This window comes from Pseudomonas sp. MWU16-30317, assembly GCF_020515695.1.
Classification (GTDB): domain Bacteria; phylum Pseudomonadota; class Gammaproteobacteria; order Pseudomonadales; family Pseudomonadaceae; genus Aquipseudomonas.
In genome coordinates, this window is sequence record NZ_JAIWJA010000010.1 from 57,001 (window position 1) to 260,848 (window position 203,848).

Annotated in this window: 176 protein-coding genes, 1 tRNA gene and 2 pseudogenes; 69 read left to right on the forward strand and 110 right to left on the reverse strand. The window is 62.3% G+C overall.

The genetic code is table 11. The features are described from left to right. Window positions 1-138 precede the first annotated feature (138 nt). Both LIX93_RS23860 and LIX93_RS23865 read left to right on the forward strand, forming a co-directional pair. Window positions 139-573 (forward strand): histidine kinase, encoded by a 435-nt coding sequence (locus LIX93_RS23860; RefSeq protein ID WP_226506532.1) that lies wholly within the window; start codon window positions 139-141, stop codon window positions 571-573. 155 nt (window positions 574-728) lie between these two features. After that, on the forward strand, window positions 729-1,385 hold the full coding sequence (locus tag LIX93_RS23865; protein ID WP_226506533.1) for a response regulator transcription factor: 657 nt from the start codon (window positions 729-731) through the stop codon (window positions 1,383-1,385). On the opposite strand, the gene yegS is transcribed toward LIX93_RS23865, so the two are convergent. Beyond that, window positions 1,369-2,268 (reverse strand): lipid kinase YegS, encoded by a 900-nt coding sequence (gene yegS / locus LIX93_RS23870; protein WP_226506534.1) that lies wholly within the window; start codon window positions 2,266-2,268, stop codon window positions 1,369-1,371. The genes LIX93_RS23865 and yegS overlap by 17 nt on opposite strands. Before the next feature lie 438 nt (window positions 2,269-2,706). Between yegS and LIX93_RS23875 the strand changes: the two genes are divergently transcribed. Beyond that, window positions 2,707-4,164 carry a mannose-1-phosphate guanylyltransferase/mannose-6-phosphate isomerase gene (locus tag LIX93_RS23875; RefSeq protein WP_226506535.1) on the forward strand — a complete coding sequence of 486 codons (1,458 nt, stop codon included), beginning with the start codon at window positions 2,707-2,709 and terminating at the stop codon, window positions 4,162-4,164. A 6-nt stretch (window positions 4,165-4,170) separates the two neighbouring features. Here the strand turns inward: LIX93_RS23875 and glp are convergent, their stop codons facing one another. Beyond that, complete coding sequence (glp, locus tag LIX93_RS23880; RefSeq protein WP_226506536.1) at window positions 4,171-5,358, reverse strand: gephyrin-like molybdotransferase Glp; 1,188 nt, start codon at window positions 5,356-5,358, stop codon at window positions 4,171-4,173. A 22-nt stretch (window positions 5,359-5,380) separates the two neighbouring features. Beyond that, complete coding sequence (gene moaB / locus LIX93_RS23885) at window positions 5,381-5,920, reverse strand: molybdenum cofactor biosynthesis protein B (RefSeq protein WP_226506537.1); 540 nt, start codon at window positions 5,918-5,920, stop codon at window positions 5,381-5,383. A gap of 77 nt (window positions 5,921-5,997) precedes the next feature. Here moaB and mobA point away from each other — a divergent pair, with 77 nt between their 5' ends. The 3 genes from mobA to LIX93_RS23900 all read left to right on the forward strand — a co-directional run bounded on the left by mobA (window position 5,998) and on the right by LIX93_RS23900 (window position 7,092). Next, window positions 5,998-6,609: a molybdenum cofactor guanylyltransferase MobA gene (gene mobA / locus LIX93_RS23890; RefSeq protein WP_226506538.1), complete on the forward strand. Its 612-nt coding sequence runs from the start codon at window positions 5,998-6,000 to the stop codon at window positions 6,607-6,609. 82 nt (window positions 6,610-6,691) lie between these two features. Beyond that, on the forward strand, window positions 6,692-6,913 hold the full coding sequence (locus LIX93_RS23895; RefSeq protein ID WP_226506539.1) for a YgdI/YgdR family lipoprotein: 222 nt from the start codon (window positions 6,692-6,694) through the stop codon (window positions 6,911-6,913). A 102-nt stretch (window positions 6,914-7,015) separates the two neighbouring features. Beyond that, a tRNA-Pro gene (locus tag LIX93_RS23900) sits at window positions 7,016-7,092 on the forward strand. Window positions 7,093-7,598: 506 nt separating this feature from the next. Here LIX93_RS23900 and LIX93_RS23905 read toward each other — a convergent pair. From LIX93_RS23905 to LIX93_RS23915, 3 genes are all read right to left on the reverse strand, one after another. Then, entirely contained in the window at window positions 7,599-8,519 is a 921-nt protein-coding gene (locus tag LIX93_RS23905) for a pseudouridine synthase (protein WP_226506540.1), read from the reverse strand. Window positions 8,520-8,556: 37 nt separating this feature from the next. After that, entirely contained in the window at window positions 8,557-8,811 is a 255-nt protein-coding gene (locus tag LIX93_RS23910) for a glutaredoxin family protein (protein WP_226506541.1), read from the reverse strand. A 73-nt stretch (window positions 8,812-8,884) separates the two neighbouring features. Continuing rightward, window positions 8,885-10,093: an ammonium transporter gene (locus LIX93_RS23915; protein WP_226506542.1), complete on the reverse strand. Its 1,209-nt coding sequence runs from the start codon at window positions 10,091-10,093 to the stop codon at window positions 8,885-8,887. A gap of 216 nt (window positions 10,094-10,309) precedes the next feature. Here LIX93_RS23915 and LIX93_RS23920 point away from each other — a divergent pair, with 216 nt between their 5' ends. From LIX93_RS23920 to LIX93_RS23950, 7 genes are all read left to right on the forward strand, one after another. Then, a complete protein-coding gene (locus tag LIX93_RS23920; RefSeq protein ID WP_226506543.1) occupies window positions 10,310-10,624 on the forward strand; it encodes a DUF883 family protein in 315 nt (104 codons plus the stop codon). 2 nt (window positions 10,625-10,626) lie between these two features. Further along, window positions 10,627-11,010 (forward strand): phage holin family protein, encoded by a 384-nt coding sequence (locus tag LIX93_RS23925; protein WP_226506544.1) that lies wholly within the window; start codon window positions 10,627-10,629, stop codon window positions 11,008-11,010. Then, window positions 11,007-11,372: a hypothetical protein gene (locus LIX93_RS23930; protein ID WP_226506545.1), complete on the forward strand. Its 366-nt coding sequence runs from the start codon at window positions 11,007-11,009 to the stop codon at window positions 11,370-11,372. Before LIX93_RS23925 ends, LIX93_RS23930 begins: the two co-directional genes overlap by 4 nt. 147 nt (window positions 11,373-11,519) lie before the next feature. Next, window positions 11,520-12,683, forward strand: coding sequence for an EAL domain-containing protein (locus tag LIX93_RS23935; protein WP_226506546.1), 1,164 nt, complete (start codon window positions 11,520-11,522; stop codon window positions 12,681-12,683). A 111-nt stretch (window positions 12,684-12,794) separates the two neighbouring features. Then, on the forward strand, window positions 12,795-14,126 hold the full coding sequence (locus LIX93_RS23940) for a deoxyguanosinetriphosphate triphosphohydrolase (protein WP_226506547.1): 1,332 nt from the start codon (window positions 12,795-12,797) through the stop codon (window positions 14,124-14,126). A gap of 265 nt (window positions 14,127-14,391) precedes the next feature. Continuing rightward, window positions 14,392-15,018, forward strand: a complete 627-nt coding sequence (locus LIX93_RS23945; RefSeq protein WP_226506548.1) for a response regulator transcription factor — start codon at window positions 14,392-14,394, stop codon at window positions 15,016-15,018. Window positions 15,019-15,190: 172 nt separating this feature from the next. Further along, window positions 15,191-16,978 carry a cache domain-containing protein gene (locus tag LIX93_RS23950; protein ID WP_226506549.1) on the forward strand — a complete coding sequence of 596 codons (1,788 nt, stop codon included), beginning with the start codon at window positions 15,191-15,193 and terminating at the stop codon, window positions 16,976-16,978. 136 nt (window positions 16,979-17,114) lie between these two features. On the opposite strand, the gene LIX93_RS23955 is transcribed toward LIX93_RS23950, so the two are convergent. Next, a complete protein-coding gene (locus tag LIX93_RS23955) occupies window positions 17,115-17,459 on the reverse strand; it encodes a YggL family protein (protein ID WP_226506550.1) in 345 nt (114 codons plus the stop codon). A 191-nt stretch (window positions 17,460-17,650) separates the two neighbouring features. Between LIX93_RS23955 and dacB the strand changes: the two genes are divergently transcribed. Beyond that, window positions 17,651-19,114: a D-alanyl-D-alanine carboxypeptidase/D-alanyl-D-alanine-endopeptidase gene (dacB, locus tag LIX93_RS23960; protein WP_226506551.1), complete on the forward strand. Its 1,464-nt coding sequence runs from the start codon at window positions 17,651-17,653 to the stop codon at window positions 19,112-19,114. 6 nt (window positions 19,115-19,120) lie between these two features. Here dacB and LIX93_RS23965 read toward each other — a convergent pair whose 3' ends face one another. Beyond that, window positions 19,121-21,076: a diguanylate cyclase gene (locus LIX93_RS23965; RefSeq protein ID WP_226506552.1), complete on the reverse strand. Its 1,956-nt coding sequence runs from the start codon at window positions 21,074-21,076 to the stop codon at window positions 19,121-19,123. 209 nt (window positions 21,077-21,285) lie between these two features. Continuing rightward, window positions 21,286-23,562: a bifunctional 23S rRNA (guanine(2069)-N(7))-methyltransferase RlmK/23S rRNA (guanine(2445)-N(2))-methyltransferase RlmL gene (gene rlmKL, locus LIX93_RS23970; RefSeq protein WP_226506553.1), complete on the reverse strand. Its 2,277-nt coding sequence runs from the start codon at window positions 23,560-23,562 to the stop codon at window positions 21,286-21,288. Window positions 23,563-24,102: 540 nt separating this feature from the next. On the opposite strand from rlmKL, the gene LIX93_RS23975 reads away from it, so the two are divergent. Continuing rightward, window positions 24,103-24,318, forward strand: a complete 216-nt coding sequence (locus LIX93_RS23975) for a ribosome modulation factor (RefSeq protein ID WP_008368461.1) — start codon at window positions 24,103-24,105, stop codon at window positions 24,316-24,318. Between the two features lie 140 nt (window positions 24,319-24,458). On the opposite strand, the gene LIX93_RS23980 is transcribed toward LIX93_RS23975, so the two are convergent. From LIX93_RS23980 to ppsA, 9 genes are all read right to left on the reverse strand, one after another. Then, a complete protein-coding gene (locus LIX93_RS23980) occupies window positions 24,459-25,481 on the reverse strand; it encodes a quinone-dependent dihydroorotate dehydrogenase (protein ID WP_226506554.1) in 1,023 nt (340 codons plus the stop codon). Window positions 25,482-25,597: 116 nt separating this feature from the next. Beyond that, window positions 25,598-26,653 carry an OmpA family protein gene (locus tag LIX93_RS23985; RefSeq protein WP_226506555.1) on the reverse strand — a complete coding sequence of 352 codons (1,056 nt, stop codon included), beginning with the start codon at window positions 26,651-26,653 and terminating at the stop codon, window positions 25,598-25,600. Window positions 26,654-26,760: 107 nt separating this feature from the next. Continuing rightward, window positions 26,761-27,351 (reverse strand): RNA polymerase sigma factor SigX, encoded by a 591-nt coding sequence (gene sigX, locus LIX93_RS23990; RefSeq protein WP_226506556.1) that lies wholly within the window; start codon window positions 27,349-27,351, stop codon window positions 26,761-26,763. A gap of 87 nt (window positions 27,352-27,438) precedes the next feature. Continuing rightward, a complete protein-coding gene (locus LIX93_RS23995; protein WP_226506557.1) occupies window positions 27,439-28,263 on the reverse strand; it encodes a mechanosensitive ion channel domain-containing protein in 825 nt (274 codons plus the stop codon). A gap of 2 nt (window positions 28,264-28,265) precedes the next feature. Next, on the reverse strand, window positions 28,266-28,511 hold the full coding sequence (locus LIX93_RS24000; RefSeq protein ID WP_226506558.1) for a CrfX protein: 246 nt from the start codon (window positions 28,509-28,511) through the stop codon (window positions 28,266-28,268). 108 nt (window positions 28,512-28,619) lie between these two features. Next, window positions 28,620-29,615, reverse strand: a complete 996-nt coding sequence (locus LIX93_RS24005) for a zinc transporter ZntB (protein ID WP_226506559.1) — start codon at window positions 29,613-29,615, stop codon at window positions 28,620-28,622. Window positions 29,616-29,640: 25 nt separating this feature from the next. Beyond that, the gene (rraA, locus tag LIX93_RS24010) at window positions 29,641-30,129 is read right to left on the reverse strand and encodes a ribonuclease E activity regulator RraA (RefSeq protein WP_226506560.1); all 489 of its coding nucleotides are present in this window, start codon (window positions 30,127-30,129) and stop codon (window positions 29,641-29,643) included. A gap of 100 nt (window positions 30,130-30,229) precedes the next feature. Then, complete coding sequence (locus LIX93_RS24015) at window positions 30,230-31,210, reverse strand: alpha/beta fold hydrolase (RefSeq protein ID WP_226506561.1); 981 nt, start codon at window positions 31,208-31,210, stop codon at window positions 30,230-30,232. A 210-nt stretch (window positions 31,211-31,420) separates the two neighbouring features. Next, entirely contained in the window at window positions 31,421-33,796 is a 2,376-nt protein-coding gene (gene ppsA / locus LIX93_RS24020) for a phosphoenolpyruvate synthase (RefSeq protein WP_226506562.1), read from the reverse strand. Window positions 33,797-33,986: 190 nt separating this feature from the next. On the opposite strand from ppsA, the gene LIX93_RS24025 reads away from it, so the two are divergent. The 3 genes from LIX93_RS24025 (at window position 33,987) to LIX93_RS24035 (ending at window position 37,105) form a co-directional block, all read left to right on the forward strand. Further along, on the forward strand, window positions 33,987-34,805 hold the full coding sequence (locus tag LIX93_RS24025; protein WP_226506563.1) for a pyruvate, water dikinase regulatory protein: 819 nt from the start codon (window positions 33,987-33,989) through the stop codon (window positions 34,803-34,805). A gap of 132 nt (window positions 34,806-34,937) precedes the next feature. Continuing rightward, the gene (pabB, locus tag LIX93_RS24030) at window positions 34,938-36,302 is read left to right on the forward strand and encodes an aminodeoxychorismate synthase component I (protein WP_226506564.1); all 1,365 of its coding nucleotides are present in this window, start codon (window positions 34,938-34,940) and stop codon (window positions 36,300-36,302) included. A gap of 68 nt (window positions 36,303-36,370) precedes the next feature. Next, window positions 36,371-37,105, forward strand: coding sequence for a phosphoadenylyl-sulfate reductase (locus LIX93_RS24035; protein WP_226506565.1), 735 nt, complete (start codon window positions 36,371-36,373; stop codon window positions 37,103-37,105). 49 nt (window positions 37,106-37,154) lie between these two features. On the opposite strand, the gene cysB is transcribed toward LIX93_RS24035, so the two are convergent. Then, window positions 37,155-38,129, reverse strand: coding sequence for an HTH-type transcriptional regulator CysB (gene cysB / locus LIX93_RS24040; protein ID WP_226506566.1), 975 nt, complete (start codon window positions 38,127-38,129; stop codon window positions 37,155-37,157). A gap of 141 nt (window positions 38,130-38,270) precedes the next feature. After that, window positions 38,271-38,780: a universal stress protein gene (locus tag LIX93_RS24045; RefSeq protein ID WP_226506567.1), complete on the reverse strand. Its 510-nt coding sequence runs from the start codon at window positions 38,778-38,780 to the stop codon at window positions 38,271-38,273. Window positions 38,781-39,003: 223 nt separating this feature from the next. On the opposite strand from LIX93_RS24045, the gene LIX93_RS24050 reads away from it, so the two are divergent. Further along, window positions 39,004-40,086 (forward strand): 3-deoxy-7-phosphoheptulonate synthase, encoded by a 1,083-nt coding sequence (locus tag LIX93_RS24050; RefSeq protein WP_226506568.1) that lies wholly within the window; start codon window positions 39,004-39,006, stop codon window positions 40,084-40,086. A 63-nt stretch (window positions 40,087-40,149) separates the two neighbouring features. Here the strand turns inward: LIX93_RS24050 and LIX93_RS24055 are convergent, their stop codons facing one another. After that, window positions 40,150-40,431, reverse strand: coding sequence for a GNAT family N-acetyltransferase (locus LIX93_RS24055; RefSeq protein WP_226506569.1), 282 nt, complete (start codon window positions 40,429-40,431; stop codon window positions 40,150-40,152). A 497-nt stretch (window positions 40,432-40,928) separates the two neighbouring features. Here LIX93_RS24055 and LIX93_RS24060 point away from each other — a divergent pair, with 497 nt between their 5' ends. Beyond that, window positions 40,929-41,180 (forward strand): Lpp/OprI family alanine-zipper lipoprotein, encoded by a 252-nt coding sequence (locus LIX93_RS24060; RefSeq protein ID WP_226506570.1) that lies wholly within the window; start codon window positions 40,929-40,931, stop codon window positions 41,178-41,180. A 136-nt stretch (window positions 41,181-41,316) separates the two neighbouring features. Here LIX93_RS24060 and LIX93_RS24065 read toward each other — a convergent pair whose 3' ends face one another. The 3 genes from LIX93_RS24065 to LIX93_RS24075 form a co-directional block, all read right to left on the reverse strand. After that, window positions 41,317-42,288, reverse strand: a complete 972-nt coding sequence (locus LIX93_RS24065; protein WP_226506571.1) for a L,D-transpeptidase family protein — start codon at window positions 42,286-42,288, stop codon at window positions 41,317-41,319. Between the two features lie 111 nt (window positions 42,289-42,399). Beyond that, on the reverse strand, window positions 42,400-42,693 hold the full coding sequence (locus LIX93_RS24070; RefSeq protein WP_226506572.1) for a hypothetical protein: 294 nt from the start codon (window positions 42,691-42,693) through the stop codon (window positions 42,400-42,402). A gap of 92 nt (window positions 42,694-42,785) precedes the next feature. Continuing rightward, window positions 42,786-43,391 (reverse strand): arylesterase, encoded by a 606-nt coding sequence (locus tag LIX93_RS24075; RefSeq protein ID WP_226506573.1) that lies wholly within the window; start codon window positions 43,389-43,391, stop codon window positions 42,786-42,788. 11 nt (window positions 43,392-43,402) lie between these two features. Between LIX93_RS24075 and LIX93_RS24080 the strand changes: the two genes are divergently transcribed. Genes LIX93_RS24080 through greB form a run of 3 tightly spaced genes read left to right on the forward strand, consistent with a single transcriptional unit; the run spans window position 43,403 to window position 47,100 of the window. Next, window positions 43,403-44,089 carry an ABC transporter ATP-binding protein gene (locus LIX93_RS24080; RefSeq protein ID WP_226506574.1) on the forward strand — a complete coding sequence of 229 codons (687 nt, stop codon included), beginning with the start codon at window positions 43,403-43,405 and terminating at the stop codon, window positions 44,087-44,089. Next, a complete protein-coding gene (locus LIX93_RS24085) occupies window positions 44,089-46,593 on the forward strand; it encodes an ABC transporter permease (RefSeq protein WP_226506575.1) in 2,505 nt (834 codons plus the stop codon). Before LIX93_RS24080 ends, LIX93_RS24085 begins: the two co-directional genes overlap by 1 nt. A 9-nt stretch (window positions 46,594-46,602) precedes the next feature. Then, window positions 46,603-47,100: a transcription elongation factor GreB gene (greB, locus tag LIX93_RS24090; RefSeq protein WP_226506576.1), complete on the forward strand. Its 498-nt coding sequence runs from the start codon at window positions 46,603-46,605 to the stop codon at window positions 47,098-47,100. Here greB and LIX93_RS24095 read toward each other — a convergent pair whose 3' ends face one another. From LIX93_RS24095 to LIX93_RS24105, 3 genes are all read right to left on the reverse strand, one after another. After that, window positions 47,101-47,409 carry a class I SAM-dependent methyltransferase gene (locus tag LIX93_RS24095; protein ID WP_226506577.1) on the reverse strand — a complete coding sequence of 103 codons (309 nt, stop codon included), beginning with the start codon at window positions 47,407-47,409 and terminating at the stop codon, window positions 47,101-47,103. It lies immediately after the preceding gene. A 247-nt stretch (window positions 47,410-47,656) separates the two neighbouring features. Continuing rightward, complete coding sequence (locus LIX93_RS24100; protein WP_226506578.1) at window positions 47,657-48,103, reverse strand: DoxX family protein; 447 nt, start codon at window positions 48,101-48,103, stop codon at window positions 47,657-47,659. Window positions 48,104-48,219: 116 nt separating this feature from the next. After that, entirely contained in the window at window positions 48,220-49,701 is a 1,482-nt protein-coding gene (locus tag LIX93_RS24105; protein ID WP_226506579.1) for a transglycosylase SLT domain-containing protein, read from the reverse strand. Between the two features lie 315 nt (window positions 49,702-50,016). Between LIX93_RS24105 and LIX93_RS24110 the strand changes: the two genes are divergently transcribed. Further along, entirely contained in the window at window positions 50,017-50,838 is an 822-nt protein-coding gene (locus LIX93_RS24110) for a TatD family hydrolase (RefSeq protein WP_226506580.1), read from the forward strand. 93 nt (window positions 50,839-50,931) lie between these two features. Here the strand turns inward: LIX93_RS24110 and LIX93_RS24115 are convergent, their stop codons facing one another. From LIX93_RS24115 to LIX93_RS24130, 4 genes are all read right to left on the reverse strand, one after another. Continuing rightward, the gene (locus tag LIX93_RS24115) at window positions 50,932-52,905 is read right to left on the reverse strand and encodes a DUF3488 and transglutaminase-like domain-containing protein (protein WP_226506581.1); all 1,974 of its coding nucleotides are present in this window, start codon (window positions 52,903-52,905) and stop codon (window positions 50,932-50,934) included. Next, the gene (locus tag LIX93_RS24120) at window positions 52,902-53,858 is read right to left on the reverse strand and encodes a DUF58 domain-containing protein (protein ID WP_226506701.1); all 957 of its coding nucleotides are present in this window, start codon (window positions 53,856-53,858) and stop codon (window positions 52,902-52,904) included. The genes LIX93_RS24115 and LIX93_RS24120 overlap by 4 nt, the downstream gene beginning before the upstream one ends. Further along, window positions 53,855-54,772, reverse strand: coding sequence for an AAA family ATPase (locus tag LIX93_RS24125; RefSeq protein ID WP_226506582.1), 918 nt, complete (start codon window positions 54,770-54,772; stop codon window positions 53,855-53,857). Before LIX93_RS24125 ends, LIX93_RS24120 begins: the two co-directional genes overlap by 4 nt. 73 nt (window positions 54,773-54,845) lie before the next feature. Then, entirely contained in the window at window positions 54,846-55,124 is a 279-nt protein-coding gene (locus LIX93_RS24130) for a hypothetical protein (RefSeq protein WP_226506583.1), read from the reverse strand. A 157-nt stretch (window positions 55,125-55,281) separates the two neighbouring features. On the opposite strand from LIX93_RS24130, the gene LIX93_RS24135 reads away from it, so the two are divergent. After that, on the forward strand, window positions 55,282-56,325 hold the full coding sequence (locus tag LIX93_RS24135) for a patatin-like phospholipase family protein (RefSeq protein WP_226506584.1): 1,044 nt from the start codon (window positions 55,282-55,284) through the stop codon (window positions 56,323-56,325). Window positions 56,326-56,388: 63 nt separating this feature from the next. Here LIX93_RS24135 and LIX93_RS24140 read toward each other — a convergent pair whose 3' ends face one another. After that, window positions 56,389-57,075: a response regulator gene (locus tag LIX93_RS24140; protein ID WP_226506585.1), complete on the reverse strand. Its 687-nt coding sequence runs from the start codon at window positions 57,073-57,075 to the stop codon at window positions 56,389-56,391. Between the two features lie 365 nt (window positions 57,076-57,440). Here LIX93_RS24140 and LIX93_RS24145 point away from each other — a divergent pair, with 365 nt between their 5' ends. The 3 genes from LIX93_RS24145 (at window position 57,441) to LIX93_RS24155 (ending at window position 60,180) form a co-directional block, all read left to right on the forward strand. Further along, window positions 57,441-58,205 (forward strand): response regulator, encoded by a 765-nt coding sequence (locus LIX93_RS24145; RefSeq protein ID WP_226506586.1) that lies wholly within the window; start codon window positions 57,441-57,443, stop codon window positions 58,203-58,205. Then, window positions 58,205-59,305 carry a HAMP domain-containing sensor histidine kinase gene (locus LIX93_RS24150; RefSeq protein WP_226506587.1) on the forward strand — a complete coding sequence of 367 codons (1,101 nt, stop codon included), beginning with the start codon at window positions 58,205-58,207 and terminating at the stop codon, window positions 59,303-59,305. The genes LIX93_RS24145 and LIX93_RS24150 overlap by 1 nt, the downstream gene beginning before the upstream one ends. Before the next feature lie 98 nt (window positions 59,306-59,403). Next, on the forward strand, window positions 59,404-60,180 hold the full coding sequence (locus tag LIX93_RS24155; protein WP_226506588.1) for an EF-hand domain-containing protein: 777 nt from the start codon (window positions 59,404-59,406) through the stop codon (window positions 60,178-60,180). Window positions 60,181-60,303: 123 nt separating this feature from the next. Here LIX93_RS24155 and LIX93_RS24160 read toward each other — a convergent pair whose 3' ends face one another. From LIX93_RS24160 to LIX93_RS24190, 7 genes are all read right to left on the reverse strand, one after another. Then, the gene (locus LIX93_RS24160) at window positions 60,304-61,344 is read right to left on the reverse strand and encodes an AI-2E family transporter (protein WP_226506589.1); all 1,041 of its coding nucleotides are present in this window, start codon (window positions 61,342-61,344) and stop codon (window positions 60,304-60,306) included. Between the two features lie 45 nt (window positions 61,345-61,389). Beyond that, on the reverse strand, window positions 61,390-62,190 hold the full coding sequence (locus tag LIX93_RS24165; RefSeq protein WP_226506702.1) for a DUF4892 domain-containing protein: 801 nt from the start codon (window positions 62,188-62,190) through the stop codon (window positions 61,390-61,392). A gap of 52 nt (window positions 62,191-62,242) precedes the next feature. Beyond that, the gene (locus tag LIX93_RS24170; protein WP_226506590.1) at window positions 62,243-63,094 is read right to left on the reverse strand and encodes an alpha/beta hydrolase; all 852 of its coding nucleotides are present in this window, start codon (window positions 63,092-63,094) and stop codon (window positions 62,243-62,245) included. Continuing rightward, the gene (locus LIX93_RS24175; protein ID WP_226506591.1) at window positions 63,091-63,909 is read right to left on the reverse strand and encodes an alpha/beta hydrolase; all 819 of its coding nucleotides are present in this window, start codon (window positions 63,907-63,909) and stop codon (window positions 63,091-63,093) included. Before LIX93_RS24175 ends, LIX93_RS24170 begins: the two co-directional genes overlap by 4 nt. A 167-nt stretch (window positions 63,910-64,076) precedes the next feature. Continuing rightward, window positions 64,077-64,520, reverse strand: a complete 444-nt coding sequence (gene sixA / locus LIX93_RS24180) for a phosphohistidine phosphatase SixA (protein WP_226506592.1) — start codon at window positions 64,518-64,520, stop codon at window positions 64,077-64,079. Then, window positions 64,517-64,864, reverse strand: coding sequence for a DUF4389 domain-containing protein (locus tag LIX93_RS24185; protein WP_226506593.1), 348 nt, complete (start codon window positions 64,862-64,864; stop codon window positions 64,517-64,519). Before LIX93_RS24185 ends, sixA begins: the two co-directional genes overlap by 4 nt. Before the next feature lie 22 nt (window positions 64,865-64,886). After that, on the reverse strand, window positions 64,887-65,912 hold the full coding sequence (locus LIX93_RS24190; RefSeq protein WP_226506594.1) for an NAD(P)H-dependent glycerol-3-phosphate dehydrogenase: 1,026 nt from the start codon (window positions 65,910-65,912) through the stop codon (window positions 64,887-64,889). A gap of 296 nt (window positions 65,913-66,208) precedes the next feature. Between LIX93_RS24190 and LIX93_RS24195 the strand changes: the two genes are divergently transcribed. From LIX93_RS24195 to fabB, 3 genes are all read left to right on the forward strand, one after another. Then, window positions 66,209-68,134 carry an ATP-binding protein gene (locus tag LIX93_RS24195; protein ID WP_226506595.1) on the forward strand — a complete coding sequence of 642 codons (1,926 nt, stop codon included), beginning with the start codon at window positions 66,209-66,211 and terminating at the stop codon, window positions 68,132-68,134. A gap of 308 nt (window positions 68,135-68,442) precedes the next feature. Further along, on the forward strand, window positions 68,443-68,958 hold the full coding sequence (fabA, locus tag LIX93_RS24200) for a 3-hydroxyacyl-[acyl-carrier-protein] dehydratase FabA (RefSeq protein WP_226506596.1): 516 nt from the start codon (window positions 68,443-68,445) through the stop codon (window positions 68,956-68,958). An 11-nt stretch (window positions 68,959-68,969) separates the two neighbouring features. Further along, a complete protein-coding gene (gene fabB, locus LIX93_RS24205) occupies window positions 68,970-70,190 on the forward strand; it encodes a beta-ketoacyl-ACP synthase I (protein ID WP_226506597.1) in 1,221 nt (406 codons plus the stop codon). An 81-nt stretch (window positions 70,191-70,271) separates the two neighbouring features. On the opposite strand, the gene LIX93_RS24210 is transcribed toward fabB, so the two are convergent. Beyond that, window positions 70,272-71,000: a dienelactone hydrolase family protein gene (locus LIX93_RS24210; RefSeq protein ID WP_226506598.1), complete on the reverse strand. Its 729-nt coding sequence runs from the start codon at window positions 70,998-71,000 to the stop codon at window positions 70,272-70,274. Window positions 71,001-71,074: 74 nt separating this feature from the next. Continuing rightward, entirely contained in the window at window positions 71,075-72,982 is a 1,908-nt protein-coding gene (gene htpG, locus LIX93_RS24215) for a molecular chaperone HtpG (RefSeq protein ID WP_226506599.1), read from the reverse strand. A gap of 331 nt (window positions 72,983-73,313) precedes the next feature. Between htpG and LIX93_RS24220 the strand changes: the two genes are divergently transcribed. Next, window positions 73,314-73,595 (forward strand): hypothetical protein, encoded by a 282-nt coding sequence (locus LIX93_RS24220; protein WP_226506703.1) that lies wholly within the window; start codon window positions 73,314-73,316, stop codon window positions 73,593-73,595. A 72-nt stretch (window positions 73,596-73,667) separates the two neighbouring features. Here the strand turns inward: LIX93_RS24220 and LIX93_RS24225 are convergent, their stop codons facing one another. From LIX93_RS24225 to sdhC, 12 genes are all read right to left on the reverse strand, one after another. Continuing rightward, window positions 73,668-74,075, reverse strand: coding sequence for an MAPEG family protein (locus LIX93_RS24225; RefSeq protein WP_226506600.1), 408 nt, complete (start codon window positions 74,073-74,075; stop codon window positions 73,668-73,670). Window positions 74,076-74,127: 52 nt separating this feature from the next. Further along, complete coding sequence (locus LIX93_RS24230; RefSeq protein ID WP_226506601.1) at window positions 74,128-75,105, reverse strand: hypothetical protein; 978 nt, start codon at window positions 75,103-75,105, stop codon at window positions 74,128-74,130. 139 nt (window positions 75,106-75,244) lie between these two features. After that, window positions 75,245-76,558 carry a branched-chain amino acid transport system II carrier protein gene (brnQ, locus tag LIX93_RS24235; RefSeq protein ID WP_226506602.1) on the reverse strand — a complete coding sequence of 438 codons (1,314 nt, stop codon included), beginning with the start codon at window positions 76,556-76,558 and terminating at the stop codon, window positions 75,245-75,247. Between the two features lie 311 nt (window positions 76,559-76,869). Then, on the reverse strand, window positions 76,870-77,757 hold the full coding sequence (gene sucD / locus LIX93_RS24240) for a succinate--CoA ligase subunit alpha (RefSeq protein ID WP_226506603.1): 888 nt from the start codon (window positions 77,755-77,757) through the stop codon (window positions 76,870-76,872). Further along, window positions 77,757-78,923 carry an ADP-forming succinate--CoA ligase subunit beta gene (gene sucC / locus LIX93_RS24245; protein WP_226506604.1) on the reverse strand — a complete coding sequence of 389 codons (1,167 nt, stop codon included), beginning with the start codon at window positions 78,921-78,923 and terminating at the stop codon, window positions 77,757-77,759. Before sucC ends, sucD begins: the two co-directional genes overlap by 1 nt. A gap of 215 nt (window positions 78,924-79,138) precedes the next feature. Beyond that, window positions 79,139-80,575, reverse strand: coding sequence for a dihydrolipoyl dehydrogenase (gene lpdA / locus LIX93_RS24250; RefSeq protein ID WP_226506605.1), 1,437 nt, complete (start codon window positions 80,573-80,575; stop codon window positions 79,139-79,141). 101 nt (window positions 80,576-80,676) lie between these two features. Next, window positions 80,677-81,900 (reverse strand): 2-oxoglutarate dehydrogenase complex dihydrolipoyllysine-residue succinyltransferase, encoded by a 1,224-nt coding sequence (odhB, locus tag LIX93_RS24255; RefSeq protein WP_226506606.1) that lies wholly within the window; start codon window positions 81,898-81,900, stop codon window positions 80,677-80,679. 42 nt (window positions 81,901-81,942) lie between these two features. Continuing rightward, the gene (locus LIX93_RS24260; RefSeq protein WP_226506607.1) at window positions 81,943-84,774 is read right to left on the reverse strand and encodes a 2-oxoglutarate dehydrogenase E1 component; all 2,832 of its coding nucleotides are present in this window, start codon (window positions 84,772-84,774) and stop codon (window positions 81,943-81,945) included. Window positions 84,775-85,029: 255 nt separating this feature from the next. Next, entirely contained in the window at window positions 85,030-85,734 is a 705-nt protein-coding gene (locus tag LIX93_RS24265) for a succinate dehydrogenase iron-sulfur subunit (protein ID WP_226506608.1), read from the reverse strand. Window positions 85,735-85,745: 11 nt separating this feature from the next. Then, window positions 85,746-87,518, reverse strand: a complete 1,773-nt coding sequence (gene sdhA / locus LIX93_RS24270) for a succinate dehydrogenase flavoprotein subunit (RefSeq protein WP_226506609.1) — start codon at window positions 87,516-87,518, stop codon at window positions 85,746-85,748. 3 nt (window positions 87,519-87,521) lie between these two features. Next, a complete protein-coding gene (gene sdhD, locus LIX93_RS24275; protein ID WP_226506610.1) occupies window positions 87,522-87,890 on the reverse strand; it encodes a succinate dehydrogenase, hydrophobic membrane anchor protein in 369 nt (122 codons plus the stop codon). Then, entirely contained in the window at window positions 87,884-88,258 is a 375-nt protein-coding gene (sdhC, locus tag LIX93_RS24280) for a succinate dehydrogenase, cytochrome b556 subunit (RefSeq protein WP_226506611.1), read from the reverse strand. The genes sdhD and sdhC overlap by 7 nt, the downstream gene beginning before the upstream one ends. A gap of 363 nt (window positions 88,259-88,621) precedes the next feature. On the opposite strand from sdhC, the gene gltA reads away from it, so the two are divergent. Continuing rightward, window positions 88,622-89,911 carry a citrate synthase gene (gltA, locus tag LIX93_RS24285; protein WP_226506612.1) on the forward strand — a complete coding sequence of 430 codons (1,290 nt, stop codon included), beginning with the start codon at window positions 88,622-88,624 and terminating at the stop codon, window positions 89,909-89,911. Window positions 89,912-90,015: 104 nt separating this feature from the next. Here gltA and LIX93_RS24290 read toward each other — a convergent pair whose 3' ends face one another. The 5 genes from LIX93_RS24290 to LIX93_RS24310 all read right to left on the reverse strand — a co-directional run bounded on the left by LIX93_RS24290 (window position 90,016) and on the right by LIX93_RS24310 (window position 93,667). Further along, window positions 90,016-90,624: an START domain-containing protein gene (locus tag LIX93_RS24290; RefSeq protein WP_226506613.1), complete on the reverse strand. Its 609-nt coding sequence runs from the start codon at window positions 90,622-90,624 to the stop codon at window positions 90,016-90,018. Window positions 90,625-90,673: 49 nt separating this feature from the next. Next, entirely contained in the window at window positions 90,674-90,928 is a 255-nt protein-coding gene (locus LIX93_RS24295) for a YkgJ family cysteine cluster protein (protein ID WP_226506614.1), read from the reverse strand. A 108-nt stretch (window positions 90,929-91,036) separates the two neighbouring features. Continuing rightward, window positions 91,037-91,558, reverse strand: a complete 522-nt coding sequence (locus tag LIX93_RS24300) for a translation initiation factor 2 (RefSeq protein WP_226506615.1) — start codon at window positions 91,556-91,558, stop codon at window positions 91,037-91,039. Window positions 91,559-91,637: 79 nt separating this feature from the next. Next, complete coding sequence (locus tag LIX93_RS24305) at window positions 91,638-93,083, reverse strand: PLP-dependent aminotransferase family protein (protein ID WP_226506616.1); 1,446 nt, start codon at window positions 93,081-93,083, stop codon at window positions 91,638-91,640. Window positions 93,084-93,214: 131 nt separating this feature from the next. Then, complete coding sequence (locus tag LIX93_RS24310; RefSeq protein WP_226506617.1) at window positions 93,215-93,667, reverse strand: hypothetical protein; 453 nt, start codon at window positions 93,665-93,667, stop codon at window positions 93,215-93,217. A gap of 514 nt (window positions 93,668-94,181) precedes the next feature. On the opposite strand from LIX93_RS24310, the gene LIX93_RS24315 reads away from it, so the two are divergent. Further along, window positions 94,182-94,982, forward strand: a complete 801-nt coding sequence (locus LIX93_RS24315) for a glycosyltransferase (RefSeq protein ID WP_226506618.1) — start codon at window positions 94,182-94,184, stop codon at window positions 94,980-94,982. Window positions 94,983-95,048: 66 nt separating this feature from the next. Here LIX93_RS24315 and LIX93_RS24320 read toward each other — a convergent pair whose 3' ends face one another. From LIX93_RS24320 to LIX93_RS24335, 4 genes are all read right to left on the reverse strand, one after another. Continuing rightward, entirely contained in the window at window positions 95,049-95,867 is an 819-nt protein-coding gene (locus tag LIX93_RS24320) for an OmpA family protein (RefSeq protein ID WP_226506619.1), read from the reverse strand. Further along, window positions 95,864-96,217, reverse strand: a complete 354-nt coding sequence (locus LIX93_RS24325; RefSeq protein WP_226506620.1) for a DUF4398 domain-containing protein — start codon at window positions 96,215-96,217, stop codon at window positions 95,864-95,866. The genes LIX93_RS24320 and LIX93_RS24325 overlap by 4 nt, the downstream gene beginning before the upstream one ends. A 102-nt stretch (window positions 96,218-96,319) precedes the next feature. Then, window positions 96,320-97,264 (reverse strand): FAD-binding protein, encoded by a 945-nt coding sequence (locus LIX93_RS24330; protein WP_226506621.1) that lies wholly within the window; start codon window positions 97,262-97,264, stop codon window positions 96,320-96,322. A gap of 1 nt (window position 97,265) precedes the next feature. Continuing rightward, entirely contained in the window at window positions 97,266-98,015 is a 750-nt protein-coding gene (locus LIX93_RS24335) for an electron transfer flavoprotein subunit beta/FixA family protein (RefSeq protein ID WP_226506622.1), read from the reverse strand. Between the two features lie 550 nt (window positions 98,016-98,565). On the opposite strand from LIX93_RS24335, the gene LIX93_RS24340 reads away from it, so the two are divergent. Further along, the gene (locus tag LIX93_RS24340; RefSeq protein WP_226506623.1) at window positions 98,566-100,221 is read left to right on the forward strand and encodes an electron transfer flavoprotein-ubiquinone oxidoreductase; all 1,656 of its coding nucleotides are present in this window, start codon (window positions 98,566-98,568) and stop codon (window positions 100,219-100,221) included. 49 nt (window positions 100,222-100,270) lie between these two features. On the opposite strand, the gene LIX93_RS24345 is transcribed toward LIX93_RS24340, so the two are convergent. Beyond that, complete coding sequence (locus LIX93_RS24345) at window positions 100,271-101,164, reverse strand: AraC family transcriptional regulator (RefSeq protein ID WP_226506624.1); 894 nt, start codon at window positions 101,162-101,164, stop codon at window positions 100,271-100,273. Between the two features lie 174 nt (window positions 101,165-101,338). Between LIX93_RS24345 and LIX93_RS24350 the strand changes: the two genes are divergently transcribed. Further along, window positions 101,339-102,391, forward strand: a complete 1,053-nt coding sequence (locus LIX93_RS24350) for an NAD(P)-dependent alcohol dehydrogenase (RefSeq protein WP_226506625.1) — start codon at window positions 101,339-101,341, stop codon at window positions 102,389-102,391. 105 nt (window positions 102,392-102,496) lie between these two features. Here the strand turns inward: LIX93_RS24350 and LIX93_RS24355 are convergent, their stop codons facing one another. The 6 genes from LIX93_RS24355 to LIX93_RS24380 all read right to left on the reverse strand — a co-directional run bounded on the left by LIX93_RS24355 (window position 102,497) and on the right by LIX93_RS24380 (window position 109,144). Further along, window positions 102,497-103,294 carry an IclR family transcriptional regulator gene (locus LIX93_RS24355; RefSeq protein ID WP_226506626.1) on the reverse strand — a complete coding sequence of 266 codons (798 nt, stop codon included), beginning with the start codon at window positions 103,292-103,294 and terminating at the stop codon, window positions 102,497-102,499. Window positions 103,295-103,366: 72 nt separating this feature from the next. After that, window positions 103,367-104,710 carry an MFS transporter gene (locus LIX93_RS24360; protein WP_226506627.1) on the reverse strand — a complete coding sequence of 448 codons (1,344 nt, stop codon included), beginning with the start codon at window positions 104,708-104,710 and terminating at the stop codon, window positions 103,367-103,369. Window positions 104,711-104,825: 115 nt separating this feature from the next. Further along, entirely contained in the window at window positions 104,826-105,974 is a 1,149-nt protein-coding gene (dgoD, locus tag LIX93_RS24365) for a galactonate dehydratase (protein WP_226506628.1), read from the reverse strand. A 38-nt stretch (window positions 105,975-106,012) separates the two neighbouring features. Continuing rightward, complete coding sequence (locus LIX93_RS24370) at window positions 106,013-106,660, reverse strand: 2-dehydro-3-deoxy-6-phosphogalactonate aldolase (RefSeq protein ID WP_226506629.1); 648 nt, start codon at window positions 106,658-106,660, stop codon at window positions 106,013-106,015. After that, window positions 106,653-107,660, reverse strand: a complete 1,008-nt coding sequence (locus tag LIX93_RS24375; protein WP_226506630.1) for a 2-dehydro-3-deoxygalactonokinase — start codon at window positions 107,658-107,660, stop codon at window positions 106,653-106,655. The genes LIX93_RS24370 and LIX93_RS24375 overlap by 8 nt, the downstream gene beginning before the upstream one ends. A 170-nt stretch (window positions 107,661-107,830) precedes the next feature. Beyond that, window positions 107,831-109,144, reverse strand: coding sequence for an MFS transporter (locus LIX93_RS24380; protein WP_226506631.1), 1,314 nt, complete (start codon window positions 109,142-109,144; stop codon window positions 107,831-107,833). A 214-nt stretch (window positions 109,145-109,358) separates the two neighbouring features. Between LIX93_RS24380 and LIX93_RS24385 the strand changes: the two genes are divergently transcribed. After that, on the forward strand, window positions 109,359-109,898 hold the full coding sequence (locus LIX93_RS24385; RefSeq protein WP_226506632.1) for a PaaI family thioesterase: 540 nt from the start codon (window positions 109,359-109,361) through the stop codon (window positions 109,896-109,898). An 8-nt stretch (window positions 109,899-109,906) separates the two neighbouring features. Here the strand turns inward: LIX93_RS24385 and LIX93_RS24390 are convergent, their stop codons facing one another. The 3 genes and pseudogenes from LIX93_RS24390 to LIX93_RS24400 form a co-directional block, all read right to left on the reverse strand. Beyond that, entirely contained in the window at window positions 109,907-110,395 is a 489-nt protein-coding gene (locus LIX93_RS24390; protein WP_226506633.1) for a GNAT family N-acetyltransferase, read from the reverse strand. A 181-nt stretch (window positions 110,396-110,576) separates the two neighbouring features. Next, window positions 110,577-111,893: pseudogene (locus tag LIX93_RS24395) on the reverse strand (ATP-binding protein); the annotation flags it as partial. After that, window positions 111,890-112,573, reverse strand: coding sequence for a response regulator transcription factor (locus tag LIX93_RS24400; RefSeq protein WP_226506635.1), 684 nt, complete (start codon window positions 112,571-112,573; stop codon window positions 111,890-111,892). The gene LIX93_RS24400 and the pseudogene LIX93_RS24395, both read right to left, overlap by 4 nt. A gap of 291 nt (window positions 112,574-112,864) precedes the next feature. Between LIX93_RS24400 and LIX93_RS24405 the strand changes: the two genes are divergently transcribed. After that, complete coding sequence (locus tag LIX93_RS24405; protein WP_226506636.1) at window positions 112,865-113,674, forward strand: TlpA family protein disulfide reductase; 810 nt, start codon at window positions 112,865-112,867, stop codon at window positions 113,672-113,674. A 10-nt stretch (window positions 113,675-113,684) separates the two neighbouring features. On the opposite strand, the gene LIX93_RS24410 is transcribed toward LIX93_RS24405, so the two are convergent. The 6 genes from LIX93_RS24410 to LIX93_RS24435 form a co-directional block, all read right to left on the reverse strand. Beyond that, window positions 113,685-115,214: a DHA2 family efflux MFS transporter permease subunit gene (locus LIX93_RS24410; protein ID WP_226506637.1), complete on the reverse strand. Its 1,530-nt coding sequence runs from the start codon at window positions 115,212-115,214 to the stop codon at window positions 113,685-113,687. A 61-nt stretch (window positions 115,215-115,275) separates the two neighbouring features. After that, a complete protein-coding gene (locus LIX93_RS24415; RefSeq protein ID WP_226506638.1) occupies window positions 115,276-116,499 on the reverse strand; it encodes an efflux RND transporter periplasmic adaptor subunit in 1,224 nt (407 codons plus the stop codon). A 15-nt stretch (window positions 116,500-116,514) separates the two neighbouring features. Beyond that, window positions 116,515-117,984: an efflux transporter outer membrane subunit gene (locus LIX93_RS24420; protein WP_226506639.1), complete on the reverse strand. Its 1,470-nt coding sequence runs from the start codon at window positions 117,982-117,984 to the stop codon at window positions 116,515-116,517. Continuing rightward, window positions 117,981-118,457 carry a MarR family transcriptional regulator gene (locus LIX93_RS24425; RefSeq protein WP_226506640.1) on the reverse strand — a complete coding sequence of 159 codons (477 nt, stop codon included), beginning with the start codon at window positions 118,455-118,457 and terminating at the stop codon, window positions 117,981-117,983. Before LIX93_RS24425 ends, LIX93_RS24420 begins: the two co-directional genes overlap by 4 nt. Window positions 118,458-118,751: 294 nt before the next feature. Then, window positions 118,752-119,351, reverse strand: a complete 600-nt coding sequence (gene miaE / locus LIX93_RS24430) for a tRNA isopentenyl-2-thiomethyl-A-37 hydroxylase MiaE (RefSeq protein WP_226506641.1) — start codon at window positions 119,349-119,351, stop codon at window positions 118,752-118,754. Window positions 119,352-119,499: 148 nt separating this feature from the next. Continuing rightward, window positions 119,500-119,982: a DUF1289 domain-containing protein gene (locus tag LIX93_RS24435; RefSeq protein ID WP_226506642.1), complete on the reverse strand. Its 483-nt coding sequence runs from the start codon at window positions 119,980-119,982 to the stop codon at window positions 119,500-119,502. Between the two features lie 400 nt (window positions 119,983-120,382). On the opposite strand from LIX93_RS24435, the gene acnB reads away from it, so the two are divergent. Next, window positions 120,383-122,992 carry a bifunctional aconitate hydratase 2/2-methylisocitrate dehydratase gene (acnB, locus tag LIX93_RS24440; RefSeq protein WP_226506704.1) on the forward strand — a complete coding sequence of 870 codons (2,610 nt, stop codon included), beginning with the start codon at window positions 120,383-120,385 and terminating at the stop codon, window positions 122,990-122,992. A gap of 435 nt (window positions 122,993-123,427) precedes the next feature. Here the strand turns inward: acnB and LIX93_RS24445 are convergent, their stop codons facing one another. Next, window positions 123,428-123,619, reverse strand: coding sequence for a hypothetical protein (locus LIX93_RS24445; protein WP_226506643.1), 192 nt, complete (start codon window positions 123,617-123,619; stop codon window positions 123,428-123,430). A 289-nt stretch (window positions 123,620-123,908) separates the two neighbouring features. Next, window positions 123,909-128,768 carry an NAD-glutamate dehydrogenase gene (locus LIX93_RS24450; RefSeq protein ID WP_226506644.1) on the reverse strand — a complete coding sequence of 1,620 codons (4,860 nt, stop codon included), beginning with the start codon at window positions 128,766-128,768 and terminating at the stop codon, window positions 123,909-123,911. Window positions 128,769-129,072: 304 nt separating this feature from the next. On the opposite strand from LIX93_RS24450, the gene LIX93_RS24455 reads away from it, so the two are divergent. Next, window positions 129,073-129,429, forward strand: a complete 357-nt coding sequence (locus LIX93_RS24455) for a hypothetical protein (RefSeq protein ID WP_226506645.1) — start codon at window positions 129,073-129,075, stop codon at window positions 129,427-129,429. Here LIX93_RS24455 and LIX93_RS24460 read toward each other — a convergent pair. Both LIX93_RS24460 and LIX93_RS24465 read right to left on the reverse strand, forming a co-directional pair. Next, complete coding sequence (locus LIX93_RS24460; RefSeq protein ID WP_226506646.1) at window positions 129,416-130,654, reverse strand: type II toxin-antitoxin system HipA family toxin; 1,239 nt, start codon at window positions 130,652-130,654, stop codon at window positions 129,416-129,418. The two genes, LIX93_RS24455 and LIX93_RS24460, sit on opposite strands and share 14 nt — an antisense overlap. After that, a complete protein-coding gene (locus tag LIX93_RS24465) occupies window positions 130,651-130,902 on the reverse strand; it encodes a helix-turn-helix transcriptional regulator (RefSeq protein ID WP_226506647.1) in 252 nt (83 codons plus the stop codon). Before LIX93_RS24465 ends, LIX93_RS24460 begins: the two co-directional genes overlap by 4 nt. A gap of 245 nt (window positions 130,903-131,147) precedes the next feature. On the opposite strand from LIX93_RS24465, the gene LIX93_RS24470 reads away from it, so the two are divergent. The 8 genes from LIX93_RS24470 to LIX93_RS24505 all read left to right on the forward strand — a co-directional run bounded on the left by LIX93_RS24470 (window position 131,148) and on the right by LIX93_RS24505 (window position 143,181). Continuing rightward, window positions 131,148-132,107 (forward strand): MoxR family ATPase, encoded by a 960-nt coding sequence (locus LIX93_RS24470; protein ID WP_226506648.1) that lies wholly within the window; start codon window positions 131,148-131,150, stop codon window positions 132,105-132,107. Between the two features lie 9 nt (window positions 132,108-132,116). Continuing rightward, the gene (locus LIX93_RS24475) at window positions 132,117-133,061 is read left to right on the forward strand and encodes a DUF58 domain-containing protein (protein ID WP_226506649.1); all 945 of its coding nucleotides are present in this window, start codon (window positions 132,117-132,119) and stop codon (window positions 133,059-133,061) included. Beyond that, window positions 133,058-133,549 (forward strand): DUF4381 domain-containing protein, encoded by a 492-nt coding sequence (locus LIX93_RS24480; protein ID WP_226506650.1) that lies wholly within the window; start codon window positions 133,058-133,060, stop codon window positions 133,547-133,549. Before LIX93_RS24475 ends, LIX93_RS24480 begins: the two co-directional genes overlap by 4 nt. Then, entirely contained in the window at window positions 133,542-134,621 is a 1,080-nt protein-coding gene (locus LIX93_RS24485) for a VWA domain-containing protein (RefSeq protein ID WP_226506651.1), read from the forward strand. Before LIX93_RS24480 ends, LIX93_RS24485 begins: the two co-directional genes overlap by 8 nt. Then, complete coding sequence (locus tag LIX93_RS24490) at window positions 134,618-136,459, forward strand: VWA domain-containing protein (protein WP_226506652.1); 1,842 nt, start codon at window positions 134,618-134,620, stop codon at window positions 136,457-136,459. The genes LIX93_RS24485 and LIX93_RS24490 overlap by 4 nt, the downstream gene beginning before the upstream one ends. Next, window positions 136,456-138,090, forward strand: a complete 1,635-nt coding sequence (locus LIX93_RS24495; RefSeq protein ID WP_226506653.1) for a BatD family protein — start codon at window positions 136,456-136,458, stop codon at window positions 138,088-138,090. Before LIX93_RS24490 ends, LIX93_RS24495 begins: the two co-directional genes overlap by 4 nt. A 76-nt stretch (window positions 138,091-138,166) precedes the next feature. Further along, window positions 138,167-139,402, forward strand: coding sequence for an exonuclease SbcCD subunit D C-terminal domain-containing protein (locus LIX93_RS24500; protein WP_226506654.1), 1,236 nt, complete (start codon window positions 138,167-138,169; stop codon window positions 139,400-139,402). Further along, window positions 139,399-143,181 carry an AAA family ATPase gene (locus LIX93_RS24505; protein ID WP_226506655.1) on the forward strand — a complete coding sequence of 1,261 codons (3,783 nt, stop codon included), beginning with the start codon at window positions 139,399-139,401 and terminating at the stop codon, window positions 143,179-143,181. The genes LIX93_RS24500 and LIX93_RS24505 overlap by 4 nt, the downstream gene beginning before the upstream one ends. A 117-nt stretch (window positions 143,182-143,298) precedes the next feature. Here the strand turns inward: LIX93_RS24505 and LIX93_RS24510 are convergent, their stop codons facing one another. The 12 genes from LIX93_RS24510 to LIX93_RS24565 form a co-directional block, all read right to left on the reverse strand. Continuing rightward, window positions 143,299-144,471 carry a lactonase family protein gene (locus LIX93_RS24510; RefSeq protein WP_226506656.1) on the reverse strand — a complete coding sequence of 391 codons (1,173 nt, stop codon included), beginning with the start codon at window positions 144,469-144,471 and terminating at the stop codon, window positions 143,299-143,301. A 135-nt stretch (window positions 144,472-144,606) separates the two neighbouring features. Further along, complete coding sequence (locus LIX93_RS24515; RefSeq protein ID WP_226506657.1) at window positions 144,607-144,786, reverse strand: hypothetical protein; 180 nt, start codon at window positions 144,784-144,786, stop codon at window positions 144,607-144,609. Between the two features lie 141 nt (window positions 144,787-144,927). Continuing rightward, on the reverse strand, window positions 144,928-146,049 hold the full coding sequence (locus LIX93_RS24520) for a lactonase family protein (RefSeq protein WP_226506658.1): 1,122 nt from the start codon (window positions 146,047-146,049) through the stop codon (window positions 144,928-144,930). A gap of 103 nt (window positions 146,050-146,152) precedes the next feature. After that, entirely contained in the window at window positions 146,153-146,431 is a 279-nt protein-coding gene (locus LIX93_RS24525; RefSeq protein ID WP_226506659.1) for a DUF5629 family protein, read from the reverse strand. Window positions 146,432-146,484: 53 nt separating this feature from the next. Beyond that, window positions 146,485-148,821: an MMPL family transporter gene (locus tag LIX93_RS24530; protein ID WP_226506660.1), complete on the reverse strand. Its 2,337-nt coding sequence runs from the start codon at window positions 148,819-148,821 to the stop codon at window positions 146,485-146,487. Continuing rightward, entirely contained in the window at window positions 148,818-149,747 is a 930-nt protein-coding gene (locus LIX93_RS24535) for a YCF48-related protein (RefSeq protein WP_226506705.1), read from the reverse strand. The genes LIX93_RS24530 and LIX93_RS24535 overlap by 4 nt, the downstream gene beginning before the upstream one ends. 241 nt (window positions 149,748-149,988) lie before the next feature. Then, window positions 149,989-152,646: an aminopeptidase N gene (gene pepN, locus LIX93_RS24540; protein WP_226506661.1), complete on the reverse strand. Its 2,658-nt coding sequence runs from the start codon at window positions 152,644-152,646 to the stop codon at window positions 149,989-149,991. Window positions 152,647-152,659: 13 nt separating this feature from the next. Beyond that, window positions 152,660-153,490: a DUF2797 domain-containing protein gene (locus LIX93_RS24545; RefSeq protein WP_226506706.1), complete on the reverse strand. Its 831-nt coding sequence runs from the start codon at window positions 153,488-153,490 to the stop codon at window positions 152,660-152,662. Between the two features lie 11 nt (window positions 153,491-153,501). Then, a complete protein-coding gene (locus LIX93_RS24550) occupies window positions 153,502-153,762 on the reverse strand; it encodes a DUF1315 family protein (RefSeq protein WP_226506662.1) in 261 nt (86 codons plus the stop codon). After that, complete coding sequence (locus LIX93_RS24555; protein WP_226506663.1) at window positions 153,759-154,646, reverse strand: rhomboid family intramembrane serine protease; 888 nt, start codon at window positions 154,644-154,646, stop codon at window positions 153,759-153,761. The genes LIX93_RS24550 and LIX93_RS24555 overlap by 4 nt, the downstream gene beginning before the upstream one ends. Further along, window positions 154,643-155,614 (reverse strand): metallophosphoesterase, encoded by a 972-nt coding sequence (locus LIX93_RS24560; RefSeq protein WP_226506664.1) that lies wholly within the window; start codon window positions 155,612-155,614, stop codon window positions 154,643-154,645. The genes LIX93_RS24555 and LIX93_RS24560 overlap by 4 nt, the downstream gene beginning before the upstream one ends. Then, window positions 155,614-156,504, reverse strand: coding sequence for an NAD(+) kinase (locus LIX93_RS24565; RefSeq protein ID WP_226506665.1), 891 nt, complete (start codon window positions 156,502-156,504; stop codon window positions 155,614-155,616). The genes LIX93_RS24560 and LIX93_RS24565 overlap by 1 nt, the downstream gene beginning before the upstream one ends. Window positions 156,505-156,661: 157 nt before the next feature. Here LIX93_RS24565 and LIX93_RS24570 point away from each other — a divergent pair, with 157 nt between their 5' ends. The 3 genes from LIX93_RS24570 to LIX93_RS24580 all read left to right on the forward strand — a co-directional run bounded on the left by LIX93_RS24570 (window position 156,662) and on the right by LIX93_RS24580 (window position 158,168). Next, complete coding sequence (locus LIX93_RS24570) at window positions 156,662-157,594, forward strand: DUF1853 family protein (RefSeq protein ID WP_226506666.1); 933 nt, start codon at window positions 156,662-156,664, stop codon at window positions 157,592-157,594. A 67-nt stretch (window positions 157,595-157,661) separates the two neighbouring features. Further along, window positions 157,662-157,883 (forward strand): BrnT family toxin, encoded by a 222-nt coding sequence (locus LIX93_RS24575; RefSeq protein ID WP_226506667.1) that lies wholly within the window; start codon window positions 157,662-157,664, stop codon window positions 157,881-157,883. A gap of 9 nt (window positions 157,884-157,892) precedes the next feature. Continuing rightward, the gene (locus LIX93_RS24580) at window positions 157,893-158,168 is read left to right on the forward strand and encodes a BrnA antitoxin family protein (RefSeq protein WP_226506668.1); all 276 of its coding nucleotides are present in this window, start codon (window positions 157,893-157,895) and stop codon (window positions 158,166-158,168) included. Between the two features lie 15 nt (window positions 158,169-158,183). On the opposite strand, the gene LIX93_RS24585 is transcribed toward LIX93_RS24580, so the two are convergent. The 12 genes and pseudogenes from LIX93_RS24585 to urtA all read right to left on the reverse strand — a co-directional run bounded on the left by LIX93_RS24585 (window position 158,184) and on the right by urtA (window position 172,095). Further along, a complete protein-coding gene (locus LIX93_RS24585; protein ID WP_226506669.1) occupies window positions 158,184-159,074 on the reverse strand; it encodes a pyridoxal-phosphate dependent enzyme in 891 nt (296 codons plus the stop codon). Window positions 159,075-159,095: 21 nt separating this feature from the next. Continuing rightward, entirely contained in the window at window positions 159,096-161,561 is a 2,466-nt protein-coding gene (locus tag LIX93_RS24590) for a hypothetical protein (RefSeq protein WP_226506670.1), read from the reverse strand. After that, window positions 161,548-162,756, reverse strand: coding sequence for a DUF3142 domain-containing protein (locus LIX93_RS24595; RefSeq protein ID WP_226506671.1), 1,209 nt, complete (start codon window positions 162,754-162,756; stop codon window positions 161,548-161,550). The genes LIX93_RS24590 and LIX93_RS24595 overlap by 14 nt, the downstream gene beginning before the upstream one ends. A 158-nt stretch (window positions 162,757-162,914) precedes the next feature. Next, window positions 162,915-163,019, reverse strand: a pseudogene (locus LIX93_RS24600) (XRE family transcriptional regulator); the annotation flags it as partial. A gap of 39 nt (window positions 163,020-163,058) precedes the next feature. Then, the gene (locus LIX93_RS24605; protein WP_226506672.1) at window positions 163,059-165,098 is read right to left on the reverse strand and encodes an NADPH-dependent 2,4-dienoyl-CoA reductase; all 2,040 of its coding nucleotides are present in this window, start codon (window positions 165,096-165,098) and stop codon (window positions 163,059-163,061) included. Between the two features lie 156 nt (window positions 165,099-165,254). Then, window positions 165,255-165,602: a zinc ribbon domain-containing protein gene (locus LIX93_RS24610; RefSeq protein WP_226506673.1), complete on the reverse strand. Its 348-nt coding sequence runs from the start codon at window positions 165,600-165,602 to the stop codon at window positions 165,255-165,257. Window positions 165,603-165,735: 133 nt separating this feature from the next. Continuing rightward, window positions 165,736-166,965 (reverse strand): formamidase, encoded by a 1,230-nt coding sequence (fmdA, locus tag LIX93_RS24615; RefSeq protein WP_226506674.1) that lies wholly within the window; start codon window positions 166,963-166,965, stop codon window positions 165,736-165,738. A 33-nt stretch (window positions 166,966-166,998) separates the two neighbouring features. Then, window positions 166,999-167,688, reverse strand: a complete 690-nt coding sequence (gene urtE / locus LIX93_RS24620) for an urea ABC transporter ATP-binding subunit UrtE (protein WP_226506675.1) — start codon at window positions 167,686-167,688, stop codon at window positions 166,999-167,001. A gap of 15 nt (window positions 167,689-167,703) precedes the next feature. Further along, entirely contained in the window at window positions 167,704-168,462 is a 759-nt protein-coding gene (urtD, locus tag LIX93_RS24625; protein WP_226506676.1) for an urea ABC transporter ATP-binding protein UrtD, read from the reverse strand. Continuing rightward, window positions 168,459-169,616, reverse strand: a complete 1,158-nt coding sequence (gene urtC, locus LIX93_RS24630) for an urea ABC transporter permease subunit UrtC (RefSeq protein ID WP_226506677.1) — start codon at window positions 169,614-169,616, stop codon at window positions 168,459-168,461. The genes urtD and urtC overlap by 4 nt, the downstream gene beginning before the upstream one ends. Window positions 169,617-169,624: 8 nt before the next feature. After that, on the reverse strand, window positions 169,625-170,542 hold the full coding sequence (gene urtB, locus LIX93_RS24635; protein ID WP_226506678.1) for an urea ABC transporter permease subunit UrtB: 918 nt from the start codon (window positions 170,540-170,542) through the stop codon (window positions 169,625-169,627). 314 nt (window positions 170,543-170,856) lie between these two features. Continuing rightward, the gene (gene urtA, locus LIX93_RS24640) at window positions 170,857-172,095 is read right to left on the reverse strand and encodes an urea ABC transporter substrate-binding protein (RefSeq protein ID WP_226506707.1); all 1,239 of its coding nucleotides are present in this window, start codon (window positions 172,093-172,095) and stop codon (window positions 170,857-170,859) included. Between the two features lie 213 nt (window positions 172,096-172,308). On the opposite strand from urtA, the gene LIX93_RS24645 reads away from it, so the two are divergent. The 10 genes from LIX93_RS24645 (at window position 172,309) to azu (ending at window position 183,986) form a co-directional block, all read left to right on the forward strand. After that, window positions 172,309-175,707: an ATP-binding protein gene (locus LIX93_RS24645; protein ID WP_226506679.1), complete on the forward strand. Its 3,399-nt coding sequence runs from the start codon at window positions 172,309-172,311 to the stop codon at window positions 175,705-175,707. Next, window positions 175,682-176,338 carry a response regulator gene (locus LIX93_RS24650; protein WP_226506680.1) on the forward strand — a complete coding sequence of 219 codons (657 nt, stop codon included), beginning with the start codon at window positions 175,682-175,684 and terminating at the stop codon, window positions 176,336-176,338. The genes LIX93_RS24645 and LIX93_RS24650 overlap by 26 nt, the downstream gene beginning before the upstream one ends. Window positions 176,339-176,589: 251 nt before the next feature. Continuing rightward, entirely contained in the window at window positions 176,590-177,072 is a 483-nt protein-coding gene (locus LIX93_RS24655; protein WP_213880398.1) for an MSMEG_0572/Sll0783 family nitrogen starvation response protein, read from the forward strand. Window positions 177,073-177,450: 378 nt separating this feature from the next. Continuing rightward, the gene (locus tag LIX93_RS24660; protein ID WP_226506681.1) at window positions 177,451-178,404 is read left to right on the forward strand and encodes a Nit6803 family nitrilase; all 954 of its coding nucleotides are present in this window, start codon (window positions 177,451-177,453) and stop codon (window positions 178,402-178,404) included. A 553-nt stretch (window positions 178,405-178,957) separates the two neighbouring features. After that, window positions 178,958-180,067: an MSMEG_0568 family radical SAM protein gene (locus LIX93_RS24665; RefSeq protein ID WP_226506708.1), complete on the forward strand. Its 1,110-nt coding sequence runs from the start codon at window positions 178,958-178,960 to the stop codon at window positions 180,065-180,067. 14 nt (window positions 180,068-180,081) lie between these two features. Beyond that, window positions 180,082-180,642 carry an MSMEG_0567/Sll0786 family nitrogen starvation N-acetyltransferase gene (locus tag LIX93_RS24670; RefSeq protein WP_226506682.1) on the forward strand — a complete coding sequence of 187 codons (561 nt, stop codon included), beginning with the start codon at window positions 180,082-180,084 and terminating at the stop codon, window positions 180,640-180,642. Further along, window positions 180,635-181,666, forward strand: a complete 1,032-nt coding sequence (locus LIX93_RS24675; RefSeq protein ID WP_226506683.1) for a sll0787 family AIR synthase-like protein — start codon at window positions 180,635-180,637, stop codon at window positions 181,664-181,666. The genes LIX93_RS24670 and LIX93_RS24675 overlap by 8 nt, the downstream gene beginning before the upstream one ends. 1 nt (window position 181,667) lies before the next feature. Next, entirely contained in the window at window positions 181,668-181,994 is a 327-nt protein-coding gene (locus LIX93_RS24680) for an MSMEG_0570 family nitrogen starvation response protein (RefSeq protein WP_226506684.1), read from the forward strand. 199 nt (window positions 181,995-182,193) lie between these two features. Further along, window positions 182,194-183,426: an MSMEG_0569 family flavin-dependent oxidoreductase gene (locus tag LIX93_RS24685; RefSeq protein WP_226506685.1), complete on the forward strand. Its 1,233-nt coding sequence runs from the start codon at window positions 182,194-182,196 to the stop codon at window positions 183,424-183,426. Between the two features lie 107 nt (window positions 183,427-183,533). Next, window positions 183,534-183,986, forward strand: a complete 453-nt coding sequence (azu, locus tag LIX93_RS24690) for an azurin (protein ID WP_226506686.1) — start codon at window positions 183,534-183,536, stop codon at window positions 183,984-183,986. 145 nt (window positions 183,987-184,131) lie between these two features. On the opposite strand, the gene LIX93_RS24695 is transcribed toward azu, so the two are convergent. After that, window positions 184,132-186,435 carry an acylase gene (locus LIX93_RS24695; RefSeq protein ID WP_346015240.1) on the reverse strand — a complete coding sequence of 768 codons (2,304 nt, stop codon included), beginning with the start codon at window positions 186,433-186,435 and terminating at the stop codon, window positions 184,132-184,134. A 309-nt stretch (window positions 186,436-186,744) separates the two neighbouring features. Between LIX93_RS24695 and LIX93_RS24700 the strand changes: the two genes are divergently transcribed. Then, on the forward strand, window positions 186,745-187,287 hold the full coding sequence (locus LIX93_RS24700; protein ID WP_226506687.1) for an RNA polymerase factor sigma-70: 543 nt from the start codon (window positions 186,745-186,747) through the stop codon (window positions 187,285-187,287). A 218-nt stretch (window positions 187,288-187,505) separates the two neighbouring features. Then, window positions 187,506-188,486 carry a FecR family protein gene (locus LIX93_RS24705; RefSeq protein ID WP_226506688.1) on the forward strand — a complete coding sequence of 327 codons (981 nt, stop codon included), beginning with the start codon at window positions 187,506-187,508 and terminating at the stop codon, window positions 188,484-188,486. Here LIX93_RS24705 and LIX93_RS24710 read toward each other — a convergent pair. Then, window positions 188,474-188,998, reverse strand: coding sequence for a sigma-70 family RNA polymerase sigma factor (locus LIX93_RS24710; RefSeq protein ID WP_226506689.1), 525 nt, complete (start codon window positions 188,996-188,998; stop codon window positions 188,474-188,476). The two genes, LIX93_RS24705 and LIX93_RS24710, sit on opposite strands and share 13 nt — an antisense overlap. Before the next feature lie 184 nt (window positions 188,999-189,182). Further along, entirely contained in the window at window positions 189,183-190,802 is a 1,620-nt protein-coding gene (locus LIX93_RS24715; protein WP_226506690.1) for a PvdJ/PvdD/PvdP-like protein, read from the reverse strand. A gap of 157 nt (window positions 190,803-190,959) precedes the next feature. Here LIX93_RS24715 and LIX93_RS24720 point away from each other — a divergent pair, with 157 nt between their 5' ends. From LIX93_RS24720 to LIX93_RS24745, 6 genes are read left to right on the forward strand one after another with little or no spacing between them, the layout of a single operon-like run. Continuing rightward, window positions 190,960-192,342 (forward strand): membrane dipeptidase, encoded by a 1,383-nt coding sequence (locus LIX93_RS24720; protein WP_226506691.1) that lies wholly within the window; start codon window positions 190,960-190,962, stop codon window positions 192,340-192,342. Between the two features lie 8 nt (window positions 192,343-192,350). Beyond that, window positions 192,351-193,226, forward strand: a complete 876-nt coding sequence (locus tag LIX93_RS24725; RefSeq protein ID WP_226506692.1) for a formylglycine-generating enzyme family protein — start codon at window positions 192,351-192,353, stop codon at window positions 193,224-193,226. Between the two features lie 21 nt (window positions 193,227-193,247). Then, entirely contained in the window at window positions 193,248-194,414 is a 1,167-nt protein-coding gene (locus tag LIX93_RS24730) for a pyridoxal phosphate-dependent aminotransferase (protein WP_226506693.1), read from the forward strand. A 32-nt stretch (window positions 194,415-194,446) separates the two neighbouring features. Then, window positions 194,447-195,775: a SidA/IucD/PvdA family monooxygenase gene (locus LIX93_RS24735; protein ID WP_226506694.1), complete on the forward strand. Its 1,329-nt coding sequence runs from the start codon at window positions 194,447-194,449 to the stop codon at window positions 195,773-195,775. A gap of 38 nt (window positions 195,776-195,813) precedes the next feature. Then, window positions 195,814-197,478 (forward strand): cyclic peptide export ABC transporter, encoded by a 1,665-nt coding sequence (locus LIX93_RS24740; protein ID WP_226506695.1) that lies wholly within the window; start codon window positions 195,814-195,816, stop codon window positions 197,476-197,478. Window positions 197,479-197,507: 29 nt separating this feature from the next. Then, window positions 197,508-198,356, forward strand: coding sequence for a N(5)-hydroxyornithine transformylase PvdF (locus tag LIX93_RS24745; protein WP_226506696.1), 849 nt, complete (start codon window positions 197,508-197,510; stop codon window positions 198,354-198,356). 116 nt (window positions 198,357-198,472) lie between these two features. On the opposite strand, the gene LIX93_RS24750 is transcribed toward LIX93_RS24745, so the two are convergent. Then, complete coding sequence (locus LIX93_RS24750; RefSeq protein ID WP_346015241.1) at window positions 198,473-203,848, reverse strand: amino acid adenylation domain-containing protein; 5,376 nt, start codon at window positions 203,846-203,848, stop codon at window positions 198,473-198,475.

Below are 203,848 nucleotides of genomic sequence, written 5' to 3' on the forward strand. Positions count from 1 at the left end.
AATGTGACGCCATTCTCATTGTTGAATGGAGCCTCCCCATTGGTCGCTTTCACAATTGGCAGCCCTGGCTTTCCCGTGGGCGGTGTCGTGGAACCGACGCTATGCTTTGGCGACCAGGCCGGATCCGGGAGATCGTGCATGCAAGACAACATTTCAGCGCCCGACGGGCTGGCGGAGTTTTTGCAGGACGCCAACACCCTGCTCAATCGCCTGAACGAGTGCCATAGCCACCTGGAAATGATCGGCAATGATCCTGATGCCGCTCGTGGCCTGTGCAGCGCTCTGCAGACGCTTGCCGCGCGCGCACGTCGCTTGGGTATCGCCGAACTTGCCGATTTCTCTTCGAAAATCCATTGCCTGCTCGACACCGCCCAGGCGCGAAATCGTCTTCACGACACGCCGCTCAAGACGCTGTCTGCCTGTCTGACGCACCTGGCCTGGCAACTTGAGTTGATCGACCCACGCACCGGCCGGCTCGATCTCGACTCTGAAGAGCAGACCGTACTGGTGGAAGCCCTGGCGGGGACGCTCGAAACCGAACTGCCAAGCCCGTCCCTACAGAGCAATAGCTAGTACTGACGCGTACGTACTGGGCAGTCCATTTCAAGAAATTTGAGTTTCAAAGTGTTACGATGCCGACTCAGGCGCCCCCATCCGTTCCATCGCAGGCGCTTATAGCCATCCAACTTCGGCGCATGCTCCGGGCATGCCCCTGACGGATTTTCGGCATGACCTGCAACCTCCTGCTGGTGGAAAATCATTTGTTGATCCGCGCCGGCCTGCGTGCATGGATCGATGAATTCGTCGGCTATACGGTCAGCGGAGAATGCAGCGATTGCGCGCAAATGGTGGACCGCCTGACGCAATGGGCGCCGGATATCATCCTTCTGGACCTCAAATTGGGCTTGAATCTCGGGCTGCAAGGGATCGCGCAGATGTGCGCCGTGTATCCTGCCAGCCGATTCTTGATACTTGCTGACCCCTGCGACCCACAGCTAGTACTGAAGGTCATGCAGGCGGGTGCCCAAGGCTTTCTGCTCAAAAGCGCCAATGACTCGGAGCTGCGTCAGGCACTGGATGCGCTGCGCACCGGCGAGCGCTATCTAAGCCCCAGCATTGCCCACGAGGTGCTCAGCGCGGCGCTGTCGAGCGAACAACCGCGCCAGAGCAATGCGCCCATCAGTCGCCTCACCGCCCGACAGCTGGAAATCCTGCGGTTGATCGCCCGTGGCAAATCGACGCGCGAAATGGCCACGGGCCTTGGCTTGAGCATCAAGACGGTCGAAAGCCATCGCTCGCAGATCATGAAACGCCTACAGATTTTCGACGTTGCCGGACTCGTCCTGCATGCCGTGCGCGAAGGCGTGATCAGCCTCGATGACTGAGCAGCGGTGAATGCGCGGGCAAGTGCACCCGAATCGCGCGCGGCAGCGCCTCGAAACGCAGGCTATCGCCCTGTAACGGTTCGCCATCCAGATTGATGTCCAGCCCCTGCGAGCTCTTGATCTCCACCCATGGCAGCCTTGCGCGCACGAACATTCGATCCAGCCCTAGACCGCCCGCCAGCAAATCTTTCAAGGTGCCCACCAGCTCAGTTGGCGCCGGCAGAATACTGACATCCAGCAGACCGTCGTCGGCCACCGCCTGCGGACACAGCACGTGGCCGCCACCCGCCTGACGGCCATTACCGATGCCTAGCGCGAGCATCTCACCTTGCCACTGGAAGTCCGGCCCGTGAAACTCGCCATAGGCGCTACGCAGCTCGCTGAATCGCGACAGTCCGGTGAACAGGTAGGCAGCGCCGCCCAGCACCTTTTTCAGGTCTTCGGACGTATTGGCGGTCACCTGACTGCCAAAGCCGCCCGTGGCCATATTCAAGAACATCTGCCCGCCGACCCTGCCCAGGTCGATGGCGCTGGCAGGCAGATCCAGCAACGCCAGGGCCGCGCCGGGCTCAAGCGACACCTCGGCAGCACGGGCAAAGTCATTGGCGGTACCTAATGGCAGCAACGCCAGCGTCGCCTCGGTGCCCGCCTCGGCCATGGCCTGGGCGACCTCGCGCAGGGTACCGTCGCCGCCACCTGCTATCAGATGCAGATACCCCGCAGCGAGTGCCTCCGTCACCAGGCGCTGGGCATCGCCGGCTTCCCAGGTGACCCGCACGGCAATGTGCCAGCCCCCCGCTCGCTTGTCTTCGACGGCCGTACGCACATCTTCGTTGAGGGCCTGCTTGCCATGCAGAATCAGTAGCGCCTTGCGCTCAGTCATGCTTCAGTACTCCTTCAGCTGTTCAACAAGATGTGATGTGGACCACGATAAGCAGAAAAAAAGCCATGATGGATTGAAACAATCAGTGCCATCAGGCATGATGGCACGACAAATTAATGACCCTGCCGACCAAAGGCGATTGAACTTGCCATTAATTTGACTATCATGTTGACTATATCTCGAACTGTATCCTCCTCGCCTTGACGACCTCCCAGGTCGCCATGTGGCGGTAGCATCACTGCGACCCATTACAAGTCTATCGACGCAGCCCCCCAACACGCTCCGGGCGGGCGCGCAACGCATCCTGTTTGCCTGATCCCACAGCCAGCCTCGCCTGCACGCCGCCGCGCGCCGTGCCGGTGACCATTACTGCTATCGCTCTGCACTTATCCTGCGCCGCCATGAAGGCTGTGCACTCGACCGATCATGAGGTTTCTTATGGGCACTCTTATTCCTTGCATCATCTCTGGCGGCGCTGGCACACGCTTGTGGCCCGTTTCCCGTGAAGCCATGCCCAAGCCATTCATGCGCTTGCCAGATGGCGAGAGCCTGCTGCAAAAGACGTTCAAGCGCGCCAAGGCCCTGCCTGGCGTCGAGCGCATCGTCACGGTGACCAACCGCGAAGTGTTCTTCCGCACGCTGGACGAACAGCGTGCACTCAACCAGAAGACCCCCGTGGCGCTGGACTTCCTGCTGGAGCCCGCCGGGCGCAACACCGCGCCAGCCATTGCCGTCGCCGCACTGCACATTGCCACGCAATATGGCAGCGATGCACAAATGCTGGTATTGCCAGCCGATCACCTGATCCGCGACCAGGCCGCCTTCGAAGCCGCCGTCAGCACCGCCCAGACGCTCGCCGATCAAGGCCTGCTGGTGACCTTCGGGCTGCTGCCCACTGCACCGGAAACCGGCTTCGGCTACATCGAAAAAGGCGCTGCTATCGGCGAGGATGCTTATCAGGTTGCCTGTTTCAAGGAAAAACCTGACGCTGCTACTGCCCAGACGTACGTCGACGGCGGCCAGCACCTGTGGAACGCCGGCATGTTCTGCATGCGCGCGGGCAACATCATCGAACAGCTGGAAATTCACGCACCGGACGTACTGGAGGCCGCGCGCACTTGCCTGGCGCTCAGTCACAGCAAGGCTGGCGACAGCGAGTTGCAGCTCGAACTCGAAAGCACCACCTTCGCCCTGGCACCGGATATCTCCATCGACTACGCGGTCATGGAGCGTTCCAACCGCGTGGCGGTGATCCCTTGCCAATTGGGCTGGAGCGATATCGGTTCCTGGCAGGCGGTGCGCGAACTGACCCCCGCCGATGTCAACGGCAACCAGTGCAATGGCGAGACCGTGCTGCACGACGTGAGCAACTGCTATATCGACTCGCCTCGTCGGGTGGTAGGCGCCATAGGCCTGGACAACCTGATTATCATCGACACCCCGGACGCGCTGCTGATCGCCGACGCCAGCCGCAGCCAGGACGTCAGGCTGATCGCCCAGGAGCTCAAGCGTCAGGACCACGACGCCTACCGCCTGCACCGCACCGTGACCCGCCCGTGGGGTACCTACACCATCCTCGAGGAAGGCAAGCGCTTCAAGATCAAGCGCATCGTCGTACGTCCAGGTGGCTCGCTGTCGCTGCAGATGCATCACCACCGCAGCGAACACTGGATCGTGGTCTCGGGCATGGCGACGGTCACCAACGATGATCGCGAGTTCATGCTCGATACCAACGAGTCGACCTTCATCAAGCCAGGTCGCGTGCACCGCCTGGTCAACCCTGGGGTGATCGACCTGGTGATGATCGAGGTGCAGAGCGGCGAATACCTCGGCGAAGACGACATCGTGCGCTTCACCGATATCTACGGCCGGGTACCCGAGAAAGCCAAGAGCTGAAAACCCTCAGCCGAGTAGCTCACTCAAGGGAATGAAGACCACCGGCTCGCCGGCCTGCAAGGTCCGCTCTTCGCGCACCTCCACCAGGCCCTGAGCCCAGGCGGCACTGCGCAGCACGCCTGAACTCTGGTTGGGATAGATCACCGCCCGACCATTCTCCAGGCGTGCACGCAGGTATTCCCGACGATTGCCGGCACGCGGCCAATCGAAGCCGGCCGGCACGCTGAACTGCAAGGGTGTGACGTCCTGCACACCCAGGCGGCGCAGCAGATAGGGCCGGGCCAGCAGCGCAAATGTCACCAGCGTCGACGCCGGATTACCCGGCAACCCGATCACCGGCACCCCACGGAACTGGCCACAGGTCAGTGGCTTGCCGGGCTTGATCGCCAACTTCCAGAGCGCTAGCTCCCCCTCCTCCCGCAGCGCGATGCCGAGAAAATCAGCCTCGCCGACCGACACCCCGCCCGTACTCAAGATCAGATCGACCTCTCGCAACTCGCCCAGGCGCGCGCGGGTACGGTCCAGATCATCCGGCAAGATCCCCGCATCCACCACGTCACACCCCAAACGCGTCAGCCAGCTGATCAGCAACTGCCGATTGCTGTTGTAGATCTGCCCCGGCCCTAGCGGCTGCCCTGGCTCGACCAGTTCATCCCCCGTGGACAACACTGCCACCCGGGGCCGACGCGCCACTTGCAACTCGGCACGCCCCAACGACGCCGCCAATCCGAGTTCGATGGCACTGAGCAGGGTGCCTGCTGCTAGCACCAACTCCCCGACCCGCGTTTCCTGCCCTTGCGGTCGAACATTCTGACCGACCGTGATGGGCTCGACGAAGCGCACACGCTCGTCACCCAGGATCTCGGCGTTTTCCTGCATCTCGACACAATCGGCGCCCGCTGGCAACGGCGCCCCCGTGAAAATCCGCGCGCACGTGCCCGGCTGCAGCGGTGCTGGCGCCTGGCCCGCAAAGATACGCTGACTGACCGGCAACGGCGTACCGGTCCAGTCCGCGCATCGAAAGGCATAACCATCCATGGCGCTGTTTGGCCATGGCGGTAGATCGAGGCCGGCGACCAGGTCCTCGGCCAGCACACGACCATGAGCCGCCGCCAGCGCTACTGTCTCACGCTCGCTGATCGGGGTCGCGTCGGCCATTGCCAGCAACTGCGCCAGCGCCCGTTCCAGTGGCATCAGCGGCTTTGCCGCGCCCAACTCAGCCACGGCTGGCGCAGGGTTCGGCCTGCTTCAAGTGCACGACGAAATTGCACGGCCGATGGCGTATATCCAGTTGCTCGGCGAGGATGCCGTCCCAGCCGGTTCGACACGCATTGGTCGAGCCTGGCAAGCACACCACCAGCGTGCCGTTCGCCAGCCCGGCCAGCGCGCGCGACTGCACGGTAGAAGTGCCGATATCGGCCACGGAAATCTGCCGAAACAGCTCACCAAAACCATCCACTTGCTTGTCGAGCAGGCAGCTGACGGCTTCCGGGGTGCTGTCGCGCCCGGTGAAGCCGGTGCCGCCCGTGATCAACACCACTTGCACCACGTCTTCAGCAATCCAGTGCGCGACCTGGGCGCGAATGCGGTACAGATCATCCTTGAGCAACACGCGCTCGGCCAGTGAGTGACCGGCAGCGGTCAATCGATCGACGAACAGCTGACCTGAGGTATCGGTTTCCAGCGTGCGTGTGTCGCTGACAGTGAGTACCGCAATATTGAGCGGCACAAAAGGTACATCGGCCTTGGGCTTCATGGGCTAGGTCCAGTTGTTCAAATAGATGCGCGGTGTTATATCACAGCCTCGCTTCCCTACGCCTGCCGAGACCCGCCATGCCTGCTGATCTGCCTTTGACACCCTGCTCGGTACTGCTGCTGGCCGGCGGCCGGGGCCAGCGCATGGGCGGTCGCGACAAGGGCTTGGTGCACTGGCGCGGCCAGCCGCTGATTGCGCATTTGCAGGCACTGGTGCGATCGCTGGGCGATGACCTGATCATCTCTTGCAACCGTAACCCTGCGCAGTACGCCGCGTATGCGGATCGGCTGGTCAGTGACGACAGCGATGACTTCCCTGGCCCTCTGGCGGGTATCCGCGCGGGCCTGGCCGTGGCTCGCCATACCCATCTGCTGGTATTGCCCTGTGACGTCCCGGGCCTGGACGCCTCGCTGCTGCAAGGCCTGTTGCAGTGCGCGGCTCGGCACCCCCAGCAGCCCGTGATGGTGCGTCATGGTGAACACTGGGAGCCGTTGATTTGCGTCATTCCGGTGATGCACGCGGCGCTGTTCGAAAGCGCCTGGCATGCAGGCGAGCGCAGCCCGCGCAAGATCCTCCTGGCACTGGACGCGCAGCCGCTGCAATGCCTGCCTGACGACCCACGCCTGGCCAATCTCAATACCCCTGAAGCCCTCGCGCAAACGCACGGTGGTGGCAACGCAAGTATTTAAGAGGTCAGTTATCGATGGAACTTACATTCGCAAACGGGCGTCCGAACAGAGGAGAACAAGCATTACTTACCGGAGAACACCCATGAACCACCGTATTCTGCCCGCCGTCCTGCTCGCTTTGGGCCTTGCCACCCTCGCTGGCTGCGCCAACCCTAGCGTTATCACCCTGAACGACGGGCGTGAAATCCAGACCACCGACACGCCGAAGTATGACGATGACACCGGCTTCTACCAGTTCAAGCAACTGGACGGTAAAGAGACCAAGGTCAACAAGGATCAGGTGCGCACCGTCAAGGAGCTGTGATTCATTGGCCGCTGGATGCGTGATCAAAGACACGCATCCGCGCCGGTGCTTCAAGGATGATCTGCCAAGTGACAACATGCGGTTCGAACGCAATGTCGATTTCGGGGTGTAGCGCAGCCAGGTAGCGCGTCTCGTTCGGGACGAGAAGGCCGCAGGTTCGAATCCTGTCTCCCCGACCAGATTCATGACGGTGGCTTGGGCCGCTGTTGACAAGAAGCTCGCACACAGCGGGCTTTTTTGTTGCGCGGTATTTTCGCTGGAGGTGGGGTGTGGTCCTTTGCTGCGGGCCTGTGCGGTTCGCCCTGCCCATTGGCCCTTCGCTTAGGCTCAGGGTTCCCGCGTTCCGGCACCTGAAGAGAGGGCACGGCGCAATAGGCCATCCATGGCCTAACGCGCCTGACCCGGCATCCTGCCGGGATCGCCCTCTCTTCAGGCGCCTCCACGCGGCCTGCTGGAGGGGCGAGCCGCACAGGCCCCCAGCAAAGGACCAGCCGAGATTTGAGCGATTTCATGAAAGAGCAGACACCACCAATGTCACTGTTCTGCTTTCTAGTCGGCCTTGGGTTCGCCGCCCCATCCAGCAGGCCGCGTGCCGGAGCGCAGGCACCCTGAGCCTAGGCGAAGGGCCAATGCTGGGGCGGCGAACCCAAGGCCGGCTCGAAAGCAGAACCACCCAAAATCCCAATCAACCCCGCCCAACAAAACCGTCATCCAACAATTGCAACCGCAACGCGCTCTCGAACTGGCGTGATTCACCGCTCAACGGATCATCGAATCGCAGCCCCCGAGCCAGCAACTGCAGCGGCTTGGCATAATCGTCCTCAGCCCCATTCGGCTGCACATCCGGATAAAACGGGTCATGCCGGATACACGCCCCCAACGACATCATGTGCACGCGCAACTGATGAGTCTTGCCGGTAATGGGAAAAAGATCATAGCGCCAGAAATCACCCATCTTCTCCCCCACCTGCACCAGGGTCTCGCTGTTGTTCGCCCCTGCCACTTCCTGCATGCGAAAAAACGGCTCGCCATGAACCAACCGGCTGCAATGCGTCAGCGGAAAATTCATGTCCGGCAACGCGGCAGCAACCGCCTGATAATGCTTGTGGATGCGCCGCGCGGGAAACAGCGACTGGTAGGCGGAGCGCGTCTCGGGATTGGCCGAGAACAGCACCAGCCCGGCGGTGTGCCGATCGATGCGATGCAGGGGCACCAGATGGGGGTTATCGAGACGCCGAATCAGGCGCCGCAGCAAGGTGTGTTCGACGTATTCACCGGTCGGCGTCACCGGGAGAAAATGCGGCTTGTCGGCCACCACCAGGTGCTCGTCGATGTGCAGAATGCTCTCCTGAGCGGGGATCACTTTCTCGTTGGGCACTTCACGAAAATAGTGAATGCGCAGGCCCTGGCGATAGGCGAGATCAACGCTGATCGGCTGCCCGCTGGCATCCAGCACGCGCCCCCGGGCGATACGGTCCAGCCACTGCTGGCGACTGATTGCCTGAAAATGCGCGCACAGACATTCCAACACCGTTACCCACGGCCCAGCCGGCAAGCTGACCGTACTGGCCTGATGATGGGAAGGATTGAAGGGCGTAGCAGTCATGACGGGCTCGGCGATCAAGGCGGTCAGGCATTATCCTTCACGCACTGCGCGGATCATAGGCCAGAAACCGCGAGATCTGCTCGGGCTCGAACGGCCAATCGAGTTCGGTGCCGGTATCAAGCCGACGCAGCACCGGAATGCGCATTTCATAGGGAGCAAGGTACTGGGGATGGTCGGCGATATCGATCAACTCGACCAACAGACCCAGCTCCACCCAAGGCATCAGTTCTGCCTCCGCCTGCTCGCACAGGTGGCACTGGGCGGTGATGAAAAGCTGGCATTCGGGGTTCATGCTCGACGCGCCCTCAACCGGTCTGAATCCTCAGTCTAGGACTCTCTGCGCACGACGACAACCCAGTGCGTCATCACTCATGCGCATTCGCTCCAATCCGGTGAATCGACAGGTCCGCGCCGTAATACTGCTGCTCCTGGCTCAAGCGGATCCCGGCCACTGCCTTGATCACGCCGTAAACCAAAAAACCTCCAACCACCGCTATCAGCACCCCGAGCGCGCTGCCGAACACTTGACTGATCAGGCTGACACCACCAAGGCCGCCTAGCGCCGTCTGGCCGAAAATGCCGCAGGCAATGCCGCCCCAGACGCCGCAGATGCCATGCAACGGCCAGACCCCGAGCACGTCATCGAATCGGCGCTGGCGCTGGGCAGCGATGAAGCACACCACAAACAGCCCACCCGCAATCGCCCCGGTCACCAGCGCACCCACCGGGTGCATCAGGTCGGAACCGGCGCACACCGCCACCAGACCGGCCAGAGGACCATTGTGCAGGAAGCCCGGATCGTTGCGGCCGACGATCAGCGCCGCCAGAGTGCCGCCGACCATGGCCATCAGCGAATTGATCGCCACCAGCCCGCTGACCGCCTGCAGGGTCTGCGCACTCATGACGTTAAAGCCGAACCAGCCGACAATCAGCACCCACGATCCCAACGCCAGAAACGGAATGTTGGACGGTGCGAAGGCCACCAGCTTGCCATCCCTATAGCGACCATCGCGCGGCCCCAGCAACAGGATCGCCGCCAGCGCCAGCCAGCCGCCCATCGCATGCACCACCACGGACCCGGCAAAATCGTGGAAACCGGCACCGAACTGCGCCTGCAACCAGGCCTGGACACCGAGGTTGCCGTTCCACATCATCCCCTCGAAGAACGGGTAGATGAAGGCTACGATCAACACCGTGGCGAACAGCTGCGGCACGAAACGCGCGCGCTCGGCGATGCCCCCGGAAATGATCGCCGGGATAGCGGCGGCGAAGGTCAATAGAAAGAAGAACTTGACCAGCGCGAAGCCATGGTCGACGTTAATCACTGCGGCAGGCTGCAAAAAGGTCACGCCATAGGCGACCCAGTAGCCGACGAAGAAGTACGCCAGGGTCGACACGGCAAAATCGCTGAGTATCTTGCACAGCGCGTTGACCTGATTCTTGTGGCGCACGGTGCCCACTTCGAGAAAGGCAAAGCCCGCGTGCATGGCCAGTACCATCACGGCACCGGCAAGAATGAACAGGGTATTGGAACCGTGGATCAGCGAATCCACAGCGCTTTGAGAGATTTCCATGAGAACGGCAGGCCTAAGGTAGTTAAAAGCACTGAAACAGGGCAAGCATGATTACTGCGCACCGATATGGTTCTTTACGGCGTGACCGCGAACCTATTTGGGGCATCTTTTCAGTAAGCGCACCAGCAAATAGCAAAAGCCGTACCAGCACTCCGGAATGAACCTTCCCGATACCTGAGTACTCGAACACCCATAACGCAATCAACGGAGAAAGACATGGTCAGCAAGACAGCAAAGACGGCTCAGGCAGTACTCGCGAACGACTTTCAGATCCTCGTCAAGGACGCTGAAAAACTCCTCGAACACACCGCCACGCTGGCAGGCGACCAAGCTGATGAATTGCGCGCCCAGATTCACGAAAGCCTGCTCAAGGCCAAGGAATCCCTCAAGGAAACTCAGGAATCCCTGAGCGAAAAGAGCAAGGAAGTGGTGGTTCAGGCTGAAGACTATGTACAGGCCAACCCATGGCAGTCGATCGGCATTGCCGCCGGTGTCGGCTTCCTCATCGGCCTGCTGGCGTCTCGTCGCTGATCATGGCTCTGGACAGCGATACTTCATCCAGCAGCGGCTCCACCGCACGCCGACTCGGTGCTGCGGTGCTGGGCATGCTGCACAGCCATATCGAACTGTTCGGGATCGAGCTGCAAGAGCAGAAGTCCCGCACGGTCAGCCTGCTGTTGTTCGCCGGGCTGGCCTTGGTCTTCGCCCTGCTGGCGCTGGTGGCGCTGTCTGGTCTGATCCTCATTTTATTGTGGGACAACTACCGTATTCCGGGGATGATCGGCCTGTGCATTTTCTATCTGCTGGCCGGGCTGTTCTGTGCGGTACGCCTCAAAGCGGCGATCTTCGATGAATCCTCGCCGTTCAGCGGCACCCTCGAAGAGCTGGCCAATGACCGGGAGCGCCTGTTGCCATGAGTGCCCATCCGCCGAGCAAGAATTCACGCCGGGACATGCGCAAGGCGCTGATTCGTTTGCGCCTTGAAATGCACCGCCAGGAAATTCGCCAGGAAGCTCGCAGCCTGGTCAACCCCCTCACTCGCCTCAAGGGCGCCAGTCGTTCGGTTCAGGAAGGACTGGGGATCAAGCATGCACCACTCTGGGGCATTGGCGCGGTCATGCTCATGGGCTTTTTTACCGGCAAGGGTGCAGGGTCGAGCAAGCCAGCCGCTCCTGCCGTAGTCCGTACCGAGGGCAGCGTGTCGCGCCTGCTGAAATTGAGCGCGACCTTGATGCCCTTGATCAAGCTGGTAATGAGAGGCGGCGCCGACAAACACTGATCGGCCCGCGCGGCGTGCCACTATTTGGCTACATTCTTGCAGTACATCCCCATTACGGCTGTCGTGCGCCCTGCGCATCGACGGCCGTAATGGCGTCTGACGCCTGCACCATCCGCAGCAAAAACCCACAGTGTTTAAGGAGTCGCCGTGATCGACGGGCAACCGCTCGCATGTTTCCAGCCGTTTATCGACACCGCCACGGGTCGTATCGCTGGAATTGAGGCCTTGGGGCGCTTGCGTCAGGCCGACGGCCAATTGTCCTCGGTCGGCCCTCTCTTCGCCGACCCACGCACACCAGCAGCGACACTGCGCAAGCTCGACCGCATGATCCGCGACAACGCCCTGAGCAGACTCAAGGAAGTCCCCGAGGACTGGTTCCTGAGCCTCAACATGTCGCCGCGCTGGATCAGCCGCCTCAAGCCTGGACAAGCTCTGCCCAGCCTGCGGCAGCTGGAACGACACGGCATCGACCCGCAGCGGATCGTTTTCGAAATCACCGAATTCAATGGCGATACCGAACGCCTGAGCGAAGTGGTACGCCGCTACCGTGAAGTAGGCGCGCGGATTGCCATCGACGACTTCGGCGCCGGCTACTCGCAACTCGACCGCGTGCTGGCGTTGCAACCGGACATTCTCAAGCTTGATATGCGTCTGTTCCAGGCCGCCGCCCGAGGCGGCCCTAGCAGTGAGGTGGTCAAAGCGCTGGCGCTGATGGCGGAAAAGACCGGCTGCTGGATCATCGCCGAAGGCGTCGAGACCGAAGCCGAGCTGGATTTCGCGCTCGAATGCGGTTCCCGCTACGTGCAGGGCTACCTGTTCGCCCGCGCCGAACCGCACTTCTTCGATCCTGACGCCTTCGTCAGCCGCTTCGCCGAATTGCGCGAACACTACGTGGCGCGCAAAGTCGATGAACGCGCCCGGCTGATGACCCTGCGCAAGCAATTGGTCACACTTATGGGCCATCTGCAGACCTGGGCCAGCGCCAATGCACCGATCAGCGAATTGCCGCACTTCGTCGACAGCCCCTGGCTACTGCGTTTCTACCAATGCGATCGGCAAGGCACGCAATTGACCCCCAACCACGAATGGCGTGACAACGCCTGGCAGACCGACGCCAGCTATCTGGGCCACAACTGGTCGTGGCGCCCCTACTTCTACCACCTGCTGGCCGAGGGTTGGGACGAGCGTCGGCTGATCCTCTCCAGCACCTATCGCGACGCCACCAGCAACCAGTATTGCCTGACCGCGGGGCAGTTCTTCGACAACGGTAACCGCTTGCTGCTGATCGACGTGGACGCTGCTGTGCTATAGGTCCGCGCCAGGCCGATGGCCGAGGATACATGCAGATACGCCTGCCACCCTTGCGCGACGACGCGCCAGGCCTGAAGCTAGGTGCTTGTTACCGTATTGGAGTGCCTCGCCTTGGATTGGCCTGAACTGCTTAACCGTGAACGCCTCGGCAAGGTCCTGCACAGCGCCGAGGAGCTGGGCCGCAGCCCTTTTCACAAGGACCACGACCGGATCATCTTCTCCGGTGCCTTCCGCCGCCTCGGGCGCAAGACCCAGGTGCATCCTGTCACCAGCAACGATCATATCCACACGCGTCTGACCCATTCACTGGAGGTCAGCTGCGTCGGCCGCTCGCTGGGCATGCGCGTGGGCGAAACCCTGCGCGACCGCCTGCCCCAGTGGTGCGACCCCAGCGACCTGGGCATGGTCGTGCAATCCGCCTGCCTGGCCCACGACATCGGCAACCCGCCTTTCGGCCACTCCGGCGAAGACGCCATCCGCAGCTGGTTCCATCAGGCGGCAGGCCGTGGCTGGCTCGATGCGATGAGCCTCGCCGAACGTGCGGACTTCCTCAACTTCGAAGGCAACGCCCAAGGCTTTCGCGTGCTCACCCAGCTTGAGTACCACCAGTTCGATGGCGGCACCCGGCTCACCTACGCCACGCTGGGGACCTTTCTCAAGTACCCTTGGACGGCGCGCCATGCCGATTCGCTGGGCTACAAGAAGCACAAGTTCGGCTGTTACCAGAGCGAGCTGCCTTTGCTCGAGCAGATCACCCACAAACTCGGCCTGTCGCAGATCGAAGACCAACGCTGGGCGCGCCATCCGCTGGTGTACCTGATGGAGGCCGCCGACGACATCTGCTACGCACTGATCGACCTTGAAGATGGCCTGGAGATGGATCTGCTCGAATACGCGGAGGTCGAAGCGCTGCTGCTCGGGCTGGTGGGCGATGATCTTCCCGAGACTTACCGCCAACTGGGCCCAGGCGATTCTCGCCGACGCAAGCTGGCAATCTTGCGCGGCAAGGCCATCGAGCACCTGACCAACGCGGCAGCCAGGGCCTTCGTCGAGCAGCAGGAAGCCTTGCTGGCCGGCACCTTGCCGGGTGATCTGGTCGAGCACATGCACGGTCCGGCCAAACGCTGCGTGCTGAGCGCCAAGGACATGGCCCGCAAGAAGATCTTCCAGGACAAGCGCAAGACGCTGCATGAAATAGGCGCCTATACCACCCTGGAAATCCTCCTCAACGCCTTCTGCGGAGCGGCTCTGGAACAACACGACGGCGGTGCACCTTCGTTCAAGAGCCGGCGTATTCTGGACCTGCTGGGCAACAATGCGCCGATTCCGGGAGTGCCATTACACACCTCGTTCATGCGGGTCATCGACTTTATTGCCGGCATGACCGACAGCTATGCCAGCGAGATGGCCCGGGAAATGACCGGCCGCTCGAGCCCCGTATGAGCCCCCCCCTTGCGGCATCGACCGCAAGGGGCGCTGATATCTCCCTGCTTGCACGCCCGCCGCGCCAAATCCGGCTCGGCACATAGACACAATCAGAATCAATCACCCCGATTGACAACACCCAAGATTATTGAATTTATATTTACCGCATACTTTTCCAGTAGGAATTTTCTTATATAAGCACTACAACCACCTATCCATATGTGCCCCTCGCTACAACTGCGCTAATGTGCGAACACCATTCGTGCCCAGCCTGGAGCGCACTATGCATTCGATATTCATCGTTGACGACCATCCAGTCATTCGCTTCGGTATGCGCAAGGTACTGGAAGACGCCGGTTATCAAATAGCCGGCGAAACCGACAATGGTGCCGATGCCATCCAGATGGTGCGCGAAACCAGTCCTGACCTGTTACTCCTCGATATCCAGATGCCGCGTCTCGACGGGCTGGAGCTACTAGCGCGCCTAAGAGCCATGAACCAGCCTGTGCGGACGCTGATATTGACGGTGCAACCGCCAGAGCACTTCACTCGACGTTGTATCGGCCAAGGCGCATCCGGATTTGTCAGCAAAAAGGAAGACCCAACCGAACTGCTGAGCGCAATCAAGGCGATATTGTCCGGCTATAACTACTTCCCCAGGGACGCCATGGCCGCCCCTGCCCGTTGCGCTGAACATTCAAAAGAAATGGGGTTATTCAAACTGGTCAATGATCGAGAGCTGATGGTGCTGCAACTGTACGCCCAAGGCCGTACCAATCACGAGATTGCCGAAAGTATGTTTTTAAGTAACAAAACGGTCAGCACCTATAAAAAACGCCTGATGCTAAAGTTGCAGATCGACTCGGCCATCGACCTTATCGAATTGGCCAAACGTCATGGGCTGGTATGAAGGCATATGACCGCGCGGGGTTATCCAGCAATCGCGGCATTCAGTGCGTCAGGCTTGTCACAGCAGCATCAAATTGACATTATCGCCAACCAGGACTGCCCGCCTGCCTTGCGCCCCCCTGAAAGCGGCACACACTGGCGCCAGCCGACGCATCCCTCAGGAGAGATTCTCGATGCACTGGCCCACGCGACGCCGCTTTCCCTTGCACGTTCACATCAGCGCCATGTTGACCCTGATGCTGCTGTTGATTGGCACCCTGCTGGGCCTCTTCAACTATCGCCAAGCGTCGCAGATCATTCTCGGCAGTAGCCAGCAACTCTTTGCCCGGCTCGATCAGGATGTACGCCTCGACCTGCAAAACACCTATCAACCTATCCGCAACGTGCTCAACCTGTTGGCCTTGGCCGATCCCGGCACCCACGCTCCGCTGGAGCAGCGCCTGAAGCTGCTGGCACCCTTCAACCAGGCGCTGACCGACAATCCGAATCTCACCTCGCTATTCATCGGCGACATCGACGGCAGCTTCTTCATGGTCCGGCCGTTACGCACCGATGCCCTTAAAACGCTGCTCAAGGCGCCGAATGGTGCACAGTTGCAAATCTGGAGCGTCGAGCGTGACGCTCAAGGCATGGCGCATTCGCAGTCGCTGTTCTATGACAATCAGCTACAACTGATAACCCGCCAGCAAAATAGCAACGAACCCTACGATCCGCGCAAACGCCCTTGGTTCATGGATGCCAACAACCATGACGGCGCGATCACAACGGCTCCCTATGTGTTCTACTCCGGCCATCAGGTGGGGACTACCTTGGCCAGGCGCAGCAGCGCCGGTACGGTAATTGCCGCAGACCTGACCCTGGCGCAACTGAGCGCCACGCTGAGCAAGCACAAAATCACCCCGAGCACCCAGGCCGTGCTCTATGACCCACAGGGCAATGCGGTCGCTTATCCCGACAGCAGCCAGCTAGTGGTCGAAGGCGGGACTCCGCATCTGGCCAGGGTCGCCGATCTGTCACCGGTACTGGCCAAACTCCTGGCCCAGGGTGTGCCCGCCGACCAGCGCCTGACGGTCACGGGCCGCACCTGGATTATCGCCCACAGTCTGCAGCCGGAAGGCGGCCCGGGAGGCTTGCAACTGGCGTTATTGATGCCCGAGGACGAACTGCTGGCGGACGCGTATCGGCTGCGGCGCAACGGCGCCCTGTTGACACTGACTGCGTTGCTGCTGTGCTTGCCATTCGGCTGGCTGGCGGCGCGCCTCATGGTACGACCGATGCGGGCGCTGGTGAAAGAGGCCGAAAGCGTAAGGCGCTTTGAATTCGAGCGTTGCCTGAGCCAGCCTTCGGCGGTGCTTGAGGTGGATGAACTGACCACCGCCATGCAGCGCATGAAAGGCACCCTAGGCGAATTCTTCAGCGTTGCCAGTCGCCTGTGCGCCGAACCGCAGTTCGCGCCGCTGTTGCAGCATCTGCTGGAAGAGACCTTGATGGTCAGCCAAGCCCATGGCGGGCTGATTTATCAGATCGATGAGAGCGGCCCGCGACTGTCGGTCAGTGGCGTAATCATCCAGCAGCAGCGCCTGGCGCCATCGACATTGAATCTGCGCTCGCGCCTGGCTACCGACCTCGACGCTCCGGACTGGATGCGCCAGGCCTGCAGTGGCAGCACGGCCTTGGTGACCTCCCTGGGGTTCGAAAACGCCCAAGACCTGCAAGTCCTCATGAGCCGCCTGCAAAGCCCACGCGTACACTTGGTGGCGATCCCGTTGCGCAATCGTGGCCAACAACTGGTGGGCCTGCTGGTGCTGCTGCACCGCGACACCGGCATGCTGACGGAAACGGACACCCTGGGCCCTGATCGCATTGCGTTCATTCGCGCAGTGATCAGCACCGCGGCAGCTGGCATCGTCGGGCATGAACCGCAGCCATTGGCGGCATCCGTGGGGAAACTGGAGGTATGAAACACCCTTGGTGACTCGGGTAAAAGCAGGCGGTGGCGAACGCTGACCGCGCGGGCCTATCTACATCGATATCTGGAACGGCAAAGCGAATGAATGACCGGCGGACCACCCGCAAGGGCGTCCGCCGGCCAGGGCATCAGGCAACCGGATTGATCGGCTTTTCTGGATACCAGACATCCAGCAACGGGCTGACTTCAACGCTGGTCAGTTCGCTACGCGCCTTGAGCCAGGCTTCGACAGTGGCACGTTGCTCTTCGCTGACCGAGCCGCGCTTCTCGAGGCAAACCAGACCGAAGTCATCGCCGCCGACATAGCCAAGGCCATTGGCCTCCATGGCGTCTTTCAGGAACGCTTCGAGGAATGCATCGATTGCCTCTTCAGCCAGCCCTTCCTTGAACTCGAGGTTCAGCTCGAAACCCAGCTCCTGGAATTCATCGACGCAGAGTTTTTTGCGCAGACGTTGGGAACGATTAGTGGCCATGAATACAATCCTCTTGAGTAATAACGCGCGGCACTTTAGCAGTTTATGCCGAAGATTGCCGAACCTTCGTTGCCCTGCCCTCGCTACGGGCGACCACGCAGGGCATAATGCCCCCGCACATTTTTGGAACGAGGGCCTTCATCTTTCTTCGCCCTCGACTTTTCACCTCTTCATGCAGAGTCTTAGTGCAGATGATCAAATCTTTACGTCCATTGTTGCTGGCCGGCTTTCTGCTGCCGCTGACGTTCTCCCTCTCCGCCGCCCCGCTCAACACCACCCTGCCGCCCAAGGTTCAGCAGGCGCTGCGGGCCGCCAAACTGGACGACAATGCCCTGTCGCTGGTCATGGTGCCCTTGAGCGGCCCCGGCACGCCAACGGTGTTCAACGCCGACGTGTCGGTCAATCCGGCGTCGACCATGAAACTGGTGACCACCTATGCAGCGCTGGAACTGCTGGGCCCCAACTACCAGTGGAAAACCGAGTTCTACACCGACGGTAAACTCGACAGCGGCATCCTCAACGGCAATCTTTACCTCAAGGGCGGCGGCGATCCGAAGCTCAACCTGGAAAAACTCTGGCTGCTGATGCGCGATCTGCGCAATAACGGCGTGCGGCAGATCACCGGCGACCTCGTGCTCGATCGCAGCTACTTCATCCAGCCGCAGTTGCCGGACTTCAACGACGATGGCGGCGACGACAACAAGCCGTTCCTGGTCAAGCCCGACGCGCTGATGATCAACCTCAAGGCCATGCGTTTCATCGCCCGCAACGACGCGGGCAAGGTCAGCGTATCGGTTGAGCCACCGATCGCCACCATTCATATCGACAATCAGGTCAAGGCCATCCCGGGCAGCAAATGCGGCGCCGATGTGCGCTACAACCTCGTGCCTCAGGCCGATGGCATATCGGTGGTGGTGAGCGGACAGTTGGCTGAAGGCTGCAGCTCGCAGACTTATCTGTCGCTGCTCGATCATCCTGAATACGCCGCCGGAGCGGTTCGCGCCATCTGGAACGAGCTCGGTGGCAGCATCCAGGGCCACGACCGCCAGGGTGAAGTACCGAAGACCGCCACATTGCTGGCCCGAGCGTTCTCCCCGGATCTGGCGGAGATCATTCGCGACATCAACAAATACAGCAACAACACCATGGCCCAGCAGCTGTTCCTGAGCATTGGCGCGCAGTATCGCAGCGACGCCGACGGCGATGATGCCAAGGCAGCTCAGCGGATGATTCGCCAATGGCTGGCGAAAAAAGGCATCACCGCTTCCCACCTGGTCATGGAAAACGGCTCCGGGCTATCCCGTGACGAACGGGTCAGCGCCCGGGAAATGGCGATGATGCTGCAGTCGGCATGGCAAAGCCCCTACCAGGCCGAGTTCATGAGCTCGATGCCGCTGGTGGGCATGGACGGCACCATGCGCAAGCGCCTCAAGACTACGGCCATGGCCGGCGAAGGCCATATCAAGACGGGCACCTTGAACACCGTTCGCGCGATCTCCGGCTTTAGCCGCGACGATAACGGCACGACGTGGGCGGTCGTGGCCATCCTCAATGACCCCAAGCCGTGGGGCACGTCGTCGGTGCTCGACCAGGTGCTGCTGGACTTGTATCGCCAGCCCGCGAGCAACACATCGTCGATCTCGCTGCAGAACTGATCGCCCTCAGGGCAACTGCGCCTGGACGCGATCGCGTCCAGCCTGCTTGGCCGCATAGACGCCAGAGTCGGCGCGCAGCAGCAAGGTGTCGGCCCCCTCCCCGCGGCGCCAGCTGGCGATACCGAAGCTCGCGGTTACCACGCCGACGCCATCGGTAGGCGCTGCGCGCAATCCTTGCCACAGTTCCAGCGCCAGCGCATAGGCCTGATCGCTGCTGCTGCCCGGGCACAGCACCATGAACTCCTCGCCCCCCAACCGGCAGAACACATCGCCGCGACGCAGGCGCTGGGCGATGCGCTGGCACAGCGACTGCAGCGCCCGATCGCCCTCGGCGTGTCCGTATTGATCGTTGATCAGCTTGAAGTGATCTATGTCCAGCATGATCACCGACAGCTCGGTGCCGTCACGCTCGGCGCGGCTGAGCTCGGATTTGAGCCGTTCCTGGAAATACCGGCGGTTATAGATACCGGTCAGCGCGTCGGTAATCGACAGCGCCTGCAGCTCTTCCTCCACCCGCTTGAGATCGGAAATATCAGTGAAGTAGCCGTGCCAGAGCGTTCCGCCATCGTCCAGTCGCTCAGGTGTCGCCTCGCCACGAACCCAGCGCAGGCCCGCCCGCGGAACGACGACACGAAACTCTTCGCGCCAGCGACTCAGGTGCTCGCGGGACCAGTTGATGGATTTGTTGACCTGATCGAGATCATCCGGGTGCAAGCGCTCCAGCATCCGGCGCGTATCGAGTACCAGGTCTTGAGTGGACAGCTCGAAAATATCCAGCAGCCCCTTGCTGGCGTAGGTGAAGCGCTCGGTGTCATTGGCGGTCTTCAGATACTGATAAATCCCGCCGGGTACTTCGGCGCTGAGTTTTTGCAAGAGCCGATCGCGTTCCTGCAATTGAATCGTGCGCTCGTGCACCAACGCCAGCGCGCGCTGACGCTGACTGATCAAGCTGTACAGCAAGGTGCTGAGCAACACGCTGAGCAAGCTGCCCAGCAGCAGCACGGTCAGCTGTGCGTTGGAGCGGTTGGCGTGAGCGAAGACATTACTGGGCCGCAACATGATTTCGTAGGAGCGATCCCCCAAGGTCATGAAATGGATGGCCGACAGATTCAACTCGGTCGCGGCGACAGGTGATTGAAACAACAGCGCATCGGTCGTCTGCGCGGCCAGATCGCGAATACGGACCTGCAGATTGTCGTCCGCCGGGGTCGGCAGGCCGTCCGTCATCAGCAACGGCACACTGATGATAGCGCTGACAAAACCCGGAACTGGCCGCGCCAGCAATGGATCGCCTCGACTAGGGCCGGTGACCGGCGCAACCATCAACATGCCGTGGCTGTCCTCCTCCCTCAACCCCACCAGCACCACGGGCGGGGACAGGGCAAAACTGCCGATGGCCTGGGCGCGCTCGAAGGTCTGACGCCGCGGTTCGTTGGTGAGCATGTCATAGCCCAGAGGCACATCCGCTTGCACTTTGCTCTGGGTGAAGAACACCGGGAGGTATTCGTCCCGCCGTGCGGCGGGCACCAGCTGCCCGTTGCCTGCCAGATCGCGAATGCTGAAGCTGGCGATACCTTCGGCCCGCGCGTCGCGCTCGAAGGCCTCACGCTCACTGCGGGCAACGCGCGGCGCCCAGCTGTAGGCCAGGGTGCGGCCCAGCAGGGGTTTGACGTAACCGTTGAATTCATCCCGGCTGACCGCCTGGGAATAGACGATAAAGCGGCGCACCCCATCGAGGCGCTGGACCTGATCGGTAAAGCGCTCTTCGATACGCGTGAAGCGCTCGCCCGCGAGCAATTCGAAGCGCTGACGCAGCTGGCGCTGGAAGCTGTCGTAGCTCGACCAGGCGATCAGCCCGGTGCTGACGAGGCCGCCGGTACACACCACTACGGCCACCAGCCACGCAGCCGCATCCACGCTGATAAAGCCGAGAATTCTGGGGCGCGCGCCAGTCTGTGACATAGGCAGGACTCGGTACGCCAGCAAAGCAAAGCGTTCGCATGGCTTGAACCGAGTTATAGCGATATGCCACTACTTTGACTAGTGGCTTATCATCTCATTTCATCTGCGCCCTGGCCGCAGACGGTGGATTTATCCAACTTTGCGACGGACTGCACGCTAACGGGGCGAAGCAGTCCGTGTCGGTGGGGCCGCCACCAGCCGAGCACGCATCACTTGGCCTGAATTTTCCAGGCGCGGTGAATCTTGGTGTTGCGGGCGAAGTCCGGATCCAGGGTCTGGGCGGTGATTTCTTCGACGACGTAGCGCGTAGCCAGGTGCTCGTCGAGCTGGAATTTGCGAAAATTATTGGAGAAGTACAGCACGCCGCCCGGCGCAAGACGCGCGATGGCCAGATCGAGCAATTGCACGTGGTCGCGCTGCACGTCGAACACCCCTTCCATGCGCTTGGAGTTGGAGAAGGTCGGCGGATCGATGAAAATCAGCTCGAACTCGTCCCGGCAGGCTTGCAGCCAGGCCATGACATCGCCCTGCTCGAGACGGTTCTTGTCGGAGAAACCGTTGAGCGACAGGTTGCGGCGCGCCCAGTCCAGATAGGTGCGCGACAGGTCGACGCTGGTGGTGCTGCGGGCGCCGCCCTTGGCAGCATGAACGCTGGCGGTCGCGGTGTAGCAGAACAGGTTGAGGAAGCGCTTGCCGGCCGCCTCCCGCTGAATACGCAGGCGCATCGGCCGATGATCGAGAAACAGCCCGGTGTCCAGGTAATCCGTCAGGTTGACCAGCAGCTTGACGCCGCCCTCGCTGACCTCGGTGAACTGCCCCTGAGCACTTTGGCGCTCGTACTGGCGCGTGCCGCTCTGGCGTTCACGACGCTTGACGATCACGCGACTCTTGTCGATCCCCAGGGCCTGGGGAATAGCCGCCAGGGCGTCGAACAGGCGCGCCTGAGCCTTCTCTGGATCGATTGACTTGGGTGCGGCATATTCCTGCACGTGCACCCAGTCGTGATACAGGTCGATGGCCAGGGAATATTCGGGCATGTCGGCATCGTAGACGCGGTAGCAATCAACGCCTTCGCGCTTGGCCCATTTGCCCAGCGCCTTGAGATTCTTGAGCAGGCGATTGGCGAACATCTGCCCGCCTTCGCTGAGGCGAGGCTGCTCGACCACTGGCGCCGGAACCGGAGTCGGCTTGACCGGGTTGCCGTTCTTGTTGACCCGCGCATAGGGGTCGACTACGGGGGCGGACTGCTCGACCTGTTCGGCCTGTTCGCGCTCCAACTGGCGCTGTTCCGGAGTGCGACGCTCGCCGGTGACGAACTGATCCGGGGTGACCTTGATCAGCAGCAGTTTGCAAGGCAAGGCGCCGTTCCAGAACGCATACTGTTTGTGGCTGCGAATACCCATGCGCTTGCCCAGATCGGGGGCACCGGTAAACACCGCCGCCTCCCAGTTCAGGCACGCCTGGCGCAGGCGTTCGCCGAGATTCTGATAGAGGTACAGCAGGCTCGCTTCATCGCCCAACCGCTCGCCGTAGGGCGGGTTGCAGATGACCAGGCCTTTCTGGTTCTGGTCCGGACGCGGCTCGAAGGTGGCCACTTCGCCTTGGTAGATCTTGATCCAGTCGCTCAGGCCGGCGCGCTCGACGTTGTTGCGCCCCGGCTGAATCAGCCGAGGATCCGCCTCATAGCCGCGGATCCAGCTTGGTGTCTTGGCCAAGCCGGCCGCCGCGCGAGCCAGCGCCTCGTCGTGCAGCTTGCGCCACAGGGCCGGCACGTGGCCGAGCCAGGCGCTGAAGCCCCAGCGCGTGCGCTTGAGGTTGGGGGCCATGTCGGCGGCGATCATGGCAGCCTCGACCAGAAAGGTCCCCACACCGCACATCGGGTCGGCCAGCGCGCCGCCCGCCGCAGCAATGCGTGGCCAGCCGGCACGGATGAGGATCGCCGCCGCGAGATTTTCCTTCAGCGGTGCAGCGCCCTGCTGCAGGCGATAGCCGCGCTGGTGCAGGCTGTGGCCGGACAGGTCGAGGGAAAGGATAGCTTCGCCGCGATCCAGACGCAGGTGCACGCGCAAATCAGGGTTGAGCTTGTCGACACTCGGGCGCTCGCCGCTGGCGGTGCGCAGTTTGTCGACGATGGCGTCCTTGACCTTCAGGGCGCCGAAGTGAGTGTTGTCGATGCCCGAACCGTTACCGCTGAACTCGACCGCCAAGGTGCCATCAGGCAACAGATGGTCCGCCCACTCGACATCGTGCACGCCGTGATAGAGGTCTTCAGCGTCCTTCATCGGGAAGCGCTTGAGTACCAGCAATACGCGGTTACCCAGTCGCGACCACAGGCACAGCCGGTAGGCGGTTTCCATGTCGGCCATGCCGCGCACCGCCGAGGTGTGCTCGCGGGCCTCTTCCAGGCCCAGGCCGGTAGCTTCCTCGATGAGCAGGCCTTCAAGGCCTTTGGGGCAGGTGAGAAAGAGTTCAAAACGATCCGACATGTGTCAATCCAAGCCTTGGCAGTCATTGAGGCGGCAAGCGCATTGCCGTCTCCAGGTTGAGTAAGCGCCCTTCCAGCAAGGCGCCCGCGTGACACCTTCAAGGTGCCGCACCACCCACAAGTTCGCCAGTACCGTCGGACGACGGCCAGCCTGGATTTGTGAGCAGAGTATTCGATTCAGCAACGACGAACGGTTGCAACATGACCCTTCGTCGCCAAACATTACAGTGCAAATAGCCATCATTCGCAATGGCACGATGACCCTACAGCAATGCAAGGGCCTGATCATACGGGGTTTGAACGCTGCGAGCGATGACGCAAATTTTTACTTATGGTCAGGACTACAAAATCATTACCGCCTTATGACAAAAAGATCGTTCCCAGCGCCTGCTCATTTCTTTACAACTCATCAAGTCGCCACCGCAACGGGACGACATCCAGGCTCGCGACGCCGGCAGCGAGCGCAGCACCGGCAGAAAGATTCTGCCCGACCTATTGAGGTCGACGGGACATAACAGTCAACAAGTGAGGGCTACACCCTATGAGAAGACTCAAGCGTGATCCGTTGGAAAGAGCATTTTTACGCGGCTACCAGTACGGTATCCATGGCAAATCCCGCGAGCTTTGCCCTTTTACTCTACCGTCGGTTCGTCAAGCCTGGATCAATGGCTGGCGCGAAGGACGCGGCGACAACTGGGACGGTATGACCGGCACTGCGGGGATACACAGGCTCAACGAACTTCACGCTGTCGGCTGAGCAAGACTGCGAACCGACTTTATTCGTTTAACCATGCACGCCCGACCCGGGCGGCGGGCTAGCGCCCAAAGGGCCCCTTGATGGGGCCCTCTTTTTTGCGCCATCCCCCATGATTTCGAGATATGGCGCTGGCCTCGAAATTACAACGTACGCGCCGCAATGGCGTCCACGCATTCGCGGATCAACGCCGGCCCCTTGTAGATGAAACCCGAGTAAATCTGCACCAGACTCGCCCCGGCGGCGATCTTTTCGGCCGCGTGACGCCCTTCGGTGATACCACCCGCAGCAATGATCGGCAACCTGCCGCCCAGCTCCTGAGCCAGCACCTTGACGATGTGGGTGCTCTGTTGCAGCACCGGCGCACCGGACAAGCCGCCCGCCTCATCGCCATGGGGCAAGCCTTCGACACCCACACGGCTGAGCGTGGTGTTGGTGGCGATCACCGCATCCATTCCCGACTCGAGCAGGGCGCTGGCCACCAATGCGGTTTCTTCATCGCTCATGTCCGGGGCGATCTTGATCGCCAGCGGTACGTGACGGCCATACTCAAGAGCGAGCTGCTGGCGACGCACCGCCAGCGCATCGAGCAACTGCTTGAGCGACTCGCCGAACTGCAGGCTTCGCAGCCCCGGCGTATTGGGCGAGCTGACGTTGACGGTCACATAGCTGGCGTGAGCGTAAACCTTGTTCAGGCAGATCAGGTAATCGTCGACTGCGCGCTCTACCGGGGTATCGAAGTTCTTGCCGATATTGATCCCCAACGTGCCACGGTATTTGCTGGCCTGTACCCGAGCGACCAGATTGTCGACGCCCAGGTTGTTGAAGCCCATGCGATTGATGATCGCGGTCGCGTCCGGCAGACGAAAGATACGCGGCTTGGGATTGCCCGGCTGAGGCCGCGGCGTCACGGTACCGATCTCGACGAACCCGAAGCCCAACTGGGCGAAGCCGTCGATGGCTGCACCGTTCTTGTCCAGCCCCGCTGCAAGGCCTACCGGGTTGGCGAACTGCAGGCCCATCACCGTGACTGGCAATGCCGCTGGCGCCTTGGTCAGCAGGCCGTTGAGACCGAGACGGCCACCGGCGCCGATCAGGTCCAGGGACAGGTCGTGGGAGGTTTCCGGGGACAGTTTGAACAGCAGCTGGCGGGCCAGGTTGTACATGGGCGCAATGGACTCGGCAAGACGAAATGAGGAAAGGGATTGTAGCAGCCGGCGCACTAAATCGCAGGCAAAGAAAAGCCCGGCCTGAGCCGGGCTTTTCTGGAGCTGTGGGCTAATTACTTAGCTTGAGCTTCTACTTTAGCTTCTACGCGACGGTTAACGGCGCGGCCAGCTTCAGTGGCGTTGTCAGCGACTGGACGGGTTTCACCGTAACCGATCGAGTTGACGCGGCTCGACTCAACACCATACTGGTTGGTCAGAACTTGCTTAACGGCGTTTGCACGGCGCTCGGACAGCTTCTGGTTGTAAGCGTCAGGACCGACGGAGTCAGTGTGACCTTCAACAGTAGTGGTGGTTTGTGGGTACTGCTTCATGAAGTCAGCCAGGTTTTTGATATCACCGTAGCTGTTAGGCTTGACCACAGCCTTGTTGAAGTCGAACTTGACGTCCAGCTCAACGCGAACGACTTCAGCCACTGCCGGGCAACCGGTAGCGTCAACGGTGACGTTGGCTGGAGTGTTAGGGCACTTGTCGACGTTGTCGCAAACACCATCGTTGTCGCTGTCGGTGCAGACATCAGCAACTGGAGCAGGAGCAGGAGCTGCTTCGTGCTTGCCGCCGCTGCCGCCGAAGTTCACACCCAGGCCAACGGTAGGAGCGTAGTCCCACTTGCCGTTGTCCAGTTTGTACGAAGCATCAACACCGGCACGAGCGTACAGGTTGTTGGTGAAGTACCACTTGGCGCCAGCGCCGATGGTAGCGAAAGTCGACTGATCGCGACCGCTGTGGCCGTCAGCTTCGACGTTGCTCAGGCTCTGGTGAGCGAAGCCACCGGAAACGTATGGACGGATCGAGTCGCCAACAGCACCGAAGTGGTACAGAGCAGACAGGGAACCGGTGTCACCGTGGATCTTCTGCGAACCGGTACCGTCGTTCGAACGGGTGTAGTTGGTTTTGCCGTAGCCCAGAACCAGTTCTACGTCGTCGGTCAGGAAGTAACCGATCGAACCGCCGGCGGTGCGGCCGTCTTCAACGTGCTTGACGCTGTCGTTGTAGTTCTTCGAGTAGAAAGCTTCGCCTTCTACTGCGCCTTGGCCTTGAGCCAGAACGCCGAAAGAGGTCGCAGCTACCAGCGAACCGATAGCCAGGCCCAAAGTGTTTTTCAGTTTCATCCGTTAAATCCCCATCTGGTGATTGTTAGCAGCCTCAAAAAATTCAGAGGCAACTGGTCGGCAAGTCTAGCAGAACTCGCCGAATGGTTAGAGATATTTGCTATGAACTAAGTTTCAGTCATTCCCGCAAATTTCTCTCGTAGCTTGTCCAACGCGCGCTTGTAACGCATTTTGGTGGCGCTCAGACCCATGTGCATGATGTCGGCTATCTCCTGAAATTCAAGCTCCGCAACGAATCGCAGCACCAGAATTTCCCGATCTATCGGATTCACATGCACAAGCCAACGGTCAAGACCGCCTCTTTCTTCTGGCTTGGGCGTCGTCTCCTCGGATGCTTCCTCGACCGGGTCGAGACTCAGGGCATCCAACAAGCGGCGCTTGCGCCTCTCCTTTCTGTACTGCGTGATGCACTCGTTGTAGGTGATGCTGTAGAGCCAGGTCTTGAACTTCGACTTACCCTCGAAATTCTTCAAACCGTAAAGCACCTTCAGCATCACCTCCTGACAGACATCGTCGGCGTCACGATCGTTCCCTAAATAGCGTGCACAAACGTTGAAGAGGGTGCGCTGATAGCGCCGCATCAGCTCTTCATACGCCCGCGTCACATGAAACAGTTCGACGTGCGAACGCTCCACCAGCTCCTCATCGGTCAGCTCGCGGGGATCGTAGCGCAAAGGCAGCGAATGTACGTTATTCAAAACAAGTCGGGCCGGCAGTGTTCAATGTCCGCCACAACCCGGAGATCGGGCCATTTTGCGGCGGCATACATTAGCAGGAATGCCGGGTTAGCGGCTACTCACACGCTGCTCCAGCAAAATCCTGTTCGACAACGACACCAACTCGCCTTCGTCGGTCAGCAAGGTGGTCTTCACCGTGCCGATCTCCTCAATCTGTCCTTCGACCTCTCCAACCCGTACATGCTGACCGACCTGGTACAGCTCGCGCACATAAATGCCGGCAAGAATCTGACTGGCGATATCACGACTGCCCAGCCCCATGGCCAGCGCCACAGCCAGACCAACGGTAATCAGCCCGATCACGATCACATGATTGAGCAGGTCGGTCTTGATCTCCAGTTGGCTGATGGCCACCGAGATGCTGATGATGATCACCAGCCACTGCGCGACACGCCCCAGACCTGCTGAATAGTCGAGCCCGACGCCCTCGGCCGCGCCCCGCACCAGGCCGTTGGCCAGTTGTGCCAACAGCACACCGACCAGCAGCACCAGCGCACCGGCGAACACCTTGGGCAGATACAGCGCCAGCAGGTCGAGGGTCGCCGACACTCGTTGCAGACCCAGGGACTCGGCGGCTGAAACAAGGAAAATCAACAGCACGAACCAATAGACGATCTTGCCCACCAGCGTCGAGATCGGCACCTTGATACCGGCGCGGCTCATCAACTTGGTCAGGCCGGTGCCGCCCATGATGCGGTCCAGGCCGAGTTTGGCCAGCAGCTTGGACAGCAAGGTGTCGAGCAGCTTGGCCACCACGAACCCGAGCAGCACCACCACCAGCGCCCCGAACAGGTTGGGGATGAAGTTGGCGATTTTGGTCCACAACGCCGTCATGGCGGTGACCAGGCTCTGCGTCCAGAGATCGAGTTGCATATTCAGTCAGCCTTATCTGCGGGTTGCGCAGAGATAGTACGCCGCGATACCGGCGCAACATGCCCGGAACCGTTATTGACCGCAATCATGCAGGCCTGCAACCAACGCCCCATCAGGCTGAACAGGTCCTGCGCACCCACCTGACGGTTGGCAGTCTTCAACACCCGGCCCAAAGAGGCATCGTGGTCGCGAGTGGACGAGGATGCATTGAGCATGTCGCGCAGGGACTCTTCAAACGGATCGACCATGGGCACCTCGCGAATTTCATTCAAAGACGAGCCACGGCCGCCATGGGTCACATCGACACGGAACGCGCGTCCAATATTTTTGTAACCGCCTGGTTACCTACCGCATGCTCACACCCAACGCAAACGCCGAAACAGCCACCACTGCCCTACCGCGACCAGCATCATCAATGAACAGGCAATCTCGAAACCATGGGGGCTTTGCGCCAAAGGAATCGCGCCGACGTTCATGCCCAGCAAGCCGGTAATAAAGGTCATGGGCAAAAACACCCCGGTCACCACGCCGAAACGGTACATGGTGCGGTTCATGCGCTCGCTGAGGCGTCGATCTTCGGCCTCCAGCAGCAACCCGACACGCTCACGAGTCAACTCCAGCTCCTCGAGGTAACGAATCAGGCTGTTGTTCAGCTCGTTCCAATAGTCACCGTCGTCATCTTCGAACCACGGCAGTTTGTGGCGCGCCAATTGCGCGTAGATATCGCGTTGCGGGGCCAGAAAGCGCCGCAGCCCAGCAGCCCGTCGGCGGAAGTGCAACAGACTGCCGTGCTCGGGGGCGTAGCGCTCATCGGCATCGACCTTGTCTTCTTCGTTATCCACGGCCTCGGACAGATCGCCCACCAGCGCCTGGACCTTCTCGGTCAGGTATTGCGCCAGATACAGGATGACCTCAGAGGCCGTCTTCGGCCCGACACCGGCCTGCAACTGGGTCAGCAGCTCGTCGGTGGCCCGCAGGGGTCGCAAGCGCAGCGACACCACCCGCTGCGCCTCGGCAAAAATGCGCACCGAGACCATATCCTCGGGCTCGGCTCCGGGATTGAGGTTGACCCCGCGCAAAAACAGCAGCAACTGGCAGTCCGGCAACGGCAGCAGGCGGGGGCGGGTGTTCTCCTCGAGCAGCAGGTCACAGGTGAACGCATTGAGCCCGCTGCTGGTGCGCAGCCAGCTCTGGGTCTGTGGATGGCCACGATCCCAGTGCAGCCAAAGGCTCTCGGCCGGCTGCAACACAAGGTCATCGATCTCGGCTCTAGCTATTGCACGCGCACCACCCTTGCCGTCCAGCACCAGGGCATGCACCAGCCCCCACTGCGCGTTTTCTTCCTCGAACATCCTCACTCCACAGCAGTACTACGGGTTATTCCGGCATTTTCAGCGGTTCGGGCGATACGATAACGCCGTTATTATCGGCGTAGATGAATTCTCCGGGGCGAAACGTGACACCGGCGAAATGCACGACGACATTGAGGTCGCCGATGCCGCGCTTGTCGGTCTTGCGCGGATGAGTGGCCAGCGCCTGCACCCCGACGTCGAGTTGCGCGATCATGTCGACATCGCGGATGCAGCCGTAGATCACCAGCCCTTCCCAGTGGTTATGCGCGGCCTTCTCGGCCAGCATGTCGCCGAGCAGTGCACAGCGCAACGAGCCGCCACCGTCGACTACCAGCACCTTGCCTTTGCCATCGAGCTCAACCTGGGACTTGACCAGGGAGTTGTCCTCGAAGCACTTGACCGTGACGATCTCACCGCCAAAGGAGTCGCGACCACCGAAATTGCTGAACATCGGCTCCAGCACGGTGACCAGATCGGGATACGCATCGCACAGATCGGGTGTGAGGTAATGCATGGGGTAACTCCTGTCACGCAAGGATGGGAGACGCGTTTGCAGTCTAGACCTAGTTCGGGCAAATGGTTTTGCGGCGAAGAGGCCGCAACGGCCGATCAATTCATACAGCTTGTTGCAACGTATTCGTTTCCAACTGCTCGTTATCCCGAAGCCACTGGACAACCAGCGGCCAGACCTCAGCCTGAGCCGGTTTGCTGACCAGCATCTCGACATGGCCGAAGTCTTCGCTGTACCCGCCCTCGCGCCCCAACTCGACAAAGCGCTTGCTGTCGCCACCGAACTGATCAAAAAGCCGGCGACACTCCTCGACCGGATCCTGCCGATCCCCCGCCGCCGCAACCGCCATGACTGCGATGCTGTTGTCCGCCAGCCCCGCCCACCAGTCGCTATGCCGATCGCCAAATTTGCCGAACAGGCCGTACCAGCGCATGACTTCCAGCACCAGACCGATGGGCTCGTCCTCCGGCCCGCGCTTGAAACGCGCGCCCGACAGATGAGGGAACCGCTTGAGCAACAAACGCCCCGCCCACGCCACCGGCGGAACTTTCAAAGGCCAGTAATTGCGCGTGATCTGGCTGCCGAACAGGGCCACCGAAGCCACCTGTTCGTCAGTGAGGTAACGCCCTCCCAGTGCCGCGGCCAGGGTCGTACCGCCCAGCGAATGGCCGAGCCAGTGCGGCTTGCGACCGCTCTGTTCGAGGACAAAGGCATTGATGACCGGCAAATCGTACTGCGCGTAATCGGCCACGCGATTGCGTTTGTAGTCGATATTGCGCGGCGACAGACCATGACCGCGCATCTCCGGGATCCACACATCGAAACCCTGGCGTGCCAACCAGGCACCCAGGCCGATGCCCTTGGGCGAATACCAGAAGCGTCGGTTGGCAAAGCTGCCATGCAGCAGGATGACCGGGATGCCGCGAGCGGCGGGCTGATCCGCGAGCCCCAGACGGGTAACGGCCAGTTCGACACTGGCATCCGGACTGTTGGCCGCCTTGATGCGGTAGACATCCTCGCTCAGATCACCACGCCGGTCGGCGCTGAGCAAGGCCACGGGGAAAAGTTGACTGCTGCTTTGCATAGAATGGGAATTGACCAGAACGGGAAAAAGTCGCCATTTGACCGGACTGCGGTAGGGATGGATTGATGGGGTGCCTGCAATAGCGCTTTCGCCAGCAAGCTGTGCACCCACAGGGTGAATCCAATCCGGAGTTCACCCTGTGGGCGCGCGGCTTGTCGGCGAAGAGGCCGGCACTGCCACCCCACCACACGGCCAGGCGCGATCAGGATATCAGACCCCGGCCTCTTTCTCTGCCAGGAAGAACCAGGTTTCCAACACCGAGTCGGGATTGAGCGAGACGCTCTCGATCCCCTGCTCCATCAGCCATTTGGCCAGGTCCGGATGATCCGAAGGCCCCTGGCCACAGATGCCGATGTACTTGCCAGCCTTGTTGCAGGCGGCGATGGCATTGGCGAGCAGCTTCTTGACCGCCGGATTTCGCTCGTCGAACAAGTGCGCGATGATCCCCGAATCGCGATCCAGCCCCAAGGTCAACTGGGTCAGGTCGTTAGAGCCGATCGAGAAGCCATCGAAGAACTCCAGGAACTCTTCGGCCAGGATCGCGTTGGACGGCAATTCGCACATCATGATCACGCGCAGGCCGTTGTCGCCGCGCGCCAGGCCGTTCTCGGCGAGTAGATCGACCACCTGCGACGCCTCGCCCAGAGTGCGCACGAACGGCACCATGATCTCGACATTGGTCAGGCCCATCTCGTTGCGCACGCGCTTGAGAGCACGGCATTCGAGCTCGAAGCAGTCACGGAACGACTCGCTGATATACCGCGAGGCACCCCGGAAGCCCAGCATCGGGTTCTCTTCTTCCGGCTCGTACAGCTTGCCGCCGATCAGGTTGGCGTATTCGTTGGACTTGAAGTCCGACAGCCGCACGATGACCTTCTTCGGATAGAACGCTGCCGCCAGGGTGCTAATGCCTTCGACCAGTTTCTCGACGTAGAAGCCCACCGGGTCGTTGTAGCCGGCGATACGCTTGTCGACGCTGTCCTTGATCTCAGGCGGCAAGCCGGCGTAGTTGAGCAGCGCCTTGGGATGCACGCCGATCATGCGGTTGATGATGAACTCCAGGCGCGCCAGGCCGACACCGGCATTGGGCAACTGAGCGAAGTCGAAGGCGCGGTCGGGGTTGCCGACGTTCATCATGATCTTGAACGGTAGCTCGGGCATGGCGTCCACGGAGTTCTGCTTGATGTCGAAACCCAGCTCGCCTTCGAAGATATAACCGGTGTCGCCTTCGGCACAGGACACCGTCACGCCCTGCCCGTCCACCAGCAACTGAGTAGCGTTGCCGCAGCCGACCACCGCCGGGATGCCCAGCTCGCGGGCGATGATCGCGGCATGGCAGGTACGCCCGCCGCGGTTGGTGACGATGGCGCTGGCGCGCTTCATGACCGGCTCCCAGTCCGGGTCGGTCATGTCCGACACCAGTACGTCGCCGGGCTGGACCTTGTCCATCTCGGATACGTCGTGAATGATCCGCACCTTGCCGGCGCCGATGCGCTGACCGATGGCCCGGCCTTCGACCAGCACCTTGCCTTTTTCCTTGAGCAGGTAGCGTTCCATGACATTGCCGCTCGAGCGGCTCTTCACGGTTTCAGGGCGGGCCTGCACTATATAGAGCTGTTGGTCGTCACCGTCCTGGGCCCATTCGATGTCCATCGGGCAACCGTAGTGCTCTTCGATGATCATCGCCTGCTTGGCCAGCTCGCTGACCTGAGCGTCACTCAGGCAGAAACGCGCGCGCTCGACCTTGTCGACGTCGACGGTCTTGACCGAGCGACCGGCCTTGGCCTCGTCGCCGTAGATCATCTTGATGGCCTTGCTGCCCAGGTTGCGGCGCAGGATCGCCGGGCGACCGCCCTTGAGGGTGTGCTTGTGCACATAGAATTCGTCAGGGTTGACGGCGCCCTGCACCACGGTCTCGCCCAACCCGTAGGCGCCGGTGATGAACACCACGTCACGGAAGCCCGACTCGGTATCAAGGGTGAACATCACCCCGGCGGTACCGGTTTCGGAGCGCACCATGCGCTGCACGCCAGCCGACAACGCCACCAGCTTGTGGTCGAAACCCTGATGCACGCGGTAGGAAATCGCTCGGTCGTTGAACAAGGACGCGAACACCTCCTTGGCCGCGCGGATGACGTTTTCGACGCCGCGGATGTTCAGAAAGGTCTCTTGCTGGCCAGCGAAGGAAGCATCCGGCAAGTCTTCGGCGGTGGCCGAGGAGCGCACTGCCACGGCGATGTCCGGATTGCCTTTGGACAGCTCGGCGAACGCGGTACGAATCGCCTCGTTGAGGGGTTCGGGGAATTCGGCATCCATGATCCATGTGCGGATCTGCGCGCCGGTCTTGGCGAGGGCATTGACGTCATCGACATCCAGCGCGTCGAGCGCGGCGTGGATCTGGGCGTTGAGGCCGCTCTGTTCGAGGAAATCACGATAGGCTTCAGCCGTCGTCGCAAAGCCGCCAGGCACCGACACCCCGGCACCTGCCAGATTGCTGATCATCTCGCCCAGGGATGCGTTCTTGCCCCCCACGCGCTCAACGTCGTGTTTGCCGAGCTTGTCGAGGGAAACTACGTACTCTACCAAGGTGATCTCTCCACTGACTGTAAGTATTGTGTGTGCAGGAAAAACCTGGAGCCGCGCGACGCGATGCAGCAGCGCGTTCCGAGCATTGTGACCGGGGCCGCGAAACGCTGACGGTAGCCATCATTCAAGACCGTGGAAACGCGCCTATCATATACACAACTCTCCTTTCACTTAAGGCCCAGTACGCATAATGAAACGATCGGCATTCTTTATCTCTGATGGCACCGGCATCACCGCTGAAACACTGGGCCAAAGTCTCTTAGCGCAATTCGAAAACATAACCATCAACAAGTTCACCAGGCCCTACGTGGACAGTGTCGAAAAAGCCCGCGCCACGGTCCAGCAGATCAATGCCGCCGCCGAGCGTGACGGCATGCGCCCAATCATCTTCGACACCATCGTCAACCAGGACATCCGCGAGGTGCTGGCAACCTCCAACGGCTTCATGATCGACATTTTCTCGACCTTCCTCGCACCGCTGGAGATGGAGCTCAACGCGCATTCGTCGTACTCGGTGGGCAAATCCCACTCGATCAGCCACAACGCCAACTACATGGAGCGCATCGAAGCGGTGAACTTCGCCCTCGACAACGACGACGGCGCCCGCACCCACTACTACGACAAGGCAGACCTGATTCTGGTCGGAGTTTCGCGTTGCGGCAAGACGCCCACCTGCCTTTATATGGCGATGCAGTTCGGCATCCGCGCGGCCAATTACCCGCTGACCGAAGACGACATGGAGCGTCTGCAACTTTCGCCGGCGCTCAAGGCCCACCAGCACAAGTTGTTCGGCCTGACCATCGACCCTGACCGACTGACGGCGATCCGTCATGAACGCAAGCCCAACAGCCGCTATTCGAGTTACGCGCAGTGCGAGTTCGAGGTGCGCGAGGTCGAAAGTCTGTTCCGTCGGGAAAACATTCCACATATCAACTCGACGCATTTTTCGGTGGAAGAGATCTCGGCCAAGATCCTTGTCGAGAAAGGCGTGGAGCGGCGGTTCAAATAGCAAACAGAGAGGTTGTCCACGCGCCCCTCGTCGCCGCCGGAGCAGCCCAGGCAATGACCCGTTCATGTGGAAAAAGCCGACCCGCCCCAAAACCTTTACAATAGGGCGCTTTCGCCTGCCAGACGATCCCGCATGCCCCTCTGCCACCTTCACTCTTTGACCTATCATGCCGATGCCACCCTGTGGTTCGAGGCAATCCGTCACGCGCCCGGCGCCGTGCTCCTCGACAGCGCCCGGCCAGGGGCCGAGCGTGGGCGCTTCGACCTGCTGAGCGCCTGGCCATTGCAACAATTGCAACCCGCCGCTGAAGAAGCCGGGGCAGCGTTCATCCAGCGGCTGCGCGCCAGCCTCGCCGCTCTGGGCACGGCCCGGCTGCCAGAGGGCCTGGACCTGCCGTTCGCTGGAGGCCTGATCGGCTACCTCAGCTACGACTTTGGACGTCGGCTGGAAAACATCGCCGGCAACAGCGTCGATGACTTGCAATTGCCAGACGCACAGTTAGGTGTCTATGGCTGGGCGCTGATCAGCGATCATCGGCTGCGCACCTCGCAGCTGGTGTTTCATCCGGCGCTGGCGGAGCAGGAGCGTACCCGCCTGACCGAATTATTTGCCGCGCACGCAGATCTCGTGGGCAAAGCCCGCCCCCACATGAGCTACCCCTTCAAGCTGGGCCACGCCATGACTGGCGACTGGACGCCCGATCAATATCGAAGCGCCTTCGAACGCATCCAGGCCTACATCCAGGCTGGCGATTGCTACCAGATCAACCTCACTCAGCGCTTTCGCGCTCCTTGCCAGGGGGATGCCTGGAGCGCCTATCGCGCTCTGCGGGCGGCCTGCCCGACGCCGTTTTCGGCGTTCATGCCGCTGGCCGACGGCAGCACCCTGCTGAGCCTCTCCCCGGAGCGCTTCATTCAAGCGCGCGACGGCCAGGTCGAGGCCCGCCCGATCAAGGGCACGCGCCCTCGTGGTACGACACCCGCACAAGATGCGGCCAATGGTGCCGAACTGCTGGCCAGCGCCAAGGACCGTGCCGAGAACCTGATGATCGTCGACCTGCTGCGCAACGACCTGGGCCGCACCTGCCGGATCGGCTCGGTCAAGGTGCCGGAACTGTTCGCACTGGAGAGCTACCCCAACGTGCACCACATGGTCAGCAGCGTCACTGGCATGCTGGCCGCCGGTAACGACGCGCTGGACCTGATCGCCGGCAGTTTCCCGGGCGGCTCCATTACCGGTGCGCCGAAAATCCGCGCCATGCAGATCATCGACGAGGTGGAGCCGCACCATCGCGGCTTCTATTGCGGCTCGATGCTGTACATGGACGTGCGTGGCGAAATGGACAGCTCTATCGCCATCCGCAGCCTGTTGGTCAAAGATGGCCAGGTCAGTTGCTGGGGCGGCGGCGCGGTAGTGGCCGACTCGAACTGGGAGGATGAATACACCGAATCACTGACCAAGGTGCAGGTGTTGCTCGATACGCTGCAACAGCTCTGAGCCGCAAGATTTTGTTACCATTGCACCATTCGAGCGCCCAAGCGCCACTGACTACCGGAAGCCGCCTGATGAGCCAACCCTTCGATGTCGCCGAACTCGCCGCGACCTACGCCAACAAGTCCCCACAGGACATCCTAAAGCTTGCCTTCAGCCAGTTCGGTGACGATGTCTGGATTTCCTTCAGTGGCGCCGAAGATGTGGTGCTGGTGGACATGGCCTGGAAACTCAACAAGAACGTCAAAGTCTTCAGCCTCGACACTGGCCGCCTGCACCCGGAAACCTATCGTTTCATCGACCAGGTCCGCGAGCACTACAAGATCGCCATCGAGCTGGTGTCCCCGGATCACAGCAAGCTGGAGCCGTTCGTCAAGGAAAAGGGCCTGTTCAGTTTCTACAAGGACGGCCATGGCGAGTGCTGCGGCGTGCGCAAGATCGAGCCACTGCGACGTAAACTGTCAGGCGTGACGGCCTGGGCCACCGGGCAGCGCCGCGATCAGAGCCCCGGCACCCGCAGCCAGGTGGCAGCCCTGGAAATCGACGCAGCGTTCTCGACGCCAGATCGCCCGCTGTACAAGTTCAATCCACTGGCGCAGATGAGCAGTGAGGAAGTCTGGGGTTATATCCGAATGCTCGAACTGCCCTACAACAGCCTGCACGAGCGCGGCTTCATCAGCATCGGCTGCGAACCCTGCACCCGCCCGGTATTGCCGAACCAGCACGAGCGCGAAGGCCGCTGGTGGTGGGAAGAAGCCACCCAGAAGGAATGCGGGCTGCATGCCGGCAATTTGATCAGCAAGGCTTGAGGCGCCACCGGACTTCCGCGCAGGCCCGCTCCCACAGAGAGCAGAGCGATCAGTGCTTGGGCAACTCGACCCCGGCAAACAGCTCTTCGAGCTCTTGCTTGTTGTGGCACTGGATAGCCTTGGCCATCACATCGCGGGTCAGGTGCGGCGCGAACTTCTCGATGAAGTCGCACATGAATCCGCGCAGGAAGGTCCCGCGACGGAAGCCGATCTTGGTCACACTCGCCTCGAACAGATGGTCGGCATCCAGCACCACCAGGTCGCTGTCCAGCTTCTCATCGACCGCCATGCGCGCAACGATACCGACCCCCAGACCCAGGCGCACGTAAGTCTTGATGACGTCGGCGTCGGCTGCGGTGAACACCACCTTCGGGGTCAGGCCGCGATGGCTGAAAGCCTCGTCGAGCTTGGAGCGACCGGTAAAACCGAACACGTACGTGACGATAGGATGCTCGGCGAGCACTTCGAGCGTCAGCTTGCCGACCTTGGTCAGTGGATGGCCCTGAGGCACCACGACGCAGCGGTTCCAGCGGTAGCACGGCATCATGATCAGGTCGCCGAACAGCTCCAGCGCCTCGGTGGCGATGGCGAAATCGACGGTGCCGTCTGCGGCCATTTCAGCAATCTGCATGGGCGAACCCTGGTGCATGTGCAAGGCAACATCGGGGTATTGCTTGATGAAATTGCTGATCACCGGTGGCAGGGCATAACGCGCCTGAGTATGGGTGGTGGCGATCGACAGAGTGCCTTTCTTCTCGTTGGAGAACTCCTGGGCGATCTGCTTGATGCTCTCGACCTTGCGCAGAATCTCGCCGGCCGTATTGATGATCCGCTCGCCCGCAGGCGTCACGCGAGTCAGATGCTTGCCGCTGCGGGCGAACACCTCGACTCCCAACTCGTCCTCCAACAGGCGGATCTGCTTGCTGATCCCCGGCTGCGAGGTGTACAGGCTTTGCGCTGTGGCGGAGACGTTGAGGTCGTGATGCGCCACCTCCCAGATGTAGCGCAGTTGCTGAAGCTTCATAAAGTTCCCTCAAAGCAGATAGACGTCACCTGCAGCAGCGACGGGTTATAACTATATCAATGGTAAAACCCGGAAACATAGAACTTTTTATTAATTGTAATGAAAATTTTCCACAGGCCACCCCTGCTGGCCTTTTAGAGGCTATTCGCCCTGCCCCGGCGCTCGCCCATTCAGGGTCTGCCCCAAGGGCACCAGATAGACCGGCACCGTACTGAGCTGCAGGACTCGCGTGGCCGTGCGCCCCAAGGGAGTGTCCGCGCTGCAGCCTTCGCCATGGCTGCCGATGATCAACAGGTCGACGTCAAGACGTTCTACCTGATCGAGGATGACTTGCGCCGGATCCCCCTGGCGCACCCGTACGGCGCTGATCAGCGCCAGGTCCTGAGGTTCTTCGAGCTCGTCGACGAAGCTGTCGAGGACCTTTTGCTCGATGGTCGCCAGAACCGTACTCACCCCTTCATGGTGCAAATCATCGAGGGTGGAAGGATCGAGATAACTCTGCAACACCGACTCGGCGAACGGACTCATCGGCTCGACGGCGTGAATGACGTACAGATCGGCCTTGAACGCGCGGGCGAGGGACAGCGCGTGCTGCAGAACGAAAGGCGCGTACGGACCAAGATCAGAGGCATACAACATGGACCGGATCATTCAACCCCCTTGTCACTGCTGCGAACGACAGCGCTCGCTAGAGCTTAGCAGTGCCGCCGCAAGGCGCTCGCCGCCATCGCACAGCGCACAAAGCCAAGACTGGGCATTGTCGAGGCAGGGGGTATCGCGCTAAGGTTCCGCTCCCCGCTGCGCCGAATAATAGTGTGCACCGCCGTGCGGGGCATCGCTGGCGGACACCACTTGTGACCTGATGAGTAACACCATGGCCGATTTACCGATCAATGACCTGAACGTGGAGTCCAACGAGACCCTGATCACCCCCGATCAGCTCAAGAAGGACATCCCGCTCAGCGACGCCGCCTTGCACACGGTGACCCAAGGCCGCGCAGTGGTCCGCAACATTCTTGACGGCACCGACCACCGCCTGTTCGTCGTCATCGGGCCCTGCTCGATCCACGACATCAAGGCCGCTCACGAGTATGCCCAGCGCCTCAAGGCCCTGGCGGCGGAAGTCAGCGACACCCTGTACCTGGTGATGCGCGTGTACTTCGAGAAACCCCGCACCACCGTCGGCTGGAAAGGCCTGATCAACGATCCGTATCTGGATGACTCGTTCAAGATCCAGGACGGCCTGCACATTGGTCGGCAATTGCTGCTGGACCTGGCAGAAATGGGCCTGCCCACCGCCACCGAGGCGCTCGACCCGATTTCGCCGCAATATCTGCAGGACCTGATCAGCTGGTCGGCGATCGGCGCACGCACCACCGAATCCCAGACCCACCGGGAAATGGCTTCTGGTCTGTCTTCGGCCGTGGGCTTCAAGAACGGCACCGATGGTGGCCTGACGGTAGCGATCAACGCCTTGCAGTCAGTCTCCAGCCCGCACCGCTTCCTGGGCATCAATCCGCAAGGCGGCGTGTCCATTGTCACCACCAAGGGCAACCGCTATGGGCACGTGGTACTGCGCGGCGGCAACGGCAAGCCGAACTACGATTCGGTCAGTGTCGCGTTGTGCGAACAGGCGCTTGAAAAAGGCGGTATCCGGCCGAACATCATGGTCGACTGTAGCCACGCCAACTCCAACAAGGACCCTGCCCTGCAGCCTTTGGTGATGGAAAACGTCGCCAACCAGATCGTCGAGGGCAACAACTCGATCATCGGCCTGATGGTGGAAAGTCATTTGAACTGGGGCGCGCAAGCCATTCCCAAGGACCTGGCCGACCTGCAGTACGGCGTCTCGATCACCGATGCCTGCATCGACTGGCAAAGCACCGAGACCACGCTGCGCAGCATGCACGCCAAGCTCAAGGACGTGCTGCCGCGACGCAAGCGTCTTCAAGACTAGGACAGACACGAAAACGCCGGGCTCAGCCCGGCGTTTTTATGGCGGCGCGACTCGCACTGGCGCTTACAACTTGGCCGCCTGCCGCTGATGCAGCTCCATATAGCGCTCGACATAAGAGCACGAAGGGATCACCACATAGCCCATACGCTCGGCGTACTCGAGGGCTTCTTCGGTCAAGGCTGCTGCTATACCCTGCCCGCGCAGCTCGTTGGGAACGAATGTGCGATAGATATCCAGCGTCTGCTTGCCCAAGTCCATGTAGGTCAGATAGGCACGATGGCCGTCGACGAAGGTTTCGAATTGATGACCAGCCTGGTCATGGTGTATGGACGGCGCCTCGCTCATCATTACTCCTCGCGGGTCTTGGATTTTGACCGCTACCTTACCGCTGTTTTACCAGTGAGGGAAACCTCTGTTCGATCGACGCTCGTCCTTGGCCAATAGAAGCCGGCAGCAAGAGCACATCGAAAGCAGAGGTATCGTTCTCTGTCATATGGGACGCGCATGAAACAGCGATTACCCATGATTGCAAACGTGACACTGACTGCATGTTGATTAAGACGCCGACAGACACTTAAAGTCACTCATGGTTCAGTAGCAATCAGTCTAGTTCAACCTGACATTCCATGCTGCACTGCCGGTTTGACGGGGGATTACCGGAACAAGGACGCATCACCGCGGTCTGCATAAGTGCGCGATGATGCGCGGCACATCAATCTGCATGATTTTTTTGCTTCTTGCGCTTCGTCAGTTTACTTACTACAAGTAATGAGTACTATGTACGCCGGCCATTGTCTCACTCTCGAGAGATGGCTATTAAATAGAAATTTAAGGGGAACACGATGAATAACGTTCTGAAATTCTCTGCTCTGGCCCTGGCCGCCGTTCTGGCAACCGGTTGCAGCAGCGCATCCAAAGAAACCGAAGCTCGCCTGACCGCTACCGAAGACGCGTCGGCTCGTGCTCAAGCCCGTGCTGATGAAGCCTATCGTCACGCTGACGAAGCTCTGGCTGCCGCTCAAAAAGCCCAGCAGACTGCCGACGAAGCCAACGAGCGCGCTCTGCGCATGCTCGACAAGGCTAGCCGCAAGTAATAATCCTCTGGATTATGGCTTCAGCATGAAAAAGCCGCCTCTTCTCGCGAAGGGCGGCTTTTTTTATGACCGGTATAAAGGGCCATTTCCCAGAGGCAGCACTCGCAGGCCTTGGCGCCTTTGTGCTGCCCTCTGATCAGGGCGTGGCTGGCGCCGACGAGATGGCCGGGCCATTCGGCGCGGCAATCTCGACCGGCATACCATCTTCCGCCGCGATCACATCGCGCATGGTGTCCCAGTTCATGTTCAGACTGCCGGCCAGGTCTTTGCGATTGAGCAAGGCATTGACCACGGCGGCGTGCTTGTCTTCGTGGGACGGATCGCCCTTGGCGTCCAGCGGCGTGTGCGCCTCGAGATAGATTTTGCCAGCGCTGATGCCGAACTTGTACGGCTCGTTGATGATGCGCACCGGCGTACCGACTGGCACCATGGTCGCCAGCTCGAGCACGTTGTTGTTGTACATGCGGAAGCAGCCATGACTGGTGCGCATGCCGATGCCGAACTTCTTGTTGGAACCATGGATCAGGTAACCGGGCAAGCCCAGACCGAACTTGAACGGCCCCAGCGGGTTATCCGGACCGGCCGGCACCACGTTAGGCAACGGATCGCCATCGGCCAGGTGCTCGGCCTTTACCGACGCCGGTGGCGTCCAGGTCGGGTTCGGGGTTTTGGCGGTGATCTTGGTCAGGCCGATCGGCGACCCCCAGCCATCCCGGCCGATGCCGATAGGGTAAGTGCGCACCACATTCTGCCCCTTGGGGTAGTAGTACATGCGGTACTCGGCCAGGTTGATGACGATACCTTCCCGTGGGCCCGGTGGCAGAATGAAGCGCGTCGGCAGCACGATCTGGGTACCGGCGCCGGGCAACCAGGCGTCGACACCCGGGTTGGCGGCGATCATTTCCAGGTAGCCCAGATCGAAGGTGGTGCCCAGATCGGCAAAGGTGTCTTCGTACTTGGCCTTGATCACCTGGACCTGGCCAACGATGTCTTCGCCCGGCGGCGGCAAGGGAAACTCCAGCGCCATGGCCGACGTAGCAGACAGGGCACCCGACAAGGCAGCCGTCAGGGAAAGAGCGCGGGTGACGACGGAAAAGCGCGGCAACATCCGGAAAATCCTTCGCAAATCATTCGGGAGGGCAAAACCGCGATTGTACACTGCCGCCCGGCTGTTCGGGAGGCCGCCGAGCAGCCCCGAGGGCGCGCTGCATGAAACTTTTTACAACTCCGACTGCAGCTCCGGCCAGATCGGTCGCGTGCCCTTGCGTTGCGCCATCAGAATCGCTCGGCACAGGCGGCACAGGCGCTGGTCACGATAAATGGCCTTGGCCACCCCGGACCATCGCGGTTGCGCTGGCAACAAGGTGCCGCACAGGGTGCGGTCGATCGAACCGCCCAGCTCCAGCTGCCGGGCAACCATATGCACACGACTTTCCTGGCACGCGAACAGGTCGAGCTGCTCATCGGGCTCGATCAGTTGATAGGCAAAGAGTGACCAGGCAGGACGCGGCATCAGGGGCTCCAAATCGGGGGCGCCACATTAGCCGAAAGGGCCCGCATAGAAAAGGGCCTCATCGGCAAATATACGCACCCGACCAAACCGCCCTACAACAAAGGCTTGAGCACCGGCCAGACATTATCCAGCAACATGCCCTGAGCCCCCACGGCCGGGTGCAGACCATCCGCTTGCATGAGCGCCGGCACCCCCCCTATGCCCTGAAGAAAAAACGGCACGAGGGCCACGGACTTCTGCTGTGCCAGATCGGGATAGACCTTGGCGAAAGCATCGGTATAGCGTTTGCCGTAGTTGGGCGGCAGTTGCATGCCCAGCAGCAGCACCTTGGCACCGACGCCCTTGGCACTGTCGATCATCATTGAAAGGTTTTGTTGCAATTGCGCGGGCGGCTGACCGCGCAAGCCATCGTTGCCGCCGAGTTCAAGAATCACCAGGTCCGGCTTGTTGGCTGCGAGTAGCGGCGCCAGCCGCGCCTGGGCCCCGCCACTGGTGTCGCCGGTGATCGACGCATTGATCACTTTATCGCTGAAACCCTCGCGCTCAAGCCGTTGCTGCAACAGGGCAACCCAGCCCTTGGAGGTATCCAGTCCGAAACCGGCACTGATACTATCGCCCACGATCAGGACTGTACCCGCCGCGGCATTCTGCGCCAGACACATCAAGGCCAGGCCAGCACTCATCAACCAGACACGCATCGGGAATCTCCATGACCACTAGTAGCATTCTCACCGCACAGGATCTGAGCAAGGTCGTGCCCAGCGCGGAAGGCGAACTGACCATCCTGCACCATCTCTCCCTGGATTTGAAGCGAGGCGACAGCCTGGCCATCGTCGGCGCCTCCGGCTCGGGCAAATCGACCCTGCTGGGCCTGCTCGCCGGCCTCGACCTGCCCAGTGCCGGGCGCGTGACCCTGGCCGGCCGCGACCTGAGCACCCTGGATGAAGACCAGCGCGCACGCGTGCGGGCCGAACATGTCGGCTTCGTGTTCCAGTCGTTCCAACTGCTCGACAGCCTCAACGCTCTGGAAAACGTCATGCTGCCGCTCGAACTGGACGGCCGCAGCGACGCCCGCGAACGCGCCCGCGGCCTGCTCGAACGGGTCGGCCTGGGCGCGCGCCTGAGCCACTCGCCGCGCCAGTTGTCCGGCGGCGAACAACAGCGTGTGGCCATCGCCCGCGCCTTTGCCGCCGAGCCCGATGTGCTGTTCGCCGACGAACCTACCGGCAACCTCGACAGCCATACCGGTGAACGCATCAGCGACTTGTTGTTCGAACTCAACAAGGAGCGCGGCACGACCCTGGTGCTGGTCACCCACGACGAGCGCCTCGCGCACCGCTGCCACCGCCTGATTCGCCTGGACGCCGGACGTCTGGTCGCCCCTCTGGAGCCTTGATGACTCGCCTGCCCCTGCCGCGTCTGTTCAGCCTCGCCCTGCGCCAATTGTTGCGCGACGCCCGCTCCGGCGAGCTGCGCGTGCTGTTTTTCGCCCTGCTGGTGGCCGTCACCGCCAGCACCGCCATCGGCTATTTCGGTGCTCGCCTCAATGGCGCCATGCTGCTGCGCGCGACCGAATTCCTCGGCGCCGACCTGGTGCTGCAAGGCTCCAGCGCGGCGCGCCCCGAACAGCTGCAGGCACCGACACTGGCGCATGCGCGGGTGGCGGAGTTCACCAGTGTGATCGCCACCGATACCGGCATCCAGCTGTCGAGCATCAAGGCGGTCGACAACCAGTACCCGCTGCGCGGCGAGCTCAAAAGCGCTGCCCAGCCGTATGGCGTCGAAACCGCCGGCAATCGTCCCACGCCCGGTGAGGCCTGGGTCGAGCCGCGCCTGCTGGCGGCCCTGAACCTGAAGATCGGCGACAGCATCGACGTCGGCCAGAAGACCCTGCGCCTGAGCCGGGTGCTGACGTACGAGCCGGACCGCGCCGGCAACTTCTACAGCCTGACGCCTCGGGTGATGATCAACCTTGATGATTTGCCCGCGACCGGCATCATCCAGCCGGGCAGCCGAGTCACCTATCGCGAACTCTGGAGTGGCCAGGCCGAATCCGTGGCGGCCTGGCGCCAGGCGTTGTCCGAACACCTGGACCCCAATCAACGCCTGCTCGACTCCCGCGACAGCAACCAGCAGATCGGCGGCGCCCTGGGCAAGGCCGAACGCTACCTGAACATGGCGAGCCTGGTGGCAGTCCTGCTGGCCGGCGTTGCGGTGGCGCTGTCGGCCAGCCGCTATGCCATGCGCCGCTTCGATGCCAGCGCACTGTTACGCTGCCTGGGATTGTCGCGGCGCGAGGTTATGCTGTTGTTCTGCATTCAATTGGCGGTGCTCGGCGGCCTGGCCTGCGTCGCCGGCGCCTTGCTGGGCTGGGTCGCGCAACTGGGGTTGTTCGCCCTGCTGCAAGGCCTGCTGCCAGGCACCTTGCCCGCAGGTGGCGCGCTGCCGGCACTGGCAGGCATCGCCACGGGCCTGGTCGCCCTCGCCGGTTTCGCTTTGCCGCCACTGGCCGGGCTGGGCCGGGTTCCGCCGTTGCGCGTACTACGTCGAGACATGCTGCCTGTCGCCACCAGCACCTGGGCCACCTACGGCGTCGCCTTGCTGGCCCTGGGGCTGATCATGTGGCGGCTGAGCCTCGACTTGCTGTTGACCTTCGCCCTGCTCGGCGGCGGCCTGATCGCCGCTCTGGTGCTGGGCGGCCTGTTGCTGCTGGGCTTGCAAAGCCTGCGCCGCATGCTGGTCGATGCCCCTCTGCCATGGCGCCTGGGTCTGGGGCAGTTGCTGCGCCATCCCCTCGCGGCTGCCGGTCAGGCATTGGCATTCGGCTTGATCCTGCTGTCAATGGCGCTGATCGCACTGCTGCGCGGCGAGCTGTTGGACACTTGGCAAAACCAGTTGCCCAAGGATGCGCCGAATTATTTCGTGCTCAATATCCTGCCCGCCGAAAAGCAGGCCTTCGCCGATCATCTGCGCGATATCTCCGCGCACGCTGCGCCCTTGTATCCGATCGTGCCGGGCCGCCTGACGACCATCAATGGCAAACCCGTAGCCGAGTTCGTCACCGCCGATTCGCGCGGCGAAAACGCCACGCAACGGGACCTGAGCCTGACGTGGTCCGCCGACCTCCCCAGCGGCAACCGCATTACGGCCGGGCAATGGTGGAGCACCACCACTGCGGCGAACGCCAGCGATGTGCCGGGCGTATCGGTCGAAGCGAAACTGGCCGACAGCCTGAAGCTCAAGGTGGGCGACACGCTGACTTTCAACGTCGCTGGCATGATCCGCGACGTCAAGGTCACCAGCTTGCGGGACGTCAGCTGGGACAACTTCCAGCCCAACTTTTTCATGATCTTCCAGCCCGGCACCCTCAAGGACCTGCCGACTACCTACCTCACCAGCTTCTACCTGGCGCCGGGTCACGACCAGCAAATCGTCGAACTGGCCCGGGCCTTTCCGGCGGCGACGCTGTTGCAAGTCGAGGCCTTGCTTGAACAACTGCGCAGCATTTTGGCCCAGGTCACCCTGGCGGTGGAGTACGTTTTGCTGTTCGTGCTGGCGGCGGGCATGACCGTTCTGTTCTCGGGCTTGCAAGCGACCCTCGACGAACGCATCCGCCAAGGTGCACTGCTGCGGGCACTGGGCGCGGAGCGGCGGTTGCTGGTCAAGGCGCGGCGTATCGAATTCGGCCTGCTGGGCGCCGCCAGTGGCTTGCTCGCGGCATTGGGTACCGAGCTGATCAGCTGGGTGCTGTACCGCTTCGCCTTCCACCTGCAATGGAGCCCGCACCCTTGGCTGCTGGTATTGCCGCTGATAGGCGCACTGCTGATCGGCGGGGCCGGTATATTCGGCACACGCCGGGCACTCAATGCCAGCCCGTTGACGGTGCTACGTGAAGGTTAAGGACAGGTCGTGAGCGAGAACAAGGTTTTCAGTACCAAGATCATTACCCGCGAGGGCCATGAAGCTCTGAAAAAAGAGCTGGACTACCTGTGGCGCGAATATCGCCCGGAAATCACGCAAAAGGTCGCGTGGGCGGCTTCGCTTGGCGATCGCAGCGAGAATGCCGATTACCAGTACAACAAAAAACTGCTGCGCGAAATCGACCGCCGCGTGCGCTACCTGCGCAAACGCCTTGAAGACATGCGCGTGGTCGACTACGCGCCGGAACAGGAAGGTCGGGTGTTTTTCGGTGCCTGGGTGGAGATCGAGAACGAAGCCGGCGAAACCAAACGCTTTCGTGTGGTCGGCTACGACGAGATCTACCAGCGCATGGACTATATCTCGATCGATTCACCCATGGCCCGAGCGCTGCTCAAAAAGCAGGTTGACGACGAAGCCATGGTGCAGACACCTACCGGGGAGGTCTGCTGGTGGATCACCTTGATCGAGTACAACAAGGCGCAGTGATCAACCCAACGTGATCAAGCCCTGCCGGGCGATGCGGGTGATGTGCCCCAACACGTCTTCGCGTTGCTCGGCGCTGGGCGCCTGAACCACGGCCAGATCGAAGCGATCAGTGGCGAACCCGGCCAGGGCGCTGGCGTCATCGGTGAACTGGATCAGGAAGGCGCTGGGCTTGCCGCCGCGTCGCGGCCAGCCATCGAGGCAGCGCAGCAGGGTCGGCTGGTGACTGCCAGCAAGAAGGATGCGGGGATTGCGGGCGACCGGGCTCGTAATGACAGGAGCCTTGGACAGGTCAGGGCGCAGGTTGCTCATGCGTGGGATCTCAGCCTCCAGATTCCGCTTGGCAGCGGTGGGAGGCAACACCGAACCAGCGCTTTAGCGGTATTTGACGAGCCTGTGGCCCATCGGCGCCCCGCAAGTAGCTGTTTAAATCGGCGCAAGTGGCAATGCTAGAGAAGCTGGCCTATGGCTGTCAACGACGAATCTGGAAACATCTTCGGCCATGTCGGCCTCTTCGCGGGGAGAGCCCGCGAAGAGGCCTGTGATACCTGGGCATCATTCAAACGAAGACTCGGCGACCGATTACCCGATCCAGCGACAATTTGCCTGCGCCTTCGAGCAGCACCGCCACTGTACCGCCCAGCAGCGCCAAGGCGAATTCGTAGCCGTTATTGGCCATGAACAAACCGTTATGGATATGCACCGAGAGGATCGCCACCACCAGGGTAATCGACAACACCGCCGCCGCTGGCCGCACCAGCAAGCCGAATATCAACGCCAAACCACCGAAGAATTCCGCGCCACCCGACATCAAGGCCATCAGCAAGCCGGGCGCCAGGCCGATGCTCTCCATCCATTGTGCGGTGCCAGTCAAGCCATAGCCGCCAAACAGGCCGAACAGCTTCTGCGAGCCGTGGGCGGCGAAGATCACCCCGACGGCGATGCGCAGTGCGGTAATGCCCCAGTTGGCGCGGGTAGTCAGTACGGTTTTGATCAGTGTGTTCATGGTGTGGCGTCCTGTATTCAATTCAAGTGAATGTCTGTGTTGGACGCCATATTAATCAAATATACAGATACTTAAAGCGCATTAAACGCAACATCACTATCGATAAAATTGATAGGTCAGCGTTCGGCCAGTTTCCGTCCCTGCGGCTCCAGGGATTCACGCTCGCGGTCGAAGGCCAGGAAATACTTGTTCACACTGTTGACGTAGCTCACGGGGCCCATGCCCACCTGTTCCATGGCCACGCGCTCGACCTGGAAGAACCAGCGGTCAGGGTTCAGGCCGCGCTTGCGGGCTTCGGCGCGCATTGCCTGGACGCGCTCCGGCCCAAGGTTGTACGCCGCCAGCACGAACGCCATGCGTTCGCGATCGTTGAGTTTCTGGCTGGAGAAGAACTTGCGCTGCAGCATCGCCAGGTACTTGGCCCCGGCCTGCACATTGCCATCGACCTCCTGGATGTTGCCGACGCCGACCCGCTGCGCCGCCGCCGGGGTGATTTGCAACAATCCGGTGGCGCCGCCCGCGCCTCGAGCCGAAGGGTTGAGCGCCGACTCCTTGAACGCCAATGCGGCCAGATTCAACCAGTCCATGCCCTGCTGGTGCGCCGTGCGTTGCAGCAAAGGGCGCAATTGTTCGAGGCGTCGGCGATCTGCCGAGGCCAGCGGATAGTGGACCTTGTAAAGGCGCGCGTAGGCTTTGACGAACGCCGTGTCCTGATCGGCCGGCACCTGGTAGGCGCCGACGAAGCGGTCCACCGTGGCACTGAGCAGCGGCGCATTGGCCCTGGTAAACCAGCTGATATGGCCGGGGCTGTCGAGCGCGACCTTGCGCTGTAGACGCAGGTTGGGCATCACTTTCGCCCAGCGCTCGGCGATCGGCTGCTCGACGGCGGTGTAGGGATAGATACCGGCCTGGACCATCTCCAGCACGTCCTCGACCGCCAGGCTGCCATCGACCCACTCGACCTGCACCGGCCGCTGGTGTCGCTGCGCGAGCTTGTCGTTGATGGCCGTGATCGCCTCCCCCGCCGTACTGCCGGCTGGCAGCGCCAGGGTGCGCCCCGACAACTGCTCGATTCGGGTAAAGGTGCGCTCGCCCTTGTTGCCGACCACGATCATCGGCGCATGCTCGACCGTCGGTGCGCTCGCGGTCAGGCCCTGGGTTGCTGCCGCATCGACGCCTTCGCCGGGTGCCGCAACGTCGCCCTCACCGCGTTGCAAGGCAGCGAGCAGTTGCTCCTTGGGCTTGGGGATAAGCTTGAGATGGATGCGTTGCGCGGGGCTGGCATGGCCATTGAGGTAGGTTTCGAAGGCGCGCAGGCGCAAATTCTCGACACCGATCAGCTTGCCGTCGACCTCGCCCGAACTGTTGCGGCTCTGGTTGACCAGCACGCGCAAGGTCTTGCTGCGCCGAATCTCCTCGAGATCGCGCACCTTGGCGGTGGGAGCCTTGTGCATGGCGACCTGACGAGGCGCGCCTTTGTGCCCTGCGGGCTTGTCATGCGCAGCGGCCGAATCGGCGTGGGGTGCCGCCCCGGCCACCGCCGCCATAGGCAACAGCAAGCCCAGGCAAGCCAGGATCAAACGTGAGGGACGAGTCATCCGCTCTCCAGAAAAGTAGCCGGCTCCGTTCAGCGCACGAGGTTGGGTCGACCGTTGTCGTCGATAGCCAGGCCATCTACTTTCCCCGGGGCCGCTCAAATGCTGCAAAACGACGCAAGGCGCCACCAAAACCGCAACTTGCGGGCAGACTGGACCGGTGCCTGTGAACCTGGAGACCCCGACAGCGCCCTCCCGGCGCCGCAGCCATGGTCATGATTCGCCGCAACAGACCGCCATAACCTCTTGAAGTTCTTGGCTTTAATTAAAATTATCCAGCTCTGGTATGCTTTTCGGCCTCCTGCCTGAGGTAGCACCATGCAACTCATCGACATCGGCGTCAATCTTACCAATGCAAGTTTTGCGCACATCCAGCCCGAAGTCCTCGAGCGCGCCTATGCCGCCGGGGTCTGCCAACTGCTGTTGACCGGCACCAGCATCGACGGCAGCGAGCACGCCCTCGAACTGTGCGAACAGCTCGACGAATCCGCCCAGCGCCTGTTCGCCACGGCGGGCGTGCACCCCCATAGCGCCAGTGACTGGAACGCCGACAGCGAACAGCGTCTGCGCACCCTGCTGACCCATCCACGGCTGCGCGCGGTGGGCGAATGCGGGCTGGATTTCAATCGCGACTTCTCGCCACGCGCTCAACAAGAGAAGGTCTTCGAGCGGCATCTGGCGTTGGCGGTCGAACATCGTCTGCCGGTGTTCATTCACGAGCGCGATGCCAATCAACGCCTGCTGGCGATCCTCAAGGATTACCGCGACCAGCTGACGGCGGCCGTGGTGCACTGCTTCACCGGCGAACGGCAGGCGCTGTTCAGCTATCTCGATCTGGATCTGCACATCGGCATCACTGGCTGGATCTGCGATGAACGGCGGGGCAGCCATCTGCATCCACTGGTTCGTGAGATCCCCCGCGGACGCCTGATGCTGGAGAGCGATGCACCTTACCTGCTGCCCCGCTCGTTGCGACCCAAGCCCAAGAATGGCCGCAACGAACCGGGCTATCTGCCCGAGGTATTGCGTGAGGTGGCCTTGCATCGCGGCGAGACCGAGGCCGATCTGGCGCAGCACACCACCGCCTGCGCGCGGGCGTTCTTTGCCTTGCCGCAGATTCAGGCACACGACAACGGATAATACCGTAGCGACGCAGGCTTGCCCCCGACAGGGTCATCCATGACACGCCGCAGAACGAAGGGCTGGCCTTATCGGGGGCAAGCCCCCTCCCTACTAAGGCCGGCGGGGCTTTCTTGCGGCGCGGCGCAGTTCGTCAAGGCGCTGGTCGAGGATCGCAGGCACAGCAGCGTCGCCGGCATAACGCTGCGCAACAAAGGCTTCGGCGAATCTGTCGATCGCCGCCGCCTGCTCCGGTAAAGCCAGCGCCGCTCGCTCGGCAAAGGCCTGTGGCCCCTCCCCGGGCTCGCGCTGCAGGCCATGGCGGGCCAGCAATCGCTCGAAGCGCTGGAACTGGCGCAGTGCGAGTTCCTGCCGCGCCCGCCAGGGCTTGAGCAGCACCAGCGTCAGTATCAACATGATCGACACGCCGCCCACCGGCAATATCCACGCCGCCAGCCCCTTGAACCAGGACAGCATCAACGCGCCCTGCTGCTCGCCCTGATACCCCAGCACCCAGCGTTGCCAACCATAATTGAGGTTGTCCCAGCCCAGACGCAGGTCATTCAGCCAGGCCAGATTGGAATAGCGCAGCGGCGAAAACGGCGAGTCCGGCAGAAAGTCCTCATCACTGGCCAAGGCCTCGGCCAGGCCGACATCGATGCGTTGCGGCGCTACGGCAAACGTCGGATCGACGCTGCGCCAGCCATGCTCCGGCTGCCAGTACTCGACCCAGGCATGGGCATCGTACTGGCGCACGGTGATGAACTTGCCCGCCGGGTTCAGCTCCCCTCCCTGATAACCCGCCACCACCCGCGCCGGGATCCCCGCTGCCCGCAGTACGTAGACCATGGCGCCGGCAAAGTGCGCGCAGAACCCGCGGCGGCTGTTGAACAGAAAATCGTCCACCGCGTCCGCTCCCAGCGCTTGCGGCTTGAGGGTGTAGTGGTAGTCCTGGTCATGAAAGTGCGTGAGTATCGCCTGCACCAGCGCCGGGGCCTGCGCATAGCGCGCTTTCAAGTCCTGGGCCCAAGCGCGGGTACGTGGATCGCCGCTAGTGGGCAGGCGCAAGGCCTGGATGCGCTCGCTATCGCTCAAGGGCTGGGGATCACGCAGCACCTGGGGCCAGGAGCTCAGGCTGTAAGCGAACGGCTGGGTGATCGGGCGCTGGCGACGCAGGGCGAAATCACTGGACTGACGCACCTCGGCACTCGGTGGCCGGGCCACATCCAACGCCGCCAGCCACGGCTGCCCGCTGGGCTCCTGAATTATTCGATAACGCCACGGCTCACCTTGCGGTTGCCACGGCGACACCGTGCTCAGCCCGGTGAACGGCGTCTGGCTCCAGCGCCGACCGTCATAGCGGTCAAGCGTCAGTACACGCCAATACAGCTGGTTATGCGCTGGCATCGGCGTGTCGAAGCTGACTCGGAAGGCCACCGCGGGCGAGCGGCCCAGCTCGGTGATATCGGCCGCCGACATACTGTCGCTCAGGCCGGTCCGGGCCTGGTTACCCGGCATCGGCAACGACCACAACGGTGGCAATCGGGGGAAGAACACGAACAGCAACAGCATCAATGGCAGCGCTTGCAGCATCAGCATCGCCGCGGTGCGCAACGTCGCCAAGGGATTGGCCACCAGTCGCGCCTGCTGCAGACCGATCAACGCCGCGAGCAACGCGGTCACCGGCAACAGGCTGTACAGGGCCCACGGCAGGCTGTCGTCGAACAGGTAGCCCACCACCACGCAAAAGAACCCCAGCAGGATCAGCACCTGGGCATCGCGCGGGCTATGCATCTCGACCAATTTCAGCAAAAACGTCGCGACCAGCAACGCGGCGGCTGTCTCCAACCCCAACAGCCGCCCGCTGGACAGGTAGACGCACACCGCGGTGACCAGCAGCAACCCGGCCTTCAGCCACTTGCCGGGGATGGCCGCGCGCATGCGAAACATCTGCACGCGCCACAGGCTGCAACCGAGCCACAGGGCGATCATCCACAGCGGCAGCTGAAAGCAGAACGGCAGCATCACCAGCGCCTGCGCCAGCAACAGCCAGCCGAGGCTGACGCGCGGGATAGCCATGACGCTCATGCGCCCTGCCCGTAGAGCGCCAGGGCCCGCAGACAGGCTTCGCGGTGCGCCTCGCCACTGGCGCTGGCGAGCAATTGCCCGGGCAGTTGCAACGAGAACGCACGCTGCTGCGCCGACAGCGTCAGCACCCAGTAGCACAGGCGCGACAGGCGCTGTTCGACATCGCCGCCCAGCGCCAGAAAATCCAGGCTCAAATCACGCCCACGCAGCTCGGCGAACTCCTTGATCAACAAGGCGCCGCCCCGGGACCAGGCTTTCCAGTGCAGACGTCGCCAGGAGTCACCCGGCTGATACTCCCTGAGCCCCTGATAGTCATCGACGCCCTGCCCCAGCGTGCGCATGCCCTCGTCTTCGACATCGGTGGGTGCCGTGGCCAGGGTCGGCAATTCGCCTTCCAGCGGCTGCGGATAGACCAGCACGCGCTGGCCCGGATCAATCCAGCTCCATGCACGCAGCACGCCCAATGGAAAGCTGGTCTCGACACACACCCGTGGCGCTACCAGCCAGCCGCGCTTGTCGCTGGGCAGGTCAAGTTCCAGCTCCATGACATGGCCGACATCGATGTCGACTCGCTGCAGACTGCCACGCGACCAGCCTACGGCAATCGCCTGGTGCAGCTTGTCGCGGCTCTCGAGGCGCAAGGTGAACCGCGCCTGCTCGCCGACGAATACCGCCCCGGTGGCCACGCCGCTGACCCACAACCCCGACAGATTGCGAAAGGTATGCAAAATAGCCACCACAAAGATCGACCCCAGCAGAAATACCAGCGCGTAGGCCAGGCTGTTCTGGTAATTGATGGCCGCCAGCAAAATGAGCAGCAAGGTCAGCAAGAAACTGCTGCCCAGGCGATTGGGCATGATGAAGATATGCCGCTGACCAAGTTCCAGACGCGCCACCGCCGGCGTGCGGCGCGCCTGCCACTGGCGCCAGCGACGGTCCAGCGCGGCGATCAAAGCGTCGGTACTTCGCGCAATAGCCACTGCACCAGGGCACTGCCGCCCTGCCCGGTCGGGTCGGCGCGCTCACGCAGCCGGTGGCTGACTACTGAAGGAAGCACGGCTTGCACGTCTTCGGGAATCACATAGTCGCGGCCCACCACCAAGGCCCAGGCTCGCGCCGCCGCCAGCAGCGCCAGGCTGCCACGCGGCGAAAGGCCCCAGGCGAACTGCGGCTGGGTGCGCGTCGCCTCGACCAGGCGCAAAACATAATCGACCAGCGCATCGCTGACGCGCACGCGCCTGGCCTGAGCCTGCAACTCGGCGAGCTGGGCATGGCTGAGCAACGCCGTCATGCGTGGCAGCAGATCCCGCCGCGCCTCGCCCAACAGCAAGGCTTTCTCCGCCGCCTTGGCCGGATAACCAAGGGACAGACGCATGAGAAAGCGATCGAGCTGCGACTCCGGCAGCGCGAAGGTGCCGCCCTGACTGGTGGGGTTCTGAGTGGCGATGACGAAGAACGGCTGCGGCAGCGCACGCGTCGCGCCTTCGATGGTCACCTGCCCCTCCTCCATGGCTTCGAGCAAGGCGCTCTGGCTCTTGGGAGTGGCGCGGTTGATTTCGTCGGCCAGAATCAGTTCGGCGAAGATCGGCCCAGGGTGGAACACGAACTGGCCACTGTCCTTGTCGAACACCGAGGTGCCGAGGATGTCGCTGGGGAGCAGGTCGGAAGTGAACTGGATGCGCTGAAAGCTCAGGCCCAGCACTTTTGCCAAGGTATGGCTGAGGGTGGTCTTGCCCATGCCGGGCAGGTCTTCGATCAACAGATGACCGTTGGCGATCAGGCAGGTCAGCGCCAGGCGGACCTGGACTTCCTTGCCCAGTAGTATTTCATTGACGGCTTGCAGACAGGCTTCAAGTGCATGACGCATGGCTCGACGCTCCCTGTACCGATAGCCCAAGGCACCTGCCGCCAGCCTGGCAGCAGGTACTTACTGCGGACGATCAACGCCCGGCGCGAGACTCACGAATGTAGAAGCGTGCCTTCTCGGCCTTGCTATCGCAACCCTCGAACGCTTCGACTTGCTGCTGGGTCTTGGCGCCAGTCAGCAGCCCCAGCGCCTTGGAGTAGCTCACTGTCCCGGCAAAACCTTCGGCCTTGGCCAGATCCAGCTCGTGCCAGGCGGCGTCCAGATTAGTGGCGCAACTATCGCGATAGGCTGTCTTGCCGGCGCAACCCGTCAGTACCAAAGCAAACAACGGCACACAGATCCAGGCTTTCATGGGTGACACCTCGAGAAAAAACATAGGGTAGTGCCCAATCAGACGTTTCACCTAGCGATAAGTGCCGTTCGTCCGCTCTTTTTAACCGGTATTTCATGCGCTGAAACAACCGATGCGTGGCATGCTGATGGCATTGCGACGACGACGGAATCGATCGATGAAAAAGCGAGTAGCATTGGTCCTCGGCTCTGGCGGTGCGCGCGGTTATGCGCACATTGGCGTGATCGAGGAAATCGAACGCAGGGGCTATGAAATTGCCTGCATTGCCGGATGCTCCATGGGCGCGGTGGTCGGTGGCATTTACGCCGCTGGCAAGCTCGATGAATACCGGCGTTGGATCGAGAGCCTGGACTACCTCGACGTACTGCGCCTGGTGGATGTCAGTTTCAAGCTGGGCGCCATACGTGGCGAGAAGGTATTCGGGCAGATTCGCAAGATCGTCGGCGAGGTCAATATCGAGGACCTGCGCATTCCTTACACCGCCGTCGCCACCGACCTGACCAACCAGCAGGAGATCTGGTTTCAGGAGGGCTGCCTGCACCAGGCCATGCGCGCTTCGGCGGCGATCCCGAGCTTGTTCACCCCAGTAGTCCAAGGCAATCGCACGCTGGTCGATGGCGGCTTGTTGAATCCGTTGCCGATCGTGCCGGTAGTGTCCAGCCACTGCGACCTGATCATCGCGGTCAACCTCAATTCCACAGCGCAGAATCATTACACGCTGCCGGTGATAGAGCGGCCGGCGGCGTTCCGTTTGCGCTTCGATCAGTTACTCAGCTCGCTGGGCTCGCATCTGCCATTCCGGCGCAAGCAGGCCGAACAACTGCTGCGCCTGGAGCAACAGACACTCAAGGCAGATGCCACCGTGCTGCCCAATCCATGGCTGGCCGAAACGGCCAATCCGGCCCTGCAACAAGCGGCCGCCGCGCCGCTGGCCGAAGCCGCGCCCAAGTCCGCGACCGGCTCGGTGATCATCGACAACGTCGGCCCGGCTTCCTTGCTAGACCTGATCAACCAGAGTTTCGAGGTGATGCAGACCTCGCTGGCGCAATACAAGATTGCGGGCTATCCGCCGGATGTACTGATCAACGTGCCAAAGCGGGTGTGTCGTTTTTTCGAGTTCTACAAGGCGCCGGAACTGATTGCCTTGGGGCGGGAAATCGCCAGCGATACGTTGGATAACTATGAAAGTGAAAAACACTGACAGGGTTTATTGACCGCGGCGTCTGACCGGGCCTCTGCTGACCAAGAGACCCTCGTATATCAACTAAAGCAACCGATACCCCACCCCTGGCTCGGTGACGATATAGCGTGGCGCGGTGGGGTCGTCGCCGAGCTTGTGGCGCAAATGGCCGACAACGATACGCAGATAGTGGCTATCCTCGGCGTGGCTCGGCCCCCAGATGTCCTTGAGCAACTGCTGCTGGGTGAGCACGCGGCCGGCGTGCTGAGCCAGCAACGCCAGCAGCGCGTACTCCTTGCGGGTCAGGGTGACTGCAAGGCCCGCCAGCGACACCTGCCGGGAGGCCAGATCGATACTCAACTCGCCCCGCGTCAGGATCGCCGCGCTGCTGACCGGCACCACGGCTGCCTGGCGCAACAACACCCGCACACGAGCGAGGAACTCCTGAATGCCAAAGGGCTTGCTCACGTAATCGTTGGCGCCGCCGTCCAGTGCCTCGACCTTGTCGCCCTCCCCGGCGCGCACCGACAGTACCAGCACCGGCACCGCCGACCATTGTCGCAGCTCGCGCAGCACCGCTTGGCCATCCATGTCAGGCAGCCCGAGATCCAACACTATCAGCGCCGGGCTGGCCAGCGCGGCCTGGGTCAGACCTTCCTCGCCGTTGGCGGCCTCGATCACCCTATAGCCTTGAGAGCTGAGGCTGATGCGCAGAAACTTGCGGATCTGTGGTTCGTCGTCGATGACCAGAATGGTGGGGGGCTGACTCATGGTTCAGGCATCTTCCAAATCGCCGGGCTGGCGCTGCAGCGGCAAGCATAAAGTGATGCAAGTGCCTTGACCATCAATGCTCTCGCCAACTTCGATGCTTAGCAGCGAAAGGCGTATCATCCCCCACCGTTTCGCCAGCCCTGTGAGGGATTGGGGTGAAGCTATTTGAAAAGTCGCAGAAAGCAGAAATGTATCTAGACTGATACATTCAGGAAATGCCCGGCATACTTATCCCCTGTACCGTCCGGCCACCGGACGCTGCAGTCGACAGATCGCCCGCTCTTTGCGACCTGCAACTGTCCTGCACACTACACCCCGCCGCCCGCCGTGAGGCCGGCAGCCCTACCAGGCAGATGACCGCAAGCATGCAGAACTCCCCGATCTCCTCCAGCGATGCCAGCAAAGCTTCCCTCGGTGAAGACGAAAAACGCTGGAACACTCGTGCGCTCATCGTTGACGACGACGTGCCGATTCGCGAGCTGCTGATCGACTACCTGGCCCGCTTCGGCATCCTCGGCTTCGGTGTCACCGATGGCGAGGGCATGCGCCAGGCGTTGCAGGAAGACGTTTTCGACGTCGTGGTGCTGGACCTGATGCTGCCCGGCGAAGACGGCTTGTCCCTGTGCCGCTGGCTGCGCGCCGAGTCGGACATTCCGATCCTCATGCTCACCGCGCGCTGCGAGCCGACCGACCGTATCATCGGCCTCGAACTGGGCGCCGACGATTACATGGCCAAGCCCTTCGAGCCTCGTGAACTGGTGGCGCGCATCCAGACCATCCTGCGCCGTGTGCGTGATGATCGCAGCGACCAACGCGGTAACGTGCGTTTCGATAACTGGCGCCTGAACAGCGTGCTGCGTCAGTTGATCTCCGCCGACGGCCTGGTGGTGCCGCTGTCCAATGCCGAATTTCGCCTGCTGTGGGTATTTCTCGAGCGACCGCGCCGGGTGTTGAGCCGCGAGCAGCTGCTGGATGCCGCCCGGGGCCGCTCGATCGAAGCCTTCGACCGCAGCATCGACCTGCTGGTCTCGCGCCTGCGGCAAAAACTCGGTGATGATCCAAAAGCGCCGCAGTTGATCAAGACCGTACGCGGCGAAGGCTACCTGTTCGATGCGAGAGAAATTGGCTGATGCGAGGCGATACGCTGTTCGCCAGGCTGTTCGGCGTCTCGCTCGGGGCGATCATCATCGCCCATTTGCTGGCATTTCTTTGGTTCCAGGCGTATGGCGGCCCACCACCGCCACCCCCGCCGCCGCACATGCAACCGAACGAGTCGTTTGTCGACAGCGCCAATGCCACAGCCGATGAAAAAATCGAGGCGTTCGAGCGTAACGAACATCTGCGCCCGCGTCCGCGGCCTTGGTGGGGCGGGCCGCTGGTGCCGTTCATATTCCAGTTCATCATTTTGATCATCGCCGCCTGGTACGGTGCCAAGTTGCTGGCACGCCCCATCCAGCGCTTCAGCGAAGCCGCCGAACGCCTGAGCGAAAACCTCGACGCCCCGGCGCTGGAAGAAACCGGCCCCCGCGAAGCGCGCCGCGCCGCCAGCACCTTCAACGTGATGCAACGGCGTATTCGCGAACAGGTGCAGCAGCGATCACGCATGCTGGGCGCGGTGTCCCACGACCTGCGCACGCCGCTGTCACGGCTCAAGCTGCGCCTGGAGCAGATCGACAACGAGAAACTTCAGGGCCAGATGCGTCAGGATCTGGACGACATGATCGGCATGCTCGACTCGACCCTCACCTACCTGCACGAACAGCGCACCAGCGAGGCCCTGCAGCGCTACGACCTGCAGGCGCTGGTGGAATCGCTCTGCGAGAACGCTGAAGACAACGGCGCCCTGGTCGAGGCCCGCGGCCAGTGTGCGCCACTGCAGACGCAACCCATGGCGCTGCGTTCGTGCCTGAGCAATCTGTTGGATAACGCCCTGCGCTACGCCGGTGCGACCCAGATCGAGATCACCGATGGCGCCACCCAGGTGGTGGTGCGGGTGATCGATCACGGCCCCGGTATCAGCGCCGACAAGCGCGAAGCGGTGTTCGAGCCGTTCTTCCGCCTTGAAGGCTCGCGCAATCGCAATTCCGGCGGCGTGGGCCTGGGCATGACCATCGCCAAGGAAGCCGCTCATCGCCTGGGCGGCAGCCTGAGCCTGGAGGAAACACCCGGCGGAGGCCTCACGGCCGTGGTTCGCCTGCCTCGCGGCGAGCATGCGGTGCTCAGGACCTAGCGGCGCCGATACAATCGCCACACACGCTGGACATACTTTGTTGCAATTCTCCATGAGCCGGTGGACCGTCACCGGCCCAACACAGGGGAGCATGCCCAATGATCAGTGGCATCAGCAGTTCTTCGAGCTATTACAGCTCACTCAGCAGCACGAATAGCACAACCAGCACCACCAGCGCAGCCGCCGCAAAGAAATTCCAGGAGCAGCTGTTTGCCAGCCTGGACACCGACGGCGACGGCTCGGTCAGCAGCACCGAGCTGAGCACTGCGCTGTCCAGCAGCGAAAGCAGCGGCGACAAGGGCCTGAGCGGTATTCTGGTGAGTTTGAGCCAGAACTTCAGCAAGCTCGACGGCGACTCCAGCAGCGGCTTGAGCCTGGACGAGTTGGAGGCCGGCACCCAGCCACCGACTGACGGCCCTGGCGACAGCCAGATGGTCGACGACCTGCTCGCCTCTCTGGACAGCGATGGCGACGGCTCGGTCAGCAGCGACGAGTTGAGCACTGCCCTGAGCAGCGCTGGCAGCAGCACCGACAGCAGCCAGGTGTTTTCGGCGCTGGATACCAACAAGGACGGCACGATCAGCGCCGACGAGTTGGCCGCTGCCATGACTCCTCCACCACCGCCACCTGCCCAGAACGCCAGCTCCACGTCCAGCGACGCCTTGTTCAGCGCCCTCGACAGCGACGGCAACGGCAGCATCTCGGCCTCCGAGTTGAGCAGCGCGATGAGCAGCGACAGTTCCAGCAGCTCTGACACCAGCAGCAGCCAGAGCGAAACGTCTGCAGCGCTTAGCAAACTCATCGCCAGCATCAATCGCGAGTATCAGCTGGATAACAGCCAGACTGTGGGCAGCCAGTTGAGCGCTTCTGCGTAAAGCTTGCGATTACTCCCCTGTGGGAGCGGACTCTGCCCGCGAAGACGCCATAACTGACGCACTGCGTATTCAGGAACGGCCCTTTCGCGGGCAGCGCTCGATCTCATAGGGGTTCAGCGTGGATCAAACCGCCTTGTTCGTACGGGTCCAGTCCATCAGCAGGCTGTAAGCCACCGCCAGCAGTGTCGGACCGATGAACAGGCCGATAAAGCCGAACGCCAGCAACCCGCCGAATACCCCCAGCAGCACGATCACCAACGGAAGATCACCGCCTCGGCTGATCAGATAAGGCTTGAGCACGTTATCGACGCCACTGATGACGAACGTCCCGTAGACCCCGAGAAAGATCGCCATGCCGTAGTCACCCTTCCACGCCAGCCATAGCGTCGCGGGTACCCACGCCAACGGCGGCCCCATGGGGATCAGGCTGAGCATGAAGGTGACGATCCCCAACACCAATGCGCCCGGCACACCGGCAATCAGAAAGCCGATCAACGCCAGCAGCGCCTGCGCAGCCGCCGTACCGATCACACCATTGACCACCCGCTGAACCGTCCCGGCCACCAACTCGAGGTAGTAACCGGCGCGCTCGCCAATCAGGCGTTCCAGCAAGCGCAGCACAAAGGCCTCGACTCGCGGCCCGTCACGGTAGAAGAAGAACACGAACACCAGGCTCAGGGTCAATTCGAGCAAGCCGCCACCCACTTGCGCACTGCGCGCCAGCAACCAATTGCCGACCTGACCGAAGTACGGCTTGGCGCTTTGCAGCAAGGCCGCGCCCTGGTGGTCGAGGCTTTCCCAGGTTTGTAGCAAGCGCGGGCCTACCAGTGGCAGATTACCCAGCCATTGCGGCGCCGCCGGCAGACCATCGACCTGAACGTCACGAATAAAAGCCGTGGCATCGCGTACATGGTCGACCAGGTTGAACCCCAGCCACACCAGCGGCAGGATCACCAGCAGCATCCAGCCGCACGTCAGAATCGCTGCCGCCAACGTTTCCCGCCCACCCAGCCAGCGGGTCAGCAGGCGCATCAACGGCCAGCTGGCATAGGCGAGGATCGCTCCCCACAACAGTGCCGAAGCGAACGGCATCATCACCCATAGGCATGCCCCTAGCAGCGCGAGCAGCAGAATCTGGACCAATAGACGGTCGGTATTGAGCATTGCGGGTTCCATCCAGGAAAAAGTGTTACGACTGCAGCCACAGGCTCAGCGAATCAGTGTGATGTGCAGCCCGGGTTGTTCCAGGGTGCCCAGTTGGAGGCGGGATTCCCGTACCCCGGCAGCGACCAGTGCCGTTTGCCAGGCCGCAGCCCCCTGCCCGGCCAATGTGACCCGCAGACTGCTGTCCAGGTTCAGGGCGCGGCTCAATAAGGTCACCCAAGGTGCGGCCGGCGCAGAGGCCAGGGCGGGGTAATCGAGCATACCGGTCGTGCGCAGCGCGTTCAGCACGGTGGCGGGGTTAGGCAAGACTTCGCCCAGCGGCGCATCGGCGGTGAACTGTTCGACGTGCATCGATACAAGCCGGTTGGTGCGGGTGACGGAATAGACTGCCAGCAGGGTATCGGCATCGGGTGAAGCCAGACGCAGGAGGAAAAATCTTTGCTGATCGTCGGCACCGAGCAGCTTGGCGTTGCTGAAGATCTCGTTGGCCCACAGGCTGCTTTCACCGCATTCTCGCGCCTCGCACAAGAACAGCAACTGGGTGCCCGGGGTCTGCAAGCTTTGCCGAGCGGCGGCAAACGCCTCCTTGGCATTGCGCTCGGGGGGCAGTTCATAGGTCACCGAACTTACCTGGCCGCGGGCGTTGATCTGCGACTCCATGCGCAGCTGCCCGCTGATCTTGCGTAATGCGCCCAAGGGGTAGATACGTTCCTGCTCGGTCACTGGGCGTTCATCGATGGGCGTGGCATCGACCTCGTGTACCCGAGCGCCAACGTCGACGGCCCAGGCAGCTGGCACGGCCAGCGATGAAAGCAACAGCGCAAGGCTGGCCAGGTGAGGCTTTATCATGGTTGTCTCCATTTCAACCCGCCAAGCCTCGGCAGTTCACTGGTGCAAGTCAAGGAACGGCGAAGAATCTATTGATACAGTCTGCGACAAGATCGGCGCCGGCCTCATCATTGAGGTGCAAGTGGTGGCCGCCTGGCAGGAATACCGGGGCCCACGGCAGGCGCCCGAGCAGCTCGGTCTCCTGTGCCAAGCGCCCGTCCTGGGCGATGATCAACTGGGCCGGGCACTCGATGGCACGGGCGAATGCCAATGCCTGCTCCTCACTCAGGCGCACCGGCGAACTGAGCATCAGGCGCGAATCGCTACGCCAGGTGAAGCCGCCCGGCACTGGCATCAGGCTGCGCTCGCCCAGTAGTTCGGAGGCCTCTCGCGATACCGCGACGTGGCCTTTCATCCGCGCTTCGATGGCCCGCTCCAGCGTCGGATGTACAGTCTTGCGCTTGCGTCCGAGCGCCAACTGCTCGCGCAGTGCCAGGCCCATGCGCGCCACCGGATCATGGGGCAGCGGATTGGGCGGCACGATACCGTCGATCAGCACCACCCGCTCGATGCGCTCCGGCACGGCGCCAGCGACGAGTGTCGCAACGATCGCGCCGAGTGAATGCCCGAGCAAGGCAAAGCGCTCCCAGCCCAGTTGTTCGGCAGCCTGCAGCACGTCGTGGGCATAATCCCAGAGGGCATAGCTGGCACCCGCCGGACGATGATCGGAAAACCCGTGCCCGGCCATGTCCAGCGCCACGATGCGCAGCCCGTGCAGGCGTGGTGCCAGGCGCGCGAAACTGTTGGCGTTGTCGAGCCAGCCATGCAGGGCCAGCACCGGCTGGCCGTCTTCGGGCCCGAACGCATGAGCGGCCAATTCGATATGCGGCAAGGTCAATCTCAACTCTTGCACGGCCTTCATAGACAAGACTCCTGATGACGGATTGACGCTGACGCCTGCCAGCGGGTAATAACCTCACGGATCAGCTCGGCCGTTTGCAGCGGCCGCTCAAGGGGAAACATGTGCCCACCGGGTACGCCATGAAACTCCCCTTGGGCCAGTCGCTGAGCCGCTCGCGCATGATGACGCAGCACCACCTGGCTTTGCACCCCGCCCACCAATGCCAGCGGCACTTGCAACTGCTGCAGGCGCACGGGGTGCAGATGAGGGACGCTGCGATAGATGCTGATTTCCGTGGCTGGATCGAAGCGTAGCCGCAACCCCTGCCCCTCGACTCGCAAACCGTGCTGCAGATAGGCCTCAAGGCATTGCGCATCGAAATGGCGAAACAGCGCCTTGCCCGCGAAATACTCACGGGCGCAAGCCAGGTCGGCGAACTCCTCGCGCCGTCCCAAGGTGCGCCCGGCAGGCGTCAAACGGTCGATCAGACCCAAGCGCTTGGCGGCGCGAATCACCCATTGGTCGCGCGTGGTGAGCAGCGGCGAATCGAGCATGATCACGCCCCGATACAGGTCTGGGCGCCGCAGCGCGGCATGGAGTTGCAGCACTCCGCCCAGAGAATGTCCCACGCCCCAGATGGGCTCGGGCTGGGCCTCGAGGTGCAGGATCAACTCGTCTACCAGGCTGGTCCAGTTGTCGTCCACCGGAAAGCGCGGATCGTGGGCGTGCATGGGAAGGTGGACAACCGTGAATTGCGCTGACAGAGCAGCAAACAGCTTGCCGTAGGTCGCAGAGGGGAAACCATTGGCGTGGGCGAAGAACAGGAGCTGCGGCATACGATCAATCGTCCGGAACAAAAACTTCAAAGGCAGGAGCGCACGCATGGATTGTCCGCAGCAAGTCGCAGATGGGCAATGCCCGGAAACGCCATCGCCAACGGCGTTCCGGTCAGTCGCCAAGGCGCGCGGCTACGCCAGTTCGGGCACAGCGGCTGCGGCGAGGGTCAAGCGTGCCGCAGGCTCTTGAGCGTCATCAACCCGGCCAACGGCCACTCGCCGTCCAGCTCTGCCAGGCTGGCGGTACCCATGTGATGTTCATGGTTGTCCAGCAGCCCGAGCAAGGTGCTGACCAGGGGTTGATGGCTGACCAGCAGGATGTTTTCCAGCTTTATCGCCTCCAACTGAGTGATGACTGCACTCGGCGACTGATCAGGTGTCAGCCACGCCACTGTCCTGATGGGTTCGCCATGACCGAGTGCGTCGCGGACCAACTTCGCCGTCTGCTGCGCCCGAACATAGGGGCTGGCATAGATAGCGTCCAGCGCCAGCCCTTGCAGATGCGCTGCGCTGCGCAGCACCTCTGCGCGCCCCGCCTCGGTCAGCTCTCGCTCGGCATCGGTCGGCGCCTGATGGTGCGCCTCACCATGGCGCAGTACCCATAGCTTCATAGCTTGGGGTCCTCGTCGCGCACCGGATGCGCGGCGGGCGGCACGCTGTGGGGAGCTTCGCCTTCCGGTGGGCGCGACGCCGGCCAGTCGCTGAACGGCCAAGGCTTTTGCTCGGTATGAAAACTGCCGAAACGGCCGATCTGCGCCAGGTACTGGCTCAGGCTGTCGCCGAAGTTCATCAGCCCGGCGTTCGGCGCGCTGTAGATCAGACGGTAGATCAGTTGTACCAACACCAGCGCGCCGAGCAGAAACTGCGCGACCTGCCAGACGAGGACGAACACCAGCATCCAGACGATGCGCAGAATGATCGATTCATGGGTCGAGGGTGGACGGGGAGCATTCATGGCGCAGTACCTTGGCGAGCAATCAATTGAAACCGCTGATCGAGATGAAATCGACATCGGTCTTGGGTTCGGCATGCATCAGCACTTCGATGACCTGCTTCAAGGTACGACCCTCGAACAGAATCGCGTGTAGCCCGGCGACCAGTGGCATATAGACCTGCGCCTCCTGCGCCTTGGCTTTCAGCACCTTGAGGGTGTTGACGCCCTCCGCTACTTCGCCCAGGCGGCTGACCGCCTCTTCCAGGCTGAGGCCTTCGCCCAAGGCAAAACCGACCTGATAGTTACGGCTCTTGGGCGACGAGCAGGTGACGATCAGGTCGCCGACGCCGGCGAGCCCGAGGAAGGTCATGGGGTTGGCGCCCTGGCTGACGGCAAAGCGGGTCATCTCCGCCAGGGCACGGGTGATCAGCATGCTCTTGGTGTTCTCGCCCATGCCTAGCGCCACGGCCATGCCGGCGATAATCGCGTACACGTTCTTGAGCGCGCCGCCGAGCTCGACGCCAAAGCGATCGGTGCTTGCATACACCCGAAACGTCGGGCCGTGCAGCGCCTGCTGGACGCTCTGGCAGAGCTGCTCGTCGGCGCTGGCGATGACGGTGGCGGTCAGGGCGTGCTCGGCCACTTCACGGGCCAGGTTCGGCCCGGAGAGCACACCGATACGCGCTCGCGGAGCGATCTCCTCGAGGATCTCGCTCATCAGTTTGAACGACTGGGCCTCGATGCCCTTGGTCAGACTGACCATCATCTTGCCCGCCAGCAGCGCCTCGTGGTCGGCCAATACCGCACGCAGGGCGCTGGACGGCAGGGCCACGAAAATCAGCGGCGCCGCTTCGAGCGTGGCCAGCAGGTCGGTGACCGGCTCCACGCCTGGATGCACCTTGATGCCCTTGAGGTAGCGTGGATTCTCCCGCTGCTCGCGCATGGCACGGGCCTGCTCGGGGTCGCGCATCCACTGCAGCACGCGATGACCATTCTCGGCCAGCAGATTGGCGGCGGCGGTCCCGAAACTGCCACCGCCTAGCACTGCCACAGGCTGTTTATCAGTCATATTCAATCCGTTAGCGGGTTACAGTGACAAAGGTCGCATTATACGGGGCGGTGTCGGCACCACCAGTCCTTCGGCGTGCGGTCGCGCACACGCTATGGGGTAGGACAGCGCCAGCGACGCGGTTCTCCGTCGAGAATGCATGTATGTGACTGAAAATGTCGTAACAGTCAGTTACCATGCTTCATAAATCTTTGTGGACACACTGCTGTCGTGCAATCCCACCCCCTTCATTCCCCTCGTTCATCGAGCGTCCCTGGCGTCGATCCCGTTGTCGTGGGCGTTGATCGGAGGCGCCGGTGAAGCTGCGGCGCAAGTGGGATATCCATACCCGCACCCAGCTGATCAGCCTGGGCCCGGCGATCTTGCTGACGCTGCTGTTGATCTGTTTTTTCACCTTCGTCCGCATCCAGGACCTGCGCCAGGAACTCAACCACACCGGCCAGTTGATCGCCAACCAGTTGGCCCCCGCCTCCGAATACGGCGTAGTGACGGGTAACACTGACGTGCTTGAAGCACTGATGAACGCCACCCTGGCGATTCCCCATGTGCGTTTCCTGGAAATCCAGAATGCTCAGGACCGCATCCTCGCCTACGTCGAGCAGCCCAGCGAAGGCGACACGCCGTCCCGACGCATCGAGGTGTTCCAGGCTCCCATTCGCCAGCAGCGCAACGCTCTCAAGGACGCCACCGAGCGCGGCGTGCCACCCAGCGAGATCAGCGGCGAACTGCCCGAGTATCTGGGTCGAGTGATTGTCGGCATGTCGGATGACGCGTTCAGCCAGCGCCAGCAGGAGATCGTCCTCAAGGCCGGTGTGCTGGCGCTGTTCGCCTTGATTCTGACTTTCCTGCTGGCCCGGCGCCTGTCCCGCGACCTGTCACAACCGATCAGCGACATGAGCGCCGCCGTCACTGCCATTCGCGAGGGCGACTTCCAGGCCGTACTGCCGGTACCCCCTGGCGATACCGAGCTGGGCGAACTGGCGCGCCACCTCAACGAACTGGCCACCGGGCTGCAGCAAGCCAGCCACGAGCAGCGCGTGGCCATGGACGAACTCATCCATACCCGCGAAGAAGCAGAACGCGCCAACAGCGCCAAATCGGAATTCCTGGCGATGATGAGCCACGAATTGCGCACACCCATGAACGGCGTGCTGGGCATGCTGCAGTTGCTCGAAACCACACAGATGACCGACGAGCAGAAGGAATATGCCGCGCTGGCGACTCAATCGACCGAACACTTACTCAAGGTCATCAACGACATTCTCGATTTCTCGCGTATCGAGCGCGCCAACCTGGAACTGGAACACATCGCTTTCGACTTGCCGCAACTGATCGAACTGATTGCCCAGCCCTTCCGCCTCGATGCCGAGCAGCGCGGGCTGCGCCTGGAGCTGGAAATCGGTGCAGCGTTGCGTGGCGTGCACGTCGCCGGCGACCCGACGCGCATCCGGCAGATACTGGTCAACCTGATCGGCAACGCGTTGAAGTTCACCGAGGCGGGCCATGTGCGTATCGAAGTCTCCAGCCAGGCGTTGGACCACGACCTGATCTGGCTGACCTGTACGGTGAGCGACACTGGCATCGGTATCAGCGCGCAGAACCTCGAATCGATGTTCGTCGCCTTCCGCCAGGCCGACAGTTCGATTTCCCGGCGCTACGGCGGCACCGGCCTGGGCCTGCCGATCGCGCGCAACCTGGCCGAGCGCATGGGCGGCACCCTGCATGCCGACAGCGAGGTCGGCCAGGGATCCACCTTTACCCTGGAACTGCCGCTGGCATTGAGCAACCCGCCGCTGGTGGTTAGCCTGCCAGCGCCCGCACGATCGAGTCCCAACGATGGCACCAAGACCATCGGGACCGGCCTGCACGTGCTGCTGGTGGAAGACAATCCGGTCAACCAGACCGTTATCGAAGCCATGCTGCGCAGCCTGGGCTTCACCGTCAGCGTGGTCGGCGATGGCGCCCAGGCAGTGACGGAAGTATCGCGTTTGCGCTTCGATGCGGTACTGATGGATTGTCGTCTGCCGGTCATCGACGGATACGAAGCCACACGCAGAATTCGTCTGCTAACGTTGCATAACGACGTTCCTGTCATTGCACTCACCGCCAACGCGCTGCATGGCGATCGGGAAGCCTGTATCGACGCCGGGATGAACGATTACCTGGCCAAACCGTTCAAACGCAGCGATCTGTTGCTGATCCTGCAGCGCTGGATATCCTGAAACGCGTCATTACCGCCTTGGGCGAGCCCTTCTGCGCCCTGCTACGCAGACACATCGGCGGGCATTAGCGCTAAACGGCTGCCACCAGGTGACGAAAATGTTAGAGTACGGGAGTCTTTGACATTTACTTGGACCAAAAAAAACGTCCGAAAAACCATTTCAGTGCACACCTGTACATTCGTATACTCTGTGCTGTGACTTTCATCATTACGCAATAGTCTATGTACAGGCTGCCGACTCGGCCTTCATCCAACGGGTCGATCGGGAAGATTTGCCCCCTGCCAGGCAGGGACTATTGAGGAGCTCGCATGACCAAACAAAACGCCTTTACCCGGGAAGACCTGCTGCGCTGCAGTCGCGGTGAGCTGTTCGGCCAAGGTAATGCGCAACTGCCCGCCGGCAACATGCTGATGGTGGATCGCATCACTCATATCAGCGAAGAAGGCGGTGCATACGGCAAAGGTGAATTGGTCGCCGAGCTGGATATCAACCCGGACCTGTGGTTCTTCGCCTGCCATTTCGAAGGCGACCCGGTAATGCCGGGCTGCCTGGGCCTCGACGCCATGTGGCAGTTGGTCGGCTTCTTCCTCGGCTGGCAGGGTTTGCCTGGTCGCGGTCGCGCACTGGGCTCGGGCGAAGTGAAATTCACCGGTCAGGTACTGCCGACCGCCAAGAAGGTCACGTACAACATCCAGATCAAGCGTGTCATGAAGGGCAAGCTGAACCTGGCAATCGCCGATGGTACTGTCAGCGTTGACGGTAAGCAGATCTACACCGCCGAAGGCCTTCGGGTCGGCGTGTTCACATCCACCGAAAATTTCTAAGGGTTATCCGCATGCGCCGCGTCGTTATCACTGGTCTGGGCATTGTTTCCTGCTTGGGCAATGACAAAGACACCGTCTCCGCAAACCTGCGGGCGAGCCGCCCTGGCATCCGATTCAACCCGGAATATGCCGAAATGGGTTTGCGCAGCCAGGTTTCCGGCTCCATCGACCTCAACCTCGAAGAGCTGATCGACCGTAAAGTCTTCCGCTTCGTCGGCCACGCCGCCGCATACGCGTACCTTGCCATGGCCGATGCCATCAAGGACTCGGGCCTGACGGAAGAGATGGTCTCCAACCCCCGCACCGGCCTCATCGCCGGCTCCGGCGGCGCGTCGACCCTCAACCAGATGGAAGCGCTGGACATCCTGCGCGAAAAAGGCGTCAAGCGCGTCGGCCCGTACCGCGTTACCCGCACCATGAGCAGCACGGTGTCGGCTTGCCTGGCTACCCCCTTCAAGATCAAGGGTCTGAACTACTCGATCGCTTCGGCCTGCGCCACCAGCGCTCACTGCATCGGCACCGCCATGGAGCAGATTCAGATGGGCAAGCAGGACATCGTCTTTGCCGGCGGCGGTGAAGAAGAGCATTGGAGCCAGTCGTTCCTGTTCGACGCAATGGGCGCGTTGTCCAGCAAGCGCAACGACACCCCGGAGAAAGCCTCCCGCGCCTATGACAACGACCGTGACGGTTTCGTCATCGCCGGTGGTGGCGGCATGGTGGTGGTCGAAGAGCTCGAACACGCCCTCGCCCGCGGCGCCAAGATCTACGCTGAAATCGTCGGCTACGGCGCCACTTCCGATGGCTACGACATGGTCGCACCGAGCGGCGAAGGCGCCATCCGCTGCATGCAGATGGCAATGTCTACCGTCGACGCACCAATCGACTACCTGAACACCCACGGCACCTCGACTCCGGTCGGCGACGTCGCGGAGATCAAAGGTGTACGTGAGGTGTTCGCTGGCAAGGCACCTGCCATCAGCTCTACCAAGAGCCTGTCGGGTCACTCCTTGGGCGCTGCGGGCGTGCATGAGGCGATCTACTGCATGCTGATGATGGAAGGCAACTTCATTGCAGGTTCGGCCAACATCGACGAGCTGGATCCAGCGGTCGCCGATCTGCCGATCCAGACGGTGACCAAGGAAAACGTCGAGCTCAACACCGTGATGAGCAACAGCTTCGGCTTCGGCGGCACCAACGCTACCCTGGTACTGCAACGCTGGCAGGGCAAGTAAGGTTCGACCTTGCTTAACAAGAAAGGCGCCGAAAGGCGCCTTTTTTGTTTTTGCTTTGAGCTGTGGTGAGGCAAGCGCGGATCAGTCCTGGAACACTTCATCCAACAGGTAGTGCATCGAGGCGAACGCACGATCGGCGACCGTCTTGTTGTACATCTGCACGCCAGGATTGTTGGCTTCGGTATCGGTGAACGAGTGATACGCGCCGCCGAAACTGGTCAGGGTCCAATCCACACCAGCGTCGTTCATTTCCTTCTCGAATGCTGGCAGTTGCTCCTTGGGAACCAGCGGGTCACTGGCGCCATGCAACACCAGGACCTTGCCCTTGATGTTCTTGCCATCAGCCGGATTCGGCGTATCCAGAGTACCGTGGAACGACACTGCCGCCTTCAATGGCGCACCGGTGCGGGCCAACTCCAATGCACAGCAACCGCCGAAGCAGAAACCGAAAGCCGCCAGCTTGGCACTGTTGACGCTGGCTACGGTCTGGCTTTGCAACTGATCCAGCGCCGCTTGCATACGCTTGTTCAGCAGTGCACGATCATTCTTCAACGGTGTCATCGCCGCTGCAGCCTGATCGCCATTCTGTGGACGCACCGCCTGCCCATAGAGGTCAGCCAGCAGCACTACGTAGCCTTTGGAAGCCACGGACTGGGCGATACGCTCAGCGCCTTCGCTGACGCCCATCCAGTTGGGGGCCATCACCAGCCCAGGACGTGGGGAAACGACATCTGCGTCATACACCAGACGGCTTTCGTAATCGATGCCATCGATCTGATAGACAACGGATTGAACAGTGACTGCGCTCATGGATTTATTCCCCAATTGAAGTCTTGACGACTGTAACGAAAAAACCCGCCGAAGCGGGTTTGATCTGCGACTGGTTAGACTGACAGCTCAACCAGCAACTTGTTCAGGCGACGCACATACGCCGCCGGGTCTTTCAGGCTGTCCCCTGCCGCGAGTGCGGCCTGGTCGAAGAGGATGTGCGAGAAGTCGGCGAAACGGTCTTCGCTCTGCTCGTTGTCCAGTTTTTCGATCAGCGGGTGGGCCGGGTTGAATTCAAAGATAGGCTTGGAGTCCGGCACTTTCTGCCCGCTCGCTTCGAGGATCTGACGCATCTGCAGGCCCAGGTCCTGCTCCCCGATGGCCAGAATCGCCGGCGAGTCGGTCAGGCGATGCGAAACCCGCACCTCGCTGACCACATCACCCAGCGCAGCCTTGAGGCGCTCGACCAGGCCTTCCTTGTCCTTGGCGACTTCTTCCTGGGCTTTTTTGTCCTCGTCGGAATCCAGCTTACCCAGATCCAGGTCGCCACGGGCGACGTCAACGAAGCCCTTGCCATCGAAGTCGGTCAGGTAGCTCATCAGCCACTCGTCGATGCGATCTGTCAGCAACAGCACTTCGATGCCTTTCTTGCGGAAGACTTCCAGGTGCGGGCTGTCCTTGACCTGAGCGTAGGATTCGCCGGTCAGAAAGTAGATCTTGTCCTGACCTTCCTTGGCGCGAGCCAGGTATTCAGCCAGGCCGACGGATTGCTCGCCGCTGCTGTCGTGAGTCGACGCGAAGCGCAGCAGGCCGGCGATCTTCTCCTTGTTGGCGAAGTCTTCAGCCGGGCCTTCCTTGATGACCTGGCCGAAGTTCTTCCAGAAGCCCTTGTATTGCTCGGGTTCGTTCTTCGCCAATTTTTCCAGCATGTCCAGCACGCGCTTGGTCAGGGCCGATTTCATCGAGTCGATGATCGGATCCTTCTGCAGGATTTCACGCGATACGTTCAGCGACAGGTCGTTTGAATCGACCACACCCTTGATGAAGCGCAGGTACAGCGGCAGGAAGGATTCTGCCTGGTCCATGACGAACACGCGCTGCACATAGAGCTTGAGGCCGCGCGGGGCTTCACGCTGGTACAGGTCGAACGGCGCGCGGGCCGGCACGTACAGCAACGAGCTGTATTCCAGCTTGCCTTCGACCTTGTTGTGGCTCCAGCTCAGCGGGTTCTCGTAATCGTGACCGATGTGCTTGTAGAACTCCTGGTATTCCTCGTCCTTGATCTCGGTACGTGGGCGGGTCCAGAGGGCACTGGCGCGGTTGACGGTTTCCCACTCCAGCGCGGGCTGCTCTTCGCCTTCAGCGGCGGGCGCCTGCTCTTTAGGCAATTCGATCGGCAGGGCGATGTGATCCGAGTACTTCTTGATGATGTTGCGCAGGCGATAGCCGTCGGCGAACTCGTCTTCAGCCGCCTTGAGGTGCAGCACGATGCGGGTGCCGCGCTCGGCCTTGTCGACGTTGGCGACTTCAAACTCGCCTTCGCCCTTGGACGACCAGTGCACACCCTCGCTGGCAGCGGTGCCGGCACGACGGCTGAATACTTCGACCTGGTCGGCGACGATGAACGCCGAGTAGAAGCCCACGCCGAACTGACCGATCAGGTGCGAGTCCTTCTTCTGGTCGCCGCTGAGGTTTTTCATGAAGTCGGCAGTGCCGGACTTGGCGATGGTGCCCAGGTGTGTGATCACGTCCTGGCGGTTCATGCCGATGCCGTTGTCTTCGAGCGTGACGGTCTTGGCGTCTTTGTCGAAGCTCACACGAATCTTCAGCTCGCCAGCACCTTCAAGCAGCTCTGGCTTGGCCAGGGCTTCGAAGCGCAGCTTGTCGACGGCGTCGGAAGCGTTGGAGATCAATTCGCGAAGGAAGATTTCCTTGTTGGAATACAGCGAATGGATCATGAGGTGCAGCAGTTGCTTCACCTCGGTCTGGAAGCCCAGGGTTTCTTTTTGAGTTTCCACGCTCATGGTCACACACTCCAATCAGATGGCAGAAGCCGCTTACCTTGAGCTGAGCGACACGCTCGGCACTGGCCGGTTTGCGGCGGGATGAGCAACAGATGGGGGCGTGACTGAGGATTTCAAGGCCAGGTATGTCGATGCGATGCCAGGCAAATGTATCCGCACGCTGCACAGCCCGTGGCAGAGAGCCGGCTTACCTGAAACCGTGACGGGCGCGCGACGCCGAGCAAAAAACCTATAGTGATCCATCACTTGCGTTCACCCAAGTGAAAGGAACTTTAAATTGGGTATCGGCTCGAAGGGGGGCGTGAACACTATAAAACAGGAGAAACACCCCATGCGTAAATCTCTGGCATTGACCTTGATGCTGACTGCCGCCCTGGGCCTCGCGGCCTGCGACAAAAAATCCGAAGACAAGGCGCAAGACGCCCAGCAGCACGCCGAACAGGCCCAGGAAAAAATGGACCAGGCACAAAGCAAAATGAATGATGCAGCGAAAGAAAACGCTGAAGCGGCCAAAGACAGCAATCAGTCCGCTCAGGAAGCCGCCAAGGAACAGAACGGCGCGATGATGCAAAAAGCTCCGGAAACCCAGCCTGTGCCGGCCACCAAGCCGTAACTGCGTCTATCCCTGTGGGAGCGGGCTGTGTCTGCGAAAAGCTTCGCGGGCACATCGCGCCCCCACGTAGACCTAGATCGTCGCCATGACGATCTGGCGATACACCGGGCTGAGCATGATCAAGAAGGTGCAGATCAAACCGACAAGCCATACCAGGCTGCGCGGGCTCGACTTGTCGTTCCAGTACAGGAACAGATAAAGCACCCGAGTGATCACGAACAGGATCGCCAGCAGATCGATCAGCCACCCCTGAGTCTGCGTGGTGTGCGCCATCAGCACCGCCACCGCAAACAACGTGAATGCCTCCCAGCAGTTTTGATGCGCCGCCACTGCACGCGCACCCAGCCCGCTTAACTTCGCCTGCTGCGCCCGTGGATTATGGTTGTCGTAACCCTGCGCCTTCATCTCGCGAGTCACTGGCACTCGCGCCACGAAAATCAACAGCGCACTGATGAACACACACCAGAATGGAATACTCATGGGTAACGCTCCTTGATGGACGCCGTGGGCCATGCGGACGACCCGGGCCCTTTTATGTGCGTCCTAAAGCTTGGAGAACGGCGCCAGCCACTCGTTCCATATCGCCATCATCGTAACGCTGGTCGATGGGCAACGGCAGCATGCACTCCGTCCAGCGCCTGGCCGCCGCGCCCAGGGCTGGGTCATCCAGCAACTCACGCCAGTAGGTCGCCACGTAGATGCGCTGCTGCTGCAACGCGCTGCGCACCTGATTGGCCTGTTCCGCACTGGCGAGCAGCAACGGGTAGACCATGGGCGCGCTCACCCCGGCAAAAAGACTGAAGCCATTGAGCCCATCGAGGCGCTCGCGCAGCACGGCGAAGTTGGCTTGGCGACGTGCCTGGATGCGTGAGTAATCAATGCCATCGAGCAAACGCGCCGTAAGGGCCGACATGCCACGCATGCCCTCGTCGCGAATGCTGTGCTCGACCTCGATAAACGTCCCGTAAAACGGCTCTGGACCGGCTTCCAACCGCCCTATCAACGCCCGGGTACGGCCTTCGCTGCTGCCTGGCTCGAGGTCCGGTATATCCGCCGGGCCGTTGACCAGCCAGCCACCGTCCGGAACGCCAACGAACTTGCGCGGGGAATACAGCGTGGGGACGCCGTCCAGAGGCGCACTGAACAGGCTCTGAGCATTATCGATGATCAATCGCCCGGACAACGCCGGCCACAGTCGCTGGCGGATGTACTCATCCTTGAGCCCGAAGTAATTGACGTATTGCAGATACTCGTCGGCATTCAAGGTGGGCAACTCCACCGGTTGCAACTGATCATCGACTGGGTAGCGCACCACCTCCACACCCGAGCGTAGCGCAGCGTCATGCATGGTCGAACAGGTATAGTCGGGGAGGTAGAGGCGCTTGATGACGCTGGCCTGCAGCAACGCCTGCAAAGCGAAGCGGGCGCTGTTGAACCCTAGCGCCTGAGGGTACAGCGTGGTCCCGCGATTGAATTCAAGCTCGAAAAACCCGCCAATCGCCATCGCCATGTGCCCTGCTCTCCTGAGTCATTGAGTGCAGGAGCGTAGCATTTATGGGCGCGAAGAGTTCATCCTGCGGATTATGTGGCGCTCTGACAGCCCTTTCGCCGCCTAAAGCGCAACGAACAATCCGCAGGAATTCCAGGCATTACGCCACCGCATGTTCCGGCCGACCCAGCAAGCGATCACAGATCACCGCCGCCAGCAGCGCCAGCACCGACGGCACCAGCCAGGCCAGGCCTTGATCACTCAGCGGCAAGTGTGCCAACACGTCCGGCAGGTAGCTGGCGTAGCTGGTGCCTTTGATCGCATCGACCATACCGAACACCAACGCGACCAGCATCACCGGCGCCACGATGCGCCCTTGCGAATGCCAGAACCCTTTGCAAAAACTCAACGCTACCAACGCGATGCACGGCGGGTAGATTGCCGTCAGCACCGGGATCGAGAAGTGAATCAGGTTGGTCAATCCGAGGTTCGACACCAGCAACGAAAACAAGGCCAGCGCGACGACCAGGGCTTTATAGGGCAGTCGCAGCGCCTCGCTGAAATACTCGGCACACGCACAGGTCAGGCCCACCGCAGTGACAAGGCACGCCAGCGAGATCAGTACCGCCAAAAATACGCTACCGATCGACCCGAAGGTGTGTTGCACATAAGCGTGCAATACCGCCGCGCCATTACCCGCGCCCGCAGCGATGGAGTGGCTGCCCGCGCCCAAGCGGAACAGGCTGAAGTAGACCAGTGCCAGGCCAACCCCGGCGATCAGGCCGGCAATGATCGCGTAGCGGGTAATCAACTGCGGCGACTCGACGCCGCGCGAACGGATGGCATTGACGATGACGATGCCAAACACCAGCGCCCCAAGGGTATCCATGGTCAGGTAACCATTGATGAACCCCTGCGAGAACGGCGAGGCCGCATACTCGGGTACCGCGTCACCAATGGGACCAGCCGGCAGCACGAACGCGGCAATCCCCAGCGCAGCCAAGGCGACGATCTTCAACGGCGCCAGAAAGCGCCCTACCGTGTCCAGCAGCTTGCCCGGGTACAGCGAGATGAAGAACACCAGGATGAAATACACCAGGCTGTAGAGGAACAGCGGCAATGGGCCGTCACCTGTGAGCGGCGCCATGCCGACTTCGAAAGACACCGTGGCCGTGCGCGGCGTCGCGAACAACGGCCCTACCGCCAGATAGCACACCGCCGCCAGGATACCGCCGGCCACTTTGCCGATCGGGCTGCTGAGTGCATCCATGCCACCGCCGACCTTGGCCAGCGCCACTACCGTGACGACCGGCAGGCCGACAGCCGTGATCAGGAAGCCCAGCGCTGCCATCCACACATGGGGCCCCGCCTGCAGGCCGACCATTGGCGGGAAAATGATGTTGCCGGCGCCCACGAACAGGGCGAAGGTCATGAAACCCAGTGCCAGGATGTCCTGGCCTTTCAACACTTTCATCAGGGGGAAACCACACATTCAAATCGGAATTTAGAGGGGGATTTCCCAAGGGTGCGGGAAATGTGATCGGCCGCGATGGAGGCCAATCCTTAAGAGCACGTCAGCCCCTTTTGAGGGCAACACGCGCAAAGCGGCGGCTAGGGTAGCGAAAATGCGCATAAAACGCACTTTTTAAGGGCCGAGAACCGATAAAGCGCACCAGAATCAGACGCGTCCTACCTTCAATAACTGGTTGTCGAGCAGTTGCCGCCCACAACAACGACAAAGGCCACCCGAAGGTGGCCTTTGTGTGCAGAGCGATCAATCCAGCCTTAGGCCTTCTTGACTTCCCAGCCAGTCAGCTCGGCCAGGGCCTTGCCGATGTCGGCCAGCGAACGCACGGTCTTCACGCCAGCGTCTTGCAGCGCAGCGAATTTCTCGTCTGCAGTGCCTTTGCCGCCGGAGATGATCGCGCCAGCATGGCCCATGCGCTTGCCCGGAGGAGCAGTCACACCCGCAATGTAGGAAACCACAGGCTTGGTCACGTTAGCCTTGATGTAGGCCGCCGCTTCTTCTTCAGCCGAACCGCCGATCTCGCCGATCATGACGATCGCTTCGGTCTTCGGGTCTTCCTGGAACAGCTTCAGGATGTCGATGAAGTTGGAGCCCGGGATCGGGTCACCGCCGATGCCGACACAGGTGGACTGACCGAAACCGGCGTCAGTGGTCTGCTTCACGGCTTCATAGGTCAGGGTGCCGGAACGGGAAACGATACCGACCTTGCCTGGCAAGTGAATGTGACCAGGCATGATGCCGATCTTGCACTCGCCCGGCGTGATCACGCCTGGGCAGTTAGGGCCGATCAGGGTAACGCCCAGCTCGTCGCATTTGACCTTCGCGTCCAGCATGTCCAGGGTAGGAATGCCTTCAGTGATGCAGATGATCAGCTTGATGCCGCCGAACGCCGCTTCAAGGATGGAGTCCTTGCAGAACGGAGCCGGTACGTAGATCACACTGGCAGTAGCGCCGGTCTTTTCCACAGCTTCGCGAACAGTGTTGAATACCGGCAGGTTCAGGTGCGTGGTGCCGCCTTTGCCTGGGGTAACGCCGCCGACCATCTTGGTGCCGTAGGCGATGGCTTGTTCGGAGTGGAAAGTACCTTGCGAGCCGGTGAAGCCCTGGCAGATGACTTTGGTGTCTTTATTGATCAGGACGCTCATTACTTGCCCTCCGCAGCTTTGACGACTTGTTGAGCAGCGTCGGTCAGGCTGGTAGCAGCGATGATGTTCAGACCGCTTTCTGCCAGTACTTTAGCGCCCAGGTCAGCGTTGTTGCCTTCAAGACGGACAACGACCGGGATTTTCACGCCGACTTCTTTCACGGCGCCAATGATGCCTTCGGCAATCATGTCGCAGCGAACGATGCCGCCGAAGATGTTGACCAGAACGGCCGCGACGTTGGTGTCGGACAGAATGATCTTGAACGCTTCGGTTACGCGCTCTTTGGTAGCACCACCGCCTACGTCGAGGAAGTTGGCTGGCTTGCCGCCGTGCAGGTTGACGATGTCCATGGTACCCATGGCCAGGCCAGCACCATTGACCATGCAGCCGATGTTGCCTTCAAGGGCAACGTAGTTCAGTTCGAACTTGGCAGCGTGAGCTTCGCGCGGGTCGTCCTGCGATGGATCGTGGAAGCCCTTGAGCTTCGGCTGACGATACATGGCGTTGGCGTCGATGTTGATCTTGGCGTCCAGGCAATGCAGATCGCCATCAGCCTTGATCACCAGCGGATTGACTTCCAGCAGGGCCAGATCGTGGTCCTGGAACAGCTTGGCCAGGCCGACGAAGATCTTGGCGAACTGGGCGACTTGCTTGCCTTCCAGACCCAGTTGGAACGCCAGGTCACGACCCTGGAATGGCTGAGCGCCAACCAGTGGATCGATAGTGGCCTTGAGAATCTTTTCAGGAGTGTCGTGAGCGATCTTCTCGATGTCCACGCCACCTTCGGTGGAAGCCATGAACACGATACGGCGGCTCGAACGGTCTACAACGGCGCCCAGGTACAGCTCTTTGGCGATGTCGGTGCAGGATTCGACCAGGATCTTGGTGACGGGTTGACCGTTGGCGTCAGTCTGGTAAGTCACCAGACGCTTGCCCAACCACTGCTGTGCGAAAGCCTTGGCGTCTTCCTTGCTGCGAACCAGCTTGACGCCGCCCGCTTTACCGCGACCACCGGCGTGGACCTGAGCCTTGACGACCCATTCAGTGCCACCGATCTTGTCGCAGGCTTCTGCCGCTGCTTCGGGGGTGTCTACTGCGTAACCTGTCGATACTGGCAGGCCGTACTCAGCGAACAGCTGCTTACCCTGATACTCGTGAAGATTCATGCTTATTACCGTCTTCGTTAGGTACTGCGCGTTCGGCGCTGCACTGTGAAAGTGCCGCACCACCTGTGACTGCTGCTCGCAAGAACCCTATCCCGGCCGACGGCGCGTGGACCTGGCCTGAATCGAGACCTTGCGAGGTCGAGTCCGACGAACATTCCGCGGTGGGCCCTGCAGGCAGGGCTCACGACGGGCAGCGCGTCGTGGTTTCTTATTGTTTAACGCTTTTTGCGGTTGGCAATGTGGATGGCGCCGCCATTCACAGCCAAGGCCGCTTCGTGCAGGGCTTCGGACAGGGTCGGGTGCGAGAACACCATCATCCCCAAGTCTTCGGCACTGGTGCCGAATTCCATGCCGATCGCGCCCTGCTGAACCAGTTCTGCAGCGCTCGGGCCAATGACGTGAACACCCAATACGCGGTCAGTCTTGGCGTCGGCGATGACCTTGACGAAACCGCCGGTATCGTTTGCAGCCATGGCACGGCCACTGGCGGCGAACGGGAAGGTGCCCACGTTAACTTCAACGCCTTCAGCCTTCAAGGCCTGTTCGGTCTTGCCGACCCACGCGATTTCCGGGTGAGTGTAGATGACCGATGGGATCAGGTCGTAGTTCATCTGGGTCTTGTGACCCTTGATGCGCTCGACGACCATGATGCCCTCTTCAGAAGCCTTGTGGGCCAGCATCATGCCGCGGACCACGTCACCGATGGCGTAGACGCCCGGTACGCTGGTGGCACAGTAATCGTCGACGAAGATGAAACCACGTTCGTCGATGTCTACACCGCTGTCAGTGGCCAGCAATTCGGTGGTCACAGGACGGCGACCAACGGCAACGATCAGCTTGTCGAAAGTGATGGTCTGCTCGCCATTGGCGTCAGTGTAGGTGACCACGACTTCTTCGCCGTTGACCTTGGAGCCCGTGACGCGAGCGCCCAGCTTGATGTCCAGGCCTTGTTTGGTCAGGGTCTTGTAGGCTTCCTTGGACACTGCGGCATCGGCGGCGACCAGGAAGGTTTCCAGCGCTTCAAGCACGGTGACCTGAGCACCCAGACGCGACCATACCGAACCCAGTTCCAGACCGATGACGCCAGCGCCGATCACGCCCAGACGCTTAGGTACAGTCTGGAATTCCAGAGCACCGGTGGAATCGACGATAACGTTCTGGTCGACCGGAGCCGGTGGAATATCGATCGGACGCGAACCGGAAGCCAAGATCACGTTATCGGCCTCGATTACTTCAACAGTGCCGTCGACACCGGTGACTTCGACTTTCTTGCCGGCCAGCAGCTTGCCGTGGCCTTGCAGGGTGGTCACGCCGTTGGCTTTGAACAGGGTGGCAACACCAGAGGTCAGGCCTTTGACGATATTGGCCTTGCGACCGACCATGGCCGGTACGTCCATGGTCACGCCAGCGTGGTTGATACCATGGATGGCGAAGCCGGACTCGGCTTCATGGAACTTCCAGGAGCTGTCCAGCAGCGCCTTGGAGGGAATGCAACCTACGTTCAGGCAAGTACCGCCCAGGGCCAGCTTGCCCTCCTTGTCCTGATACTTCTCGATGCAGGCAGTCTTGAGGCCAAGCTGCGCAGCCTTGATGGCGGCCACGTAGCCGCCAGGGCCTGCGCCAATCACTACCAGGTCGAATTTCTGGGTCATAAATAAATTCCTATTAGCTTCAAGCTTCAAGCTTCAAGCCGTAAGCCAAGACACGCCGTGAACGGATCGAGCCTTGTCGCTTACAGCTTGCAGCTGCTGTTTCAGATATCCAGCAACAGACGAGCTGGGTCTTCCAGCAGGTTCTTGATGGTCACCAGGAAGGTCACGGCTTCTTTACCATCGATCAGACGGTGATCGTAGGACAACGCCAGGTACATCATCGGACGGATGACCACCTGATTGTTGATCGCCACCGGACGCTGAATGATGTTGTGCATGCCGAGAATGGCCGCTTGTGGCGGGTTGACGATCGGAGTCGACAGCATCGAACCGAAGGTACCACCGTTGGTGATGGTAAACGTACCGCCAGTCATTTCGTCGATCGACAGCTTGCCGTCACGGGCTTTCTTGCCATAGGCAGCGATGCCGCCTTCGATTTCAGCCAGGCTCATGCTCTCGGCGTTACGCAGGACCGGAACCACCAGGCCACGGTCGCTGGACACGGCCACACCGATATCGGCATAGCCGTGGTAAACGATGTCTGCACCATCGATCGACGCGTTGACGGCCGGGAAGCGTTTCAGCGCTTCGGTGGCAGCCTTGACGAAGAACGACATGAAGCCCAGGCGTACGCCGTTGTGGGACTTCTCGAACAGATCCTTGTACTTCGAACGCAGCGCCATGACTTCGGTCAAGTCGACTTCGTTGAAGGTCGTCAGCATGGCCATGTTCGACTGGGCTTCGACCAGGCGACGGGCAACGGTGGCACGGACACGAGTCATCGGCACGCGCTTCTCGGTGCGATCGCCAGGCGCGGTCACCACCGGGGCAGCAGCAGCTGGCGCGGCCGGCTTGGCGGCAACGGGTGCGGACTTCTTGGCTTCGATGGCGGCAACCACGTCTTCCTTGGTCACGCGGCCGTCCTTGCCAGTGCCCTTGATGCTGCTCAGGGCAATGCCGTTTTCTTCAGCCAGTTTGCGGGCAGCCGGAGCGCCGATAGGATCTTCGTCACCTGCGCCAGCGGCAGGGGCAGCGGCGGCAGTTGCCGCTACAGCTGGAGCCGCGGCGGCCGGAGCGGCAGCAGCACCGCCCTCTTCGATGGTCGCCAGCAGTTCGTCGGACAGAACGGTGTCGCCTTCGTTCTTGACGATCGCGCCCAGGACGCCGTCAGCGGTGGCCAGGACTTCGAGGACGACCTTGTCAGTCTCGATGTCGACGATCAGCTCATCACGCTTGACTGCATCGCCCGGTTTCTTGTGCCAGGTGGCAACGGTGCCATCGGCAACCGATTCCGGGAAAGTAGGGGCTTTGATCTCGATAGCCATTATCAGTAATTCCTTAAATTCGGTTTCAGTAGCGCGAAGGCGTTAGACAGTGAATGCGTCTTTCAGCAGTTTTTCCTGCTGTTCGGCGTGCATCGAAGCGTATCCGCAGGCAGGTGCAGCAGAAGCGTCACGACCTGCATATTCGAGTCCCAGCCCCTTCACGTGGTTGCCGATACTGCGACGCAGGTGATGCTGGCTGCTGTACCAGGCGCCCTGGTTCATAGGCTCTTCCTGACACCACACTGCGTTCTGCAGATTGGTGTAAGGCGCGATGGCCTCCATCAGGTCGTCTTCCGGGAACGGGTACAGCTGCTCGATACGCACGATGGCGATATCTTCGCGACCTTCGTTGCGACGTTTTTCCAGCAGGTCGTAGTAGACCTTGCCGCTGCACAGCACCAGGCGCGTGACCTTGGCTGGATCGAGGGTATCGATCTCCGGGATCACCGTCTGGAACGAGCCGTGGGCCAGATCTTCGAGGGTCGACACTGCCAGCTTGTGGCGCAGCAGCGACTTCGGCGTCAGCACTACCAGCGGTTTGCGCAACGGACGAATCACCTGGCGGCGCAGCAGATGGTAGATCTGTGCCGGAGTGGTCGGTACGCACACCTGAATATTGTGCTCGGCGCACAGCTGCAGATAACGCTCCAGACGGGCCGAGGAGTGTTCCGGCCCCTGCCCTTCATAACCGTGCGGCAGCAGCATGGTCAGACCACACAGACGGCCCCACTTGTGTTCGCCACTGGTGATGAACTGGTCGATCACCACTTGCGCGCCGTTGGCGAAGTCGCCGAACTGGGCTTCCCAGATCACCAGCGCGTTAGGCTGAGTGGTGGAGTAGCCGTATTCGAACGCCAGCACCGCTTCTTCGGACAGGAACGAGTCGTACAGATCGAAACGTGGCTGGCCTTCGAAGAGGTTCTGCAGCGGGACGTAGGTACCGGCGTCCTTCTGGTTGTGCAATACCGCGTGACGGTGCGAGAAGGTGCCACGGCCGATGTCCTGGCCGGTCATGCGGATCGGGTGACCTTCGAACGCCAGGGTCGCGTACGCCATGGTTTCAGCGTAACCCCAGTTGATCGGCAGGCCGCCGGCTTGCATTTTCTGGCGGTCTTCGTAGATTTTCGCAACCTGGCGCTGAACCACGAAGCCTTCCGGAATTTCCAGCAGCTTGGCGGACAGCTCTTGCAGGGTCTTGAGATCGAACGAGGTGTCGTGACGAGCGGTCCAGGCGTGACCCAGATACGGACGCCAGTCGACGAACAATTCCTTGTTCGGCTCCTTGACCAGGCTTTTCACCACGTGCAGACCGTTGTCCAGCGCGTTGCGGTATTCGTCGATCTGCGACTGCACGCTGGCTTCGTCCAGAGCACCGGTCTGGATCAGACTTTGCGCGTAGAGCTCGCGGGTGGTCGGCTGCTTGGCGATCTTCTGGTACATCAACGGCTGAGTGCCGCTAGGCTCGTCGGCCTCGTTGTGGCCGCGACGGCGGTAGCAGACCAGATCGATGACGATGTCGCGCTTGAACTGCATGCGGTAGTCGATGGCCAGCTGGGTAACGAACACCACCGCTTCCGGATCATCGCCGTTGACGTGCAGGATCGGCGCTTGAATCATCTTGGCCACGTCGGTGGCGTACTCGGTAGAGCGCGCGTCCAGCGGGTTGCTAATGGTGAAGCCGACCTGGTTGTTGATCACGATGTGGATGGTGCCGCCGGTCTTGAAGCCGCGGGTCTGGGACATCTGGAAGGTTTCCAGCACCACACCCTGGCCGGCGAAGGCTGCGTCACCGTGGATCGAGATCGGCAGGACCTTGTCGCCCACGCTGTCGTTGCGACGATCCTGACGGGCACGAACCGACCCCTCAACCACCGGCGAGACGATTTCCAGGTGGGACGGGTTGAACGCCATGGCCAGGTGAACTTCGCCGCCTGCGGTCATCACGTTGGACGAGAAGCCCTGGTGATACTTAACGTCGCCGGAGCCCAGCTCGACTTTCTTCTTGCCTTCGAACTCGTCGAACAACTCGCGCGGGTTCTTGCCAAAGGTGTTGACCAGCACGTTCAGACGACCGCGGTGGGCCATGCCAATGACGATTTCCTTGGTGCCGTAGGAGCCGGAACGCTGGATCATCTCGTCAAGCATCGGAATCAGGCTCTCGCCGCCTTCCAGGCCGAAGCGCTTGGTGCCCGGGTATTTGGTACCCAGATATTTTTCCAGACCTTCCGCCGCCGTGACGCGCTCAAGGACGTGGCCCTTGATCTCGGCAGAGAACACCGGACGCCCACGCACACTCTCCAGACGCTGCTGGAACCAGCTGCGCTGCTCGGAATCGGTGATGTGGGTGAACTCGGAGCCGATGGTGCGGCAATATGTCTGCTGCAAAGCCTCGAGAATTTCGCGTAGGCTCGCCTCCTCCTTGCCGATGAACAGGTCGCCGGCACGGAAGGTCGTATCCAGATCGGCATTGGTCATGCCGTACTGGTTGATTGACAGGTCTGCCGGCACCGGACGCTGCCAGAGCCCCAGCGGGTCCAGCTGGGCCGCTTGATGGCCGCGCATGCGGAAGGCCTGAATCAATCGCAGCACGCCAACTTGCTTCTTCTCGTGCTCGCTGCTCACGCTACCGGCGGAGACCGGTTGAGCGCGGCGCTGGTTCTTTGCCAGCAGCACGAAATGGTCGCGAATTGTCGAGTGCGAGACATCGGTGGCAGAACTGCCCTCGGAAGGCAGCTTCTGAAAGTAGGTGCGCCATTCTTCTGGCACAGCGTTAGGGTCGTGCAGGTAAAGCTCATAGAGCTCTTCCACATAGGCAGCGTTACCACCTGAAAGGTGGGCGCTGTTCCACATGCGCTGCATCACGCTTTCTTGCATGCTTGGTCACCCTCGGTAAGGGGACTCCATCGGCAAGATGTCGCGGCGTGCCCGAAAAGTCCCATTGGCGCGGACTGGTCAAGCTACCGAGGATCTCGCAGATAGTCCGGGTACCAGCCCGGATGCCCCTGCTGGTCTCAATACTTCAAAAGTAAAAGCTGCAACCTTGTGGGATGCCGCTTTGGTTATCACTGCAGCGCAGGTCTCATACCTGCACTGCAGCGGCTTACGGGTGCAACACTTCTTGAATCTTTGTTACACGCCGCTCGAGAGCAGCATGTTGCGAACGTGACCAATGGCCTTGGTGGGGTTCAACCCTTTGGGGCACACGTTCACGCAGTTCATGATGCCGCGGCAGCGGAATACGCTGAACGGATCATCAAGTGAAGCCAGGCGCTCGCTGGTCTTGGTGTCACGGCTGTCAGCCAGGAAACGATAGGCTTGCAGCAGTGCAGCAGGACCCAGGAACTTGTCCGGGTTCCACCAGAAGGACGGGCAGGACGTCGAGCAGCAAGCGCACAGGATGCACTCGTACAGACCGTCCAGCTTCTCGCGCTCTTCCGGCGTCTGCAGACGCTCGATGGCCGGAGCCGGCGTGTCGTTCTGCAGGAAAGGCTTCACCTTTTCGTATTGCTTATAGAAGATGCTCATATCGACGACCAGGTCACGGATAACCGGCAAACCTGGCAATGGACGGATCACCAACTTGTTACCTTTTACGACAGCGGACAGCGGCGTGATGCACGCCAGGCCGTTCTTGCCGTTGATGTTCATGCCATCCGAACCGCAAACACCTTCGCGGCAAGAGCGACGATAGGAGAAACCTTCGTCCTGCTCTTTGATCAGGGCCAGCACGTCCAGCACCATGACATCCTTGCCACCGGTGTCGATCTGGAAGTCCTGCATGGACGGCGCACTATCCTGGTCCGGGTTGTAACGATAAACGCTGACTTTCAACATGGCGGCCACCCTTAGTAGGTCCGGATCTTCGGTTCGAAGGTCGGAACGGTTTTCGGCGAGAAGTTCACGGCACGCTTGGCTACGCGCTTCTCACCCGGGAAGTACAGGGTGTGGCACAGCCAGTTTTCGTCGTCACGATCTTCATAGTCTTCACGGGCGTGCGCGCCGCGGGACTCGGTGCGATGCTCTGCGGCAATCGCGGTAGCTTCAGCGACTTCCAGCAGGTTCTGCAGCTCAAGGGCTTCGATTCGAGCAGTGTTGAAACCCTGGCTCTTGTCGTTGATCTTGACATTGGCAATGCGCTCACGCAGGCCGGCCAGCTGAGCGATGCCTTTCTGCATGAACTCGCCAGTGCGGAACACCCCGAAGTAGTTCTGCATGCAGGTTTGCAGTTCTTTGCGCAAGCTGGCGACGTCTTCGCCAGTGGTACGCTCGTTCAGGCTGTTGAGGCGCGCCAGAGCGACGTCGATATCGGTTTCGCTGGCACGACGGTAGTCGATACCTTCGTTGAGCGCCTTCTCCAGGTGCAGACCCGCCGCACGACCGAAGACCACCAGATCGAGCAGCGAGTTGCCGCCCAGACGGTTGGCACCGTGAACCGACACACAAGCCACTTCACCGACCGCGAACAGGCCCGGGATGATGGTGTCGACGCCATTGGCATCCTGAGTGATGGCCTGGCCATGAATGTTGGTGGCGACGCCGCCCATCATGTAGTGGCAGGTCGGCACGACCGGGATCGGCGCAACGGCCGGATCCACGTGTGCGAAGGTCTTGGACAGCTCCATGATACCTGGCAGACGGCTATGCAGGACTTCTTCACCCAGGTGATCGAGCTTGAGCATCACGTGATCACCGTCAGGACCACAACCGTTGCCGGCGATGATTTCCTTGACCATGGAACGCGCAACCACGTCACGACCCGCAAGGTCTTTCGCGTTCGGAGCATAGCGCTCCATGAAACGCTCGCCGTGCTTGTTGATCAGGTAACCACCTTCACCGCGGCAACCCTCTGTGACCAGTACACCTGCGCCGGCGATGCCGGTCGGGTGGAACTGCCACATTTCAATGTCCTGCACCGGCACGCCAGCACGCAAGGCCATGCCGATACCGTCACCGGTATTGATCAGAGCGTTGGTCGTCGACGAGTAGATACGACCGGCGCCGCCGGTCGCCAGCACGGTTGCGTTGGCGCGGATGTAGGTGGTTTCACCGGTTTCGATGCAGATGGCGATGACACCTACGATGGCGCCATCCTGATTCTTGACCAGATCCACTGCGTAGTATTCGTTGAGGAATACAGTGCCAGCCTTGAGGTTGGCCTGGTACAAAGTGTGCAGCAGCGCATGGCCAGTACGGTCAGCGGCGGCGCACGTACGGGCAGCCTGGCCACCCTTACCGAAGTCCTTGGACTGACCACCGAACGGACGCTGATAGATGCGACCCTGCTCGGTACGAGAGAACGGCAGGCCCATGTGCTCGAGTTCGAACACGGCCTCCGGACCTACGGAACACATGTATTCGATAGCGTCCTGGTCACCGATATAGTCGGAACCCTTGACGGTATCGTACATGTGCCAGCGCCAGTCATCGTTCGGATCGGCCGAAGCGATGGCACAGGTGATGCCGCCCTGGGCAGATACAGTGTGCGAACGGGTCGGGAAGACCTTGGTGACTACGGCAGTCTTGTGACCGCCCTGAGCCAACTGGAGCGCAGCACGCATGCCTGCGCCGCCGCCACCGATGATGATGGCGTCGAATGTATTGGTGTTGATGTTAGCCATGGATCAGATACCCCAAAGAATCTGCACGCCCCAGACGAAGTACGCGAACATTGCAACGCCGCATACGACCTGGAAGAGGAAACGCACTGCCGTCGCGGACTTGCCCAGCGCCATCGGCGTCAGGTAGTCGGTCGCGATCGTCCACATCCCTACCCAGGCGTGGGCACTGAGTGCTACCAGCGCCAGCAGGCTGAAGATGCGCATTGCGTTGTGGGCGAACAGAGCATGCCACTGGTCGTACTGCAGACCAGGGTGGGCAATGACCCATACGATCAGAAACAGGAAATAAGCCGCGAGAACGACCGCAGACACACGCTGTGCCATCCAGTCATAGAGGCCCGAACGAGAGAGGTTCGTGACGTTGGTTACCATATCCAGACTCCTGCCAGAACGATTAGCACCACGGAGATGGCGATAACGATTTTCGAGCCCAGTCGGCCGCCTTCCAGCGTCTCGCCGATACCCGAATCCATGAGCAAATGGCGTATACCGGCCACCATGTGATACAGCAGCGCGGACAGCAGAGCCCAGATCACCAGCTTCACAAGCGGGCTGGTCAGGTACGCTTTCACATCGTTGAAACCGTCTTCCGACCCCAGCGACTTGGCCAATGCGTAGAGCATGATGGCGAGGCCGACGAAGAGGATGATTCCGGTAACACGATGAAGGAATGACGTAACGCCAGTGATCGGGAGTTTGATGGTCCTTAGGTCTAGGTTTACAGGTCGTTGGCTATTCACGGCTTTTTTTCACACTGAAGAGCCCCTAGCAAGCAGGGCAAGTTGTAGGGAAAGTGTACTGGTCAGGTACGCACCACCCAGGAAGTGATCGCCCTCGGAATGGGCAAAAAAGCCCGAGGCGGTCGGCTGCCGAGTATAGACAGTTAGGCTACTAATGACAACGCACTGGCCTCCCCCGAATAGCGCATTGCATTGAACCGACAAAAGGCGTAAATGGGGCTTAAGTTCGAAGAAAACGTCATATTGCAAGGCTCCTAAAGGCGTATTTCAAGCAAATTGACTTTAGGATTTATCACACTATAGTGGTGCGGGCCCTGCGTGGGGGGTTCTGTCTGATGATACCAAGCATTAATAGGAGGCCACATGGCTGACAAAAAAGCGCAGTTGATCATCGAGGGCGCAGCCCCCGTCGAACTGCCGATTTTAACCGGCACCGTGGGTCCAGAAGTCATCGATGTCCGGTCGCTCACGGCCTCGGGCCTGTTCACTTTCGACCCAGGCTTCATGTCGACCGCTTCGTGCGAGTCGCAGATCACCTACATCGACGGCGATAAAGGCGTCCTGCTGCACCGCGGCTACCCCATCGAACAGTTGGCCGAACAGTCCGACTACCTCGAAACCTGCTACCTGCTGCTCAACGGTGAACTGCCAACCGCTGAACAGAAAGCCAAGTTCGTCAGCACCGTGAAGAATCACACCATGGTGCACGAGCAGCTCAAGACCTTCTTCAACGGCTTCCGTCGTGACGCTCACCCGATGGCGGTGATGTGCGGCGTGGTCGGTGCGCTGTCGGCGTTCTATCACGACTCGCTGGACATCAATAATCCGCAGCACCGCGAGATTTCTGCCGTACGCCTGGTGGCCAAGATGCCGACCCTGGCAGCCATGGTTTACAAGTACTCCATGGGCCAACCCATGATGTACCCGCGTAACGACCTGACGTACGCGGAGAACTTCCTGCACATGATGTTCAATACCCCGTGCGAGATCAAACCGATCAGCCCGGTGCTGGCCAAGGCCATGGACAAGATTTTCATCCTCCATGCCGACCACGAACAGAACGCCTCGACCTCTACCGTGCGCCTGGCGGGGTCTTCGGGTGCCAACCCGTTCGCCTGTATCGCCGCCGGTATCGCCGCGCTCTGGGGCCCCGCCCACGGCGGTGCCAACGAGGCAGTGCTGACCATGCTCGATGAGATCGGCGATGTTTCCAACATCGACACGTTCATCGCCAAGGCCAAGGACAAGAACGATCCGTTCAAGCTGATGGGCTTCGGCCATCGCGTGTACAAAAACCGCGACCCTCGCGCCACGGTCATGAAACAGACCTGCGATGAGGTTTTGAAGGAATTGGGCATTCAGAACGATCCGCAACTCGAACTGGCCATGCGCCTGGAAGAGATCGCCCTGACCGACCCCTACTTCATCGAGCGCTCGCTGTATCCGAACGTGGACTTCTACTCGGGCATCATTCTCAAGGCGATCGGCATTCCGACCAGCATGTTCACGGTGATCTTCGCCCTAGCACGCACGGTCGGCTGGATTTCGCACTGGAAAGAAATGCTCTCCAGCCCGTACAAGATCGGCCGCCCGCGCCAGCTGTACACCGGCAAGCCTTCACGCGATGTCGTCAAGTTGGAAGATCGCGCGTAAGACTTCCCGCCCGAACGAAAAAGGCTGCCTCGATGGCAGCCTTTTTTATTGTCTGTCGTATGTCACAGTTGCTGAACGAGCCGACATGACCAGCAACTGTACCGTCAGGGTTTTTCCGCCAGTGCCTTTAGTGACTTAAGCGTCTCGAAGGGCGCATCGACGACAAATTTGTTCGCCACCCACGACGGTACACTTCCTCCCGGCTCGGTATGCACCTGGTAGGTTACCTCGGTGCTGTCTGCACTTTTGGGGGTGAGCCTCCAGTAGCCCTCCACCTGGGTGACACGCACAAAACCCGGCTCCTCAGGGATATAGGTGGGCACCCCCTGTAGCTTGCGCGTTACCGTACCGTCGGCACTCACAGTGGTGGTGACCTTGAGCACCGAGTCCCGTGGCGTGACCATGATCGGCGTATTGAATTGGGTGTAGGTCCAGGCATCATCGCCTTCATGCTTGAGCAGTTTTTGCTGCTTGCATTCATGAATCCAGGCACAGGCTCCGGCGGCGTCTTCCTGTAGCGTACGAACCTTGGCCAACGGCGCCTTGATCAAGGTCGTGCCGCGATAGGCCTTGTATTTGGAACCAGCAATATCGCTGAGCGCCACCTGAATGCCGTCCTGGTCCTTCGCCACCTGCCAGTCCTCGGCGCAAGCGACGCCCGCCAGCAACATCGAAACACCCAGTACCGCTGTCATTCGAAGCTTTGATCCCATCTTGTTTTCCTTATTGTCGAAGATCTCGCGAAACGAACACCCTCCCCACTCAAGCCGCCGTCACTGCTTCCATCCAGGTCAGCAAGCGCATTGCCTCAGCGTTACTGGTGCCGCATACCTCGATATCGGCATCGAACTGCCCGCACACCGCTGGCCGCGCGGCCTGGCCGAAAATCGCGCACAGATTGGCTGCGGACAATTGCACGCAGCGCACTCCCGCAGGCTTGCCATCGGGCATTCCAGGTATAGGCGAACTGATGGATGGCGCGATGCAGCAGGCACCGCAGCCTTCACGACACTTCATGATGACAGTCACCTCAGGCAGAAAGGGGTCGAACAGCCGCGATAGTAACCGCTAAAACGGACGTTTGAAATTGCGCCCACGAAAATTTCGCGTTCGGGCCGTTTCAATTTATTGCCTGAACTTGAAGTCGAGGGCGGCGCCTTCGATGTCGCGACGGCCTTCGTTGCGAATCATCGGCAGGCCCATTTCGTTGTTCAAGATGCGGCCGTTAAGCTGGAAGTCATCAGTATCGGGCTTCTTCTCGGCGAACATCTGCGGGAGTATGGGATTGCCCGCAGAGGGCTTCTGGGCCTCCTTGGCGGGCGGCTCGAGCTTGTCGACCATCGCCTTTGGCAGCGTCAGATCCAACTGGGCGGCGGGCACGGGTGTCGCCAGCACATCGGAGTCCTTGCGCGCCTTGCCCTTGCGCGCCACCTTGCTGGCAGGCGTTTTCTTCGCTTGCGTGGAAGCCTTGGCGGCTGACTTTGCGGACCCGGCCTTTGCGCTGGGTTTGCTGGCAGGAGAGGAGCGGGTTGAAGCCGGCGATTTTTCCGCCGCCGGCGCAGGGCTGGATGGCCCAGCGGCAAGCGTGACGGGCGCAAGAAGCGCCAAGCTCAGAAACACACAACGGAAATTCTTCAGTAGGTTCATGAGGCAGCCCAGCAAATGCCGAGAAAACTCTATGCTCCCCGTTCCGCTTGCGACTGGCAAGAGCCACTCGCGCGCAAACCTAGAGAAAACTGCCCGACGCAACTTCCTGACACAATTGGCTGGCCAACATCCCCAGCGTCATCAGCGCCCGCTCCGCTTCGCGGTTCCACGGGATACCGCAATTGAGACGAATGCAGTGGTTGAACTGCTCGGTGTTACTGAAGATCAACCCCGGCGCAATACTGATGCCCTGCTCCAGCGCCCGGACGTGCAACTCCTGGGTGTTCACCCGACCCGGCAGGCTGACCCATAGAATGAACCCGCCCACTGGACGGGTCATCTGTGTGCCCTCCGGAAAGAACTGCTGCACCGCCAACTGATAGGCGCTGAGATTCTTGCGATACTCTTGGCGAATGAAGCGCAGATGCCGGTCGTAGCCACCGTTCTCCAGATAACTGGCAATGCCCATCTGCGTCACGCTGCACGCTGAATGGGTGCTGAACGTTTGCAGGCGCTGGACCTCGGCCTGATACTTGCCCGCAATCATCCAACCGATCCGCACCCCTGGCGAGAGCGTCTTGGAAAAGCTCGAACAATAGATCACGTGGCCCAGTCGGTCGTAGGACTTGAGCGCCTTGTAACGCCCCTGCTCGAACATCAGCTCGCCGTAGATATCATCCTCGACGATCTGAATATCAAAATCCGAAGCCAGCCGTAACAGTTGCTTCTGACGCTCCTCAGGCATGGCGCCGCCCAAGGGATTACTCAGCCGTGGGGTCAGCACGAGGGCCTTGATCGACCACTGGTTGGCCGCCAGCTGCAAAGCCTCGATGCTGATGCCGTTGGCCGGATCACTGGGAATCTCGATAACCTTCAAACCCAGCAGGTCGGCCAACTGCAAAAGCCCGTAATAAGTCGGTGACTCAGCGGCGATCAGGTCGCCCGGACGAGTGAGCACCCGCAAGGCCATCTGCAGCGCATCGACACAGCCGTGGGTGATGACAATGTCTGCAGGGTCGACCACCACACCGGCATCGCGCATGCGGATGGCAATCTGCCGACGCAACGGTTCGAAGCCGGGACTGAACATGTAACTGAAGGCCCGCGGACTCTGGAACCGAGTGACCTTGGCAATTTGCTGGTGCAGCGCACGCACGGGCAGATAATCGACATGGGGCACCGCAGCGCCCAAGGGAAAAACCCCTTCGCGACGCGACTCGTCCAGCACTTGCTGGATGATGCTGCTGCGGGTCACCAGGCCAGGGCGCTCGACCCTGGCGATGTCCGGGGTGGTGGCGGTCAGCGCCGGCGTCTGGTGCACGTAATAGCCAGATTGCGGCCGCGCGCGGATCAACCCCTGATCTTCGAGGTTGGCATAGGCCTGCAGCACTGTGGCATGGCTGACGCTGAGCTGCGCGCTCATTTTGCGCACGGACGGCACCCGCTCCCCGGGTCGATACACGCCACGGCGAATATCTTCGGCCAACTGCTGGGCGATACGCTGGTAAAGCAAAAGACTGGTCATGGGGCCGCGCTCCGTACACTGGCTGGCGCTATCCTACCACTACAGTTGCGAAGTGTACGGGCACAGTTTTCGAATGGAGCGAATGCGCCAGCGACTACGTAGCACATCGCTCGAAGCATCCGCTTACCCGCTCAGAAAAGCGACACGGTAAAGCGCACGATGTCCGAATACGCCTCCCCACCTATAACAGCGTCAATCTGTACGTCCCAAGGGATCGCCTGGGTACCCTCCCCAATACTGCGGTTGAACCACCCCTGCACAGTAGCTTTCGTCACGCGGTGATCTAGCTGCACCACGTCCCCTGAAGGCCTAATTATTTCATTGTGCAATGTCACATAACGCCCTGACAGCTGTTGCCAGCGTACAGTCAATTGCCAATGGTCACTCTTGAAGTATTCGGGCAACGTTGCATGCACGGTGGTAAAGGCATGTTGCTGGAAATAGCTCATGCCAAAGTGGTAACCAACAGTTCCATCTATCGCGATCTTAAGATCCCGTACTGGACGTGTTCCGTCGACACCTGGCACCGGAACCAGGGGTGGCAGATCATCGTTGTCGATTTCGTTGTCGTTTTCATTACTCATTTCAAATCTCCTTGGCTAGCACGTCAGCGAAATGCTGCTTGCAGCACCCCTATTAGCGCAGACGTCCATCGCCAAGGGTACTCACAGTTCTGATAGGTCGGATGCAGCACGTCGGGGCAACACAATCTGAATGCAGAGGTACACCCCACATTGATCGCACGAGCAGGATTCCATCGTGATGGCAAGCTCCACCGGAACAGGTAGTACTAATTATTTAACTATTGAAATAATCTGGAAACATCTGCTCAGGCACTCTCAAATTAACATTCAGTTACATTTCAGGTACAAATTTCCAACCGCCACATGACAAATTTTTCACGTTCGCCGAATGATAGTAACCCGATATTGCTGCATGCACACCTGACACCTTTGATATCGAATCAGTTTTGTCGACACGCTCCAACGCGTCAGAGAAGTATGTCAAAGCCACGGGCCCGAGCGGGTAGCGGCGAGCGAAGTGGATGTGGAGTTATCTTTGTAATAACACTGTAATACAGCCGTTACAGGGCACCCTATGAATACCTATGTGCAACCGTCATCATCTAAAGCGACGTTCAGCATTGCACTTGTAAACTACAAGACATGCGAAATGACTAAAACCTGCCTGGAGCTTCTGCAAAAGCATCTGGTCAATACAAATGTTCCCGTATGGGTGGTGGATAACAACTCGGCGGATGAAAGCACCGCCTACCTGCGCAGTCTGCCGTGGATCAATCTGATCGAGCGCGTACAGCCTGAAGGAGAGCTGGGGCACATTGCACATGGCAAGGCCTTGGACATGATACTGGAGCGCATCGACACCGACTATATTCTGCTGATGCACACCGACACCTTCATCTTCGATGATCAGGTGTTCAAGCTGATGCTTGATCTCTGCACCCAAGACCCTAAGGTCGCGGCGGTTGGCTGCGTCGAGCAGCTGGATCGCGGCCTGCTGCGTACCTCTTGGCGCTTCTGTTCTCGTTATTGCAAACACCATTATCGGCGAATGCTGCAGGCGCTGGGTGTTCCAGGGCGAATCCCCAAGCCATGGAAGGAAATACATCTGAAAAGTTTTTGCACGTTATGGAACAGCAAGGCAATCAAACAACATGGCCTGCATTTCTGCATGGACGAACAAGTTCCGGGCTATACCCTACAAGATCGAATGACTGCTTCAGGCTATTCCATAGCGGAAATTTCGGCCCGGCGACTATTCAAGTATCTCGATCATATTCAATCAGGTACGGTCGCAGCCTGCGGCGGTTACGGCAAGGGCCATCGCCGCAATCGCATGTACGAACGCGCGATCACCCGATTGAACAAGGCGATTTGAAATTTATATAAAAAACAGCGGCGCTGCCAGATATTCAATTCAGCAGCGCCATTGTCGATGCAGTACTTATCGCGCTTCCCCGAGCACTCCCTGATTATCGGAGAATACAACTTCGACCCGGCGGTTCAACGCCCTTCCCCGCTCCGACGCATTGGCCTCGACAGGATATTGATCGCCATACCCCTGGACCTCGATGCGTTTTTCATCGATGCCCAAGTCCACCAGCATGTCAGCCACCGCCTGCGCGCGATCTCGGGACAGACTAAGATTGAAGCTCTTTTCCCCGGTATTGTCGGTATAGCCCTCGATACGAATGATACGTTTCAAGTTGGCCTGCAGGTACTGCACCAGCTTCAAGAGGGTGCGGTTGGCAGAGGGCTGCAGTTCAGCCTCACCGCTATCGAACAGTACGTCGCCGAGGGTCAATACCACGCCGCGATCGGCATCGGTGGTGGTCAGGCTCATGATCTGGTCTTCGACCCACTGATCCTGCTGACGCACACTGGCCAACCGCGATTCACGCAACGCCGATTGCAGACGCTGACGATCCAGCTCGAGCTTGGCCAAACGCTCCTGATTCAACTCCAGTACCGTATGCAGGCGAGCAATCTCGCTGTAGCGCTCGCTCAGGTAAGCATAGTGCGCCACATCACTGCCTGATCCCCAGTACGCGGACAGGCGCTGGGCGCGCTTGAGTGAGTCTTCGGCACGGGCAACATCCTTGGGCGCCAGACGCTGCGCATTGGCATCGGCCTGTATGGCCTGATAGCGGTCACCAGCTTGCTGCAAAGCGCCCTCGGGCGAGGAAGATACCGCACAACCAGACAGGGCCAACAGGCAGGCAGTCATCATCGGCGCAGCCATCTGCAAAGACTTCAAAATCATTTCCCCTCCTGCAACTGCTTGCGCAGGCGGTCGATACGGACATTGCTGGCCGCTAGTTGATCCTGGCTCTTTTGCGTCAGCACTTTGGCTTCGGCGACGCGAGCATCGAGCTCGGCTTGTTCCGCTTGCAGACGCGCAGCCTTGAATGCCCCGTCAGCCATATCACTGCGCGCCTGAGTCATTTTCTCGAGCGCCAGCTTGAACTCGGCAGTATCCTCGGTGGCGCCGACCGCTCGGGCCTGGTCCAGCGCCTGATCAGCCAGGCGCATTTGCTCGATGGGCGCCGGAGCACTGGCGCAGCCGCCCAGCGCAAGGGCGCCAAGCAGCAGGTAAAACGGGTGAACTCTCACAAACACTTCCTTTGAGCGAAAACCAAAAAAGCCCGGCCACTCGGGCTGCCCCCTACAGGACAGCCCGCAATGACCGGGCTCTTTATAAGTGAAGCCGCTGGATTAAACCAGCTTCTCCAACTCGGGTACTGCCTCGAACAGATCCGCTACCAGGCCATAATCGGCGACCTGGAAGATCGGCGCTTCTTCGTCCTTGTTGATCGCGACGATCACTTTGGAGTCCTTCATGCCCGCCAGGTGCTGGATCGCGCCGGAGATACCGACGGCGATGTACAGCTGTGGCGCGACGATCTTGCCGGTTTGACCGACCTGCATGTCGTTGGGCACGAAGCCTGCGTCGACGGCAGCGCGGGAAGCACCGACGGCAGCGCCGAGCTTGTCGGCCAGGCTGTAGAGGTGCTTGAAATTGTCGCCGTTCTGCATGCCGCGGCCGCCAGAAACGACGATGCTCGCTGCTGTCAGCTCGGGACGATCGGACTTGGCCAGCTCTTCACCGACGAAGGAGGATTTGCCCGCATCGTGTGCAGCGCCGACCGACTCCAAGGCAGCCGAACCCCCTTCAGCGGCCACGGCGTCGAAGCCGGTAGCGCGGACGGTGATGACCTTGATGGCCGCGCTCGATTGCACGGTGGCAATGGCGTTACCGGCATAGATCGGACGCTTGAAGGTGTCGGGCGATTCAACCGAAACGATCTCGGAGATCTGGTCGACGTCCAGCTGAGCAGCGACGCGGGGCAAGATGTTCTTGCCATTGGCGGTCGCGGCGGCCAGCACGTGGCTGTAGCCGGAAGCCAGTTCGACGATCAGCGGCGCGACATTTTCCGGCAACTGGTGGGCGTAGACGGCGTTGTCCGCAACCAGCACCTTGCTCACGCCGGCGATTTTCGCAGCGGCTTCGGCCACAGCAGCGACGCCGGTGCCGGCAACCAGCACGTGGATGTCGCCACCGATCTTCTGCGCGGCGGCTACGGTGTTCAGAGTCGAAGGAGCGACGCCGGTATGGGCCTGACCTTCAGTTACGTAATCAGCGATTACCAGGATGGTCATGTCAGATCACCTTCGCTTCGTTTTTGAGTTTCTCGACCAGCTCGGCCACCGACTTGACCTTGATACCCGCGCTGCGTACGGCAGGCGCTTCGACCTTGAGGGTCTTCACGGTGGAGGCAACGGATACACCCAGAGCCTCTGGCGTGAACGTCTCCAGGGGCTTCTTCTTGGCCTTCATGATGTTGGGCAAGGAAGCGTAGCGTGGCTCGTTGAGGCGCAGGTCGGTGGTGACGATCGCCGGCAGGTTCAGGGCAACGGTCTGCAGACCATCGTCCACTTCACGAGTGACGTTGACCTTGTCACCGTTGATTTCGACCTTGGACGCGAAAGTGCCCTGGGCATAACCGCTGAGCGCGGCGAGCATCTGGCCCGTCTGGTTGTTGTCGCTGTCGATCGACTGCTTGCCGAGGATGACCAGTTGTGGCTGCTCCTTGTCGACGACGGCCTTCAGCAGCTTGGCGACGCCCAGGGAGGTGAGCTCTTCGGCGTGCTCGATCAGGATGGCACGGTCGGCACCCAGCGCGAGCGCGGTGCGCAATTGCTCCTGGGCAGTGGCCGGGCCAACGGTGACCACGACGATTTCGCTGGCCACGCCTTTCTCTTTCAAGCGCACCGCTTCTTCAACGGCGATTTCGCAGAAAGGGTTCATCGACATCTTGACGTTCGCAAGATCGACGCCGGAGTTGTCCGCTTTGACGCGGACCTTGACGTTATAGTCGACCACTCGTTTGACAGCTACAAGAACCTTCATGGATTCCTCGTTACTCTCCGGTGTAGGGAAATCGCCCGGGGCAGTGCCGGGCGAGTGTTCATAGGCACAAGGCACCTTTAAAACGTTGGCAGCCAATACGAATTCAGCTTTTTGCTCACCCTTTCGATGACAAGCGGCGAAAAGCCGCGAGTCACTGGCTGTCGCGGTGTGTAAACTTCACTACACACGGCGCAACTGGCGGCGCAGCTGGCCTGCGTGGGCGGCAACCGCGTGGCGAGGCCTGGTTTTTAGAGAAGCCCTGATGCACAACGTTCACCTGCGGGCAAACGTAAACCGTCCGTATCTTGACCGCATCGCACCATAGGGTCAACCAGCGAAACCGGCCAGTCACGCCTGCCGCACCCCGATTATCCGGGGGATGGATAAATTCAAACAAACGTTTGTATTGGACCTCCCCGGTGGTGTAGATATAATGCGCAACCTGGAAAGCCTGCTGTGTAGTCCATCATTACCCGCGCTACAGCGGAGGTTGATGACAGCTAGCCCCCTCTAATTAGAAAAACCGATGAGCCTTGAACAGGAGATATCCGTGGAACGCGAATTTATGGAGTTCGACGTGGTCGTCGTCGGCGCTGGCCCGTCCGGCCTGTCTGCCGCCTGCCGCCTGAAGCAGCGAGCCAACGAGGCCGGCCAGGAGCTGAGCGTCTGTGTGGTCGAAAAAGGCTCTGAGGTCGGTGCCCATATCCTCTCCGGCGCGGTGTTCGAGCCCCGCGCACTCAATGAGCTGTTCCCGGACTGGAAGGAACTCGGCGCGCCGCTCAATACTCCGGTAAAACGCGACGATATCTATGTGCTGCGCGATGCCAAGGGCTCCATCAAGGTCCCTGACCTGTTTGTGCCCAAGACCATGCACAACCACGGCAACTACATCATCTCCCTGGGCAATCTGTGCCGCTGGCTGGCCCAGCAAGCCGAGAATCTGGGCGTAGAGATCTACCCTGGCTTCGCCGCTCAGGAAGCGCTGATAGACGAAAACGGCGTGGTACGCGGGATCATCACTGGCGACCTCGGCGTCGACCGTGAAGGCCATCCCAAGGAAGGCCTCTACACCCCAGGCATGGAACTGCGCGGCAAGTACACGCTGTTCGCCGAGGGTTGCCGCGGTCACATCGGCAAGCAGCTGATCGCCCGCTACCAGCTCGACAGCGAGTCCGATGTGCAGCATTACGGCATCGGCCTCAAGGAAATCTGGGAAGTCGACCCAGCCAGGCACGAGCAAGGCCTGGTAGTGCATACCGCCGGCTGGCCGCTGGACAACGCCAACCAAGGCGGCTCGTTCCTCTATCACCTGGAGAACAACCAGGTAGTGGTCGGGCTGATCGTCGATCTGTCTTACAGCAATCCATACCTGTCGCCGTTCGACGAATTCCAGCGCTACAAGCATCACCCGGTGATTGCCCAATATCTGGAAGGCGGCAAGCGCATCAGCTACGGCGCCCGGGCGCTGGCCAAGGGCGGGCTCAATTCGCTGCCGAAGATGGTCTTCAAGGGCGGCGCACTGATCGGTTGCGACCTGGGCACCATGAACGGTGCCAAGATCAAGGGCAGCCACACCGCGATGAAGTCCGGCATGCTCGCCGCCGAAGCGGTGGCTGATGCGCTGCTGGCCGGGGGTGAAGGCGGTGATGTTCTGACCGCGTACGTCGAGGGCTTCAAGGCCAGCTGGCTGCATGAAGAGCTGTTTGCGAGCCGCAACTTCGGCCCAGCGATGCACAAGTACGGCACCGTGGTCGGCGCGGCATTCAACTACATCGACCAGAACTGGTTCGGCGGCAAGCTGCCTTTCACCTTGCATGATACCAAGCCGGATTATGCCTGCCTCAAGCTCGCCGCCGATTCGCAGAAAATCGCCTACCCCAAGCCCGATGGCAAGCTCAGCTTCGACAAGCTCAGCTCGGTATTCCTCTCCAGCACCAACCATGAAGAGGAACAACCCTGCCACCTCAAGCTCAAGGACCCGAGCATCCCCATCGGCACCAACCTGCCGCTGTACGACGAGCCCGCGCAGCGCTACTGCCCGGCCGGTGTGTACGAGGTGATCACTCAGGAAGACGGCGAGAAGCGCTTCCAGATCAACGCCCAGAACTGCGTGCACTGCAAGACCTGTGACATCAAGGACCCTTCGCAGAACATCACCTGGGTCGCCCCGGAAGGCGCTGGCGGGCCGACCTACCCGAACATGTAACTCCTGCTGTTCAAAAAGCCCTCGCAGCGTCGATGCTGCGGGGGCTTTTTCATGACAGCTGCACCGTTTCCTGGCCCGGATTGCGCTCGAAATAGCGCTTGTACTCGCGGCTGAACTGCGAGGTGCTTTGGTACCCGACTCGATGCGCTACCTGCGCCACCCCGAGCCCTTCGGCCGCCAGCAACTGCTGCGCCTTTAGCAAGCGCAGGCGCTTGAGATATTGCAGTGGCGACAGATGCGTGGTGCGCTTGAAGTGCTCGTGAAAGGTCGACGGGCTCATATTGGCAAAACTTGCCAGCGTGGCCACGTCGAGGTTGTCGCTGAAATGCTGGTGCAGATAATTTAGCGAAGCGGCCACTCGTGCCATTTGACCCTGTTGCTGCACCAACGCCCGCAACACCCCGCCCTGGCTGCCGCGCAACGCTGCGAACAGTACCTCGCGCAGCCGCGCCGGCCCCATGATCCGCGATTCGAGAGGGTCCTGCAGGCAACGCAGCAAGCGCTCCACGGCCTCGCGCATAGAGGCGTCAAGGACCGCCGAAACCATCGATGCCGGTGTTTGCGCCTGGGCACTCGGGGCGCCCTCTTCACCCATCTCCAGCACCAGCTCGGCGAGCATGGTCCGATCAAAGCGGATATACACCCCCAGCAGGGGTTGCTCCTGGCTGGCAAACGTCTCGTACTCGAAAGGCACCGGCAGCGCCTGCACCAGGTAGTGCCCGGCGCCATATTCCAGGGTGCGCCCTTCGAGGTAGGCAATCTTGCTGCCCTGGGCGATGACGATCAGGCTCGGCTCGTAGATCTGCGGGCACCGCGCGACCTGGCCATAGGCGCACACCAGCCGCACATCGGGCAGCAACGTAGCGATAAAACCGGAACAGGTGGCCAACGGCCGGATCAACGACACCAGCGTGGCGTTGGCATCGAGGTGACGGGTCAACATAAAAGGCGGCTTACCAGAGGATCAGACATGCCCATGATCGCAGATTTCAGCAAAGTACCAGGCTGAATCGTTTGACTTTCGGAGGAATGGACAAGGGTGCCGGAGGAATCGCCATGGCTCTGCCCCTCGCGCAAAGGGACAATGGGCGGCTAACTCTGCTGCATAGGTATCACCATGTTCACTGCAATCGGCTACGCCGCTCAAACCGCTACCAGCCCACTGGCGCCCATGAACTTCCAGCGTCGTGCACTGCGCGCCGATGATGTCTCGATCGAGATCCTCTACTGCGGCGTTTGCCACTCCGATATCCACCAGGCCCGCAACGAGTGGGGCATCGCCATGTACCCGTTGATGCCCGGCCACGAAATCGTTGGCAAAGTCACCGCCGTCGGCGCCAGCGTCAGCGGCTACAAAGTCGGCGACACCGTGGGCGTCGGCTGCATGGTCGACTCCTGCGCCCATTGCGAAGCCTGCAAGGCGGACCTGGAGCAATACTGCTCCGAAGGCCCGACCATGACCTACGCCACCCCGGACCGCGTCGACGGCACCACCACCATGGGCGGCTACTCGAACGCTATCGTGGTCAGCGAGCGCTTCGTCGTGCGCATCCCGGCCAAGCTCGACCTGGCAAGCGCCGCGCCGATCCTGTGCGCCGGCATCACCACTTATTCGCCGCTCAAGCACTACGGCGTCAAGGCCGGTGACAAAGTCGGCATCCTCGGCATGGGCGGCCTGGGCCACATGGGCATCAAGTTCGCCAAAGCCATGGGCGCTGAAGTCACCCTGTTCACGCGCTCCGCAGCCAAGGCCGAAGAAGCACGTCGCCAGGGCGCCGATCACGTCATCGTCTCCACCGACGCGGCGCAGATGGCGGCCGCGGCCGAACGCTTCGACTTCCTGCTCGACACCATTCCGGTGCAGCACGACCTCAACCCCTACCTGGATACCTTGCGCTTCGACGGCGTGCACATCCTCGTGGGCCTGATCGAGCCGATCGACCCTGCAGTGCATGCAGGCAAGCTGGTGATGAAGCGCCGAGTGCTGGCTGGCTCGTTGATCGGCGGCATCGCCGAGACTCAGGAAGTGCTGGATTTCTGCGCCGAGCACGGCATCACCTGCGATATCGAAATGCTCGATATCCGCCAGATCAACGAAGCGTTCGAGCGCATGATCCAGGGGGATGTGAAGTATCGGTTCGTGATCGATATGGCGACGCTGAAGGGTTAAGACTGCAAACCACTTGTAGCGAGGGGGCATGCCCTCGATTGCAGTTTTACCATTACCCTCGTGGCAAACCGCTCTCGGGGCAAGCCCCCGCTCGCTACAACTGAATCAGCCGCCCAACTCGGCACTGATACTGCGCGCCGCCTTTTGCACGAGCGGCGTCAGCTCCCGCATCTTCTCCAGCGGCATATAGGGCACCGTGCCCGCCACACTGATGGCCGCGATGATCTGCCCACCGACCTCGCGAATCGGCGCGGCGACGCAGCGAATCGACGGTTCGTTGTCTTCCAGATCGAAGGCATAACCCCCTGCCACATAAGTCTGCATCCTTTCCAGCACCTGCGCCCAGGTCTGCTCGACATGATTGGGCCGGCCACTGTGCACCGCCCCCATGGGCAGGCTGCTCAGGTACAAGCGCTGCCATTCCTGCTCGGTACTGTCGAGCAACAACGCCTTGCCGATCCCGGTGCGTGCCAGTGGCATGCGATGACCAACCCGTGAGCGCATTTCCGGCCCATTGCGACCAGGATTCTTGTGCAGATACAGCACTTCATCGCCATCGCGAACCGCCAGGTGCACGGTGTCGCCGGTCAGTTGCGACAACTCGTGCAGATACCCGGTCGCCAACGCCACCAATGGCACTTCCTCGCGTGCCTGATAACCCAGCTCGATCAGCCGTGGCCCCAGCAGATAGCCCACTTGCGGCAACACCCGCAGGTAACGCTCCTCCACCAGGCAACTGGCCAGCCGGTGCGTGGTACTGCGTGTGGTGCCGATCTGTTGGGCGATCGCCTTCAGATCGCGTGCACCTGCCGCCACCGCCTGCACCACTGCGAGGCCGCGCAACAGGGTTTGGGTCCCGGTCGGCGGCGTGTCTTTGCCAAGTCTGGATGCATCATCCTGCATGAAAACGCCTTGTCTGATCCGATGAAAAAGCCCGCTCATTATGGGCATCCAGCCCCCGCAGCACCAGCTGGATCAAGGATGCGGCTCAGGTTCGCCTTCGAGCACGATCCGTTCGACCTTGCCCACCAGGAGGATGTACGACAGCGCCCCCACCAAGGCCATCACGGCAATATAGGTAATGGCCGGCGCAAAGGAATCGCCCGTGGCCAGGAAACCGATGACGATAGGCGTGCTGATCGCCGACAGATTGCCGATGAAATTGAACATACCCCCGGTCAGCCCCAGCAGACGCGCCGGTGCCAAGGTCGAGACCAGCGACCAGGTGATCGATGCCAGGCCGTTGCCGAAGAATGCCAGCGCCAGGCAGGCAATCACCAGCGGCGTGGAATCGACGAAATTGGCCCCGATAATGGCCGTCGAAATCAGCAGGCCGCCAATGATCGGCAGCTTGCGCGCCAGACCGATGCTGGCGCCGCGACGGATCAACCAATCGGAGAAGAATCCTGAGCAGAGCACGCCGACAAAGGCGGCGAGAAACGGCACGGACGCCAGCAAGCCGGACTTGATGAAGTCCATGCCCCGGTATTTCACCAAGTAGGTGGGAAACCACGTCAGGAAAAACCACAGCGTCGAATTCAAGCAATACTGGCCCAGGTAGATGCCCCACAATTTGCGCTGCGACAGCACAATGCCCAAGTCACGCCAGCTGAATGCAGCCTTGGTCCGCGCCGCTTTGGCTTGCATGTCCACCAGCCCGCCACCGTCTTGGATCAGCGCTACCTCGGCATCGTTGACGCCACGAAAATCCCGCGGCTCGCGGTACAGGCAGTACCACACCCCGGCCCAGACCACGCCCAGTACACCGGTGCTGACGAACACCATGTGCCAGCCGAAGGTCTGCTGCAGCCAGGCCAGTACAGGGGTCAGGAACGCCAGCCCGACGAATTGCCCGGAGGTGTAGAAACCAATGGCCGTTGCGCGCTCGCGCTCGGGGAACCAGGTGGTGACCACGCGGCTGTTGATCGGATAAGCCGGGGCTTCCAGCGCCCCGACCGCCAGGCGCAGTACGAACAGCGCGACGAAGCTGCCTGCAAAACCGAGCATCACCGTGGCCAAAGACCACAACGCCAGCGCCAGGCTGTAGAGGATCCGTGGCGGTACCCGATCCACAAGCCAGCCTCCGGGGATCTGCATGGCTGCGTAGGTCCAGCCGAAGGCCGAAAACACCAGGCCCACGTGAACTGGATCGATGCCCAGCTCACGGGTGAGCGCGGGGGCGGCGATGGACAGATTGCTGCGGTCCAGGTAGTTGATCACCACGGTAATGAACAGCAGCACCATGATGAAAAAGCGCTTGCGACTGGGCGTAGCCAACGTCGCCGCCGAGGCCGAAGCGGCCAGGGTTCGAGTCTGCATCGCACATACCTCTTGTTGTCTTTGTTGGAGGTGGATGTGTTTTACCGCGACAATGGTGTTGCCTGCACCGGCCTCTTCGCCGGCTCAGACACAACCATTGATGTGATACGGCGTTTTACCACTCGGCAAAACTGCCATCAGCATGACGCCAGATCGGGTTGCGCCAGCGGTGGCCGATGGCGGCGCGCTCCTTCACGTATTCCTCATTGATCTCGATGCCCAGACCCGGGCCGTTGGGGATCTTCACCATGCCATTGTCGTAATCGAACACCTCGGGATGCGTGACGTAATCGAGCAGGTCGTTGCTTTCGTTGTAGTGGATGCCCAGGCTCTGCTCCTGGATGAAGGCGTTGTAGCAGACCGCATCGAGCTGCAGGCAGGCGGCCAACGCGATCGGCCCCAATGGACAATGCAAGGCCAGCGCGACGTCGTAGGCTTCGGCCATGTTGGCGATCTTGCGGGTTTCGGTGATGCCGCCGGCGTGAGAAGCATCCGGCTGGATGATATCCACGTAACCCTCGCTCAATACGCGCTTGAAGTCCCAGCGGGAAAACAACCGCTCGCCCAGAGCAATCGGAGTGTTGGTCAGCGGAGCCAACTCCTTGAGCGCCTCGTAGTTCTCGCTGAGCACCGGCTCCTCGATGAACATCAACTTGTAGGGGTCGAGTTCCTTCATCAGCACCTTGGCCATAGGCTTGTGCACGCGACCATGAAAGTCGACGCCGATGCCCACATTCGGCCCCACTGCGTCGCGCACGGCCGCGACGTTGGCCAGCGCCAGGTCGACCTTGTCGAAGGTGTCGAGAAACTGTAGTTCTTCGGTGCCATTCATCTTCACCGCCGTGAAGCCCCGACCTACCGCTTCTTTTGCCGCGCGGGCGGTGTCGGCCGGGCGATCGCCACCAATCCAGGAATACACGCGAATGCGATCACGCACCTGCCCGCCCAGCAGATCGCTGACCGACACGCCCAGGGCCTTGCCCTTGATATCCCACAGGGCCTGGTCGATACCTGCCAGGGCGCTCATGTGAATGGCGCCGCCGCGGTAGAAGCCGCCGCGATAGAGCACGGTCCAGATGTCTTCGATATTGCGTGGGTCCTTGCCGATCAGGTAATCGGACAACTCGTCGACGGCGGCCGCCACGGTGTGCGCACGCCCCTCGACCACAGGCTCGCCCCAGCCGCTGACGCCTTCGTCGGTCTCGACCTTGAGGAACAGCCAGCGCGGAGGAACGATATAGGTGGTGAGCTTGGTGATTTTCATCGTTTATTTCTCTTGTCGATGTTCGAATTAGGGGTATTTCAGTGGTGCAGGGCGTTCCAGGCGGCCACGTAGGCCTGGGCCCGCTCGCCAACTTCGGCGACACTCATGCCCGGCTTGTACAGCCCGGAACCCAGCCCGAAGCCCGCGACACCGGCGGCCACAAACGCGCCCATGTTGTCCGGGGTGATGCCGCCCACCGGCACCAGCCGCGTACCCTTGGGCAGCACTGCCAGCAACGCCTTGACCACCGCCGGCGTCAGCGCCTCGGCCGGGAACAACTTGAGCACATCGGCGCCGGCGGCCAGCGCCGCAAAGGCTTCGGTGGGGGTTGCCACGCCGGGCGCCAGATACAGGCCCTGCGCCTTGGCGGCCTGCAACACGGCAGGATCGCTATGGGGCATGACGATCAACTGCCCCCCTGCTGCCTTGACCTCGGCCACCTGGACCGGGCTCAGCACGGTGCCGGCGCCGATCAGGCAATCGGCAGGCAAGTGCTCACGCAGCAGGCTGATGCTTTGCAACGGCTGCGGCGAATTGAGCGGTACCTCGATGATGCGCAGCCCGGCGCTGTACAGCACATCGCCCATGGCCATGGCCTCGCTGGGTTGCAGACCACGCAGAATGGCGATCAAACCGTTGCTGGCCAGGGCTTGAGCCAGGAGATCGCGCGTATGAATGTCAGGCATGTCGAAGATCCTTGAACGAAGAAGTCACCAGCCCGGCCGCGCAGGCCAGGCTCCATAAACCGCGCTCGGTGGCTTGCGGCGCCTGGCTCACGGCACTGAAGCCGACATCGGCCAAGGCCCGCTGGTAGCGCTGGCACAAGGCATCGCTGCCAATCAGCACCACCTCGGGCAATTGCGCACCTGCGGATTGACGACGCTGGGCCTGGGCCACAGCGCGCAGCTCGTGGCCGATCATCAAACCGGACAGGTAATCGCCCTGCTCGGCGCCCGACAGCTGCCCGGTAAGGCCCAGCGTGCGGGCACTGAACAGATTCGAGAGGACGCCGAGATCACCGGCGTCCGACAGCGCCACCTGGACGCCGCTATCGAATGCCTGCAGATCGAAGTGCTCGCTGCGCTGTTGGGTGCGACCGAGGATCGAGTGAGCACACAGCAGCCCATAGACCTCACCGGTCATGAAGGTATCGAAGTGCTCGATGCGACCCTCGATCACCTGCACCCATTTCGAATGGGTGCCAGGCAGGCCGATGAGCAAGGGCGCATCGCGGCGCTCGGCAGGCAGATCCTCGAGCACCCCGAGCACTTGGGTTTCTTCACCGCGCATGACGTTGGGCAACCGCGAACGCTGGATGACCCCGGGCACCAGATGGACATCGACGCCGCGCCGGCTGCGCAGCCGCTGTAACTGGCTACCGAGTCCGGATACCTGGGTTGGCGTCGGGCAGTAAGGGACTTCCTGCCAGCCTTGGGCACTGCCGACCATGCCACAGGCGATCACGGCAATGCCCGGTTGGGCATCGAGCCAATCGCCACAGGCTTCGTCGAAGGCCAGTTCGAAACGGTCTTCACACAGCTGACCGTGGATGATACGAGGCGTATCGGGCAGCGCCATGATCCCGTAGGACAGGCCGCGCTGGTCGAGCACCGCACCGGCCGCGCCAAGTTTGTAAGCTCGCAAGGAAGTCGTTCCCCAATCGAGCGCGATCAATTGCGCCTGCATCGCTTCACCTGAGTTGTTATTGACAGTGAGGTCGTGGAGTCACTGGCAACGACTATAACGCCGACCCGGCAAATATCTCAATATATAAATACACATCCCATATTTAGGGATTTTAAAAGATACAAAAAAGGCCCTCGAGAGGGCCTTTGTGCAGGGAAGTAACGCGCAGCTCAAGGATGCTCAGTCGCCACTGCCGTCGCCGGCTTGCCCGGCGAAGGCGCAAAACGCAGCGCGGTCAACGCACCGACCGTGCCCATGACCAGGCAATAGCCGACACACACCCACGGGCTCCAGGGCACCAGCGCGATCAGCAACAGCGGCGTGGTACTGGCCCAGGCGGCGTAGGCGATGTTGTAGGTGAATGAGATACCCGAGACGCGGATATCGGCCGGGAACAATCCGACCATCACCGACGGCACCACCCCGACCACGCCGCATCCCAGCCCCGCCAAGGCGTAGGCCACTCCCGGCCAGGCCCAGCCACCGATCAGGCTGGCATACAGCCCGGCCACTCCGATCGGCAACAGCAGGCTGTAGACCAGCAACGCCCGCCATGCGCCGATGCGATCGACCAGCAGGCCTGCCAGCACGCAGCCGATATTGAGGAATACGATGCCCAGGCTGCTGAGGGCGAAAGTGTGGCTGGCCGTCATGCCGAAACGTTGCTGCATCAAGGTTGGCGTAATCACCACCAGCACCACCACGGCGGACGTCAGCACACAGGTGAGGATGACCGCCGGCCACATGGCCTTGCGGTGCTCGCGCAGTACAGTGCGCAGCGGCAATTCCTGGCGTTGCATATTACGCTCGCGCAGTGCCAGGAATACCGGCGTTTCGCTCAGCCAGCGTCGCAACCACACGCCGATCACGCCAAACACACCACCCAGCAGAAACGGCAGGCGCCAGGCGTAAGCAAGAATCTCTTGCGGGGAAAACAACTGCGCCAGCGCCGTGGCGGTCAGTGCGCCGATCAGGTAGCCGAACGTCAGCCCCGCCTGCAGGAACCCCAAGGCATAGCCACGACGCCCGGCCGGGGCGTGCTCGGCCACAAACACCCAGGCGCTCGGCACCTCGCCGCCCACTGCGGCGCCTTGCAGGATGCGCAGAGCCAGCAGGATGAGCGGGGCGGCGTAGCCGATCTCGGCGTAGGTGGGCATCACGCCGATCAACAAGCATGGCAGGGCCATCATCAGGATGCTCAGGCTGAAGACCTTCTTGCGCCCCATGCGATCAGCGAAGTGCGCCATGAGAATGCCGCCCAAGGGCCTGGCCAGATAGCCGGTGACGAAAATCCCGAAGCTTTGCAGCAGGCGCAGCCACTGGGGCATCTCAGGCGGGAAAAACAGCTGGCTGAGGGTCAGGGCGAAGAACACGAAAATGATGAAATCGTAGATCTCCAACGCGCCGCCCAAGGCGGCCAGACCTAAAGTCTTGTGGTCGCTGCGGGACAAGCGCAGCGGTGGGGCTAGAGGCTTGGCAGACATGCAATCATCCTTCGATGAAATTGGCGGCGCTCGCGTGGCACCGTCCGAAAGCGCGCAGGATAACAAAAACCGTCGGCGGCAGTTCGCGCGGCCGGCTCCGCGCACCAAAGTCGGCCTGTTTGTCACGGAGTTTGGCGGTTATACGACCAGCACTGATATTTCGATCATAATACTATTGCATCACCCTCCTCGACTCGAACAAGGAAACGCCCCGATGCAGACCCTTTCTCTGGAAGAAGTGCTTGCCCAATGGAAAGCCCAGGAAGCGGCCATACGCGCGACCCTGGGTGAACCAGGCGCCCTGAGCATGGCGCAGGTCAGCGCCCTGGAACCGAAAGAGTTCTTCGAAGGCATCGCCCGCGGCGAACTGCCTTGCCCGCCCATTGGCGTGTTGCTTGATTTCGTGCCCATCGAATGGTCACCTGGCACCTTCACCTTTCAGGGCACCCCGGATGCCAGGCATTACAATCCTCTAGGGGCGGTACATGGCGGGTATGCCGCAACTCTGTTGGATTCGTGCATGGGTTGTGCGATTCATACCCGCCTGCAAAAGGGCCAGGGCTATACCACCCTGGACCTGCGCATCAGTTATGTTCGCGGCATGAACGAGGCCACCGGCCCGGTTCGCGCTGAAGGCAAGGTGGTGCACGTCGGCCGCTCCACGGCCCTCGCCGAGGGCCGCATCGTCGACGCCAATGGCCGTCTTTACGCTACCGGCACCACCACCTGCATGCTGTTCGGCAAGGCCGACTGAGGACACGCTCAAGCCTCAAAGGGCGGCAACGGCTTGTGCATCGGCCGCAACGGCACGCTCGCCACCCGCAACGCCTGGCCGTTTTCACGATAGCCCAGGCGCTGATAGAAACCCTGGCCGGTGAGCGTGCTGTAGATCAGCACCCGCGCCTGGCCGATGCGGGCCAGATGCCGCTCCAGAGACTTCATCAGGCTCTGCCCGACACCACGACGGAAAAACTCCGGCAACACGTAACAAAGGCTCACCTCGCCCGTGTTGCGCACCATGCCGACGCCGACCGGCTTGCCCTGCAGCCAGGCGACCTCGACCTGGGCGGTGCTGTCCGATAACCACGCGCTCACCTGCTCGGCCGAATGGCGGCGCAGCCAGGCATTGACCAACAACGGGTTGTTACGATGATCGAGGGCGCAGCCGGCTCGGAACGAGCGGATGAGAATTCGACTGACAAGGCTGGCATCACTGGCCTTGGCGGGACGGACTTGGGGGTAGATATCCATATCATGACTCCTGCTCCAGAGTGGTAAGGCCCCGATAGGGCCAGCGTCAACATACGCTCCACCTGGGCAACGAGCGACCCTCGCAGCGTTACAAATCGTGTGTGTGCGAACGCGTTCTTGCCGCAGCGCCCTGAGCCAGGGTCGAAGGTCCATCATACTCAGGGCTGATCGACGCATTGGTGCGCAGTGGCAGCCGCAACAGCACGCGCAGGCCACCCTTGCGATTATCGAAGTCCAGTTGACCCGCGCAGCGCTGGACAATCGCGTGGACGATGGCCAGACCCAAGCCGCAGCCTGCTTGCGGCCCGCTGCGCCAGAAGCGTTGGGTGAGTTGCTGCAGGTCGGCGGGCGCGATGCCCGGCCCCTGATCCTCGACCTCGAACAGCGCCTGCCAGGCATCGGCGCGCAGGCGCAACACCACCGGACTGGTGACCGGGCTGTGCCGCAGGGCGTTGTCGAGCAGATTGCGCAAGGCCGCGATAGCAAGTGCCGAGGGCATCTCCAGGCAGGCGCCGGACAGACGCTGCGGTATCTGCAGATCGATACGTTCGCGGTCGCCATGGCTGGCATCCTCGATGGCCAGTCGCGCGACCTGTTCAGCCGTGCACTGCACGCCGTCATCGAACGACAGGCTGCCCTCCACCCGCGCCAGCAGCAGCAATTGCTCCAGCGTACGGTGCAGGCGATCGGCGCCCAGCTCGGCGTTTTCCAGCGCTTGCTCACGCACACTGCCGTCAGTCATGCGCGCCACTTGCAGATGGGTCTTGACCGCCGTCAGCGGGCTGCGCAGCTCATGGGCGGCGTCACCGGTCAGCCGCCGCTCACGCTCCAGGGTGCGGGCAATGCGCAAAAACAAGGCATTCTGGGTCGCCTGCAACGGCTGCAGCTCGCTGGGCAGGCGGTCTATCTGCAAGGGTTCGAGGGAGTCCGGGCTGCGTCGGGTCAGGGCATCACGCATGCGGTGCAGCGGCGCGAGGCCTTGGCGCACCCCCAGCCACAGCACCCCGAGGCTGCCCAGCAGCGCCATCAGCACAGGTGCCGACGCCGCCATCAGCATTGAGGTGTTCAGTGCTTCACGCTCCTGCTGGCGGTCGGCGGTGGTGATGCGCACGTTGTCACGGGCGAGGGTAAAACTGCGCCAATGCGCTCCATCGATGACTTGATCGTGGAAGCCGCTCTTTTGATCATCCAGCATCTGCTCGGCACTGCTGTGGCTGCGGGCCAGAATCTCGCCGCGCAAAGAACTGACCTGGCACGCCATGCCGTCGGGAATGCTCAGCTGATCGGCACTGAAATGCGTGCCGCTGCCCTGGGTCGACAGCGGCGCGGGCAGCTGATCGACCAGACCGGCGACCATGCGCGCCGAAGCCACCAGGCGCTGATCGAGGGAAAACATCATCTGATTGCGCAGATCGCGAAACATCCAGGCGGCCGCCAGTGCCCAGATCAGGATGAAGGCACCGCCCAGAATCAGGCTCAGGCGCAGACGCAGGCTCATGCGCCCTCCTGCGTCGGTATTTTCGCGGGCCCCAGACGGTAGCCGAGGCCGCGCACCGTCTCGACGATGCCGTTGCCCAATTTGCGCCGCAGGTGGTGGATATGCACATTGAGGGCGTTGCTTTCGACCTCGTCGCTGAAGCCGTAGACGCTGTCCTTGAGTTGATCACCCGAAAGGACTCGGCCGCGGTTGTGCAACAGCGCCTGCAGCAAGGCTTGCTCGCGCCGCGACAGGTCCACCGCCACCTCGCCCAGCCAGGCCTCGCGGCTGCTGGGGTCGTACCGCAGCGGCCCGTGCTCGATGACATTGACCGTGCGCCCGGCGGCGCGGCGCAGCAAGGTGTGCAGGCGAGCGCAAAGCTCGCGCAGGTCGAACGGCTTGAGCAGGTAATCGTCGGCGCCGGCTTGCAGCCCGGCGACCCGATCGGTGACCGCATCGCGGGCAGTCAATACCAGTACCGGCAGCACTTGCCCCTGATGACGCAGGCGCTGCAACAGCTTGAGGCCGTCTTCGTCGGGCAGGCCGAGGTCGAGCACCATCACGTCGAAATGCGCGGTCTGCAGCAAACTTTGCGCCGCAGCGGCGGTGGCCACGCGATCGACGATCAGCCCCTGGGCGCCGAGCCCGGCGACAATACCGCTGGCGATCAGGTCGTCATCCTCACAAAGCAGTACGTGCATGGGGGTTCTCGCAGGCTAGAAGGGCACAGGTCGGTGGAGAGCATGGTCGAAGCCGATTAAGCGAGGATTATAGCCCCACTGGCTACCTGATCGACGGCTGCAGGAATACCGTTAATCCGCGGTTAACCGAATGGACTCATGCTTTGACGTGTGGCCACCGTATACCTATGTGCGTTGCCATGCGCAGTGCCGGCCTCTTCGCGAGCAAGCTTTGCCCACACATGAACTTTAGGAGCAAAGCTTGCCCGCGAAGAGGCCCGCAACATCACCTCTTACTCTGGATACCCGCCCATGCTGAGCTTCAACCTCGGGCCCTTCGCCCTGTCGCTGCAACACCTCAGCCTGCTGGCGGCGGTCGGCCTGGGCATGGCCGTGGCATGGGGGATCGAGCGTCGGCGACCTGGCAAACGGACGGGGGAATCGGTCATATTCTGGCTGTTCGCAATCGCCCTGCTAATGGCGCGTGCGGGTTTCATCATCCAATACTGGCCGCAGTACCACAGCGATCCGCTGCAGGCGATCGACCTGCGCGATGGCGGCTTCCTGGCCTGGCCCGGGGTCGTGACGATAGTGCTGGGCACGCTGCTGATCGGCTGGCGGCGTGCATCGCTCCGGCGTCCGCTGGGCTGGGGCATGAGTGCTGGCCTGCTGCTGTGGACGCTGGTGAGCATCACCACACAACAGCTCGATAAAGATCGGCGCTTGCCCGCGCTGCATCTGCAAAACTCGACAGGCCTGGTGGTGCCGTTGGCGGACGCGCGCGGGCGGCCGATGGTGGTCAACCTGTGGGCCACCTGGTGTCCGCCCTGCCGGCGCGAGATGCCAGTGCTGCGCGAGGCCATGCGGGATTATCCGCAAGTGGCCTTCGCGCTGGTCAATCAGGGCGAGAGCGTGGCGGATGTCAGCACCTTTCTCGGCACTGTCGGTATCGATAGCTCCCAGGTGCTGTTCGATCCACAGACGGCGCTGGCGCAACAGGTGGGTTCGGCCGCTTTGCCGACCACCCTGTTCTACAGCGCGGATGGCCGCCTGGTGGGCACCCATCTGGGCGAACTGTCAGCGGCCAGCCTGGCCCATGCCCTGGAGGTGTTCGGGCTCTGAAGGAGGCCCCTCAGTGCCCGGATGCCGCCGGCCCGGCCTTGGCACTGAACGGCGGCTTGGCCAGCCAGACGAACACCACCAGCGCCGCGAACATCCAGCCCATCAACGTGAAGTAATCCACCGTCGACAGCATGTACGCCTGGCTTTCGACGATCTGGTCCAGTTGACTATAAGTCGTCTGCCCCGCTCCACCCATCACCTGCATCGTGTGCTGCGTCGCAGGATCGTAGGCCGTGATGCTCTCGGTCAGATAGGCATGGTGCTGATTGGCACGGCGAATCCAGATCCAGGTCGTCAATGACGCTGCGAAGCTGCCTCCCAGCGTGCGCAAAAAGGTCGCCAGGCCCGATCCATCGGCAATCTGCGCCGGCGGCAAGTCCGAGAGCAGAATGCTCAGGGTCGGCATGAAGAACAACGCAATGCCGATCCCCATGAACAACTGCACCAGCGCAATGTGGGTGAAGTCCACCTGATTGGTGAAGCCTGCGCGCATGAAGCAGCTGGCACCGATGGCCGTGAAGGCAAGCCCGGAGAGGATCCGCAGGTCGAATTTTTGCGCGTACTTGCCCACGAACGGCGACATCAGTACCGGCAGGATACCGATCGGCGCCACCGCCAACCCCGCCCAGGTTGCGGTGTAGCCCAATTGCGTCTGCAACCATTGCGGCAGGATCAGGTTGATGCCGAAGAACCCGGCGTAACCCATCACCAGGGTCATGGTGCCCACGCGGAAATTGCGATATTTGAACAGCCGCAGATTCACCACCGGATGGTCGTCGGTCATTTCCCAGATGATGAACACCGTGAGCGCGATCGCCGAAATCACCGCGCCGATGATAATGAAGTTGGACTCGAACCAGTCCATGTCATTGCCCTTGTCGAGCACCACCTGCAGCGCGCCGACCCCGATGATCAAGGTAATCAGGCCGATATAGTCCATGGGCTGGCGGCTGATAGTCACCGGCCGCGCCGCCAGTTGTTGACGCACGATCCCGGCCGCGATGATGCCCACCGGAATATTGATGAAAAAGATCCACGGCCAGCTGTAGCTGTCGGTGATCCAGCCGCCGAGGATGGGCCCGGCAATCGGTGCCACCACCGTGACCATGGCCAGCAGCGCCAGCGCCATCCCCCGCTTGGCAGGAGGGTAAACCGCGATCAGCAGCGTCTGGGTCATTGGGTACAGCGGCCCGGCCACCAGGCCCTGGATCACACGAAAGCCCACCAGTTCGGGCATCGACGTCGAGATACCACATAAAAACGACGCCAGCACGAACAACAGCGTCGCCCACAGGAACAGCTTGACCTCACCGAAGCGGCGGCTCAGCCAGCCGGTCAGCGGCAAGGCGATGGCGTTGCTCACCGCAAACGAGGTAATGACCCAGGTGCCCTGCTCGGAACTCACCCCCAGGTTGCCGGAAATCGTCGGCAAGGCGACGTTGGCAATGGTGGTGTCGAGCACCTGCATGAATGTCGCCAGCGACAGCCCGATGGTACTGAGCAGCAGGCTGGGCGGCGTGAACGACGCATTGTTGCTCATCACTTGTCCTTCGAAGACGTGGCGCCGCGACTGGGCTCGTCGCGGCGCAGGTAGCAGCGGATCAGCGCTGGGCGGTGCTGCCAGCGGCGCTGTTGTCACGGATCAGACGGGCGATCATGGCGTCGGCCTCACCCAGTTGCTGGTCGTAGACATTGGTGGTGAACGACGCCTTTTGCGGCGGTTGCTGCGCCAGTACCGGACCACTCTGGTCGTGCAGGTCGACATCGACCACCGTCGACAGACCGATACGCAATGGGTGCCTGGCCAGCTCGTCGGCATTGATGTGAATACGTACCGGCACCCGCTGGACGATCTTGATCCAGTTACCCGTGGCGTTCTGTGCCGGCAACAAGGCGAACGCGCTGCCGGTACCGGCGCCGAGGCTGTCGATGGTGCCGCTGTACTTGATGTCGCTGCCGTAGATGTCGGATTCGATCTCGACGGTCTGGCCGATGCGCATGTTACGCAGCTGGGTTTCCTTGAAATTGGCATCGATCCACAGCTGGTTCAGCGGGATCACGGCCATGGTCGCGGTGCCTGGCTGAATGCGTTGGCCCAGCTGCACGGTGCGCTTGGCGACGTAACCGGTGACCGGCGCGATCAGGGTGGTCCGCGCATTGGCCAGGTAGGCGTCACGCAGTTGCGCGGCCGCAACCTGCACGTCCGGATGGTCGGAAATCACCGTGGCATCCACCAGTGCCGAAGTGCTGGCCAGTTGTTGCAAGGCATTGTTCAACGCGCTCTGGGCCGAGCTCAGGTCGTCCCGCGCATGGGACAGTTCTTCCTGGGAAATCGCCCCGCCCGCAGCCAGGCTGCGACGGCGGTTGAAGTTGTCCTGAGCCTTTTGCACGTCGGAACGGCGCGCATTGACCTGCGCTTTCATGCCGTCGACGTTGCTGTACAGCCCGCGCACCTGGCGCACGGCCTTGGCCAGATTGGCCTGGGCGTTTTGCAGGGCGATCTTGGCGTCGGCCGGATCGAACTGCAGCAGCACTTGCCCGGCGTGAACCAGGTCACCGTCGTCGGCGCCGATGCTGGTGACGGTGCCGGTGACCAGCGGGGTAATTTCTACCACGTTGCCGTTGACGTAGGCGTCATCGGTGCTTTCGTTGAAGCGCCCGTAGAGTTCGTACCAGGCCCAGACGCCAAGGCCGCCGAGCACGACCACGATCAGCACGATAAACAGCATCAGCTTGCGCTTGCCGCCGCCTTTTTTCTGCGGTGCGGCTTTCTCCTGCGGCTGGGCGTTATTGTCGGGAGCAGTATTGGAAGAGGCAGTAGCCATGACAAGTACCTTGAATTATTCAGTCGGCGTGGCGGTAGCGGAAGGCGCCTGGGCGAGTTGATCGTCCTGGAAGCCACCGCCCAGCGCCTGCATCAATTGGATCGACAGGTCGATCCGCTCGGCGTTGAGGCTGGCCAGTTGTTGTTGGGCCTGGAGCAATTGCTGTTCGATGGTCAGCACATCGACGTAACTGCCGATGCCCGCGCCGTAGCGCTGGCTGACGCTGTCGTAGGAGCGCTGGGCAATCTCTGCGGCACGCTGCGACGCCTCGACCTGGCGATTCAGAGCACGCAGTTGGACGATGCTGTCGCTGACGTCACCCAGCGCCTTGACCAGATTCTTGTTGTACTGCGCCACGGCCAGGTCGTAGTCGGCGTCCCGGGCATCGAGAGTGGCGCGCAGTCGGCCACCGTCGAAAATCGGCAGCGACACCGCTGGCGCGATATTCCAGAAGCGGCTCGGACCGCCGAGCAGCGCGTCTCCGAGAATCGACTGCACGCCAGCCGCAGCGCTCAAGTTGAGGTTGGGATAGAAGCGCGTCTTGCTCGCCACCACATCCTTGCTCGCCGCCTCGACCCGCCAGCGCGCGGCCACCAGATCAGGACGGCGGCCCAACAGCTCGGCCGGCAAGGTCGACGGCAGTTGCACCACGCCTGGCTGCAAGACCTTCGGCCGGGCGATCTCGTTGGCGCGGTCGGGGCCTTTGCCCAGCAGCACGGCGAGGGCGATACGGGCGCTGGCCAGCTGCTTCTCGGCGTTGATGGCCTGCTCCTGGGAGCTGGCCTGCAGGCTTTCGGTCTGCTGCAACTGGTAGTCGCTGTCGACGCCGGCCGTGTGCCGACGCTGACCGAGGCTGAGCATCTGGCCGGTGCGTTTGAGATCCTCCTGGGCCAGGTCGGCGACGATGTGCGCCTGGCCCAGATTGCTGTAGGCCCGGGCGACATCTGCGGCCAGGGTCAAGGCTGCCGCCTGACGATCGACTTCGGCTGCGCGGGCCTGCCCCAGCGCCGCTTCCCAGGCCGCGCGCTCGCCGCCCCAGAGGTCGAAGTTGTAGTTGAACGTGGCCTCGATATTGCGCGAGGTCGAATAAGCCTCACCGACCCCCAGTGGATCCTGCTCGCGGTTGAAGCGCGCGCGCTGGACACTGGCGTCGGCATCGAGGGTCGGGCTGCGATCGGCATCGGCGGCGGCGGCCGCGGCAATTGCCTGATGGCTGCGGGCGCTGGCGATCTGCATGTCCGGGCTGTCGCGCAGGGCTTCCTTGATCAGGCCGTCGAGCTGCGGATCGCCGAGGCTGGTCCACCAGTCGCGCTTGGGCCAGGCGGCGGGCGACAGGGTGATACCTGCCAGCGATTGACCGGCCTTGAGGTCTTGCGCCTTGAGGCTTTTGCCCTGAGTGTCGAGACCGTGAAAATTGGCGCACCCGGCCAGGCTCATGGCGACCAGCACCAGGCTCAAGCGCAGACGCTGTGTTGTTCCGCTCATTTCATTTGACCTATGCGCGCTATCGTCAGGGCATCCCCGGCAGCGACCAGTACTTTCATCAGAATGCGCTCCAGATCGGCCAATTCTGCCGGCTCGAGCACGCCTACCAGTTGATTCATTGCGTCGGCACCAATGTGCGGCAGGCGGTCGGCAAGGCGCTGACCGGCATCCGTCAACTCGAGCCGGATCTGTCGGCGATCGGCTTCGCTGCGGCGGCGTTTGATCAAATCCTTTTGTTCCAGACGATCGAGCATCCGAGTCATCGAGCCGCTGTCCAGCGACAGGTATCGGCACAGCTCTGCCGGGGTATCGACATCGAATTGCTGAACGATGATCAGCACCTTGAATTGCGCAGCGGTGACGCCATCCGGCTCAAGATGGGCATCGAGGATACGGTCCTTGACCATGCTGCTGCGGCCCATCAACAGGCCGATGGTGCAGCTTCGGAAGTTCTCGGGAGTGAAGTGTTTCATGCAGATCGACCCAAAACCCTGCCTAGGCAGATAATGTGTCTAGATGTTACTGCTTAGGCAGCGAATGTCAAATCACTTATTAGCATGCTATGTAATTGGCGAAATGCCGCTACCTTGTGGGGATGGGTCGTGTTCGGTGGCGAAGGGGGCATTTGCAGCGGTGATGTCTTGCGGTGTCGCTTAGGGCCTCTTCGCGAGCAAGCTTTGCTCCTACAGGCGCGAGCAGCCCCTGAGTCTTGCACCTATTGGAGCGGAGCTTGTTCCGAAGCGGCCAGCGCAGGCAAATGGAAAGGATCAGGCAGGCACGCCGCTATGAAAGCGGAATTCCGGATCGGGGGTTTCGATCAGCTCGGCCTCAGCGACCCGCACTCTCTCGATGACCTTGGCGATGTCGGCCGCGTCCCCGTGCTGGTAGGCCAGCTTCAAGTAGCCTTGATAATGCCGCGCTTCGCTTTTCAGCAAACCATGGTAGAAACGCCCCAACTCTTCATCCAGATGCGGCACCAGCGCTTCGAAACGCTCGCAGCTGCGGGCTTCGATAAAGGCACCGACCACCAGCGTATCCACCAGCTTGACCGGTTCATGGCTGCGCACCTGCTTGCGCAAGGCCGAGGCATAACGCCCCGCGCTCAGGGGCTGGAGTTCAATCTTGCGCTTCTTCATCAGGCGCATGACCTGCTCGTGGTGCACCAGCTCCTCGCGGGCCAGGCGCGACATCATGTTGATCACGTCGGCGTGCACGGGGTAACGGGCGATCATGCTCAAGGCCGTGGAGGCTGCCTTGAACTCGCAGTTCTTGTGATCCAGCAGCAGCGTGGTCAGGTCCGCCAGCGCGGCCTCGACCCAGGCGTGGGGCGTGCGGCAACCGAGAAAATCATGAATTTCGGCCAGCATGGGCACGGTTCCCCTGTCAAAAGCGCGGGATTATAGAGGGCACCGGCACAGGTAGCGAGGGGGCTGCGCGGCTGGCGCTGAAAAATCGTATCGGTGACATCTTTGGGAGACTGTCGGGTTTGGGAGACCGTCGGGGCAAGCACCCTCGCTACAGGATTCGATTGGCGCCCAGGGCGTCCTCAAGAAACCCTGGCGCGATGTAGCGCTCGTAGTGCGCTTCGGACAGGATGAAGAATTCCCGATCAATGGCATCCCGCAATTGCGGCAGGTCCCAGTCGCGAAACTCAGGCAGCAGCACGATGCCATATGCTTCAAGATTGACGATCACTCGCGCACCGCGCGCAATCAATTGATATGCCCAGCAATACACCGACTGCTGCTCGACGAAGCGGATCTTGCGCTGCAGCAATTGCTCGCGCAGGCGCCCCGCGTCGAACACCTCCAGCTTGGCCTCCATCACCTGCACCAGCAGTTGTTCGAGGCGCAACCAGACGGCACGCTTGGCCGCCTCGTCGTAACCGTTCCAGTGGATCACTTCATGATGGAAGCGCTTGCAGCCACGGCACACCAGATCCCCGTAAACAGTGGAGCAAAGGCCGACGCAGGGGGTTTTGATGGAGTTATTGGACATGGCGACACGGAGCACTGACAAGCGGAACAGACGCCCATGTTAGCCCTTTGTCTAACGAGGGTCACCCCAGAAGTCGCAGGGCTTAACTTACCTTTCTTGTTTTTTTGCCGTAGAATCATGCAGCCTTTCCAAGGCAACAAAAATATCCGTTGGAAGCTGTTTTCAAAGCGTCACGAGCACAGTCGATCCAGCAGGACGGAATGGAAGCAGGTTTTACCCCCTTTAATCTGCCCCAGCCCTCATCAAGCCTCCCGTCCTGCAGGCGTAAAACTTTGAAAGCAGCTTCTGCAAGGAATGTCCGTCACCCAGGCTAAACGGCCCAAGAAGCCGTGCAGCGCATGGGCGCGGGGATTTACTGGATGAGCGTCCCGATCCGGGACCACTGATGAGGGTAATGACTGTGCTTGAAGCCTACCGCAAACACATTGAAGAGCGTGCCGCCCAGGGTATCGTGCCCCAGCCGCTTAACGCCGAACAAACTGCAGGCCTGGTCGAGCTGCTGAAAAATCCCCCTGCCGGCGAAGAATCCGTACTGGTCGACCTGATCACCAACCGCGTGCCACCGGGCGTGGACGAAGCGGCCTACGTCAAGGCCGGGTTCCTGTCCGCCCTGGCCAAAGGTGAAGTCACCTCGCCCCTGATCGACAAGAAGCGCGCCACTGAACTGCTGGGCACCATGCAGGGCGGCTACAACATCGCCACACTGGTCGAGCTGCTTGACGACGCCGACCTGGCCTCCGTCGCCGCCGAACAGCTCAAGCACACGCTGCTGATGTTCGACGCCTTCCACGACGTCGCTGAAAAAGCCAAGAACGGCAATGCCCACGCCCAAGGTGTGCTGCAATCCTGGGCTGATGGCGAGTGGTTCAAGAAGCGTCCGACCCTGGCCGACAAGATCAGCCTGCGCGTCTTCAAGGTTACCGGCGAGACCAACACCGACGACCTCTCCCCTGCTCCGGATGCCTGGTCGCGCCCCGACATCCCGCTGCACGCCCTGGCCATGCTGAAAATGGCCCGTGACGGTATCGTGCCGGACGTGCAAGGCTCCATCGGCCCGATGAAGCAGATCGCCCAGATGTACGGCGACGGCTTCCCGGTCGCCTACGTCGGCGACGTGGTCGGTACCGGTTCGTCGCGTAAATCGGCGACCAACTCCGTACTGTGGTTCTTCGGCGACGACATCCCGTTCGTGCCGAACAAGCGCGCCGGTGGATTCTGCTTCGGCTCCAAGATCGCTCCGATCTTCTACAACACCATGGAAGACGCCGGCGCTCTGCCGATCGAATTCGACGTCAGCAACATCAACATGGGCGACGTCATCGACCTGTACCCGCACCAGGGCAAGGTCTGCAAGCACGACAGCGACGAAGTGATCACCACGTTCGAACTGAAAACTCCGGTTCTGCTGGACGAAGTCCGCGCCGGCGGCCGTATCCCGCTGATCGTCGGTCGCGGCCTGACCGACAAGGCACGCGCCGAGCTGGGCCTGGGCCCGACCGATCTGTTCAAGCTGCCTGAAGCCCCGGTCGATACCGGCAAGGGCTTCACCCTGGCGCAGAAGATGGTCGGCAAAGCGTGCGGCCTGCCCGCCGACAAGGGCGTGCGCCCTGGCACCTATTGCGAACCGAAGATGACCACCGTCGGCTCTCAGGACACCACCGGACCGATGACCCGCGACGAGCTCAAAGACCTCGCCTGCCTGGGCTTCTCTGCCGACCTGGTGATGCAGTCGTTCTGCCACACTGCGGCCTATCCAAAGCCGATCGACGTCACCACCCACCACACCCTGCCGGATTTCATCCGCACCCGTGGTGGCGTGTCCCTGCGTCCTGGCGACGGCATCATCCACAGCTGGTTGAACCGCATGCTGCTGCCCGACACCGTCGGCACCGGCGGCGACTCGCACACCCGCTTCCCGATCGGCATCTCGTTCCCGGCCGGTTCCGGGCTGGTCGCCTTCGCCGCAGCCACTGGCGTCATGCCGCTGGACATGCCGGAGTCGGTACTGGTGCGCTTCAAAGGCAAGCTGAACCCCGGCATCACCCTGCGCGACCTGGTTCACGCGATTCCTTACTACGGCATCCAGAACGGCCTGCTGACCGTCGAGAAGAAAGGCAAGATCAACGCCTTCTCCGGCCGCATCCTGGAAATCGAAGGCCTCGACGACCTGACCGTCGAACAGGCTTTCGAGCTGTCCGACGCCTCGGCCGAACGCTCCGCTGCTGGCTGCACCATCAAGCTGCCAGAAAAAGCCATCGCCGAGTACCTGAAGTCCAACATCACCCTGCTGCGCTGGATGATCAGCGAAGGCTACGGTGACGCCCGGACCATGGAACGTCGCGCGCAGGCGATGGAAGCCTGGATCGCCAAGCCGGACCTGCTGGCCGCCGACGCCGATGCCGAATACGCCGAGATCATCGAGATCGATCTGGCCGACATCAAGGAGCCGGTGCTCTGCGCGCCGAACGATCCGGACGACGCCCGCCTGCTGTCCAGCGTTCAAGGCCAGAAGATCGACGAAGTGTTCATCGGTTCGTGCATGACCAACATCGGCCACTTCCGCGCTGCGGGCAAGTTGCTGGAAAAGGTCAAAGGCCAGCTGCCAACACGTCTGTGGCTGTCGCCACCGACCAAGATGGACGCTCACCAGCTCACCGAAGAAGGCTACTACGGCATCTACGGCAAAGCCGGCGCACGCATGGAAATGCCGGGCTGCTCGCTGTGCATGGGTAACCAGGCACGGGTAGAACCGAACTCCACCGTGGTGTCGACCTCGACCCGTAACTTCCCGAACCGTCTGGGCGATGGCGCCAACGTCTACCTGGCTTCCGCCGAACTGGCCGCCGTTGCCTCGATCCTGGGCAAGCTGCCAACGGTCGAGGAATACATGGAGTACGCCGCCAGCATCGACAGCATGGCAGCGGACGTGTACCGCTACCTGAGCTTCGACCAGATCGCCGAGTTCCGCGAGGCAGCTGCCAACGCAAACATTCCGGTGGTTCAGGCGTAATCAGTAACCCGCAGTAAAAGAAAACCCGCCAGCGTAACCACTGGCGGGTTTTTTATTGTGTTCCTTTTACGCTTGGTGCTTTTAATTGATCAGGATGGGGCTCTATCCCGGCAATCACAGAACCTCCAGAACCTGCGCTTGCAGCTCTATCACTTGGCCGTCACTCACGTTGAGATAATCGTAGCGTTTGAGATTAGCCGGATGAGGGTTCGCCAGATTACCTAACTGCTCCTCTTCCGAAGAAACCGCTACCCGCTGACCGTAGCTATCACGCAGATAAAAGCGGAATCCTTGCTCAAGCGACCCTTCGCCAATCAGTTGGATTTTCCAAGGGTCGCTGACTCGGGCATGGTGATAAAGCCCCAGATAACCATTGGCACTGACCCCAAGCTTGGCCCCCGCATACTCATGACGGGCCGGCGCCGCGCAGATGTCCTAATAGATACGATCGTCGGCATGATCCAAATAATCGAAACGCAGTGGCACGGCGGGCATATCTTCACCCCCGCGTAGCAGCCAGCCGCTCTTGGTCGCTTCATGGCGCATAGAAAAACAGATGGGCCCTTGCAACCCTGGTGTAACACTTCGCATCCGAGCGATAAATGATCGGCCAATAAATTCGTCCATGATCAAATCCTTTTTAATGAGTATCAAGCGAGACGCCAACCAAATCGGTGTCGTCTCCAGTCACAACGCCATGAATCCATACAGGCCTGGATTTGACGTGCAACGCCATCAGAACACGCTCCCCCTATCGATGAAGCCGTAACATGCTATGGCGATTCAGTGGATTCATATCGTTGCTGAACATGGGTGCAGCCCAAAACGCACGCAAAAAAAGGCCCCGCTCAAGAATCGAGCGGGGCATCCATTTGCGCGGAAATCGTCGCGCGACGCACGACGATCAAAGCTGACCTCAAGAAGCCACAACAGCTCCACTGAGCGCCAGATCCATCAACTCCCGGTTCGCCACGGCATACATGGCGTAATCGGTGCCGGTGGCAGCCTTTAGCTCGTCAAGCATCGAGCGCCAGCGCTTGACCATGCCTTCGTGCTGTTCCAGCCACAAGGTGACACGCGCTTCGACGTCTTCCGGCGCATCGCTCATCTGCAGCACCGAAATGGTTATGGCTCGCTGCTGATGGTCGATGTCGTCACGGAAGGCTTCGCGCGCCAGCGCTTGCCAGTTGTTTTCCACCGGCAGGCTGCTGATCTGCTGCAGATACCAGTTCAGCTCCAGCGAACTACCGACGGCGAAGAACGCCTTGGCAACGTCGGCGGCCGGCTGCCCGGTCACGTCCGATGCCTCGATGATCGGCAACAAGGTGTAGAGGTGGCTGGTACCGGCGACCATGCGCGCCAGCAATTCCGGCACCCCGGCGGCGACATACCCCTGGTAGCGCTCCTCCCACACGGCGCGAGTCGGGCCTTCGAGCAGCTCGTTGAGCTTGAGCCCCAGAGCGGCAATGTGCGGCCCGAAGTGTGCCACGTCGCGCGCGGCGTCCAGATCGTTGCGGCGGCTGCGCAGGAACCAGCGCGTCGCACGACGCCCCAGACGCATCAACTCGTCCATCAACTTGAGCTGCACCTCGGCAGACACCTGATAGTCCAGCGCCTCGATCTGGCGGAACCAGTGCGGCAGATGGAAGATGTCGCGCACCACGACATAGGCCCCGGCCACATTGGCCGCGCTCATGCCGGTGGACTCCTTCAAGCGCTGAACGAAAGTGATACCCATGTTATTGACTAGATCGTTGGCGATCTGGGTGCTGACGATCTCGCGCTTGAGGCGATGACGACGCATCGGCTCGGCGTACTTGCTCACCAGCGACGCTGGAAATGCCGTCTCCATATCGCGCGTCAGATAGTCGTCATCCGGCACCAAGGAGGCCAGCAGCGCTTCGTTGAGGTCGATCTTGCTGTAGGAAATCAGTACCGACAGTTCGGCACGGGTCAGGCCTTGCCTGGCCGCTACCCGCTCGTTGAGCTGCTCTTCGGATGGCAGAAACTCGATGGCACGGTCGAGCTTGCCGCGGCCCTCGAGGTCGACCATCAGACGACGGTACTCGGCGATCCGCTCGTAAGCGCGATTGGCGGCCAGCGACAACGCCTGAGTCTGCTTGTAGTTGTTGCCCAGCACCAGGTGGCCGACCTCGTCGGTCATGCTGCCGAGCAGCAGATTGCGCTGCTTCTCGGTCATGTCGCCGGCCTGCACCGCATCGTTGAGAAGGATCTTGATGTTGACCTCATGGTCGGAGCAGTCGACACCTGCGGCGTTATCGATGAAGTCGGTGTTGGTCGCCCCGCCCGCCAGGCCGAACTCGACGCGGCCGAGCTGGGTCATCCCCAGGTTGCCGCCCTCGCCCACGACCTTGCAGCGCAGCTCGTTGCCGTTGACGCGCAGGGTATCGTTGGCCTTGTCGCCGACATCGGCATGGGTCTCGCTGCTGGCCTTGACATAGGTACCGATGCCGCCGTTCCACAGCAGGTCGACCGGCGCCTTGAGCAAGGCGTTGAGCAACTCGGTAGGGGTCAGCTTGTCGGCCTGAATATCGAAGCGCGCCTTCATTTCGGGGCTGATGGCGATGCTTTTGGCGCTGCGCGAGAAGATCCCGCCGCCGGCCGACATGATGGCCGTGTTGTAGTCGCTCCACGCCGAGCGCGGCAGGTCGTACAGGCGCTGGCGCTCGGCGAAGCTGCTGGCCGGATCCGGATTAGGATCGATGAAGATGTGCAAGTGGTTGAACGCCGCCACCAGTTGCAGTTTGTCGGACATCAACAGACCGTTGCCGAACACGTCACCGGCCATGTCGCCGACGCCGACCACGGTGATACTGTCTTCCTGCACATTGATGCCGCGCTCGCGGAAGTGGCGCTGCACGCCGACCCAGGCACCCTTGGCGGTAATACCCATCTTCTTGTGGTCGTAACCCGCCGAACCGCCTGAGGCGAAGGCGTCACCGAGCCAGAAGCCATAGTCGATGGCGATGCCGTTGGCGATGTCGGAGAAGGTCGCGGTGCCCTTGTCGGCAGCCACCACCAGGTAGGGGTCATCGTCGTCATGACGGGTGACGTTGGCTGGAGGCACCACGCCGCCATCCTTGAGGTTGTCGGTGATGTCCAGCAGGCCGGAAATGAAGATGCGGTAGCAGGCGATCGCCTCGTTCTGGATGTCGTCGCGGGTGCCGCCCAGCGGCAAGCGCCGCGGCAGGAAACCACCCTTGGCACCCACCGGTACGATGACCGAGTTTTTCACGTGCTGGGCTTTTACCAGGCCCAGCACTTCGGTACGGAAATCTTCCTCGCGATCTGACCAGCGCAGGCCGCCACGCGCGACGTTGCCGAAGCGCAGATGCACGCCTTCGACCCGCGGGCTGTAGACGAATATCTCGAACTTGGGTACCGGCTTGGGCAGCTCGGGGATCAGCTTGGGATTGAACTTGAAGCTGAAGTACGACTTGGCCTGGCCGTTGGCATCCGGCTGATAGAAGTTGGTGCGCAGGGTGGCCTTGATCAGGTCCAGGTAGCGACGCAGGATGCGGTCTTCGTTGAGCACCTGCACATCGTCCAGGGCGCTGAGAATCGCCTGTTCGAGGCGCTGCTGCTTGTCGTCCAGATCATCGCCGGCCAGTTTGCGTGCCAGGTAGAAACGGGTCTTGAACAGGCGCGTCAGTTCACGGGCGATGTCGGTGTGGTTGTTGAGGGTACTGGCGATGTACCCCAGGTCGAAGCCCAGGCGAATCTGCTTGAGATAGCGCGCGTAGGCACGCAGCAGGGCAACATCGCGCCACGGCAGGCCGGCGGTCAACACCAGGCGGTTGAACGCATCGTTTTCGGCATCGCCGTTGACGATGTGCACGAAAGCGTCCTGCAGGGTGTCATTGAGCTGCTGGATGTCGAGCTTGAGGCCTTCGCTATAGGTGAAAGCGAAATCGTGGATCCAGTACTCGCGACCATTGCGATGGCGCACGCGGTAAGGGAACTCACCCAACACGCGCAGGCCGAGGTTCTCGAGGATCGGCAGCACATCGGACAGCGCCAGCGGCGTGTCGGCGTGATACAGCTTGCAGTGCAACTGGCGCTCTCCCGACTGCGCCAGCGGCTGGTAGAAGCTCATCACCAGCGGGCGGCTATCGGACAGGGCTTGCAAATGCTGCATGTCGACCACCGCCGAGTGCGCGGCAAAGCGCTCGCGATAGCCCGCCGGGAAGCCTTTAGGGAAGTCCGCCAGCACATTGGTGCCCTGGGCCTCGCCGAAGCTCTCGATGGTGAGCGCGGCGTAGTCGTCCTGCCATGAACGGCAGGCCTGGATCACTTCGTTTTCCAGTTGCGCCGGATCGATGTCCAGACGCACGCGAGGGTCGACGCGCAGGATCAACTGCACGCGAGCCAGCACCGATTCCGAGAAGAAAGTCCAGAACTCGCAGTCGCTGGCCTTGAGGCGCTCCATCAGCACTTGCTGGATCTTCAGGCGCACTTCAGTGGAATAGACGTCACGCGGCACGTACGCCAGGCAGTAGCAGAAACGCCCGTACGGGTCCTTGCGCAGGAACACGCGGATCTTGTTGCGCTCCTGGATCTGCACGATGGCCATGACGGTGTTGAACAACTCGTCGACCGGCGTCTGGAACAGGTCGTCGCGCGGCAGCACCTCGACCACCTGGGCCAGCTCCTTGCCCAGATGCGCCTTGGCGTCGAAGCCCGAGCGTCGCTCGATTTCGGCAACCTTGCGGCGGATATAGGGGATCTGATGAACGCTCTCGCCATACACCGCCGAGGTGTACAGGCCCATGAAGCGGCATTCCTTGATGACCTTGCCGCTTGCATCCAGCTGACGCACCGACACGTAATCCGGGTAGGCCGGACGGTGCACGCGGCTCGGATGCGCGGCCTTGGCAAACGACAGCAGCAGCGGCTCGTGCAGATAGCTGACGGCGTAGTCCTCGATGCGCAGATCGTCGGCGGTCAGGCCTTTGCGGACCAGGCGGGTCAGGCCCAGGAACGAGCTTTCGTCATATTGCAGCTGGCCGCCGTCGGCATCGTTGGCGACCACGAACTCTTCATAGCCGAGGAAGGTGAAGTGGTTATCCACCAGCCATTGCAGGAAGGTCTTGATCTCGGCCTTTTCTTCTTCGTCAGCGGCGTAGGGCGTCTCGTCCACCAAGGCCAGCAGGTCGCGAACCTTGGCTTTCATCGGTTCGAAGTCGGCAACCGCGATCCGTACTTCCACCAGTACCTGTTCCAGCTCCCGGGCCAGCGCGCTCATGTCGGCGGCGTTGGCGCAACGGTCGATCTCCAGGTACATCAGCGATTCTTGCAGCACATCGGCGCCGGTGCTGCCCTTGGGCAATACTTCAAGCAGCTCGCCCTGGGCGCCGCGGCGCACGCTGAGCACGGTGGTCTGCAAGGTGTGGATGCTGTAGCCACGGCGGTTGAGCTCGGTGCGTACCGAGTCGACCAGAAACGGCAGGTCGTGGTGCAGCACCTCGACCGCGGTGTGGGTGGACTGCCAGCCGTGGCGTTCGTAATCGGGGTTGTAGACCCGCACCTGCGGCTGGGCATGTTCGAAGCGCGCCAGCAGGCGCCAGGCCGACAGGGTGCAACCGGCAAGGTCGGAGAGCCGCCGCTGGGTGAGCTCGTCCATCGAGATGATGCCGAAGAACTGATCGGCGAACAGGGCCACTTGTGGCAAGGCCTGCTCGTCGATGTGCTGCGCCAGGGCCGCTTTCAGTTGATGCTGGAAGTCGGCTTTGCTGGCCGCGGTGAAGAACGCCATCTGTGATACTCCGCTTTGGCTTGTTATCGAATGAAGCGTCGCGTGGACTCCCCTTGCTGGAGTCAACCTTAGTCAACCTTGTGTCCAAGGGGAGAAATATATACGGCGCACCAGCTTAGAAGACCGGCCCGACGATAACTTGCGGGGATGCGACATTTTGAGGCATTGACGGGTTGCACTTGGTGAAACCCTCGGCGATGGCGCTGATTTCGAGGGCCCGCCCGCGAAGAGGCCATCAGCACCAGCACAAATCAAAGAAAACTGGCAAAATCCCCAGCTCGCTCCCATGCCCCGGACCCGCCCCATGAAACTCGACGTACTGCAGCTGCTCGCCAACCCTTGCGACGATGAAGAAGACAACATGGCCATGCTGTGCTGTTACGGCCTCATGGGCGAGCTGTTCCTCATGACGCGGTTCCCGGATGAGGACGAGATCGAAATCACCTTCGGCGAAAACGACCCGCAGTTGGTGCGCGACATCAAGGTCACCCTCAGCGCCGATCAGTTGCTGATCGAAGTGGCGGCTGTCGATGCCGGGCTGTTCAACGGCCGCGACACCCTGGACATCGGACACTCGACCGATGCCGCCGACCTGCCTGAGGTACTGGAAACGCTGACCAATATCCTGAAGGGCACCGGGACGCTGGTCAAAGGCCTGTAACCCCGACCTGAGCGTCCTGATCAGCAAACGTCTGACGGAACAATCCGGTGCAATGCGCGATGGCCGCAGCGACTTGCGGCATTTGCCCGGCCAATGCCGCGTTGGCGCTGAGGGACGCCTCGACAGCCGCGATCAAGTCGCGCAACCGCTGACGGGGCTCGACCACATCGCACGTTTTCGCCAGCGACAATATCCCTAGCCGCGATCGAAACAGACTCTTGGAGCCGTCGAGCGTCAGGGCCAGGGAGTCTTCAGGAATATAGGCGGTGGTATTGACGATGTCGTAGGCGGGCGACAGCTTGGCGTCCGCGCCCAGTGGATCGGTATAGAGCAAGCCGAAATTCTTCAGATGCGCATCGCCATTGCCGACCATACAGCTCAAGGCAACGATATCGAAGAACTGCCGCAACGATGACTGAACCTGCTCTGGCGCGCAGAACAGTCGAATCGCCCGGGCAATCTTCTCGTAGCTGGCGCCGTATTTTTGCTCGGTACCGACGCCGGTCAATACTGCCATGTCCTCGAAACCCAAGGGTTGCTGATGCTTGTCACGGTCGAAACGGCGCATGACGAACAGCTTGCGATTATCCGACAAGAAAAACGCCGGCACCGGCATGCCTGCCCGGCGCGCTGCATCCATGCACAGGAATTCGTTGATGGCCAACCCAGGGAAATCCTCACGCCCCGCCTTCACGATCAGTTCCGGTGTCAGCAGGGTCGCCTTGGGATCCGCCGTCATGTCCTCGGGCACCAACACCTTGGGCTGAATTCCGGAAATGCCCGCGCGCAGGATGTACTTGTCGACCAGTTGGGTAAACAGGTCCTCGGCGCCGTCCCAGGCCAGCAAATCAGCCAGGCGCTCGCCGCGGGGCATGACGCCTCGATCGAGCAGCGCATCCAGCGCCGGTGACTGCACCTGCACCCGGCCGATAGGCGAACCGCTGCCCGTCAACGCCAGCAGGAGCATGGGGTCGAGCGTCGCCGTCTTTGCCAGCCGATGGCGCAGTTGCTCCAGCACATACCCCTCGGGCAGGTTCATCTGGAACACCGGATGCAGCGTGCGATTGAGGTAAGGCATGTCACGCACGGCCATGGTCAGGCTGATCTGCGCCTCGTCTGGCACGCCTATGCCGTAGCGGAACAGATAGTCGCCATCCCTTCCCTGCGACAACTCCCCACAAGCCCCTTGGGCAGTCAAGACGCGCACGCGATCAAGCTCGCTCATTTAAACACCTCGCGCAGCTCTTCGAAGGTGGGCTTGCGTGCGGGCACGATTTTCACCTCGGAGCTCATGGCGGCGATGACCTTGGCGTAAAAGAACATCGACACCGTCGGTTTGCCTTTTTCCATTTCGGCCAGCTTCTGCCGCGTGATGCCAGCACGCTCAGCCAGCTCGATCAAGGTCATGCCGCGCTGCTGACGCATGCCGCGTAATTGGTCGCCAAGGCGCTCGATAATAAGGACAGGATCCATGTTTGTTACCTTTACGTAACACCGTATATTGAATGTAATCTATAGATGACATCTCAACCTGTCCATGCATGTGACGTTTGCATAACAAATGGTTCGTTATGTTACGCCTAAATAACATTTAAGCTCGCTTTCGCCGCTTCGCTTCACTATTTCCATCGCCCCTCAACCGGAAATCCATTAAAGTAGTGGCCCCCTGCCCAGCCGCGCCCCGCCCGCTCGGCACTTCTCTCCAGGAACCTTCGACGATGGAACATCGTGAAGCGCTCATCGCGCTGCGCACCTTTCTCTCCACCCAGATTCTGGGCCAGGAAAAACTCGTCGAACGTTTGTTGATCGTCTTGCTGGCCGACGGCCACATGTTGGTCGAAGGGGCACCGGGGCTGGCCAAGACCAAGGCCATCAAGGAATTGGCCGAAGGCGTCGAGGCGCAATTCCATCGCATCCAGTTCACCCCCGACCTGCTGCCTGCCGACATCACCGGCACCGAAATCTATCGGCCCGAGACCGGCAGTTTCGTGTTCCAGCAGGGGCCGATCTTCCACAACCTGGTGTTGGCCGACGAAATCAACCGTGCGCCCGCCAAGGTCCAATCGGCCTTGCTCGAAGCCATGGCCGAGCGTCAGGTCAGTGTCGGGCGCAGCACCTATGACCTGTCGCCGCTGTTCCTGGTAATGGCCACGCAGAACCCCATCGAGCAGGAGGGCACCTATCCGCTGCCCGAAGCCCAGCTCGATCGCTTCCTGATGCACGTCAAGATCGGCTTCCCGGATGCCGCCGTCGAGCGACGCATCCTCCAGCAAGCCCGCGGCGAAGCCCTCAATGGCGAGACCAAGCCCGAGCGCCGGGTCAGCCAACAGGCCATCTTCGCCGCACGCAAGGAGATCCTCGGCCTGTACATGGCCGATGCGGTGGAGGAGTACCTGGTGCAATTGGTGATGGCCACGCGCACCCCGGCCAAGTTCGACGCCGAGCTGGCCGAATGGCTGGCCTATGGCGCCAGCCCGCGCGGCTCGATTTCGCTGGACCGCTGCGCCCGCGCCCACGCCTGGTTGGCCGGGCGCGACTTCGTCAGCCCGGAAGACATCCAGGCGGTGCTGTTCGACGTGCTGCGCCACCGTATCATCCTGTCGTTCGAAGCCGAAGCCGCCGGGGTTGACCAGGATCGGGTGATCCAGCGCATCCTCGATGTGGTAGCGGTCGCCTGATCCTGCCCCATGCCTAGCTCACTGCCCTCCGCGCCCGGTATCCGCGTCAGCCTCCAGGAGCTGATCGAGATGCGTCATCGCGTGCGCGAAGTGCAGCTGTTCTCCGGCCCCGGACAGCGCAGCCCGCTGGTGGGGCTGCATCACTCCAAGCTGCGCGGGCGCGGCGTCGACTTCGACCAGGTGCGGGTCTATCAGGCCGGCGACGACGTGCGCAGCATCGACTGGCGCGTGACGGCGCGCACCCAGGAGCCGCACACCAAACTGTTCCATGAAGAACGCGAGCGGCCGGTGTTCATCCTCGTCGAACAGAGCCGCCAGCTGTTTTTCGGCTCGGGGCTGATGTTCAAATCGGTGCTCGCCGCCCAGGCCGCAGCGCTGATTGGCTGGGCCACGCTTGAGCACAACGACCGCATCGGCGGGCTGGTCTATGGCGACCACGAGCATTACGAGATCAAACCACGGCGCAGCAAGCAGAGCCTGTTGCAACTGCTCAACCGGCTGGTGCACGTCAATCACTCGCTGAGCACCGATGCGCGGCCCGAGCCCGACTCCCTCAACCTGGCCTTGCGCCGCGCCCGCGAGGTGCTGCGCCCCGGCAGCCTGGCCATCGTGCTGTGTGACGAGCGCGCCCTGACCGACGCCGCCGAACAACAGCTGAGCCTGCTGGCGCGGCATTGCGACCTGCTGCTGTTGCCGGTGTCCGATCCGCTCGATCACGCCCTGCCCGCCGCCGGCCTGCTGCGCTTCGAACAACGCGGTGCGCGGCTGGAACTGGACACCCTCAATCAAGACCTGCGCCAGGCCTACCGTGCCCAAGGCGAGGCACGGGTGGCGCGCTGGGAGCTGCTGGCGCAAAAACTGCGAGTGCTGTTGATGCCCCTCAGCACCCAGAGCGAAATGATCGAGCAATTGCGCGAATACCTCAACCCGCAACGCCCGGTGAGCCCCGCGTGAGCGCCCTCGACCAACTGCAGCCCTTGATGCTGCCGCCGGCCGTCAGCGCCTGGCCGCTGGCACCCGGCTGGTGGGCGCTGCCGGTCTTCGTGGGCGTGCTGGCCTGGGGTCTGTGGCGCGCGCGCGGGCGCTGGCAACGCGCGCCCGAACCCGAGCGCAGCGAGCTCCCTCTCGACCCGGTACGCCTCGAAGCCCTGGCCCAGCTCGCCGTCATGCCGCGGCCCTACAGCGCCCCGGCCGGGGAGTGGCTGCAACAGCTCAACGCCCTGCTCAAGCGCCTGTGCCGCAACCATTACCCCAACGCCAACAGCCATACGCTCAACGGCCGCGAGTGGCTGGCGTTCCTCGACAACCGCTGCCCGGCAGCCGGCCTCACGCGCTGGATGATTCTGGTCGAGGGCGTCTACAAGCCTGAATGCAAACTGGACGACAAGGCCATCAATGGCCTGTATCAGTCGATCGACACCTGGATTCGCAAGCATGTTTGATCTCGCCTGGCCGTGGATCTTCATCCTCCTGCCACTGCCGTGGCTGATGCGCATCCTGCTGCCCGTGGCCGACAGCGGCGAGCCGGTGCTCAAGGTCGGTTTCCTCGACGAACTCGAAGGCCTGGCCGGGCGCCGCGCACGCATCAACCTGCCCGCCTGGCGCCAGCAACTGCCCTATATCCTCCTCTGGCTGTTGCTGCTGTGCGCCGCCGCGCGCCCGCAATGGCTCGGCGCGCCGTTGCCGATCGCCGCCAGCGGCCGCGACCTGCTGGTGGCGGTGGACGTGTCCGGCTCCATGGATTACCCCGACATGCAATGGCAAGGCGAAGACGTCAGCCGCCTGACCCTGGTGAAAAACCTGCTGGGCGACTTTCTGGAGAACCGCACCGGCGATCGCGTCGGCCTGATCCTGTTCGGCAGCCGCGCCTACCTGCAAGCACCGCTGACCTTCGACCGGCGTACCGTGCACACCTGGCTCGACGATGCCCAAGTCGGTATCGCCGGCAAGAACACCGCCATCGGCGATGCCATCGGCCTGGCCCTCAAACGCCTGCGCCAACGTCCCACCCAAAGCCGCGTGCTGGTGCTGGTCACCGACGGCGCCAACAACGCCGGCGAGATTCATCCGCTGACTGCGGCGCGCCTGGCGGCACTGGAACACGTGCGCATCTACACCATCGGCATCGGCGCCGACCCCGATCAGGAAAGCGCCATCGGCCTGCCCGGCGTCAATCCGAGCCTGGACCTCGACGAACCGACCCTCAAGCAGATCGCCAGCCTCACCAATGGCAGCTATTTCCGCGCCCGCGACGGCGCCGAACTGCAACGCATCGGTGCCAGCCTCGACCTGCTTGAACCCGTGGCCCAGCAGCCCACCGAAGCGCGCCCGGCGCAGGCGTTGTACAGCTGGCCACTGGCGGCCGCGTTGCTGCTGAGCATGCTGCTGATACTGCGCGAGCACTGGCCGGACAACCCCTTGCAACGGCTGCTGGCCAAGCGGCGCTTTTTGCCGGTGGCCACCCCGCACTGGCGCGAACGCCTCGATCGGCTGCGCCTGCGGAGGCACAAATGAGCGAGCCATGGCCGTTCTGGTTTCGTCCGCTATGGCTGCTGGTGTTGCCGCTGGCGCTGTGGCTGCTCTGGCGCCTGTGGCATCGACCGCGGCGCAGCGGGCGCTGGCAGGCGATTCTGCCGCCGGCCTTCCATGCGGTATTGCTCGGCGGCGGCAGCGGGCGCACCAGCAAACTGCCATGGGCGCTGTTGGCCCTGGCCTGGCTTCTGGCAATCGGTGCGCTGCTGGGCCCCAGCTGGCAACGGGTCGAACAGACCACGCAAAAACCAGCCGACCCGCTGGTGGTGCTGTTCGAGCTGACCCCGGAAATGCTCGCCGCCGACGTCAGCCCCAACCGCCTCGAAGTCGCCCGCCGCAAGCTGCTCGACCTGCTCGAAAGCCGTGGCCAGGCGCAGACCGCGATCATCGTCTACGCCGGCAGTGCCCATGTGCTGGTGCCGCTGTCCGACGACCTGATCACCAGCCGCAACCTGCTCGACGCGTTGATCCCCTCGATCATGCCCGAGCCCGGCCAGCGCGCCGATCTGGCCGTGGATCGTGCCTTGGCGCTGCTCAAGCAGGCCGGGCTGGGCCAGGGCCGGCTGCTGCTGATCGCCTCCTCGCTGAGCGATCAGGAGCGCGACGGCCTGCACCGCCGCCTGGGCCGCAACACCCCGCCGCTGTTGATGATCGGTATCGGCACCTCGGAGGGCGCGCCCGTCACGGAGGAAAACGGCGAGCTGCTCAAGGATGCCTTGGGTGGCATCGCCCTGCCGCGCCTCGACAGCGCCAGCCTCGACCACTTCATCGACTCCCTGGGTGGCCATTATCGCCAGGCCCGGGTCGACAGCCTCGACTTGCGCGAACTGGGCCTGCTCGATGCGCCCCACAGCCGGCAGAATCTGCAAAGCACCCTGCAACTCGACACTTGGGAAGACCAGGGCTACTGGCTGCTGTTGCCGCTGCTGTTCCTCGCCGCCTGCGCCGGAAGACGCGGCTGGTTGTTCTGCCTGCCGTTACTGTTGTGCCTGCCACAGCCCAGCTACGCTTTCGACTTCAGCGACCTGTGGTGGCGCGCCGATCAGCGCGGCCAGCAACTGCTCGAAGCGCAACGCCCGGCCGCCGCCGCGAAGCAGTTCGAAGATACCCGCTGGCAAGGCGTGGCACTTTACGAGGCCGGCGATTACGCCGGGGCCCTGGAACGCTTCGCCAAAGACGACACCGCGGCCGGTCACTACAACCGCGGCAACGCCCTGGCCCACAGCGGCGACCTGACGGCGGCGCTGGATGCCTATGATCAAGCCCTGGAACGTCAGCCCGACCTGCAACCGGCGCTGAAAAACCGCCTGCTGGTGCAGCGCCTGCTCAAGGCTCGCCAAGCCCGCGAGCTGGCCGAAGCGCAGGCACAAAAAGCTCGCGAACAGGCCGCCCAGGGCAACCCGTCGACGCCTCCCGATGCCGGTGCCGGCGAAGGCGCCAGCAGCGCGGCCACTGCCGATAGCAGCGCCAGCAATCGCAATGCCGCGGGCGCCGATGACGGCGCGGCGGCTCCGAACAGCCCGCCCACCGCCAGCAGCGCCCCGCCCGCCACTGCACCGAGCAATCCGAACAACGGCGCTCTGGCCCCCAATCGCCCGGCAACGCCACCGACCAAAAACGCGCCTCCCGACAGCAGACAACTGGCGGACGCCACGGAACCAGCGCCCAAGGCCCCCGCCGCGCCGCCCGATCAGGACCTCAATGGCGAACAACGCCAGGCCCTGGAACAATGGTTGCGACAAATCCCCGACCACCCCTCAGAATTGCTTCGCAGAAAATTCTGGTACGAACAGCAACAGCGTCAGGACAACCCCCAATGAGCCGCATCAGCGCCTTGCTCTCGATCGTCATCCTTGCCCTGCTGGCCAGCGTCAGCCAGGCCGCGACCCTGGTGGCCAGCGTCGATCGCACCCGCCTGGCCGTCGGTGAGACCTTCGAGCTGACCCTCGCTTCAGACGACTTCACCCAGTTCGGCAAACCCGACCTCACTGCCCTGCAGGCCGACTTCGAAGTGCGCGACACGCGCCAGATCAACCACCTGACCGGCCTCAACGGCGACGCCCCGGCCACCACCCGCTGGATCATCACCCTGGTGGCGCAGCGCGCTGGCAACCTGAGCATCCCGTCGCTGCAATTGGGTGACGCCCACAGCCAAAGCATCACCCTCACCGTGCTGGCGGCCGATGCGCCCGGCAAACAGAACGCGGCGCCGATCTTCATCGACGCCAGCCTCGATCAAGACCAGGTCTACGTCCAGGCCCAAGCACTCTTGACCCTGCGCGTTTACCACTCCGTGGCGCTGTATGACGACAGCAGCCTCACCCCGTTGCAGATCCCCGACGCGCGCATCGAGTCGCTGGGCCCGCCGCGCACCTATGAAAAACTCATCAATGGCGTGCGCCATGGCGTGATCGAATGGCGCTTCGCAATCTACCCGCAGCGCAGCGGCGAACTGTTGATTCCGGCGTTGGTGTTCAGCGCCACCCCGGCGCAAATGAATGCCGCCGACGACCCTGCCAGTGCTCAGCCGGGCAAGCTGGCCCACGTCAGCTCGGCGCAGATGCCGCTGGAAGTCAAAGCCAAACCGGCGGCCTACCCGGCCGATGCGCCTTGGCTGCCGGCGCGCAGCCTGGCGCTGGAAGAAAGCTGGAGCCCGGAACCTGAGCAGAGCCAGGTCGGCGACTCCCTGACCCGAACCGTCACGATCAAGGCCGATGGCCTGGCCAGTGCGCAGTTGCCACCGCTGCCCGGCGCCGAGGTCAAAGGCCTGCGCCGCTACCCCGACCAGCCGCAACTGAGCAACACCAACAGCGAGCGCGGCCTGATCGGCAGCCGTGAAGAACGCACCGCACTGGTTCCGACCCGCAGCGGCGAAATCGACCTGCCAGCCATCGATGTGCTCTGGTGGAACACCCGCGAAGATCACCTCGAACACAGCAGCCTGCCCGCGCGCAGCCTGCAGGTCAGCGACAGCCCGAGCCTGGCCGTCGACACCCCGGCCGGTGACACCGCCGCGCAAAGCGCCACCGCCAGCGCCTTGTGGCCGTGGAAGCTGGCCACCTTGCTGCTGACCTGCACCACCGCGCTGGGCTTCGGCCTGTGGTGGCGCGCTCGCTCGCAACCGGCGATCCAGCGCGTCGCGCAAACGGGCCCGAGCCCGCGTACACTGCTCGACGATCTCAAGCGCGCCAGCCTGGCCAACGATCCACAGGCCACGCGCCAGGCGCTGGACGCCTGGGCCCGCCAGCAGCCGGAAACCCTGGCCGACATGGCCGCCCGCTTCGTGCCGCTGTCCAATGCCCTGGACGGTCTCAACGGCGCGCTGTACAGCGAGGCCGGGCAGTTCTGGCAAGGCGAGGCGCTGTGGCGCGCCATTGGCACCATCCCGGCCAGCGAACGGCGGCAGACGCCAGGCGGCGACCCCGGCCTGCCGCCGCTCTACCCCAAATAGTCATTCTTCTCCTGTGGGAGCGGGCTCTACCCGCGAAGGCATCACCGCCACACAGAGGAACCCCGACAGGATTCCCATGCGACTGTTCCACACCTCCGACTGGCACCTGGGTCAAAGCCTCCACGGCCAGGACCGCGACTTCGAACACGGCTGCTTTCTCGATTGGCTGCTTGGCCAGCTCAAGCACCGCCAGCCCGACGTACTGCTGATTGCCGGCGATATCTTCGACACCGTCAACCCGCCGGTCAGAGCCCAGGAGCGGCTCTACGACTTCATCGTCGCCGCCCACGAGCAGCAACCGCAGCTGACCATGGTAATGATCGCCGGCAACCACGATTCCGGCTCGCGCATCGAGCTGCCCGCCCCGCTGATGCGCCGCTTGCGCACTCACGCCTTGGGCCGCGTGCTGTGGCTGGACGACGGTCAGCTCGACGCCGAGCGTCTGCTGTTGCCGCTGCCCGATGCCAGCGGCAAGGTCGCCGCCTGGTGCCTGGCCCTGCCGTTCCTGCGCCCGGCGGAAGTCACCGGCCTGCATTTGGGCGACGACTACCTGAAGGGCATTGCCCATGTTCACGAATCCCTGATCAAAGCCGCCAATGCTCGCCGCGAGCCCGACCAGGCGCTGATTGCCATCAGCCACGCGCACATGGCCGGCGGCAGCGTGTCGCTGGAATCCGAGCGCAGCCTGATCATCGGTAACGCCGAAGCCCTGCCTGCCAGCCTGTTCGACGCTAGCATCGCCTACGTCGCCCTCGGCCACTTGCACAAGCCCCAGCAGGTCAACGGTGAATCGCGGATCCGCTACAGCGGCTCGCCGATCCCATTGTCATTCTCCGAGATCGCCTACAAGCACCAGATCCTGCAGATCGAATGCCAGGGCGAGCAATTGGTAAGCGTCGAAGCGCTGCCCATTCCCCGCGCGGTGGCCCTGATGCGCGTCGGTCCCTTACCTTTGGCCGAGCTGATTAAGCGTTTGAGCGAGTTACCCGATCTCGACCTGCTCGCCGACCCCGAGCGCCAGCCGTGGCTCGAAGCGCGGGTGATCCTCGACGAACCGCAACCGGACCTGCGCCACCAGATCGAAACCGCCCTGCAGAACAAAGCCGTGCGCCTGGTGCGCATCGCCGCCGAATACGCCGGCCGCGGCCGCCAGGAGGATGACGACGGCCCGCTGATCGAGCTCGGCCAGCTGAGCCCGGTAGAACTGTTCAGCCGCGCCTGGCAGGACAGCTACGGCAGCGCCGCCGATGACCAGGCCCTGAGCGATTTCGCCCTGCTGTTGCAGGACGTGCAACTGGAGAGCGAAGCATGAAGATCCTCGCCATCCGCCTGAAAAACCTCGCCTCCCTGGCTGGCCCGATCGAAGTCGACTTCACCGCCGAACCCTTGGCCAGCACCGGCCTGTTCGCCATCACTGGCCCCACCGGCGCCGGCAAAAGCACTCTGCTCGACGCTCTCTGCCTGGCGTTGTTCGGGAGCGTGCCGCGCCTGGGCAACCTCAAGCGCGAGACCAAGGTGCCAGACGTCGACAGCGACATCGGCTCCGACGACCCGCGCACCTTGCTGCGCCGTGGCAGCGGCAGCGGCTTTGCCGAGGTGGATTTCGTCGGCATCGATGGCCGTCGCTACCGCGCCCGCTGGGAAACCAACCGCGCCCGCGACAAGGCCAACGGCAAGTTGCAGAACAGCAAACAGAGCCTCTACGACATCGACGCCGAGCAAGTGCTGACCAGCCAGAAGCGCGAGTACGAGCTGCTGATCGAGGCGCGCCTGGGGCTCAATTTCGAGCAGTTCACCCGCGCCGTGATGCTCGCCCAAAGCGAGTTCAGCGCCTTCCTCAAGGCCGACGACAAGGACCGCAGCGAGCTGCTCGAAAAGCTCACCAACACCGCCATCTACAGCCAGCTCGGGCGCCGCGCTTTCGTCAAGGCACGCGAAGCCCAGGACGCGCACCGCCAGCTCGAATCCGAAGCCGTCGGCGTGCAACCGCTCAGCGAAGACGAGCGCAGCCTGCTCGATCAGCAGTTCAGTGAAGCCCAGCAGCAACTCGAAGCGCAGCGCGGTCAACTCAAGCAGCTCGACCAGCAACGCCAGTGGCTGGCCGAATTTCTGCGCCTGCACACCCAGGTCAACGAGGCCGTCACCCAACAGCAGCACGCCCAAGGCCAATGGCAGGCGCTCGCCGGCGAACGGCTCGACCTTGGCTTGCTGGAGCAACTGGGCCCGCAGCGCCATCTGTTCGCCCGCCGCCAGGTGTTGCAGGCGCAGTTGACGCCCCTGGCCGAACAGCTGCAACAGATGCGCGAACGCCAACGCCGGCTGAGCAGCGAACAAGCCCAACTGCAAAGTGCCGGTGAGCAAGCGCGCCAGGCCTTGAGTGCGGCCCAGGCGCAACAAAGCGATTCGGCACCGCGCCTGCGCCAGGCGTTCGAGGCAGAGCGCGATCTGGCCCGCATGCAACAAGAGGCCGACGCCCTGCAAGCTCAGGTCGCGACTCACCACCAACAGAGCGAGGCCGGGCAAAAAAGCCTCGACGATCTGCTCGCCCGTCAGCAACTGAGCGTCACCACCCTGGAGCGGCTGCAGGGCGAGCTGGAAAAATCCGCCGAACTGGCACCGCTGGCCGACGCCTGGAGCGCCTGGCGCGATCGGTTGCAGGCCTACTTGCTGGTGCACAACCGCATCGCCCAGGGCAGCACCGAACTGGCCCAATTGCAAGCGCGCGCCCAGCGTACCGGCGAGACCTTGGCGGCCCAGCGCAATACCCTCGAGGTGCTGTACCGCGAGGCCGATACCGAGCCTGACGCCGTCGCCGAGCAGGTGCAGATACTCGCCAGCCTGCTGCAAGACAACCGCAAGCAACACCGCGCCTTCGAAGAACTGTCGCGCCTGTGGGCCAGCCTGCAGGAACTCGACCGCCGCGCCGCCGCCTTGCAGGAAGATCAAGCCACCGCCCAGCAGCAACGCGAGCAACTCACCGGCGAAGGCTTGCAGACCCGCGACGCCTTGCAAGTGGCCGAGCAGGCCCTGAGCGTCACCCGCGCCTTGCTCGAGCGCCAGCGCCTGGCCCGCAGCGCCAGCGTCGAAACCCTGCGCGAGCAATTGCAGAGCGACGAACCCTGCCCGGTGTGTGGCAGTACCGAGCACCCTTGGCATCAACCCGAGGCTCTGCTGCAGGACATGGCCGTACACGACGAGCAGGAAGGCGCCAGCGCACAACAGACGGTGGATGCCCTGAAAGAAAAGGTCGTGGAACTGCGCGAGCGCGTCGGCAGCGTGATCGCCCGCCAGAAGGATTTGCTGCAACAACAGGAACGCCTGCATCAGGAACGCAGCGCGCTGCTGCCGACCCTCGAAGCCCACACGTTGGGCAGCGCATTGCTGGATCGCGACGCGCCCCAGCGCGATGCCTGGCTGAACCAGCAACTGAGCCATCTCGACCAGCAGATCCGCCAGGACGAAGTGCGCCAGAACGCCCTGCTGACCCTGCAACAGGATGCCGCGCGCCTGCAGCAGGAACTGCGCGCCGCCACCCAGGCCAGCGAAACCGCCAGCCAGCAACTGGCCGAGCAGCAAAGCCAGCTGAACAACGACCAGCGGCGCCTTGATGAAGACCGTCAGGCATTCGCCGCCGTGTTGCCGCCCAGCTGGATGGAAGGGCTGGTCGTGGATGCCGCCACCACCTTCATGCAGCTCGATCGGCAAGTGGCCGAGCGCCTGGCCGGCGCGGAGCAACATCGTGACGAACACAACGAGCAGCTCGAACGCCAGCAACTGATCGACCGCCAACAACTGCATCAGCAAAATGCCGCGCAGCAACTGCAAGCGCTACAAACCCGCCTTGGCGAGCAGACGGCTCAGTTGCAGACCGTGCGCGAACAGCTGCTGCAACTGCTGGCCGAACACCCCAGCGCCGAACACTGGCAACAGCATCAACAGCAAGCGGTCGAACAAGCCCGCACCGCCCAGACCGAAAGCGAACAGCGGGTGCAGGAGATCGACCGGCAGTTGCTGCAACTGGCCACCGAACTCAAGGGCAGCGACGAACGCCTGCAGGCAATGACTGAAGAAAGCCAGACCCTGGCCGGCGACATCGAACAGTGGCGCGCGCGCCATGCCGAGCTCGACGACGATGGCGTGGCTCGGCTGTTGAGTGTCGATGACGCGCAGTTGCAGGCGCTTCGGCAACGCCTGCAGGCCAGCGACAAGGCCATCGAACAGGCCCAGGTGCTGGTCGCCGAGCGCGAGCAACGGCTGCAGGCCCACGCCGCAGCGCATAGCCCCGCCGTGGCAGCGGAAGCTGCCCCAGCCCCGACTGGCTCAACGGCTGTGGAAACGGGCGAAGGAGCCATCCTTGACATCCCTCCAAGCCCCGCCGTGTCCATCCCGACACCTTGCTGGCCAGAGCCCAGTCCCACAGAGATTCAGGCATTCGGCGAACAGCTCGAGCAGGCCCTCGCGCAGTTGCAATCCGCCGTGCACAGCAGCGAACAGCACAGCGCCGAGCTGCGCGCCCGCCAGGTCGACGATCAACGCCGACGCGACGCCAACCAGGCTCTCGCGCAGCGCATCGCCCTGGCCTATGCCGAATACCAGCGCTGGGGCCGTATCAGTGCGCTGATCGGTTCAGCCAGCGGCGACACCTTCCGCAAGATCGCCCAGGCCTACAACCTCGATCTGCTGGTCCACCATGCCAACGTGCAACTGCGCCAACTGGTGCGCCGCTACCGCCTCAAACGCGGCGGGAGCATGCTCGGGCTGTTGGTGATGGACACCGAGATGGGCGACGAACTGCGCTCGGTGCATTCGCTGTCGGGGGGTGAAACCTTCCTGGTCTCGCTGGCCCTGGCATTGGGACTGGCGTCGATGGCGTCGAGCACGCTGAAGATCGAATCGCTGTTTATCGACGAGGGCTTCGGCAGCCTCGACCCCGAGTCGCTGCAACTGGCCATGGACGCCCTCGATGGCCTGCAGGCCCAAGGCCGCAAGGTCGGGGTGATTTCCCACGTGCAGGAAATGCACGAACGCATTCCGGTGCAGATCAGGGTGATACGGCAGGGGAATGGGCTCAGCACAGTGGAAGTCGGCTAAGCCCGAAAACGCTTTCGCGGGCAAGCCTTGCTCCCACAATGGACTGTGGGAAAGGCTTGCCCGCGAAGACGTCATTTCAGCCAACGCCATTGCAGGAGCAAGCTCGGGTTTCAAGCCTCAGCGCAAGAACTTGATATCCGAAGGCGAATCGATCGCGAAGGTCTGCACCGTCGCGCCCAGCAAACCTGTGGCCGGATCACGCTTGACCACCACGATCTGGTTGCTCTTCTGATTGGCGATCAGCACGTACTGGCCGGACGGATCGATACTGAATTCCCGCGGCTCGATACCTTCCACCGAACGGCGCTGCAGCTCTTTCAATTCAGCAGTTTTGCCATCAATGGCAAAGACCAGTATCTCGTTGGTCTTGCCGCGGTTGGTGACGTACAGCAGCTTGCCATCGGCAGAGAAATGCAGCGCCGCACCGGCCTTGTGCTGGGGATCCTGCCCGGCCGCCAGATCAACCAGCTGCTTGCGCACCAAATTGCCCTGATTCACATCGAACACCGCCACCTGCCCGGCCATTTCCAGGGTCAGGTAGGCGTGCTTGCCATCGGCGCTGAACAGCAGGTGCCGCGGCCCACTGCCTGGCGGCAGGTCCACCGAGGCCGGGTTGGCGGCGGTCAGCGGCTGGCTGGTCTTGCTGGCGTTGTAGTGGTAGACAAAGATCTTGTCGGCGCCCAGATCCTGCACATATACGAAGCGTCCATCTGGCGACGACACCACCGAATGCACATGGCTGCTGGCCTGGCGCTCGGGGTTGACCTTGGAGGCAGGGTGCCGCTCTTGCTGCGCCACCTCCGTCAGATCGCCTTTGCGATCGATCGGCAACACCGCCAGGCTGCCGCCCGGATCGGGGTGCACCGCATAGTTGGCGACAAACAGATGCTGATCGCCCTTGGCCAGGCTGGAAAACGTCGGCTCATCGCCACGGCTCAGCACCTGACCACTGAATTTCAGATCATGGGTGCGCGGGTCCAGCGTAAAGGTACTGACCTTGCCCAGATTGTCCTTGGCCCCCGGACCGTTCTCGTTGACCACATAAACGCGGGTCTGTTCATGGTTGAGGGTGAGCCAGGAAGGATTTTCGCTGTCGACCACTTGCAGCGGCTGGGCGCCGAGCTGGCCGGTGGCCGTGTCGAAGCGATACCGATAGATGCCCTTGCTGGTCGCTCCGGTATAGGTGCCGATCAGCACATCGTATTGAGCAGGTTGGCTGGCAGCACCAGCAGCAGTGGCTGCCAGGCCCAAGGCACTGGCGAGCAGCAGAGGCATGAAGATCTTTTTCATTGTTGTATTCCCAAGGCAGTTGTAACCGAAACCCAGTGTAGAGTTAATTTTGTAACAGGGTGCGTCAGTATGACGCATCACCGAAACCGGTTACAGCCTTGGAAAGACATAAGACTTTCTCTGCCCGTGAATCAATCAATGCGAAACCTTGTGATCCAGCGCGGCGTAGAAGTTGGCGCTTTGTTGCAGGTACTTCTGGGTGTATGTCTGGGTGGTGCTGGGTTTGCTGCTGGTTTGACCGTTGGCATGGGCTGGCAGCGCCACCGATACGGAAACGGCAGAAGCGGCGATGATCGAGAAAAGATTGAAGTTCATGATGAGTACCCTCGGGGATTCGGTTTGAAGTCATGCCGTTGAGGCCGTGAATTCAAAGTACGCCCGAGGGCTCATCTACGAAAATTCATTGCAGAAGTAGCGATTATCACTGCCATTGATAATCGCTCTCGGCGCCACGGGTTACTGGGTGAGAAACTTCACGTCGGACGGCGAATCAATGGCAAACGTTTGCACGGTCATGCCCAGCAGACCGGTCTTCACATCGCGCTGCACCACCACGATGGCGTTGCTCTTCTGATTGGCGATCAGCACGAACTGCCCGCTCGGATCGATGCCGAATTCGCGCGGGTGATCGCCATCGACGCTGCGCCGCTGGATCTCGCGCAAATCGCCGGTCTCGGGATTCACCGCAAACACCACCAATTCATTGACCGCACCGCGGTTGCTGACGTACAGGAAGCGCCCATCGGCAGACAGATGCAGCGCGCCCGCTGCGCCCTTCGGCCCGCCCTGGCGGTCCAGGTCAGTGATCTTGCCCAGGTCCAGGCCGCCGGAACGGTAGTCGAACTTGGCCACCTGGGCGGTCATTTCCAGCGTCAGGTAGGCGTACTTGGTCTTTGCGTCGAATACCAGATGGCGTGGCCCGCTACCCGGCGGCAACTCGACCACGCTGGGCGTGGCAGGCCCCAGCGGCCATTGCTTGTTGCCCGCGTCGAGGCGATAGATGAACACCTTGTCCGCACCCAGATCGCTGACATACACATAACGCCCGTTCGGCGCAGAGACCACGCTGTGCACGTGGGAGCCGGCCTGGCGTTCGGCATCGACATGGCTGGCGGGATGCCGCTCCTGCTGCACCACAGGCAACAGGCTGCCGTCTGGCGCGACACCCATCGCCACCGCGCTGCCTCCAGGCTCGGGGTGCACCGCATAGTTGGCCACGAACAGCAAGCTCCCATCCTTGCTCAGGCTGGCATGGGTGGGCTCGTCGCCCTGGGTTTCGACTTCATTGAGTTGATCGATGACGTGGGTCTGCGGGTTGATCGAGAAGCTGGTGACCTTGCCGACAGTGTCGGCCTGCCCAGGTCCATTCTCGTTGACCGCATAGAGGTGTCGCTGGTCGGCCGACAGGGTCAGCCATGAAGGGTTGGCGACCACCACCAACTGCTCGGGTTTGGCGCTGATTTCACCGCGAGTACTGTCGAAGCGATAGCGGTAGATGCCTTTGCTGGTGCCTTGGGTGTAAGTCCCGACCAGCAGTTCATAACTTTGTGCAGACGCATTGGTTGCCATTATCAGCATGCTTGAAGCCACCACTAAAGGTCCCAGAATTTGTAGCATGTATGCATTTCCTGATAGTCATCCATGTTGGGTGAGGATCAGGCCGGAACTCCAAGACACTGCATTATTCTTGCTCGGCGTGTTCTTCATCTTGGCCGCTGAAGGCCTGCACGCAGACTAGCTGATGCGCGCCCTTGTCGTCACTGATACACCATGCTTGTAAATCAATATTCATGGCCGCGGCGGCGATTTGTGCTGGCGTGAACGTCCAGCGCTTGAGATCCCTGCCGTCCATGCATTCAACGCGCAACCCGCTGGCGTCGAGGCTGAAGTCGAAGGCGTGGAGGTTGTCGATGAGGAGCATGTCGGTGGATTGCAGCGCGGTGGTGAGGGTGTCGGTCATGGGGGTGCGTCTGGTCGGTTTGAAAGTGCGCAATTGTAACCCACTGGCACCTGCTATCGACGGACGATCCAATACCGCACCAACGCCGGCAACAACCACAACGCCCCCACCATGTTCCACAGCAACATGAACACCAGCATCAACCCCATATCCGCCTGAAACTTGATCGCCGAAAACATCCAGGTCGCCACCCCCGTCGCCAGGCATAAACCGGTGAACAGCACCGCCCTGCCCGTCGATTTCAGGGTCTGGTAATAGGCTTCCTGCAACGGCAATCCCGCCTCGAGAAAATGCTTCAAGCGGCTGTAGATATAGATCCCGTAATCCACGCCAATACCCACTCCCAGCGCGACCACGGGCAAGGTCGCGACCTTGATGCCGATGCCCATGAACGCCATCAGCGCGTTGCCGAGAATGGACGTCAGCACCAGCGGGACAACGATGCACAGCGTGGCTGCCAGCGAGCGGAACATCGCCAGACACATCAGTGCGACGCACAGGTAGACCAGCCCCAACACCAGGTTCTCGGACGAGCCGATCACTTCGTTGGTAGCGGCCTCGATCCCGGCGTTGCCGGCGGCCAGCAGGAATTTCAGGTCGGGGCGGTCATGCTGGGAGGCAAAAATATCGACGCTGTCGACCACTTGTGCGAGGGTCTGCGCTTTGTGGTCGTCGAGAAACACCAGTACCGGCGCCAGCGAGCAGTCGCCGTTGTAGAGGCCGTCGGCGCGGGCCACGGCACTATTGAGCACCTGGGGGTTGCGCGACAGGGTCTGCCACTTGAGGCTGCCCTCGTTCATGCCCTTGATCGCCTGTTTGGCAACGGTCGCCAGCGACAGGGTCGACTGCACGCCGGGCACTTGGCCGAGGGTCCACATCAGGTCGTCGATGGCGGTGAGCGTGGCGTAGCTGGCGCAGTGTTCCGGCGCGGTCTTGACCATCACCACCAGCACGTCGGAGCGGGTGGCGTAGTGATCGAGGATGAACTGGTTGTCGCGGTTGTAGCGCGAGTCGGCACGCAGTTCCGGCGCACCAGGGTCGAGATCGCCGACTTGCAGGCGCTGGCCGTACCAGAGGCCGCCGATCAGCAACAGCAACGCCACGCACAAAGACCATGGCGCGACGCGGGGGCTCGCGCACCGAGCCAGCCAGCGCCAGAACGGCTGTTCGCGCCCGACATCCAGGCGACTGCGCTGCACGGCGCGGCGGCTGATGCCGGTGTAGGAAATCGCCACCGGCAACAGGATCAGGTTGGTGAACACGATCACCGCGACGCCGATCGCGGCGCCGATGGCCAGTTCGCGGATCACGCCGATGTCGATCACCAGCAGGGTGATGAAGCCTACGGCGTCGGCCAGGATCGCCACCATGCCCGGCACGAACAGCTGGCGAAAGGTGCGCCGCGCGGCGGTGAGTGGATCGGCGGCGTCGCTAAAATGCAGGGCGATGCCGTTGATCTTTTGCACGCCGTGGGAAATGCCGATGGCGAAGATCAGAAACGGCACCAGCATCGAATACGGGTCGAGGGCAAAGCCGGCCAGGTGCATCAGCCCCAGTTGCCAGCCCACCGCAACCAGCGTGGTCGCCAGGACCGCCAGAGTGCTGCGTAGGCAGCGGGTGAAGCCGTAGAGCAGCAACAAGGTGATGAACAGTGCTATGGCGAAGAACATCGCGACCACCGACAGGCCATCGATCAGGTCGCCGACCTTCTTGGCGAAGCCGACGATATACACCTTGATGCGCGGGTTCTGCGTCTCGAAATGCGCGCGAATGCGGGTTTCAAGCTGGTGCGAGAACGCCTGGTAATCAAGCGAGAGCAGGCGCCCTGGCTGCTGTGGATCGGGGTAGGATTCGAGCAGCGGCACCTCGACGATACTCGAACGAAAATCGTTGGCTACCAGCCGCCCGACCTGACCGGACCGCAGCACGTTGATGCGCAGTTGGTCGAGACTGGTGGGCGAGCCGTCGTAGTCCTGGGGGATCACCTGGCCGCCGGCAAAGCCTTCTTCAGTGACCTCGTTCCAGCGCACGCTGGGGCTCCACAACGATTTCAGGCCGGTGCGGTCGACGCCGGGCAGGTAGAACAGTTCGTCGTTGAGCTGGCGCAGGGTCTCCAGGTAGGCGGGATCGAAGATATCGCCCTGCTCCGCAGCCACGGAGATACGCACGCTGTTGCCCAGCTCGCCGAGGTCACTGCGGTGGGCCAGCATGTTCTGAATGAACGGATGCTGCTGGGGTATCATTTTTTCGAAGCCGGTGCCGGGACGAATCTGCGCCGCCTGCCAGAACAGCAACACGCTGATCAGCGCGCACAGGGCGATGACCCAGGGCCGGCGGCTGAAGATCAGGCGCTCCAGCCAGCTGCCATTATCGCCCGCAGCGGCGCTCACGGTTGCACCGCGTCCACGGCGCCGGTGGCCGATGCCCGCAAGACGCCGTCCTGCCCGACCAGTATCAGCGCACCGTCGGCCGTGCCGGTGACGCCGGACAGCGCCAGGCGATCCGGGCGCTGCATCAGGCTGAACGTGCGGCCGTCGTCGGTGCTGCGCAGCACGCTGCCGGCATCGCCCACCAGCACCAGCGAGCCATCCGCCTGCAGGCTGCCGCCGCTCAATGATGGCTGGTCGCCAGGTAGCATGACGACCTGCCAATGGTCGCCATTATCGGTAGACCGATAGACGTGACCGCGCAGACCGTAGATCAGCAGTGTGTTGACTTGGGTCGTCGCCAGTACACCGAACAGCGAGCCTTGGTAGTCAAGGGGCAAGCGCTGCCAGACGCGGCCTTGATCGGTGGAGCGGAACAGACTGCCGGCTTCACCGACAATGAACAGCGCGCCGCCTTTGGCAGCGGCGATGGCGTTGAGGTGCAGTTGTTCGGGGTTGTCGAGGGTGTCGCTGTGGTCTTGCCAATGGGCACCGCCATCCTCGGTACCCAGCAACGCGCCGTAGGCACCGACGGCAAAGCCGTGCTCGCGATCCTGGAACCAGACATCCAGCAGCGGCGCCTGGCGGTTGCGGTCTTCGAACTGCAGGGTCCAATGGACGCCGCCGTCCTGGGTGGCGAGGATCTGCGCGTCATGTCCGACCGCCCAGCCGTGGTCGGCATCGACGAAGTACAGCGCAGTCAGCAATTGCTGGCTGGGGACTGCCGGTGAGGGTTGCCACCGGCGGCCTTGGTCATCGGAATAAAGCACACTGCCGCGGTCGCCGACACTGACGAGGCGGTTGCCGGCGTGGGCGACATCGAGTTGCAGCAAGGGGGCCTGGGACGCGTGGACCCAAGATGGAGCAAGGGCCGCCAGTAGCGACCCAATGCGCAGGATGGTCTTGATCACATGCGGTCCTGGCGAACAGGGAGGTCTATGGATTATTGATGCAGGACCGGCCTCTTCGCCGCCGAACGCGCACCCTTGCTCCCACAGAGTCGACTGGATTGGAGTCGTACATCTGTGGGAGCAGGATGCGCATTCGGCGCCAATAAGGCTGGCGGGTGCTACAAAAAATCACGGTGTGCGCGATCACTGTGCAGAGGAGGCTCGCCCCCTCACTACAGGGTCAAGCCAGGCTCTTGCTCACCACTTCATACACATCGCTCGACAACTCGCCGGACACCAGAATCCGCTCCAGCTCGGCCTTCATCAGCGCCTGGCGCTTGCTGTCGTACTTCCTCCAGCGCGTCAGCGGCGCCAGTTGCCGCGAAGCGATCTGCGGGTTGAGGGCGTTCAGGCGAATGACGATATCCGCCAGGAAGCGATAACCCGAACCATCCGCTGCATGGAAGTTGATCAGGTTCTGCCCGGCAAAGGCACCAATCACCGCGCGCACCTTGTTGGGGTTCTTGAAGTTGAACGCCGGGTGCTCCATCAGTGCCTGCACTCGCGCCAAACCACCCGGCAAGGTGCTCGCCGCCTGCACGCTGAACCACTGATCCATGACCAGCGGATTGTCCTTGAAGTGCTCGGCGAAACTTTCCAGCGCCTTGGCCTTCTCCGCGCTATACGGCGAATTGACCAGCACGGCCAGCGCGGTGAGGCGCTCGGTCATGTTATCGGCGGCATCGAACTGCTCCAGGGCGGCCGCCAGCACCTGCGGCTGGGTGGTCAGCATCAGGTACGACAGGGCGATGTTCTGCAATGCGCGGCGCGAGAAGTGCTCGGCTTCGGCCACGTACGGGGTGGCCTTGGACACCTCGCGGTTGGCCTGATAACGGCGCCACAGTTTGTCATGCAGCTGCTCGGCCAGTTGCAGGCGGGCGAACTCGCGAGCGGCATGAATGGCATCGACGTCCGCCACTTCACTGATCTCGGCAAGGTAGGCCTCACCCGGCAACGAGAGCATTTCGGCGACCATGGCCGCGTCCAGCTCTTCGTTGTCGAGCACAGTGCCCAGGGCGGTAATCAGGCGCGGATCGAGCACCAGCGGTGCACCGCTCTGGTACTGGCCGATCAGGTCCTGCAGCACCTGCACCGACAATTGCTGGCCGGCGTCCCAACGGTTGAAGCCGTCGCTGTCGTGCTGCATGAGAAACATCAACTGGTCGCGGTCGTAGGGGAAGCTGAGCTTGACCGGCGCACTGAAGCCGCGCAGCAGGGACGGCAACGGCTTGGCCTTGATGCCGACGAAGGTGAAGGTCTGCTCGGCCTCGGTCACCGACAGCACGCGAGTGGTGCCCGCCGCCTGCGCTTCGCCGCTCAGTTGCAGGGCGATTTCGGCGCCGCTGGCGTCCAGCAGGCCGAGGGCCACTGGAATCACGAACGGCAGTTTTTCAACCTTGTCCGGAGTCGCCGGGCAGCTCTGCCGCAAGGTCAGGCTGTAGGTCTGGGCGTCGGCGTCATAGCGCTCGCTGACGGCCAGACGCGGCGTGCCGGCCTGGCTGTACCAGCGCTTGAACTGGGTCAGGTCGACGCCGTTGGCATCTTCCATGGCCTTGATGAAATCATCGCAGGTCACGGCCTGGCCGTCGTGGCGATCGAAGTACAGGTCACTGCCCTTGCGAAAGCCCTCGGCGCCCAACAAGGTGTGGATCATGCCGACGACTTCGGAACCCTTCTCGTAGACGGTCAGGGTGTAGAAGTTGGAGATTTCGATAAAGCTGTCCGGGCGCACGGCATGCGCCATGGGGCCGGCGTCTTCGGCGAACTGGTGGGTGCGCAGATAGGCGACGTCCTGAATGCGCTTGACCGTGGCCGAGTTCATGTCGGCAGAAAAGCCCGAATCGCGATAGACCGTGAAGCCTTCCTTGAGCGACAGCTGGAACCAGTCGCGGCAGGTCACGCGGTTGCCCGACCAGTTATGGAAGTATTCGTGGGCGACGATGGCCTCGACCCGCTGGTGCGCGGCATCGGTGGCGGTTTCGGCGCGGGCCAGCACGGCGCTGGAGTTGAAGATGTTGAGGCCCTTGTTCTCCATCGCGCCCATGTTGAAGTCGTTGACCGCGACGATCATGAAGATGTCCAGGTCGTACTCGCGGCCGTAGGCTTGTTCGTCCCAGCGCATCGATTTTTTCAGGCTGGTCATGGCGTGCTGGCACTTGTCGATGTTCTCTGGTTCGACATAGATGCGCAGGGTCACGTCGCGCTCGGACTGGGTCTTGAAGGTGTCTTCGACGCACCACAGGTCACCGGCGACCAGCGCGAACAGGTACGCGGGCTTCATGAACGGGTCTTCCCAGGTCGCCCAGTGGCGGCCGTCTTCGTCCGGGCCGCTGGCGATCGGGTTGCCGTTGGAGAGCAACACCGGATAGGCGTTCTTGTCGGCGCTCAGGGTGGTGGTGAACTTGCTCATCACGTCCGGGCGGTCGAGGTAATAGGTGATCTTGCGAAAACCTTCTGCCTCGCACTGGGTGCAGAACATGCCGCTGGACTTGTACAGGCCTTCGAGCGCGGTGTTGGTCTCAGGGTGGATTCGCACACTGGTGTCGACCGTGAAGCGCTCGGCCCCAGGCTGCAAGGTCAGGCTGTCTGGGCTCTGGGTGTAGTCGCTGGCGGTCAGCTCGGCGTCGTCGAGCTTGACGCTCAGCAGCTCGAGCAACTGTCCGTCGAGCACCAGCGGTGGCAGGCCCGCGCCGCGTGCCGGGTTGCGGCGCATGACCAGCTGCGCATGGACCTGGGTGTGGTCGTCATGCAGCTCGAAGGTCAGGTGCGTCTCGTCGATCAGGTACTCAGGCGCCTGATAATCCTTGAGGTAGATCATTTTCGGCTGTTCGGTACGCATGGCCTGCATCCTTTTACTGGTGCACGGCGAGTTGATACGCCGTGTATTTGCGAATATTGATCACGCCGGTGTCGAAGATCAGGTATTGGCCCTTGATGCCCATCAGGGTGCCTTCGACGATCGGGGTCTTGTCCAGGTTGAAGCTGACGACTTTGGTCGGGTACTCGCTGACCGGGTAACGGATTTCCAGTGGCTCGACGTCCAGCAGCGGCTGGATCGCCTGCAAGCCGAAACGCGCCTGAAGCATATGAATACCGGCGGCGCAGCTGTCGAACAACTGATCGCGCACGGCGACCAGGTCCACGGCCTGGGCCTCGCCCTTGAGTAGCGCACGCCAGTTGGTGCGGTCGGCCACCTGGGAACGGAACAGGTCTTCGACCAGCCCGGATTGCTGACGGGTCGCCACGCGCATGATCGGCAGCGCCTGGCTGGCGCCCTGGTCGAGCCAGCGAGTCGGTAGCTGGCTGGCGCGGGTGATGCCGACCTTGATGCCCGACGAATTGGCCAGGTACACCACGTGGTCGGTCATGCAAAATTGCTCGCCCCAGCTCGGCTCGCGGCAGGTGCCTGCGTCGTAATGGCATTTTTCTGGAGCCATGATGCACACGTCACAGGACGCCAGCTTGGTCATGCACGGGTAGCAATAGCCTTGGCTGAAGCTGGTCTTGGTCTTGCGCCCGCAGTTCACGCAATGGATGGCGCCCAGGTATTCGAGGCGCACGGTCTTGCCGATCAGCGGGTTGACTGGAATGCGCAGCTCGCCGAGGCGAAACTGGTACTGCACGGCGGCGTCCTGCAGCTCGGTGGCCATCTTGTTGACGGCACCGCGCCCCAGCTCTTGCAAAGGTAGATCGGTCAATGGATAGCGTCCGACTTGAACAGGATGTTGGCGACCGGCGCCGACTTGGAGCTGCATTCCTGCGGGCCCATGTAACCGGTGCGCTGGTCTTCGGGCAGGTTGTTCATTTCCCAGGCAATGACGGCCTGCAACGACAGTTCTTTCTGCTCGGTGGTGAGCTTGCGGCCGTCCGACCACTTGCCGATTTCGACGGCCAGCTTGAGGCTCTCGTAGATCTCGGGGGTGATGTTTTCGATCATGTGTGCAAACGAAGTCATTCAATGCTCCTCAAGGATGTGCCTAGTTTACGGCGTGCAAGCCAACCGCCCAAGAGCCCGCTGCAACAACCGACCAACAACCCGCCCACGTGGGCACCATTGGCGATGTCACCGAAGCCCAGCAGGCTGACCAGCCCGGACAGGCACAGCAGCAGCCAGATCAGCATCATCACCAGCACACCGCGCGGCATGCGATAGGCCGGCGTCGGCGCCAGCCACTGGAACAGCCAGATGTGCCCGAGCAGGCCATACAGCACGCCGGACAGACCACCAAACAGGCTCGGCCCGCTGAACAGATACTGGATGACATTGGAGACGCCGCTGAACAGCAGGGTCAGGCCCAGCAAGTACCAGCGGCCCTGACGCAGCTCGATACGCCGCCCCAGCTCCCAGTACCACAACCCGTTCATGGCCAGGTGGAGGATGCCGAAGTGGATCAGCATCGGCGTGAAAAGCCGCCACACCTGACCTTGCTGCAGACTCTCGACCAACGGCTTGAAGTAGACGTAATCGCCGCGCAAGGCGAAATCCTGGAAGGTCAGCCAGTGCAGCGGCTCCAGGTGATCGCCCAGCAGGCTGATCGCGCCGACGATCACGCACAGCAACAAGATCGCCGCCGTCATCAGGCTGCCGCGTAGTTGCTGAGCGAGGCCCGGGCGGCTGCTGTGTTCGAGGGTCAGCGGAATATCGACGTCGGCATTGCCATCCGGGAATCGCCCGTACAGCTGGCGAATATCTTCGGCCATGCCTTCGTTGACGGCCCAGAGCACTTGCTGATCACCCTCCTCACTGACGCGATGGGGCACCTGCAGCTTGCGCAGCAGGCCGACGAAACCGCTCAAGTCGTCTGCCAACGGCACGCGTAATACGGCGACCGGGCTCATGGCGTGAGCTCCGGCCGCTGCACGTCGACCCACACGAACTTGCGCGGGTCGAGGGTGGTTTCCTGATCCAGCCGGTAGGCCACCAGCTTGCCGTACAGCACGGCGCTGTAGTCTAGGCACGCCAGGTTGGGGCGGATCGGCGTCGGTTGGCCGCTGCGCCAGTAATGGCCGACGAACAACAGCGGCTCATCGACGCCATAGCGCAGCAGCGCGCTCTTGTCGCTGGAGCTCAACGGGGTGAGAGCCACCTGCTCAGGCAGGGCGTCGGGTTGGAACACGATGTCTCCATAGGTTTGTGGATCGTCTTCCCAGAACTTGGTACGGAAGAACGAGCGCGTCAGGCCGTCGCCGCCGGTCAGGGTCAAGCCGCCGGGCAAGCGCATGTCGGTGCCACGCAGCAGGCGGTCGAACGCGTTGGCGGCGAAGCTGTCGCGAATCGACGAAGCCTGGATCAGGGATTGATCGATGCAGCCGTCGGGGTAGTCCTTGCGCAGTTGCTCGATCACCCCACCATCCCAGCAGGCATGCACCGCACGGAAGCGACCGACATCGAGGAACAGCGGCATCGTGTAGAACCAGCCGAGAAAATCCTGCCAGTCGCCGGGGTAGTCTTCGAGCTGGCGCAGGGTTTCGCCGATCAGGCGCAGGTGCCGCGGGGTGTGTTCGCGCACGAAGGTCTTGCCACTGTGCGGATCGGCCGGGGTCACCCAGCCAAGCGCATTGAACTCATGGTTGCCCATGATGCAATGCGCCTGCCCGGCCTCGACCATGCCATGAACGATGTGCAAGGCCTCGCGGATACGCGGGCCGCGGTCGATGATGTCGCCCAGGAACAGCGCCTGGCGCGACGGATGCCGCCAGACGCCCTGGGTCAGGCGATAACCGAGGGTATCGAGCAGATGCTCGAGGGTGTGGGCGCAGCCATGCACGTCGCCGATCAAATCGTAACTTCGCGCGGGATCAAGCATCAATCGCCTCCACCACCGAGCCGACTGCCCCACCCCAGCTTGGTACGGCAGACTTCATAGTAGTTATGGTCCAGTGGATGGATCAGGCGCAATTTCTGCGATTTCTTGCTGACAGTGATGGTGTCACCGGGGGCGCAGGTAAAGTGGTTCTGGCCGTCGCAGGACACCTGGGGATAAATGGTCATGTCCTTGGACACGACGATTTTCAGCTCGCTGTTGCCGTCGACCACGATGGGCCGGCCAGACAAGGTATGCGGGTACATCGGCACGATGACGATGGCATCGAGCTTGGGGTGCATGATCGGTCCGCCGGCCGACAGCGCGTAGGCCGTGGAGCCGGTCGGCGTGGCGACGATCAGGCCGTCGGCCTTCTGGCTGCAGACGAACTGGCCATCGATGTAGATCTCGAACTCGATCATGCGCGTCGACTTGCCAGGGTGCAGCACCACGTCGTTGAGGGCGTCGCCCTGCCCCGTGGACTCACCATGACGGCGTACTTCGGCTTGCAGCAGGAAGCGGTTTTCCACCAGATAGTGGCCGTCCAGCACCTCGGCGACCTTGATCTCGAGTTCGTCGGGGCGGATATCGGTCAAAAAGCCCAGGCTGCCGCGATTGATCCCCAGCACTGGGGTGTTGTGCTTGGCCAGTGCCCGCGCGGCACCCAGCAGGCTGCCATCACCGCCGACCACGATGACCAGGTCACAGACCTCGCCGAGCATCTTGCGCGTGGACGTTTGCAGGCCATGGCCGGGCAGCGCCTCGGCGATGGTGTCTTCGAGGATCACGTGCAGTTGGCGTTCCAGCAGGAACCTTTTCAGCCGGCGAACAGTGTCGATCACCTGCGAGCTGCCGAGGCGACCGATAATGCCGATATTACGAAACTGCTCCATGGGGCTCCCGCAGGCACGAACGGCATGCCACTTCAAATCGATAACGCGCGCCGGCACGACACCGAGCGCAGTCCACTGTAGGTGGGGCCGATTATGGCGCAAAGAAATCACAGGACAAAATCCTTTCAGCCAGCGCGCAAACCGCTATGCTCGCAGCATGAACCCGTTCCCCTCCTTGACAGCCCTGCCCCGGCACCTGCGCCAGCCTCAGGTGCGCGACCTTGCCTGGGCGCTTCTCGCCCCTCCGCTGCTCAGTGTAGCGCCTTGGCGCCAACGTCATCCGCTGACAGCCAGCGAGTGGACCGCCGCTCGATTGCAGCACTGGCTGGAAGATCTTGACCGCGATCCGGCGCCATTGTTGCAGTGGCTGACTTATGGCAACACGCGGCGGCTGGGGGTCTATTACGAGCGCCTGTGGCAATTTGCCCTGACCCACGCACCGGGGGTGGAACTGCTGGCGGCCAATCTGCCCATTCGTGACGGCGGGCATACTCTGGGCGAGCTGGACATGGTACTGCGCGACCGAGACGGCGTGCATCATCTGGAACTGGCGGTGAAGCTGTATCTGGGGCCGACTGCAGGCGATGGCCGCCAGGCGCTGGAATGGCTGGGGCCAGGGTGCCAGGATCGTCTGGGCTTGAAGCTCGGCCATCTGAGTCAGCATCAGTTGCCCATGTCGGCACGGCCACAGAGTGTGGCGGCCTTGGCAGCGCTGGGGATCGGCGAGTGCGAGTCGCATCTGTGGCTGGCGGGGTATCTGTTTTATCCCTGGGGGGCGCAATGCGCCGCACCGTTGGGGGCCGATCCCGAGCATCTGCGCGGCCACTGGCTGCACCGGCGGGGCTGGGATGCCTTTGTGGCCAGCCGCCCCGCCGGACACTGGCAGCCGCTGGCTCGGGAAGCCTGGCTGGGGCCGGCGCGTTGCGGGGTGGAGGAATGCTGGAACAGGGCACGCTTCGATGAGTGGCGCCTTGGCCTGGAACCGCTGGCCAGAGCGCAGTTGGTGGTGCGGATGGTCGAGGGTGACGACGGCGATTATCTTGAAGCTGAACGGCTGTTTCTGGTGGCCGATGCCTGGCCGATGCTCTGAGGCCATGCAATGAAATGACACAGCCAAATGCTGTTCGGCGGATATTTATTGTACATACAATAAATCCATGCAAATATCCTTCGACGATGCAAAACGCGACAAGACGCTCGCCGAGCGTGGCCTTGACTTCGCCAATGCTGCGGCCGTTTTTGCCGGCGTGCATTTCACCAGCGAAGACCGTCGCCAGGACTACGGCGAAATCCGTTTCATCACTGCCGGCCTGCTTTATGAGCGCATGTGGTTATGGTCTGGACCCTGCGCGGCGCAGATCGCCGCATCATTTCCATGAGGAAAGCCAATGAGCGTGAACAAGCCCTCTACCGGCACCGCCTGGGTTGACCCCGACGATGCACCGGAGCTGACCGCCGATTTTTTCGAGGCAGCCGATCAATATCAGGGCGAGCGCCTGGTGAAACGCGGTCGCCCCAAGGCGGATAGCGTGCGCGAGCGCATCACCATCCGCCTCGCCCCTGAAGTTCTGCAACCCTTCCGCGCTTCGGGCCCTGGCTGGCAGACCCGCGTCAACGCAGCGCTGGCCGATTGGTTGAAGACCCATACGCCTGCCGAACTGTAGCGGCCGAAGGATTGGCTACAGACTGAATCCCCGACGCCCCTGCAGGCCGCCGGTGTGCACGTAGATCAGACGCGTGCCGGCGGCGAACCACCCTTCCCGCACGGCCTCCCGTAATGCCCACAACGCCTTGGCCGTATACAGCGGTTCCAACAGCATGCCCATCTGCTGCTCGCAATCGGCCATAAAGGCCAATAGCGCGTCATCCACCTTGCCGAACCCACCGCGGCTGGCATCGAACAGTTCGTAGCCGTTTGGCCCAGCCAGTGCCGCGACCTGCTCCGGCACGCCATGGTCCATCGGTACCGCCAACGCGCCATACACCGGGTGCGCGCCGGCTTCGGCCTGCACCAGTCCGGCCAGGGTAGTGCCGGTACCGCACGCCAGCCACCAGCCGTGGTAATCCGGCCACAGGGGTTGGTCTCTGACATGGCTGATCAGCGTCTCGCAACCTTGCGCGCCCAGCAGGCCACCGCCGCCTTCGGGCACCGGCAGCAGTTGCGGATAATGGGCCTGCCAAGGCGACCAGAAATCCGCCCGATGGCGCGCTCGATAACCACTGTAGCCCAACCAGTGCAGCTGCATGCCAAAGGCCTGAAGATCGCTCACCGTTGGCGTCTCGTGTGGCTCGCCACGCAACAGCCCGACAGTGCTGAAACCAAAGCGTTGCCCCGCCGCCGCAAGGGCATGCAGATGATTGGAATGGGCGCCGCCGAGGCTGATCAAGCCACGTGCGCCGATCCTTTTCGCCTGCTGCCAATAGCCCGCAAGCTTGTAACTCTTGTTGCCACTGATCAGCGGGTCGACCTGATCCAGGCGCAGCACGGCCAGTTCCACCCCGGCCGCCCGCGCCCAGTCGAGGCTGACCCGTTGCAGCGGGGCGCGGGGCAGATCGGCGAAATCAGCCATGCTTGACACCCATCGCTGACCTCACGATGCGGCCCTCGCACGACGTACTCGCCAAGCCACGATCCCTGCACCGAGGATCAGCAATACACCTACCGGCACATACAGGTGCTGATGCACCCAGTGCCGCGTAGCGCGCCATGCCTGCACATAGGTGAAATGCCCGGCGGCGATGAAATCCGGCTCGACGCAATGGCGGCCGAAGTCCTCGGCGAACGGCACTGCCGCGCCCTCCCGGACGTAACGCTGATACACCGCGTTGGCCCGCGGCTGATCGTTTTGCACGAAACTCGCCGCCCGACACAGCATCGCTGCGAACGCCTGGGAACGCGCCGGCAGGTTGTCGGCGGCCTTTTCCGCCAGCGCCACTGCGACGTAACGATAGTGGAAAGTCTGCGCTGGCTTGGCCTCGCTGGCCGCATAGCGGTCGCGCTCGTCAGCAGTAACCAGCGGCCCTGGCAGATCAGCTGCGGCGCGTTGCTGCGGGGTATCACGGGGCACGGGAGTGCTGTCGTCGCGGATGCCTTGCCACGATTGGCGGCCCGTCCCATAGGTATAAGCGCCGCCGAACTCGGCGAAGTCCGGCCCTTGCTGGTAGCCCATGATCTCCATGCCATGCTGGCGTGCCAGGTTGGCGGCGGTGAACCAGGCCTCGGCCCGGTCGGTGGCGAACCAGTCCGATTCGCCATCGTGCCGCGCGTCGACGTAGGCCTTGGCCCAGCCACGCGGGGTCATCGCGACGAGGGTCGAGGTATTGGTTTCGTAGTCATAGCCGATCTCGGTATTGCGCGGATCGCCGTCATCCGGGAAATACCCCAGCGCCTGGTCGATCTGCCCCTGACGCACCATGCGCCGCGCCAGCAATGAACGCAGTTGGTCAGCCTGGGTGAAAGTCAGACCCTGCTGTTGCCCACGCCAGGTGCTGAATTGCTCGGCGCTGAAACTTGAAAAATCTGCGGGCTTGGGTGGTATCGGGGATGCCGGCACGTGCTCGTCGACATAGGCTTTGAGCTCTTCAAGGGTCAGCACGCGCTCGGCGACGTAGTACAGGTCCTCGGCGTACCCTGATTTATAGAACTGATCGAGCGCTTGCAGGTAATCGCCACGGGACAGTGACAGCACCGCTTGCTCAGCCTTGAGTCGCCCTGCCTCGCCCGGCTCGATGCTGCTGTCCAGCGTCGGGAACCCCTGAGCAGCCTCGGCGTAGGCTTGCACTGCCGCCTCGCTGTCGCCGCGGCGCAACGCCAGCTTGGCGCGTACCCAACTGGCCAAAACGCCAGGCTGTTTGTCGACGAGCGCCTGCGCCAGGCGGTAGTCACTCAGGCGATAGGCCAACGCGGCCAGGCGGTCGGCCCCGGCCACCTGTTGCACGCCGTTCTGGCTGATCGCTGCGACCAGCCGCTGCAGCATCGGATTGGCACTGACGCCCTTGTAGCCCTGGGCGGCATCGGCGTAGCCCAACTGCCCGGTGTTGTCGGCATTGGCGAGATAGTCGGTGGCGCTGTTGGGGTCGTCGTTGACGATATCGCCCATCAACGCGAGGCTGTAGGCGACCAGCAACTGCTGGCTCAGCGGATCGTCAACCATCGCCGCGGCCGGGCTGCCATCGCGCAATAGCCATTCGGCGATCATGCGCAGCGACTGCACGGCGCTGTCAGAACCGCGGGCTGCTTGCTCGGCATAGAGCGCCAGCGCCTGCTTCAAGTCCGCCGGGGCGATGGCGCTGGCACAGGTGGTGGAGTTCATGAAATCAGTGTAATCACAGCGCTGCTCGGCTGTGCTCAGGTACAAACGCGCCTGTTCGCCATAGCTGCCGACCGCCATACCCCATGGGTCTGGCGCTCCGGCCAATGCCAGGCTGCGTACCTGAGCGAAAGCGGCCAATGCAAGGGCCCGTTCCGCCGAGGCATCGGCAGCGCCGGGCGCACTGCGTGCGGCATGCAGGCGTGCCAGCGCATAGGCCGCCCACACCGCACGGGGTGCAGCTTGCTCGGCAGGGAGCGCCAACACGGCCTGGAAACGATCGATGGCCAGCGCTTGCAGCGCCTCGGGGGTGCGCCCGCAGTCCTCGCCGGACGCCCCGCAGACGTGCGCGGCCAGGAGGTCCACGGCGCCCGTGGTATACAGCCGCAGCGCCGGCGGCAGCTGGCGTCCGAGGGCATACGCCTGCTCATCGCTGGGTGCCTGACGCATGGCCTGCAACGCCTGCCACTGCGCAGGCGGCAAGGAAGCTTGATCCGGCTGATCGGGGTTGACCGCTGGCGCGTCATCCCAGGTATTGCTCGGGCTCTCGATAGCCTTGAGCGTATCGCCAGCCTTTACCAAATGCGCCGCTTCATAGGCGAAGGAGTTGCTGGGCGTGGCCGCCAAGGTCGCGGCGCGGTTATCCAGGACCTGCAACGGAAAAAACGGCCCGCAGGCCATGACGGCGACCGTGCCGGTCGACAGGGCCGCCGCGATTACTACCGCGAGCTTTTTACGATTCCACATGCAGCGATTCCTTTCCTTGTTCACAACGCAGCCATCCGACAGTACGCTGCCGCCCAGGCTTGAGAAGGCCCGGCTGACGCGCCTGGAAGCGCAAGCCTGATGCATTGCGTTCCATGAAATAACCATTGATGCCATCCGCCGCCACGCATTGGCCGGTGATGCGCAGCGTGGACGGTGGCGGGCCATCGCCGACACCGCTATTGCTCAACACCAGATCAAACAGCTGCGGGTCTGCGGTGCCGCGCAGTTGCACACTGATCTGCGCCCTGATCGGCGCTTGGGTCAATACGGCGCGCCAGGTGAGCGGGCTCCAGGCGCGAGCGTCCTGCTCGGTAGGCAGGCGGAACCAGACGATGCCCGCCAGCCCGGCGGGAGGATTCTGAGTCAATCGACGAGCAAAGTCCTGCAGCGTTTGCGGATCAGCCATCAGTTCATGGGCCTCCATGCCGGCCACCAGCATCGCCTGCTCGCTTTCGATGCTCACCACCCGCCCGTTCTGGTCCCAGGCCACGCGACTCCCGTAGGCCGGCAAGGCCACGCGCCACGGTTTGTGCATGCGCGCTGCGAACTGGTCCAGCCAGGTTCGGGCGATATGCGGATCGAACAGGCCGACACGCGGGTTTTGCACGGCGTGGACCTGCATCACGGCTTCATCGACGTGTGCCAGCACGCCGTCCAGTGCCGCGCTGTTCAGCCAGGTCGGCAAAGCGGTGATCGAGAGACGTGCTTGTGGGTGCAGCCGCTCGCGCAAGGTGCCCAGCCAATGGGCATAGGCCGGCAACCGGGCGGTGGCGCAGTCGTGGTCGATCTCGATACCGGCCACCTGGACGCCGCTGCGCTGCCAAGTGTCGAGGATGTCGGCGATTCGGGCGGACAGCGCCTGTTCATCCATAGTCGCCAACTGCCCATCGATGCGGAACACCGCGATGACCGGGCGGCCGCTTTCAGCGAGCGCGGACCACTCTGGTGCCGTAGTCAGCCACTGGCCATGGGCGTCGGCCTGGGCGGCAAGCACGCGCCACTGGCTGACGATGTCCGCGTTGGACTGCACCGCGGACACCAGCGCGGGTGTCCACTGGCGCTGCCAGATATAGGCATCGTTGGGCAATGGGGTGGCTGGTTGCGAGCAACTGGTTAAAGAAGCGGCCAGCAGCATGAGCGCCAGTGCCAGACCGAGTAACGTCCTGTGCATCATTTTTGATAGCGCTGCCTTCCTGGTTGCCGGGGCGGGAATTCTACCTGAGGGCCGCCCGTGTTACCGCTTCAGCGATGAGGCTGCTGAAGGAAAAGCAGGCGGTGAACCAACTGTGTGGTGAGAGGGCTGGCTTTCCGCCGCTAGCACGCCCCCACAAATCAATCAGATTTCCTTCTGGAGCGCCGGCGCTGCGAGCTGTTTTCGTAACGCCGGATATCTTCGAGGCTCTCCAGCCTAGGCAAGAACAGCCCTTCCAGATCTTTACCATTCAAATGTAGCGCCAGATGAGCCTGTTGCCGGCCTTAAATCTGCGCCGCCACCCGCGACCCTTGATCAATCGCCCGCTTCGCATCCAGCTCTGCCGCCACATCTGCGCCACCGATAAACCGCACCGACTGCCCCGCCGCCAGCAACCCGTCCTGCAACTCGCGCAGCGGATCCTGACCGGCACAAATCACCACGTTATCCACGGCCAGCAACTGCACCTCACCCTCACCGATGCGCACGTGCAGCCCGGCATCGTCGATTTTTACGTACTCGACGCTGTTGAGCATCTGCACGCCTTTGTTCTTCAGCCCGGTGCGGTGAATCCAGCCGGTGGTCTTGCCCAGGCCGTCGCCGACTTTGGACGCCTTGCGCTGCAGCAGGTAGACCTGCCGCGCCGGTGCATGCACGACAGGCTCGACCCCGGCCACGCCACCGCGCGCCTCCAACAACGGATCGATCCCCCACTCCTTCCAGAACGCATCGCGATCCTGGCTGGTCGACCCGCCACCCTGATCCACCAGAAACTCGCTGACGTCAAACCCGATCCCACCCGCACCGATTACCGCGACCCGCGGGCCCACCGGTTTACCGCGCAGGATCACGTCGAGGTAGCTCAGCACCATCGGATGGTCGATGCCTTCAATGGCCGGGGTGCGCGGTACGATGCCCGTGGCCAGCAGCACTTCGTCGAAGCCTCCAGCCAGCAACTCGTCAACACCGACGCGGTGGCCCAGACGCACATCGACCCCGGTGGTCTGCAGCTTGCGGTTGAAGTAGCGCAGGGTCTCGTAAAACTCCTCCTTGCCCGGTACACGCTTGGCGACATTGAACTGCCCGCCTATTTCATCGCTGCTGTCGAACAGCACTACGTCATGGCCACGCTGGGCGGCGACCGTGGCGGCGGCAAGACCTGCCGGACCGGCACCGACCACGGCGATTTTCTTTACCCGCGTTACGGGCAGGTAATTGAGTTCGGTCTCGTGGCAGGCGCGCGGGTTGACCAGGCAGCTGGTGAGCTTGCCGCCGAAGGTGTGGTCCAGGCAGGCCTGGTTGCAGCCGATGCAGGTGTTGATCTCATCGCTACGACCCGCTGCGGCTTTGTTGACGAACTCCGGATCGGCGAGGAACGGTCGCGCCATCGAGACCATATCGGCGTCGCCCTCGGCCAGAAGCTGCTCGGCGACTTCCGGGGTGTTGATGCGGTTGGTGGTGATCAGCGGGATCTTCACCGCGCCGCGCAGTTTGGCGGTGACCTTGGCGAAGGCCGCGCGCGGCACCTTGGTGGCGATGGTGGGGATGCGCGCCTCATGCCAGCCAATGCCGGTGTTGATGATGGTCGCGCCGGCCTGCTCGACCGCCTGGGCCAGCTGCACCACCTCCTGCCAGCTGCTGCCACCCGCGATCAGGTCGAGCATCGACAGGCGGAAGATGATGATGAAGCGCGCGCCCACCGCCGCCCGCACCTGGCTGACGATTGCCAGTGCCAGGCGCATGCGGTTCTCGTAGCTGCCGCCCCAGCGGTCGGTGCGGTGGTTGGTGTGGGCCACCAGGAACTGATTGATGAAGTAGCCCTCGGAACCCATGATTTCGACGCCGTCATAGCCGGCGCTCTGGGCCAGGGTGGCGCAATTGACGAAGTCGGCGATCTGCTTCTCGATACCGGCGTCGTCCAGCTCGCGCGGCTTGAACGGATTGATCGGCGCCTGGATAGCGCTCGGCGCGACCAGCTTGGGGCTGTAGGCATAGCGCCCGGCATGGAGGATCTGCAGGCAGATCTTGCCGCCGGCCTCGTGCACGGCGTGAGTGACGACGCGGTGTTTTTCGGCCTCTTCAGGGGTGCTCAGTTTGGCTGCACCCGCGTACACCCCGCCCTCCTCGTTCGGGCCGATACCGCCGGTGACCATCAGACCGACGCCACCGCGGGCGCGCTCGGCAAAATACGCCGCCATGCGCTCGAAGCCGCCGGGCTTTTCTTCAAGGCCGGTGTGCATCGAGCCCATCAGGCTACGGTTGCGCAGGGTGGTGAAACCCAGATCGAGGGGGGCAAGCAGGTGCGGGTAACGAGCGGCGGTCATGATCAACTCCAACAGGCGATCTCACGGGATGCGGGCGCCTCGTGGCTGGGGCCCGTCATTGCAATGAGCATGGACAGTAAAGAGCTGAACGTCACGTCACAATGGCTGAAAGTGACAGGATAATGATTTCAATGTGCAAGGCTGTATCCAGCCCCCTCAATGACTGATCATCCAAGGCCTGCCCGCAGGCTTGGCCTTCAGTGCATGGGGATTGGCCTTGCTCGGCGCCAGCGGCTTGTTCGGGCCGCAGCAGCTGCAACCGGGGGAATGGCGGCGGCTGTCGCGAAACTGGTCGAGGGTCTTGGGTTCGTGGGCGGCACGCTCGTTGATTTCGATACCCTTGCGGGTGTTGCCGGCCAAGGTCGACAGGCCGGGGGCAGTGAGGATCACCCGTGGGCTGTCGAGCAGGCAGACCGGGCACGCGCATGGCTCGTTGCACACATCCATCTTGCGCAAGGCGGTGAAGTCCCCGCAGGTGGGGCAGTCATATTCATATATCGGCATTTACGGATCCTGATGTGATGGCTGTGCTGCCCCCTTCGCGGGCAAGCCTCGCTCCCGCTGAGGTACACCTGTGGGAGCGAGGCTTGCCCGCGAAGGGGCCCGAAAGGTCGGCGTCCGTGCCAACTGAAAAACCTCACTTATCCTGCGCAATCGGCAAATCCACAGTCCCATCGATAAACTTCGTCGGCCCGCTCGCACTCGGGTTGATATCGAACTTGAAGATGTCCGTCGGCAACCACAAAGTCGCGCAGGCATTAGGAATATCGACGATCCCGCTGATATGCCCCTGCACCGGCGCCGAGCCTAACAACGCATAGCCCTGCGCCGGTGAATAACCGAACTTGGTCAGGTAGTTGATGGCATTCAGGCAAGCCTGACGGTAAGCGACGTTCACATCCAGATAATGCTGCTGGCCCTGCTCGTCCACCGAGATGCCTTCGAAGATCAGGAAGTTGTTGTAGTTGGGCACGATCGGGCTGGGCTTGAACACCGGATTCTTGATTCCGTACTTGGCCATGCCGCCCTTGATCAGCTCGACCTTCATGTGCACCCAGCCGGCCATCTCGATGGCGCCGCAAAAGGTGATTTCACCGTCGCCCTGGCTGAAGTGCAAGTCGCCCACCGATAGCCCGGCGCCCTTGACGTACACCGGGAAGAACACCTTCGAGCCGCGGGACAGATCCTTGATATCGCAGTTGCCGCCATGCTCGCGCGGCGGCACCGTGCGCGCGCCTTCCAGGGCCGCCTTGTCGCGGGCCTCGCCCTTGAGCTTGCCCATGTGCGCGGTCGGCGCCATCGGCGGGTTGGCCAGCGGCGGCACGCGGGTCGGGTTGGTGTCGATCAGCTCCTGTTCGCGGCGGTTCCATTCAGCGAGCATCACCGGGTCCGGTAGGCAGCCGATCAGCCCAGGGTGGATCAAACCGGCGAACTCGACGCCCGGAATGTGCCGCGAGCTGGTGTACACGCCCTTGAAATCCCAGATGGCCTTCTGCGCCAGCGGGAAATGGTCGGTCAGGAAACCACCGCCGTTCTGCCGCGAGAAAAACCCGTTGAAGCCCCATTGCGATTCGGCCTTGGGGCCGAGGTCGAGCAGGTCGACCACCAGCAGATCGCCCGGCTCGGCGCCGTGCACACCTACAGGGCCGGACAGGTAATGCACAGTGGACAGGTCGACATCGCGCACGTCGCTGGCGTCGTCGTTGTTCTTGATCGCCCCGGCGGTCCAGTCGTAGGTTTCGAGGATAAAGTCATCCCCCGGATTGACCCAGCAGGCCATGGGAATGTCCGGGTGCCAGCGGTTGTGCACCTGTTCGTTCTCGGTGACGGGCTGGTCGAGGTCGACTTTGATCAATGTTTCAGTCATGGCATGGCTCCTGAGTGATAAAAAGCGGACCTGTCACACCGACAGGTAACGGCTGATGGTGGCTTCGTCGACGTTGGCGCGGGTTTCCTCGACCACGAAGCGGCCTTTCTCGATGACCAGAAAGCGGTCGGCGATGTCCAGGGTGAACGACAGCACCTGCTCGGAGACCACGATGGTCAGGTCGCGCAGGGTGCGAATGTCCTTCAGGGTGCGGGCGATGTCCTTGATGATCGACGGCTGGATGCCCTCGGTGGGCTCATCGAGCAGCAACACCTTGGGATTGGTGGCCAGCGCACGAGCGATCGCCAATTGCTGTTGCTGGCCGCCGGAGAGGTTGCCGCCCTTGCGTCCGCGCATGTCGTAGAGCACCGGGAACAGGTCGTAAAGATCCTGCGGGACCACGCCACGCGCCGACGCCGGCAGGCCAGTCTGGATGTTTTCCAGCACGCTCATGGCCGGGAAGATCATTCGCCCCTGAGGCACATAAGCCATGCCACTGGCGACGCGGGCATGGGTTTCCAGGCCCGACACCTCGACACCATCGACCTGCACCTGGCCGCGCCATTGCGGCAGCACACCCATCAGGCTCTTGAACAGCGTGGTCTTGCCCATGCCGTTGCGGCCCATGATGGCGACGATTTCCTGCTTGCCGACGTTGAGGTCGAGGTCGTGCAGAATCTGGCTCTGGGCGTAGCCGCAGGACAGTTGCTTGACGTTGAACATGAGCTGCCCCCTGACTTAATGACCTAAATACACTTCGATGACCTTCGGGTTGTTCTGCACCGACTCCATGCTGCCCTCGGCCAGCACCTTGCCCTGATGCAGCACGGTGACCTTGTGGGCGATGCTCTTGACGAACTCCATGTCGTGCTCGATCACCAGCACCGAGCGGCCCTGGCTGATGCGGTTGAGCAGCTCGGCGGTCTGCACCCGCTCGCTTACGCTCATGCCCGCCACCGGCTCGTCGAGCATCAACAGGTCCGGGTCCTGCATCAGCAGCATGCCGATCTCCAGCCATTGCTTCTGGCCGTGGGACAGCAAGCCGGCCTGCTGTTGCAGCAACTCGCTTAGGAAGATCTCGCCCGCCACCTGCTCGACCCGCGCCACCACCTCGCTGGTGCGCTTGAAGAACAGCGCGCCGAGGACCTTGCGCCCGGCCGGATACGACATCTCGAGGTTCTCGAACACCGAGAGGTTTTCGTAGATCGAAGGGTTCTGAAACTTGCGCCCGACCCCAGCGCGGACGATGTCGTACTCGTGCATCCTGGTCAGCTCGCGACCATCGAACTGGATGCTGCCGCTGGTGGCGCGAGTCTTGCCGCAGATCAGATCGAGTACCGTGGTCTTGCCGGCGCCATTGGGGCCGATCACCACCCTTACTTCGTTGCGATCGATATAGAGGTTGAGATCATCGACCGCCTTGAAGCCGTCGAACGACACGGTCAGGCCTTCGATGGCCAGCACCGGTTTGTTGCTTTCGAAACCGACCGCCTTCATGGCTGCACCTCCAGGGTTTTCTCGGTGTTCGCGGCCTTCGCGGATTTGGCAGGCGCGACCACCACCGCCGGCTTGGCGAAACGCGCGCGCCATTTACGCGACTGGCTATCCCAGACCCCGGCCAGGCCATTGGGGAAGTACATGACCACGACGATAAACAGCCCGCCCATCAGATACAGCCACAGCTCGGGAAAGGATTCTGAGAAGTAGCTCTTGCCGTAGTTGACCAGCAACGCGCCGTACACTGCGCCGAGCAGCGACATGCGCCCGCCCACGGCCGCGAAGATGACCATCTCGATGGACGGCACGATGCCCACGAACGACGGCGACATGAAGCCCACCTGCAAGGCGAACATGGCGCCGCCAATGGCCGAGAACGCCGCGGCCACGCAGTACACGAAGACCTTGAAGCTGGCCACGTCGTAGCCCGAAAAGCGCACGCGCTCTTCCTTGTCGCGCATGGCCATCAACAACCGGCCCAGCTTGGAGGCGAGGATGAACTTGCCCAGCACGATGCAGCCCAGCAACAGCGCGGCGTTGATGAAGTACAGCGTCAGCTTGGCGGCGTCGCTGGTGATGTCCCAGCCCAGCAGGGTCTTCAGATCGGTGATGCCATTGACCCCACCGGTCAGGCCCTGTTGGCCGACGATCAGCACCGTGAGGATCAACGCAATCGCCTGGGTGACGATCGAGAAGTACACGTCGCCGACCCGGCGTTTGAACATCGCCAGGCCGATCACCAGCGCCAGCAGCACCGGCACCACGATCACCGCCACCACCGTGAAGGTGAAGCTGTGAAACGGCACCCACAGCGCCGGCAGTTCGGTGATCTGGTTCCAGTCCATGAAGTCCGGAATGCCCGGCGTGGACTGGATTTTGGTCGCCTCGGGCGTCGACGCCTCCAGCTTGAGGAACATCGCCATGCAGTAACCGCCCAGGCCGAAAAACACGCCCTGGCCGAGGCTGAGAATGCCGCCATAGCCCCAGCACAGCACCAGGCCCACGGCGACGAAAGCGTAGGTCAGGTATTTGCCGACCATGTTCAGCCGAAAGGCATCCAGGCACAGCGGGAACACCAGCAGAATCAGCACCGCCAGGATCAGCAGGCCGAGGGTGCCCTGGCGGCCACCGAGCAATTTGTCGAGCGCATTCATGCAGGGCCTCACTTACGCAACTTGCTGGCGAACAACCCTTGCGGGCGCACCATCAGGATCAACACCACGGCCGACAGGGTCAGCACCTTGGCCATGGAACCGGTCATGAAAAACTCCGAGATCGACTGCGTCTGGGCGATGGCGAAGGCCGAGGCGATGGTGCCGAACAGGCTCGCCGCGCCGCCGAAAACCACGGTCAGGAAGGTGTCGACGATGTACAGCGAACCCGCCGTCGGCCCGGTCGAGCCGATGGTGGTGAACGCCGCACCCGCGACCCCGGCCACCCCGCAGCCGAGGGCGAAAGTCATGCGATCGACCTTCCTGGTGTTGATCCCCACGGCACGGCTCATCACCCGGTTCTGCATGGTGGCGCGCACCTGCAAGCCCCAGCGCGAGCGATACAGCAGCAGGAAAATCAACGCCGTCATCAGCACCGTCAAGACCATGGTGAACACGCCGTTGCGGGGGATATCGATGGCGTCGCTGAGGCTGAACGAGCCCATCAGCCACTCAGGTGGCTCGGCGCTGACTTCGCGGGCGCCGAACACCGAGCGGAACGTCTGCTGCATCATCAACGACAAGCCCCAGGTGGCCAGCAGCGTGTCCAGCGGGCGGTGATACAGGCGGCTGATCATGATCCACTCCACCAGCCAGCCCACCGCACCGGCCACGACGAACGACAGCGCGATGGCAAAGAAAAAGTAGTACGGCTGCATTGCCGGGAAATACGTGGTGGTCAGGTACGACATCACATAGGTGGTGTACGCACCGATGGTGAGGAACTCACCGTGGGCCATGTTGATCACGCCCATCTGGCCGAAAATGATCGCCAGCCCCAGCGCCATCAACAGCAACACGCAAAACACCGACAGGCCGTTGAAGCCCTGCATGGCGGCGATGGCGCCAAATTGCGATAGCCATTCCATATCTGTGTCTCCGGTAGATCAGTAGCGGCGCTGGCGGGCCTTATGAAGATCTCTTTGTGGGTGCATGGCGTGCCAGCGAAGGCGTCAGTCAGACCGACTTCGCGGGCAAGCCTTGCTCCCACAGGTGTACGGCAATGGACCTGCTGACTCTGTGGGACCATGGCTTGCCAGCGAAGGCGTCAGTCAGACCGACTTCGCGGGCAAGCCTTGCTCCCACAGGTGTACGGCGATGGACCTGCTGACTCTGTGGGAGCATGGCTTGCCAGCGAAGAGGCCAGTGCTGGCCGCCGAAAATAAGCGGCCAGACTCAGGCCCTACTGATAGCCCTTGGGAAACGGATTGGGCTCGATCAGCTCCGACTCGTGCACCACCTTGAACTGCCCGTCGGCCTGGACTTCGCCGATGCGCGCCTTGCTCCACAGGTGATGGTTGTCGTGAATCTTCACGTAGCCTTCAGGGGCGTTGGTCATCTCGATGCCAGGGGACGCGGCCACTACCTTGTCAACGTCGAAGCTACCGGCCTTTTCCACCGCCGCTTTCCACAACCAGGGGCCCAGATAGGCGGCCTGGGTCACGTCGCCGATCACCGAATTGGGCCCGTACTTGGCCTTGAACGCCGCCACGAAGGCCTTGTTGGCGGGGTTGTCGAGGGACTGGAAGTACTTCATCGAGGCATAGAAACCGACCATGTTCTCGCCGCCGATGCCGAGCAGTTCATCCTCGGTCACCGACAGAGTCAGCAGGGTCTGTTTGTCCGCCGTTACGCCCGCGGCCTTGAGCTGCTTGTAGAAAGCCACGTTGGAGCCACCGACCACGGCGGCGAACACCACGTCAGGTTTTTTCAGCTTGACCTTGTTGATCAACGAGCCGAACTGAGTGTTGCCCAGCGGGTAGTAGTCTTCGCCCACCACGGTGCCGTGCAGCACGTTTTCGATGTGCTTGCGGGCAATCTTCATCGAGGTGCGCGGCCAGATGTAGTCCGAGCCAATCAGGTAGAAGGTCTTGGCGCCCTTCTCCTTGGCGATCCAGTCGAGGCTGGCGAGGATCTGCTGAGTGGCCTCCTGGCCGGTGTAGATGACGTTCTTCGACTGCTCGAGGCCTTCATAAAAGGTCGGGTAATAGAGCAGGCCGTTCTCTTTTTCGAACACCGGCAGCACCGCCTTGCGCGAGGCCGAGGTCCAGCAGCCGAACACCGTGGCGACCTTGTCGTTGACCAGCAGCTTGCGCGCTTTTTCGGCGAAGGTCGGCCAGTCCGAAGCGCCATCTTCCTGGATCACCTTGATCTGCCGACCGAGGATGCCGCCCGAGGCGTTGATCTGCTCGATGGCCAGGCGCTCGGCCTGAATCGACCCGGTTTCGGAGATCGCCATGGTGCCGGTGGCCGAGTGCAGTTGGCCGACGGTGACGGTGGTGTCGGTGACCGCCAGCCCCGTGGTGTTGACGTCAGCCGCTTGGGCGAACTGGCCGAATACCGCGGCCGCGATCAGCGACAGGGTCGCTGCGCCTTTGACCAGGCCCGGCGGCAGAAACCGGCGGGTGCCCCTCGTTTTCATCAAGTCCATCTTGCTGCTCCTGTGTGGAAGGGCGTCTGCGTTGTGGCAGCAAGAATGGGGTGGCGGAACTTTTCCCGGTATACGCACCATGACGTAGCGCCGTACGTCATTTGACATAGCGCCAAGCGCCGGGATTTACGGCATTCTCGCGCTCGCATCAGGCACGCGCCCTGCATGCTGATTGCTCGCACCCCGCGCCTCTGGAGCTCAGCCTTGTCCATCCCCGGTACCCAACGCATCGCCAAGATCCGTCGTGACTACAACCGCTGGGTCGCTGACGAGAGCATGGAGGACTACGCCCTGCGCTATGCGCCCTCCTCGTTCCGGCGCTGGAGTGAGGGGCGCATCGTCAACACCGCTTTGAGCTCGGTGTCGTTTCTGGTACTGGAGGCGGTGGGCGGCACCCTGGTAATGGACTATGGCTTCACCAACACCCTGTGGGCGGTGCTGGCGGTGGCGCTGATCATCCTGTTGACCGGCCTGCCGATCAGTTACTACGCAGCCCGCTACGGCGTCGACATGGACCTGCTGACCCGCGGCGCCGGCTTCGGCTACATCGGCTCGACCATCACCTCGCTGATCTACGCCAGCTTCACCTTCCTGTTCTTCGCCCTGGAGGCGGCGATAATGGCGCTGGCCCTGGAGCTGTACTTCCACATCCCGCTGGCCTGGGGCTACGTGTTGTGTTCGGTAATCATCATTCCATTGGCCGCCTATGGCTTTACCCTCATCAGCCGGCTACAGATGTGGTCGCAGCCGTTGTGGCTGGCGCTGCTGATCGTGCCGTACATATTCGTCATCTACAAAAGCCCGGGCACGCTCAGCGACTTCACCTCGTTCGCCGGGCGCCATGGCGAGGCAGGCACCTTCGACCTGCTGCTGTTCGGTGCGGCGTTGAGCGTGGTGCTCTCCCTGGTGACGCAGATCGGCGAGCAGGTCGACTACATTCGCTTTTTGCCGCAGCGCACCGCGCAGAACAACCTGCGCTGGTGGACCGCGCTGCTGCTGGCCGGGCCCGGCTGGATCGTGCCCGGAGCACTGAAGCTGATGGCCGGAGCCTTTCTGGCGTTTTTGGCGATTCAGCATGAAGTGCCGGTGGCCCGCGCCGTCGAGCCTACGCAGATGTACCTGGTGGCCTACAGCTACGTGTTCAACTCGCCGGAATGGGCGCTGGCGGCCATGGCGCTGCTGGTGGTCATCTCTCAGGTCAAGATCAACCTCACTAACGCTTACGCGGGCTCGCTGGCCTGGTCGAACTTCTTCGCGCGCATGACCCACAGCCATCCGGGGCGCGTGGTGTGGCTGGTGTTCAACGTGGTCATCGCGTTGCTGCTGATGGAGATGGGCATCTTCGACGCCATCGGCGAGGTGCTCGGCCTCTACGCTAACATCGCCATTGCCTGGATCGGCGCACTGGTGGCGGATCTGGTGATCAACAAGCCGCTGGGGCTGTCGCCGCCGCACATCGAGTTCAAACGCGCGCACCTGTACGACGTCAATCCGGTGGGGGTCGGGGCCATGGGCGTGGCCTCCCTGGTGTCGATGCTCGCGCATTTCGGCTGGTTCGGCGCCTTGGCCCAGGCCGCTCCGCCGTTACTGGCGTTGATCACCGCCTTGATCGTGGCGCCGCTGATCGCTTGGGCAACCAAAGGACGCTACTACCTGGCACGGGAAAGCGACCCCGGCCTGCTGTATCCCCAAGGCACTACGGCGACGGTGACCTGCGGCGTGTGCAGCAACCCCTTCGAGCGCCCGGACATGGCCTGGTGCCCGGCGTATGCGTCGCCGATCTGCTCGCTGTGCTGTTCGCTGGAAGTGCGTTGCGGCGACCAATGCAAACCGCGTTCGCGGTTGTTGATGCAAGTCGAGGATGGCCTGGCGCGGCTGTTGCCCAAGTCCTTCTCGCGCAACCTGCACACCCGCCTGGCCCACTACATGGGCATCCTCGCCGTGCTCATCGCGCTGCTCTCCGGCGCCTTGGCACTGGTTTACACCCAGGTCACCCACAACCTCGCCGAGCACTCCTGGCAAACCCAGCAAACCCTGACCCTGGCGTTCATCAAGGCGTTTCTGGCGCTGTGCGTCTTCGCCGCAGTGCTGGCCTGGTGGGTGGTGCTGACCCGCGAAAGCCGTCATGTGGCCCAGGAAGAATCCGAGCGCCAGACCGCCCTCCTGATGCAGGAAATCGAAGCCCATGAGCAGACCGACCTGGCCCTGCAGCGCGCCAAGGAAGCGTCCGAAGCCGCCAACGCCGCCAAAAGCCGCTACGTCACCGGCCTGTCCCATGAACTGCGTACGCCGCTCAACAGCATCCTCGGCTACACGCAGATTCTGCAGCGCGACGCCAGCACCCCGCCGCGCCAGCAGGAAGCCCTGGCGACTATCCTGCGCAACAGCTCGCACCTGCTGTCGCTGATCGACGGCCTGCTCGACGTGGCCAAGATCGAAGCCGGCAAGCTACGCCTGGAGCCGTCCGAGATCGCCTTCATGGATTTCATCCGCGACCTGGAGCGCCTGTTCGCGCCCGCCGCCCATGACAAGGGCCTGGGTTTCGGTCTGCAGATCATCGGCGAGCTGCCGCTGGTGGTGCGTGGCGACGAAAAACGCGTACGGCAGATCCTCATCAACCTGCTGGGCAACGCGGTGAATTTCACCGACAGCGGCGAAGTCTGCCTGCGAGTCAGCTATCGCCGCCAGACCGCCACTTTCGAGATCATCGACAGTGGCATCGGCATCGCCGAAGACCAGCTGGAGCGAATCTTCCAGCCATTCGAGCGCGGCGAGATCGACCGCCACGACAACGGCGTCGGCCTCGGTCTGACCATCACGCGGATGCTCACGGCCCTGATGGGCGGCGAGATTTCGGTCAGCAGCGTGCCAGGTGCCGGTACGCGTTTCCAGGTGCGGCTGTTTCTATCCGAAGTGCGGGTGCCCAAGGCGATCATCCATGCCGACCACGATCTCGTCGGCTATGCCGGGCCGCCACGACTGGTGCTGGTGGTGGACGACCATGTCGAGCATCGCCAGGTCATCAGCGGCATGCTCACACCGTTAGGCTTCAACGTCGTTCAGGCCGCCAACGGGCAGGAAGCGATTCGCCAGGTGTCCTTGCTCAAACCGGACCTGATCCTGATGGACCTGTCCATGCCGCAGATGGACGGTTGGGAAACCAGCCGCCTGATCCGCCGCAACGTGCAATGCCTGGCGCCCATAGTGGTGGTGTCGGCCCACGCCAATGCGCTCGCCGACGAACGTGCCGACCATGACCTGGGGCCTATCGATTACTTGGCCAAACCGGTGCTCCTGCAGCACCTGCTCGACCGCATCGAACACCACCTGCAACTGACCTGGCTGCGGGCTGCACCGGCACTGGCGGCCCCTGTGGCGCCGCACCGGGCGCTGGCCAGGGCGGAGCTGACGTTGCTGCGCGAGTTGTGCGCCGATGGCGACATGATCGAGCTGCAAGAGCAGCTCGCGAGTATCGAACAACGCTGGCCCGACAGCGCCACCGCAATCGCGCGGTTGCGCACCCTGGCCCGGGGCTTTCGCCTGGATGAACTCAATCGGGTACTCACAGAGAGCATCAATGAACATTCCCACGAGCGCCTCTAAAGGCACCATCCTGATCGTCGACGATGCGCCGGATAACCTGGCGCTGCTCTCCGACGCGCTGGATGATGCCGGCTACCGGGTGCTGGTGGCGCTGGACGGCACCAGCGCCCTGAGCCGCATCCAGCGCCGCCGCCCGGACCTGATCCTGCTGGATGCGCTGATGCCGGGGCTGGACGGTTTCGACACCTGCCGGCAGATCAAGGCCGATGCCACGAGCGCGGACATCCCGGTGCTGTTCATGACCGCCCTGACCGAGAGCGAGCACGTGGTCAAAGGCTTCGAAGCCGGCGCCATCGACTACGTGACCAAGCCCATCGAGTGCAACGAGGTGCTTGCACGGATCGCCTCGCACCTGCGCACCGCGCGCATCCTGCAGTCGGCGACCACACGCAAGGCAAGCTTCGAGGATGCTTCAGCGCAGCGCTGCCTGGCGACCCGCTTCGCCCTGACCGAGCGGGAAATCGAAGTGCTGCACTGGGTCACCTGCGGCAAGACCAACAAGGACATCGGCGACATCCTCGGCCTCAGCCCGCGCACGGTGAACAAGCACCTGGAACACATCTACATCAAGCTCGGCGTCGAGACCCGCACGGCCGCGACCTCGGTGGCGCTGTCGGCCCTCAACGGTTAATGAGCCTTTACCGGCACCACCACGAACTTTCGTGGTTTTCCCTACGCAACTTCGTATTAACACGAAGTTGCGTAGAGATCCGGGCGGTGCAGAACCCCGTCTAAAAACCGGATCAGCTGCGTTTATACCTTACCTATCAGCCAGTTAGATAATATCTTCGCGCCCTGGCACGTCCTTCGCACTGCACCGCTGTAACCCGATCAGCCGCTCTCGGCCATCGATAACAGCGACGCAACAACGGAGATGACGACATGCCAAACGTGGACATTGCTCACTATCAAGACGGCGACTTCCTGGTCAACTACGAAGAAAAGGTCTTCGAGGACGTCAAGGCCGAACCGGGTGAAAAAGCGCTGTTGACGTTCCACACCATCGCCTTCGAAGGTTCCATAGGCCTGGTCAACCTGTTGCAGGCCAAACGCTTGCTGCGCAAGGGCTTCGAAACCAAGATCCTGTTGTATGGCCCAGGCGTGCAACTGGGCGTGCAACGCGGCTTCCCAACCCTGGGCGCCGAGGCCTTTCCGGGGCACCTGGCGGTCAACAACCAGATCAAGGCGTTCATGGCCGAAGGCGGTGAGGTATACGCCTGTCGCTTCGCCTTGCAGGCCCTGTACGGGCAGACCGAAAAAGCCCTGATCGAAGGTATTCGCCCGATCAATCCGCTGGACGTCATGGACCTGCGCCTGCTGATGCGCCGTGAAGGCGCGATGATCATTGATACCTGGACGGCGTAGCTCGACTTGCCGGCCCCTTCGCGGGCAAGCTTTGCTCCCACAGGTGTACGACTCTGCATCTGCTTGCACAGATGGATGGCCCTGCATCCGCTTGCACTGTGGGAGCAAGGCTTGCCCGCGAAGGGGCCCTTGCAGCTTGCCAGCAAGCTGTGCTCCCACAGGGTGAAGGCACTATCCGAATCCGAGCCGTACACCTGTGGGAGCAAGGCTTGCCCGCGAAGGGGGCCTTGCAGCTTGCCAGCACGCTGTGCTCCCACAGGGTGAGCGGCACTATCCGAATCCGAGCCGTACACCTGTGGGAGCAAGGCTTGCCCGCGAAGGGGGCCTCACAGCCGCCATAGATCACAGCACCCGCCACCCATCCAGAGGCCCGTCACCATGCCCATCATCCGCGCCGCCGCCGTCCAGTTCAGCCCGGTGCTGTACTCCCGCGAGGCCACTGTCGCCAAGCTCTGCGCCACCGTGCTCGAACTGGGCCGCGAAGGCGTGCAGTTCGCGGTATTCCCCGAAACCGTGGTGCCCTACTACCCCTATTTCTCCTTCGTGCAGCCGCCCTTCGCCATGGGCAGGCAACACCTCAAGCTGCTCGAACAATCCGTCACCGTGCCCTCCGACGTGACCCGCCAAATCGGCGAGGCGTGCCGCGAAGCCGGAGTCGTCGCCTGCATCGGCGTCAACGAGCGCGACGGCGGCACGCTCTACAACGCGCAGTTGCTGTTCGACGCCGACGGCAGCCTGATCCAGCACCGGCGCAAGATCACCCCCACCTATCACGAGCGCATGGTCTGGGGCCAAGGCGACGGCTCCGGCCTGCGCGCCACCGACAGCGCGGTCGGGCGCATCGGCGCGCTGGCCTGCTGGGAACACTACAACCCGCTGGCCCGCTACGCGCTGATGGCCGACGGCGAGCAGATCCACGCGGCGATGTTCCCCGGCTCCCTGGTGGGGCAGATTTTCGCCGAGCAGATGGAGGTCACCATTCGCCACCACGCCCTGGAAAGCGGCTGCTTTGTGGTCAACGCCACCGCCTGGCTGGATGCCGAGCAGCAGGCGCAAATCATGACCGACACCGGCTGCGCACTGGAGCCGATCAGCGGCGGCTGCTTCACCGCGATCGTCTCCCCGGAAGGCAAGGTGCTCGGCCAGCGCACAGAGGGCGAAGGCGCGGTGATCGCCGACCTGGACTTCGCCTTGATCGACAAACGCAAACGCATGATGGATTCGGTGGGTCACTACAGCCGGCCGGAATTGCTGAGCCTGCTGATCGATCGGCGGGTGACGGCGCATGTGCATGGGCATCATCAGGCTGCCGGGGAGCACCTCCATGAATGACACGACGATTTTGCGCAAGCTGCAAGGGCCTCTTCGCGGGCAAGCCTTGCTCCCACAAGTGTACGGCTCGGATTCGGACAGTGCCGTTCACCCTGTGGGACCACAGCTTGCTGGCAAGCTGCAAGGGCCTCTTCGCGGGCAAGCCTTGCTCCCACAGGTGTACGGCTCGGATTCGGACAGTGCCGTTCACCCTGTGGGACCACAGCTTGCTGGCAAGCTGCAAGGGCCTCTTCGCGGGCAAGCCTTGCTCCCACAAGTGTGCGGCTCGGCTTCGGACAGTGCCGTTCACCCTGTGGGACCACAGCTTGCTGGCAAGCTGCAAGGGCCTCTTCGCGGGCAAGCCTTGCTCCCACAGGTGTGCGGCTCGGCTTCGGACAGTGCCGTTCACCCTGTGGGACCACAGCTTGCTGGCAAGCTCCAAGGGCCTCTTCGCCGGCAAGCCTTGCTCCCACAAGTGTACGGCTCGGATTCGGACAGTGCCGTTCACCCTGTGGGACCACAGCTTGCTGGCGAAGACGTCGGCAAGCATGCCCCGGATCCCAAGCGTACGCCTGTGGGAGCAAGGCTTGCCCGCGAAGGCAGCACCGCCAGTCCCGACCTGCTCGCCGAACTGCAGTGCCACGGTGTGCGCTGGCAAGGCGCCGACGGCCTGGCGCGCAAGGGCGGCGCCGGGCCCTCGGATCACAAGGCCCTGAGCCTGGGCGAGCACACCGCCATGGTGCCGATGCTCAACCGCGCCTCGCTCGACTCGCCCTACTCCGCCGTGCCCGACAGCAGCGGCGCCCAGGCGTTGATCTTTCGCGAGGGCCTGCAAGTTGGCCAGGTGCAGCTGCCCGGCGTGCCGAAGTTCTACGGCCTGAACACCGAGGACGGCATCCCCTACTGGAAGATCGCCACCCTGCACAGCAAGGACGTCCTCGCCACCACCGTCCTGCAACACTGCATCCGCATGAACGAAGCCGCCACCTCGTGCCAGTTCTGCGCCATCGGCCAGTCGCTGGCGAGCGGCAAGACCATCGCCCGCAAGCGCCCCGCACAACTCGCCCAAGTGGCCAAGGCCGCAGTCGAGCTCGACGGCGTCAAGCACATGGTGATGACCACCGGCACGCCGCAGACCAGCGATCGCGGCGCCGCCATCCTCTGTGAATCGGCAGCCGCGGTGACCGCCGTGGTCGACCTGCCGATCCAGGCGCAGTGCGAGCCGCCCGACGACGACGCGTGGTTCCAGCGCCTCAAGGACAGCGGCGTGGTGTCTCTGGGCATGCACCTGGAAGCCGTCACCGACGCGGTGCGCCAACGCATCATGCCGGGCAAGGCCGAAGTGCCGCTGGAGCGTTACTTCAGCGCCTTCGACGCCGCCGTGCAGGTGTTCGGCCGCGGCCAGGTGAGTACCTACATCCTCGCCGGCCTGGGCGACAGCGAAGACGCCATCGCGCAGATGAGCGAACGTCTGGCCAGCGTCGGGGTGTATCCCTTCGTGGTGCCCTTCGTGCCCATCGACGGCACCCCCCTGGCACGCCACCCCAAGCCCGACAGCGCTTTCATGCAGCGCCTCTACCCGCGCATCGGCGCCAGCCTGCGCAAGTACGGCCTGCACTCGGACAACATCAACGCCGGCTGCGCCAAATGCGGCGCCTGTTCGGCCCTCAAACACCACGAGTAAAGGGAGCGCAATCCATGGCCGAACACGCCTTCGCGCTGGTCGACGGGACCTTCAGCGAATTCCTCGCCGGCGACCTGTTGGTCAAGCCCGCCGATCAACCCTGGGAACGCCAGCACTACTTCAGCCTGCGCCGCGCGGTGTTCAGCGACGAGCAACAATTGCTCGCCCAGGACAAGGACGAAAAGGACTTCCAGGCCATCCCCATCGTCGCCGTCGCGCACCACTGCGGCATGCCCGAGCAGGTCATCGGCGCGGTGCGCATCTACCAGAGCGAACCCGGCGTCTGGTACGGCGGACGCCTGTGCGTCGAGCGCCAGTACCGCCGGCACGCGATGATCGGCAAAGCGCTGGTCAACGAAGCCGTGTCGCGGGCCATCGACCTGGGCTGCCAGACATTCCTGGCCACCGTGCAGCAGGCCAACGAGGGCTATTTCCACAGCCTGCACTGGCACACGCTGAAGACGCTCGACCTGCTCGGCCACCCCCATCGCCTGATGCAGGCGCGGTTGGAGCGCTACCCGTTCATGGCCCGGCAGACCTCACTGCTGCGCAAAAAGGCCGCTGCTCATGACTAGTCCGCAAGCGACCTTGACAGCCCTGCTCGACCGCCTGCGCAACACCCCGGCGATGCAGTCGAAACTGGCGATCCAGCAACCGGCCAGCGCCCTGGCGCTCCATGGCCAGAGCTGCGACGACTTGTATGCCCTGCCCGGCGACGACACCGCGGCGATTCGTTGCGGCGATCAGTACCAGTTGCTGGCGATCGAAGGCATGATCCCGGCGTTCGTCGAGCAGGCGCCCTGGTTCGCCGGCTGGTCGGCGGTGATGGCCAACGTCAGCGACATCACTGCCATGGGCGGCCGCGCGACTGCGGTGGTCAACGCCTATTGGCACCACGACGTGATCGCCGCCGAGCAGGTGCTGGGCGGTATCCGCGCCGCCTGCGAGGCCTATGGTCTGATCCTCGCGGGCGGCCACACCAGCCAGGCTGCGGGCAACCCGGCGGTGCTGGCGGTGGCGGTCAGCGGCTGGGCGCGCAATCTGCTCTCGACCCTGCACGTGGCGCCAGGACAGATCATCGCCATGGCGGTCGACCTCGATGGTCGCTGGCACGGCGACGCGCCGTACTGGAAGGCCTTCGAGGACGTCGCCCCACAGCGCCTGCGTGACAAGCTCGAAGTCATCCCACGGCTGGCCGAAGCCGGGCTGCTGCACGCCGCCAAGGACATCAGCAACGCCGGCATCCTCGGCACCCTGCTGATGCTGCTCGAACCCAAGGGCTGCGGTGCGCTGATCGATCTGGCGGCCCTGCCGCAACCGGCCGATACGCCGCTGGAACGCTGGCTGCAGGTGTTCCCCAGCTACGGCTTTGTGCTGACCCTCGACCCAGAGGACCTGGCCACGGTGGCCGCCGCGTTCGCCTTCGAGGGCCTGCACTGCGCGCGCATCGGCGAGGTCGATGACAGCGCGCGGTTGCAGGTCCGCCAGGGCCCGGCACAGGCGGATTTCTGGGACCTGTCGCGCCAGCCGTTCACGGGGTTCCACTACCCGCAATTCAGCCATGAGGCGCGCCCCGCCTTGATCCACAAGGAGCACTGACATGCCCGCCGTCAACGTTCGTCTGCGCTGGCCCGATGGCCAGGAAAGCAACGTCTATTCACCCTCCACCACCATTTTCGAGCACCTCGAGGCGGGGCAGTCCTATCGCCTGGCGGAGTTCCTGCGCCGCGCTGAAACCGGCCTCAATGCGGCCTCGGAACGGGTCAAGCAGGTCAAGGGGTTCTATTGCAGTTCGGCCATGGACAGCCTTGGCGGCATCCGCATGACCGCCCGCAAATTCAACGATCCGCAGGCGCAGGTCGAGGTGCTGGAGATCCGTGAACAGGGCAGCGGCAAGGTTCATTACTCAGGCTTCGGAGAGATCTGAATTTTGTACTGAATTCACTGGCCTCTTCGCGGGCAAGCCTTGTTCCCACAAGTGCACGGATATGAATTTTGTACTGAATTCACCGGCCTCTTCGCGCAGATCCATCGCCGTACACCTGTGGGAGCAAAGCTTGCTCGCGAAGAGGCCATCAGCATCGCTGCATCATTCTGCCCCGAACACCCTTACAGGAGCACCCACCATGACCCACTACAGCGCCATCATCGTCGGCGGCGGCCAGGCCGGTCTGTCCGCCAGCTACTACCTGCAGCAACAGGACATCGACCACCTGGTGCTCGAAAAGCACAGCCTCACCCACACCTGGCGCAATCAACGCTGGGACGCCTTTTGCCTGGTCACACCGAACTGGCAGTGCGCCCTGCCCGGCTATCCCTATGCCGGCGACGATCCCCACGGTTTCATGAAAAAAGACCAGATCATCGCCTACCTGGATGGCTTCATCGCCGCAGTCAATGCCCCGGTGCGCGAAGGCTGCGCGGTCCGGCGCCTGGTCACGCGGCCCGAAGGCGGCTACGCATTGAGCACCTCCCTGGGCGAATTTACTGCCGATCAGGTGATCATCGCCAGCGGCGGCTATCACACGCCGATCATCCCGCGCCTGGCCGAACGCCTGCCCGCCGACATCACCCAACTGCACTCCGAACAATACCGCAGCCCGCAAGCGCTGCCCCCCGGTCACGTGCTGGTGGTGGGCTCGGGGCAGTCCGGCGCGCAGATCGCCGAAGACCTGCACCTGGCCGGGCGCAAGGTGTTCCTGGCCGTGGGCGATGCACCCCGCTGCGCGCGCTTTCACCGCGGCCGTGACGTGGTCGATTGGCTGGCCGACATGGGCTACTACGATATCGGCGTCGACACCCACCCGCTGCGCGAAGGCGTGCGCGACAACACCAATCACTATGTGACCGGCCGCGATGGCGGGCGCGATATCGACTTGCGGCGCTTCGCCAAAGAGGGCATGCAACTGTTAGGGCGCCTCGACAGCCTGCAGGGCACCACGCTGCAGTTTGCGGCCGATCTGGCCGGCAAGCTCGACGCCGCAGATGCCGTCTATACCCGCATCAACGCCAGCATCGACAAGTACATCGCCGAGCAGGGCATCGAGGCACCGCCCGGCACCCCCTACACACCGCTGTGGGTACCTGAACACGAAACCACCGAGCTGGACCTGGCCGGCAGCGGCATCACCAGCATTATCTGGTGCATCGGTTTCCAGCCGGATTTCAGCTGGGTCGATGTGCCGGTGTTCAACGGTCGCAGCTACCCGGGGCATCGCCGCGGCGTGACAGCGCAGCCAGGGCTGTATTTCCTCGGTCTGCCGTGGCTGCATACCTGGGGCTCCGGGCGTTTTTCCGGTATAGCCAGGGATGCACAGTATGTCGTGGAGCAACTGAGCGCGGTGCGTGCCGCGGTATGAAGATGAAGGTGAGATGAAAGGTATATCGAGGCGTTAAACCGCCACAGACGGGCTTCGTCTGTCTCTAGGCAATCATTGCCCTATTCGATCATTCCTGGAGATCCCCTATGTTTCGCCCTGTCGTCGCAATTGCCACACTGACCCTGTCCAGCCTGGCGTGGGCAGACCAGCCCTGCTCGGTGGATATTCACGGTACCGATCAAATGACCTATGACCTCACCACCATCAAGGTGCCGGCCAGTTGCAAGAAATTCACCGTCACCCTGCAGCATCCAGGCGAGATGCCCAAGAACGTCATGGGCCACAACTGGGTGCTGACCAAGGAGGCGGACATGCAAGCGGTCACCGAGGCGGGTGCCAAGGCCGGCGAGGCTGAGAGTTATATAGAGAAAGGCGACCAGCGTGTGCTGGCGCATACCAAGCTGATTGGGGGCGGCGAGGAAGATTCGGTGACGCTGGACACGGCGGCGCTGAAGAAGGCGGGCGGGCCGTTGGTGTTCTTCTGCTCGTACCCGTTTCATTCGACCATGATGAAGGGCACGTTGACCTTGGGTGGGTGATGTTCAGGGGCGATTGACGCTTCTCGACGTTCATCGCCCCGAATGGCCCCTTCGCGGGCAGAGCCCGCTCCCACAGGTTGATCGCATTGCCCCTGTGGGGCATGCGCGTTCGGCGGCGAAGAGCCCGGTACTGCTTGCACAAAACCTATTTGAGCTCCAGAACCTCACTCCCGCCATCCGCCTTGATCTGCGCCGGCGTAAACGGCAGCGACCGCCATTCCTGCGCCGAGAACAGCTGCGTCTGATCCTTGAAATGCTTCGACGCCGGATCGCTGGACTGGGAAAACGCCAACAGCCCCTGGGCCACCGGCCCTGCCTGATCAAAGCTGACCAGCTGGATATAACTGCTGCCGCCATCGACATCGAACCGGTAGCCGTCCGGCGTGGTGGTGATCGCGTTGTAGATCCCCAGCTTGCCATCGCCGCCGGGGATGGCAATACGTTGCTCGCCACGACGCACCGTCTGCAACTCACCCCAGCGCGTCTCGGCCGGCAGGCCCATGGCCGACACCCGTGCCTGGGCATCGGTCAAGCTCTGCGCCAGGCGCTTGGCGACATCGGCGCGTTCCCAGGCGATACCCCGCGGGGTATGGATCGGGTCGCTGGCCGAGAATGGCTGGCGCCACGGCTCCTGGCCTTTTTGCAGCGCCGCCATGGTCAGCTGGAAGTACACCAGGCCCAGGCCACTGTCGACCTGCGCGCGACGGTCCCATTGGCCCAGCGCGGTACAGACCGGCCGCAGCGCCGTGCCCCGCTGGGCCCGACAGAATGCCAGAATATCGTCCAGCGCCAGATCGGCCAGGTGCACCTGATTGCCCTTCACCAACCCGGCCAGAAACGCCCCCGACAGCGGGCCGTCGCCATGCTGCTGCAACTGGCTCAGGGCAAAGCGTGCGCGCAGGCCCAAGGGCCGATCGCTACGGCTGATCAATGGCGAAAACCCCACCAGCGGCGCAGCAGGCTGGGTCATCCAGGCGCTGTCGTTGGAGTTTTGCAGCACATCGCTGCGCAACAGTTGCGGCAAATGCTGCGCGGCGACTATGCCCTTCTGGCTAGCGCCAACATCGTCCTGCCAATTGCATTCGCTGCGGCTGCCATCCAGCCCCGGCAAGCCAGCTTTCACCAACTCGGGATCGGCGCACTGGGCCAACTGTGCAGTGGGCACGTTGGGGATGACCGAGGCGTTCATGTACAGCGCGTCGCCCTGATCGTCGACCGCCAGCGTGTTGACCCAAGGGACACCCTGAATCGAGGCGACCACCCGTTGCAGTTCCTTGACGCTATGGGCGCGGTTCATCGCATCCCATTGGGTGAGGATACGGTCGTTACCGAGGTTGACGTCCTGCAGCGCATAGGCGCGCTGGCGGTCCCACGGCAACAGCCCGGGAATCGTCACCAGCGGGCCGAGGCGCGACTCGTAGACATCGTGGCTGACCGTCACCACTTTGCCATCGGCTTCGCGCACCTGCACCTCGATGTGGCGTTTTTTCAGTGCCTCGCGCTGGCCGTCGACGCTGTAGCTGAGTGCGTCCTGAGGGTCCAGCTTGAGGCGATGCAAGGTGAAGTGGCTGGACTGATCGACCGTGTGGGTCCAGGCCATGTGCTGATTGAAACCGATGTTCACCAGCGGCAAGCCCGGCAGCGCGGCGCCCATCACGTCCAACTGGCCGGGCAGTGTCAGGTGCATCTGGTAAAAGCGCAGGCCGCCGGTCCAGGGGAAATGCGGATTGCCCAACAGCAGCCCCTTGCCGTTGTCGCTGCGGGCGCCGCCTACGGCGATGGCGTTGCTGCCGCGGGTGGCGGCGAAGGCATTGAGCTCAGCCAGATTGCGGGCGGCCAAACCACCCTCTGCCGAGCGCTGCAAGGCCGCCGTCGGCTGGACCGCAGCCGGTGGCGCCGCCGTGACCAGCGCTGTGGCGAAGCGACCTATGCCACCTTCGACCAACAAACGCCGCGCCAGGCGCACCACATCCTCGGTCTGCAATGGGCGCAGCCAGCCGGCGTTGCGACACAACGCCGGCTGCTGGCTGACCGGGTTCTGCGCCAGATAACGGTTGAAACCGGCCACATAGCCACCGATGCGCTGCTGCATGGCCGGCGGCTGCGCACGCCAGAACGCCTGCACCTGCTCATCGCTGTTGAGCCAGTGGAAAAAAATATCCGAAGTCAGATTATCGAGCCCGCTGGAGGAGTGGCCAGCGCCGCCGAGCAGCAACGAACGCTGGCCGTTGACGGTCAGCACCTCATCAGCCAACAGGCACAGGTTGTCATGCGCGTAGGCATAGCCGATGCCATAGCCCAGGCCTCGCTCATCACTGGCCTCGACGTGCGGCACGCCCAGGGAGGACCAGCTCAGGCGCGGAACACTCGGCGCATCGGCCGCAACGGCGGGTATCGCCAGCAGGCAGCCAGCGAAGCAGGCCATGGCCCGTAGGGGAATTGGATGCACAGCGGCTCCTTGAATCGAATCGGCGATCGTTGCTGATCAAACGCCTGGCCGGCACTGAAATTTAGTCAGCGGGTAAATGCTTCGCGGCGATGCCAACACAAAAGATTAAAAAATATTTAACTACCTGTGTCAGGAGCCGCATTTTTACTGGGCCTAAGTCATCTTTTGTCACAAATTTCGCACCCTTTTAGCGCAAAAAACCTCACAGATAGAACCTATTCGCATTTGACAATGATAATCAACAAACTTATTGTCCACGCCGTCAAAAGGAAACAACCCTCTGTCAACCTCGCCCGCTTAGGTATCCCCATGCAGGAATCAGGCACCACAGACCTCCACCTCAATGGATTTCCGTCCCTTCTCCAGACGCTGATCACCCACCGCGCCGGCTTGATCAAGGCAGCCGCCAGAATCACAGGTTGTTACAGTCGTGCCGAAGATGTCGTCCAGGATGCCTACCTGCGGGTCTCGGGCATGCAGGTCGATACACTGCCCTTCAATGCACGGCTCAACTACATGTTCCGCATCGTGCGCAATCTGGCGATCGACCACTATCGCAAGCAGTCGATGGAGCAGAAGTACTTCGTCAGCGATGACAACGATTTGAACGCGGCGCCGCAACTGTCCAATCCGGAATCGATCAACGTCGACCGCCAGACCCTGGGTAGCGTCAACGATGCATTGCTGCAATTGCCGGAGCGCACGCGTTACGCGTTCATCATGTATCGCGTGCATGGCAAGCAGCAAAAGGACATTGCCGCTGAGTTGGGGGTATCACCGACCCTGGTGAACTTCATGATTCGTGACGCGCTGGTGCACTGCAAGAATTCGCTGGGTACGCAGCTGCATTGAGCCGATAGTCTTTGCAGGGGCAAGGCCTTTTCACAGGCAAGCCCCCTCGCTATAAACCCCCTCCACTGTGCTCTGCGCTGATGGCACCTAGACATCGGCCCGCCTTGATGAGCTACACTAGGCGTCATGAGTAATTCTTATCCGCATTGAACGATCTTCATAGCAGCGCCCAAGACTGCTGCATAAAATGCCCAGCTCAGCCCGACCGGTAGCCCGTGATGTCCAGCCCCAGCGCCCCTGATTCATCCAGCTCGCGCCTCAGTGATGACGCGGCGCATTGGTGCATGCGCTTGCATGAAGACGACTTTGCCGAAGAAGAGCGCGCGCAGTTCGAGGCCTGGCTCAAGCGCGATCCGGCCCATCGGCGCGAGTTCGACGCCATGATGGAAATCTGGGCGCTGAGCGCTTACTTGCCCACGCCAGCAGCACCTGCACCGATTGCCAAACGTCGCTCCCGACGCCCGCTGCTGGCCGCGGCGCTGCTGGTGCTCGGCTTGCCGCTCGCGGGATTCATCGGCTGGCAGCAAAGCTGGATCCCCAACAGCTACCAGCGCTATCAAAGCGACGCCAGCGTCAGCACGATTACCCTGCCGGATGGTTCCAAGGTGCAGCTCAACCTCGCCACGCGCCTGTCGTTCGCCAACTTCAAGGACCGGCGCAGCGTGACCCTGAGCCAGGGCGAGGCGTATTTCGAGGTCAGCCATGACGCCAGCCACCCGTTCATGGTCAACGCCGGGGCCGGGCAGATCCGCGTGACCGGCACGCACTTCAATGTGTGGACCTATCAGGATCAGGTGGTGGTGACCCTCACCGAAGGCTCGGTCAAAGTCATCAACGATCGCAGCCGACCCGACCAGGTCGCCTATCTGACCCCGGGGATGCAGGCCCGCTATGACGCCCAGAACAGCCTGGCGCAAGTCAGCCTCGCCTCCCCCGCCACCGCGCTGGCCTGGCGCGACGGCCAGTTGATCCTCGACGACCTGAGCCTGAGCGACGCTCTGCCACGAATCAATGCCTACCTCAAATCCCCGGTCCATCTGGCGGATCGCAGCACGGCGCAGCTGCGTATCGGCGGCATCTACAACACCGGCGAAATCGCCGGGCTGGTGCAGAATCTGCCCAAGGTATTACCGGTGCTGTTGAGTCGCAACGATGAAGGCGACACGGTGATCCGCAGCAAACCGCGCTACGCGCCCTGATCGTCGGCCAGTGCCTCGGCCTGCCACTTGTGCATGCGCACGCGGCAGTGCTTCATGGCATTGACGATATGCTTTTCGACCATGTGCTTGGAGACGTTGAGCCGCGCGGATATTTCCGGGTGCGACAGGCCTTCGAGCTTGCGCAGCAGGAAGCACTGGCGGCAAGGTTCACTCAGCTCGGCCAAGGCCCGCTGCAGCAGTTCGAGCTGCTCGTCGTGGACCGCACGGGTGTAGCTAGGCGCCTGAAAGAATCGCTCGTCAAGATCGAGGATCTCCAGCGACTCGGTACGGCGCACACGATTGCGCCGGTGGCTATCGACGATCAGGTTGATCGCCGTGCGATAAAGAAACGCTCGTGGATGGCTGACTTGCGCCCCGTCACGAAGCTCCAGTACCCGGATGTAAGCATCATGGGCGACATCCTCTGCGGCGTGACGGCTGCCCATGCGGGCGCTCAGGTAACCCACCAGCTCGCGGTAATAATGTTCGAACAGGAGACCCGGGGCAGACATTGACAACGCCTTCCTTGCAGTTGAGATCGAGAAATGAATTCCAGGCAGGCCAATTGATAGCGCGCACGGAATCTAAATTATAATAATTCTCATCAACTTTAAAGTCGCCATTGCGTTTTTAACCAAACCGACCCCGGCAACCGCCCCAGTGCCGTGTTTCACCTCGCTCTGCCCATGAACCCTGTCACAGATGATCCTTGGTCGGCCCCGCCGCCAGATACCGACCAAACCACGGCCGGCTCGGCACCCGCGTCGACAACCGCTCAGCATCTTCCTGTGGGCTGAAAATAACTTGCAGTGCCAACTTCATCGTCTCGACATCAAGCTGCCCACTGCCGCCGCCATTGCCCATCCCCCAGGCCCCACAGCCTTCCTTGGACGGCCCCAGCCACGGCTCGGCGACCCGTACCCAGCGCCCCGGGGCAAACCAGGGAATGCCATTCACGGTCTTGTGGTGCACCTCCCCCGGATGCGCCTGTTGATGCGCCAGGAACCAGTCATTGAGCCGATCATCGATCCAACCATGAAACGCCCAGAACACCGGGTTCACATGGGACGAAAACGGGTCTCCCAGAAAATCGTTATCGGCCTGGAACCAACGCTCGGCGTAGTCGTTGTTGCGCCGCGCATACACCACCGGATAGCCCGAATCCGGATCACGCGCCAGCGCTGCCCAGCGCATGTGCAGCCAGTCGTGAATACCTAACTCGATACGCGAACCCAACTCGCCCAGGCACAAGGTGCTGAGGTATTGCGGGTCATGCAACTGCGCTTCCCACAGCTGGAAATTTGCATACAGCCCCTCAGCGCTTTTGATGTAGTAGAGCCATTGGCTGAAGTGCTGATCGCCGCCGGCCACCCAACTGGGCGGCACGCTGTAGCCATTGCGATTGCTGAGGTAATCGATAAAGGCCGGCACCCCTTGGCCGATGGCAGGACGCGGCGGCGGGATGCACGTCCACGCACGAAGATCCTGCACCTGCCGCACGCCATGCAGCATGTGCCGATGCATGAACAGAAAGTCTTCACCCGAACCGTTGCGATGGCGATCGTGGCCACGGGCGTTTCGCTCCTTGCCCGGCACCCCGACCTGCCAGCCCAGGGCGCGAATGGATTGGCGCCGCGATTCGTCGATGCGATGCCAGCGATCGCGGCTGGCGTGCCACAGCTGATGAAAATAACGCCGCTCGGGGGAGATCAGATCCTCGTGCAGCGCCGGCACATATGGCAAGCGCTCACGGGCCTGGACAAAGCGCCGCCGCTCCACCACAAACCGTGCTCGCGGCCCGGAATAGCCGGCCTGAGTGCCGGCCACGCGCACCTCGCCGCTGATAGTTGCACCACCACCGCCCTCGCTCCACACGCCCCAGATTTCGTCCAGCACGGCTTCGCAATCGTAGGCCTGCCCCGAAGGCGCGATCAGCTTCCAGCGCACGCTGGGCAGCTTCTCGGCCTCTAGCCGCCCATACACCTGCAGGCCGTCATCGCCATAGGGCGCACGCCCCAGATAACCGCGCACGGCACGGGCGTTATGGCCCACATCGAGGATCAGCTGCAGCGGCTGCGCCAGCTCCGGCAACTGCTGCGTATCGCCCAGCAACTGCCAGTCCCAGATGCCCACCAAGCGCTCGCCCAGCAACGCATTGGGCAGGTCGGCGACCGGCACGCCAGGCTCGTCGGAGCTGAGCTCCGCCTCCTGTGCCTGTTGCCAGTCCAGCCATTGCTGGCGGGCCACGAACCCGGCCGGCAGCACTACACCGGCGGCCACCAGGCCGGCCAGCATTCCTCGACGCGACACCTTCATCCACTCTACTCATAACGTGACTACTGCAGCGAAAACGAATGGTTGCCGGAGCGATTTAGCGCTGCGCTAAATTCTCCCTGACTCAGCTCGTTTCACCCAGACAGTTCGAACGGCGCTGTGCTCGATAGCGCCGCCCTGCAAGCGGGACGAGACAGCAATGACGAAACATCCTCTGCAATCGCGTAAATGGCCCTATGCCGTGGCGCTGTTACTTCTCCTGGCAATGGTAGCCGGCGCCGGTGCCTGGTGGTACTGGGTGTATCGCGCGACGCACCCTTACAGCCACGAGATCGAACAACGTGCCAACGCCCTGCAAGAACGTATTCTGAGCCTCGACGGGCACCTGGACGTGCCCCTGCGATACGGCAGCACAGGCGTAGAAGCGAACCGCGACGGGCCGACTCAATTCGACCTCGTCAAAGCCGGTAAAAGCCGCCTGCGCGGCGCCTCGATCGCCCTCTGGTCGTGGCCCGAATTCTGGAGCGGCCCCAACTGGCCGCACCGCCCCACCGGCGGTTTCCAGGCGGCCATGGCCAACGAGCTGGAGGTCCGCTACCGCATCATCACCAGCATCGCCAAGGACTTCCCCGACCAGGCCGGCATCGCCTACACCCCCGCCGACTTCCGCCGCCTGGCTGCCGAGGGCAAGTTCGCCATCGTCCTGAGCATGCTCAACGCCGCCCCGCTGGGCGACGACATCGACAAGCTCGACCTCTGGGCGGCCCGCGGTGTGCGGGTATTCGGCCCAGGGTACGTGGGCAACAACAGCTGGACCGACTCGGCGCGGCCGCTGCCCTTCCTCGGCGATTCGGTCGATCCGCTGGGCGGCCTCTCCGACCTTGGCCGGCGCGCCGTGACCCGGCTCAATGACCTGGGCGTGGTCATCGACGTCGCGCAGATGTCCAGTCAGGCCCTGACCCAGGTCACGCACCTGAGCCGCGCCCCGGTGCTGGTCTCGCACACCGGCGTGCAAGGCTTGATGGACATCCGCCGCAACCTCAGCGACGCGGATCTGGCCAACATCAAGGCCACCGACGGCCTGGTCAACATCGTCGCCTACTCCAAATACCTCAAGCCGTTCTCCCGCGCGACCATCGCCAAAATGAACGAGCTGCGCGCCCGCTATCAGCTGCCCGACGTGCAGAACCAGACACAGATGGGCACCACCACCGACCCGGTATTCTCGATCTGGTCAGAGAAGAAATTCGGCGAATACCTCACGCCCTTCTACGACGTCCTGCGCCAGGAGCCCGAAGCGACCCTGAGCGACTACGTCGACTCCATCGACTACACGGTAAAGAAAATCGGCATCGACCACGTCGGCATCAGCTCCGACTTCAACGATGGCGGCGGCGTGATCGGCTGGCAGAACAGCAGCGAGAACCGCAACGTTACCGCCGAGCTGATCCAGCGCGGCTACTCCGACGAAGACATCGCCAAGCTCTGGGGCGCTAATTTCCTGCGCGTGTGGGAGGCCGCCCAGAAGGCCGCCAGGCCGACCGATATGGCACCCACCAACCCTGTCGCTCAACAGCCCTAAGGACCCTCATGAAACGCCTCAATGCACTCATCGCCCTCGCCTGCCTGACGCTCTCGGTCGGCGCTTTCGCCGCCGATCCGATCGCACCTGGCAAGGTCTTCCAGGACTGCAAGGATTGCCCGGAGATGGTCGTGCTGCCCGCCGGCAGCTACACCATGGGCGTGCCCAACGATGAAGTCGGTCGCCAGTCCGACGAAGGTCCGCTGCACAAGGTGACTTTCGCCGAACCCTTCGCCATCAGCCGCTTCCACGTCACCGCCGAGCAGTGGCAGGTGTACACCAAAGACACCGGCGTGGTGATCCCCGATGGCGACGATCGCCCCGGCCGACGCTGCACCAACGGCAAGCCCAGCTATCCCCAGGGCCCGCGCCAACCGGCGGTGTGCATGGACTGGGAAGAAGCCCGCGGCTACATCGCCTGGCTGGCGAAAAAGACCGGCAAGCCCTACCGCATGCTCAGCGAGTCGGAGCGTGAATACGGCGCCCGCGCAGGCTCCACCGGGCCCTTCCCCTTCCCGTTCGACAAGGCCGGCGGCTACCAGATCACCGAGCACGCCAACGGCTACGGGCCCAAGGACGGCTACACCTACACCGCCCCGGTGGGCAGCTTCGCGCCCAACGCCTTTGGCGTCTACGACATGCACGGCAACGTCTACGAGTGGCTCGCCGACTGTTGGCACACCGACTACATCGGCGCCCCCACCGACGGCAGCGCCTGGATCACCGGCGGCACCTGCGAGCACCGGCAGATCCGCGGCAACGACTGGATCGAACCGCCGATTTTCTCCCGCTCCGGCAACCGCAACGAGCGCGAGCCCGACGTACGCGGTGACTGGTTGAGCTTTCGCGTAGCCCGCAACCTCAACGGTGCCGACAAGGACTGAACACGAACAAGGAGCCCCGCCATGACCGATCTCAGCCGCCGCCATTTCGTCACCGCCGCGACCCTGGCCAGCCTCGCCCCTCAGCTCGCTGTAGCGAGGGGGCTTGCCCCCGGAAATCCCGCGACCGCAGATAATGCAGCGCCTGGCGCGCCGTCTTCGGGGGCAAGCCCCCTCGCTATACGGGATCCGATCTTCAACGACGATATCGTCCGCCTCGATTACAACGAAAGCCCCTACGGCCCCTGCGCGCCCGCCGTCAAGGCCATGGAGCTGGGCGCGCGACAGAGCGGGCGCTACTACTACGAACAACAGGTGCGCCTGATCGAACTGTTCGCCGAACAGAACCACGTGCCCGCAGACCATGTGGCGGTGTTCTGCGGCTCGCGTTCGCCATTGCAGTACGCCATGGCGCTGTATGCCGGTGCGCGCAGCGTGGTGACCGCCGCGCCGACCTACGACTCGGTGGCCAATGGCGCCGCCGAAGTCGGCGCCAGGGTCCACGAAGTGCCCTTGGACGAACGCCATGCCCATGACGTGCGCGGCATGCTCGCAGCGGACGATCAGGCCGGGGCGATCTACCTGTGCAACCCCAACAACCCCACCGGCACCCTCACGCCCTATGAAGACATCAAGCACCTGGTGGTGAACAAACCAGCGGGCTGCCTGGCGATCATCGATGAGGCATACATCCACTTTTCCGATGCCCAGCCCTGCTTGGGTCTGGTGCTCAAGCACCCGGACGTGCTGGTGCTGCGCACCTTCTCCAAGCTCTACGGCATGGCCGGGGCGCGGTTGGGATTGGCCATCGCGTCGCCTGAATTACTGGACAAGCTGCAGACCCTCAACGGCCACAACTTCATCTCGGTGAGCGCCTCGCTGGGCGGCATCGCCAGCCTGCAGCAACCGCAACTGGTGGCCGAGCGCAAGCAGACCAATCAGCGCGTGCTGCAGGACACCGTCGGCAAACTGCAAGCAGCGGGCTATCGCTGCACCGAGGCGCAGGCGAACTGTTTCATGGTGGCGCTCAAGCGCCCTGCCGCGCCGGTGATCGAGGCGCTGGCCAAGCGCGGCGTACAGGTGGGCCGGGTGTTCGATGCCTGGCCGGACTGGATGCGGGTCACGGTGGGGACGGCCGCCCAGATGCAAGCGTTTCTGAACTCATTCTTCGTTGTCATGCAGCACTCATGAAGCCGGATTTCATCCGTCAAGGAGCCCCCGAGATGAACACACTCAACAGCAAGACCGTACATGATGTCATCGGTGTGGGCTTCGGCCCCTCCAACCTGGCCCTGGCCATCGCCTTGCAGGAACTGTCCGAGTCCGAGGGACGCGCCCTTGACGCTGTGTTCCTCGAAAAACAGGCCGATTACCGTTGGCACGGCAATACGCTGGTGGGCGGCAGCGAAATGCAGATCTCCTTCCTCAAGGATCTGGTCTCGCTGCGCAATCCGGCCAGCCCCTATAGCTTCGTCAACTACCTGCATCGTCACGGCCGCCTGGTGGACTTCATCAACCTGGGCACCTTCTATCCCTCGCGCATGGAGTTCAACGACTACCTGTGCTGGGTCGCCAGACACTTCAACAACCAGGCTCATTACGGCGAAGAGGTGCTGCGTATCGAGCCCGTCCACCTTGACGATCAGGTCGATCACCTGCGCGTCGTCAGCCGCGACGCCCAAGGCCGCGAACACGCGCGCTACGGACGCGCCGTGGTGGTCGGCAGCGGCGGTACGCCGCGCATCGTCGAACCCTTCATCGCGCTCAAGGACGATCCGCGCATCTTCCATCACGCCCAGTACCTCAGCCGTGTGCAGACCCTACCCTGCGCCAACGGCACGCCGACTCGGGTCGCCATTGTCGGCTCCGGCCAGAGCGCAGCCGAAGCCTTTATCGACCTGCACGACACCTACCCGGCGGCCAGCGTCGACATGATCGTGCGCGGCTCGGCACTCAAGCCGGCCGACGACACGCCGTTCGTCAACGACATCTTCTCGCCGGCCTACACCGACCTGGTGTTCGACCAGCCGCCGCAAGAGCGCCGCAAGTTGCTGCAGGAGTATCACAACACCAACTACTCGGTGGTCGACCCGCAGCTGATCGAGCGCATCTACGGCATTCTCTACCGCCAGAAAGTCTCCAAGGTCTACCGTCACGGCGTGCTCTGCCGCCAGCAGATCGAAACGGCTCGTTCCACCGAGCAAGGCATCGAACTGACGCTGCACGATCTGTCCACCGGCGATCGCCGCCAACGACGCTATGACGCCGTCGTGCTTGCCACCGGCTACGAACGTCGCTCGCACCGCGACTTGCTGGCACCGGTGGAACAGCACCTGCAGCAGTTCGAGGTCGATCGCCACTACCGCGCGCTGACCAGCCCCGAGCTTAAAGCCGCCGTGTTCCTGCAGGGCTTCTGCGAGGCCTCCCATGGCCTGAGCGACACGCTGCTGTCGGTGCTGCCGGCGCGCAGCGAAGAGATCGGCCGGGCGCTGTACGCGCTGTCGGCCAGCCAGCAGCTCGAACAGCCCCGTGCTGCGCTGGCCGGAATCTAAGCCATGCGCATCGCTGATAACGTCAAGGAGCCTCTGACATGAGCGCTGATGCCAACACGCTGGGCCGGGAAACCTGGCGCATCCTCAGACCCTATTGGGTGGCGGTGATTGCCTCAGTGATCATGGGTGTCATCAGCGGCCTCAGCGTCACCGCTTTGCTGGCGACCATCAACCACGCCATGAATCAGGGTGGCGGCCCGACGGCCTGGCTAGCTTTGCAGTTCGCGGGCTTTTGCGTGCTGACCCTCGCCTGCTCGACCGGCTCACGCTTGCTGACCAACTACGTCGGCCAGCGCGTGGTGCGCAATCTGCGCCGTGAACTGGCGGGCAAGGTATTGGCCGCGCCGGTCGCGCAACTAGAGCAGTTTCGCAGCCATCGGTTGATCCCGATCCTGCTCAATGACGTCACCACCATCAGCACCTTCGCGCTGTCGGTGGCACCGATGGTCATCGCGTTCACCGTGACCTTGGCGTGCCTGGCGTACCTGGCCGTGCTGTCCTGGCAAATCCTGCTGTTGACGGTGCTCACGGTATTGATCGGGATCGGTGCCCAATATGTCGCCCAGCACTTTGGCAACGTGCGCCTGAAGGAGGCGCGCAACGGCGAAGACGAGCTGCAAAGCTACTACCAGGCAATCACCGACGGCGCCAAGGAGCTGCGTATCCAGCGGCCGCGGCGCTGGCAGATGCGCGACGAGTTGATCGAAAACGTGACCGAGCGCATCGCCCAGGCCAATATCCGCGCCGCGAATATCTTCATCAGCGCCGAGACCTTCGGCTCGATGCTGTTCTTTGCGGTCATCGGTCTGGCGATTGCCTTCCTGGTGCTGTGGCCCGCCGCCGAACGCACCGTGCTCGGCGGTTTCGTGCTGGTGATGCTGTACATGAAAGGGCCGCTGGAACAACTGGTGGTCAATCTGCCGATGATCAGCCGTGCACGCATCGCCCTGGGCCGAGTCGCCGAACTGTCGGCGCGCTTCTCGTCGCCGGAAGTCCAGGGCCAGCCGGGCGATACCGAGCCTTTAGGCGCCTTCCAACAGCTGGAGCTGCGCGCAGTGCGCTACGACTATCCCGTGGTGCACGGCAGCGAGCCCTTCAGCCTGGGGCCGGTGGACCTCAAGGTGACTCGCGGCGAGATCCTGTTCATCGTCGGCGAAAACGGCTGCGGCAAGACCTCACTGATCAAAGTGCTGCTGGGCCTCTATCCACCGCAAGCCGGCGAAGTTTATCTGGACGGCCAGTTGATCGACGACGCTCAGCGCGACAATTACCGACAGCTGTTCACCACCATCTTCGCCGACCACCACCTGTTCGACGACCTGAGCCCCGGCGCGCGGGACAAACCCGAGCGGGTCGCCCGCTACCTGGAACGCCTGGATATCGCCCACAAGGTCAGCCTGGTGGACGGCAGCTACAGCACCACGGCGCTGTCCACCGGCCAACGCAAACGCCTGGCACTGGTCAACGCCTGGCTCGACGAGCGCCCGGTCTTGGTATTCGACGAGTGGGCCGCCGACCAGGACCCGTCGTTTCGCCGGGTGTTCTACACCGAGCTGCTGCCAGAAATGAAACGCCAGGGCCGCACCCTCATCGTCATCTCCCACGATGACCGCTACTTCCACATCGCCGACCAGTTGATCCGCATGGACAAGGGTCGCGTGGCTATCGAACGCGTCGACACCCCGGACCCGCTGCCGGCCTGACGCCCTCCCCCTGCAAGAGAAGGTTTGCCATGCGCAAAAAGAAGATCGCTTACCTCTGGTCGCTGCGTAACGCCGCCGCCGACAAGGCTGGCCAGAACATCCCCTACAAGGGCGAGCAGCGCTACATGAAATCGGTGCTGGAACACTTTGTCGAGCAACTCCAGAACACCGAACTGGGCGCGTTTTACAGCCTGGAAACCGTCATCTACGACGACGATGTCGAGTCGCCGCGCGATCAGCAAGCCTTGGCCGAATATGGCTTCAGCTATCGCGCTGGCCAGCGCTGGTTCTACCCTGCGCAGTTGCAGGTCCAGGGGCGGCTGGTCAACGACCTGCTGACGCCCATCGCCTCGACCTACCGGCGCCTGCCGTTGGACGCAGGCGAAAGACCGGCCGGCAAGCATGATTTTGAACAGCGCCTGTTACACACGCTGCAGGCCCTGGAGATCGAACTGGTGGTGGTCGATGGGCTGCTGGTGATCCTCGATGAACTGGTGCGTCCTGGCAGCCCGTACTGGCGACGCATGGTCAATATTCACCCCGGCATCACGCGCCTTGAATCGCCCTATGAGCGGCGCGGCGCCTATGCCACCTGGGACGCGCTGTACGGTGCCCGTGGCTTCAAGGTGGTCGACTGGAACAGCGGTGAACAGACAGCCGCGCCGGTGCGCGACATGACCGGCGCCTCATTGCACTACATGGACACCGGCATCGACTCCGGAGAGGTCATCCATGACGTGCTCGGCACCCGTATCGACCCCGCAGACAGCATCCTCGAACTGCGCTGGAACAACTTCAATCTCAGCCTGTTTCCCACCTTGAGCGACGGCCTGCTGCACCTCGCCAAGGCCCACCAGGACAGCCCTTCGCCGGCCTGACAGGCAAGGCATTGGCGGGGTTCAACCCGACGATAAAAAAGCCCCGGACCTGAACAGCTCCGGGGCTTTTTATCGTCTGCGCCAAGCCAACCCAATGGGCCGGCGCCACGCGCGTCTCAGCCGAGACGCGCCACCAGGGTGCTCAACAACAGCGGATGCCGGGGGATTTCCACATGCGTGCAGTCGATTGCAGTAGCATGCGCCAACGCGCAGCCCAACTGTGCCGCCAACTGCCGGGCCTTGCCCTCGCGGCCAGGCGTCCACCAATCCGTGGGCTGCGCAACCACCGGCTGGCAGCCCTCGAAACGCTCGGCAAGGCGGCGCAACTTGCGCGCCGCATGGAAAATGCTGGCCAGCTCGTCAGCGCTGAGCGCCAGGTAGCCGTCGGCCCGCGCAGCACCTTCGGCATCCATCGACGTCAGAATCGAAGCGAACACCTGGCGCACCTGTTCGCGCGTCATCTGATCGTCACCCGACTGCTGCAACGGCGGCAATGTCCAAAATGGCGCGATCAGCCCCCAGAAGCCGCGCAGATCGCTCAGCCAGCCAGGGTCGCCGGCCGCCGTGGTCGGGGTCTCGACGAAACTGTCGACCAACCCCAGAAACGCGACCTGTTGGCCTTGGCGCTCCAGTTGCGCAGTCATCAGCGAGACCAAGGTGCCCCCCAGCGACCAGCCCAGCAGCCGGTACGGCCCCTCAGGCTGATGCGCCCTGACCCGTTCGACGTAATCGAGGGCCATCTGTTCCAGCGAGGTGTCGGCCCACTGCTCATCCACCAGCATTCTGGATTGTATGCCCACCACCGGGCACAAGCCGTCGAGGGCACGGGCCAGCGGCTGGTAGTCGAACACGGTGCCGAAGCCGCCATGGACGCAGAAGAGCGGCGCCCGCCCCTCTACCTTGCGGTTGAGGGGCAGCAAGGCGCTGGCCGGGGCATCCTGCCCGAGCAGTTGACCGATGCTGGGTTTGCTGAGCATGTCGCGAACCTTGAGGTCCAGGCCCAGGTACGCGAGATCCCGAGCCCGCGCGACCACTTGCATGCAGGTGATCGAATCCCCGCCCAGTTCGAAGAAGTTATCCTCCAGCCCTACCTGATCGACCTTGAGCACTTGCGCCCAGATGTGCGCGAGCTTGATCTCCAGCAGGGTGCGCGGGGCGCTGAAATGACTCTCCTGTACCCGCGATTGCGGCGCGGGCAGCGCGCTACGATCCAGCTTGCCATTCGGGCTCAAAGGCAACTGCGCCAGGACGGTCCAGAGCGTCGGGACCATGTAGTCCGGCAATTCGACGCTCAGGTGTGCCTTGAGCGTTGTACCCAGTAACGGGCCTGCGCACTCGGCCGACTGGGCGACCACATAGGCCGCCAGCTGCCGCCCGGCGGGGCCGGCGACATCGATGACCAAGGCTTCTCGCACGCTTGGCTGGGCCAGCAGGCAGGCTTCGATCTCGCCAAGTTCGATGCGCATACCGCGAATCTTGACCTGATGATCGAGGCGCCCGACGTAATCGATCACGCCGCTCTGACGATAGCGCGCCAGATCGCCTGATCGGTACAGACGTGCCCCCGGCGCGCCGAATGGGTCCGGCAGAAAACGCTCAGCGGTCAACCCCGGACGCCCGTGATAGCCACGGGCGAGCAAGGGCCCACCGATGCATAACTCGGCCGCCGCCGCCACAGGCGCGCACTGCGCATCGACGTCCAGCAAGTAAAGGGAGCGCCCCGGCAGTGGTCGGCCTATTGGCAGCACGGCCGGGAGCGCCACGGTCTGGTCGACATAGGGACCGCAGTCGTGGGCGCTGACCGTGACGGTTGCCTCGGTGGGGCCATAGGTATTGAGCAGGCGTACCTGCGCGAGGCCAGCCTGACGCCAGGCGACCAGGCCTTCGGGAGGCATCGCCTCGCCACCGGCATGCAGCTGCTTCAGGCGACCATAATCACGATGCCCGTGTTCGGCGAAGTCCTTCGCCAACATGAACCAGTAGGCCGTGGTGATATCGACCACACTGATATCGTTCGCCAGTAGCTCAGCGTAGAACGTCGCGCTGTCCCACAGCTCGTTGCCGCGTATGACCACCGCTGCACCGCACATCAGTGCGGGGTACAACTGCTCGACAAAACCATCGAAGCTGAACGTCGCGAACTGCAGCATGCGATCGTCGTGCGTCAGGTTGAAGAAGCCTTGGGACATCTGCGCATGCTCGGCCAGCGCGTGGTGGCTGATGCCGACGCCTTTGGGGCGCCCTGTGGAACCCGAGGTGTACATGATGTATGCCAGATTGCCCCCGGTCACCGGCGCCGGAGCGCGGTCCCCCAGCGCACGCTGCCAATGCTCGTCGACGTCCAGGCACAGGCCCTGAACACTCGGCGGCAAGGCCAGGTGCGCTAACCAGTGGCGCTGGGTAATCAGCAGCTGCATGCCGCTGTCGCCCATCATGTAGCTCAGCCGCTCGGCCGGATAGGCCGGGTCCAGCGGCACGTAGGCACTGCCCGCCTTGAGAATGGCCAGCACCCCGATGATCAACCCCAGGCCACGATCCACCGCCAGCCCAACGGGCACCTCGGGGCCTGCGCCATGACGCACCAACGTCGGCACCAACGCCTCGGCGCGCTCGTCGAGTTGGCGATAGCTCAACTGTTGCCCCTCGCAGATCAACGCCACGGCGTCCGGCTGATCGCGCACCTGCACGGCGATACCGGCAAGCACACTCGACGGCGCGGCCGCTATCGGTTGAGCGCCGCTCCAGCGTTGCACGAGGTGAAGCTGTGGCGCGGTCAACATCTGCAGCTCGCCCAACGGCGCGTCGGCGTTGGCGCAGATCGATTCCAGCAGCTGACGCCAGTGCTCGGCCACCTGCTGCACCGTTTCAAGCGCATAGCTGGCACGATCGAAGCTGTAATGGACCTTGAGTTGCTGACCGAGGCCCACCGCCAGCGTCAGCGGGTAGTTGGTCTGTTCGCGACTGAACACCGGACCGAACTTGAGCCCGGCCGGGGACGCCTGCTGCAGGGCTTCGGCCACCGGGTAGTTCTCGAACACCAGCAGGGTATCGAACAGGCTCTCGCCGCTGCGCCCCGCCCAGCGCTGCACCGCGTACAACGGTGTGTGTTCGTGTTCGCGCAGGCGCAGGTTCTGCGCCTGCAATTGCTCCAGCCATTGACCTGCCGACTGCTCGGCAGGCACCTTGGCGATTACCGGCAGGGTGTTGATGAACAGGCCCAATTGCTCTTCGATACCGGGTAACGCTGCCGGGCGACCGGCCACCGTAGCGCCGAAGCTCACGCTGGCCTGACCGCTGTAGCGGTGCAACAGCAATAGCCAGGCCGCCTGCACCACGGTATTGACCGTGACGCGGTGCTGGCGACTGAACGCCACCAGACGCTGCGTCGCGTCAGCGTCGAAACTCTGCTGCCATTCGCCCTGCCCTTTGCCTTCGCCCCCCTCGGGGCGCTTGATCGCCTGGGCCAGGCGCGTCGGCTCGTCGAAGCCACGCAGCTGCTCGTGCCAGAACGCCTCGTCGGCGCTGGCATCCTGGCGGCCCAGCCATTGAATGTAATCGCGGAAGCGCCCGCTCGGCGCCGCCACCGACACACCCGCGTAGCGCTGCAACACCTCGCCCAGCAAACGCGAATTGCTCCAGCCATCCATGAGGATGTGATGGTTGGTGTAGATCAGATGGTGATTGTCGGGCCCGGTCTTTATCGCGGTCAGACGCAGCAGGGGTTCCTCCTGCAGATCGAAACCACGTTGACGATCGACCGTGGCGAACGTGTCCAGGGCCTCGGGCAGTTGGGCATGCCCCTGCCAGTCGCACTCGCTGAACGGCAACTTCACCCGCTTGCGGATCAGCTGCAGCGACGCCGCCTGATCACTGAGAAAGCTCGCCCGCAGTACGTCGTGGGCGTCGAGGGTAGCCTGCCAGGCGTGGCGAAAACGCTCCACATCAAGGCCGCTGATATCGAGCCGCAACTGATTGATATAGGCGCCGCCGTCTTGCTCGCTGAGGCTGTGGAACAACATGCCCTGCTGCATCGGCGACAGCGGATAGAGGTCGGCGACGTCCCGTGCCGGGACGGGCAAGCGGTCGAGTTGGGCTTGATCGAGGCCGGACAGCGGCACGTCCGAGGGCGTCAAGCCACCGCTGTCGGCGGCTTCGCAGTGCGCGACCAGGGCTTGCAGTTCGCGGCCCAGCTCATCGGCCAGGCGCTGAATCTGTGCTTCATCGTAAAGCTCGGCGCTGAATGTCCAGTTAAGCTCCAGCTCGCCGGCAAAGACCTGGCCATTGATGGCCAGGCGTGCCGGCAGCGGCGTATCGCCGCTCTGGCCAGCCCCGCTGCTTTCACCCGCGGGGATGAACACGCCGTGCTGCGCGTCGAAGCTCTGGTCGAACTGCCCGAGATAGTTGAAGACCACCTGCCCTTGGGGCAGCGATGCCAGCCGCGCGCGCACCGGCTCAGGTCCCAGGTAACGCAGCAGCCCATAGCCGATGCCTTTTTCCGGCACCGCGCGCAACTGCTCCTTGATCGCCTTGATGGACTCGCCCATGCCGATGTCGGGGCACAGGCACACTGGGTACACGCTGGTAAACCAGCCCACCGTGCGAGTGATATCGACATCGTCGAACAGGCTTTCGCGGCCATGCCCTTCCAGACGAATCAAGGTCGCAGGTTGCTCGGCCCAGCGGCACAGCACGCGGCTCAGGGCAGTCAGCAGCAGATCGTTGATCTGGGTGCGATACGCTTGGGGCGCTTCCTGCAAAAGCCGCCGTGTCCAGTCACGGTCCAGGCGAGTGCGCACACTGCGTGCATGGGCTTGGGTTTGAAGCCCTTGCGGGCGATCGCAGGGCAAGGCATCGCTTGCCTTGCTCAGTTGGCCCTCCCAGTAGCCCAGGCTTTGAATGAACGAAGGTTCGCTGGCCAGGGATTGCAGGCGCTGCGCCCAGGTCTTGAAGCTGTCGGTCTTGGCCGGCAGGCGAGCCGGCTGACCGTCCTCGAGGGCCGTATAGACCGCCTGCAAGTCTTCCAGCACGATGCGCCACGACACGCCGTCGATCACCCAGTGATGCACCACCAGCAACAGGCGTTGTTCGCCGTCCGGAAGCTCGATCAGCACTGCGCGCAGCAGCGTGCCGTGCTGCAGATCGAGGCTGCGCTGGGCTTCGTCGGCTACTGCAGCCAGGGCGGTGTCGTCCATGGCTTCACGCTGCCAGAGCGGGTTGTGCGCGTCGCCGTCGTAGTTCACTTGGCCCTGCTGCAAACGTCCGCGCAGCGCATCGTGATGATCGACGATCATCCGCAGCGCACGCGCCAGCAAGTCTGCCTGCAGCCGCGCGCGCGGCGCCAGCATCACCGCCTGGTTCCAGTGGCCGCGCTGGGGGATGTCCGTCGCCATGAACCAGGTCTGGATCGGCGTCAGCGGCGCATCGCCGCGTACCGCTCCTTGCTCGATCGCCACCGTCGCGCCGCGCCGCGCCACCCGCGCCAGTTCAGCCAC

Coding starts and splice junctions, on each gene's coding strand:
- LIX93_RS23860 (WP_226506532.1), top strand. CDS start 139: ATGCAAGACAACATTTCAGCGCCCGACGGGCTGGCGGAGTTTTTGCAG.
- LIX93_RS23865 (WP_226506533.1), top strand. CDS start 729: ATGACCTGCAACCTCCTGCTGGTGGAAAATCATTTGTTGATCCGCGCC.
- yegS (WP_226506534.1), bottom strand. CDS start 2,268: ATGACTGAGCGCAAGGCGCTACTGATTCTGCATGGCAAGCAGGCCCTC.
- LIX93_RS23875 (WP_226506535.1), top strand. CDS start 2,707: ATGGGCACTCTTATTCCTTGCATCATCTCTGGCGGCGCTGGCACACGC.
- glp (WP_226506536.1), bottom strand. CDS start 5,358: ATGCCACTGGAACGGGCGCTGGCGCAGTTGCTGGCAATGGCCGACGCG.
- moaB (WP_226506537.1), bottom strand. CDS start 5,920: ATGAAGCCCAAGGCCGATGTACCTTTTGTGCCGCTCAATATTGCGGTA.
- mobA (WP_226506538.1), top strand. CDS start 5,998: ATGCCTGCTGATCTGCCTTTGACACCCTGCTCGGTACTGCTGCTGGCC.
- LIX93_RS23895 (WP_226506539.1), top strand. CDS start 6,692: ATGAACCACCGTATTCTGCCCGCCGTCCTGCTCGCTTTGGGCCTTGCC.
- LIX93_RS23905 (WP_226506540.1), bottom strand. CDS start 8,519: ATGACTGCTACGCCCTTCAATCCTTCCCATCATCAGGCCAGTACGGTC.
- LIX93_RS23910 (WP_226506541.1), bottom strand. CDS start 8,811: ATGAACCCCGAATGCCAGCTTTTCATCACCGCCCAGTGCCACCTGTGC.
- LIX93_RS23915 (WP_226506542.1), bottom strand. CDS start 10,093: ATGGAAATCTCTCAAAGCGCTGTGGATTCGCTGATCCACGGTTCCAAT.
- LIX93_RS23920 (WP_226506543.1), top strand. CDS start 10,310: ATGGTCAGCAAGACAGCAAAGACGGCTCAGGCAGTACTCGCGAACGAC.
- LIX93_RS23925 (WP_226506544.1), top strand. CDS start 10,627: ATGGCTCTGGACAGCGATACTTCATCCAGCAGCGGCTCCACCGCACGC.
- LIX93_RS23930 (WP_226506545.1), top strand. CDS start 11,007: ATGAGTGCCCATCCGCCGAGCAAGAATTCACGCCGGGACATGCGCAAG.
- LIX93_RS23945 (WP_226506548.1), top strand. CDS start 14,392: ATGCATTCGATATTCATCGTTGACGACCATCCAGTCATTCGCTTCGGT.
- LIX93_RS23950 (WP_226506549.1), top strand. CDS start 15,191: ATGCACTGGCCCACGCGACGCCGCTTTCCCTTGCACGTTCACATCAGC.
- LIX93_RS23955 (WP_226506550.1), bottom strand. CDS start 17,459: ATGGCCACTAATCGTTCCCAACGTCTGCGCAAAAAACTCTGCGTCGAT.
- dacB (WP_226506551.1), top strand. CDS start 17,651: ATGATCAAATCTTTACGTCCATTGTTGCTGGCCGGCTTTCTGCTGCCG.
- LIX93_RS23965 (WP_226506552.1), bottom strand. CDS start 21,076: ATGTCACAGACTGGCGCGCGCCCCAGAATTCTCGGCTTTATCAGCGTG.
- rlmKL (WP_226506553.1), bottom strand. CDS start 23,562: ATGTCGGATCGTTTTGAACTCTTTCTCACCTGCCCCAAAGGCCTTGAA.
- LIX93_RS23975 (WP_008368461.1), top strand. CDS start 24,103: ATGAGAAGACTCAAGCGTGATCCGTTGGAAAGAGCATTTTTACGCGGC.
- LIX93_RS23980 (WP_226506554.1), bottom strand. CDS start 25,481: ATGTACAACCTGGCCCGCCAGCTGCTGTTCAAACTGTCCCCGGAAACC.
- LIX93_RS23985 (WP_226506555.1), bottom strand. CDS start 26,653: ATGAAACTGAAAAACACTTTGGGCCTGGCTATCGGTTCGCTGGTAGCT.
- LIX93_RS23995 (WP_226506557.1), bottom strand. CDS start 28,263: ATGCAACTCGATCTCTGGACGCAGAGCCTGGTCACCGCCATGACGGCG.
- LIX93_RS24000 (WP_226506558.1), bottom strand. CDS start 28,511: ATGGTCGATCCGTTTGAAGAGTCCCTGCGCGACATGCTCAATGCATCC.
- LIX93_RS24005 (WP_226506559.1), bottom strand. CDS start 29,615: ATGTTCGAGGAAGAAAACGCGCAGTGGGGGCTGGTGCATGCCCTGGTG.
- rraA (WP_226506560.1), bottom strand. CDS start 30,129: ATGCATTACCTCACACCCGATCTGTGCGATGCGTATCCCGATCTGGTC.
- LIX93_RS24015 (WP_226506561.1), bottom strand. CDS start 31,210: ATGCAAAGCAGCAGTCAACTTTTCCCCGTGGCCTTGCTCAGCGCCGAC.
- LIX93_RS24025 (WP_226506563.1), top strand. CDS start 33,987: ATGAAACGATCGGCATTCTTTATCTCTGATGGCACCGGCATCACCGCT.
- pabB (WP_226506564.1), top strand. CDS start 34,938: ATGCCCCTCTGCCACCTTCACTCTTTGACCTATCATGCCGATGCCACC.
- LIX93_RS24035 (WP_226506565.1), top strand. CDS start 36,371: ATGAGCCAACCCTTCGATGTCGCCGAACTCGCCGCGACCTACGCCAAC.
- cysB (WP_226506566.1), bottom strand. CDS start 38,129: ATGAAGCTTCAGCAACTGCGCTACATCTGGGAGGTGGCGCATCACGAC.
- LIX93_RS24045 (WP_226506567.1), bottom strand. CDS start 38,780: ATGATCCGGTCCATGTTGTATGCCTCTGATCTTGGTCCGTACGCGCCT.
- LIX93_RS24050 (WP_226506568.1), top strand. CDS start 39,004: ATGGCCGATTTACCGATCAATGACCTGAACGTGGAGTCCAACGAGACC.
- LIX93_RS24055 (WP_226506569.1), bottom strand. CDS start 40,431: ATGAGCGAGGCGCCGTCCATACACCATGACCAGGCTGGTCATCAATTC.
- LIX93_RS24060 (WP_226506570.1), top strand. CDS start 40,929: ATGAATAACGTTCTGAAATTCTCTGCTCTGGCCCTGGCCGCCGTTCTG.
- LIX93_RS24065 (WP_226506571.1), bottom strand. CDS start 42,288: ATGTTGCCGCGCTTTTCCGTCGTCACCCGCGCTCTTTCCCTGACGGCT.
- LIX93_RS24070 (WP_226506572.1), bottom strand. CDS start 42,693: ATGCCGCGTCCTGCCTGGTCACTCTTTGCCTATCAACTGATCGAGCCC.
- LIX93_RS24075 (WP_226506573.1), bottom strand. CDS start 43,391: ATGCGTGTCTGGTTGATGAGTGCTGGCCTGGCCTTGATGTGTCTGGCG.
- LIX93_RS24080 (WP_226506574.1), top strand. CDS start 43,403: ATGACCACTAGTAGCATTCTCACCGCACAGGATCTGAGCAAGGTCGTG.
- LIX93_RS24085 (WP_226506575.1), top strand. CDS start 44,089: ATGACTCGCCTGCCCCTGCCGCGTCTGTTCAGCCTCGCCCTGCGCCAA.
- LIX93_RS24095 (WP_226506577.1), bottom strand. CDS start 47,409: ATGAGCAACCTGCGCCCTGACCTGTCCAAGGCTCCTGTCATTACGAGC.
- LIX93_RS24100 (WP_226506578.1), bottom strand. CDS start 48,103: ATGAACACACTGATCAAAACCGTACTGACTACCCGCGCCAACTGGGGC.
- LIX93_RS24105 (WP_226506579.1), bottom strand. CDS start 49,701: ATGACTCGTCCCTCACGTTTGATCCTGGCTTGCCTGGGCTTGCTGTTG.
- LIX93_RS24110 (WP_226506580.1), top strand. CDS start 50,017: ATGCAACTCATCGACATCGGCGTCAATCTTACCAATGCAAGTTTTGCG.
- LIX93_RS24115 (WP_226506581.1), bottom strand. CDS start 52,905: ATGAGCGTCATGGCTATCCCGCGCGTCAGCCTCGGCTGGCTGTTGCTG.
- LIX93_RS24125 (WP_226506582.1), bottom strand. CDS start 54,772: ATGCGTCATGCACTTGAAGCCTGTCTGCAAGCCGTCAATGAAATACTA.
- LIX93_RS24130 (WP_226506583.1), bottom strand. CDS start 55,124: ATGAAAGCCTGGATCTGTGTGCCGTTGTTTGCTTTGGTACTGACGGGT.
- LIX93_RS24135 (WP_226506584.1), top strand. CDS start 55,282: ATGAAAAAGCGAGTAGCATTGGTCCTCGGCTCTGGCGGTGCGCGCGGT.
- LIX93_RS24140 (WP_226506585.1), bottom strand. CDS start 57,075: ATGAGTCAGCCCCCCACCATTCTGGTCATCGACGACGAACCACAGATC.
- LIX93_RS24145 (WP_226506586.1), top strand. CDS start 57,441: ATGCAGAACTCCCCGATCTCCTCCAGCGATGCCAGCAAAGCTTCCCTC.
- LIX93_RS24150 (WP_226506587.1), top strand. CDS start 58,205: ATGCGAGGCGATACGCTGTTCGCCAGGCTGTTCGGCGTCTCGCTCGGG.
- LIX93_RS24155 (WP_226506588.1), top strand. CDS start 59,404: ATGATCAGTGGCATCAGCAGTTCTTCGAGCTATTACAGCTCACTCAGC.
- LIX93_RS24160 (WP_226506589.1), bottom strand. CDS start 61,344: ATGCTCAATACCGACCGTCTATTGGTCCAGATTCTGCTGCTCGCGCTG.
- LIX93_RS24170 (WP_226506590.1), bottom strand. CDS start 63,094: ATGAAGGCCGTGCAAGAGTTGAGATTGACCTTGCCGCATATCGAATTG.
- LIX93_RS24175 (WP_226506591.1), bottom strand. CDS start 63,909: ATGCCGCAGCTCCTGTTCTTCGCCCACGCCAATGGTTTCCCCTCTGCG.
- sixA (WP_226506592.1), bottom strand. CDS start 64,520: ATGAAGCTATGGGTACTGCGCCATGGTGAGGCGCACCATCAGGCGCCG.
- LIX93_RS24185 (WP_226506593.1), bottom strand. CDS start 64,864: ATGAATGCTCCCCGTCCACCCTCGACCCATGAATCGATCATTCTGCGC.
- LIX93_RS24190 (WP_226506594.1), bottom strand. CDS start 65,912: ATGACTGATAAACAGCCTGTGGCAGTGCTAGGCGGTGGCAGTTTCGGG.
- fabA (WP_226506596.1), top strand. CDS start 68,443: ATGACCAAACAAAACGCCTTTACCCGGGAAGACCTGCTGCGCTGCAGT.
- fabB (WP_226506597.1), top strand. CDS start 68,970: ATGCGCCGCGTCGTTATCACTGGTCTGGGCATTGTTTCCTGCTTGGGC.
- LIX93_RS24210 (WP_226506598.1), bottom strand. CDS start 71,000: ATGAGCGCAGTCACTGTTCAATCCGTTGTCTATCAGATCGATGGCATC.
- htpG (WP_226506599.1), bottom strand. CDS start 72,982: ATGAGCGTGGAAACTCAAAAAGAAACCCTGGGCTTCCAGACCGAGGTG.
- LIX93_RS24220 (WP_226506703.1), top strand. CDS start 73,314: ATGCGTAAATCTCTGGCATTGACCTTGATGCTGACTGCCGCCCTGGGC.
- LIX93_RS24225 (WP_226506600.1), bottom strand. CDS start 74,075: ATGAGTATTCCATTCTGGTGTGTGTTCATCAGTGCGCTGTTGATTTTC.
- LIX93_RS24230 (WP_226506601.1), bottom strand. CDS start 75,105: ATGGCGATGGCGATTGGCGGGTTTTTCGAGCTTGAATTCAATCGCGGG.
- brnQ (WP_226506602.1), bottom strand. CDS start 76,558: ATGAAAGTGTTGAAAGGCCAGGACATCCTGGCACTGGGTTTCATGACC.
- sucD (WP_226506603.1), bottom strand. CDS start 77,757: ATGAGCGTCCTGATCAATAAAGACACCAAAGTCATCTGCCAGGGCTTC.
- sucC (WP_226506604.1), bottom strand. CDS start 78,923: ATGAATCTTCACGAGTATCAGGGTAAGCAGCTGTTCGCTGAGTACGGC.
- lpdA (WP_226506605.1), bottom strand. CDS start 80,575: ATGACCCAGAAATTCGACCTGGTAGTGATTGGCGCAGGCCCTGGCGGC.
- odhB (WP_226506606.1), bottom strand. CDS start 81,900: ATGGCTATCGAGATCAAAGCCCCTACTTTCCCGGAATCGGTTGCCGAT.
- LIX93_RS24260 (WP_226506607.1), bottom strand. CDS start 84,774: ATGCAAGAAAGCGTGATGCAGCGCATGTGGAACAGCGCCCACCTTTCA.
- LIX93_RS24265 (WP_226506608.1), bottom strand. CDS start 85,734: ATGTTGAAAGTCAGCGTTTATCGTTACAACCCGGACCAGGATAGTGCG.
- sdhA (WP_226506609.1), bottom strand. CDS start 87,518: ATGGCTAACATCAACACCAATACATTCGACGCCATCATCATCGGTGGC.
- sdhD (WP_226506610.1), bottom strand. CDS start 87,890: ATGGTAACCAACGTCACGAACCTCTCTCGTTCGGGCCTCTATGACTGG.
- gltA (WP_226506612.1), top strand. CDS start 88,622: ATGGCTGACAAAAAAGCGCAGTTGATCATCGAGGGCGCAGCCCCCGTC.
- LIX93_RS24290 (WP_226506613.1), bottom strand. CDS start 90,624: ATGGGATCAAAGCTTCGAATGACAGCGGTACTGGGTGTTTCGATGTTG.
- LIX93_RS24295 (WP_226506614.1), bottom strand. CDS start 90,928: ATGAAGTGTCGTGAAGGCTGCGGTGCCTGCTGCATCGCGCCATCCATC.
- LIX93_RS24300 (WP_226506615.1), bottom strand. CDS start 91,558: ATGAACCTACTGAAGAATTTCCGTTGTGTGTTTCTGAGCTTGGCGCTT.
- LIX93_RS24305 (WP_226506616.1), bottom strand. CDS start 93,083: ATGACCAGTCTTTTGCTTTACCAGCGTATCGCCCAGCAGTTGGCCGAA.
- LIX93_RS24310 (WP_226506617.1), bottom strand. CDS start 93,667: ATGAGTAATGAAAACGACAACGAAATCGACAACGATGATCTGCCACCC.
- LIX93_RS24315 (WP_226506618.1), top strand. CDS start 94,182: ATGAATACCTATGTGCAACCGTCATCATCTAAAGCGACGTTCAGCATT.
- LIX93_RS24320 (WP_226506619.1), bottom strand. CDS start 95,867: ATGATTTTGAAGTCTTTGCAGATGGCTGCGCCGATGATGACTGCCTGC.
- LIX93_RS24330 (WP_226506621.1), bottom strand. CDS start 97,264: ATGACCATCCTGGTAATCGCTGATTACGTAACTGAAGGTCAGGCCCAT.
- LIX93_RS24335 (WP_226506622.1), bottom strand. CDS start 98,015: ATGAAGGTTCTTGTAGCTGTCAAACGAGTGGTCGACTATAACGTCAAG.
- LIX93_RS24345 (WP_226506624.1), bottom strand. CDS start 101,164: ATGTTGACCCGTCACCTCGATGCCAACGCCACGCTGGTGTCGTTGATC.
- LIX93_RS24350 (WP_226506625.1), top strand. CDS start 101,339: ATGTTCACTGCAATCGGCTACGCCGCTCAAACCGCTACCAGCCCACTG.
- LIX93_RS24355 (WP_226506626.1), bottom strand. CDS start 103,294: ATGCAGGATGATGCATCCAGACTTGGCAAAGACACGCCGCCGACCGGG.
- LIX93_RS24360 (WP_226506627.1), bottom strand. CDS start 104,710: ATGCAGACTCGAACCCTGGCCGCTTCGGCCTCGGCGGCGACGTTGGCT.
- dgoD (WP_226506628.1), bottom strand. CDS start 105,974: ATGAAAATCACCAAGCTCACCACCTATATCGTTCCTCCGCGCTGGCTG.
- LIX93_RS24370 (WP_226506629.1), bottom strand. CDS start 106,660: ATGCCTGACATTCATACGCGCGATCTCCTGGCTCAAGCCCTGGCCAGC.
- LIX93_RS24375 (WP_226506630.1), bottom strand. CDS start 107,660: ATGCAGGCGCAATTGATCGCGCTCGATTGGGGAACGACTTCCTTGCGA.
- LIX93_RS24380 (WP_226506631.1), bottom strand. CDS start 109,144: ATGTCTGCCAAGCCTCTAGCCCCACCGCTGCGCTTGTCCCGCAGCGAC.
- LIX93_RS24385 (WP_226506632.1), top strand. CDS start 109,359: ATGCAGACCCTTTCTCTGGAAGAAGTGCTTGCCCAATGGAAAGCCCAG.
- LIX93_RS24390 (WP_226506633.1), bottom strand. CDS start 110,395: ATGGATATCTACCCCCAAGTCCGTCCCGCCAAGGCCAGTGATGCCAGC.
- LIX93_RS24400 (WP_226506635.1), bottom strand. CDS start 112,573: ATGCACGTACTGCTTTGTGAGGATGACGACCTGATCGCCAGCGGTATT.
- LIX93_RS24405 (WP_226506636.1), top strand. CDS start 112,865: ATGCTGAGCTTCAACCTCGGGCCCTTCGCCCTGTCGCTGCAACACCTC.
- LIX93_RS24410 (WP_226506637.1), bottom strand. CDS start 115,214: ATGAGCAACAATGCGTCGTTCACGCCGCCCAGCCTGCTGCTCAGTACC.
- LIX93_RS24415 (WP_226506638.1), bottom strand. CDS start 116,499: ATGGCTACTGCCTCTTCCAATACTGCTCCCGACAATAACGCCCAGCCG.
- LIX93_RS24420 (WP_226506639.1), bottom strand. CDS start 117,984: ATGAGCGGAACAACACAGCGTCTGCGCTTGAGCCTGGTGCTGGTCGCC.
- LIX93_RS24425 (WP_226506640.1), bottom strand. CDS start 118,457: ATGAAACACTTCACTCCCGAGAACTTCCGAAGCTGCACCATCGGCCTG.
- miaE (WP_226506641.1), bottom strand. CDS start 119,351: ATGCTGGCCGAAATTCATGATTTTCTCGGTTGCCGCACGCCCCACGCC.
- LIX93_RS24435 (WP_226506642.1), bottom strand. CDS start 119,982: ATGTCCAATAACTCCATCAAAACCCCCTGCGTCGGCCTTTGCTCCACT.
- LIX93_RS24445 (WP_226506643.1), bottom strand. CDS start 123,619: ATGGACGAATTTATTGGCCGATCATTTATCGCTCGGATGCGAAGTGTT.
- LIX93_RS24450 (WP_226506644.1), bottom strand. CDS start 128,768: ATGGCGTTCTTCACCGCGGCCAGCAAAGCCGACTTCCAGCATCAACTG.
- LIX93_RS24455 (WP_226506645.1), top strand. CDS start 129,073: ATGAAACTCGACGTACTGCAGCTGCTCGCCAACCCTTGCGACGATGAA.
- LIX93_RS24460 (WP_226506646.1), bottom strand. CDS start 130,654: ATGAGCGAGCTTGATCGCGTGCGCGTCTTGACTGCCCAAGGGGCTTGT.
- LIX93_RS24465 (WP_226506647.1), bottom strand. CDS start 130,902: ATGGATCCTGTCCTTATTATCGAGCGCCTTGGCGACCAATTACGCGGC.
- LIX93_RS24470 (WP_226506648.1), top strand. CDS start 131,148: ATGGAACATCGTGAAGCGCTCATCGCGCTGCGCACCTTTCTCTCCACC.
- LIX93_RS24475 (WP_226506649.1), top strand. CDS start 132,117: ATGCCTAGCTCACTGCCCTCCGCGCCCGGTATCCGCGTCAGCCTCCAG.
- LIX93_RS24485 (WP_226506651.1), top strand. CDS start 133,542: ATGTTTGATCTCGCCTGGCCGTGGATCTTCATCCTCCTGCCACTGCCG.
- LIX93_RS24490 (WP_226506652.1), top strand. CDS start 134,618: ATGAGCGAGCCATGGCCGTTCTGGTTTCGTCCGCTATGGCTGCTGGTG.
- LIX93_RS24495 (WP_226506653.1), top strand. CDS start 136,456: ATGAGCCGCATCAGCGCCTTGCTCTCGATCGTCATCCTTGCCCTGCTG.
- LIX93_RS24500 (WP_226506654.1), top strand. CDS start 138,167: ATGCGACTGTTCCACACCTCCGACTGGCACCTGGGTCAAAGCCTCCAC.
- LIX93_RS24505 (WP_226506655.1), top strand. CDS start 139,399: ATGAAGATCCTCGCCATCCGCCTGAAAAACCTCGCCTCCCTGGCTGGC.
- LIX93_RS24510 (WP_226506656.1), bottom strand. CDS start 144,471: ATGAAAAAGATCTTCATGCCTCTGCTGCTCGCCAGTGCCTTGGGCCTG.
- LIX93_RS24515 (WP_226506657.1), bottom strand. CDS start 144,786: ATGAACTTCAATCTTTTCTCGATCATCGCCGCTTCTGCCGTTTCCGTA.
- LIX93_RS24520 (WP_226506658.1), bottom strand. CDS start 146,049: ATGCTGATAATGGCAACCAATGCGTCTGCACAAAGTTATGAACTGCTG.
- LIX93_RS24525 (WP_226506659.1), bottom strand. CDS start 146,431: ATGACCGACACCCTCACCACCGCGCTGCAATCCACCGACATGCTCCTC.
- pepN (WP_226506661.1), bottom strand. CDS start 152,646: ATGCGTACCGAACAGCCGAAAATGATCTACCTCAAGGATTATCAGGCG.
- LIX93_RS24550 (WP_226506662.1), bottom strand. CDS start 153,762: ATGACTTCGTTTGCACACATGATCGAAAACATCACCCCCGAGATCTAC.
- LIX93_RS24555 (WP_226506663.1), bottom strand. CDS start 154,646: ATGAGCCCGGTCGCCGTATTACGCGTGCCGTTGGCAGACGACTTGAGC.
- LIX93_RS24560 (WP_226506664.1), bottom strand. CDS start 155,614: ATGCTTGATCCCGCGCGAAGTTACGATTTGATCGGCGACGTGCATGGC.
- LIX93_RS24565 (WP_226506665.1), bottom strand. CDS start 156,504: ATGGAGCAGTTTCGTAATATCGGCATTATCGGTCGCCTCGGCAGCTCG.
- LIX93_RS24570 (WP_226506666.1), top strand. CDS start 156,662: ATGAACCCGTTCCCCTCCTTGACAGCCCTGCCCCGGCACCTGCGCCAG.
- LIX93_RS24575 (WP_226506667.1), top strand. CDS start 157,662: ATGCAAATATCCTTCGACGATGCAAAACGCGACAAGACGCTCGCCGAG.
- LIX93_RS24580 (WP_226506668.1), top strand. CDS start 157,893: ATGAGCGTGAACAAGCCCTCTACCGGCACCGCCTGGGTTGACCCCGAC.
- LIX93_RS24585 (WP_226506669.1), bottom strand. CDS start 159,074: ATGGCTGATTTCGCCGATCTGCCCCGCGCCCCGCTGCAACGGGTCAGC.
- LIX93_RS24590 (WP_226506670.1), bottom strand. CDS start 161,561: ATGTGGAATCGTAAAAAGCTCGCGGTAGTAATCGCGGCGGCCCTGTCG.
- LIX93_RS24595 (WP_226506671.1), bottom strand. CDS start 162,756: ATGATGCACAGGACGTTACTCGGTCTGGCACTGGCGCTCATGCTGCTG.
- LIX93_RS24605 (WP_226506672.1), bottom strand. CDS start 165,098: ATGACCGCCGCTCGTTACCCGCACCTGCTTGCCCCCCTCGATCTGGGT.
- LIX93_RS24610 (WP_226506673.1), bottom strand. CDS start 165,602: ATGCCGATATATGAATATGACTGCCCCACCTGCGGGGACTTCACCGCC.
- fmdA (WP_226506674.1), bottom strand. CDS start 166,965: ATGACTGAAACATTGATCAAAGTCGACCTCGACCAGCCCGTCACCGAG.
- urtE (WP_226506675.1), bottom strand. CDS start 167,688: ATGTTCAACGTCAAGCAACTGTCCTGCGGCTACGCCCAGAGCCAGATT.
- urtD (WP_226506676.1), bottom strand. CDS start 168,462: ATGAAGGCGGTCGGTTTCGAAAGCAACAAACCGGTGCTGGCCATCGAA.
- urtC (WP_226506677.1), bottom strand. CDS start 169,616: ATGAATGCGCTCGACAAATTGCTCGGTGGCCGCCAGGGCACCCTCGGC.
- urtB (WP_226506678.1), bottom strand. CDS start 170,542: ATGGAATGGCTATCGCAATTTGGCGCCATCGCCGCCATGCAGGGCTTC.
- urtA (WP_226506707.1), bottom strand. CDS start 172,095: ATGAAAACGAGGGGCACCCGCCGGTTTCTGCCGCCGGGCCTGGTCAAA.
- LIX93_RS24650 (WP_226506680.1), top strand. CDS start 175,682: ATGAACATTCCCACGAGCGCCTCTAAAGGCACCATCCTGATCGTCGAC.
- LIX93_RS24655 (WP_213880398.1), top strand. CDS start 176,590: ATGCCAAACGTGGACATTGCTCACTATCAAGACGGCGACTTCCTGGTC.
- LIX93_RS24660 (WP_226506681.1), top strand. CDS start 177,451: ATGCCCATCATCCGCGCCGCCGCCGTCCAGTTCAGCCCGGTGCTGTAC.
- LIX93_RS24670 (WP_226506682.1), top strand. CDS start 180,082: ATGGCCGAACACGCCTTCGCGCTGGTCGACGGGACCTTCAGCGAATTC.
- LIX93_RS24675 (WP_226506683.1), top strand. CDS start 180,635: ATGACTAGTCCGCAAGCGACCTTGACAGCCCTGCTCGACCGCCTGCGC.
- LIX93_RS24680 (WP_226506684.1), top strand. CDS start 181,668: ATGCCCGCCGTCAACGTTCGTCTGCGCTGGCCCGATGGCCAGGAAAGC.
- LIX93_RS24685 (WP_226506685.1), top strand. CDS start 182,194: ATGACCCACTACAGCGCCATCATCGTCGGCGGCGGCCAGGCCGGTCTG.
- azu (WP_226506686.1), top strand. CDS start 183,534: ATGTTTCGCCCTGTCGTCGCAATTGCCACACTGACCCTGTCCAGCCTG.
- LIX93_RS24700 (WP_226506687.1), top strand. CDS start 186,745: ATGCAGGAATCAGGCACCACAGACCTCCACCTCAATGGATTTCCGTCC.
- LIX93_RS24705 (WP_226506688.1), top strand. CDS start 187,506: ATGTCCAGCCCCAGCGCCCCTGATTCATCCAGCTCGCGCCTCAGTGAT.
- LIX93_RS24710 (WP_226506689.1), bottom strand. CDS start 188,998: ATGTCTGCCCCGGGTCTCCTGTTCGAACATTATTACCGCGAGCTGGTG.
- LIX93_RS24715 (WP_226506690.1), bottom strand. CDS start 190,802: ATGAAGGTGTCGCGTCGAGGAATGCTGGCCGGCCTGGTGGCCGCCGGT.
- LIX93_RS24720 (WP_226506691.1), top strand. CDS start 190,960: ATGACGAAACATCCTCTGCAATCGCGTAAATGGCCCTATGCCGTGGCG.
- LIX93_RS24725 (WP_226506692.1), top strand. CDS start 192,351: ATGAAACGCCTCAATGCACTCATCGCCCTCGCCTGCCTGACGCTCTCG.
- LIX93_RS24730 (WP_226506693.1), top strand. CDS start 193,248: ATGACCGATCTCAGCCGCCGCCATTTCGTCACCGCCGCGACCCTGGCC.
- LIX93_RS24735 (WP_226506694.1), top strand. CDS start 194,447: ATGAACACACTCAACAGCAAGACCGTACATGATGTCATCGGTGTGGGC.
- LIX93_RS24740 (WP_226506695.1), top strand. CDS start 195,814: ATGAGCGCTGATGCCAACACGCTGGGCCGGGAAACCTGGCGCATCCTC.
- LIX93_RS24745 (WP_226506696.1), top strand. CDS start 197,508: ATGCGCAAAAAGAAGATCGCTTACCTCTGGTCGCTGCGTAACGCCGCC.